Below are 230,686 nucleotides of genomic sequence, written 5' to 3'. Positions count from 1 at the left end.
GCGTCATGGCAGATAGAGCTGATATTCAGTCCGTTCTTTCGCAGATGCGTACGTTGCAGGCACAAGTACAGAAGACATCTGTACCCAAGCCGGATGCTCAGTCCGTTGATGCCGTTACCCAATCCTCCGAATTGCCTTCTTTTGCGGATATGTTGAATCAGGCCGTGAACTCCGTGTCTGAACAGCAGAATAAGGCCAACTCTATGTCCACCGCCTACGAGCAGGGCGACCCTAGCGTCGATCTGCCACAAGTAATGATCGAATTGCAGAAGGCCAGCATTTCTTTTGATGCCATGACCCAGGTCCGAAACCGGCTGGTTGATGCATATAAAGAAATCATGAGCATGACGGTGTGAAGTCGTCTATGACATGTTGGGCAAGCTCACACTGTGCCATGGGAGAGGTAGTAGATCGTGGCTAAGGCGGGAGCAGATAATCTGTCCGGTGGTACTCAGCAGGGAGGGTTGTTTGGCTCTCTGATGCTGGGGTTCGGGCAGCTCAGTATTATCCGTCAGGTTGGCCTGATGGTAGGGTTAGCTGCCAGTGTTGCTATCGGCTTTGCCGTCGTGCTGTGGTCACAGGAGCCCAGTTATCGTCCTCTGCTGGGTAGTCTGAATAATCTGGATGCAGACCAGATCATGCAGGTACTGCAGACCAATCAGATTCCCTACAAAATTGACACTAACAGCGGTGCTCTGCTGGTGCCTTCTGAAATGGTCAATCAGGCGCGTATCAAGCTGGCGGGTGATGGCCTGATAGGCGACAAGACCGTAGGTTTTGAGCTTCTGGACAAGGAGCAGCCGCTGGGTAGCAGCCAGTTCATGGAGGCCACCCGCTATCGTCGGGGCCTTGAAGGAGAGCTGGCGCGCACGATTTCCAGCATATTGGCGGTCAAGTCTGCCCGGGTGCATCTTGCCTTACCCAAAGAGTCGGTTTTCGTGCGTGACAGCCGTAAACCAAGGGCTTCTGTTTTTGTTGAGTTGTATGCCGGACGGACGCTGGAAAAGGACCAGGTCACTTCTATTCTGAATCTTGTCGCATCCAGCGTCGCGGGGCTTGATCCTAAAGATGTCACAGTAGTAGATCAAAAAGGCCGGTTGCTGTCTGAAGAGAAAATTGACTCTGACGCCGGGATGGCGGCTGAGCAGTTTGAGTACACCCGCAAAATTGAGCAGACTCTGGCTCGTCGGGTCGGCAGTATTTTGGAGCCGGTTGTCGGAGCAGATCGCTATAAAGCGGAAGTCTCCGCAGATCTTGACTTTACTGCTGTCGAGCAGACGGATGAGCAATACAATCCTGATTTACCCTCATTGCGCAGTGAGCAGGTACTGGATGAAGAAAAAAGTGCCTCCAGTGCTTCCGGTATTCCAGGGGCCTTATCGAACCAGCCTCCTGCAGAAACTTCTGTTCCTGAAGTGACGAATGGCAGTACCGCCAGTGCTTCGTCATCCTCTTCCCCTGTGACTTCGAGAAAGCAGTCCACACGTAATTACGAGCTGGACCGGACTATCAGTTATACCAAACATCAAGTCGGACGGGTTCGTCGGCTTTCTGTGGCGGTCGTGGTTGATGATCTGGTGTCTGTCGATCCTGCCTCAGGGCAAACCAAACGTATTCCCTGGACTGAAAATGAGCTACAGCGCCTGACGGTGTTAGTACGTGATGCTGTAGGCTACTCGGCTGAACGGGGTGACAGCGTTAATGTAGTGAATTCCCCCTTTGTACAGTCGGAGGACATGTTCACCTCCGAAGATATACCTTTCTGGCAGACTTCCTGGTTCTGGGATTTGGTCAAGCAAGGCGGGGCGGTGCTGTTTGTCCTTATTCTGGTATTCGGGGTATTGAGACCGATTCTGCGCAGCCTGTCATCGGTAGGACAAAATCAGGCGGCTGCCAGTGACGCTGAACTCAGAGCGCTGGAAGGGATCGATGATGATCTGTCAGATGAAGCAGTCACTCTGGCGAGTGTGGATGAAAGCTTGCTTCCTGGCCCGAACGAAAGTTTTGAGAAACAGTTGAATGCCATTCGCGGTCTGATTGCGGATGACCCCGGTCGTGTAGCTCAGGTGATCAAGAGTTGGATAAGCGATGAGTGAGAAACCAAAGCTCAGTCAGTTGGAGAAAACCGCAGTCCTGTTAATGACACTGGGCGAGAATGATGCGGCAGAAATTCTCAAGCACATGGGGCCGAAGGAAGTACAGAAGATCGGTTCTGCCATGGCGCAGTTGCGCAGTGTGCAGCAAGACCAGGTGGAAACTGTGGTAGCCGAGTTTCTTGGTCAAGTAGGTAACCAAACCGGCTTGGGTATCGGTTCTGATAGCTACATTCGCAGCATGCTGACCCGGGCGCTCGGTGAAGATAAAGCAAGCGGCCTGATTGATCGCATCCTTTTAGGTGGAAATACCAAGGGGCTGGATACGCTCAAGTGGATGGAAGGCAGGCAGGTCGCCGATATCATTCGTTATGAGCACCCCCAGATTCAGGCCATTGTGGTGTCCTATCTGGATTCTGATCAGGCTGCTGAAGTGCTGGCGCATTTCGATGAAAAGGTACGCCTTGATATCCTCCTTCGTGTTGCATCCCTGGATACGGTGCAACCTGCAGCCCTGCAAGAGCTGAATGACATTCTGGAGCGTCAGTTCTCTGGCAGCTCGTCGTCGCAGACCACCAATATTGGTGGTGTCAAAGTCGCTGCAAATATCATGAACTTCCTCGATAGCAACATTGAAGCTACGCTGATGGACTCTCTCAAAGAAGTTGATGAGGATCTGGCAGAGCAAATTTCTGACTTGATGTTCGTCTTTGATAATCTCAGTGATGTGGATGATCGGGGCATCCAGGCCCTGTTGAGAGAGATCGAGCAAGACACTCTAATCGTTGCCTTGAAAGGTGCAGATGTGAATCTGCAGGAAAAATTCTTCAAGAATATGTCTAAACGTGCGGCTGAGATGATGCGAGATGATCTGGAGGCTCGTGGGCCTGTTCGGGTCAGCGATGTTGAAACCGCGCAGAAAGAAATTCTTGGTATCGCCCGCCGCCTGGCCGATGACGGCCAGATATCGCTCGGTGGTGGCGGTGAGCAGATGGTTTAATCCGTGAGTAATGTTGAACAGCAGCCCCATCGTATCCCCGCAAGTACCGGTAAGCAGTACGAGCGCTGGCAATTACCCGAGGTGAGTGATGGCAAGGAACACCTGTCACTTACTGAGCATGGTTTAACTTTCAAGCCAGAGCCTGTTGCCGATCCTGAGCCTTTACAAGCTCAGGTACTGGACATTGAACCTGCGGAGGAAGAGGAGTTTCATGTTGAGCCTCTGACACTGGAGCAGGTCGAAGCTATTCGTCAGGAAGCCTGGGATGAGGGCTATCAGGAAGGAAAAACGCTTGGCCATGCTGAGGGTGTAAAAAAAGGCTTGGAAGAAGGGCGGAAGCAAGGCCAGGAGGCAGGTCATGCAGAAGCTTATCAGGCTGAGTCTCAGCGAATTGAACAGGCGGAGGCTCAGTTATTGGCATTAGTCAATGCTTTTGCTGAGCCGCTGAAGCGTCAAGACAGCGAGCTGATCGAAGGGATGGCAGCACTGGTTAGGAAAATGGTTGAGGCTGTGCTGGATCACGAACTTAGTAGCAGCCCTGCCCATATTCAACAACTGGTGAAACGAATCATGGAGGAGCTGCCTGACCCCTCTTCTGGCACCGCTCTTAGAGCCCACCCTGCCGATTTACCCTCAATTCAAGTGCTGTTACAACGTGAGGGGTATGACTGGCGAGTTGAGGAGGATGCTAGTCTGTCTCCAGGTGGGGTCATCGTTCGTACTCCGTTCAGCTATGTAGATGCTGCTATTGAGCCGCGCGTTGCTCATGTGTTGCAGGGCTTTGCACAACAGCACCGGATATCTGCAGAGCGTTTGGCTAAAGAGGCAGAAAATGAACCTTTAGCTGAGCAGGATGGCAACATTGACGCAGACGATACCGCGTCATGAGTCAGGCTCAGCTTCTGTCCTGGTTGAGTGATCAGCAGCGTATTCTCTATACACCACTGCGGCCCAGGGCGGCTGGACGTGTTACTCGTGTGGTTGGTTTGACACTTGAGGCGACCGGTTGCCGCGTTGCTCTCGGTGAGTTTTGTCAGGTCAGTGTTAAACCTGGTTATACGGTGGAGGCGGAAGTCGTTGGCTTTCATGGGGACCGTGTTTTTCTGATGCCTGTTGATAGTGTTGAAGGTTTGCTTCCGGGGGCCAAGGTGCAGCCGACAGGTTCAACAAGCCTCGTCCCGGTGGGAATGGGGTTGCTTGGACGTGTGCTGAATGGCGTAGGGAAGCCTCTGGATAGTCTTGGCCCGCTGAATGCTGAAGCCTATGTTGACTTGCAAGGGGAGACTATAAATCCATTGGCACGGCAGCCGATCCGCGAGCCGATGGATGTGGGCATTCGTGCGATTAACTCTCTGCTCACCGTCGGGCGTGGGCAGCGGCTCGGGTTGTTTGCAGGAAGTGGCGTTGGTAAAAGCGTTCTCTTGGGGATGATGACTCGATTTACTACGGCAGACGTGGTGGTTGTAGGCCTGATCGGAGAGCGTGGTCGAGAGGTCAAAGAGTTTATTGAGGACGTATTGGGTGAAGAGGGGCTGCGTCGTGCTGTTGTCGTTGCGTCTCCCGCAGATGATTCACCCCTGATGCGTTTGCGTGCCTCTCAGTTAGCGACACGTATTGCGGAGTACTTTCGTGCACAAGGGCTCGATGTGCTTCTGCTGATGGATTCTTTGACGCGCTATGCCCAGGCGCAGCGTGAAATTGCTCTCGCTGTCGGTGAGCCTCCGGCGAGTAAGGGTTACCCACCCTCGGTATTTGCCAAGCTGCCAAAATTGGTAGAGCGGGCTGGCAATGGTGAAAAAGGGGGAGGTTCAATCACCGCCTTCTATACCGTGCTTACTGAAGGGGATGACCAGCAGGACCCCATTGCGGATTCAGCTCGTGCGATTCTGGATGGGCATGTGGTGCTGGCCCGGAGGTTGGCAGAAGAAGGGCATTATCCTGCCATAGATATCGAGGCTTCGATTAGTCGTGCGATGCCGCAAGTGGTGACACCTGAGTACCTCAAGCAGGCGCAGCGGTTCAAGCAGCTGTATGCCCGTTACCAGCAGGTGCGTGATCTTTTGAGTGTAGGGGCTTATGCCAAAGGTAGTGACCCTGACACAGATCGTGCTATTCAGTTGATCCCTGCCATGCGCATGTTCCTTCAGCAAGGCTTGCACGAACCCGTGCGGTTAGCTGTCGCTCAGGATCTGGTAGGAAAACTCCTGAACATTCAATAGGTGTAAGCTTTCATGGCTTTGCGTTCTCAACGCCTGCACATTGTTCTGACGCTCGCGCAACGTGATGAGCAGAAGGCCGCTCAGCGCCTCGCGACTCAGCGCCAGCGTTTATCACAGACTGAGGGGCAACTGCAGCAGCTTCAGGGTTATCAGCTTGAATACATCGAACAGTTACACAGGAAAGGTGAAGCGGGGGTGTCGGCTCGTGACTGGTTGAATCAGCAACAGTTTATGGCGCGGCTGGAAACAGCATTAGGTCAGCAGGGACGTGCAGTGGCTCAGCAACAGGCTGAAGTGGAGCGGCATATAAGTAACTGGCAACAAGCTCGTGCGCGAGTAAAGGCTATTGAGGCCTGGCTGGAAACGATCAAGGCACAGGAGCAGCTAGAGTTGGGTCGGAAGGAGCAGAAAGCTCTTGATGAGCTCATTCAGCACTATCGCTCCAGAGGTGATATTGACTGAGGAGGTGTCTTTGCCTCTGAGTCACAGGTCATGTGTTGTTCATCACTCTCCGGGAGTATGAATCAAAGTAGCGAAGCATGGCGGCAAAATGAGCTTGTCAGTATTCCTCGCAATAGCTATACCTAGGTGACGTGTACTTGCGGTAAGGGCTCCGCTTACGACTGGTCTTTCGTGTATTTTAGACGAACGATAGGGGTGTGAGTTCTGATAGCGTATAGTAGGGCAAGTGGTTTGGCTAAAGCAGGCGACCCGGTACAGGAGTTCAACAAAACCGAGACGTTATTTAGCCGTTGTCTGATCTTGTGATGCCGATGATAACCTGTCGATAGTGACGTGGTTTGAATGAAGAGGTGAGTAATGGCAATCTGGTCCCAGCTTTCCAATGACGGTAAAGAATTGACCATTCGTATTCAAGGACGCTTTGACTTTAGTGCACACCAGGATTTTCGTGAGGCCTATGAAAGTGTCGGTGAAAAACTTCCGCGTGTTTTCATCATAGATATGAAGGAAACCACATACCTTGACAGCTCTGCGTTGGGGATGTTGCTGCTGTTGCGTGATTATGCGGGTGGTGATGGTGCTGATATTCGAATTGTAAACTGCAATATGGATGTTAAAAAAATCCTGATAATTTCCAACTTCGGTCAACTCTTCAACATTTCCTGACATCATGCATTTTGCTGACGGTGAAATGGATACGCAGGAGCACCAGGATGCCTCGTTGCGTATCCTGGTCGCTGATGATAACACCAGTGATCGGATGATTCTGCGGGCAATAGTAAGAAAGCAGGGGTATGAGGTATATACAGCGCAAGACGGCAGTGAGGCTGTAGAAGCATTCAGGCGCTACCGGCCGCATATCGTTCTCATGGACGCGCTGATGCCAAATATGGATGGCTTTGAGGCGACTCGTCAAATCAAGCAGATGGCTGGCGAAGAGCTGGTTCCGGTTATATTCCTTACTTCACTTAAAGATACTCATTCTCTAGTTGACTGCCTTGAGGCTGGCGGTGACGATTTCCTCTCTAAGCCTTACAATCCCACGATTCTGCAAGCCAAAATCAACGCATTTAATCGAATGCGGCGCATGCATCACGTATTGCAGCAGCAGCGAGACGAGATATCTCTCCATAATAAGCGATTGCTTCATGAGCAACATGTGGCCAAGCGGGTGTTTGATAACGTGGCTCACAGTGGTTGTCTTGATGCTAGTAATATCAAGCACCTGCTCTCTCCTCTAGCCGTTTTCAATGGCGATGTCTTACTCGCCTCTCGTACACCTTCAGGCAACATGTTTGTGCTGTTGGGTGACTTCACCGGGCACGGCTTGCCTGCTGCGATTGGCGCAATGCCTATGGCGGAGATCTTCTATTCCATGGCATCAAAGGGATATGCCATGGGGGATGTCTTGCGTGAGATCAATCAGCGACTCAAGCGTATTCTACCGACAGGGTTCTTCTGCTGTGCCGCAATGCTTGACTTCAATTTCAATAAAAAAACGGTAGAAGTGTGGAATGGTGGTTTGCCGGATGGTTTGATCTTTCATTCGGAGAGTCGTTTATTGACGCAACTCAAATCGGCCCATCTGCCATTGGGCGTTGTGGGTAATGAGCGATTCAGCGATGAGACTGAGCGCTATACGCTCAGAGATGATGATCGTGTCTATCTGTACTCAGATGGCATACTGGAGGCTAGTAATGCAGAGGATCAGATGTTTGGGGAGGAGCGGCTACATGAGGTTTTCTCTCGCTGTATCAGCCCGGAGCGGTTATTCGAGACAATAGGTGAGGCTGTAAACGAGTTTGCGGGTCAGCAGGGTGTTAAAGATGATTTAACGCTGGTAGAAATTCGAATGTGCGATGTTGCAGAGCTGATTGATTTGGCCGAGCCTTTTGTCAGTAGTCGCAAGTATGGTCCCAGTGACTGGTCGTTTACTTATACTCTCTACCCCAATACCTTGAAAACATACAATCCGTTGCCGCTGTTGCTTCAGGTTATTATGGAGGTGCCTGCATTACGTCGTTTTAGCGGACAAATCTATATGCTCCTCTCAGAGTTATTCTCTAACTCGCTTGAACACGGTGTGCTCAGACTTAACTCTCGGGCGAAGTCAGACATTGTTGGTTTCTCCGAGTATTACACTGAGCGAGACAGACGCTTAGCCTCGCTTGAGGATGGCAGAATCGTCTTTCATATAGATCATCGGTTGAATCAGGATGGAGGTGTTTTGAAAATCCGCATCGAGGACAGTGGTGAAGGATTCAATGTTGATGCCTTGCAAAGCTCTCTGGCGCAAAAGGGCTATGCCGGTCGCGGCATTGCACTGATTCATTCACTCTGCGAATCAGTGCGCTTCATTGGTACGGGCAACAAGGTGGAGCTTGTTTTTAAGTGGCGCTTTGAAGAATAGAGTGCCTGTCAATTAGTCAGACTGGTGGCGGTATCAGGTGAGACACTCTCGGTACTTGAAGGTATGAGTATCAAGGCCTGTGTTCATAAATATATTGTTCGCTCCAAGTCATTTCCCAGAGCCTTCCCAACTACAGTGACATTATGGAGAACAGTCATGCAGCTTGATCTGGCATTGTTGTCTGAATTACAGGAGGTTATGGATGACGAGTTTGTGGAGCTCATTGAGACGTACATCGATGATTCTACATTGCGGCTTGCGCAGGTTAAGGATGCCATAGAGCGAGGGGATGGCGTTGGGCTGCGTCAGAGCGCCCATAGCATGAAGGGAAGTAGCAGCAATATCGGAGCAACCTCACTGGCGGAAATTCTAAAACTGCTTGAGGCTGCAGGGATGCACAACAACCTGAGTGAAGCTCAGGGCTTGATGGATGCAGTCTGTGCTGAGCATTTTCATGTGTGTGCAGCACTCAAGAAGTTATATCTAGGGACCTGACAGTTGATCTCATGAAATGTGGCCTGCCTTTTGCTGGTTAGCTTTATCTGGCCAGTGAGTAGTGAACATGACAGCCTCTATAGATGTATTGGTCCCATCATCAATTGTGCCAAGCGGTGTTCGTGGTTTAGATCAGACATCTTCTGTATCGGGAGAGCTGTTCAGCACTACGTTCAGTGCAGCTCAGCAGTCTTTAGCTGATACATCTTCCGTTTTGCCTATATCCGTTGACCTCCAGGCTTCAAAAGTAAGTACTGTATCGAGTGATAGGGCTGCTCAATCAGCAGTCGATACTGATACCGACACAGGTAGCGAGGTATCTGCGTGGTTGGGGATGCTGGGATTTGAAGGAGTGGGGTTGCTGGTGGATGGAGTAGGCCAGTCCTTGCCGCGTGACGGCGACTCTTTGCCGTCTGACAAGTCAGCAGATGAAAGCTCAGCACCGAGTCCTGCGAGTCAGTCCGATCCCAGTGTGTTATCGCCTGAAGCTATGACATTGTTGATAAACTCTGGATTTACTGTGCCGGTCAATAACTCAGCGATAACGTTGGGCAATACTCAAATGGTCGTATCGCAGTTAGCTGGGCAAAATTCTCAGCCCTCGCTGGGTGGAGTACCTGAAAGCAGTACGCAAGCAAACAGGGGGGCGCCAACAAATCAGCCTCAGCCTCCAACGCAGGGCCCAAGCGTCGTAGGTAGTGACAATAATATTCAGTCTGAGTTGCAGTCTGTCCCCAGTGGTCCTCAGTTATCTTCACAAAACAGTGATATTGCAAGCCTGACCAAGTTTGCTCCCTTAGCCACACTCAGTAGCCGCGATGTAGCTAGTGATAGTGTTGCGCCGCCATCACCTGCTGATGTCAACGTAGTGACGCGAAACGGTTCAGGTGTATCGGTTTTGCTGGGTACATCTCAAGCGATAGCCACAGAGCTGCCTGATGCTAGTGAAGGAGGTGAAACTCAATCAGCAGTTGCTTTAGTATCGCAACCTCAGGTGTCAGTAACGTTTACCAAAAATGGCGCTGGTATTTCTGAGGGCTCGCAAACTAATCCTATAGAAGCGCAGTCAGTGCAGAAATCAGATTTATCTTTACAGACTCAACAGACTCAGCAGACTCAACAGACTCAACAGACTCAACAGACTCAACAGACTCAACAGACTCAGCAGACTCAACAGACTCAACAGACTCAACAGACTCAGCAGACTCAGCAGACTCAACAGACTCAACAGACTCAACAGACTCAACAGACTCAACAGACTCAACAGACTCAACAGACTCAACAGACTCAACAGACTCAACAGACTCAACAGACTCAACAGACTCAACAGACTCAACAGACTCAACAGACTCAACAAATTCAACAGATTCAGCAAGGTGCCAGCGTACAGCAGGTCGGAGTGGAGGTGGCTAACGTAACTGTCACCAATCCAGCGCAACTACCTGGAGCGAGTGCTGCGGTTGGTAGTGCTACAGTTGCTGATGATTTCCAGACGTCTGGTAGTACTTTGCCTCCGAGTACTGGAGCAAAAGTCGTTGGCATAGAGAGTGGTAATGAGCGGCAGCCAATGCCAACAGCGAATTCGGTCGGTACTGCTACCGGTGATTCAAGCACCTTGACGGATTCTGGAGCAGACTCTGGTGGAGCGCACGAAGGTTCTCATCAGGGAAAAGGTACAGGTAACTCGTCTTTTGATGGACTGGATCCCGGTGCCACTGGCGTATCAGCTCTTGATAAGGCACAAGTGCAGGACTTCAAGTCCGCATTGATAACGGCATCACAGAACCCTGCCACTGGTTCTGGAGTTTTGACAGGTAAACCTGATACCGAACAGTGGGCTACTCAACTGAATCGCCAGTTACAGGTGTTGAATCAGCAGGGTGTACAAACTGCTGACCTGCATTTGGACCAACAGGATATGGGGTCGCTGCAAGTTCGTATTCACATACAGCATGACCAGGCTAGCATCGTCTTTCAAAGTACCTCCCCTCAAGTCAGAGATGCGTTGGAAAGCCACATTCAGCGCTTGAAAGATGGATTTGCGGAGCAGGGATTAAACTTGGGCTCTGTGGATGTGAGAGATAACTCCAGCCAATCTCAGGAGCAGTCGTATCAGCCAAAAACTTCGTCAGGCTATAGGGATGAAATGGTGGAAGGGGATGGGGATGTCATCGCACCCGTAACCGAATCAACTGCTGTATCGACCGACAGGTTGGTTGATTATTATGCATAGTGCTGTTGTGTAGCGTGAAAATCTCACCAGATTGGTGTTCTGGTCGCTCTTAAGGTATTTTTCCACGAGTCATACATGATCCGCTGTAACTCACATGCGGCGGATGTCGTTATTATTCCGAGAGAGCATCATGGCGGAACAAGAACAGCAGGACGAAGCCAAGCCCAAGAGTAAAAAGAAGCTCATCATTATTATTGTTCTGGCGTTGTTACTATTGGGTGGGGGTGGTGGGGCTGCGTATTACTTTCTTTTTGCGTCGAAGCCTCCAGCAGAAGAGACGGCCGCTGAGCCAGTCAAGCCTGTTAAGGCGAGAGCGCTTTATGTCAAGATCCGAATGCCTGGTGACAAACCCTCTTTTGTTGTTTCACTGACGGACTCGAACGGTCGTCAGCGTTTCATGCAGCTCTTTGTTGAGGCTAAAACGCGTGATCAGGCAATTGTGGACGCTTTGAATCTGCACATGCCACTTATCTGTGATCGGCTGAACTTTATTTTTAGCTCTGCTGATTTCACTGAGCTTCAGACCAACGAAGGAAAATTGGCTTTGCAGCAGAAAGCCTTAGAGGCTGTGAAAGAAATCATCACCAAGGAAACAGGGAAGTCGGACGTAGAAGCCATTTTATTCACCAACCTTGTTATGCAGTAGGAGCCTCTAGGATGCAGGATCTACTGTCTCAGGATGAAATTGATGCGCTATTGCATGGTGTCGACGATGGTGATGTCGAAACCGAGGGTGACGTAGAGGTAGATGGTGCTCGGAATTACGATCTTACCAGCCAGGATCGTATTGTTCGCGGACGTATGCCCACTCTGGAAATGATCAACGAACGTTTTGCTCGCTACACCCGAATCAGTTTATTTAACCTGCTACGAAGAAGTGCCGATGTCTCCGTAGGGGGGATTCAGATCCTGAAGTTTGGCGAATATGTACATACTCTATATGTTCCGACGAGTTTGAACCTGGTGAAATGCCGCCCGTTGCGTGGAACCGGTCTGTTCATTCTTGACGCCAAGCTGGTTTTCAAACTGGTGGATAACTTCTTTGGTGGGGATGGGCGGCATGCCAAGATTGAAGGGCGTGAATTTACACCTACCGAGACTCGTATCGTTCAGAAAGTACTTGAGCTGGTCTTTCGGGATTTGCACGAAGCCTGGGCACCAGTGCTCAAGCTTGAGTTCGAGTACGTAAACTCTGAAGTTAACCCCGCAATGGCAAATATTGTCAGCCCAAGCGAAGTGGTCGTTGTGAATACCTTTCATATTGAATTAGATGGTGGTGGTGGGGATCTTCATATCACTATCCCCTATGCCATGCTGGAGCCGGTGCGGGATATCCTTGATTCCGGGGTACAGAGTGACGTGGATGAGAAGGATGAGCGCTGGGTGAAGGCTCTGCAAAGTGAAATCATGGATGCTAAGGTGCTGTTGAATTCTGTTGTCGCGCGCAGACAGGTCACGCTTCGTGACATCCTTGAAATGGAGCCGGGTGACGTAATTCCTGTAGATGTGCCAGAGGTGTTAACCTTGACTGCAAACAATATTCCTATATTCAAGGGGCGTCTGGGAGTCAGCAGGCAAAACTTGGCTTTCAAGGTAAAAGAGCAATTCAAGTTACCACGTTAACGTCTTCCACGTTGAAGAGAGTTCTAGGTAAGGTGGCATAGATATGTGCCGCGCTGTTTAAGGGCTTAAGAATCAGGTATCTGAGCTGTAGTAATCTATGAGTAACGAAAATACCCCAAAAGACGAAGAAGCTATGGCTGATGAATGGGCCGCAGCGCTTTCTGAACAGACCTCTGATGCGGCGGATGACTGGGCTGCTGCAATGGCTGAGCAGGAAAACGATGATGCTCAGCGTGTCGAGCTCGATGAATTGCGTGATGAGGGGCGTAGAGTAGACCTGGAAAGGCCTAACCTGGATGTCATTCTCGATATTCCGGTAACCATCTCAATGGAGGTTGGGCATACCGAAATCTCCATTCGGAACCTTCTGCAGTTGAATCAGGGGTCTGTAGTTGAACTGGATCGCATGGCTGGAGAGCCTCTGGATGTGCTGGTAAACGGTACTCTGATTGCTCACGGTGAAGTGGTTGTGGTCAACGAGCGTTTCGGTATTCGTCTGACCGATGTCATCAGCCCGTCAGAGCGAATCAAAAAGCTGCGATGAATAGGTTCATTACGGTATTCCTGCTGTTGGTCAGTATTAACTCAGCTCGAGCTGCTGAGACGCAGGTTCCGCTTTCTCATGTTGATTTTTCGCCATCAGCATCTGCCTTGAATGTTGTTACAGGCCTGGTCGTGGTCCTGCTTTGTATGTGGGGCGTGGTCTGGCTCATGCGACGTTGGCAGAATGGTGGGCTTGCAGGCAGAAAAGACTGGCGTGTTATCGCAGCCCTGCATCTCGGCCAGAAAGAGCGCCTACTCCTGGTTCAGGTTGGGGATGAACAGTTTTTGCTTGGTGTTACTGCGAATGGCATCAATCAGCTTGCAAGATACGCTGAGCCTGTGCTCAAGGAAGACATGTTTGCCAATAAACTGTCCCAGGCGCTGACCAAATACCAAAAGGAACGTAAATGACGTTCAAGGTAATGCTCAGGGTCTTTCTGCTTTTGTTCGGGTTGATGCCTGCAATACTATTGGCTGCAGAGCCAGGTATTCCAGCTATACAAATCACGCCAGGGCCAAACGGATCTCAGAATCTGACAGTTACGATGCAGATTCTGCTGGCAATGACTGCGCTGACCTTCTTGCCAGCGTTCGTCATGATGATGACGTCGTTTACCAGAATCATCATTGTCTTTTCAATACTGCGTCAGGCTCTAGGGCTGCAGCAGGCGCCATCCAACCAAGTCATGATAGGTCTGGCTCTGTTTCTGACGTTCTTCATCATGTCCCCGGTATTCGATCAAATTAATGCTAATGCGGTTCAGCCTTATCTAAGTGAGAAAGTGGATGCTCGCACTGCAATCGATGAAGCGGGTAAACCATTGCACAAGTTCATGATTGAGCAAACGCGTCAGGCTGATCTGGCGATGTTCATGCATCTTGCGGGCAAGGAAAAGGTCGATTCTCCTGCAATGGTGCCGTTTAATGTCTTGGTGCCTGCTTTTGTGACGAGTGAGCTGAAAACGGCATTTCAGATAGGCTTTATGATCTTTATCCCCTTTCTAGTCATTGATCTGGTAGTAGCGAGCGTATTGATGGCGATGGGTATGATGATGCTGTCTCCAGTCATCGTTTCTCTGCCTTTCAAACTGATGCTTTTCGTGCTGGTGGATGGCTGGAGTATGATCATGGGGACACTGGCAGCAAGTTACGGAATGTGAGGTCGCCATGACACCTGAAGCGGCTCTTGATATGTATCGGCAAGGTTTCATGTTGATCATCGTGCTGGTGTCGGTGATTGTTTTGCCTAGTCTTGTCGTGGGACTGATCGTGTCAATATTTCAAGCTGCTACCCAGATCAACGAACAGACTCTCAGCTTTTTGCCGCGTTTGCTGGTGACTATCGGTGCCATCATGTGGACTGGTCCCTGGATTGTTGAAAAAATAATGGACATGTTCAACTCGCTGTTTGTCAATATTCCTTTGCTGATCGGCTAGTATGTTTCAGCTGGATGTGCCTACCCTGACGAGCTGGATGTACGGTTATCTCTGGCCACTATTTCGTATTGCTGGCTTTATGGCTGCAGCACCCATCTTTGGTACTCAAACCATTCCCTCAAAAGTTCGTGTTTTTCTTGCTATGGGGTTGGCTGCTCTGCTGGCGCCCATCTTGCCAGCGGGCCCAGCTCCGGATGGGCTTAGTCTTGCGACCTGGCTTCAGGTTGGGGCACAAACACTGATCGGGATAATGATCGGTTTCTCTGTGCAGATATTATTTCAAGTGTTCACTACAGCTGGGCAAATACTTGCTATGCAGATGGGGCTCGGGTTCGCTTCTGTGAACGATCCTGTCAATGGGCTATCTGTAGTGGCGTTGGGGCAGTTTTATATGCTGTTAAGTACTGTCCTGTTTCTGCTGATGAATGGGCATTTAACGCTGCTGCAGCTACTGGCGAACAGCTTTATTTGGTTGCCTGTCGGGCATTGGCCTGCGCTGGACTCCTATTGGATGCTGGCAGATGCTGGGACCTGGTTGGTATCGAGTGCGCTGTCATTAGCTCTGCCGGGGGTGATAGCGCTGTTGTTGGTAAACTTTTCTCTAGGGATTATTACCAAGGCGGCACCTCAGCTGAACATTTTTGCGGTAGGTTTTGCATTTCTGCTTATGTTTGGTCTGTTTATTTTCTGGGTTGGGCTGTCTGATATGGTCTGGCAGCAGCAGAATTTTATGTTGGACATCTTTGATCTGACGAAGTCTTTGTTTGGAGCATCGTGATGTCTGATTCAGATCAGGAAAAGACAGAACAGCCAACGGCGAAGCGTCTTGAGCAAGCGCGGGAGAAGGGGGACGTTCCCCGGTCTAGGGAGTTGAGTACTACTGTACTGCTTGTGATTTGTGGCTGTTTCATGCTCTTTTTTGGCCAGCGTATCGTTGAGGTCTTTATTCAGTTGATGCGCTTCAATCTGTCGATTGATAAAGCAGCTTCCAGTGATCCGATGATGATGTTTGCTCATCTGGAGGTCACGGTAAAAGAAGCACTGATGTCCATTATGGGGTTGTTGATAGGGCTGGCTTTTGTAGCTATTGCTGCCAGTGTGCTCATGGGAGGGTGGAATTTTACCCTTGAGGCCTTACAGCCCAAGTTGAGCAAACTGAATCCTCTGGCTGGGATCAAACGCATGTTTTCTATCAACTCCCTGGTGGAGTTGGTGAAGTCCTTTGCCAAGTTTGCTGTAGTGGCTGGTATGGCCATCTATATGATTCGCTCAGATCAGGATCAGCTGATGCTGATGGCTCGGCAGGATATCATGACGAGCATGGCGAATGGATTAGAGCTATTACTGTGGGGCTTTATCTGGCTTGCGTGCTCATTGGTGCTGATTACGCTGATTGATGTTCCATATCAGCAATATCAGTACATGCAAAAGCTCAAAATGACCAAGCAGGAGGTCAAGGAGGAAATGAAAAATGCGGAGGGTAATCCCGAAATCAAGGGACGTATCCGCCGCTTGCAAAGAGAAATGACATTTCGCCGTATGATGTCTAATGTGCCAAAGGCGGACGTGGTGATCACTAACCCCACTCATTATGCGGTCGCTTTGCAGTATACAGGGCACAAAGCCCCAGTCCTGGTTGCAAAAGGGGAGGAGCTGGTAGCCGCCAAGATCAGAGAGATTGCGGATGCACACAAGGTGCCTATCATTTCGGCACCAGCACTGGCTCGATCTGTTTACTACAACACAGAAATTGATCAGGAAATTCCATCTGGGCTGTATATGGCAGTGGCGCAAGTGCTTGCATATATAACCCACCTCAAAGCCTGGAAAAGACGCCAGGGGCCCAAACCTGTTGAACCTACGCAGTTTGATATTCCTTCGGAGCTCAGGCACGAGTGAGACGTCTGGCTGCATTATTGCTGTGCTACTTTGCAGCAACCATGGAAGTCTAGTGTTAGCTATTTGTGTCTGGCTATCCCGGTCGGTAGCAGTATTGCGGCAGGGGCATAATTGCGTATGCTAACACTGCATTTCTGTGGCTTAGATTGTTGATGGCTATTAATCGCGCACAAGTTCTATCTACTCTTCGGGGTCTGGGGCAAGGGAGTCTAGGGGTTCCTGTTGTCCTTCTGGTAATGCTGGGCATGATGACATTGCCCATGCCTCCTTTCCTGTTGGATGTATTCTTTACATTCAATATTGCTTTGTCACTGGTCATTCTTCTTATTTCTGTCTATATCCTGCGACCTCTTGATTTTGGAGTATTTCCGACCGTTCTGCTGGTGGCGACACTGCTGCGGCTTGCGCTAAACGTTGCGTCGACTCGAGTTGTATTGCTTTATGGCCACGACGGTGGGGATGCTGCCGGTAAAGTTATTGCTGCTTTTGGTGAGGTAGTAATTGGCGGTAACTATGTTGTTGGTCTGGTGGTTTTTGCCATCTTGATGATCATCAACTTTGCTGTTGTTACCAAGGGTGCAGGCCGTATATCGGAAGTAAGTGCCCGCTTTGTTCTTGATGCGATGCCAGGCAAACAAATGGCAATCGACGCGGATCTGAATGCTGGTTTGATTAACCAGGAGCAAGCCCAGACGCGCCGTAAAGAGATCACCCAGGAGGCAGAGTTTTACGGATCCATGGATGGTGCCAGCAAATTTGTTCGTGGTGATGCTGTCGCTGGCATCTTGATTCTGTTTATTAACATTATTGGCGGCTTACTGATAGGTATGCTGCAGCATGGATTGGCTTTTGGTGATGCGGTTCAAATCTATACGTTATTAACCATTGGTGACGGACTGGTTGCTCAGATACCGTCTCTGATGCTGTCTACCGCTGCTGCAGTCATTGTGACTCGTGTGAGTGCTGCTGAGGATGTCGGTACGCAAATTACATCCCAGATGTTTGCCTCCCCTAAGGCGATGGGGATTACGGCGGCCATCATGTTCATCATGGGAAGTATTCCTGGCATGCCTCATGTGTCTTTTTTGGGCTTGGCTGCTGCAGCTGCTGGCGGTGCATACCTGATTGACAAGAAGAATAAGGAAAAAGAAGCGAGGCAGTTGTTGGAGAAAGATAAGCCCAAGGCACCAGTGCAGGCTCCTGAGCAGAAGGAGCTCAGTTGGGACGATGTGGGTCCTGTGGATATGATCGGGCTGGAAGTGGGCTATCGCCTGATACCACTTGTCGACAAGAGCCAGGGTGGTCAGCTGCTGACGCGTATAAAGGGGGTGCGGAAAAAACTGTCACAAGACTTGGGTTTTCTGGTGCCCTCTGTGCATATTCGTGACAACCTTGACCTGATGCCAGGCGGCTATCGCATAGTGCTGATGGGGGTCACGATAGGTGAGGCAGAGATTTATCCCGACAAAGAAATGGCTATCAATCCGGGTCAGGTATTTGGTTCATTACGCGGTATTGAAACTCGTGATCCAGCGTTTGGACTGAGTGCTGTCTGGATTGATCCTACGCAAAAAGACCATGCACAGACTCTGGGGTACACAGTAGTTGATCCTGCAACAGTTATTGCCACTCATCTCAACCAGGTAATGCAAGAGCATGCCGCTGAATTGATCGGTCATGAGGAAGTTCAGCATTTACTTGATAACCTTGCGAAAAGCGCGCCAAAACTGGTCGAATCCTTGGTGCCTGGGTTACTATCAGTTAGTATTGTATTGAAAGTATTACAAAATTTACTGAGAGAGCAGGTGCCTATCAGAGATATTCGTACTATCGCTGAGGCTCTTACTGAGTTGGCAGGAAGAAGTAAGGATCCGCAGCAATTGACAGCTGCCGTCAGAATTGCGCTGTCCCGACTCATCATTCAGAACATAAATGGTACTCAAACCGAACTGCCAGTTATGACGTTAGAGCCAAAGCTGGAGCAGATTTTGCTTAAGTCTTATCAGCAAAGTCAGCAAAATCATGAGGATGGCCTTATACTTGAGCCTGGAATGGCTGAGCGCCTGCAGTCTTCACTGCAGCAGTCAGCGCAGAATCAAGAGGTGGCAGGGCGTCCTGCGGTATTGCTCGTTGCTGCACCGTTGCGTAACTTGATGGCTAAGTTTGTACGCTATGGCAGTCATACTATTCATGTACTGTCATATCAGGAAATACCGGAAAATAAACAGATCACTATTGTTGCAACTGTGGGCGGTTAACCCTCTTTAGAGAATTTTCCGATTAGGTCTGTTGTTAACTTTATGAGCCAACACCCCATTGGGCACTTGCACAGGAGGCGAAGTTGAAGATAAAGCGCTACTTCGCGCCTGATATGAGACAAGCGATGCGTCTGGTCCGGCAGGAAGTTGGTCCGGACGCTGTTATTTTGTCCAATAAAAGGGTGGCTGGTGGTGTTGAAATCATGGTGGCCATTGATTATGAGCCACCAGTAAAGTCGGCTCCTTTGCCCCAGACACGAGCAACAGATCCCATTAAGGATGAACGGGCAGGTACTTCGCCGTTATCGCACGGTCGGACGCAACCTCCAAAGCCGGCTGCTGGAGCTTCCTCTTCTCCATTGTCTCAACGCTTTCAGCAAGTGAGAGATGCTCAGCAAGGTAGGATTCATGAGCCGATTCCAACAAAAAGTAGCCCGACACCAGGCTTGGATAAGGAGTCTGTAGCTGAGTTGTTACGGCGTCTGGAGCAGGAGCGACAGTCGCGAAGAAGTGAGCATGCGGTTCGTGAGTATGGTTCTGTCGCGTACGAGGGGCAGGCTCCACAATCTTCATCCGAGCACGTTGATACTTTTTCACAAGAGGTACGGACGCTTAAGGAGCTTACTTCTGCCAGGCCTGTGAATCCAGAGCGGCATGTTGAACTGGAGCTGTCAAACACCCACCAGGATGAGGCAAGAAGGCAGGATGATAGTCGTGTAATTAACTCAATGCGCGGTGAGATTGAACAGCTGAAAGGTATGCTTGAGCAACAGCTGAAAAATACTCAGCAGGCCGCTACAAGTACCAGTTTTGCAGAACGCAGTAAGCCACTGCAGATACAGATTCAAACTCGTTTACATAAGATGGGTTTGAGTGTGCCGCTATCGAGACAGTTAATACATGCTTTGGATAGTGGTTTAGAGCCCAAGCAGGCATGGCGTCAGGTCCTGCAACGCTTGGCAGCTGCTATATCGACGTTTGATGCTGATCCTGTCGAGAGTGGGGGGATGTTTGCCCTGGTTGGGCCTACAGGCAGTGGCAAAACCACGACAATTGGCAAACTGGCAACTCGATATGTCTTGAAACACGGTAGTGCTGGCTTGGCGCTGGTGACAACGGATTGCTATCGTGTTGCTGCTCATGAGCAATTACGTGTTTTCGGGCATATATTAGACGTGCCGGTACGCGTGGTTGATGAGCGTCATTCTTTGAATGAAACATTGCGCTCACTTCGGGATAAAAACCTGGTTTTGGTGGATACTGCCGGGATGAGCGCCCAGGATGTGCATAGAGACAAGCAACTTCACCAATTAAGCCAGGTTAGCATTAAATTGCGCAAACTGTTGGTTTTGCCTTGCACCAGCCAGGTACAGGTGCTGAGATCGGCATATCAGTCTTATCGCCCATTGGGAATCGATGCGGGTATTCTGACTAAGTTAGATGAGGCGGTTAATCTCGGTGAGGCATTGAGCGTAGTTATCGAACATGCCCTTAAAATAGCCTACATTACTGATGGGCAGAGGGTGCCTGATGATCTGGCTCTCGCCAAGTCAGGTCAGCTGGTAAGCAGAGCAGTGCATGCTATTGATAATCTCATGCCAGCAGCTGTGAGCTCAGAGCCAGCCAGGACTTACGGCAGGGCAGGTTGATTTTAGAATTTTAGTCAATGGTGTTGGTAAAAGTAACAAGATAGTTATTCGTTCGGGGCGGTTATAAGGAAGAGCATGTATAACCAGTTGTATCCGTCATCAAGCCACGATCTTGTGAGTCGTTATGCCCCCTTGGTAAAACGTATTGCTCACCATTTGCTGGCGCGCTTGCCTTCATGTGTATCGGTTGAAGATCTGATCCAGGCTGGGATGATTGGTTTGATAGAGGCGTCCCGGAAGTATGATGCTAGCAAAGGGGCGAGTTTTGAGACCTATGCAGGGATCAGAATTCGAGGAGCCATCATTGATGAGGTGCGAAAGGGCGATTGGTCGCCGCGTTCAGTGCATCGAAATGCGCGCCGCATAAGTGAGGTTATTCAGCAGATTGAAGCAATGCATGGCAGAGATGCCAAGGATTATGAAGTGGCTGCGGAACTGGGAGTGTCTCTGGATGAGTACTACAGTATGCTGCAGGATAGCGCCTCAACACGGCTGTTCAGTTATGAAGAGCTTACAGATCAGGAGGATGACGGGCCTGGGGTTCAGATTGCCGGTGATCATGCATCACCAGAGGATCAACACCAGAAGGAAGCTTTTGCAGGTGCGCTGGCAAAAGCAATTGAGTTACTACCTGAACGTGAGCGCTTGGTGCTTTCGTTGTACTACGATGAAGAGCTGAACTTAAAAGAGATTGGTGCAGTCCTGGGTGTTAGTGAGTCCAGAGTTTGTCAAATTCATAGTCAGGCAGCTATGCGATTGCGCGCAAAGTTGTCAGGTTGGCAGCTTCAGGTATAAAACTCACCTTGTAAAGATTTGAAGTTAAACTAATTTTTATAAGAGCTTTGGGCTCAGCCGTTGAGGCATGACGGAGGTTGCCTTGGATAAAAACATGAAAATTCTTATCGTTGATGATTTTTCGACGATGAGACGAATTATCAAGAATCTGCTGCGTGATCTTGGCTTTACCAACACGGTAGAGGCTGATGACGGTAGTACGGCATTGCCGATACTGAAAAGTGGAAATATTGATTTCCTCGTCACCGACTGGAACATGCCTGGCATGTCAGGTATCGATCTGCTGAAGGCAGTTCGTGCCGATCCCAAGCTGGCTCGTTTACCTGTCCTGATGGTAACCGCTGAAGCTAAACGCGAGCAGATTATCGCTGCTGCACAAGCTGGTGTTAACGGATATGTGGTCAAGCCGTTTACCGCTGCGGTTCTTAAAGAAAAGATTGAGAAAATCTTTGAACGTATAGAAGCCACTTCGTAACTAAGGTAACCCTGTATGTCAGGACAAGAGAAAACGGATCTGCAAGAGTTTGAGCAGACCCTGATACGGGGGGCTGAGGAGATAATGGGGCAACTGGAGTCAGGTGATTTCAGTGGCGCTATTCGGGTTATTCATCGCCTCAGCGAGGCTCGTAATGAGGCCTTGTTTAGAGAAGTCGGTAAGTTAACTCGTGCGTTGCATGAGTCAATTAAGGCCTTTCACTCTGACTTTGAGCACAATGTTCTGATTGCCCATTCAGAAGATGTTCAAAACATCACAGATGCTTCCGAGCGTTTGAATTATGTTATTGAACTTACAGGTACAGCGGCTAATCGCACCATGGACATGGTGGATGAGAGTATGCCCGTAGCTGAAAAGCTAGGTAGCCAGGCCGAGCTATTGAGAGAGGATTGGGAGCGCCTCGTTAAGCGTGAAATGGATGCCAAGGCATTCCGTGAATTATTCAAGCGAACCTCTGAGTTCCTTAAGCAAGTTGAGTCTGGCTCCAAATCTCTTAATACCAACCTTACCGAAATTTTGATGGCCCAGGGTTATCAGGATTTGACCGGGCAGCTTATACGCCGGGTGATATCGCTCGTCACAGAAGTTGAGCGAAATCTGGTGCAGATGGTGCGTATGGCAGGCAAGGTGGATTTCATCTCTGGAATTACCCATGACTTCGAGCCACAGGATCAGAAAACAGAAGAGCAAAAAATAATTGGCGAAGGGCCACAACTTCCTACAGGAAGCCAGGACGTAGTATCTGGCCAAGACGAAGTCGATGACCTGTTGTCCAGCCTGGGATTCTGAGGAGTGACCGGATGAGCTTAGAAGTGGATGAAGAGATCCTCCAGGACTTTCTTGTCGAGGCAGGAGAAATTCTGGAATTGTTGTCTGAGCAGCTGGTGGATCTAGAGCAGCGTCCAGATGACAAGGATCTGTTGAATGCAATTTTTCGTGGATTTCATACTGTAAAAGGCGGGGCTGGATTTCTTCAGCTGACCTCCTTGGTTGACTGTTGCCATGTCGCGGAAAACGTATTTGATGTGTTGCGTACTGGAAAGCGACATGTTTCTTCTGAGCTCATGGATGTAGTTCTTCAGGCACTGGATACTGTCAACGCAATGTTTGAGCAGGTACGCTCTGGTCTTGAGCCAGAGCCAGCAGATCCTGAGTTGCTGTTAGCTCTGGGAAGGCTTGCTGAGCCAGCCTCAGAGGCGGAGCGGAAGGCAGCAGAAGCAGAACCTTTGCGTTCGCTGGAGGAAGAGCTGGCAGAGGCTGAAGAAGCTGTTGAGGTTGAAAGCGCTAGTGCTGGCGGCGATATTACCGATGATGATTTTGAAAATCTGTTGCAAGCCATAACGTCGGATGACTTACCTGTCGATATTTCTGAGACTGATAGCTCGTCTGGTGATGACAATATCACCGAAGATGAGTTTGAGAGCTTGCTGGATGAGCTACATGGTACTGGAAAAGGACCTGTAGGTAGTTCAGATGCGAGTGACTCAGGGTCTGATGATCTGGATCCGAACGGCGACATCACTGATGCCGAGTTCGAAGCGCTTCTAGACCAGTTGCATGGTCAGGGCAAGCATACAGGCTCGCCAGAAGTCGCTGATGATACCCAGGAAGTGTCAGAGTCTTCTGCGTCCAGCGTCCGGGGCCCAGTCAAAGCATCAGGTGAGGAAGACCTCATCTCTGATGACGAATTTGAACGTTTAATGGACGAGTTGCAGTCTCAACACAAGGGTGCCTTTGCGCACTTTGGTGAGTCTGATGGAGCACCTGCTGCCGCTGCTCATCCTGTCAGCGCCACGCCTCCTGAGGTGAAAAAGCCTGTATCTGTGCAGAAAGTTGAGCCTGCCAAGCCAGCCTCTGTGGTCAAGGCTGAAACTGTTAAGCCTGCAGTTGAAAATAAACCTGTACCTCCTAAGCCGGTTGTGCGTGCAAAGCCCGAGCCTGAAAAAGCTTCGGTAGAGGTCTCTGAAGATAAGGCTGGTTCAGTCCCTGCGCGAGCTGCGGTTGCAGATAAGGCGGGTTCCGCAGCTCCTGCTGCAGAGACCACTGTTCGTGTTGATACAAAGCGCCTTGATGACATCATGAATATGGTGGGCGAGCTGGTATTGGTGCGAAATCGCTTGGTACGTTTGGGGTCGAAGCACGCTGATGATGAATTGGTTAAGGCAGTTGCCAGCCTGGATGTTGTCACAGGAGACCTTCAGACTTCCGTGATGAAGACACGGATGCAGCCTATCAAGAAAGTATTTGGTCGCTTCCCCAGAGTGGTTAGGGATCTTGCCCGTACACTGAGGAAAGAGGTTAATCTTGAGCTGATCGGTGAAGAAACAGACCTTGATAAAAACCTTGTCGAAGCATTGGCTGACCCACTTGTTCACCTTGTTCGCAATGCCGTGGATCATGGTATTGAAAGCCCTGAGGAACGAGAGCAGGCAGGTAAAGGCCGTATCGGTAAAGTAGTACTTTCTGCTCAGCAAGAAGGTGACCATATCCTGCTTTCCATTGAAGATGATGGAGCAGGTATGGACCCTGACAAGTTACGCAAAAAAGCGGTTGAAAAAGGCGTTCTTGATGCAGATGCTGCAGAACGTCTCAGTGATACTGAGTGTTTTAATCTTATATTTGCCCCCGGCTTTTCTACCAAGACCGAGATATCAGATGTATCAGGTCGTGGCGTTGGCATGGATGTAGTTAAAACAAAAATTACTCAGTTGAACGGTTCTCTAAATGTTCGTTCGGTGAAGGGCAGGGGCTCGCGCATTGAGATTAAGGTTCCTTTGACGCTCGCCATTATGCCCACTTTGATGATTATGCTGGATGATCAGGCATTCGCGCTGCCACTGGTGAATGTGAATGAAATCTTCAATCTTGATCTTAACAAGACTAACGTAGTCGATGGTCAGGAAGTGGTAGTTGTCAGAGAGAAGCCATTGTCGCTGTTCTATCTACATCGCTGGCTGGTTGCGCGTGCCAGAGATGAGAAAGGATCCAAGAGTGGTCATGTTGTAATTGTGACCGTAGGTACTCAGCGAGTTGGTTTTGTCGTAGACCAGTTGGTTGGCCAGGAGGAGGTGGTTATCAAGCCTCTGGGACGAATGCTTCATGGCACGCCAGGTATTTCAGGGGCGACCATTACTGGTGATGGACGTATCGCGTTGATTTTGGATATACCCAGCATGCTTAAACATTACGCATCTCGTTAAGTGTCTGGGGTTGAGGAGCTAACTAATGCCCATCACCGTATTGGTGGTAGATGACTCAGCGTTTTTTCGTCGTCGGTTAACCGAAATTCTTGAAGCAGATCCCCGTTTTAAGGTGATCGGAACAGCTGAGAATGGAAGGGCGGCAATAGATAAGACGCTAGAGCTGCGTCCTGATGTCATCACAATGGACTATGAAATGCCAACTTTGGACGGCATCTCCGCAGTAAATGAAATTATGCGGCGCCGTCCTACGCCAGTATTAATGTTTTCATCCATGACCTACGAAGGCGCACGTATAACACTGCAGGCTCTCGAAGCTGGTGCAGTGGACTATATGCCAAAGAATTTTGAGGATCTTTCGCGTAATCGTCAGGCCATGGAGTCTAGCCTGCGTGACAAATTGTATGCAGTGGCTAAGAGTCGCAGAGTCACCCTGAAAAGTGCCGTAACTACTCCCGAGCTCCGTACAACACCGGCTGTACCAAGTTTCAGGAGTACGCGTACAGAAGAGCCAGCTCGCAGTACATTGAATTCAACCAATGTTGCGCCGCCGGCTCCGCAGCAGCCCATACCAGCAAGGCCTTCAGCCTCTGTGGTGGCTAAACGTTACCAGCTTGTGGCTATTGGTACATCTACAGGCGGACCAGTGGCACTGCAAGAGGTTCTGACCAGATTGCCCGCAGATTTTCCGTCTCCCATTGTCTTGATTCAACATATGCCAGCGGCCTTTACCAAGGCATTTGCTGAACGTCTCAATCAGTTGTGCAAGATTCAGGTTAAAGAGGCTGAGGACGGCGACGAGCTGCGCCCCGGTCTTGCTCTGCTTGCGCCAGGTGGAAAGCAAATGATGGTTGAGCATCGCGGTACGGGTCGAGTGCGTATTCTGCCGGGTGATGAGCGGCTAAATTATAAACCTTGTGTTGACGTAACCTTTGGCTCTGCTGCCAAACATTATCCCGGTAAGGTATTAGCGCTTGTGCTTACTGGAATGGGTGCGGATGGCAGAGAAGGTGCTCGTATGTTGAAACAGTCTGGCAGTGACATCTGGGCACAAAGCGAACAAAGCTGCGTTATCTATGGCATGCCCATGGCTATAGTAAAGGCAGGATTGGCAGACGAGATCGTTGATCTTGATGAGATTGGTGTGCGTCTGTCCAAAGCTGTGAAAGGCTGAGTAAGGAGAGGCTATGCGCGTATGGGCAGTGGCAAACCAGAAAGGCGGAGTGGGTAAGACAACCTCTGTAGTAACTCTGGCCGGGTTGCTGGGAGACATGGGGAAGTCTGTGCTGGTGGTTGATCTGGATCCACATGGCTCACTGACCAGTTACTTCCGTTATGATCCTGACCAGATAGGCGGCAGTGTATATGATCTCTTTAAGTCAAGCGCTCTGCTGGATGAAGGGCTCGCCACACAGTTGCTGCTGGATACGAGCCATCCGAATATTCGTTTGATTGGCGCTTCAACTGCTATGGCAACATTGGAGCGGCAGGCGACTGCGCAGGAAGGGATGGGGCTTGTTGTATCCAAGGCGCTAGCGACGTTGTGGGATGATTTTGACTACGTGATTCTTGATAGCCCTCCTGTTTTGGGGGTGCTGATGGTAAATGCGATGGCAGCCTGCGAGCGTTTGATTGTGCCAGTGCAAACTGAATATCTTGCGATCAAAGGTCTAGAAAGAATGCTGCGTACGTTGCTATTGGTGAACAAGTCACGTAAGCGACCATTGCCTTTTAGTATTTTGCCTACGTTTTATGATCGGCGCACTCAAGCCTCTGTACAAAGTCTCAGATTGATTCGGACCAGTTTTCCCGATCAGGTTACCAATGCGGTTGTACCTGTTGACACAAAATTCCGTAATGCCAGCTCGTCAGGGATAGTGCCCTCAGCAGTAGATCCCGGCTCTCGTGGAGTAAGAGCTTATAGCATGCTGCTAAAAAGCTTGCTGAGTCAGGAAGTTGAGGCGTCAGCAGGAGTGGCATCATGAAGCGGCGTAGCACGCAGTCAAGCTTTGCAGAGCCAAGACAGGCGCTTGAATCTTATCTTGAATCGCTGCTCAGTGAGGTGCCAGAGTATTCGACGGAAGGCGATGATCCAGCGTTGGATGCAATACCTGATGTCGTTATAACTGAAGTTGTGCCTGTTGATGTTCAAGAGCCTGTCAATGATCAGGTGGAAGAGCAGTCTGCTGCTCTAGGGGATAGCGTCCCAGCTGAGCAGCCTGTTATTGCGGAAACGCAAGTGGTTCTGAAGGAAGAGTCTTCAGTTGATGGTGGTCAGAATCTTCCTCCTGAGTTAGGCAAGCCTGGGTGGGCAGTAAACCGCTTTGAATGCCTATTGTTTAATGTTAGTGGGCTCAAATTGGCCGTGCCTTTGATTGAGCTGGGTGGGGTTCTGACTATTCCTGAAAAGGGCTTAACGCCGCTTTTTGGTCAGGCTAAATGGTTTATGGGCCTGTTACCTGCACATGGCGGTCGAATGATTCGAGTAGTCGATACTGCGCTTTGGGTCATGCCTGATCGTTATGATGAAGAGCAGCGAAAGACCATGAAGTACGTCATTCTGATCGAGGGCTCTGACTGGGGGCTTGGTTGCCATGATGTGGCTGAAGCTATCACACTGGGTGAACAGGAAGTGCGCTGGAGATCAGAGCGCAGTAAGCGTCCATGGTTAGCAGGTACAGTGATTGATCATATGTGTGCCATCATGGATGTGGGAACTATGAGTAAGATGCTTAATGCAGACGACAAGAATTACCAGCCCAAACTAGCAAACAGGTAAATCTCTGTTTGTCCAGTTTCTGTGCAAATAAGTCACTTTTCTTATCATCAGTTTTTAATTTCTGATCTATAAGTTGAGATGAGAATTAAGATTTGTAGCGAGGCGTAGGCCAAGCAACGTATTTCATTGTGGAATGCGAAAGAGGATTCAGTATGGCAAGCAATAACTCCAAAGTTGGCAATGATACGGTGCTGCAATGGGTCACGTTTCGCCTTGAGAAAGAGGTGTACGGTGTCAACGTAATGCAGGTGCAGGAAGTATTGCGATATACCGATATTGCCCCTGTCCCTGGTGCACCTGCGTATGTACTGGGGATCATCAATCTTCGAGGCAATGTCGTTACTGTCATCGATACTCGTCAGCGCTTTGGTCTGGTGCCTGCAGAAATTACGGATAACTCTCGTATCATCATCATCGAAGTGAATCATCAGGTGGTCGGTATTTTAGTCGACGCTGTAGCTGAAGTGGTTTATCTGAGCCAGTCCGAGATTGAAAGCCCCCCCAACCTGGGTAATGAAGAGAGTGCCAAGTTCATCCATGGGGTCTGTCACAAGAATGACCGGCTATTGATTCTGGTTGAGTTGGATAAATTGATGACTGAAGACGAGTGGGCCGAGATTATTAACCTGTAACGCTTGCCCCTGTTCTTGGTAATGTAAATTGCCCAAAAGTGTTGCTATTCGTCCTTCTCTCTTCAAGGGAAGGGCGAATATACTGCCGATAGCTTGGATATTATCTCCACTAGACATTTACCTTTATCCCTCGGCTTAGATTAAGGACAGTTCCTTTGGACTCAGGTTGGCTTGCCTCCGATATTTGGCCCGTATTGTTCATCATCGGCGGGTTGTCACTTGTATCTCTTCTGCTCGCATCGTGGGCTTGTTTCCGGCTGCTTCAGCAACGAAAGCAATTTCAGGCACTCATGAGTCTTTTGCGCAGTGAGGTGGATATCATGAGTCATAGCACCATTGGTGTGGGTCAGCGTCTGGTGGATGTCGAAAAACGCCTTTATAGCACTATGGAAAAGCAGCAGCGCCTGGAGGGGCGTGAGAGTGGTGGCGCAGCGATTAGCCAAGCAACCAAACTCATGGAAATGGGCGCCTCTGTTGACGATATCATGGCTAGTTGCAACATAGGCCGACCTGAAGCTGAGTTGATCGCACTTTTGCATCGTGAAGTGCGCAGTGATGCGCGCAAGAGAGTGAAAAGTCGTTGATTTACCGACGAATTAGCTGGTCGATTTTCTTGTTGTGGTGCTGACGTTTTTCTTTGAGCCGGAAAAGGAATGCCAAAATCTCTGCGATAGCCACATAGAGCTGCTCAGGTATCTCATCGCCAGGGTCCATCTGGCTGAGCATGGCAGCCAAGTGTGCATCTTCATGTAATGGAACGTTAGCCTCCTTAGCCAACGCAATAATCTGCTCAGCAATAAAGCCGCTACCGACCGCGGTAACCTGAGGTGCCTTGCCTTTGCTGGGGTCATATTCAAGAGCAGCGGCCAGTTTCTTTTTCATATCAACACCCAGTACATGACATCTCCACCCTTGGTTATAAATTCAGGCCCGCTCATCGATTAGCGACATGCCTTTCAGATACTGCTCTGGCGCCGAGTTCGAAACGGGCTTGCCGAGCATCTGTGAATAGTTCGCGACAGATACGCCTTTGCTGCCCAAAATACTGATTAACTCTTGCTGGCTGTTCGCGTCCAGATCCTGCATCCACGCATTATCCGGTAGCCAGAGCTGGATGCTCAACTGCTGTTGCCACTGAAGCTTCATGTAGATGGTTTCTCCCGTCGATACTTCAAAGTCCATTTCAATTTGCCAGGCAGTGTTGTCATCATTCTCTGATGAGTGGCGCTTTTCCGGAGCATCACGTTTGATCGCCAGATTGACGGGCTCAAGCGACTGGTAGTTACTGTTGACGGCTAGTTCAACATGCTGTGTGTCCTGTTGAAGATTGCTGAGCTGCATTACCTGTATGCGAGCCAGACGGCCTTCCAGAGCTTTGTGCATTGGGTGATCTTCTGGTAAGTCTGCCATCGCCTCCCACAGTAAGACTTTCTGATCACTTGAAACATCTTTGCCTTGAATCAAGCGCTTTTCTGTAAAAAAGCCACTGTTTTGCACGGCTTGTCGAAGTGTGTCTGCCTGTTTCAAATCTTCCTTGCTGGGAAAGGCTTGGCGTAAGCTGGCAAGTGTTTGTGTCAGATTGGGGTTTACCGCCAGTGCAGTGGGGGTTAATGCGAGATTTTGTAGTAGTGGCTGCAGCTGATTTAGATTCAGTTGCTGAGGTAGATAGCTTTTTAGCTGGGTTTGTAGTAGCTGTTGTTCGGGTGAAGTGGTAGGGACAGCCTGAAGTAACGTTGGTGTGAGAACCCTGAGGGTAACTTGTTGTCCGGGTGTAAGAGGTGATGAAGATAGTGCCTGATAGGTCTGGCCTGCGACTACCACTGTGGCCTTGTAGCCTTGGGGCATTGAATTGTTATCTGTGGAAGAGCTCAGGACCTGTGCCTGAACATACGATCCAATAGACAGGTTACGAGAACCAGTAGAGCTGGTGTTCGTCGCTGTTTGAAGGTAATTCACGGCAGCCAACGAAGAGGGCGGGATGCTGGTGGCCACAGATTGTCCTCTCTATTGTGCCAAGTCAGGACGATGTTTATTTATTTCTATATACTTCGCCAGCATTTCGCAAAGCTTAATTGTGGCTTTTGGCAACGAGTTGGCGGAGTGGGTCTGTATAGGGCTGGAAAAGCCTTCTGAGTGTTTCTGGTATATATGTTTGTCTGACTCAATCATCATGAGCGTTTTAGGAGTCTTTGCCAGTGTCATCCCCTATGTTGCAAGTTGTTGGCTTGAGCTGTGAGCGAGATGATCGTGATATTTTCCACAACCTCAGCTTTTCGTTGCAATCCGGTGAGATACTTCAAATTGATGGGCCAAATGGGGCTGGAAAGACGAGCTTGATCAGAATCTTGTCTGGCTTGCTTCAGTCTTCTGAAGGAGGAGTGTATTGGCAAGGAGAGGATATTGCCGAGGACCGCTCCGCATACAATAAAGCTATGCTGTACCTTGGCCACTGCACGGGAATCAATCCTTCACTTACTCCCCTTGAAAACCTTCAGTGGCTGGCCGCCATACATGCACATCTTGATAATACGTTGATTCCCTCTGCATTGAAGTCAGTCGCTCTGGAAGGATATGAGGATGTCCCATGTCATCAACTTTCAGCAGGGCAGAACCGTAGAGTAAGTCTTGCCCGTTTGTATATGAGTTGCGCAACTTTCTGGCTTCTCGATGAGCCATTTACAGCCATTGACCGGCAAGGGGTAGGTATGTTGGAAAGCCAGATGCAGCGTCATGCAAGCCGTGGAGGTTGCGTCATACTGACCACTCACCATGTGCTCCCTGAGTCCATGTGCCGCCGAACGTTATCTCTGCGTGGTAACGGTAGCTATGTCATCAACTGATCGTAATGTGCTAGCGACCTCGCCTATGGCTGCTGACAGTCCCTGGCGGATGACGATGTATCGTGAGTTGAGGCTAGCTGCTCGACGCATATTTGATTGGCTCAATCCGCTGGTTTTTTTTCTGCTGGTAGTTTGCCTCTTCCCTCTGGCTGTTAGCCCTGAGCCTGCATTGTTGGGGAAGATTGCCCCCGGTATTGTCTGGGTAGCAGCATTACTTGCGACGCTTCTGGGGATGGATGGACTATTCCGGAGTGACTTTGAGGATGGTTCTCTGGAGCAAATTATTGTTGGCAGTCAGCCTATTGCTTTGCTGATTAGTGCCAAGGTTTTGTCGTATTGGCTGCTGACCGGCCTGCCATTAACGCTGTTGGCGCCTCTGCTTGCGTTGATGCTGTCTCTTCCTGTGGGTAGTTATGAGGTTCTGTGTCTGAGTCTGCTTATCGGTACGCCTAGTCTTTGTCTTATTGGCGCGATTGGTGCCGCCTTGGTGGTTGGGCTGCGTAAAGGAGGGGTTTTGCTGGTTTTGCTGGTGTTGCCTCTTTATATTCCCATCCTGATCTTCGGGAGTGGGGCTGTAACTGCCTCATTGCAGGGGATGGAGGCTACTGGTCAGCTTGCTATATTAGGCGCATTTCTCGCGCTGGCGTTACCCTTGGCGCCCATAGCAACAGCAGCTGCACTGCGGATTAGTATCAATGGTTAAGGTCGTGGCGAACGCAAAAGCATTAAAAAAGCAGAAAATGCCTCAATGGTTCTATCAACTGGGTTCTCCTCGTTGGTTCTATGAGTTGAGTGGAAAATGGTTGCCGTGGCTGGGTGGCTCGGCCGCATTGTTGCTCACTATTGGCTTGGTCTGGGCACTTTTATTTGCACCGGCAGACTATCAGCAAGGTAATAGCTTTCGCATTATCTATCTTCATGTGCCCTCAGCATTCCTGGCGCAGTCTGTCTATCTGTTGATGGCAATGGCAGGGGCCATTAGTCTGATTTGGAAAATGAAGGTAGCAGAGGTAGTGGCTAAATGCGCTGCCCCTATTGGCGCTTCTTATGCGTTTCTGGCTCTGGTGACGGGGGCAATTTGGGGTAAGCCGACCTGGGGCGCCTGGTGGGTATGGGATGCCCGATTAACATCTATGCTGATCTTATTGTTTCTCTATCTTGGGGTTATAGCGCTCAATTCGGCTATTGGTGATCGTCAGATGGCCGCAAAGGCCAGTGCGATTCTTGCCATCGTGGGTGTGATTAATCTGCCAATCATCAAGTACTCCGTTTACTGGTGGAATACGCTGCATCAGCCCGCTTCATTTACTCTGACGGAAAAGCCAGCGATGCCTGCCGAAATGTGGGTGCCATTATTGCTCATGGTGCTGGGATTCTATGCTTTGTTCACCTGGACTCTGTTAACTCGTTGCAGGACTGAAATCCTGGAGCGAGAGCGTCGTGCTGGTTGGGTATGTGATCTGCTGAGCAATAGCCAAATAAAGTAGCCTGCGTATTTTTTTGATTAAAAGTTGAACTCAATAGTCGTGAGTACGGTCAATGTATTTTTCCAGTTTTAGCGACTTCATTCATATGGGCGGGCATGGTCTGTATGTATGGTCAAGTTACGGTATAGCGATGCTGGTGGTGCTTTGGAATGTGGTCATACCTCTGCTTAAGCGAGGCACTGTACTAGCTAGCCTACGGCAACGTTTGATTAGAGAGCGGTCGCATGAATCTCAAGCGTAAACATCGTATGTGGGCTGTCGTTGCACTATTGCTTGGGGTATCTGTTGCTGTTGGTCTGGCGCTGTACGCACTACAACAAAATATTAATCTTTTCTACTCACCTTCACAGATAGCAGATCATCAGGCACCAGATGACACACGTATTCGCGCGGGTGGCATGGTCGTGGAACACAGTCTGCAACGCTCAGGTGACAGTCTGATGGTACATTTCGCATTGACCGATTTTCAAAAGACCATAGAGGTGGAGTATACCGGTATCCTTCCAGACTTGTTTCGTGAGGGGCAGGGGGTGGTTGCACTGGGTAAAATGAACAGTAAAGGAGTGTTTGTTGCCGATCAGGTTCTGGCGAAACATGATGAGAAATACATGCCACCTGAGGTGGCAGCAGCCCTCAAGGCCAGTGGCAAACTCCCCCCTCAACCATCTGCGGAGCATTAAGTCATGATCCCTGAGTTGGGCCAGCTGGCGTTAATACTGGCACTGTGTCTTGCTTTGATGCTCGCTTTGGTTCCTCTTTGGGGAGCGTTCAGGGGCAATTTATTCTGGATGCGTTTCGCAACACCTCTGGCTACGGGGCAATTTTTCTTTGTGGCGTTGGCGTTTGGCTTTCTCACATATGCATTTATGACCAACGACTTCACTGTTGCATATGTTGCTACCAACTCTAATAGTCACTTACCGTGGTACTACAAATTCAGTGCAGTATGGGGTGGGCATGAGGGGTCACTATTGTTGTGGTTGTTCATTCTTTGTCTTTGGACTGTTGCCGTGGCATGGCGTAGCTTACACCTGCCAGCTGAGCTTCGATCACGCGTTCTATCCGTGATGGGTATGATTTCAACCGGATTCCTGTTATTTGTGCTACTCACCTCTAGTCCCTTTACTCGTCTCTTTTTCAATGCTCCTGATGATGGCCAGGATCTTAATCCTTTGTTACAGGACTTTGGACTGATCGTTCATCCACCTATGTTGTATATGGGGTATGTTGGCTTCTCGGTGGCTTTTGCTTTCGCTATAGCTGCACTTTTGGGAGGCCGGCTGGACGCGGCGTGGGCTCGTTGGGCAAGACCTTGGACTAATGCGGCGTGGGCTTTCTTGTCCATAGGTATTGTTCTGGGTTCCTGGTGGGCCTATTACGAACTGGGTTGGGGGGGGTGGTGGTTCTGGGACCCGGTTGAAAACGCGTCATTCATGCCTTGGCTGGCCGGTACAGCCCTAATACATTCAATGGCAGTGACAGAGAAGCGTGGTGAATTCAAAAGCTGGACTGTCCTGCTGGCAATATGTGCATTTTCTCTCAGCTTGCTCGGGACGTTTCTGGTGCGTTCCGGTGTGCTGACATCAGTGCATGCCTTTGCCTCTGATCCGACGCGTGGCTTTTTCGTATTGATGTTACTTGCGGTAACGGTAGGCGGGTCACTGCTCCTGTTCGCATTACGAGCAGTCGACCTCAAGTCTGAATCGACTTTTAATCTGTTATCAAAAGAAACATGGCTGTTAATCAACAATCTCATCTTGCTGGTTGCCATGGTCGTCGTGCTTCTTGGCACTTTATATCCACTGGTAGTTGATGCCCTGCAGTTGGGCAAATTGTCAGTTGGCCCTCCCTATTTCAATATGCTTTTCGTTCCTCTTATGGGGCTGCTGGCACTCGCACTGGGCAGTGGATTAATGCTCCGTTGGAAACGTCATGCGCGAGATCAGTGGCTGAAATCGCTAGCGTTTCCGGCGTTGGCGGTACTGATATTTGCAACAGTGGCAATTATTTGGGGAGGGGAGCATCGTTGGGGAATTGTTTTAGGTGTCGTCATGGCAGGCTGGATAGCAGTATCTACGCTTGTTGATGTGGCGCGTCGTATACGTTTCAGTCAGCAGGGATGGAGGCAGCCAAGGTCATATTGGGGGATGCATGTGGCTCATTTGGGTTTTTGTGCTTCGATTCTTGGCGTAACCTGGGTCAGTCTGCACGCATTTGAGCAGGATATCCGTGTTGAGCCAGGGCATGTGGAACATATCGATGGTTACGACATCAGCTATCTCGGAGCGACCAGTTTGCAAGGGCCTAACTACACGGCGGAGCAGGGGCATTTTGTTGTTAGTAAGCAAGGCAAAACCATAACGGAGCTGTTTCCACAAAAGCGCAATTACAGTGTCCAGCGTTCAATGATGACTGAGGCCGCTATCGACCCAGGTTTGATGCAAGACATTTATATTGCAATGGGAGAGCGTCTGGACGGTGGTGCATGGGCTGTACGTATTCATATCAAACCTATGGTGAGGTGGATATGGCTGGGTGGGCTATTGATGGCATTTGGCGGTGCTTTAGCGGCCACAGATCTGCGCTATCGCCGGTTGCGTCATCGACAGTCGCAAGCAAGTGTAGGGTTAGAAACAGCACCTGTAACTGAGGTTTCTCATGCGTAAAGCGTTGTTTTTCTTGCCTTTGATAGTTGCTTTTGGCTTGGGTGTGCTGTTCTGGCAAAGTTTGGGAAAGGATCCCAGCACGCTTCCCTCTGCGTTAATAAATAAGCCCCTCCCAGACTTTAGTTTGCCTACAGTAGAGAATAGTAGTGAGCTGATCGGTGCTGCGCGGCTCAAGGGGCAACCAGTGTTACTCAATATTTGGGCTACCTGGTGTCCGTCCTGCCATATGGAACATCCGTATTTCATGCAGCTTGCCAAACAGGGTGTACCTATTATTGGCATCAACTATAAGGATGACCGTGCTAGCGCAATGAGGTGGCTGGCTGAGCTTGGAAATCCTTATTTGTTCAGTATTTTTGATGAAAAGGGCAGCTTGGGCTTTGATTTGGGAGTTTATGGTGCACCTGAGACGTACCTCATCGATAAAGACGGCATTATTCGCTATAAGCATGTGGGTGTTGTCGATGAGCGAGTGTGGCGGGAGCAGATCCAGCCAATCTATGAACGTTTAAAGAGCTGATCGTTTATGGGGCGTGCATTTTTTATGCTGCTGGTTTTGTTCATGACAAACCAGGTAAGCGCAGCAATTGAGGCTCAACACTTTGCTGATCCTCAATTGCAGCAGCGTTATCAATCTCTAGTATGGGAGTTACGTTGTCCCAAATGCCAGAATCAGAATATTGGAGACTCGAACGCTCCTATTGCACAGGATTTGCGTGATGAAGTAGCAACATTGCTACGTGAAGGGAAATCAGATCAAGACATCCAGAATTACATGGTGAGTCGTTTTGGTGAGTTTGTGCTTTACCGGCCGAAGCTTGATCCGGTCACCTGGCTTCTCTGGTTTGGCCCACTGTTGCTTTTGCTTGTTGGTGGTCTGGCTGTCTGGTTACTTGCGGGTCGTAGTCGGCCCCGTATAGAGCAGGCGAATACTAACGAGTTGAGTGACTCAGCTGCCCGGTTAGCTTCTTTGCTGAAAGAGGATGACCGCTAATGGTTGTATTCTGGTTGGCTGCAGCCATGTTAGTTATGGCTGCAATAGCATTTGTCGTATATCCACTGTTTCATCCGGTACGCTCTGCCGTTAGTGTGGTCGACCGAAAAAGAGCAAATGTTCAAGCATTTAGATATCGCCTATACGATGCGGAGTTGGAACTTAAGCTCAATGGACTGAGTAATGAAGAGTTTAAGCTATACAAGTCGGAGCTTGAGCAGGAACTCTTAGCTGATATCCCTCTGCAGGAAGATGTGGGTGCTTCTTACATCGTAGAACGAAAGCAGCTCATTCTGGTCGTCTTGCTAGCGCTATTGATTCCGCTGGTTGGGTTGCCACTCTATAAATATTGGGGGGCTGCAGATGAAATGGGTCAATGGATAGCAATGGAGAACAGCAAGGGAATGTCATTGCACCAGGCTGTCGTTGAGTTGCAACAACGGCTGGCTAGCAATCCAGACAATCCTGAAGGATGGTTTGTCTTAGCAGGTACTCTATTGGATCTGGGTCGTTATCAGGAAGCTGCGGACGCACTTACCAAGACACAGTCTTATATTCCAGATAATGCACCAATTAAAGTCATGGTCATGGGGCAAAAGGCGCAGGCCTTATTTTTTGCCGGTGGCGGAAAGATTACTCAGGAAGTAAAGCAGGCAATTGATGATACGCTGGCTCTTGCGCCCAATGAGCCAACGGTGATGGGGATTTTGGGTATCGCAGCATACAATCAGAAACTCTATAAAGAGGCTATTGGTTTTTGGCAGAGAGCATTGTCCTCCAATCCAGATGAGAAAGCTGCGCAAGCTCTGCGTAGTGGCATCATCCAGGCTCAGGCTCAATTGCAACAAAGTGCTTCGCTGGGTGATGATAGTTTGGATGGCAAGAAGCGTTCTTTGGAGCGCATTAGTGTGACAGTTACTTTGTCTCCTGAGGCAAATGCCCAGCTCAGAGACGATCAATTTGTTTTTGTGTTAGTTCGACGTGCAGGCGAGAAAATGCCTTTAGCTGTCCGTCGTGTGAGTGCGGCGGCGTTGTCTGAAACTATCGTGTTGGATCAAAGCAATAGCATGGTGGGACAGTCACTGGAAAATAACGGGCCATTACAGGTCGTTGCACGTATTTCACAAAGTAACAATCCAATTCCAGAAAAAGGCGACTGGTTTGGTGAAATAGATGGAGTGACACTGGCGGAAAAGCAGCAACTGAGTCTAAAATTGCAGATCGATAAGCAATATCAGTAAACCTACTGTTTTTTCTTGCACCCAGTCAGCTGGTGGTTATGATTAAAGAGGTTGTTTTTTGTACTCTAAGGCATTGAGTATTTAGATATCTCAGTAAGCAGATCAGTGGCTAGCTAGTATGAAAAACAGTTTTAAAGTGGCGACTCAGACAGCGGTTGTTTAAGAATGGAAATCAGCTTACGCGAATGGCTCATTGTTTTTGGCATGGTAGCCATTGTCCTAATCGCAGTTGACGGTCTTCGGCGTTTTTATATGCAGCGCAATCGTAATCCTTTGCGTATGCGAATCGATAGAAGTCTGTCCAGCGCGAGTGACGTGGAGTCTTCAGATTCTGTTAGTCGGGAGTTGCCTAATGGTGGGGCAAGGGTGACCAGAATGGAGCCTCATGCCTTCGCTAGTGCTTTGAATAAGCTCCGCTCGGGTAAGCTTTCCAAGAGTTCAACAGCTAATCGTGAGATCACTCCCAGGAAGTTAGAGAGCAAAAAAGTTCCTCCGAAAGTAGGTTTGCACGATTTACACGTTGAGGTAGATCCTCTCCTGGATCAGCCAGCAGACAAATTTACTTCATCAACTCAGTCTTCATTTTCTGCTTCTGGTGATCATGAGTTTGCAGAGAGCTTCGCCCCCACATTAACTACTGTGGCAGATTGGCCAGATTCAGTTGTGGAAGATACTCATCACAACCAAATGTCTGAGACTGACGGTTTGATTTTGTCGGAAGATCAGAGCTTTTCTGGTAGAGGCAAGTCAATTAGTCTTGCTTCAGGTCATGCGGAGCCAAGGAGCTCAGTTTTTGAGACTACTGGGTCTCAGGCAGAATGGTATGAACAATCTTTGGTTGATGCATCTGACCCGCAGTCAGAGCAAGTAATAAAAAACTGTAATGAAGATGGTTCTCCTGATGTGGCAGCTTCAAATCCATGGGAACGACCTATTTCTGAGCTAATGGATGACGATGTCGATCTTTTTGATGAGGCTGATGGTGACGATATTCCAACTTCTTTAGAGACCGAACAGAAAGAAGCAATTGTCATAGAAGAGGAAGACGTTCCTTACCAGGAAACCGCGCGTGTCCTGCCCATGCGCGCCGACCCATTATTCGAGCTTAAGCGTCAGGCTCGCGTGAAAGCAGATGCCTCATCGTTCAGTGTTAATGCTGAGGAGCATATTATCGTTAGTGTGACCGCGGTCAGTGACGGTGGTTTTGACGGTGAGCAATTATTACAGGTACTGCTAGCATGCGGTTTGCGATTCGGCGAAAGAAATATCTTCCATCGCCATGAACTGGGGCTCAACAAAGGTAAAGTCCAGTTCAGCATGGCTAACATGTTGAATCCAGGTGACTTTGATCTTGATCATATCGAGTCTGTAAAAACCCCCGGGGTGACGTTCTTCATGGGTATGCCTGGTGCTGACGATTTGATGCTGGCTTTCGAGTGCATGCTGAGTACTGCACAGTGCTTGGCAAAAAACCTGAATGGTGAGCTAAAAGACGAGAATCATAGCGTCATGCGCCCCCAGACAATCGAACACTGTCGTCAACGTATCCGGGAGTTTGAAAGGCGTCAGTTGACACATCAACCTCATCGCAGACAGCACCTTTCTTGATAGCAAAGCTGTCCTGACAGAAACGACATAGGCCGGTACAATTCCGGCCTATGTCGTTTCTGTCAGGACCAGTTTCTTATGTCTCTTACTCCTAGTGATGCCATTGAGTCGCTCCGTCAGCAAATTCGTGAGCACGACTATCATTACTATGTCGAAGATGATCCGCGAATTCCTGATCAGGACTACGATGCATTAATGCAGCAGCTGAAAAAGCTGGAGAATGAGCATCCAGAGCTGCTGACTACAGACTCCCCGACGCAGAGAGTGGGAGGGTCACCATTAAGCAGCTTCAGTACTGTGCAACATGTTGCTCCCATGCTCTCTCTTGATAACGCTTTTAGTGAGCAAGATATGCAGGACTTTGTCCGGCGTATTCGGGAGCGGCTTAAACTACCCGCAACGAGTACAGTGGCGTTCGCAGCTGAGCCTAAGCTGGATGGGATTGCCGTCAGTTTGCTGTATGAAAATGGCTCTCTGATCAGGGCTGCAACGCGGGGGGACGGTGAGTTTGGAGAGGACATAACCGCAAACGTAAGAACGATTGCTGCGGTTCCGTTACGTCTGCTCGGGGACTCAGTGCCTCAGCGATTGGAGGTAAGGGGAGAGGTGGTTATGTCAAAAGCCAGTTTTGAGGCTTTTAACCAGCGCGCTATTGCAAAAAATGAGAAGCCATTTGTAAACCCAAGGAATGCTGCCGCGGGAAGTTTACGCCAGCTAGACTCCCGGATCACAGCTAAACGCTCGTTGGATTGTTATTGTTACGCTGTGGGTCTGCTAGAAGGGCATGAGTGGCCTGAGGATCAGATGGCTTTGCTTGAAAAGCTGAAGCAGTGGGGGTTTAAGGTAAATCCTGAAATCAAATTGGTTTCTGGTATCGATGGATGTTCAGAATACTACAGCCAAATGATGACCAGACGAGATCAACTCAAGTATGAGATTGACGGCTTGGTCTTTAAGGTAAACCGGCGCGACTGGCAATCAGAGCTGGGTTACGTTTCTAGAGCTCCCCGATGGGCTATCGCTCATAAGTTCCCCGCCCAGGAGGCGATGACCACTGTTGAGTCGGTTGAGTTTCAAGTTGGACGTACTGGCGCTATAACTCCTGTAGCTAAACTGAAGCCAGTGTTTGTTGGTGGGGTTACTGTCTCCAATGCAACGTTGCATAATATGGATGAAATTGATCGACTTGGCATCCAGGTTGGAGACTATGTATTTATTCGTCGGGCGGGCGACGTTATTCCTCAGGTTGTGAGAGTGGCGTTGGAGAAACGTCCTGACACTGCGCGACCTGTATCCATGCCGACTCAATGTCCTGCCTGTGGGGCTGATGTTGAGCGCGAGGAGGAGCAGGCAGTTGCCCGCTGTTCGGGTGGTTTGTCCTGCCCGGCTCAGCGAAAAGAGGCACTGAAGCATTTTGTTTCTCGCCGTGCGATGGATATCGATGGACTTGGTGACAAGTTAATCGATCAGCTGGTAGACACAAGTTTGGTACTGAGTCCTGCTGACTTATACAAGTTACAACTATCTTCACTAATAGGCTTGGAGCGCATGGGAGAAAAATCTTCAGTTAAGCTACTGAAGGCTATAGATGCGTCCAAGTCGACAACTCTTGCAAAGTTCATATATGCCCTGGGTATCCGTGAAGTTGGCGAATCTACAGCAAAAGCTGTTGCCAGCTTCTTCGGTAATTTGCAGTCGATTAAAGAGGCTGATATTGAGAGGCTTCAGGAAGTGCCAGATGTCGGTGTTGTAGTAGCTAAACATATTCATGTGTTTTTCCGACAGTCAGACAATCTTGATGCTGTAGATCGCCTCATAGAGGTCGGCGTGCATTGGACTGAAGGTCAGCCTCGCAGCGTTGGTGATGCTTCTGCATCCTTGCCACTAACGGGGCAGACAGTGGTGGTGACAGGTACTATGGAAAGTGTTTCGCGAGATGATGCGAAGGCGCTGTTGGAGCAATTAGGCGCCAAAGTGGCAGGGAGTGTTTCTGCAAAAACCAGCTGGGTATTAGCTGGTCCTGGAGCCGGGTCAAAGCTGTCGAAGGCTGAAGTGCTGGGGGTTGAAGTGAGGGATGAGGCGTACTTCCTTTCGCTGCTCGCATTGAATGGTGTGCAGCCAACTAGTGATTAGTCACGGCTATAAAATGTGCTTTCAGTTCTGGGGTGCCTGATGAGGGCTCACCTAGGGGATGCAGCTCGTGCTCAATGTAGCGACTCGTCAAGCATTGGTGATTACATATAAGCAACTCTCTGCAACCGGTCCAATAAAGCTATTCGTCTACCATAACTATAGCCGCGGGAAAGTGGCTTCAAGGCATACAAACTCAGTCATATACAAGGTACAAGCATATGGATATTGGTATTTATGGCCTTAGCCTGACAGGCGTAGTGACCGCTGTTAGTTTGGCTCATGTAGGTAACAATGTTGTACTGATGCCTGCTCCTGGTGAGTCATTACAGATGGTGGAGTGGCAATCTCTACTCTCCGATGAGCCAGGGTTGCTTGCAGCTTTCAATAAGGAACAACTGGAAGGGCGGTTGAAAGTTGAGGTAGGCCACCAAAAGTTGCTACCAGGTAAGGATGCACACTTTTTAGCTCTGGACCCTGATGCTTATGCTTCTCTCGATGAATGGCTGGGGTTAGATCAGCTGGTGGATGAGCGTGTACTGCTGATCATTCAGACCGCTGTGCCTGTAGGGACAGCAGAGCGATTGCAGGCGTCAATAGCGCAGAATTGGGCTAAGCAGGGGTTCTCTTCCCCCTATGCTGTAGTTTCCATGCCTGACTTTATTCGTCAGGGTACCGCACTGGATAATTTTCAGCGTCCAGGGCGAGTGTTGGTTGGCTGTGATGTTGATTGGCCACGAGCACTGATGCGCGACATTCTTCGACCTTTTAATCGTAACCGTGATTCGTTGCTGTTTATGAGCAGCAGAGAGGCCGAGTTTAGTAAGTTTGTTGTGAACGGGATGCTGGCTACCAAGCTAAGCTTTATGAACGAGATGGCAAACCTTGCCGAGCTTCTCGATGTCGACATTGAGAAGGTTCGGCATGGTGTTGGGTCTGATAGCCGTATTGGATATGACTATATCTATCCCGGTTGTGGTTTCGGTGGGGCACATTTTTCTGCTGATATCATTCGTCTCGCTGCCCAGGTTGAACAAAGTGGCGGGCATGGCAACTTACTGCAGTCGGTTCTTAAAATTAATGAGCAACAGAAGGAGGTACTGTTTCGAAAGTTATGGTGCCACTATCAAGGGCAACTTAAAGGCCGGACAGTCGCAGTTTGGGGGGCATCCTTTAAACCCAATACCAGCAGTATGCGTAATGCGCCGTCACTGGTGTTGATGGAAGCGCTCTGGGCGCAGGGGTGTTCGGTACGTCTGCATGACCCTAAAGCTCTGGACAATGTGAGAGAGCTGCTCGGTGACCGTGACGATTTGGTCTTATGCAGTGATCCTTATGAAGCAGTGGCAGGAGCAGATGCCTTGTTGCTAATGACAGAGTGGAAAGACTACTGGAGTCCAGACTATCGACGTCTGATGCAGCTCTTGAAGACTCCTTTAGTGCTGGATGGACGTAATATTTATGATCCTTATCTGATGGCTGAGCGTGGATTTATCTACCAAGGTGTCGGGCGTCGTACAGCTTAGCTCTCATTGGCTAGATGTGTTGTTTGTTTGCACAGTTTGCAGGATTGCTCTCGCGGCCTGCCGCAGGACGACTATAGTTAATGAAGGTGATGGAAGCGATGATGCCCTTTCGTCAGGTATCGTCGCTGATCAATTCGGTTCGCCAAATGTCGGCTTTTATCGGCTCATATCAGTTTTATGTATTAAGCGAGCTAAATTTAAGACCTGATTGGCAGCCTGGTTTTGAGCGGGAGTCATGCTATGTTGAGGTCCGTTAAAGTAAGCGACTACATGAATAGTGAGCCGGTCACATTTCATCCCGAAACCGCTCTGTTTGAAGCGATAGAGTACTTTCAACGTTTCAGAGTTTCAGGTGCGCCAGTAGTTGACTACTCTGGCCAGTTAGTGGGCTTGCTCTCAGAAGCAGACTGTCTTCGTGCCATCCTTGAGGATACCTACTATGAGGTGGAGCACGGGGGTAAAGTCGGTGATGTGATGACGACGGATGTGCAATCGGTGAGGCTGGATACGGATATTATTGAAGTGGCGAAAATATTCATCCATCAAGGGAGGCGGCGCCTTCCTGTAGTTGCAGATGGCTTGCTCGTTGGTCTTATCAGTCGTAACGATATCCTGCGGGCAATCTATGATTTTTCCGATACGAGAAAGGCATGAGCATATTTCCTGAGCCTCCCATTTTGTTGTACCCCTCCTTAGCAATAAGGGTAGGGCTTGAAGAAGCGGTGTTGTTGGGAATATATCATCAGTGTGCTGCTGCGTGGGGGGCTCGGCAGCAGGGTGAGCATTATTTCTTGCTGACGCAACAGCAGTGGCTCCGGCTTGTGCCATTTTGGGATGAAGACACTCTGGCCAGGATCACTCATAGTCTGGTTCAGCAAGGCTACATAGAGGCGCGTTGGGAGCAGCGAAGCGTATTGCGGCTGCGCATATTTGAGCAGCAAGTAGGCAAGAAAGAGTGTGTTGCAGAAGAGCCGGTGAGTCCTGTGAGACCTATGCAGTCCCTGGCAAATGAGTTGAGACAGCAATCTTCTCTTTCTACACCTACACCGATACTGCCAAATTTCGGTGGTAGCGTTGGGTGGCCCAAGCGTACTGAACAGCCAGTAGATGCCCTGGAAGCCATTTTTGCGCAGAAAGCTGCCCAAAATCAGCAGTATCAAACATTGAGTCTGGATTGGCGTCCCAGTGATACTGTGTTATCCATGCTCGAGCAGCATCATCGTATCGGTGCTGATTTCTCACTCGCTTGCCTGGATGAGTTTCTCGTTTTTTGGGCGGAACAGGAAAAGCGCAAAGCTCCAGCAGGATGGGATCAGGCATTCATGAAATGGGTGAAAAGGGAGTGGATAAGACAACAGTCAAAAGGAAATAATCAGACAGTAGGTCAAGGCAGTAGCGAGCAAGTGGTAAATGGACAAGGTAGAAAACGTACTAGAGAAGATCGTGAACAGGTCAGACAAAACCTTCTCGACATCAACAATCTTGACTGGTGATCAGCTCATTGCGCCTGAGTCACGGCAAGATCTGATCGATGATCGAACTAAGCAACTCATCAATCTTATATTTGCCCGTTTTGCCGCGATCTATGGCCACAAGTTCGAGAGTATGTTCTCCAGTGAGCGAGCGGTAGTGCTGGCAAAGCGTGAATGGGCATTGAGTCTGCGTGGCGTGTCAGAGCAATATCTGGTTCGAGCGGTTGATCACTGCAAGGAAACGCTGAGCTGGATGCCTACGATTGCGGAGTTTCTGGCAGTCGTTCGCAATTTGGGTAACAGCGCTTTCCCCGAAGCCTATGCGGCATACGAAGAGGCCTGCATGCATGCAGACCGTCCTCGTGAGCACGTCTGGTCGCATCCGGTAGTATTTCATGCAGGGCGGCAATCCAACTGGTACCAGTTACGTCGTGGTGAAACACGTATAATGTTCAAAGTCTTCGCTGAGCATTACCGTAACTTATGTCAAAGAGCTATGGACGGCGAGTCGTTTGTAGTTCCAATAAATACGGCGCTTCCAGACAAAACCCCAGATACACTTTTTGCCTTTATTGCGCGATGGGGAGAGCAACATCAATTTACACCTGAGCAAGCTCATACGTTGCTTTTTTACCTCACCAAGCCAAAAGGCAGTGGGCCTAGAGAGGTTCTGCTCAATAACGCCAAACGGCTGCTAGAGGTTTGGCATCGAGCGGATATTATCCTGCCTGATGCGGTTGCATAGTACTTCTTGTAGTAAGTGATGGTCCAACGAGTAATCTTATTCCCCTGATTAAGGTGTGGTTGTTACTGATTGATACGCCTGCTAACCCACTTTTCCGAACACTTTTGTAACACTGACTATGAATATGATCTATCTTGTTTAATAGAGCGTATGACTGCTGAAACTTATCAAGGATGAAATGTCTAATAGTATGAGGATGGTGTGATTTAGCACTTATTGTCACAGATCCATCCACGCGATGTACTGGAAAAGTGCTGACGCGTACAACGAGGAGGGTGATGTTATGGGAATGCCACATTTTTCACCGGGTCGGGATATTCACCACTTTATCCATAAAGCCAATGCCATCAAGTCTTTGTCAAAAGCAGAAGAGCTTGAGCTGAGCCGTAAAAGCAAGCTGAATGACAAAGAAAGTATAGAGAAATTGGTGTTGGCTAATCTCAAAAGCGTGATATGGATTGCTTATAGCTATCGCGGATACGGCCTTCCTATTGCCGACCTCATTCAAGAGGGCACTGCTGGTCTGATGAAGGCTCTCAAAGGCCATGATCCAGATAGAAACATCCGTCTTTCCACCTTTGCAGCCTATTGGATTCGGGCTGAAATCCATAAGTACGTTATAAAACACTCGCGCATAATGAATGTCGCAACCAACAAGGAACAGCATAAGCTGTTTTTCAAGTTGCGCGCTGAGTTCAAAAATGCGTCCTTGTCCGAGGCAGAGGTTGACGACATCGCAGAGCGCTTGGCCGTATCTCGTGAGGCAGTTAAGGAAATGGAGCTTCGCCTCAAGGGCAAGGACATGACCTATGTCGAATATGATGAAGGTCGTGACGATGACGGCTATGAAATGGATGTTGTAAGAGGCCTGGAAAGTCTGGAGTTCAATCCTGAACGAATGTTTATTCGTGAGAGAAATGCTACCGAGAACTATCAGGCACTGAGCCATGCGCTGGCTATGCTGGATCCGCGTAGTCGAGACATCATTTCATCCCGCTGGTTAACTGATAACAAGATGTCACTGCAAGAGCTGGCTGATCGATACGAGATTTCTTCAGAGCGAGTTCGTCAGCTAGAAGCAAAAGCGTTGAAAGACATTCAGAAAACATTGCTGGGTACCTGACCCAGCAATTTCCTTCCTTTGTTATATCGTTTTTCCCCTGTGCTGGTCACTCAGGCAGCTATCGTTCACTGTCGATGAGGTCACGCTCTCATGTAGCCGTGAACGAATAATTGCAAGCCATACTGGTTGGATAGGCTTTAGGTACGACGTGGCTAGACGGCAGGTCAAGGTGTACAATACGCACCCGCATGACAGTAGCGTTTCAGATTGGTTAAAGCGCACTGTCACTGCCTCTCTCTAACGTGTACAGGAAACCACTACGTGGATCTAGCGACAAGTTCTGAACAAAAGCCTCAACCGAATAGCCTCAGCAAGGAGATTATTCGCCTGGGACTGGCGGTATGTTTTGTCATTATTGGAATGTTTGTAGCCAAATCGCAAGGATTGCCCGTTGGTGACAACAGTATTCTTGTGGTGGCGGCAATGATCGGCTGCTACATGGCGCTCAACATAGGAGCTAATGATGTAGCCAATAATGTTGGGCCGGCTGTCGGCTCAAAGGCACTGACGATGACTGGTGCCATCATTATTGCCGCAATATTTGAAGCCTCTGGCTCGCTGATTGCCGGCGGTGACGTAGTAGGCACTATCAAGAATGGCATCATACAGCCAGATATGATCAAGGATGCGGACACCTTTATATGGCTGATGATGGCAGCGTTACTCTCTGCCGCGTTATGGTTGAATCTGGCAACCGCTATAGGTGCACCGGTTTCCACCACTCACTCGATTGTTGGTGGTGTTCTGGGGGCTGGTATCGCAGCTGGTGGCTGGGGAATTGCAAATTGGGACCAGTTAGGCGGGATCGTTGCCAGCTGGGTAATATCTCCTGTTATGGGCGGTATCATTGCTGCAGGATTTCTCTATCTCATCAAGTCAAGTATCACCTACAAGTCAGACATGTTAGGTGCTGCCAAGAAAGTGGTACCTGTTTTGGTCAGCTTGATGGCATGGGCATTTTTGACATATATCCTTTTGAAGGGTGTAAAGAATCTGATCAAGCTTGATTTCTTTACTGCACTGATCATCTCTGCTGTTGCTTCGATTGTTATCTATTTTGTAGTCAAACCCGCTGTTGCGCGCGCTGCTGCAATGTTGAGCAACAATAAAGATAGCGTAAATAATTTATTTAACTTGCCGCTGATTTGCTCTGCTGCATTGCTCAGTTTTGCACATGGTGCAAATGATGTTGCAAATGCTGTGGGTCCTCTTGCCGCAATTAATGATGCGTTTTTGCATGGTGGTGTTGCCTCTAAAGCAAGTATCCCGTTGTGGATAATGGCTGTTGGTGGGCTGGGTATTGCTGTTGGACTGGCACTGTATGGGCCGAAGTTGATTCGTACGGTCGGAAGTGAAATAACTGAGCTGGATAAGACCAGAGCATTTTGTATTGCTATGTCTGCAGCTCTGACTGTAATTGTAGCAAGCCAACTTGGTATGCCTGTCAGTTCAACGCACATTGCCGTTGGTGCAGTATTTGGTGTTGGTTTTCTTCGTGAGTATCTTAAATTATCTTACGAGCGGAAAATTCAGCAGATTCACGTGCACCATCAGGAAGCAGATCAGGTTGAGGTTGAGGCATTCCTGAGCCATTTCGAGCATGCAGATGTCGCCGAGAAAAAGCAGATGCTGCGAGAGCTTAAAGCGCGATCAGGTCATTCGTTACTGAATAAAAAGGAAATGAAGGGCCTGAAAAAGGCCACCAAGAAAGAGCTGGTCAAGCGCTCTGCGATCTACAGGATTGCCGCAGCCTGGGTAATTACCGTGCCGGCGTCGGCATTATTGGCTGCCTTCATATACTTTGCGATTGTGGGCTTTCAGTACAGTCATCTTCATTAACTATATGAAAACACACTAAGCTACTCAAAGGGATGGCAACTGGCCATCCCTTTTTTATGGTGAGGATTAGATAGCAGGGTTTTGATTCTGAGAACGAGGGAGCTTCAACTTATCCTGTCTGATATGTGCTCTTTGCAATACGTTAATCACTTCGCATAGCTTGTTTGTTCTTCGCAGGGAGAGGGTCAAAAACTCTGCGTGCCATTGCTTATTTGTCTTCATAATGACCCGTAACTCTACGGGTAGTTGCTGACGTTTTTCACCAATATCTGGTTGGTGGTTTAGCAGTAATAGACCCTTATAGGTTTGCCCGATGACATATTCCTGCTCTGGCTGAGAGAATGCACAGCCCGAGACACTAATATTGAGCAAATCGGTATCGTTGCCATTGAGCATTAGTTTAATGAGTAGTCTGTCGCTATGACGGAGGTCCACCCGATAGTGAGCTCTCCGAGCTTCGTTGTCAGGGAATAAGAACTTAGGACTTGATTCTTTCAAGTACAAACTCCACACGTCGATTTTGTGCCCTGCCATCAGCAGTTGTATTACTGGTGATCGGTTTGGAGTCAGCATAACCAGTTGCACTGAAACGATTCCCTGGCAAGCCCTCCAGTAAAAAGTAGCGTAGTACAGTCGTTGCGCGTACCGCTGACAATTCCCAGTTAGATGGGTATTGCTCAGTATAAATTGGCTGATTATCTGTATGGCCCTGAATATTCACTTCAAACTCTGGGTGGCCTTTGAACAGCTTTGTCAGTGCTTGCAAGATGGGTTCGGCTTCATATGAAAGATCCGTAGAGGCTGGGTCAAATAGTGCCTGCCCATTTACACGAATGTAGAGACGGTCATCTTTCTGAATAATCTGCACTTCCTTTGAAAGCATAGGTGTATCGATCATTTGCTCCAGTTCCTGGGCCATTACCGTTAGCTCAGACTGGGTTTTTGTCTCGGGAACTACAACGTCTTCCTTCTGAATAGGTTTGCGTTCTGTTGGCGCTTCATGGGGGAGTTCAATAATGGCGTTGGTTGTCCCCATCGTATTCAGGCTAAAGCGGACCGACGTGAAGATCTCTTTGAATTTTTCTATCTTGATAGTTGAAATGGAAAATAACAGTATAAAAAAAACTAGCAGTAAACTCATGAGGTCAGCATAGGTTGCAAGCCAGCCCATTTCTTCTGGTTCTTCAAGCAAGTCACGCTTACTCATGAATTATCCACCTTTACCCAAATTCACGGGTTGTCTTTGCGCTTCCGGGATATAGGAGGACAGTCTCTCATAAACGTTCAGATAGTTGTCATTGGATAAAATGCTGATTGCGCCCTCTCGAATGATTTCCAGATTCTGGACCTCCAAAAGTGTGCGGGCACGCAACTTCCCAGCGATAGGAAGAAAGAACATGGTGCTCATTAATGATCCGTAGAAGGTTGTCAGCAGAGCAACTGCCATCGCAGGGCCAATGGTATCGGGATCATCCAGCTGTGACAGCATTTGCACTAGGCCAATCAGGGTGCCGAGCATGCCAAAAGCAGGGGCATAGGATGCCATCTTCTTAAATATATCTTGTACCGTAAAGTGTCTGGCTATGAGAGAGTCGATCTCAGTCTGCAGCGTCTGTCGGATAAAGTCTTCACTAGCTGCATCAGCGAGCAGGTTGCAGGCTCGTTTGAGAAATTTGGATGTTGTTTCAACATTAGCCAGCGCAAGTAACCCATTGCGGTGGCTCACTTTGCTCAGCTCCAACATGGTGTGAATCATTTGCTGAGGTTTGGTTCGATCTTGAGCGAAGACTATAAAGGCACTTTTGAAGGCGGCGAGCACGTCTTTAAACTGAAAGGTGAGAAGGGTCGCTGCAATCGTTCCCCCGACAACAATCATCAAGCCGGGAACATTGATGAAGATATGAAAGTCGCCTCCCAGATAGATGGCTGAAACAATTAAAGCCAATCCGGATAGGATGCCGAGGATGGAGGCAAAATCCATATAACACTTCGCTCTAAAACAGGGGAGAAGGCCTCTAGGTTAGACAATGGAAACGAAAAAACAACTCTTCCGTATATCTTTCTGGGGATGTCAGTATTTGTAGTGCGACTGAGTTCCTTGCGGCGTATGCTTGGCGGGTTTCAGGATTGCTTTTTCTGGCACCTTAGGTTGTTAATTTGGCAGGTAATGCAGTTTTGTATGTCGGCTATGTTGCGAATCATCGAACTGTAACAGTTGGCGCATTCAATGCATGGGTTGACTTCGAGCGCCAGAAAGAGCGAAGTAACATCAAAACAACATATAAGTTCAGATAAGGAAGCCGTCTGACTGAGGAAAGGCACTCGCACTGTCAGGTTCATGATCGGGAAGATCCTGAATTTCCTCCGTAGGCGTGCTCTTAAGGAAGAGGTCAGTGAGCCATGTGGAAGAAAACCTATAATTTTCAATACACACAACGCGCAAGGAGAAGCAAGGCATGACTAAGCGTATTGCACTTGTAACTGGGGGAACAGGGGGAATCGGTTCTGCAATCTGCCAGAGTCTGGCAGAGCAGGGCTTTCAGGTTGTTGCGGGTTATAACAGTGGCGGCAATCACGACAAGGCAAAGGCGTGGCAGGAGGAGATGCTACAGAAAGGCCTGGAGATGGGAATAGCCTATGGCGATGTGACAAAGTATGAGTCCTGTGAGCGTTGTATCAAGGAGATAGAGGAAACGTACGGAGATACAGTCTCTGTATTGATAAACAACGCTGGTATCACTCGCGATGGTCAGTTCAAGAAGATGTCCTGGGAGCAGTGGAATGAGGTTCTCACCGCGAATCTGGACTCCATGTTCCATATGACTCGCCTGGTTATCAATCCAATGATCGATAAGGGCTGGGGGCGTATCATCAACATCTCTTCTGTCAATGCTCAGAAAGGGCAGTTCGGACAAACCAACTACTCTGCGGCTAAAGCCGGTATTCACGGCTTCACAAAGGCATTGGCGCAGGAGGTGGCTAGCAAAGGTGTGACCGTTAACACGGTATCGCCAGGATATGTGTTAACCCCTATGGTGGAAAAAATTGCACCCGAGGTGCTGGACAAAATCAAGTCAGGCATCCCCGTTGGTCGTCTGGGGACACCTGAAGAAATTGGTCACGTAGTGTCATTTCTGTGCGATGACTTCTCTGGCTACATTACCGGTTCAAACTTAGCCATCAATGGTGGTCAGCACATGTTCTGATCTGTCTCGGGGAGCTGCTCTCCCCGATCAGATTAGCTTGCAGGAGCAAAGGCGCGATCAGTATCGCGCCTTTGCTTTTTCTAGTGCGCTATGGAAGCGATTTTGAAGTACCGCATTGATTACCGGGCCATTTTCGTACCATTCCAGCTCCAGCTCATGCATTTGCACGAACAAGGGGATGGTGCCTTTGTCAGCCTGTGCCATTGATGCCTGCAGTTTTCCCAGTTGATATTGCATGCGTAGCGACTGGTCTTGCTCAGGTGAGTCCAGGCCAGCCAGCAGCTCCATACGGATACACAGCATACGCTGAGCTTCTGAGACTTCATTAACACGTTGAAGTATGGCGCTCTTACCTTGGCGGATGGCTGCCAGGCGAGTCGCCAATGGCTCCGATGTATCACTAGGCTCGATGTCAGTTGCAGCCTTGTCTGACAGTATCGCTTGTTCAGCTTCAGCCAATACCGCTGCTGCAGATCTGGTTTGTTGAAGCAGTGTCATCAAAGGTTGATGCTGTTGCTCCAGCAAGCGCTGCTCAAGCATTTCCAACTGTTCGTCTACATACTCCTGACGAGGCTCCTGCAGTACACCTGGCAGAGACTGAAACTGTTGGATAAGGGTTTTGATCTGTTCTTCGTTAATCCGGCTTTGATTGATCACTTCACTGAGCACCTGATCAAAGCGTTCAGCTTCCTGATTGGCGGCTTCAAATCGTTCCAGCCGTTCTACCTTTTGCGCCTGGAGCACGGAATCGCGGCGTTGAAATAGCTTGTCACAGCACTCACGGAAGCGTTGCCACAAGACTTGATCCTGGCGGCGACGCCCCTGGCCAAGCACTTTCCAGTCCTGCTGCAGTGTTTTGGCCCGTCGAGTGGCTGCGATGATGTCAGTCCAGCTCAGCAGTTCTACTGCTTCGTTGACGATGGCTTCTTTGGCATCTTCCTGCTGCTTGCGATAGCTTACGATGGCATCGCTGAGCTGCTCCATGTAGACGTCAAAGCGGGCTTGCAGTGTCTCACTCTCCTGACGTTCGACCGGGCTATAGGCTTGCCACTGCTGACGAGCGGTATGGCGCAACTGCTCAAGGAAATTTCCTTCCGCTGATGGGAAGGCAGCAGACTGAATGAACTCTTCCAGCTGCGTGGTTAGTTGTTGGCGCTTCTGGAGATTGTCTGCACGCAGTGCAGCTTGTTCTTCCAGATAGGATTGGCAGTGAGCAAACGCCTGATCGCTGGCTTCACGGAACGCTTGCCACAGGTCCTGCGCTGCACTGGTAGGGTCGGTGCCAAGTCCACGCCACTCCTGGTTGTATTTGCGAATGCGTGCCAACTGCTCTGCACCTGCAAGGGGAGAGGTGGCCAATGCTTGCATGGCAGCAATCAGCTGTTCCTTTTTCGGGCGAATTGCAAAACCTTGCCAGTCTACAAGCTCGTGCAACTGTTCCTGTAACTGGGTAAAGCGCGGTTGCAGAGAGAGCAAATGGGCTTCCTGCATGCGTTCTTCGAGCTGGCTGGCAATCCGGCTGGCTGCTTTTGAACGGCCCGCTTTCAGATGGCGGGCCATCTGATCCAGCTTGTTTTCGATAGGCTGACGACTTTCACGTTCAGCCACTTTTGCTTCACGTGCTGCCTTTTTAACTACACCGAGACGGGTGTAGCTCTCACTCAGAAGATTCGGAGCGGTAAGGGTGTCGGGCCATTCCAGTTGCTTGAGCAGTTCACTCAGCTGTTCGCTGTCCGTCTCTTCTCCCTGTAATACCGATTCGAGTTGAGGGGACAGTTCCGCATAGCGCTGCCATACTGACAGAATATTGCTGATGTCACTGTGGCGCTTGCTGGTCTGTTCAGACATTCCCAGTTCTGCAGCGCGCTGAGCGATTTGGCTTAGTGCCTGGCTGAAATGTGACGCTTGTTCGGGAAGAGCGCTACGAGTTTGCTCCAGCAACTGGGTATATGCTGAGATAAGTGCGGAGCGTTGTTCAGCCTGTTGCTGTTGCAGGTGACGAGCAGATTCTTCTTGCTCCTGACGCTGAAGCTCGGCTTTGACCATCTGTTGGCACTGCTCTGCGGCGTGTTCAAAACGCTGCAACAATGTCGACTGAAGTACAGCGTGATTCAGGGCTTGCCACTGTTGTGAGATGCCTTCCAGCTTGGCTTTGTAATGGGGGAACCAACCAGTACGTGCAAGCGCCTCAAGGCTTTCACACAAGTGCTCACCCTGTTGGCGCTGCTGATCCGCGTCTTTTTCCTGCTGTTTATAGCTGTTCAGTTTGTCGCGTACCGTGCGTTGCAGCCGCTTGTGGTTCTGGCACAGCTTAAGCAGTTGCTCCAATACTTCACGGTCGTTAATTCGTTCTGCGGCTTGTATACGTAAGCTTTGATCAACTTGCCCAGAGGCGATTTTCAGCAGCGCATAGTCGTCTTCCAGTCGCGCCATGGCCGCTTGTTGCAAAGGCAGCGCGTTTGCTCGCAGAGCAATGTGCAACAGCACATCCGGCTGCGACACTTTCTCCAGGCACTGTAATGCGCCTTGCTGGTCACCATCGCTTACCCCTTTGCTACTGAGCAGGTCTGCCAGCCGTCGGATCGCAACATCGCGTAAAATGCTGTCTGCATTGTCACCGGCAAAACGTGTGAGGGTATCCCAATCCTGGATTCGTGCGAGTGCGGCAGCACGCACTTCTGTTGCCGAGTCCTGATGGAGCAGCTCAAGCAGAATTTTTGCCTGATCGGGATTGTTGCCCTGCAGCAGTGATACAGCCTGCAGTCTTACTTCAACTTTCGGGTGTTGCCATTTGGGGCGGAAAAAGCGCGCGAACATATAAATCTTCTGTACGTCTGACTCTGTTCGGGCAAACCACTGTCAGGGTCAGCAACCTGACACCGGTTTGAGGGGTCGACATTGTATCGTCCTTTGGGGGGCGCTTAAAGCATCGTTCGGTAACCGAAATTCCAGCAAAATCAAAAAGCCTTTGTTGCTCCAATGCAGTGCGGAAAGTGCGCCTCGTTACCTTCCCTGCTAGTCTGTGACAAAGATTCATAGTGGCTATTTTGTTTATGAGCAGTTCAACAACGTTCTTTTGGCACGATTATGAGAGTTTTGGCATAGACCCCGCGCGTGACCGACCTGCTCAGTTTGCTGGTATTCGTACGGACTGTCAGCTGAATCCGATTGGCGAGCCTTTGATGATTTATTGCCAGCCAGGCCTAGATTACCTGCCTCAGCCTGCGGCCTGCATGATCACCGGTATTGACCCAGCGCTGGCGTGGCAGCAAGGGGTACCTGAAGCTGAATTTATTGCACGTATCGAATATGAGCTGAAACAGCCGGGAACCTGTGGAGTTGGCTACAACAGTATTCGCTTTGACGATGAGGTTACCCGCCATACGCTTTATCGGAACTTGCGCGATCCCTATGCGCGGGAGTGGCAAAACGGCTGTTCACGCTGGGACATCCTCGATATGGTGCGACTGGTGCGATTGATGCAGCCAGATGCGCTAGTTTGGCCTGAGGTCGATGGTCGGGTCAGTATGAAACTGGAGCATCTGACTCAAGCCAACGGTGTAGGGCATGACAAGGCACATGATGCTTTAAGCGATGTGGAGGCTACTATTGCTCTGGCGCGGCTGATCAAAACACGTGCTCCGAAGCTGTTTGATTACTGCCTCAGCTTGCGTGACAAGCGTGAAGTGCAGGGCAAACTGGATATTTTTCGTCACAAGCCCGTTCTGCATATTTCTGGCATGTTTCCCACCGAGCGAATGAATGCAGCGGTTCTGGCGCCGTTAATGAGTCAGCCGGGAAATGCGAACGGTATCGTCCTGTTTGATCTTAGCCAGCCTGTACAGGTGTTGCTCGATACCTCTGCCGAAGAGCTGGAGCGTCTGCTCTATACTCCCACTGATCAGTTACCGCCCGGGCAGATCAGGCCAGCATTGAAGACGTTGCATATTAACCGCAGCCCGGTGGTGATGGGAGTTAACAAGGATATCGCCGACAAGCTGGCATTGTCGCTGGAGTCACTGCAGGCCAACCTGACTCTGTTGCGTCAGCATGCTGAGAACTGGAAGCCCAAGCTGGAACAAATCTACCAGCGTAAGCCTGCTACAGAGCTCCAGGTTTCTGATCCTGATCTGATGCTCTACAGCGGCGGATTTTTCAGTGCTTCTGACAAGCGGCTGATGCAGTCGGTCATTGAGATGCCAGCAGAGCAGCTGCGTGGATATTGCCCTCCCTTTCAGGATGGCAGGCTGGAGGAAATGCTCTTTCGCTATCGTGCACGCAGCTTTCCGCAGCATCTTAGTGAGGCAGAAAAGGCTCAATGGATTGAGTTTTGCCATGAGCGTATCACTGATGGACGCGCAGGCGCCCTGACGCTGGAGGCTTACCGCTCCGAACTGGAGGCGTTACTGGCTGATGAGAGCCTGACGCAGGAAAAGCACTCGTTATTGAGACAGTTGCAGGAGTATGGCAATGAAGTTGAGCGTTGCTTGGCCAAAGCTGAGCTGCAGCCTGCTGCTTTTTGTCGGCGCTGAAGTTGCTGCTGCCGGGCTGGAGCAAGGGGTGGATGGTCTGCCAGTGACCGTCATCCCTGCAGCCAGTACCCTCAAAAAAGTGTCGGATCAGGAAAATGTCAGCATCATTTCTGCATCGAAGGTGCAAGCGGTAAGGGAAGACAGCGCTGTAAAGGTGATTCCTGTTGCCAGCACAGCGCGTAAGGTAACCGATGATAATGTGGTAGTCATTCCTGCTCAGTCGACCAAGGGTGCGGTGCCCGATGAGGTTGACGTTATTCGTGCGCCACAGGAAAAGGCCCATACAACTGAAGAGGTCGTGGTGATACCCGCGTCGCCCAGGCACTCGATCCAGACCGCCGAGCAGGTGACTATCATCCCGGCGGCAAAGAAAAAGCTGCCAGTGCCGCAGACCACGTGGCAGGTTCAGGTTATTCCCGGATCACAGATCAAACCAGGGCAGTGATGAAAAGGTTAGCGGTGGAGCGGCGGACCTTTCAGCTCCAGTGTGTTGCCTTCAGGATCCTTCAGATAGATCGATGGGCCCAGCCCATCGGCACCGTAACGTGACTCGATGCAGCCGGTGCCCAGGTTCATCGCGGTCAGCAGGAAAGCTAACTCCGCCTTATCAAAGGGCTCTATTCTGAGACAGAAGTGGTCAAGATTACGTCCTTCTGTTTCTGCCGGTGCACCTCCTGTACGGCCAAGAGGGCCGTCGATGGTGACCAGATCAATGAGTGCATTACCTGCTCGTAACTGATAGAGGCCAAGTTCTGGGTTCTCTCTTTCAAGTGTGCAGCCAAGATGCAGATAAAAATCCAGCATCCTGTTCAAGTTGCTGATCCGTAGCACCAGATGGTCAATACCAAGGATGGTAAACATCGCTGTCTTCCCCATGCCTGGATATCGCCCGGCAAAACAGTGAAGGCGGCCGGGCGGTATTATCGGTCATTTTCCTATTTCTGGGGTTCGGGAGAGGCGGTCACAATCAGTGCGCGTCGTTGTTGTGGTGACAGCATGTGGTCGTAGATGGTCAGTAACGTGGCTTTGTCGATAGCACCAATGGCTTTTAACAGCTCATTGCGGCTGTCGAAGTCGTAGGCGCCGCGATCAATTTCTCGCCAGTAGTAGTTACTCCGCTCGTACAGGGTCTGATCAGGCTTGCTCAGATCGCTCATTAAGCCCTGTTTGAAGGTTTGTAGCTGATCGTTGCTCAGGTGCTGCAGCTGTGTACGGAAATCTTGCATGAATTGATCGACCCTGGTGGTGAGGGTGACGGCATCTGCCGACGGTGACTGTAATACCAAGCCGATGCCGGGCCAGTCCATGATCGGCATCGGGGTAGCGAACACGATATAGCCCAGTTGCTGACGAGTGCGCAGATCTGCGTAGAAAGGGGTGGAAATAATCTGGCTGAGCAAGGCGAAAGCGGCACGATGCTTCAGGTCATCCTGATCAGCCTGCCAGTACCAGGTGATCGCGGTGTCCTTATGAGGTCCCTGTTCGCTGATGCTTTCTTGATAGCCAGCGGGTAGCGCATCAATTGTTGCACGTGGCACATCGGCAGGTTGGGCCTTATCCAGCCAGGCGTGTTTTACCTTCTCCGCCATGGAGTGGGCCTGTTGCTGCTCCAGATTGCCATGCGCAAGCACTACTACCTGAATCTGCTGGCGCCATGCGGGAACAAACTGCTGCAGGTCATTCAGGCTGATGCCCTGCAGCGCACTGATTATCTCGGCGCTGGTGTGAAACGACGGCATCAGGCGTTCAGACAGACGACCCATGCTGACCTTGTAGGGCATGGATTCTTTGCGGTTACGGAGCTCATCCAGATAGTCTTCCTTGATCTGGTCAAAACGGACCTGATTCCATTGTGGTTGCAGCAAGGCATGTTGCAGCTCATCCAGCAGCACACTTTGCTTGTCGTTATAGCCGGTGATCTTGAAGCTGATGCCACGAATATGGCGATAGAGTTCAAACTCCAGTCCTGCAACAAAGGCGGGGTAGGTCAGGGTATTAAGCTGTTCTTCCACCATGCGGGTGTAAAGTTCACTCAGGGCGGTATCTCTGGCTGTGTCGTTGGTTTTCGCTGAGCGCAGATTGACGAAGAAGTCGGCTTTTGGGGTGCCAAAGGAGGTATCTTGCTGATACCAGAAGCTGAAACCGGGCTGCTGTTGCAGTAATTCGGGCTTAGCGGAATCGTTGCCTTTCAGGACATTCAACTGTTCAGCAATGAATGGGTTCGCGGCAGGCAGGGCCAGTTGCTGCAACCACTCAGGGTGCGAAACCTGCCATTGCTCCTGTTTCAGTTGGGTGTAGCGGTACGGTACGTCATACCAGCGGCTGGTTTTGTCGGTCGACAGGCCGGGCGCCATCAACGTTACCAGCAAATGGTCTGGGGTGAGATAGCCAAGAAACTGGCGGATAACCTGTGCATCGTAGTTGTGATAATCGTAGCTGCTGTAGAGCACCTGCTCCGCAGTGTGGTCCTGCAGGGCATTGGCGAGGCCGCTCACCCAGTTGATCGGCGGCACCTTCTCCTGGAAGCGGAAGTCGATGTCAGCCAGCCTGGCCATTTCCCTGAAGCGCCACTCGTCGATACCACCTTCTTCGATCTTGCGCAGATAGGCAAAAACCAGAGAGACGATGTCATTGATGTGCTCCTGACCTGCGGCCGTCAGACTGAGGCTGATTTGCATCGTAGCTGCGTCGGGGCCGTTGTAGCCCACTCCCGCACCAAGACTGCTGGCCCAGCCGAGTGATTTGAGAAGAGCCAAAATACTGCCCTTGCCCTCGTCACCCAGTAAGGAGGCCAGGTACTGCACGGGCTTGTTATCCTCATACTGGTGCAACGGTGGCAGGGGGAACGTCAGGCTCAGGGTCCGAACTTCACGAATTGGCGTCAGCTGCAGTTCAGCGGGTAACTGGCTGGAGGTGAACAGCGGGGGCATCTGACGAGAGATGGTGGTGGGGTGATCAGCAATGTTCGCAAAATACTGTGTAACCCAGCTTGCCAGCTGTGGCAGGGGCTCTTTGCCGAGTACCACTAGACGCATGCGGCTGGCACTGTAGCTGTGCTGATAAAAATCGATCAGGGCGTCACGAATTTTCAGCTCTCCGTGATCCTGCAGGGTTTGTAAATTCCCCACACTGAAGCGGCTCATTGGGTGGTCGGGGTTGTAGGTTTCACGCATGGTTTCGTACAGACGACGGCCATCTTCCCGAATCTTGGCCTTGTACTCCGAATCGACCGCATGCGCTTCACGGCTGACGTAGTCCTCACTGAACAGGGGGGCGATGAAGAACTGTGAGAAACGGTCAAGCGCAGGAGCTAGCTGATCAGGATCGATATCAAAGAAGAAATTGGTGTGATCAAAGGCGGTGTAGGCGTTCTGGCTGCCACCATGCTGATTGATAAAGTCCTGGTAGGCATCGGCCTTGGGGTATTTGCTGGTGCCGAGAAATAGCATGTGCTCAAGGAAGTGAGCGAGTCCGGGCCATTGTTTGGGTTCGTCTGCGCTGCCTGCATTGACGTCCATCGCCGCAGCGCTCTTGTCAGTATCGGGATCGCTGATCAGTAGCACTTGCAAGTGGTTGGGCAGCACCAGGCTCTGGTAGCTACGAGTGTCATTGGGGCTCTTCTTGATCTCGGCTGCTGGTACTGTCATCGATACCAGCAAGGGGAGCATGGGCATCCACCACCACTTTGTTTTCATAACACTCCTAGTTGTCTTTCCGACCGGGCAAGGTCGATATATTCGAATACTACGGGCTTGCGTAGCATGTGCTGGGGTAGCCAACGCGCAACGGCGGCAAGTTGTTCAGCCTTTGAACACTTTACCGACAGGCTTAATGCAATCAGAGCCCTGAAATTGCGGAGAGTTCATTTCTGCGGTTACCTGCCAGGTTTGCAATACCCCCGACCAGGGTTGTAACAGCTTGATGGCGTCGGTATCGGTTGTGTCTGTACTCAGCCACTGAGCCGTTTGTTGCTGATCCAGCAGGGCAGGCATGCGCGTCAGAAATGCACTAAGAAAGGGATTGCTGGGAACACTGATCAATGCACAGGTCAGAAAGCGCATATCGCCCAGCTGGTAGACTTCCCACAGGGCGGCGATGTTCATCAGCGTATGTTCCGGGCTGGAGATGTAGATGGGCCAGCGTCGCCCTGACGCACTGATCCAGTCATACACACCATCAACAGGAAGCACGGCACGTTGTCTGGCCAGCGGGCGTTTGAACATGGCATTGGTGAGTAGTTGTTCCGCCCTGGCGGTGTAGGGCGCTTCATTGAGTCGCTTGATCCAGGAAGGGGCCAGCCCCCAGTGGGCAGGCTCAAGCAAATCGGGTTGACGCTGAAGTGCCAGCCACTGGTAGGGGGAGAGATTGTAGCTGGCTGTCAGTGGGCGAGGGGCGGTACCTTGCAGATCCCACCCCTGTTGCAACGCTTCAACCTGAACAATGCGTCCAGTCATCAGCAGGTCAGTGTTTGTGAGGCAGGGCGGCCAGAGCGATATCCCGGGCGCGATGCTGTTCTTTTTCCGGTAAAGTGGCAATCTGCTCCAGCGCCACCAGTGCCTGTGTCAGCTGCAGGGCAAACTCACGGTTGGCTTCCTGGAAGGCGGCGTCGATGGCCTGATAGACCCGTTCGATCTGCTGTTCCTTCTGTTCCTGACTGTCGACTTGCTTCAGGGCTTGCAGGCAGGCCGTCGCAATCTTCATATAGCGTTGGTTGCGTGCTTGGCTCATGGGGGGATACTCCGGCTGGGTAATTCTGTATCGGATGCTGCTGCCATGAGGCGAAAGACATACACACGGAAAGATGCGTGTCAGCAATCTGGTGCTGTAAATCCCTTCGGCACACTCATTTACATCAAGTAAATGCCCTATCCTCAGTTATTTACGCTTTGCTTGTTTCGCCACACAACCTGTCGTGAATAGGTGCTTATTTTGCATCGGCAATTGGCGCCTATCTTATGCCAAGACTTCGCATCTGCAAAACGCTGAAGCCCTACCACCAGTATTTTCCCCAGTTCTCCGGGTTGGCCCAGTTGTCAGGGTTGTTCCAGGTGCGCACGTGGTTATAGGTCAACAGGTCAAAGGCATAGAACACCAGCTTGCGCTGACCCTGGCTGAAACCCTGTTCGCGGGTGAGGCCCAGCGCATAGAAGTCTGCATCCTGCCAGCAGGTGTCACCATCCTGTTCGGTGGGGCTGTAGCTCAGCCAGACGCGCGGGGCACAGTAATTACGCAGCCAGCCAAGCAACGCTCTGCCCTCCAGTGGAGGCAGGTGTTCCAGCGCATCGGTGAGCAGGACCAGTTCGGAGGGGGTAGCACCTTGCAGTTGCTGGCGGGCATCGTGAGTCTCGAAGTGCTGTATCTGGCAGTCGTTTTGCTCGCAATAGCTCTGCAGTGCCGGTGGAACGCAAGCGCCGATGCTGACCACGCGCTGAGGTGCCAACTGTTGCAGTCGATCAAGTAAAAACTCATTTGGCGAGCGAACCATGGCAACTTCCTGCTTAACTACGGGGACAGGCCGACTGCAGTGCAGACGGCGCCCGAGTATGTCAGACGCAATATCGATGTATCAACCTGTGCCAGCGTGCATTCCACTATAGTTTTATTCGTCTGCCGGCCCACCAGGTGAATGCTTTTATATTGTGTTGAGGTTGTCAGGTTCGGGGAGTGGTCAGGTACCCGCTTGATGGTGTGTGGTTTGACCTGTTGGCACAATTTGCACATTGCCAGCGAATAGCTATGCTAGCGCGGCATAAATCAGCCGCGGCCAGATACCGAGCGGCGACCGTGGAGTTGAACCAGTTGGGAGCGGATGGAATGAATAGAGAAAAGGTGGTTTTTGCGTTCTTTATTGTGCTGGCACTGACTCTCAATTTTGGCTTTGTGCTGGGCGAGATTCATAACGCTAATCACCACAATGCCTTTGAGTTGTTTGCCGCTATCGTGGTCAGTCTGATTGCAACTGTACTCAAGTTTGGTGACAGAACACACATCGGCGCGGTATTGCTGGCTACCAGTCTGGTGGCAGACTTGCAGCTGTTGCTGGCCGCTGGGGTATGGGCCTATGCGGACTATGTTTCGCTGGACGGACTGACCGAAAATATCGTGGCCAGCGTGGTCTCGCTGTCAGCAGGGGCGCTGTTGGCCAATCTTACTTCCGTCATCCTGTTGATGGTGGAAACTGTGATGATTCGCCGCTAGGTGCGCGTGTGAACTCCGTCATTTACCTGCTGCTGCGCCGTCTGCGCTGGCCGCTGATTACTCTGATCGTGGTCTATGCCATCTCCATCACTGGATTTGTGCTGATTCCCGGTATGGACGACAAAGGCCAGCCCTGGCAGATGGGCTTCTTCCATGCCTTTTATTTTGTCAGCTTTATGGGGTCGACCATCGGCTTTGGCGAAATTCCCTATGCCTTTACCGACGCCCAGCGCTATTGGGCGATGTTGACCATCTACGTTACCGTCATAGCCTGGCTGTACGGCATTGGCACCATGCTGGCGATTCTGCAGGATCAGGCATTCAGCCGGATGCGCGCCCGCCAGCGTTTTCGCAATGCGGTCAAGGCAATTCAGGAGCCGTTCTACCTGATCTGCGGTTATGGCGTCACCGGCAGTCTGCTGGTAAACAAGCTGGCCTCCCGCGGTATTCAGGCGGTTGTGGTGGATATCAATCAGCAGCGTATAGATGATCTGTTGACTGATACGCTGCCCATGGCGGTCCCTGCGCTGTGTGCTGATGCCTGTGAACCAGACATTCTGACTGATGCCGGGCTGCTTAAGCCGCACTGCATCGGCGTCGTGGCTCTGACCAACAGCGATGAGGCCAATCTGGCGGTGGCGATTGCCAGTAAACTGCTGGCGACCCATACCCCGGTGATCAGTCGTGCTGAGAGTCAGGCGATTAATGACAATCTGGCTTCCTTTGGCACTGAGCATATCGTCAACCCCTTTGAATCCTTTGCTGAATATCTGGCCATGGCGATCCACTCGCCCTACAAGCATCTGGTTTATGACTGGCTGGTCAACCCGAGACACCGTCCTGCCAAGATTGGTGCTCATCAGGTGCAAGGCACCTGGGTCATCTGTGGCTATGGGCGCATGGGGCAGGCACTGCACCGTTACCTCGGAGCGCATCAGGTTGATATGGTGGTTATTGATGAGGACCCGGCAAAATTCGGCATGATGGATGACATGGTGCTTGGGCTGGGTACTGAAGCTGTCACCTTACAGGAGGCGCGCATTGCACAGGCCGTGGGAGTAGTGGCCGGAACGGCCAGTGATGCCAACAACCTGTCGATTCTGATGACAGCACGCATGCTTAACCCTGAGTTGATCACCGTGGCACGGCAGAATCAGCGCTACAACGAACGCGTCTTTCAGGCTGCCTGTCCTGACTATGTCATGGAGCCCGCCTGGATCATCGCCAACAAGATCATGCTGCTGATCAAGACGCCGTTACTGCTGGATTTTCTGCGGCAGATGGGAGGGCAGAGTGATGTCTGGGCGCAGCAGTTGATTGAGCGGATGCGCGAGGTGGTGGATGACCAGGAGCTTGATAGCTGGTCATTAACGATCGATCCGCAGGAGGCGCCTGCCATCATGACTGCACTGACAGATCGCCAGTCGGTGCCACTGGGCGTATTGCAAGTAGACCCGCGGCAGAGGCTGGATGCACTCAAGGCTTTCCCACTGATGATCAAGCGGTCAAACGGTCTGATGTTACTCCCTACTACTGATACCTTGCTGCAGGAAGGTGACGTTATCCTGTTCTGTGGCCGTTATCGGGCATCAGCTCTGATGCAATGGACCGCGGGAAATTACAACGTGCTGCGCTATGTGCGTGATGGTTTTGATGGGGCGTCAGGGTATGTGTGGCGCTGGCTGAGCAAGTCATATCGCGAAAGAAAGCAAATCTCCCATGAAATCAAGTGATTAGCTGATCCGGAAACTATCGGTAACTTGGATAGGCGGGTAGGGTGCTTTAACTTGAGCTGGCTGTGAATTTAAAATAAGGAAAATTTTGCACATTTCGGCCCTCTTTGTGTAAGGTGCGCGGGTGCAGAATGCATATAGCCAATACTGGAGAGACGTATGTTGTTAAGCAGTCGGTTGTTTAAAACAGTTTCGTATAGAAGTTTGATGACTTTTTTTACTGCCTTCCTGCTGATGTTCAGCCTCGGAATGCAAAGTGCCGAGGCTGCACGTCTGGGAAGCGGCAAAACCTTCGGTAAGACCTATTCCACACCAGCCAAACCGGCTTACAGCCCCACGTACAACAAGTCCAGCACGACGACTAACCCGGCTACGGGCGCTGCTGCAGCTCAAACTGCCAAGAAGCCCGGATTCATGGGTGGCATGCTGGGCGGGTTACTGATGGGTGGCCTGCTGGGTGGCCTGCTGTTCGGTGGTGTAGGCGGTGGCTTGCTGGATATTCTGGTGTTGGCTGCACTGGCATTTCTGGCCTATCGCTTCTTCACTCGCCGTAAACAGGCACAATCATCACAGGCGGATAATCAGGGTTATGCCCATGCTGGCGCCAATAATCCCTGGCAGGCACGTAATGAACAGCCTGCCGAGGCGGCCGTTCAACCCCAGGCCACTTCCGCCATGCGTAGCGGTAGCTTTGGCTCAACTGAGCAAGGGCTGATGGCTGAGCTGGCAGATGAGGTGAAAATCCCTGACTGGTTCAAAAAGGATGCCTTCCTGGAAGAGGCCAAAGATCATTTCCGTGCTCTGCAAAAGGCATGGGATTCTGCAGACTACGCCACGCTGTCCAGCTATATGACACCTGAGCTGTTTGCCCAGATCAAAGCTGAGCGTGAGCAAATGGGTGAGGCTCAGCACACTGAAGTAGTATCGGTGATGACTGATCTGGTCGATTTCCAGCAAGTGGGTGACAAGGTCGTGGCCAGCATCCAGTTCTCTGGATGGGTCCGTGAGCAGCAGGCAGGCCAGGAAGGCGAGTTCAGTGAAATCTGGCACCTTGCCAAGGACGCCAGCCAGCCTAACAGCGCGTGGGCTATCGAAGGTATTCAGCAGCCTGGCTGAGGCATATCGTCCAAGTAGAAGTAGAAATAGCAACGGCGTCCATAATGGACGCCGTTGTTGTATCAGGACGTATGATGGGCTGTACTATAGTCCTTTCTTATTCCGCCCCTTCCTCACGCAGAAACACCCAGGTATCCCCTTTGGATTGCTCCTCGCTGAAGTAATAGCCTTTATAGTCAAAGTCTTTCAGCGCTTCAGCAGTGGCGGGTTGCTGATCGATCATATAGCGCACCATCATGCCGCGCGCTTTTTTAGCGTAAAAACTGATGATCTTGTACTGACCATTCTTGGCATCCTTGAATACCGGCGTGATCAGGCGCCCATTCAGTTTCCTGGTGTTGACCGCCTTGAAATACTCGGTGGAGGCCAGATTCACCAGCGTCGAATCGCCTTGTTGTGCGAGCAGCAGATTGAGTTCCTGCGTCAGCTTATCTCCCCAGAAGCTATACAGATCTTTGCCGCGACGATTGGCAAACCGGGTACCCATCTCCAGACGGTAGGGCTGCATCAGGTCCAGTGGCCTCAACAAGCCATACAGGCCGGAAAGAATGCGCAGGTGTTCCTGTGCATAGTCAAGTTGCGGCTCATCCAGTGTCCCCGCATCCAGGCCGAGGTAAACGTCACCTTTGAATGCCAGCACAGCCTGTTTGGCGTTATCAGGAGTGAAGTCGGGTTGCCATGCAGCAAAGCGCGACGCATTCAGGGAGGACAGGTTGTCACTCAGGCTCATCAGGGAGGCAATTTGTTGTGGTGAAAGCTCTCGCAGCTGTTCGATCAGCTCGGCTGAGTCGTCCACAAAATCGGGCAGGGTGTAACGTGAAGTGCTGCTTGGTGTCTCGAAGTCCAGAGTCTTGGCAGGGGAAATCACAGCAAGCATGGGGATTCCTTATTCAGTCAGGTGTGCTGGCCAGTGCGGGCCGCTGTTATCGATAGCTAAACTGAGCGGGAGTCTACCCAAGGGATGGATAAAAGACTAATTGGGTCTGCCTATGGTGTTGGTAGCTAACGTCAGCAGCCTGTTTTTAACCAACAGGCTGCTGATCAGGGGGCTGTGATGTGTATTTATCAGCTGAAAAGCTTGCGCAAAGTGACCGTGAAGCGTTCTGCCGCCTGCTCCTCCAGCGCATGGTGACCATCACGCACCTGCCATTTTCCGCCCACCATCACGTCGCGAATCTGGCGGCTATTACCCGCAAATAGCCAGCGGTTGAGTACGTCATCCGGGCGGCTGCTGGCGATAAAAGGCGCCTGTCCGTCGATTACCAGCCAGTCGGCACGGTAGCCAGCCTCCAGTTTGCCAATCGGCTGCCCGAGTGCTTGAGCACCGCCTTGCAGTGCGCCATGGTAGAGGTAGTCAGCGACGTGTTTTTGATGAGGGTGGGTAAGACGATTGCGCTTCTGATCCCGCAGGCGCTGTCCGTATTCCAGCCAGCGCAATTCTTCCATCATGCTGACGCTGACATGGCTGTCACTGCCGATGCCGAATTGTCCGCCCGCAGCGAGATATTCAGTAGCCGGGAAAATGCCGTCGCCGAGATTGGCTTCGGTGGTAATACACAGGCCGGCAATTGCCTGCGAGGTGGCCAGACGTCTGCACTCTTCATCATTCAGATGAGTCGCGTGTACCAGACACCAGCGCGGATCGACCGCCGTGTTATTGAGCAGCCATTCGACAGGGCGCTGACCACTCCAGCTCAGACAATCGTTGACCTCTTTCATCTGCTCGGCAATGTGAATATGTACTGGCAGACTTGTATCGGAGAAATGATTGAGTAACGAATGCAACTGATCCGGTGTCACCGCCCGCAGTGAGTGGAAGCACAGGCCGGTACGCTGCAAAGGCTGTCTGGCCAGCTGATCACTCAACTGTGTCAGCAATGCGCTGTAGCTGTCGATGCTGTTGATAAAGCGGCGCTGGCCTTCCATCGGCGACTGGCCACCAAAGCCGGAATGGGCATACATCACGGGCAGGAGTGTCAGACCTATACCTGCTTGCGCTGCAGCCTCACTGATACGTAAGCCCAGTTCGGCGGGGTTGGTGTATGGCTGGCCATGGATGTCGTGGTGCAGATAATGAAACTCGGCCACGCTGGTGTAGCCGGCCTTGAGCATTTCGATGTAAAGCTGGGTGGCAATAGCGGATACGTCTTCTGGTTGCATATTGCCCAGCATGCGGTACATCAGATCACGCCATGTCCAGAAGCTGTCCTGCGGGTTGCCCGCTACCTCGGCAAGACCTGCCATGGCACGCTGAAAGGCGTGGGAGTGCAGGTTCGGCATGCCTGGAAGCAGTGGTCCACTAAGGCGCTCTGCACCGTTGGCGCTGGTATTGACCTCGATGTGCTCGATCATACCCTGTGATGATACGGTGATACGTACGTTGGAAGCCCAGCCGTCAGGCAGCAGGGCAAGATCGGAAAAGTAGACAGCCATGGCCAATGCCTTCTAGATTGAATGCAGTTTTGTCAGGTGAAGACGGGCGGGGAGGCTGCGCAGGCCTTGAGGCAGGATAGCTGCACACAAGCCTCATCGCGGAATTGTCCTGCTTCTCACTGCCACTGCGTCTGTGCAGAGTGTGGTGCACAGGGCAGTATGGCCGTCACCTGAGTAGAGTTGAGAAAGTGTGTTGTATATACATATATATACGTTATAGTGGGGCAAATCAATTTATCCCTGATGCCCGTGCTTTGCAGGAGAACAATGGGTGAGTAGAGATCTAGGTCAGGATGTTTCCGAGTCATCAGCAGCAGCCGAGGGGCTGGGGCAGAACGGCCCGGCACCTCTGTATATGCAGGTTAAACAGATGATTCTCGGCCAGATCCGCAATGGCAACTGGCCACCGCATCACCGGGTGCCATCCGAAAGTGAGCTGGTCAAGGAGCTGGGCTTCAGCCGGATGACCATCAACCGTGCGCTGCGCGAGCTGACGGTGGATGGTCATCTGGTCAGAATGCAGGGTGTCGGAACCTTCGTCGCTGAAGCCAAGGGGCACTCTGCACTGTTCGAAGTGCATAACATTGCTGATGAAATCGCCGCACGCCGTCATCGCCACCATGCTGAAATCATCAAGATGGAACGCGGTAGCGCAACGACTGAGCAAGCCATTGCGCTGGGGATTCGTGAGGGAGCACCGGTGTTTCATTCGGTGATCGTGCATTACGACAACGATGAGGCCATTCAGATTGAAGATCGCTACGTCAACCCTGAGCTGGTCCCGGACTACCTGCAGCAGGACTTCTCCCGGCAGACTCCGTTTACCTATCTCAGTCAGATCGCGCCTCTGACCGAAGGAGAACATGTGGTCGAGGCAGTGCTGGCGGCGCCCTGGGAACAGCAGCTGTTGCATATCAGCGCCACCGAGCCCTGTTTGCTGATTCGTCGCCGCACCTGGTCGCAGCGAAGGGTGGTAACGTCTGCGCGCCTGCTCTATCCCGGCACGCGCCATCGTCTGGAAGGTCACTTCAAGCAAGGGGATTCGTAATATTCCATCCATCCGCATCAGGTCGCTGCTGCCAGTGACCGGAGTGTGCTTCTCACAGAGATCATAATGAGCCAAGTCACCTACCTTCCTCTTGCCAGCTGTACCGTCATGCCCTGGAAAAACGGTGGCGGTACTACGACAGAAATCTTTCGTCGTGATGACCCTGCCGATAGCAGACGTTTCCTCTGGCGTATCTCGGTAGCGGATATCGGTGCTGCAGGCCCGTTTTCTGCCTTTGACGGTTATCGCCGGGTGATATCGGTGATTAAGGGAGAAGGTATGGTTCTGACCATCGATGGTGAGGACTCGCCGCCGTTGCATACAGGTCAGGCATGGCCGTTCTCTGGCGCCAGTGAAGTTGAATGCCGACTAATTGACGGGCCTATTCGCGATCTCAATCTGATCTATGCGGAGGGGCAGGTGGTGGCGGATGTCTCCTGGCACCAGGGGGAGCGCTGGTATATGCAGGAGACCATTGAGGCCGATGTGCTGGTGGTGTTTGTGCAAAGTGGCAGTGTTGAACTGAGCCTGGCTGATGCTGCCTGGTCATTGCAGCCTCTGGATACGCTGGTGGTGGAGCGGAGTGCCAGTGATGTTCCGTCTATGTTGAAACTGATAACGGCTGCAGCCAGTACGGTGTGCATAATGAAGCTTGTTTTTCGTTCTGCGTCTGCCTGAATTCTGTATTTTATCTGCGCCATCGTGGTGCGTTTCTATCCCTTCATTTCTGCCTGTCGACTAGCCAGCCCGTTGTTGTAACGGGCTGCTTGTTCCTCGTTTTGCCCGTATCCAGCTGATTTCATTTTTACTGCCTTTAAATCAGGCAAAACGCATTTTTCAGGCACTGAAATCGAGCGTTTTTTCTGTTCGTTTTTGCTGTTTACCGTATTGCATCCGAACAAAAATCAACCTAGTATCGGGTCAATTGTATATACAGGTACTTATGTCTTGAGCGCTAAGGTAAGCCTGCAGATACGAGATGCTGTCGCATAAAAACACGTCGGAGTACGTGACAACAAGATCTGGCTGATAAGGGACTGAGTCATCCGCAATAACTTCCCATTACTGTGAGGACGACGATGAAAGCATCACCGATTAACCGGAAAGTACTCAAGGCCAGCTGTCTGGCGGTGGCCATTACTGGTGCCATGACCATGACACAGGCTGCCAGTGCTGATACCTGGTGTGGTTCTGGTAAGACCGTAAAGTTTGCAGGTATCAACTGGGAAAGTGGCATGTTCCTGACGGACCTGATGCAGACCGTGCTGGAGAAGGGCTACGGCTGCAGCACCGATGCGCTGCCCGGAAACTCCATTACCATGGAGCAGGCGCTGGCCAACAATGACATTCAGGTATTTGCGGAAGAGTGGATCGGTCGTAGTGATGCCTGGAACAAGGCCGCAGCGGCAGGCAAGGTGGTGGGTGTTGGCGCGCCAATCGTGGGTGCCACAGAAGGTTGGTACGTCCCCCGTTATCTGGTTGAGGGCGATGCCAAGCGTGGTATCAAAGCCAGCGCGCCTGACCTCAAGAGCATTGCCGACCTGTCACGGTATGTCAGTCTGTTTGCTGACCCCGAAGAACCCGGCAAAGGCCGCTTCTATAACTGCCCGGCAGGCTGGACCTGTGAGCTGGAAAACAGCGAGAAGCTCAAGGAATACAGTCTGGAAGACAAATTCGTGAACTTCCGCCCCGGTACCGGCCCGGCGCTGGATGCAGCCATCGCCTCCAGCTACAAGCGTGGCCAGCCCATTCTGTCTTATTACTGGTCACCTACTGCCATGCTCGGCAAGTACGATCTGGTGCAGTTGCAGGAAAAGCCTGAAGACGTGAAGGAAATCAAGATTCAGGTGGGTGTGTCCAAGGCCTTCGAAGGTGAAGCACCTGAACTGATTGATGTGCTGTCCAAGGTCAATGTGCCCATCGACATGCTGAACAAGAGCCTGGCTCGCCAGACCGATGAAAAGCTCAGCAGTGCCGAACTTGCCAGGCTGTTCCTGAAGGAACATCCGGAAATCTGGAAGCAATGGGTAAGTGCTGAAGCGGCGGACAAGATTACCGCTGCCGTGCAGTAAGCCGGACTATGTGAGGAGCCGGGTGGTGCTGATACTGCGTCACCTGAGCTGCTGCGATTGCATATCGTTGCCAGAGCCGCCACCGTGATGGCGGCAGGCACGAGGGAGTACGCCGATGTTTCCAAAGAACCTTACCTTTTCGATGGCTGATGGCATCAACAATTTTGTTGACTGGCTGGTCATGCGTTATGGCGATTCCCTGCGCCATGTTTCGGATTCCATTCTGAGTTTGATTGTTGGCCTTGAGGGATTGCTGCGCGCCATCCCCTGGTGGGCTTTCCTGATACTGGCAGGGGCACTGGCCTGGCATGCCAGCAAACGCTGGGCACAAGTGGTGGTCGTGGTGGCCTTGCTGTATTTCGTCGGTGCCGTCGGCCTGTGGGACAAACTGATGCAGACCCTGGCCCTGATGATGGTTGCCACCCTGCTGTCAGTGGCGGTAGGTATACCGCTGGGGATTCTTTCCGCAGGCAATGATCGTTTTCGTACTGTGTTGCTGCCGATGCTCGACATCATGCAGACCATGCCCAGCTTCGTCTATCTGATCCCGGTGCTGATGCTGTTTGGTCTGGGCAAGGTGCCAGCGATTCTCGCCACTGTGATCTATGCAGCCCCGCCGTTGATTCGCCTGACTGACCTTGGTATCCGCCAGGTAGATAAAGAGGTGATGGAGGCGGTGACGTCTTTCGGTGCCAACCGATGGCAGAAGCTGTTTGGTGTGCAGATTCCGCTCGCTCTGCCCAGCATCATGGCGGGTCTGAACCAGACGACCATGATGGCACTGTCGATGGTGGTGATTGCCTCGATGATCGGCGCCCGTGGTCTGGGTGAGGACGTCCTGATCGGTATTCAGACCCTGGATGTCGGCAAAGGGCTGGAAGCGGGGCTGGCCATCGTTATTCTCGCTGTAGTGATTGACCGCATTACTCAGGCCTATGGCAAGCCACGTCATCACCTGTGAGGAAAAGATCATGAGCAAGATTGAAGTACGCAACGTCTATAAAGTATTCGGTCACCGCGCCAGCGAAGCCATGTCCATGATCCGCTCCGGTAGCAGCAAGGGCGATGTACTGGCTAAAACCGGTTGCACGATTGGTGTCAATAACCTGTCATTGCAGATCAACGCTGGAGAAATTTTCGTCATCATGGGCTTGTCCGGCTCGGGCAAGTCGACACTGGTACGTCACTTCAACCGGCTGATCGAGCCCAGCAGCGGCGAAATACTGGTCGACGGACAGGATGTGGTGCAGCTGGACAAGAAGGCACTGGAAAGCTTCCGGCGCAGCAAGATCAGCATGGTGTTTCAGAGTTTCGGCCTGCTACCGCATCGCACAGTATTGGATAACGTGGCCTATGGATTGCGCATCCGGGGTGAAGATAAAGACAAGTGCGACCAGCAGGCGCGCTACTGGATTGAAACGGTGGGGCTGAAGGGTTATGAGAGCCGCTATCCTGACCAGCTGTCGGGAGGGATGCGTCAGCGTGTGGGCCTGGCACGTGCACTGGCGGCGGACACCGAGATCATCCTCATGGATGAAGCCTTCAGTGCACTGGATCCGCTGATTCGAGCCGATATGCAGGATCAGCTGCTCGAACTGCAGAAGAACCTGCACAAAACCATCGTCTTTATTACCCATGACCTGGATGAGGCCATCCGTATCGGAAATCGCATCGCCATACTCAAGGATGGCGCCCTGATTCAGGTCGGCACGCCGGATGAAATCCTGCATCAGCCCGCTGACGACTACGTCAATCGCTTTGTACAGCGTCATGTCACTCGTCTGTCTGAAGCGGCACCTGCCAGTGCCGAGAATCTGGCGGTGCCTGCCTGAAAGCTGTTTCAGGCAGGCCGTCGAAGCCTTTTCTGGTAGCCGTTGCTCACCGCTGAGCAGCGGCATTTTCTTCGCTTTTTCAACGGAGCAGTCAGCGAAATGTCGTCAACGGCAGTGCAGACAATTGTAGTGGGAGATACTCCCGTCAGCTGGCGGGATGTAGTGGCAGTGGCCCGAGACAACGCGTTGATGCAATTGTCAGAGCAAGCCTGGGGGCGCATTACTCAGGCACGTCAGGTGGTCGAGCATATCGTTGCCAGAAGGGAGCGTGCCTACGGTATCAATACCGGATTGGGGGCGCTGTGCAACGTGGTGCTGGAGCCTGATCAGCTGGCGGCATTATCACGCAATACCTTACTCAGTCATGCCTGTGGCGTAGGGCACCCTCTCAAGTCTGAGCAGGTGCGGGCCATCTTATGTGCCGCCATCATTAACTACAGCCATGGTCACTCCGGTATCAGCCGCGCTGTGGTTGAAGCCTTGCTGGCAATGCTGAATCAGCAGATCACGCCGGTGGTGCCTGCGCAAGGTTCGGTGGGTTATCTGACCCATATGGCACACATCTCCCTGACGCTGATTGGCGTCGGTCAGGTGGAATATGCAGGTCGGTTGATGCCAGCGGCGGAGGCATGGCAACGGGCTGAATTGCCTGTCGTTGAGCTGGGTGCAAAAGAGGGCTTGAGTCTGGTTAATGGTACGCCCTGTATGACCGGCCTGAGCTGTCTGGCGCTGGCTGATATTCATACCCAGATACATTGGGCTGATATTACCGGTGCCATGAGTTTTGAAGCGCTGCGTGGTCAGCTCGCTGCGTTTGATCCGGAAGTGCTGGCATTGAAGCCCTACGCCGGAGTGGTGAAGGTCGGTGAACATCTGCGCGCCCTGCTGCAGGGCAGTGAAGTACTGCAGGCCAGTCAGGGTATCCGCACTCAGGACGCCCTGAGCATTCGCTCGATGCCGCAGATTCATGGCGCCTGTCGCGAGCAGGTGCGTCATGCAGCCGGGCAGGTTGACGTTGAGCTGAACTCGGCAACCGATAATCCGTTGATCATAGGCACGGCGGATAACTATCGGGTGGTATCCCAGGCGAATCCGCACGGTGAGCCTGTCGCCATGGCGGCGGATGTGCTGGCCCTGGCGGTAGCAGAGCTGGGTGGGGTGGCTGAACGCCGGATTGACCGCCTGATCAATCCTCTGGTCAGCGGCTTACCGCCGTTTCTGGTAGCAGAAAGTGGTGTGAACTCCGGCATGATGATTGTCCAGTACGTTGCTGCTTCTCTGGTGGCAGACAACCGGCGACTGGCACAGCCCGCCGTGACAGATAACTACATCACCTCTGCATTGCAGGAAGACCATCTGAGCATGGGGACCAGTGCTGCCTTGAAACTGGCGGAAGCTGTAGACAATCTTTATCAGATACTGGCCATTGAGTATCTGCTTGCCGCCCAGGCATTTGAGTTTCTGCCCGAGGCGAAAGGCGTGGGCACGCAGCAGGCATGGCAGCAGTTGCGCCAGCATGTTGAGCCCTATCATCAGGATCGCTGGTTAGCGCCCGAGATAGACCGCGCCAGTCAGCTGCTACGCAGACCGGACGTACTGGCGGCGATAGAAAAAGTGCTGTGACTGCCTGCACAGGACAGCAACAGCTATACCGATAAGAAAGGAATGTCGACATGTACCAAGCATTTGAGTTCAGGCAGGGCAAACTGCCCCTGCTGATCAGCATGCCTCACACCGGCACCTGGCTGACTGACGCCGTTGCCGCTGGACTCACCGAAGAAGCATTGAAGCTGCAGGACACCGACTGGCATATGCCCCGGCTGTATGACTTTGCCGAGGCCATGGGCGCCAGCCTGCTGATGGCCAATTATTCGCGCTATGTGGTTGATCTGAACCGCCCGGCCGATGATCAGCCACTGTATCAGACTGCCACCACGGGGTTGTTTCCCGATATCAACTTTGATGGCACTCCATTGTTCAGGGACGGTTTGGCGCCGAGCAGGGAGGAACATGATCGCTATCTGGAAATGATCTGGAAACCTTACCACCAGCAGATCGAACGCGAGCTGAGCCGGCTGCGGGATGAGTTTGGCTATGCCTTGCTGTTTGATGCCCACTCCATCCGCTCGGAGGTTCCCCGGTTGTTCGATGGCCGTTTGCCGGATTTCAATCTGGGTACCAACAGTGGCGAAAGCTGCGCGCCGGATATGCAGTCAGCACTGGTGGCCGCCTGTGCAGCGCAGCAGCAATTTAGCCACGTACTGAATGGTCGCTTCAAAGGGGGATATATCACCCGTTGCTTTGGCAGACCTGAGCAGCACTGGCATGCAGTACAGCTGGAATTGGCACAGCTCAATTATATGAGTGAAGACTATCCTTTCGGTTTTGAAGCGGACACAGCCCGGCCGACTCAGGCACTCATCCAGCAACTGTTGCAGGCCATGTTGAACTGGGCTGGTGGCCACTACCGCAAGTAGCCAGAACGGTGCCCCGTCAGTTGAAGTGCAGCAGATGCTGGCGGGTATCCAGCCTGAACTGGGCATAGAGCATGTTATGGTCGGAAAAGCGGCTGCTCGACAGGCAGCTGGCATGATGCAGAGACAGACCACGGTAGAAGATATGATCGAGCGGGTGCCCCATAAAACGCTTGATCAGATGCGGGTGCTGAAAATGAATGGGGCGCAGTTCCAGAGCGTGGCAAAACTGCTGTAGTGTCAGCTCCCTGCGGGTACTCCAGCTATTGAAATCACCTGCGACAATCATGGGTCCACGATGATGGCAGAGCGCTTCGGCCAGCAGGCTGACTTCTGCCTGATATTCCTTTAATCCCTTGAAATTGATGGCGTGAATATTCGCCACGCACAGGCTGTGGCTATCCGTGCTGGCATCGTGGGTTGCGCCCGGCAGTGGGTAATAGGTGATCAGCGCGCTCTTGTGCGTCTTGATAAACACTTCCTGTGTAAAGCTCAGCAGCGGCGAAGCATCCAGTACGCGGGTATCACTGGCATTGAGCACGCCATAGTAGCGCCCTTTGACTTGCAGATTGGGTGCCGCTTCATAGCAGAACTGGTCCAGAAAGAAGTCTTCACCACTGAACGCTGCCTCCTGAAACAGCACGATATCGAGTGGCAGATGATGGGTCTGGGCGCGGAAAAAACGCTGGAAGGCGGCCCGCTGATTATTCTTATGGGCATTCAGACAAAGCAGCCCGAAATCCTGCTGAAGCATCACACGCGGTGGTGTACGCCCACAGCGGTGATGGATGATGCTGGGCTTGAACATGAGGCCTCCAGCGCCAGTAGGCGTTAGCTCGCTCTATAACTGCGGAGCGAAGATACGCATCAGATTTTCAAAGAAGCGACGAAACACCTTCACTTTCTGCATGTTGCGGCTGGAGTGCTGTAACAACCCCAGCATCCAGCTTTCTACCTCATCAATGATGTCCGGAGAGTAGGCGAAGGTAGCGACCTCATAGTTGAGGAACAGGCTGCGATTATCCATGTTGACCGAGCCGAGCATGACACCGCTGCTGTCCAGCAGGATGGCTTTGGCGTGCAGCATGCGTTCTTCATACAAGGCGACATGCACACCGACATCTTCCAGTTCTCGCATATAGCTGCTGCGCCCCAGATCAGCCAGCGCATGGTTGGAGTTGCGTGGTGTGATCAGCTTTACATCGATGCCCTTGTGCTGGGCAATGATCAGGGCCCTGAGCAGGCTGTCATCGGGGACGAAGTAGGGGGTGACAATCCAGATGCGCTCTCTGGCGCTGTAGATGGCGCTGAGCAGCGACTCATAAAGTGCATCGGAGCGAATATCCGGCCCTGAAGGCACCACCTGCATATAGGTGTCGCCGCAGGTGGAGGGTACTTCCTCCGGAGAGGGTTTGCTCTTATCTCCCGTAGCGTAATTCCAGTCTGCAAGAAAGATCTGGTAGTAGTGAAAAACAGCCGGCCCCTCGATCAGAAACAGCAGGTCCTGCCATTGTTTCGAGCAGCTCGGTCTGCCCTCCAGAAAATGCTCATCCGGGCCCATACCGTCAGGGCTCATATACTCAGCTGAAAGATTCATGCCACCGCTGAGAACAATCTTGCGGTCAAAAAGATAAATCTTGCGGTGATTGCGCAAGTTGATGTAACTGCGCAATGGAAAAGCCAGCAGGGGCATGAAGAATACTACGATGCCTCCTGCCGCTCGTAATTCATCAAACTGCTTCTGGAAAAAGTAACTGCGATAGGAACCCACGGAGTCCAGCAGCAACTTGACCTCGATGCCCTGCCGCGCCTTGTTGGTCAGCTCGCGCAGCAGAATGCGGGTCGTCCGGTCGCGGCCGAAAACATAGGTGCTGATCAGGATACTGTGCTGAGCCGCGCGAATGTGGTTCAGCATGCTGGCAAAGGCACGCTGGCCGCTGGTGTAGAACTCGTAGCGATTTCCTTTGGTCGGCGCGGGAATACCATTAGCCTGCAGGATGCCTGAGACCGCGTTGTTGCTCAGTGAGCTGCTGATCTCGATATCCTGCATTTCAAACATCGACTTGTGCTTCAGACGTGCGCGTTTGCGCACGCCAATAATGAAATACAGCGGCACTGCAATATGAGGTAACAGCACAATGGCCAGTAACCAGGCCATCATGCTGGTTGGCGTGCGCTTCTGATAGATCATGCTGAACAGCGCGATCAGGTAAAGCAGGATGGACGAGCAGATGATCGCCAGATAGATCAGGTCGTAGTTCATGGCATCCCTAGATTAGATCGAGTCTGCGCCTGAGTGAGGCTCAGGTGCCGCTTCCTTACTCTTCTATATAGATTTGATTTGCATAATAAAAAAGGCTGGTCCACAAGGAAACCAGCCGCAAAGGGAGAGGTATGAGAGAGGAGGCTGAAGGCTAATGTGTAACTCGAAGATAGGCTTACCTGTGTCAGTAGAGGTTTGTTGACTCTTTAATCATCAAGTGCGACGGATTAGCACGTTATCCGGCGCTGGTTACAAACATGGCTAATGCGTTGGGGTGGAGCGCATCATCACGTTCAACTCGTCGACCACTTCAGCCCAGTCTGAGTCTTCTGCCAGTGCGTCACGTAGGAACCGTGATTGAGCCAGGGTCCAGCATTGGGCCTGGTGGAGGAGAAGTTCATCTGGCAAGGGACTGTGATGACTGATGAAGTGGTCGATTTTGGCCGAATCATCCGGTAAACCCAGTTGTTGGAACAGGGTGTTCAGGGTATGTGGGGTGGTATCCATCAAGATGACCTCCTTCAGGTCGCTGTGTGCCTCACGTGATCCGGTATTTCTTGTTTTACGGTTGGAGGCGGCAAACTCAAGATCAGCTGAATTGAGGATTTTGCGTGTTTCTATCAGGGCGATTGCTTGTTTTTCATACAGCTGTCATGTCTGCAGAAAGAGGATGCACGCAGTTTGTAAAACAGTTTGTGATCACAGGGTTTGGCAGGGATATGATCACAGGGAAGACGAATTCCATTGTGGCTGGCAGCCCGTTTTGTACGTCAGATAACGGTGTTCAATGGCAATTTGCATTTCTTTGCCTGAACTGTAACGAATGCCGTGACACTGGGTGTAAAGGTTGATTAGTATGGGGTTTTCCTTTAATGGCGGCCTATTCGGAAGAGTAGATATAGCAATTTGCGCCGTCCTCCCCAGTGATCCTGTCCCTGAAAGTGTGCTTCATGCCAGTTCGGAGGGCAGGCTGGCTACAGCAACAGAGTCAAGGGATGAGTAAGAAAACCATCGTTCTGACCGGTATCACAACCACCGGTACTCCTCACCTGGGTAACTACGTAGGTGCCATTCGTCCAGCCATCGAGGCCAGCCGCAATCCTGATGTGAGCAGCTTCTACTTTCTGGCCGACTTCCACGCGCTGATCAAATGTGATGAGCCCGCCCGGGTATATCGTTCACGCCAGGAAATTGCCGCTACCTGGCTGGCCATGGGGCTGGATCCACAGGTCGCGACGTTCTATCGCCAGTCAGATATTCCTGAAATCACCGAACTTACCTGGATTCTTACCTGTCTGACCGCTAAGGGCCTGATGAACCGTGCCCATGCCTACAAGGCATCGGTGGATGCCAACCAGGCTGCCGGCAATCCTGATCTGGATGACGGTATCACGATGGGGCTGTTCAGCTACCCCGTGCTGATGGCCGCAGACATCCTGATGTTCAACGCTAATCAGGTACCGGTTGGTAAGGATCAGGTCCAGCATATTGAAATGGCCCGTGACATTGCCGGGCGTTTCAATCACACCTATGCGCCGCTGTTCACCCTGCCTGAGGCAGTGGTGGGCGAAGAGGGCGCCGTCTTGTCGGGTCTTGATGGCCGCAAGATGAGCAAAAGCTACAACAACACCATCCCGCTGTTTGTCGAGCCTGATGAACTGCGCAAGCTGATCTATCAGATCAAAACGGACTCCCGCATGCCGGGTGAACCGAAAGCTACTGAAGGCAGCTCGCTATTTGAAATCTACAGTGCGTTTGCTGATCGCCAGCAGCGCGATGCCATGGCAGCACGCTTCGCAGCGGGTGATGGCTGGGGTGAGCTGAAAGAACAGTTGTTCGAGTTCCTTGATGCCCAGCTGACTGCGCCACGCGCAGAATATAAGCGCCTGATGGCCGATCAGGGTTACCTGGAGCAGATTTTGCGCCATGGTGCGGAAAAAGCGCGGGCCTATGCGACCCCTCTGATGGATGAAGTGCGTCGGGCTGTGGGTCTGAACAGCTTTACTGCCGGTCAGGTGCAAGATGACAGGCCGCAGGGTAAGAAGGCCGACAAAGAGCTGACTGCCGATGAGCAGGCAAAGCTGGATGCCGGTAAGGCACGTGCGCAGGAGATTGCCCGTCAGCGTGAGGCAGAAGCACGTCAGCAGGCGGAGGCTGAGCTGCAGCAACTGCTGAAGGCCAGGTCCGGTGATCTGACGGCACTGGCGGCTGAGCTGCTGGATCAGCATGAAACCGCATCGAAAAAAGACAAGAAGGCGCTGCGCCTGAAACTTGATATTGTCGAAGAGTGGCAGCAGGCCTGAGTGGCCTCACACTGTTCAATGGCATTGCAGCGGAAGCATCGGAGAAAAATGCTATGGGATACGAAACACTGATTGATGCCGCTACCGTGCTGGACAATGTGCACCAGCCACAGTGGCGAATTGTGGACTGCCGCTTCAACCTCGCTGATACCGAGGCTGGTCGTCGAGCCTATCAGGCTGGACATCTCCCCGGTGCCAGCTACGCCCACCTTGATGAAGACCTGTCTTCGCCTGTCACCGCGACATCCGGCAGGCATCCATTGCCGGATGAGCAGGCTTTCCTGCAGACGCTGGGCAGATGGGGGATCAGTACTGATACGCAGGTGGTGGTCTATGACGATGCCGGTGGAGCAACGGCGGCACGGTTGTGGTGGTTACTCAAGCGAGTTGGCCATCGTGATGTCGCGGTGCTGGATGGCGGTCTGACCGCCTGGGCCCAGGCAGGTGGTGAGCTGGTGACCGACTTGCCTGCGGTGGTGGGTACGGGTGCTTATCCTGCTTCTGTGGCGTTGGTACAGGCTCGTAATGCAGATGAACTGCTGGCACAAATGAGTGACCCTCGCTGGCAGCTGGTGGATGCCCGGGCTGCCGAACGTTTCCGTGGCGAAGTGGAACCGCTGGACCCTGTTGCCGGGCATATTCCCGGCGCAATGAACCGGCCGCTGCAGCAGAACCTGCAGCCAGACGGGCGTTTCAAGTCTTTCAACCAGTTACGTGGCGAATGGCAAGCCCTGTTGGGCGAGGCGACGCCCAAAGAGGTGGTGCATTACTGCGGCTCGGGCGTAACTGCCTGCCACAACCTGCTAGCCATGGAACATGCGGGCCTGAATGGCAGCCGCCTTTACCCCGGCTCGTGGAGTGAGTGGTGTAAGGATGCTTCCCGTCCGATGGTGACCAAGTAACCTCGCAGCACAAGCAGCAACTCGCTCGCTTCAGCATACTCGAGGGTTTCATGAGAAAGCCGCTGGCGTTTTCGCCAGCGGCTTTGTTGTTATGGGGTAAGCCTCAGAGGGATGTGGCGAGTTAACGTGGGCGAACGCCACGGATAGCTTCGGCAGAAAAGGGATCTTCCGGCCAGTAGTGCTTGGGGTAGCGTCCTTTCAGATCCTTACGTACTTCATGGTAGGTAGATTGCCAGAAGTTGCGCATGTCACGGGTAATCTGGATAGGGCGACGGGCAGGTGACAGCAAGTGAATCAGCAGTGGCAATGTACCTTGCAGCACTGCCGGGGTATCCAGCTGACCAAACATTTCCTGTAGCCGGACGGCCAGTACTGGTATTTCCGCCGTGTAGTCGATACTGACTTGCGAACCGCTGGGGACCGTCAGACTGGTGGGCAGCAAAGTGTCCAGCATTTGCCGCTGGGGCCAGTCCAGCTGATTCAGCAAAGCCTCGTACACATTGATCTTTCTGACTTCACTGAGGCTGTTCATACCCTGCAGGTAGGGGGCCAGCCAGTTATCCAGATTGGTCAGCAGCGCTTCTTCACTCATATCGGGAATGACGTGTTGAGTCCCGGGCCAATGCGAATGTTTCGAGCGCAAATGGCCTAATCGAGCCAGTAGCTGGCTGGCGTTGTCATCTAGTTGCAAGCCAGATAATCCACGCTGGCGGATGGCTTCCAGCAGTGCTGGCACTTTCAGTTCATCTGCCAGTGAGTTCGCGGGCTTGCGGGCCAGGATCAGGTTACCCAGTCGTTGCTCCTGGAAGGCTTCCAGTCGCTCGGCCTCATCATTCCATTGCGCACGTTGTTGCCAGTCGAATGCTTCAGGAAAGCGCAGCTGTAATTCGGCCAGACTGATGGTGACAGCCTTGAATATGCGTGCCTGCTTGATCTTGCCGTCCAGATCTGCCACTACCAGCCAGTCCTGATGCGCGAGACTATCGTGCTCAGCTAGCCACGCCTGCTGGCCGCTTACCAGCTGGAACTGGCCTGCACCGCGTCGCTGGGCAACACGATCAGGATAGGCATAGGTCAGCAGCAGCCCCAGACAATCCAGTCGGGGCGTCTGTTCAGTGGGTAGTCGCAACCCTCTGCACCAGCTGCGGTTCTGGGCTTCAAGTCGGCGATACAGAGGGCCGCGGCGCTGACTGAGAAGCTGTTCAAGGCGCTCTCCCAGATCACTGCCGGCATCCAGAGAGTCGCGCTCCTGCAGCATGGCGGCCAGCCAGACTGCTGCCATCTGTTCGGCTTTGCCCAGCGCTGCTGCCTTTAAAATCATCACCGCCAGTCGGGGGTGACATCCCAGTGCCGCCAGCGATTTGCCAAGTGCGGTGGGCTGCCAGTCTGGCTGTAAGGCGCCCAGATCTGACAGAAGCTGCCGGGCCTGCGCTAAGGTTGCCGTGGGGGGAGGGGTGAGCCAAGGCAGTGCATTACTGTCCTGAATACCCCACAGCGCCAACTCAAGTGCCAGGGGTGACAAGTCTGCCTGTAGCATTTCTGGCTCTGTGAAAGCCTGTAATGGCTGATGCTCAGCCCAGGCGCGCAAGCACAGACCGGGGCCTTGTCGGCCAGCTCGGCCGCGGCGCTGATCGGCACTGGCCTGTGAGACACGTTTGGTTTCCAGGCGAGTCATGCCAGTGTGTGGGTAGAATTGCGGTACGCGCATCAGGCCGCAATCGATAACGATCCTGACGCCATCGATGGTCAAGCTGGACTCGGCAAGTGATGTGCTGAGTACCACTTTTCGACACCCTTCCGGATCGGGTCGAAGTGCACTCTGCTGTTGTTCCAGAGAGAGCTGGCCGTGCAGTGACAGAATCCGCAGGGGCAGTTGCCGTGAGGTCAGTTCATTCTCCAGGCGGCGAATCTCGGCAATGCCTGGAAGGAAAACCAGAATGTCGCCGTCGTGCTGATGGCTGGCACGGACGACAAGTGAGGCCAAGTGGCTTTCCAGCGACACCTGAGTGCTGGCTGGCGGATGATACTCAGTGGTGACCGGATACTGCCTGCCAGCACTATGTATCACAGGCGTTGATGTGCCGAGTAACTCCAGCAGGGGGCCGCACTCCAGCGTGGCAGACATCAGTAAAATACGCAGGTCTTCGCGCAGGTTGTTCTGGATATCGAGCGCCAGTGCCAGCCCAAGGTCAGCATCGAGCGCGCGTTCATGAAATTCATCAAAGATGATGGCGCTGATGCCTTCCAGCAGCGGGTCATCCTGAATCATCCGAGTCAGGATGCCCTGCGTAACCACCTCTATCCGCGTGTGTTGACTGATGCGACTGTCCAGTCGTACACGGTAGCCAACCTGTGCCCCGACGTCCTGGCCAAGAGAGGCGGCCATAAAACCAGCAGCATGACGAGCGGCAACGCGGCGAGGCTCCAGTAGCAAAATCTTGCCGCCTTGTGTCCAGTCCTGATCCAGCAGGGCAAGAGGGACGCGTGTGGTCTTGCCAGCACCGGGAGGTGCTACCAGAAGGCATCGATTATGCATGGACAGGTTGAGAAGCAAGTCCTCCATCACCTCATCAATAGGTAGGAGAGCACTGTTATTCTGCATGGTCGGCGATATTAACTGAGAAGGTGGTTCCCGCTGTAGCGGGATGGGAGCGGCAGTATAGCAGGTCTGGCTGGCTATTAAGGCCGTTGAATTGTCGGCATGCTGCAGCAGTTACTACAGGCTGCAGTGAAGCTGTCAGGCTCGGGAGTAAAGTTGGCAGTTTGCTGAGTGAATTGAGGAGGGATCAGTGCCGACAACAATACTACACTGGAAACAAGGTTCGAGCTGAAAGTCAGGTTCGGTAGTTCAGTCAAGTAGTCTGCAAGGTGGTAGTCGCAGGCGTTCACATCGAGTTCACCATAATGGCATGTGTTGGTTCCCTAAGGAGGGAAGGTCATGGTCGCTCAAGTGATTAGTTATGAAGAGTTCAAAAAGCGCAAATTCGTGCAAGAGCGCGAGAAGCGTGTGCAACGCATCAGAGCGCAGTTTGCCCGAGCGATGGGGATGGATGTGAAACCTAAAAAGCGTCCATCACCTTGGCATTAATAAGGATATTGAATACGTCCTCTTGTTTCATTTCTGGCGGGCCGCTAGTTTCTGGACCATCTGGTTTCAAGGAAAAAGAATACCGAGCATGTCCAGTTTTACGGCCCATCTGTTCTACCCTCTGGTGAACGGCTTGTTCCATACAGCGTGGTGGTCCCATGCGGAGAAACGCCACCATTGGACTATGCGTGCGCTGCGTTGGTGCGCCGAGAGAGGGCATTTGCAGGCGCAAAGCCAGATTGGTCATCTATTGTACTTTCGCGGTGTGAATGTGCAGGCCAAGCTGGATGGGGTGGGTTTTATTGTGCGTGCCGCTGAGGCTGGTGACAGTAAAGCGCAGTACCAGCTGGCGCGTATCTGGGAGCAAGGGTTCCAGCATGTCGGCCCGGATCTTAGTCAGGCACGCGCCTGGTATGAGAAAGCTGCGGAGCAACATCATCCGCTGGCTATCAGTCGGCTGATATCTGCTTACAGTGAGGGTGGCCTGGCGTCTTCAGTCGATGCTGCCAAGGTCAAGTACTGGCTGGGAGTGCAGAGTCAGCTTTAGGAGCACGTTCTGAGCCACTAGCATCTCTGCAAATTGACGTCCCTGTCCTATCTAAGTTCCCGAGCCTTATGCTTTAAACCCTACTGCAACTGCATCAAGAAGAGCGCAGATCGCGTGTCAGGGACTGATACTGTGTAATCAGACCCACGTTAGGTGGCAGTGGCCAGTCGAAGTTCTCCGGGTAAAGACGTAGATCATTTTCTGCAACAGGCAGCATGTACTGATCTTCATAATGCAGGTGACGTTGTTGCGCAGCTACCCAGAGCAGCAGCGATTTGCGGAATTCATCCATTGGCACCACAGTGCTCATTTCAATGGCTTCCAGTTGTTCTCGGATCTGATTGCTCTGTGCTTCCAGCGTAATGTGGTCTTCCTGAAGGTGATGGTAAAGCTTGGTCAGGCGTGGGTTATGCTGGCTGAGGTGGTTCAGCAGTCGATCTTCCATCGGATGGTGATAGCGCTCTGCATAATCACCGATATAGGCGAGAGTTTCTTTGATCAAGCCCAGATCCAGCTCATCATGATGAATATGTTCATCAAGTAAACGCAGCATTTCCTGCAGATGAGCGTGATCTTGCTTGAGTTGGTTGATGATGTTCATGGCCTTCTCCTCCCATCTCGATATGCTCAGACTATATGCCTGTGAGTTGTAGAAGTGGGATGACTCAGGTCAATAAATGATCAGTGGCGAATAGCCAGAAAGTAGCAGACCGGAGGCGGTATAACCGGCTCCGGTCTGGGTATCGAAGTGAATAGGCTACTGATTAGGCCGCTTTTTCTTCTGCGGGTGCAGAGGAGCGAATCAGGTGGTCGAATGCACCCAATGCGGCATTGGCGCCACTGCCCATGGCAATGATGATTTGCTTGTAGGGCACATTGGTAACATCGCCTGCAGCAAATACTCCAGGCAGAGATGTTTCTCCTCGGGCGCCTACGATGATTTCGCCGAAGCGACTTAGCTCCACGCCGCTGCCTTTGAGCCACTCAGTGTTGGGTACCAGACCGATCTGCACAAAGATGCCGGACAATGCCACATGGTGTTGTTCACCTGTGCCACGATGAGTGTAGTTCAGGCCATTAACACGTTCGCCATCACCAGTGACTTCAGTCGTCTGTGCTTCGGTAATGATGGTCACGTTTTTCATTGAGCGGGCTTTACGTTGCAGTACGTCATCTGCACGCAGGCTATTGCCGAACTCCAATACGGTGACATGCTCGACGATGCCGGCCAGATCGATGGCTGCCTCGATGCCAGAGTTACCGCCGCCGATCACTGCGACACGCTTACCCTTGAACAGCGGGCCATCACAGTGTGGGCAGTAAGCCACGCCGCGGCCACGGTATTCTTTTTCACCCGGTACGTTCATTTCGCGCCAACGGGCACCGGTGGCCAGCAGTACGGCGCGAGAGGTCAGCTTGGCACCGTTTTCCAGTTCAATTTCGATCAGTTCGCCCGCAGTCAGTTTGGCTGCCCGCTGGTCGTTCATGATGTCGACTTCGTAATCACGTACGTGTTCTTCCAGACTGGCAGCCAGCTTCGGGCCTTCGGTTGCTTTCACCGAAATGAAGTTTTCAATGCCGACAGTATCCAGCACCTGGCCGCCGAAGCGATCAGCAACGATACCAGTGCGGATACCTTTGCGGGCACCGTAGATTGCTGCAGCAGCACCTGCAGGGCCAGCACCTACCACCAGGAAGTCAAAGGTGTCCTTTTTGTTCAGCACTTCGGCCTGTCGCTTGCTGGCACCGGTGTCGACTTTGTTGAGTATTTCTACCAGCGTCATGCGGCCCTGAGCAAAAGACTGACCATTCAGGTAGACACTGGGCACAGCCATTACATTGCGCTTGCTTACTTCATCCTGAAACAGTGAGCCATCAATCATAACGTTGGTGATCTGAGGGTTGATGGCTGCCATCATGTTCAGCGCCTGAATAACCTCAGGGCAGTTCTGGCAGGTAAGAGAGACATAGGTCTCAAACTGGTATTCTCCTTCGAGATTACGCACCTGTTCGATGATCTCGGGGTTGAGTTTCATCGGGTGCCCACCACTGTGCAGGAGCGCCAATACCAGTGAGGTAAATTCATGGCCCATTGGAAGACCTGCAAAGCGAATGATCGTGCCATTAGCAGCGGATTTTACCTGCATAGACGGCTTACGCTCGCTCATGTCATCGCTGCTGGAAACACTGATCAAACTGCTCAGAGAGGCAATGTCCTGAGCTAACGCATTCATTTCCTGTGACTTGCTGCTATCGTCGAGAGACACAACCAGTTCAACAGGGCTTTTCAGATTCTGTAAGTAAGTGCGCAGTTGCTGCTTCAAGTTAGCGTCTAACATGGTTGCTCCCAATATTCGCAAGTACAGTCAAATTTCAGGCAAAAAAAAGCCGCCCCCCTCAACACGGAAGAAAGAAGGGCGGCGCCCGATCGCACAGACAGCAATACGTGAGTATTCTTGTGCGGCCTTGGGTCAGGTGTTGGCTAACGTAAGAGTTAGCCCAGGTGTTCTGCGATTAGATCTTGCCAACCAGATCCAAAGAAGGAGCCAGAGTTTCTGCACCAGGCTGCCAGGCAGCAGGGCATACTTCGCCGTCGTGGCTGGCAACATACTGAGCGGCCTGAACTTTACGTACCAGTTCTTTAGCTGAGCGACCGATACCTAGGTCATGGATTTCAGCAACCTTGATCTGACCTTCTGGGTTGATGACGAAAGTGCCACGCAGTGCCAGACCTTCTTCTTCAATCATGACGCCGAAGTTGCGAGAGATGACACCGGTAGGGTCGCCAATCATTGGGAATTCAATCTTGCGAATGGTGTCAGAAGCGTCATGCCAGGCTTTGTGAGTGAAGTGAGTGTCAGTAGATACTGAATACACTTCAACACCCATTTCAGTCAGCTGCGCGTAATGATCAGCCATGTCGCCCAGTTCGGTAGGGCAGACAAAGGTGAAGTCAGCAGGGTAGAACATGACAACAGACCATTTGCCTTTCAGGTCAGCGTCAGAAACAGGAACGAATTCGCCATTGTGGAAGGCAGTGGCTTTGAAAGGCTTGATAACGGTGTTGATCAGAGACTGAGTCATTTATTAAACCCCTTTAAGTGTCGTACGTTTTTGGGAATAGCTTGAAAACAAAATCATAGTACTGTGCAGTCGCGTAAGGGTACATTTTAATAATTGTATGAAAGCGATAGGCAAAACTAATGGTTTGGTAATCGACTTAGGTTTTTCCAATGATGGCCGATTAGATTCGGCTATACTCCTGAAAACGTTGGATTTCGGATATGAAGGGAGCCTATGGATATTAATCTTTCCCCTCTGGCTAGTCTGGAGGATATCCGCGACGCTATTCGCCGCTGTGGTGCAGAGGATGTCATTTGCTGCCACGCAGAGGCTGTGTTTCACGAAGCAAAACGTGCACTGCAGCAAAGTGCCAAAGCTGATGTCACGCTGCAGCTTATCGATTATGACGGATACGCTATTCGTCAGGCGTCCAGTCGTCGCAAGGGGGCGCCAGCCAAACCTAAGCTCTCTGATCAGTTGACTCGTCAGCAGATGGCGGTGGTGTCTGCGTTAGAAAAAGTGTTGCAGCATTGTCGGCGGCATAATATTGCGCTGGTGGGGTTCAGTGACTCATTGGTAGCTGTACCTGCCCATTTGCTGGAACAGGATAGTCATGCAGTGCATACCATGGCTGCTTTGGAAGTGAATACGCATCAGGCGTATTGTGGTATGGATTGGGATAATCTTGAAGAGCCCGTCGATGGGCCAGACGTCGAAGGACATGATGCCGGAGACAATATGGACCTTATAGAAACAAACACCCCGGCAAATACCGGGGTGTGATGTCTCCTGAAAGTATTTAGATGCCTGAGCCAGGCAGGGATTGGTACCTCTTACCTCGTTACCCTGCCAAAGATTGAGCCATTAACCTCTGAGTATCTGGTCTGCTACTGCGCTGCAGTTATGACACTGTAGCTTCTGCTGCGCGTTTCATGCCCGCTCCGCGTCGAGGCTGGAAACGTGCCCGATATCGTTCTACCTGTTTTCTTACTTTGTCACCCAGTTCATCAATCGCCACATAGAGGTTGTCTCCTTCTGCTTTGGCGAAGAAGTCACCCTGATCACTCAAATGAATGTGCGCTTCGATGCATTCTTTACGGCCGCTTTTATTCATCACTATATGAAGGTCATGCACCTGTTGGTCTAGGCCTGAATGCTGAATCAGTTTTTGAATAAGACGCTCGCGAACGGCGGGAGAGAGTTTGGCATCGTCAAGGTTGCTAATGCGGATTTGCATGGTTTGCCTCCTGTGCGCATCAAACTACTGTGCAAGAGAGCTGTTGAAGAACAAGTACTCACCCTTGCACCATAAACAAATAGTAGAAAAAGAAGATAAAAATCAGATGGTTAGTGCTTTCTGCTCCTTCCGTTTTGTGCCTATAACTTTAGAAAAACACAGCCCATGAAAGGATGCAATAGGGTTGAAAGGAAATGATGCAGATGTTGATGGGCAGCAATAAAAAAAGGGTAGGCAAACGCCTACCCCCAAACCTGTGAAGACACTCGCTACCTGTGTATGCCTACTGGCAGCAAGTAAGGCGCCATAATAACACGGTATTATGGGGTGTTTCAAATATTGAGCGTGTGGTGATAATTTAAACCGGTGTTAGTTGGTGGGAAATAGCCGCTTGAGCGTGTCGTGGGTGGGAAAGTTATCGACCCGCATCGATGATGTGCTGTTGCTGCCAACATGGCTGATGGTGTACCAGCGGGGTTTGCGTTCATCACCCAGATAGCAGCCATCTACTTCAAAGTGATCTTTCCCTACAGCCAGTATGGCGATCTTGCGTACGCTTTCGTTGTTGTTTTTCATCTGTCGTTCCTCGTAGTAGTTATTGTTGTGTTGGATCGTTATTGTTATTTCTCTCGCTATTGCGAAAGGGTATTTCTCAAAAGCTCCGTAACCTACAACGCACTTCCGACTACGTAAAACCTTTGATCTATGTGGTTGAAGCGCAGCAATTTCTATCCGTTGATTGATTCAAAGTGTTGCCCGGTCGTCTGGTCTGCTTCTTCAATTCCACAAATGTGGAGGAGTGCTGTGGCTGTTTGCTGCTGTGATTAGACTAAAGTTTGGCTGTTACAGCTGGGTTAAGGTTGTATGGCGCGTATTGGGCGGTTCAGCCGCCCTCTGGCTTGCGTTAAGATGGACTGCACTAGGCACCAAATCTTTTTTTCTGATGTTGGCGGTACTTCATGGCTCCACTTGACTATCGACCCTCTTCTTTCACCTTGCTTGAAACGCTCGAACACATGCGAGAGTTGTTGCGGAAGCGCGGTTTTTTGATGGAAGAAGGCGAGTGGGTCAACCCGATACCCCATGTCTGGTCAGTGAGACTGCAAGACAAGTTGTGTTCACGGCTCGTCAGCAACGGCAAGGGAGTGAGTAAAGAGGCTGCATTGGTCTCTGCCTATGGCGAAATGCTTGAGCGTCTTAGCTGCAATTATTTTTTCAACGGCCTGTATCTTTCAGCCCATGCCTGCGCGGAGCCTTTTGTTTACTACCCACAGGAAAAGTGGTTTCCATTCGAGGACGACGAGTGGCCAAGAGGGTTGTTGGACGGGCCCACGTTGGCGCACTACAACCTGAGCCAGGATCTGGTGCCAGAGCAATTGATTGATGCCGGTAGCGGGGATCGGAGCAGAGGTATCTGTGCGCTACCGTTCATCAGGCAGCGCAATCATCAGACGGTCTGGTTTCCGGTGAATATCATCAGCAACCTTTATGTCGGCAATGGCATGGCCGTTGGGGCAGGGAAGTATGAGGCTCGGGTGCAGGCACTATCTGAAATATTTGAGAGGCACATCAAGACCACTATCATTACGGATGGTATCAGCCTGCCACTAGTCCCTGATCAGGTGCTGGCGCGTTACCCCCATGTTCAAGAAATGGTCACTACCCTAGAAAGTAACGGCCTGATCGTGGAAGTGCGTGATGCATCACTCAATGGCAAGTTCCCGCTGATTAATGTCACGGTGATGAACCCCGTCAGTGGTGGATGTTTTGCCTGTTTTGGCTCCCATCCGCGCTTTGGTATGGCGATGGAGAGAGCGTTTACTGAAATGCTGCAAGGGCGCGAGTTGCAGCAGCTTATCGACTTGCCTGAGCCTACGTTTGATCTGACCAAGGTGGCGGAGCAGGCCAATCTTGATGCGCACTTCAGTAAATTCACCGGCAGAGTGTGCTGGGATCTTTTCAGTGAAAGTAATGATTACCACTTTGTCGACTGGGATGTGACAGGTACACCGGAAGAACAGTTTAATCATCTGTGTCATCTGATCCATATTGTCGATATGGATATCTACATTGCTGACTACGCATTCATGGGTATGGCTGCTTGCCGCATTATCGTGCCCGGCATGTCGGAAGTTCATCCGGTATCTCGACTTGGTACCTCCAATGACAATCGTGCACGCGACCTGCGCCAGCGTCTATTAGCCTTGCCATTGCTCGATGTGCCTGCGTTGCGAGAGTTGCTGGATGAGTTGGAAGATATGGATCTGCCTCCTCATCAAGATCTTGGCAGCTTGCTGGGTTTGTTGACTGATGATGATTCCGTTTGGAAAGGTCTTACGGTCTGTGAGATACGTTTACTGATCAATCTGGCGCTGGGTGAGCGAGAGCAGGTGTTGGGTGATCTGAAGGATGTGGTCGCGTGCACTGCGCTGCCACAGTCGAGGAGATCCAGATACCGCTGCCTGCTGGTTATGTTGCAACTTGATCTGGATCTGCATCGTGATCTGCAGGACTACTTGCGAGTGCTGCAGCGCATGTATGGTGAAGTGCTGGTCGAGCAATGTATTGCCATGCTGGAAGGACGAGCTGGCTTCCCGGGATTTGTTGTTGCAGGCGATGATCTTGACGGATTTACTTCACACCAGATGCTGCTGGCGGCGCGTGATAAAGTACAAAAAGCCAAAGCTGCACACTATTTTGCGTTGCGTTAAATCTGTTCGCGGATAGGTTAAGTTTTCGACGGCTTAGCTCAATATGCTCTGTATTGGGTGAGCTGCCTGGTTAAATCTCCCTCCTGTGCTCTTGTTTTCCTTCTTTGAGATAAATACTGTATGGCCATCCAGTTTTAGGGGTGGCTATGCGACTCTATTTGTGTGAAAAGCCTTCGTTGGCCAGAGAGGTGGCCAGGGCGCTCGGTGGTGGACAAAACCAGGACGGGTTGATTGCTGGTCAAGGCTGGCAGGTCACCTGGCTGTTTGGGCATATGTATGAACTAGCACCACCTGATAGCTATTCCCCTTCATGGAAAGCGTGGCGCCTAGATACATTGCCGATGATTCCTGATAGCTGGCAGCGGTTGCCTCGCAAAGGTGTTAGTAAACAGCTGTCTGTTATTCGTCGTTGCCTGAAGCAGGCAGGAGAGGTGGTTAACGCAGGTGATACCGGGCGCGAAGGTGAGCTGTTGATTCGCGAGTTGCTGGAGGAAATGAACTGGCGCGGACCCTTGTTCCGCCTTTGGCACCATTCTCTGGAGTTGCCTGTGCTGCAAAAGGCGCTGGCCAACTTACGTGGTGGGTCTGAATTTGATGGCCTGCTGTCTGCCGCAAAGGCTCGCCAGTATTCCGACTGGTTGGTCGGTATGAACTTCTCCCGCGCTTATACCGTGCGCGCACGCGGTGGTGAGCAAGGTAAGGGTGTGCTGATCAGTGTTGGTCGGGTTCAGTCGCCTACACTGGCGCTGGTAGTGGCCCGTGACCGATTGATAGAGAATTTTGCCAGTGTGCGCCACTACGGCGTTAAAGCGGAGTTTCAGATCAAAGCCGCACGCTACTGGGGGGAATGGCTCACGCCCGAAGAGTGGCTGGATGAGCAGGGGCATCTGCTCAATCCACAGCTGGCGCAGGAGCAATTGGCGCGTGTGATAAATCAGCCTGCACATATCGAAAGTTGCGAAGCCAGTCAGCAGCGAACGCTTGCTCCCTTGCCATTTTCTCTATCCAAACTGCAGGCCTGGGCTTCCAGACGGTATGGTTATCCTGCCAAGGCAACATTGGATGCACTGCAGTCACTCTATGAAAAGCACAAGTTGCTTACCTACCCCCGTACTGACTGTGAATATTTGAGCTCAGCGCAATGGGCTGATGTCAGTCGACAGATGCAGGCGTTATCCAGCGCCTCTGAGTTAAGTTCGGTGGTTGCTGTTGCGTCGACCGCAAAGCGCCCGCGTTGCTACGACGATGGCAAGATCGGTGAGCACACGGCGATTGTGCCTACCGGAACCCGTCCGGAGCTCACACGATTATCCGCCATGGAGCGCAATCTTTATCTGGCCTGCGCTACTCGCTGGCTGATGCAGTTTTATCCGCCGTTGTTGGTTAAGCGGTGGCAAGTCATCACTCAGGTTAATCAGCTGCGCTTTCAGAGCAAGGGTAAGGATGTGCTGGAGCAAGGCTGGCGAGCGTTGGAGGGAAGTGAGTTACAAAGTGACTGGTGCGCTCAGTGGGCAGAGTTAAGTCAAGGGGATCATGGCCTGTGCTTGCAGGCTGAGGTTACTGAGCATCAAACCGAACCTCCTGATTACTACACTGACGGCACGCTGATTGCTGCCATGACACAGATTGCCAAGACCGTTGACGATCCGGATCTGCGTGAGCGGCTGAAGGAGGCTAAGGGTATTGGAGAGGAAAGTTCACGGGCAGCCATTATCGAGCTGTTGCTGGAGCGTACTTATCTGCAGCGTCAGGGTAAACAATTACGAAGCACAGAGCTGGGGCGGCAGGTTATTGACTGGCTTTTGCCACAGCTGACAAGTCCGGTACTGACGGCGCGCTGGGAACGCGGATTGGAGCTGGTGGAAAAGGGGGAAATGGATCTGCCCACCTTCCTGTCTCATCAGGCACGATGGATCAGTAAACTGATTGATGCTGTACGGTCTCAACCAGCACCACAGATTGTAGTGACAGCTCAGGTGTCGTCGAAAAAGAGCATAAGACGAAGAGCGGCAGGCAAACGTGCTGTGGTAAAGACTGATAGCGAGAAGAGGGTATCTCGTGGGGCTCGGGGCGAAGGTGGTGTGCCCACGGCCCGCTCTCGTCGTCGCAAACCCACTTCTGCCGGAGCTTGAGTGTTCAGGTAAGTTGAGGATTTGTAATCCTTTTTTGAGCATCTTTCAGTGTCTATGAGAATAGATGATCAATACTCGGGTCGTGCAGGATTTTCATGGTTGCTTTCCAGTCAGAGCGTAGCCATGGTCCGGCTAATCCGTTATCTTTAGCCGTTTATTTCCCCAGGGTGGGTGGTTGCTGCTTGTCCTGCCCTGATAGATAGAACGCCTTATGAACAGAGAACGCTGCAATGCTGTTTAATCACCTGCCGGATGAGTTGTTTGGACCCCTGGCGGGGACAAACAAGGCTGTCTATCAGGCGGTCTTACTGGAGCTGGCGGATCTCTTCTTTGACGAAGACGCCGTGGATCCTTTTATTCCCCGTGATCTGGTGCGCTCGAGTATTGAAGATGCCGTCGTTAAATATGGAGTGAGGCATCTTGCTCCCGAGGGGGATCATGATCATGAGCCACCTCGCTCGGTAGCTGAGACCGCAGCAAGAATTTACCGCCGCCTGTTGCTGACTGGCTGGCTGGAAGAAGAAACTCGTCTTTATCGTACTTTCGTACTGATGTCGCCTGCGATCAGTTATGTACTGCGCTCGCTGGTGAGTGTGGCGCGGCAAGGCAAGCGCAGTTATGGCGGCACCATTCTCAATGTGCTCAGTTCGGTAGAGTCGGCCATCAATGATCCGGAAGTGCGTGGTCTGGCGTTGCACGAAGCTGCCAGCACAGCAGCGCAGTTCAGTGCGCATCTGACTGATATTCTGCTGGGATTGCGTGAGCTGCGTAAGAATATTGCAGCGACGAATGATCCTCAGCGTATCCTCAAGGGCTTCTTTGAGGAGTTTGTTGAGCGCATTCTTGTTGCTGACTACAAGACGCTTAAGACGCAAAACAACCCGTTCCGTTTTCGCCGGCAGATACTGTCTCACCTCAAGGAGCTGCAGTTTGATCCTCCCAAACTGGCAGCTCTGGCGCGCCACTATCAGGAGCAGATGGATGTTACCTATGTTGAGGGGCAGAATCTGGTCCACCAGCATATCAGTCGCGTTATCCGTATCTTTGAATCGGTGGATCAGCGCCTGTCCCTTATCGATGATTTCCGTTTCCGTCTGGAAAAGCGTGTAGCTGATACTGTCCGTTATATGGACAAGACTACGCCCGGCATGTCGGCGTATCTGCAGCGTATGATCAGTGCAGTCGCAGAGCATAGCGACGAGCAGATTCCGCTGGTTGCTAGTCTTTATCAGCCTGCGTTCCTCTCGCCACGGTCTATCCGTGTGCCACCAAAGCGTCGGCCAACACCACCGCCCAGAGTCATTCGTCAGATTCAGATTGACCCGGCGGTGCTGGAGTTGCGGGAGCGCTTCAAGCAATTCAAGGCCCGGCGGGAAGTCAGTGTCGACAAGGTCGGTACCTACATGCAGATGCAGTTCGCTGGGCGTAAACAGATGCGTGCCAGTGATTTCAGCATTGGCAGCATCGAAGACTATGTGTGCTTCAGCTATGTCCGCCACCTGGGATCACTAGGAAAGCAGGGTAAATCGCTGAGTAAAAGCTACCGGATTCGTTTTGAGGACACCTACACCTGCGTCGGCGGGATGGTTGAGTGTCGCGATTTTGTTATTGAAAGGATCGATTGATGCTGGGTGATCTCGCCAAAGCGGCCAAAAAGGCCGAGCACCATGAAGCCGAAGACTTTATTCAGGCGGCAAAATTACTGATTGCCAATCAGTTCCTCTATGCCGAGAAGACCAGTCAGCGGCCATATTATTTTCTTGTCACTGAGCATCTGGATTATTTCCGCAATCTGTTTGAAGCCATTGGCTGGACGCTGGTTTATCAGGCTGATGAAGCCTTTGTTGGTATTTTGCCCGGTGAAGAGGAACGTACTCAGCGCCTGAAGCTGGATGAGTCGCTTTTTCTGTTGGTACTGCGCCAGCTCTACGAAGAGAAACTGGAGAACTTCGAGGTGGAGTCAGGCCGTGCCTATATCGATCTGGACAAGGTGCTGCAGACGTACGAGCACTTGACCAACAAAGAGCTGCCCAATGAAACGCGGATGAAGGATATCCTGGCTTTGTTTGCCCGACACGGAGTGGTCGAACGTGGCAAGCCGCATGAGACAGATCCAAAGAATATGACGCTGGTTATTCAGCCGGTCATACGTCAGGTTGTGGTCGAGGATTATCTGGGCCAGCTGGATCAGCTGATTGCCACCGATGAAGAAGGTCAGAGCGTGAAGGTCAAGGTGGCTGCGGCGACTGAAGATGCTGGTGAATCTGATGCTGAGCCACTGCCAGAAAAAGTGGAAGAAAAAACTGAAGCGGAAGAAAACGTAGTGCTGCAAGACGAACAGGTTGTCACCGAGGATAAAGATGAAAACGCTTAACCGCATCGTTCTGGTCAACTGGTACATGCTGGGAGCCGTGGACATTCCTATTCGCGGTAATGTCGCCATCGTCGGTCCTAACGGCTCTGGTAAATCGTCGATTCTGGATGCAGTGCAGACGGTGCTGATGGGCGGTAACAAGCAGTGGCTGAGCTTCAACGCCAGTGCCGGTGAGCGCAGTGAGCGCAGCCTGCGCACCTATTGCCTGGGCTATCTGGATGATACCGGGGCTTCCGGGCGTAAGCATCACCGTGAAGATGCGATCAGCTATCTCGCGCTCAGTTTCAAGGATGACAAAACCGGCAAGGAAACTGTCATGGGGATGGCGATCGCCACCTCCTTGAGTAATCCGGATGAAGATATTCTGGGGCGCTTCATCCTGCCGGATTTTGCTGTGTGTCTGGATGACTTTTCCATTCGCCAGGGTGATGGCCGAATCCCCCGCAGCTGGGAAGAGGTGCGTGAATCGTTCCGCAGCCGCTGCCCGGAAATGGTCCTGGAAAAGCGCGCCAAACGCTTCCTCAAGGAAGTAATGGTGCACTTGAGTCACGATCCTAACTTCCCTAATGATGAAGAGAAGTTTGTTAAGAACTTCAAGAATGCCATCAAATTTTCGCCTATCGACAGCCCGACCAAGTTCATTCGCGAGTATGTGCTTGACCAGAATATTGTTCATGTCGGTGCCTTCCGTAAGTCACTGGAAGAGTACCGGGCAATGGAAGAAAAAACCCGCGAGGTGGCTAAGCGGCTGACTGAGCTGGAGAAAATCGAGGAGCAGGACAAAGCCTGTGAGCGTCATCACAAAAACGGCAGCGAGTACGAATGGGTCGTTCACGAAACCCGCTTTGAGCAGGCTGACCTGAAAAAAGAGGAGACTGCTGAGCGTCTTGATGCCTTGCACGAACAGGAAGAGCAGCTGAATCAGCAGCTGGAAGCAATGTCTGATGCGCTATCGCAGGTAATGGAACAGGTAGCTGAGGCGCGTGCCAGCCTGAATAACTCAGACAGTGTTCACAAGCTCAAGGCGCTGGAATCGAATCTTGAATCACGCCAGCACGCTTTAAACAGTGTCAAGGCAAAGCTGTCCAGCCAGTACGACCTACTGCGAGCGACGGTGGCCTTCGCAAAATATGAACAGTATTTGCCAAAGGACTTCCTGAGTACCGTAAAAGAGTCGGTAGCGCTGTGGCGTGAAGGGGAAGGTCTGGCAGCCAGCGACTGGCCAGCCAATCCGGTGGAAGTGGATCGCGTGGTCGGAGCGCTGCGCAAACAGGTTGATGCCGTGCGTCTGGAAGTGGCAGCCAAAGCTCAGGATACCGTGATCCGTCTGAATACGTTGAAAAATGAAATTCAGGAGCACCGCGAGGCTATCGATCAGATGAAGCAGGGTAAAGCTCCGCTGAAGCGCAATACTCAGGAGCTGATGTCGCTGCTGGCGGAGTACGGTATTGAGTCCACTCCGCTGTGTGAGCTGGTGGACGTGATCGACGAAAAGTGGCGTCTGGCAATCGAAAGCTTCCTCGGTGGCCGACGTGAAGCATTACTGGTTGATCCAGAGAAAGTACAGGATGCAGTTACCCTTTACCGGCGCAAAGGGCGTCATCTGAAAAACTGTCGGATTATCAATACACGACAAACAGATAAGTGGCTTGATCGTAGCGACAAGCGTTCGTTAGTGCAGTTTGTTCAGTGTCGTAGTGAACATGCCCAAGCCTATATCAATCGTGCGCTGGGCGGGGTGATTGCGGTCGAGACTGAAGCCGAGCTGTTGAAACAGGAACGTGCTATCACTCCGGATTGTATGCTGCAGGCTGAAGGTAGCACCACCTCGATTCGTGAGGAAAGTCCCATGCTTGGCGGTGGGCAGCGACAGAATCGTCTGGCTGATCAGGACAGGGCATTCGATGTCATGGTCAAAGACTATCAGGCTCTGGATCTTGCTCATCAACAGCTGGAAGGTTTGCGTGAATCTATCATCAAGTTGGCGACTCGCCTGGTGGGTGAAGGCGAGACGGCCTTTGCTCTGTGCAATGAGCGGATGCAGCTGGATGCTGAAATGCAGGCCTTGCGTAACAGTATCGAAGAACTACGCAACATGGAGGATGGCCCTGTTCGCAGTCGTCTGGAAGAGGCGGTTAAACTGCAGCAAGCCAAACAGCAGGATCAGCGTAAGTTGATGGATAAACTGCAAGCACTGAAGACCGAGGTCATCAAACTCGAAGCCGGGCTTGAGGTGCTGGAGCGTGAGATGCAGGAGCACGGTCAGGCGCGTCAGAAATGTGCCGAGCGTGAAGGATTTGATGCGCAGTCGGCTCAGGAGCGTCGCGACTATCTGGAGTCCAGCTGTCAGGGCGAGCTGGAGCGCATCATCTTTGAAGCGGCTCGCAAGGCGCAGGCTGAATTACAGCTGGCAGAGCGTAAACGTAACGGTGTGCGTGACCTGGTGGCGGAATACAAGGCGCGTTATCACGCCAATACAATTACCGCTGAACAGGTGGCACATCTGGGAGGGGATGCCAGTCATGAGCAGTTGATGGGCTTCGTTGCCGAACAGTTGCGTTTGTTGCGTGACTCTGAGCTGGCCAATTATCAGCGTCAGGCTGAGCGTGCGCGGATGGAGGCAGAGACATCATTCCGTTCTGACTTTGTGGCGCATCTGAATGATCAGATCGACAAGATTAAGGGGCTGATCAAAGAAATTAACCAGCACCTGAAGCAGCGCCCGTTCCATCGCGAAATGTATGCCTTCACGATGACGCCTAATCCTGAATTGAAAGATGTGCTGGAGCTGGTGGAAAGCTTCTCGCGCCATGATCAGGCTAATGTGGGGTCACTGTTTGATACCAATATTCAGGCCGACTCACCTCACCGGCTGGCACTGGAAAAAATCCATCAGGTGCTGAAGGATGAGGGTGAAGCGCATCTGCTGCAGGATTATCGGAACTTCTACAACTTCGAACTGATCGTGATGGACTTGGAGGGAAATCAGAAGACAACCCTCAGTCAGCGTATCAAGACGGGGTCGGGTGGTGAGCATCAGGTACCATTTTATGTGGCCATTGCGGCAGCGCTGGCGGCGACTTACCGTCTGCGAGAAGGGCAGGAGGGTGAAGTGGTGGGAGGCTTCAGCCTGAGTCTGTTCGATGAGGCCTTCAATAAGCTGGATTCGGGTAATACCCAGACATCGCTCGGTTTTATGACCGATCTGGGGCTGCAGACTATGATTGCTGCACCAGACGACAAGTACTCGCTGATGTCGTCCACCATGGATACCATCATTAACGTTTGCAGGGATGGCAATGTGGTGGATCTGGATGTGGAGTTTCCTACTCCGGAAGGTAAGGCATTACTTAATTCAGATAGTCCCTACCGTCTAGCACAGGAGCTGGCGGAAGAGTAAGCCGGACTTCTGGTGCTTGCAGAACCGGGCGTGGCAACGCGCCCGGTAGCTTTGGCATCAGCACTGCGAAGGGTTGGCCATCACGGTTGATCAGGAGTTCTTCTTCGTGTGTGCGGACCTTGTAGCGACTTGGCTTGTCGAGGATGTTGAGCAGTAATGCAAGACCATCAAGCCGCGGAGCCATGTTTTGGTTAGCGGTTTTACTACCATAAAGATAGTGATATTGATGGTTTGCCAGTAGTGACAGCAGTGCGCCCAGGCTCCAGCGGGCAGGCCACTCACTGAGTGGGGCTAGATTGGAGAGCAGGCTTGGCGAAAGGATTTCTCGCTCACGCGCGAAAAAGCGGCGGATGCTCAGGGCATGACCATTACCCAGTCCGTCGTAATCCAGAACGGTTTTGCTGAAATCCAGTTGCTCCAGCAGGTAGAGCATAAAGCTCAGGCTGAAGCGGCAGTGGGCAATGAAATACTTGATGGGATCGGCACTGGTCTTGGCGCCAATGCTGTACTTGATGGCTTGCCGCCCGTTGCGCACCCCTTTGTTGAGCAAGGTAATCATCAGATGATTGCTCTGCAGGTCAACCAGTGTTTCCGGCTCGTTGACGAAGCAGTAACGCTGCTCTCTCTGGATGAAATCATGCCATTGCTCGGCATTCTCCAGTTTGGGCAGGATTCTGATCATCATCCGTGGGGATTCCTCGATCTTCACTATTTTCCTGTTCATGGAGTTCTGCTAGGGTGCCTCGACGAAGCATAACAGGTTTATCTGTTTGCGCCAGCGTTAAGCGAATGGCGATAACCTATTGAAGTTGCTGGTCTGTACTAAGCAAAAGTTATCGACGTTCAGCCCCGTAACTTAACGGTGAAAATGTTTCGTCAGGCTCTGCTGTTGTGGGGGGAAGGTGGAATGGCTGAGTTTGAGCTGCATCCGCAATTGCTTGCAGACACGCCCTGGATAGGGGGCGCTCTGTCGTGTGCTATTAATGAAATAACAGCAACTTCCCTTGGCTGGTGCTGGTACCTAGACGGGTCGGCCTGCGTGAATTGTTTGAACTGAGTGATGCCGATCAGCTGCAATGATTGGCTGAATGCACCTGATTAGTAGTGTGCTGGTAGCCGAGCAGGCAGCGGAAAAATGGAATATCGCCGCGCCGGGGAATATGGTCCCGCAACTGTTTGGCGCGCTTCCAAAGCGATCTGGTATGGCCAGATCCAGTCTGGGGGAAGGCACCTGCAGTGGCCTATCTTGAGGAAGTGCTGATTGAACTGCTAACAAGGCTGAGAGCAGCACTGCATCGTGGTGGTCTGGTGTTCGTTGATGCTTCATGAGGCCGTTGGGTGAGTAGGCAAGGCTTTGAAATGGGGTATAATGCTGCGCCTTGACCTGAGGGTCTTACACACAAGTTGAAGGTGTGTGCTATCGCCTGATAGATGCGAGTTCTTATCAATGCCCATATACGAGTATCGTTGTGGCTCCTGTGGCCATGATGTTGAGGTTATACAGAAGCTCAGTGATGATCCATTAAAAGACTGCCCCGTCTGTAAGGCGCCGACGCTCAACAAGCAGATATCGGCACCCGGTTTTAGACTGGCAGGTGGTGGTTGGTACGAAACTGACTTCAAAACTGGGCAGAAAAAAAATCTGGCTGAGAAAGGTGGGTCAGGAAGTACTGTTACCGGTACAACGGGTGGCGGTGCTGATACCTGATCAGGCTGGCCAAAGAGGAATGAATAGGAAATAACTATGCGCAGCCATTATTGCGGCGATCTTCGAGAAACTCACATTGGTGAAGAAATTACCCTGTGCGGATGGGTGCACCGTCGCCGTGATCACGGTGGTGTGATCTTCCTGGACGTACGTGACCGCGAAGGTATTGCTCAGGTCGTGTTTGATCCGGATCGTGCCGAAAGCTTCCAGCGTGCTGATCGTGTGCGTAGTGAATATGTGGTCAAAATTAAAGGTCGAGTGCGCAATCGCCCTGCTGGTACCGAAAATGGCGAGATGAAAACCGGCAAGGTAGAAGTGCTCGGTCTGGAGCTGGACATTCTCAACCAGTCCGAAACCCCTCCTTTCCAGCTGGATGACTATCAGCATATTGGTGAAGACGTTCGTCTGAAATACCGCTTTGTTGATTTGCGTCGTCCGGAAATGGCAGCCAAGCTTCGTTTTCGTTCCAAGGTGTCACATACCATCCGGAACTATCTGGAAGAGCATGGCTTTCTCGATATTGAAACGCCCATCCTGACCCGAGCAACACCGGAAGGCGCGCGTGACTATCTGGTGCCAAGTCGTACTCATGAGGGTTGTTTCTTTGCCCTGCCTCAGTCACCGCAGTTGTTCAAACAATTGCTGATGGTCGCTGGCTTTGATCGTTATTATCAGATTGCCAAGTGCTTCCGTGATGAAGATCTGCGTGCTGATCGCCAGCCCGAGTTTACTCAGATTGATATCGAAACTTCGTTCCTCAATGAAGAAGATATCATGGGTATTACAGAGGGTATGGTGCGCAAACTGTTCAGCGAGTTGCTGAATATCGAGTTCGGTGAGTTCCCGCAGATGCCTTATAGCGAAGCGATGCGCCGCTTCGGTTCTGATAAGCCCGACCTGCGTATTCCATTGGAGCTGGTAGACGTTGCCGATTTGGTTGCTGGCGTTGACTTTAAAGTGTTCTCCGGTCCGGCAACTGACCCCAAAGGGCGCGTAGCCGCACTGCGTGTTCCTGGTGGTAGTGAACTGAGCCGCAAGCAAATTGATGATTACACCAAGTTTGTCAGCGTTTACGGCGCTAAAGGTCTGGCATACATCAAGGTTAATGACATCAACGATGCCGAGAGTGGTCTGCAATCACCTATCGTTAAATTCCTTGGTACTGACGTAGCAATGTCTGTACTGGAGCGAGTAGGTGCACAGAATGGTGATCTGGTGTTCTTCGGTGCTGACAAGGCTCGCATCGTCAGTGAGTCACTGGGTGCTCTGCGTTTGAAGCTGGGTGAAGACCTGAATCTATACACCGCTGAGTGGACTCCCATGTGGGTCGTTGACTTCCCGATGTTCGAAGAAGACGACGAAGGTGCTCTGTCAGCAGTTCACCATCCCTTCACCTCACCTCAGGGTAATGTTGACGAGTTGAAGGCTGATCCGGCTAACGCGTTGTCACGTGCTTATGACATGGTGTTGAACGGTGTTGAGCTGGGTGGTGGTTCTATCCGTATTCACAGTCAGGAAATGCAGGCTGCTATCTTTGATCTGTTGAAAATTAGTGAAGAAGAGCAGCGTGAGAAATTCGGTTTCCTGCTGGATGCTCTGAAATTGGGTGCACCACCCCATGGTGGTCTGGCATTTGGTTTGGATCGTCTGGTTATGCTGATGACCGGTGCCAAGTCTATTCGTGAAGTGATTGCCTTCCCGAAAACCCAGAGCGCGGCATGCCCGATGACTGAAGCTCCAGGTGAGGTCAGTGCCAAACAGTTGCGTGAGCTGAATATTCGCTTGCGTACCAAGGGTGCTGAGGCCTAGGTCTCTGGTCACCGGTCAGGTTTGATGCAAACCGGGCCATGGCTGTATGGCTGGGTAGTTTCAAGGAGAGGGCGTAAGCCCTCTCTGCATTTATACGTCTGGATGGCTGTGTGGGTGTCCGGATCAGAATAGGGGTAGTGTTATGGCAGGTCATAGTAAGTGGGCCAACATTAAGCACCGCAAGGCCCGTCAAGATGCCAAGAAGGGCAAAGTATTTACCAAAATCATTCGTGAGTTAACTGTTGCTGCCAAACATGGTAGTGCTGATCCTGCTGATAACCCACGATTACGGGCGGCGATGGACAAGGCACTGGTTGCCAACATGAAGCGTGACACCATCGATAAAGCCATCTCCCGGGGGGCGGGTGCCGGCAATGAAGAAAATTACGATGAGCTGACCTATGAAGGTTACGGCCCAGGCGGTGTTGCAGTGCTGGTTGAGTGTATGACAGATAACATCAATCGTACCGTAGCGAATGTGCGTGCCGCGTTCACCAAGGTGGGCGGGAATCTGGGGACCAATGGCTCAGTGTCCTACCTGTTCGACAAAAAGGGGCAGCTGACCTTTGTTAATGTCGATGAAGATGCCTTGATTGAGGCTGCGTTAGAGGTGGGTGCTGATGATGTGGTAGCCAATGAGGACGGCTCAATTGATGTCTTTACCGACGCCAATGAATATCTCAATGTCAGGGATGCTCTGCAGGCTGCTGGTTATCAGGCTGAGATGGCAGAGGTAGCCATGATTCCCAGTACCAGTGCCGAGCTGGATGTCGATACAGGTATCAAGATTGTCAAACTGATCGATATTCTGGAGGATCTGGATGATGTGCAGAATGTCTTCCACAATGCTGAGATTCCAGAAGAGGCTATGCAGTAGCCTGAAGATCGGGTTTTCTCTACATCGATACTTGAATACCAGAGCAGCGGCATAGGCCGCTGTTCTGGTTTTTGTGCTGTCAATTTTATTTGTATGTATATACAGTATTTTGCGAAATGCCTATGATGGCCGCAGTTGATCAGTTGAGTTAGATATGTCCGTTATTATCGGGATTGATCCCGGCTCTCGCATTACTGGATATGGTGTTATTCGCTTCGAGGCGGGGCGGCTAAGTTATGTTGCCAGCGGCTGTGTACGAATCACCGCTGAGGGATTACCTCTTCGCCTCAAACAGATTCAGGATGCATTGCATGAACTCGTTGCCTGGCATAAACCTGATGAGGCAGCGATAGAGCGAGTATTTATGGCACGCAATGCCGATTCTGCTCTTAAGTTGGGGCAGGCGCGAGGTGTGGCTATTGTCACGTTGGCCAGTCATGGTCTGACTGTGGCGGAATATGCAGCCAAGGAAGTAAAGCAGGCTGTGGTCGGCAAAGGTTCCGCTGACAAGGTGCAGGTCCAGCATATGGTAATGGCCTTGCTGAAATTGCCGGGCTTGCCTCAGGCGGATGCTGCGGATGCTTTGGGTATCGCCATTTGCCATGCCCATCGTTCTGCCTCAGTGACTCGTATTCAGGAGCAGCAGCTTCGTTCATATACAGGGAGGGTGCGTGGGTGAGCGCGGAGGTTATTCTGCAGTCTCTGGACTATTTCGGCATAGTCGTTTTTGCCATGGCTGGTGCCCTGCGTGGTGAAGAAAAGAGCCTCGACCTTTTCGGTGTGCTGGTATTTTCGATAGTAACCGCGACGGGAGGGGGGACATTACGAGATCTGCTGATGGGAAACCTGCCGGTTAACTGGGTAAAGGATAATACCTACATCTGGCTGGCTTTGGCGGGCGGCACCTTTACCTTTATGTTCACGCGTTTTTGGTGCTTCCCCGTTGGGGCGCTGGCAGTAGCGGATGCTATCGGGCTGGCGGTTTTTACCGTGCTGGGTGCTGATCAGGCGGCGCACATGGGGTTTTCACCGCTTATCGTTATAGTGACCGCTGTCATGACAGGCTGTGTCGGTGGTGTGATTCGCGACTTACTGGCAAATGAAATTCCCTTGATTTTTCATAGAGAAATTTATGCTACGGCTGCCATTGTGGGTGCGGTTGTGTATCTCGTTTTACAGGCCTGGGGGCTGGATGAGCGCGTATTTCCATGGTTGGCGATGCTGGTTGTGTTGATATTGCGTCTGGCAGCGCTGCGCTGGGATCTGTGTTTGCCCCGTTTCATGCGGACCCTGCCCCGGACCTGAGTCAACATATGGAGAAGCAAAATGATCGGGCGCCTTGAAGGTGTACTGCTGGAGAAAGCTCCACCGGCACTGTTGTTGGATGTGGGGGGGGTAGGCTATGAAGTTGAAGCCAGTATGCAAACTCACTTTCGCTTGCCTGAACGAGGAAAGAAAGTCGTTCTGTTTACTCACCAGGTTATTCGTGAGGATGCGCATCACCTGTTTGGATTTATCGATCGCGGTGAGCGTGATGTTTTTCGTATCCTGATCAAAGCAAATGGTGTTGGTCCGAAGCTGGCGTTAGCCATTCTCTCATCTCTTGAAGTGAAAGAGCTGGTGCGCAGTGTTGCGGAGGGTGATATTGCACGCTTAATCAAGGTGCCCGGTGTTGGTAAAAAGACAGCTGAAAGACTGCTGGTTGAGTTACGTGACCGGTTGGGCTCCTGGCAGGGGAGTGACATTGCGGACTTTACATTGACGGGTGGAGTGCTTCCTGGCGCTCCTGCAGTTGCAGACGTTCGCCTTGAGGCAGAGCAAGCTCTACTGGCATTGGGTTATAAGCCTGCTGAAGCGAGTAAGGCAGTCATGCAGGCAGATAAAGAGCTGAGTGGACAGGGTGTCAGTGTTGAAAGTCTGCTTAAGCTGGCATTGAAGTCCATGGTGGGTCGCTGAGTCGAATGTTGCGTGAGTTTGGATTGATATGCCGTTGGCGAGTTAGGCGAGAATTGCATGATAGAAGTTGATCGCTTTATAAGTCCTGCTCCGAAGCAGGGAGAGGACTGGCAGGATCGGGCGATTCGTCCAAAAACGCTGGCTGATTACGTTGGGCAGCAGCCGGTTCGCGAACAGATGGAAATTTTTATCCAGGCAGCGAAGAAGCGTCAGGCTGCTACTAATCAGCCAGAGGCATTGGATCATACGTTAGTGTTTGGTCCGCCAGGTTTGGGTAAAACAACACTGGCCAATATTATTGCCAATGAAATGGGCGTAAACATACGCACCACTTCTGGGCCGGTGTTGGAGCGAGCAGGTGATCTTGCTGCGCTTCTGACCAATCTTGAGCCGATGGATGTGTTATTTATCGATGAGATTCATCGCTTGAGTCCTGCAGTAGAAGAAGTGCTCTATCCCGCCATGGAGGACTATCAGCTGGATATTATGATCGGTGAGGGGCCTGCAGCGCGCTCCATTAAACTGGATCTCCCGCCCTTTACCTTGATTGGTGCTACTACTCGGGCAGGGTTGCTGACCTCTCCTTTGCGTGATCGCTTTGGAATAGTTCAACGTCTTGAGTTTTATAACGTAAAGGATCTGACTCATATTGTTACTCGTTCTGCGTCGCTCTTGGGAGTGCAAATCGAGGAGCAGGGAGCGTTTGAGATCGCGCGCCGTTCCCGTGGAACGCCGCGTATCGCCAACCGGCTGCTACGACGAGTGCGGGATTTTGCTGAGGTCCGGCACGATGGTCAGATATCCGGCGTAGTTGCAGAGCAGGCGTTGGATATGCTGAATGTGGATAGGGAAGGGTTTGATCATATGGATAGAAGGCTATTGCTGACCATGATCGAGCACTTCTCTGGTGGGCCGGTGGGTGTTGATAGTATGGCTGCTGCGATCAGTGAAGAGCGCGACACCATTGAAGATGTACTTGAGCCCTACCTGATTCAGCAGGGATTTATTATTCGGACTGCTCGTGGGCGAATGGCGACGGATCGTGCCTATCAGCATTTCGGTCTGGAGAGGCCGCCAGCTGGCTGAATGGGCGAGTATTAAGCAAAAGCTTTTGTCAGCCTGTATGTTTGTTGCTGTCAGGTATGGTTGTGGTCGCTAGGGATGACTGATCTAAATCAACGCCAGAACAGAGGTGATCAGTAGACTAGGTTGTCACTATTTCGTTGGGGAAGACGAAGATGGCTGGACTGACAACCTCCCATATCCTGGATCTGCAGCGCTCCTTGCTGGACAGGTATCGACTGCTGATAAGGCAGCTTACAGGTCTGGAGTCTGATCTTGAGGGGTATGTAAGTAGCAAAGCTGGCTTTCAATTAGCCTCTGTTAAAGATTGTATGTTGGAGTTAAGACAGGTGCAGGAGGCGCTCGAGCTGATTGAGGAAGGGGAGTACGGTGTGTGTCAGTGCTGCGGTGCGGACATTGAACCTGAGAGGCTGCTTAGTCAACCTTTGACAAAATATTGCAATCAGTGTGCATGTTATGACAAAAAAAATGATCATCACAGGCAAAAAATATTGGCTATTCCCCCTCTTTTCTTTTGATGCATCACTCTCTATGCTTTGCGCGCTCTGGTACCAAGGTACTATGACGTAATAATTTGAAAAAAATTATTGCGGCTGCAAAATGACAGCCTGTATTCATCATCGGGTAAATCCTTTAGTCTTACATTTCCTTTTTAATCCCAGGAGATCATTGAGTGGCCGAACAGCATATGTCGGTATGGGGTCTCGTATCTAATGCGAGCGTACTGGTTCAGATCGTGATGTTGGCCTTGCTTCTGGCATCTTGCCTTTCCTGGATAGTTATATTCCAGAGGCGTGCTGTTCTTGGCAGCTCACGTAAGGCTCTGGTTGAATTTGAAGATCGCTTCTGGTCCGGAATGGATCTGAGTCGTCTATACCGCGAAGTGGCGGCTAATCAGGATCCGGATAATGGTGTGGAAAATATTTTCTCATCAGGTATCAAAGAGTTCTCTCGCATGCGTCAGCAGCCTGGCGTCGACCCTGAAATTGTCATGCAGGGTGTGCAGCGTGCGTTGAAAGTCGCTGTATCCAAAGAGCAGGATAAACTGGAAATTCATTTACCCTTCCTGGCTACTGTGGGTTCTGTAAGCCCATACATTGGTCTGTTCGGTACAGTGTGGGGAATCATGAATGCGTTTATCGGCCTCTCCAATGTGCAGCAGGCAACTCTGGCAACGGTTGCGCCCGGCATTGCTGAAGCGTTGATCGCAACCGCGATTGGCTTGTTTGCAGCCATCCCGGCTGTGGTAGCCTACAACCGTTATAGTGCCCAGGTTGATCGTCTGCTCAATCATTACGAAACGTTCGCTGATGAGTTCAGTGCGATTCTTTATCGCAAACTTCACACAATGGATGGTTAAGCGTTATGGCACGTCGTGAGCGCCGCCTTAACGCGGAGATGAACGTAGTACCCTATATCGACGTAATGATGGTGCTGTTGGTTATCTTTATGGTCACAGCGCCCATGCTGACTCAGGGTATCTCTGTTGAGCTTCCCAAGGCGCCGGCAGATCCTGTGGAAACTGAGCAAAATCAGGAGCCGATAGTCGTTACTGTAAATGCTGATGGCCTCTATTTTCTCAGTCATGGAGGTAAGGACACCGATCCTGTTGGCTTGCCTCTGATTCAGGAACAGGTAGGTAAAATCCTCGCTCAGCAACCAAAGACCAAGGTGTTGGTGAGAGGGGATAAAAAGGTCGCTTATAGCCAGGTAGTGGAGCTGATGGTGGCTTTGCAGGAGGCTGGAGCAGGAACTGTAGGTCTGGTGACAGAGCCCTGATACTGTGAGGATATTTTCTAGCCGTTCGTATTTCACGCCTACTGTCCTGGCAATCCTTCTGCATGTCTTGATTATCGGTGCCTTTGTAGTGAACTGGGCTTTTACTTATGAGTCTCGTCCACAACAAATGACGCCTCGCTATGTCAAGGCAGAGGTGATTGATCTCAAGGCTCTAAGCCAGGGTAAGTCGAAAAAGCAACCAGACAAGCAGCGCTTGGCAGACAAAGCCAAGGATGTTGAGCAGGAAAAGCACAAAGCTGAAGAAACGCAGCGTATTGAAGATGAAAAGCGTGCGGCTGAAGAGCAGGCCAAACGAGAGTTAGAAGATCAGCAGAAGGCTCAGCAGCAAGCTCAGGAAAAAGCTGAGGCTGAAGCTGAAAAAGTGGCTGAAGAGAAGAAGAAGGCCCAGGCAGCTGCAGATCAGGCTAAAAAGCAGGCTGCGGAAGATGCTCAGCGTAAAGCGGATGAAGCAGCTAAAAAGCAGGCTGAAGCGGATGCGCGTAAGAAAGCTGAAGCTGATGCTAAGTTGAAGGCTGATCAGGCGGCCAAAGCGAAAGCTGATGCGGAGGCGAAAGCAAAAGCTGAAGCAGACGCCAAGGCCAAAGCTGCAGCTGATGCAAAAGCCAAGGCAGACGCCGAAGCTAAAAAGCAGGCTGATGCCAAGAAGAAAGCAGATGAAGCAGCAAAGAAAAAGGCTGCGGAAGATAAAAAGAAAGCCGATGACGCCAAGCGCAAAGCAGATCAAGCCAAGCGTCAGCAGGAGTTGGATAAAGCGCTCGAAGATGAGCTCAATACCGCTGAGTCCAGCGATGATGCGTCAGTGACTGATGCGATGGCTTACATCAACGAAATGGTGAGTCGCGCATGGACACGTCCGCCATCGGCTCGTAATGACATGGTTGTAGTGTTGCGCATCAACCTTATTGATAGTGGCAAGGTTGTGGATGTAAAGGTGATTAACTCCAGTGGCAACACGGCTTTTGACCAGAGTGCTGTTAATGCGGTCTGGAAGGTGGTCGAGTTTGATGAGTTGCAGAAGCTAGACAGAAGTGCATTTGAGTCTAATTTCCGTAGCTTTAACCTGTGCTTCAATCCTAGTGATCTAAGATTGTAGCAGGGTGTACTGGTAGTGATCGGGGCTCAACCTGTCAAACCTGCTCGATAAGTATGGATTGCGGTGGTGGCTGGAACTGACTTTGCAAAAGTAGGTGTAGCTATGTGGAAGAAGTTGTGGCTGGGGCTTGTTGCTCTTTGCTTTGCCAGTATGGCTCGTGCTGAGCTGACAATTGAAATTACTAAGGGTATGGACAACCCGACACCTATCGCGGTTGTTCCCTTTCAGTGGCAAGGACAGCCATTGAACGACGATATTGCCCAGATAGTCGGAGCTGACCTGCAGCGTAGCGGTCAGTTCAATCCTCTGGACAGAGGCAAGATGCTGAACTGGCCACATGACCAGAGTCAGATTTTCTACCGCGACTGGTCCATTCTGAAACAGGACTATCTGGTGATTGGTCGACTGTCCCAGGCGGGCGGTCAATATCATGCTGAATTTGAGTTGTATGACGTTTTACGTGAGCAGAGAGTGCTGTCCGGTCAGGTAAATGGCGGTATGAACAATCTGCGTGATATTGCTCACTACATCAGTGATCAGATTTATGAAAAATTGACAGGTATTCGTGGTGCTTTCTCTACGCGTATTGCCTATGTTTCCGCCCAGCAATTTGGTGGTGGCAAAGGTAGTTACCGTATGATCGTTGCGGATGCAGATGGTGCACGTCCGCGGACAATTCTGGAATCTGGAGAGCCCATTCTGTCTCCGGCGTGGTCACGCGATGGTAAACGTCTCGCCTATGTTTCTTTTGAGACAAGCCGCCCAGCAATTTATATCCAGGACCTGTCTACCGGGCAGCGTCAGCGTCTTAAATCTTTCCCGGGGCTGAATGGCGCACCGAGCTGGTCACCTGATGGCCGTAAGCTGGCACTTGTGTTGTCTAAAGACGGTAACCCTGAGATCTATACGTTTGACTTGCAAACGCTGCAGTTGGAGCGAATGACCAACCATTTTGCAATCGACACTGAGCCGAGCTGGATGCCTGACGGACAGAGTATGATCTTTACTTCTGATCGCGGTGGCCAGCCACAGATTTATAAGATGAATGTGTTTACTAAGGACGTACAAAGGCTAACTTTTGTTGGTAACTACAATGCCAAAGGAAAGTTGAGTGCTGACGGTCGTTTCCTGGTAACCGTGCACAGAGAGTCGCGCGGAGCCAACTTCCACGTTGCAGTGACTGATCTGCAGAACGGAAGAGTTTTCTCATTGACAGATACAACACTGGATGAGTCTCCAAGTATTGCTCCTAACGGTACGATGGTGATCTATGCCACTAAGGAGGGGGGACGGGGTGTGCTGTCAGTGGTTTCCATGGATGGGCGTTTCAAATATCGCTTGCCCGATGCCACGGGCGATGTACGTGAGCCTGCTTGGTCACCATTCCTGAACTAATCAGTTAGGTGTTCCGAGTTGGAGCTGACAATTCGTAAGTAAACTGCCATTAACTTTTGGTGATACTGGAGAGATCCAAATGAAACTGTCTGCTGTTAGCAAAGCCGTAGCTCTGGGCCTGTCTTTGGCTTGGTTGGCCGGTTGTAGCTCATCTGGCAAAACTACCGATGCAGGTATGGGCCAGAACGATAATTCTACCTATGGCGCTGGCGCTTCTAACGCCAACGGCGGTGTAGATGCATCTGCTATTGCGAACATTCCTTCAGTGTTTTACTTTGACTTCGATAGTTCAGAGATCAAACCTGAATACCGTGATGCGCTGTCTACCCACGCTCAATACATCCGTTCAAACCCATCTGTACACGTTCGTCTGGAAGGTAACACCGACGAATGGGGTACTCGCGAGTACAACATGGCTCTGGGCGAGCGTCGTGCCAAAGCCGTTGCTGCATTCCTGATGGATCAGGGCGTGAGCGCCAGCAACATTGAAACCATCAGCTACGGCGAAGAGAAGCCTGCCAACCCAGCAAGCAACAAAGATGCTTGGGCAGAAAACCGTCGCGTAGAACTGAAATACCAGTGATCTGAGTAAATGCAAATAAAGCCGCTGATTTCCTGTTTAATGATTGGAGCTGTAATCGGCTCCAGTAGCGTATTCGCCGACTCTGTCCCTGTTATAGAGGTGCAGCCGGTTGACGGTAATTCTGCAGGGGGGAGTTATATGACCTCTCCAGGTAGTGTTGGTTCGTCTTCCAACGGCCAATATGAACAGGTTCAGGCATTACAGCGTGAGGTCCAGTCGCTACGCGGATTAATTGAGCAGTTGTCCTATAAGGTTCAGCAGCTTCAGGATGATCAGCGAGATCGATACTCGGATCTTGATCGGCGGCTTTCTGAGCTAAGCTCTTCGTCACAGTCTAGCAGTGAGACGGCGGATGCCGGGGCTGGTCAGGCAGCCAGCTCGGCATCCACTGCTTCCACTGCAGCAGATGCACCATCAGCTTCTGGGTCAGAACAGGACGATTATCGGGCTGCTTTCGAGTTGGTGCGTGCACGTTCGTTTGATCAGGCCGCTGTGGCATACCAGAAGTTTGTGACAAAATATCCTTCCAGTTCTCTGGCTGGTAACTCGTATTACTGGTTAGGCGAAATCTATCTCGTCAAATCTCCTCCTGATGTGGCCAAATCGATGGCTGCATTCAAGACGGTCGTCGACAAGTATTCAGATAACCGAAAAGTACCTGATGCGTTGTACAAGCTTGGCATGTTAAGTGATAAGCAGGGTGACAAGGCGTCAGCGAAGAAATACCTGCAGCAAGTGATGAGTGGCTATGCGGACTCGTCTGCAGCTAAGCTGGCTGGTGATTATCTGAAAGGCATTAAGTAGTCAGTCAGTAGGGTTTGTGGGGTATTTCATCCTTGAATCAACGGGATGTACCTTTATTGATGCGTGGTATACTGTGCCACCCAATAATTAATACACTACTGGTTAGCTTGGTCGGGTAATGTGCAACATGCTTAGCGACAAAGACATCGCCGACAAGGTGCTTGTTAGAGAGCACTTGGCTCATCTCAATGTAACCCCTGTACTTTCCGTTGAAGAAATTGAAGCCTACAAGACAAAGATTAAGGCTCTGCTAAAAGAGAAGAATGCTTGTCTGGTTGCGCATTACTATACCGACCCTGTGCTGCAGGCGCTGGCTGAGGAAACAGGTGGTTGCGTGGCTGACTCTCTTGAGATGGCGCGTTTCGGTAGTAACCATCCTGCTTCTATGCTCGTCGTCGCGGGTGTTCGCTTCATGGGTGAAACTGCGAAGATTCTGAATCCTGAGAAGCGAGTGCTGATGCCTACCCTCGAGGCAACCTGCTCGCTTGATATAGGTTGTCCTGAGCAAGAGTTCTCTCAGTTCTGTGATCAGTATCCCGAGCGGAAGGTTGTGGTTTATGCCAATACCTCCGCTGCCGTGAAGGCGCGAGCGGATTGGGTTGTTACCTCAAGTTGTGCTTTGGATATCGTTGAACATCTGATGGATCAGGGCGAGTCTCTGATCTGGGGGCCAGACCGCCACTTAGGTCGTTATATCGAGCGTGAAACCGGTGCGGATATGCTCATGTGGAATGGCTCCTGCATTGTCCATGAAGAGTTCAAGGCAAAGGGAATTTCTGAGCTTAGAGCTGTTTATCCCGATGCGGCCATTCTTGTGCATCCTGAGTCACCAGAAGCCATGGTAGAGCTGGCAGATGTAGTTGGGTCGACCAGCCAGCTCATAAAAGCCGCCTGTGATATGCCTAATGAAACCTTCATTGTGGCTACTGACAAGGGCATTTTCTATAAAATGCAGCAGTTAGCCCCAACCAAGCGTTTTATTGAGGCACCGACTGGCGGTAACGGCGCAACCTGCCGCAGCTGTGCGCTTTGCCCGTGGATGGCGATGAATAGTTTGCAGTCGTTGCTTGCTGTGTTGGAAACGGAAGATCAAGAGATATTTGTGGATGATGGTTTGCGAGATAAGGCACTTGTCCCGCTGCGGCGCATGCTTGATTTCACCAGTTCCCAGCAGTTGGCGCTTGCAGGAAATGCTTGAATAACCAACTCACTGTGCCTCTCAAACTAAGACGCCGGACGAAACGCTATCCGGCGTTTTTATTTGTTATTTTCTTGTTCTGCTGTCGATTAACATACCAGGTGGCTGAAGTCCCTTATTAGCCTGTTATTGCTCGGTGCCGTCCGGGGAATGGTTAGCGCATGTCTTTTTCCCATTGCTTCCACTCCTTAACCTCATTCTCCTTGGCATCCAGTAGATCGTTTTGTACTACGGTGATGCCGCGAGTATTCCTGGCATAACGGATCTGACGTTCAGCGTCTTCCCATGATGCCGTGCGCAGGAAATACTCAATGCGTGCATCATGAATACCGAAAGTGTCCTTTAGTTTGCCGCGAACCTCTGACAGGTCATACCACAGACCTGCCTGCTCGGGGTGAGCTGCAATCAGATCCTCCAATAGTGCCCGGGCACTCTGGAGCTGGTTTTGATCCTCATAAAACTGTGCTAAGAGGCGGCCTAGCATAAGATTGTCCGGAAACAGCGCAAGATGTTGTTTTAGATAACTGATGGCGCTCGCGCCTTGTCCACTTTCTGCTAGGTATCGGGCGCGCAAGGCTTGAATCAGCAGGCTGTCGTGTTGCTTTTGTTCAAGCCATTGTAGCTCACTGAGTGCGGCGACTGGCTGTTTTCGCTCAATGTAGGTCAGTGCCAATCCGTAGTGGCCACCAGGATCACTCGGGAGTTCTCTGACCCGTGACTGGTAGTAGCTGAGAGTGGCCTGATTCGCTTTGTTCAGGAGGACTCGAGCACGCGCTTGCATCATTAGAAAACGGGTGTCTGCCGCATGGGGGCGACGAGGGTAGGTTGCTGCACGTGCCTGAGAATCAGCAATTCGCTTTTCTGTCAGCGGGTGGCTTAACAGCATCTCGGGTACCTTGGTGCTGTTGCCGTAGTCTCGCTGCAGTTTGCTCAGCATGTCTGGCATGGCCTGAGGGTCAAATCCGGCGTTTGCTAAAACGGCAATGCCAATCCGGTCTGCTTCTGCTTCATGCAGTCGGCTGAATGCCAGTGAGCGGCCCTGATTTGCCGCGAGCGACGAGGTGACTGCTGCTCCCCCAACATCCGCGTTGCCGCTTGCGACGCCCGCCAGAATGCCAGCGATGGTGGCAGCTATCCAGTATGGGCGCTCACGTTCCTGCTGCGCGCGTTGCAGAGCGTAATGACGTTGACTCAGGTGACTAAGTTCATGCGCAAGCACGGAAGCAAGCTGGTCCTGATTGTCGGTATACATCAACATCCCCGCGTTGATGCCAATAAGTGCGCCGGGTACGGCAAAGGCATTCAATTCTGTTGTGTCCAGCACCACAACATTCAGATTTGTGTTGGGGAGATTGCTGTAAGGAGCCAGTTGATAGAGGATGTCGGTCACGTAGGATTCGAGTGCGGGGTCATCCAGCGTGCTTCCACTTCCCTGTAACCGCCGTAACATGTAGTCGCCTATGCGATTTTCCTCGGTAATCGATACACTGGCAGACGAGTAATCGCCCAATACCGGTAGATTCAGATCAAGTGCATGCACTGCTGTTGGCAAACAGCAGGTGGTAGCAAGAGCCAGCAATAAATGGCGCACACTGTTTCTCCGTTTACAGGTCGTGAGGCAGTCTAACGAGTGAGTGAGACCGGCTCAATGGTGCGCGGGTGTCAAATTTTTGCTATACAGGCGCCATGCAGAATCATGCATGGAATGAGTAAGGTGAGTTGCGGGGCAATGGTGACAAGCAAAGAGCAAATGTTGGATGCGACCGGGTTGATGTGTCCTATGCCCCTGCTGAAAGCGAAGCAGGCCTTGCGCCAGTTGCAGGCTGGGCAAATATTGCATGTGATGGCATCAGATGCTGGCTCATCGCGGGATATTCCCGTGTTCGTGCATCGAAGTGGGCATACGTTACAGCGTAGTGAAGAAATCGACGGTATTTTCCACTTCTGGATAGCCAAAGGGCTGGAGTAACTAATGTTTGAGGTTCTGGGTCGGTGGATCGAGCGTCACTTCTCTAACGAAGAGGCGCTGGTGCTGTTCTTTCAACTGTTGATGGCGTTTCTGATTATTGTATTCATGGGGGGAATTCTAGCTCCTGTGTTTGCCAGTATTATCCTCGCTTTCTTACTGCAGGGCGTAGTGAGTTGGATTGAGCGACGAGGTGTCAGGCATACTTTTGCAGTCTCCCTGGTGTTTCTGGTTGCGGTCGGTCTGTTTTTTGGCTTCGTGGTGTTTTTGCTGCCGATTATCTGGGGGCAGTTCAATAATTTACTGAAGGAACTGCCACGCATGCTCAATGAAGGGCAGGCCTCATTAATGTTGTTACCTGAAAAGTACCCGGATCTGATTTCTTCGGGGCAGGTCAAGAATTGGATATCACAAGCGACTGGGGAAGTAGGGAAGCTCGGTCAGCTGGTTGTTAGTTTTTCACTTTCATCGATTGCGAATTTAATGACGATGCTGGTTTACAGCGTATTGGTGCCCATACTCATGTTCTTTTTCATGAAGGATGGCACACTTATCACACGTTGGTGGGCAGGTAACTTTCTCCCCAAGAAGCGTAAGCTCCTGAATCAGGTGTGGGTGGAAATGGATGCCCAGATATCAAATTACGTCAGGGGTAAAGTCATTGAGATCGTCATCGTAGGTATTGCTACTTACGTAGCTTTCGCTCTTTTGGGTTTGAACTATGCCGCGCTGCTGGCGCTTCTTGTCGGGTTGTCGGTGGTCATTCCCTACATCGGCGCAGCTGTCGTGACCATCCCTGTAGCATTGATAGCCTATTTCCAGTGGGGTTGGTCCAATGACTTTATCTGGCTAATGGTGGCGTACGGCATCATTCAGGCACTGGATGGAAATGTGCTGGTGCCACTGCTGTTTTCGGAAGCTGTCAATCTGCACCCCGTTGCTATCATTCTCGCTGTACTGGTTTTTGGCGGAGTCTGGGGGCTCTGGGGGGTCTTCTTCGCAATTCCTCTGGCTACGCTGTGCAAAGCAGTATTGCATGCTTGGCCTCGTTCCTCTGAGGTGGTGACATCGCAGTAGACATAGAGTGCTAGTATGAAGTGCATCAATGGCGACAATGGCGCTGTAAGATCAGTCAACGTGCCATCAATGCTCTTCATGAGACTTTCCGGAAGTTCAGCCTGCGTTGAGCACCTGAGCTTGCTCCAGCACTTCTTTGACATGGTCTTTGACTTTGACCTTGCGCCATTCTTTCTGCAATATGCCTTCTGCATCAATAAGGAAGGTGCTGCGCTCTACACCGAGGCTTTCACGCCCATACATTTTTTTCAGTTTGATAACATCGAATAGCTGGCAAAGACTTTCGTCCTGGTCGCTGATCAGCGCAAAGGGGAAGCTCTGTTTTTGACAAAAATTTTCGTGGCTCTTCAAACTGTCGCGAGAAACACCAAAAACTACGGTATTTGCCGTAGTAAACTGCTGATGGTAATTGCGGAAATCCTGACCTTCAGTGGTGCAGCCCGGGGTGTTGTCCTTGGGGTAAAAATAGATAACCACTTGCTTCCCTTTCAGCTCCTCCAGCGATACGGTTCCCTGAGTGCTGATGGCTGTAAATGCAGGCACTGGCTGGTCAATGACGACTTTACTCATCTTTCCTGTTCTCCCTAAAAATACCTTACAAAAGACGGTCTATACTGGGGGCGTCTTGGACAATTGCAACCTGCTAATTGGCTTGCCTTTGCTTGTTCGTGCTTTAGAATGAGGCGGCAATTTGATGTGGGTTGCCATTTTTAGTTCTGAGCATCCACCCGGCCTATACAGCTACACGACAGCACGGTGTACGCTGAGTTTCAGGGAGTAGATCTCTGCTTGCAGAAAATCTGCTCAGTAATGGAGTCATCATGATTAAAGGTAGCCTGGTTGCACTGGTCACTCCCATGACCTCGATGGGGGATGTCGACTGGGCAATGCTTGACCGGCTAGTAGAACTCCATATTGAGGCCGGTACCAGTGCTATTGTTGCCGTTGGGACGACAGGTGAGTCCGCTACGTTAGACAATGACGAGCATCTGGCCGTCATCAGCAGGGTAGTCCGGCGTTCTGGTAGTCGTATTCACGTAATGGCGGGTACGGGTGCCAATGCAACCTCTGAAGCAGTGGCGCTGACACGTGCGGCTACAGATGCTGGTGCTGACAGCTGTTTGTCTGTTGTTCCTTACTACAACAAGCCTACCCAAGAAGGTCTTTATCAGCATTTTTCCGCTATTGCTGCGGCGGTGGATATTGATCTTTATCTTTACAATGTTCCAGGGCGAACTGTGTGCGACATGCTACCGGAGACAGTGGTTCGGCTAGCTGAGGACGTGCCAAATATCGTTGGGCTAAAGGATGCTACAGGTATTCTGGAACGTGCACGGTGGCTGTTGGAGCATCTGCCAGAGGGATTTGCCCTGTATTCTGGAGATGATGCCACCGCGCTAGATCTTATTCTGTTGGGTGGTCAGGGCAATATCTCTGTGACAGCCAACGTGGCACCTGCGTTGATGGCCGATATGTGTCGTCTTGCGCTGCAAGGCAATGTGAATGAAGCCCGCATCATCAACGAAAGGTTGATGCCACTGCACCAAAATCTGTTTGTCGAGTCTAATCCAATTCCAGTGAAATGGGCTATGGCTGAGCTGGACATGATTCAGACTGGTATACGTTTGCCCCTCACTACTCTCTCTAACCAGTACCATGACCTCGTCCGACAGGCGCTGGCTCATGCAGGTCTTATTTAAGGAGTACCTAGTGTCGTCTACTTTCACTAAGGTTCTGATCGCGACTGCTATTGGCAGTTTGCTGGCTGGCTGTGGGAGCAATCAGCAGAAAGAAAAAGCCAACCAGCAAGGCTTTTTTCAGGATAAGTTGACCAAATATCAGCAATCGCAGGTACTGCCTCCATTGCAGGTGCCTCAACATCTTCAGGCAACGACGTCCAATCTGGAAAATATTTATCCAGTGACCAACGTAGATAAAACCGGCTCGAAAAGTGAGCAATACAGCCGTGCACCGCGCCCTGCGTTCTTTTATGCAGAAGTGGGTAACGACGAGGTCTATATGAATCGTACCGATGGAGAAAAGTACATCTCCGTTGCCGATGCGCCAGCTCAGGTATGGCCTCGTATGTTGCAGTACTTTGAGTACAACGGCATCAAGCTTGATAAGAAAGATCCTGCCGATGGTGTAATGGAAACCCAGTGGCTGGTCAGAGATGACAATGCTCCCGGCTTCGTTGATAACCTGTTGTCCTACATTTACCTGACCAGTGATCAGCGTAACGCCGACAAGCTGCGTGTCGAGTTGCGTCCTATCGATGGTGGGCGTACCGAAATTCGCGTCAAGCACTATGCCGTTAACATCAAGGAATATGAGTCAGGTAAGGCTGTAGCTGACTGGTCAAAGCCTGACAGTACCCTGAGCTATAAAAATCAGGTCATGTATGAAATCCTGAGTTATCTGAGCTCAGCTAAAGATGAGCAGTCTGCCATCAGCTATCTGGATCAGCAGCGTAAGCAGAAGGAAGACCATCAGGCACTGATGGGGCAGAACGAGCGTGGCTATCCGGTATTGCAGATTCAAACCGGCATGGACTCTGCGTGGGAGTCTCTCAACTCTGCATTGAGTCGAGCCAACTTTGATGTTGGTACTCGCGATCGTGACACTGGCATTTTCTATCTGACCTATACCACGACCCTACAGATGCAGGAGCACAAGAAGGGGTTCTTCGAATGGCTGCATTCTGATAAGGAGCCGATCACGCTCAGCTCCGACACTATCGGCAAGATTCTGGGTGTGTCTTCTGATGGGAAGAAAAAGGTCGTCAAATACTCCTCCCAGACTAATGAAAATCCTGATGCGGCTATCAGCAAAGACGATGCACTGGCGCAGATGGACGGTTACAAGATCTGGCTGGGCGGCCGGGTTATCTATGTTTTCCGCAAGGGGCAGGATAACGTCGGGTTCTGGGATAAACAGTCTGGTACCTACAAGCATACAGGTCGCTATCAATTGCGCCTGAGCCGTACCCGTCAGGGGGTGTTGGTATCCGTTTACACTGATCAGGACACCTTGGCGACACCAGAGGTTGCTGAGGAAATGCTGTGGAAGCTGAAAAATCAGATGATTGAAGTGGCTGACAAGAGCGCTTCAGGGTCCTGATTTTCAGATCGTTATATCTTGACTACAGGCCGCTTGCCTTTGGCGAGCGGTTTTTTATTTAACGCTCTAGTGACGTACTTAAGTTTAAGTGGAGATGACCATGGAAAAGCGTGCACAGCTTTATGCGGGCAAAGCCAAGTCCGTGTATGAAACCGACGATCATGATCTGTTGATCATGCTGTTCCGTGACGACACTTCTGCCTTTGACGGCAAGAAGATTGATCAGCTGGACCGCAAAGGAATGGTGAACAACAAGTTCAACGCATTCATCATGGAAAAGTTGGCTGCTGCAGGCATTCCTTGTCACTTTGTTAAGCGTCTGTCGGATACCGAAAGCGTTGTTAAGCGCCTGGACATGATGCCAATCGAATGTGTTGTGCGTAACATCGCCGCGGGTGGATTGGTTCGTCGTCTGGGTGTTGAAGAAGGAAAAGAGCTGAATCCGCCCACATTTGAGCTGTTCCTGAAGAACGATGCGCTGGGTGATCCCATGATCAACGAGTCTTATGTTGAGGCTTTTGGTTGGGCTAAGTCGGAGCATCTGGCCAAGGCCAAAGAGCTGACTTTCCAGGTCAATACCGTGCTCAAGAAACTCTTCCTTGATGCTGGTATTTTATTGGTCGACTACAAGTTGGAGTTTGGTGTGTTTAAGGGTGAAGTGGTGCTGGGTGATGAGTTCAGCCCGGACGGTTGCCGTTTGTGGGATGCCGAAACCCGTAAGAAGCTGGACAAAGACCGCTTCCGTCAGGGCTTGGGTAATGTTATCGAGGCCTACGAAGAGGTGGGTAAGCGCCTCGGTATTGATTTCGACAACTGATAAGGACAATCGGGGCTTCATAAGCCTCGGTGGATGAGCAAAGCCCTGACTGTGTAGTCAGGGCTTTTTCATTCTAGAGGAGTCCAGACTGGGCTTCTTGCATGGGCAGGTAAGTGCGACACCATGCCGCATAGTGGTTTTGGTACCTGAGGGTAGACTGCATCCATCTTTCGTTGGATCTTTGCTATGTCTATCAAACCCCTTCTCCTGTTTAGTACTCTTCTTGTCAGTTCTGCAGCCTTCGCCCACATAACGCTGGAGCAACCGAGCGCGCCGGCTGGCAGTTACTATAAGGCAACCTTTCGTGTTCCTCATGGTTGCGAGGGGCTCGCCACGACGGGGATTACCATCGAACTCCCGGATGCCTTCCATAACGCACACCCCATGCCTAAAGCGGGATGGGTACTCAGTGCTATGACACGTAAAGAAATACATGAGCCCGCAAGTATAAGCTGGAGCGAGGGTAATGCCAGTCAGTTAAGCTGACTGGCATTTTTATTTCTGGTCGGATACTTGGACGGCTTGGGCTTGACCACCCGCGGGTAACTGCGCTCCTCACGTCGATGAGGCAGGACGTAGTGCATGGCCGAAGCCTGTAGTTCAGCCAGGTAGCGAGGGATGTTGCCTGGATGATTCAAAGAGACCCCGTTCAAGAAGCCCAGGATCGCCCAGGTGCAGGCGGTGAAACTCATTTCGCAGGGGGAGATGCCAGGGCAGTGGCGACTCATTTCCAGCATTTGATAACGCAGCAGATTGTACCCCAGCAGTACGCCCCACAGCTCTTGTTCAATCATCTCCGGCGTTTTACTGCGCAGTGTGTAGTGACCCGCGAGCATGCCTTGCTTCATTTCTCGATAGCCCAATTCGATTTCCCAACGCTGGCTGTACAGATCCACGATGTCATCTGGCGGAAAGCGCAGAGGATCGATCATCGAAGTCAGTACTTGCCGGACTTTGCCCTTGATGGTCTTGCTTAATAACCTGGCCTGTAGCGTGTCGGGCAGCTCGGGCCATTGCTTACGCGCCTGCGGCGAGGTCTTCAGCGAGACGATGGCATCCTGGCGCCCCAGCTTGTATAGCACCTCATATTGAGCATCCTTGCGCAGCGGCAGTAGCCAATGGCGCTGAGTGCCTGTTTGTTGCCAGCGATGAAGAAGCCCCAGCGAATAGAAGCCACGGTCGAACAAGGTCAGCGAGTGATCGGGTGTGCTGTCGATCAGTTGTTCGGCCAGCTTCATCTCGTTGCTGTGATAACCGGCAAAAGCACTGCTCACCAGCATGTGACTGGTCAGTTCCATCTGGCAGACCATGCGCACTTGGGGATAGCCGGTATCGCCATGCTGATTACTGGCGCTGCCATAGTGCTTGCGGTTGTCGTCCGTATCCGCTGTGCGCCAGACCACGCCATCGACACTGAGCAGGCGCAAACCCGCCCAGGTGGGGTGATTGGCGCTGGCATGCCAGCGTTGTTGCGTCAGGGAAAAGACTTCTCGCACCGCCGCACTGCCCAAGCGTTGCCGACCTTGCACGATGGCACTGGGTGCTACCAATGGCCTCTGCCCAGGCAGCATGATGTCCATACGACTCGCAGCATCCCAGGCCGACATCCGGCGAAACAACGCCATGGCGATCACGCACCAGATCATGGACTCAAGAGGGAGGCGTCGCTTACGTATGGTCGCCACTCCCGCCGTTTCCAGTGCGGTGCTGACCAGGTCTGGATCAAGCAGCGCCCCCAGTTCATCAAGGGCGTGAGTAGTAGAAGCGGCTTCGTGAGTCAGTGCCAAGGCGCGGGACAGTCGCATAAAAAATCCGATGCTCAAAACAAGCATCGGATTTTCGTTTCAGGGCGCAAAAGGTCAAGCTGTTGGGCTTAACTGACTGGCATTAGGAGCGAGGGCTCTTTACCCAACGAGTGGTACGACGAGTTTGTTGTGCGCGGGCAGTTGGCCAAAGATGCTCCTGAGCTACTGAGTTTTACTGTTGTGCAGCAATGTGGTGATGTAGTTGAGAGATGGGATCAGCCTATGCCTGCCGACGAGCATGCAGCAGAGCCCGAATATCCTGCGCCAGTATTGCATGTCACTATGCAACCAACCGAGCATCACCATTAGACTGAGCTTTGTTGTGCAGTGGTGTGCGAGTGCGCGATAAGCACGTTCACACCTTTGCGGTGGAACATGACTGATGCGATAAAATGAACTCGGCCTGCAATTGCAGGCCGATTGGTACTGGCGTCGATGCTTGAGCAGGTGTTACAGCAGCAAAGTGACCGCAAGCAGACCGGTAAGAGACATCACAATAGTGTAGGGGAGTGCCATCACTACCATGGTGCCATAAGAAAGACGGATCAGAGGTGCGACGGCGGAGGTCAGCAGGAATAAGAACGCGGCTTGTCCATTAGGGGTTGCTACACTGGGTATGTTGGTGCCGGTGTTGATGGCGACGGCTAGTTTATCGAAATGTTCACGGCTGATATCGCCATGGTGCAATGCATCCAGTACTTCGTTGATATAGACGGTCGCTACGAAGACGTTGTCACTGATGGCAGATAGCAGGCCGTTGGCAATGAAGAAGATGCCCGGCTGAGCATGCAGATCCTGCTGCAGTACCCAGTGGATGATAGGCTGGAACAGATGTTGCTCATGGATGATGGAGACAATCGAGAAGAACACCACCAGAAGTGCAGTGAAGGGGAGTGCTTCTTCAAATGAACGGCCAATCTGATGTTCGTCAGTAATGCCATTGAGAGCGGTCAGCAGGATAATAACCATAAGACCGATCAGACCGACTTCTGCCAGATGCAATGCCAGTGACAGGATCAGGATGATCGCCACAATACCCTGAACGCATAGAATCAGACGATCACGATCAGTACGCTTGGCATCTTCGATATTGGCAAACTCCTGAAGAATAGTGCGAACGTTGTCAGGCAGGGTCTCACCGTAACCAAAGAGTTTAAATTTCTCCAGCAAGACACAGGTCACGAGACCCAGCGCCAGTACCGGCATAGTGACCGGGGCCATGTTGATAAAAAACTGGGCGAAGTGCCATCCCGCTTTCTCAGCAATCAGCAGGTTTTGTGGTTCACCTACCAGGGTGCATACGCCGCCCAGTGCTGTACCTACTGCACCATGCATCAACAAACTGCGTAGAAAAGAGCGGAAACGCTCGAGATCTGCCGAGTGGTTGGGGCCTACACCAACATCATCAGAGTGATCGTGATCATCAGGGTGATGCAGCACCTTACCAGAGGCAACCCGGTGATAGACGGCATAGAAGCCCACACACACGCTGATAAGTACCGCTGTCACGGTCAGAGCGTCCAGGAACGCAGAGAGGAAGGCGGAGGAAATGGAGAACAGCAGTGCCAGACTGGTCTTGGATTTCACCTTCAGCAATATCTGCGTGAATCCGGTCAGTAGCATTGACTTCATGAAATAGATGCCTGACACCATAAACATCAGCAGCAGAATGACGGCGAGGTTGTTGCTTACCTCCTCGTAGACGCTTTCGGCTGAAGTCATGCCAATGACAATCGCCTCAAGCGCTAGCAATCCTCCGGGCTGGAGTGGGTAGCACTTCAATGCTAGCGCCAGGGTGAAAATGAATTCAAAGATCAGAATCCAGCCGGTCGTGACCGGGCCGACCACATGAAGCAGGATCGGATTGGCAACCAGAAAGCAGATGATGGCCTGCTTGTACCAAACCGGGGAGTTGCCCAGGAAATTTCGAAAAAGAGCCTGAGTGAGTTGTCCTGCCATTGGTCGCTATATCCTGTAGTGAGATTTCTATTCTGCCTGACGCGTATCAACTGCGGGGCAAGCCTAGCAACTTACAAAAAATGAAGAAAGTAATTTTGCAGCATAGTCAAAGGCTGCACTATGTCGACTTATGGTACCTGTGTGTTGACTTCTTCAGGTGAACATGGAGGAATCCTGTCACAGCAACTTCGGCCTGTCATGATTGCGTGGCGTCGCAAGGTAAATGAAGGTCTTTTTTGTCACGAAAGGTAGGAGTGCATAATGCGTTTTGTGATTACCCCGCCACGGGAGGCGAGGGCCGAGTCTGACCTTTTTGTGCTGTTACACAAAGGCGAAATCGTAGTGTCAGCAACTGGCGGCTACCTTCATCTTCTGTCGGACATTTTCCCGCTACTGAAGCAGAGTGCGTTGAGCATGTTGGGGGAGTGGCAGGGCGTGGCTGTCTGGGTGGGGATTATTGATGATCTGCCGCAGGGTGCGACCACAGCAGGGGTTCGTAGTTTATTGATGATGGCGAGCCTGGATGAGTTCACTATTCTGGCTAGAGCTGTGCAAGTGACTCACTGGCTGGAGCAGCATCGTTTTTGCGGCCGCTGTGGCACTGTGACGATAGCAATCGAGGGCGAGATGGCAAGAGGGTGCCCTGCATGTGGCTTGCGCGCCTATCCTCGTATCTCACCCTGTATCATTGTGCTGGTGCGACGGGGCAGAGAGGCACTGTTAGCGCGATCACCGCAGTTTGCACCTGGTCGGTATAGTACGCTGGCGGGTTTTATCGAGGCCGGCGAGACGGTTGAAGATGCGGTGCATCGTGAGGTGTTCGAGGAGGTGGGAGTGCGGATTGATAACCTGCGCTATGTCAGCAGTCAGTCATGGCCGTTCCCCCACTCGCTGATGCTGGGCTTCGAGGCAGACTATGTCAGTGGCGACATCACTCCTCAGCCAGGTGAAATAGAAGATGCGCAGTGGTGGACTCCCGAAGCACTGCCGGACCTGCCACCGTCGGTATCCATCTCACGGCTGCTCATCGACCGCTGGCTGGCGCATAGCCGTTAAGGGCAGAGAGATGTCTGAATACGGCAGGGCAGGTTTTGTTATGATGCAGCCCGACAACAGTTGCAGATAATGCAAGTTATGAAAGCAGGAGAAGTAAGACCTTGGAACTACTTGCAGAGTACGGATTATTTGTTGCCAAGAGTTTGACTCTGGTGGTCCTGATTGTATTGGCCATTGTGGCAGTATTTGCTGCTGGCCGTGGCAATAAAGGGCCTGAAGACGGGCGACTGGAAGTTCGTCATCTCAACGACTGGCTTGAAGACATGCAGCAAGCCATTAAAGGTCATGTGCTCAGTAAGGCCGAGCTGAAGGCTGAGGCTAAAGCGCGTAAGAAGGAAGATAAAGTCAAGGCAAAAGCTGCCAAACACAGTGAAGACAGCGAAGTTGAAAAGCGTGTTTACGTTCTGGATTTCAATGGAGATATCAAAGCATCGGCAGTAGAGCATCTGCGTGAAGAGATCACTGCTTTGCTGACCCTGGCGCGGCCAGGCGTCGATGAGGTCATGCTGCGTCTGGAAAGCCCCGGGGGTGTAGTCCATGGCTATGGTCTGGCAGCGTCTCAGTTGGAGCGCATCCGTGCTGCATCGTTAAAACTGACCATCTGTGTTGACAAAGTGGCTGCCAGTGGGGGGTACATGATGGCGTGTATCGCCGACGAGCTGGTAGCTGCTCCCTTTGCTGTTCTGGGCTCCATCGGTGTGGTCGCACAGGTGCCCAACATTCATCGCCTGTTGAAGAAAAATGATGTTGATGTTGATGTGCTGACTGCTGGGGAATACAAACGCACGCTCACCGTGTTGGGAGAAAATACTGACAAGGCGCGGGAGAAGTTCAAACAGGATCTTGAACAGACTCATGAGTTGTTCAAAGGGCTAGTCAGTTCTTACAGGCCTCAGCTGGATATGGCAAAAGCCGCGACCGGGGAAATCTGGTACGGCAAACAAGCAGTGGAAACGGGCATGGTTGATTCGCTGATGACCAGTGATCAATGGGTCATGCAAGCCTGTAAGGCCTCTGAGGTCTACTGGCTGCGCTATACCGTGCGCAAGGGTTTGCAAGCCAAAATTGGTGGTATGTTTGCGGCAGTGTGGGAGCAGGGCTTCGACAAGCTTGGACAGTGGCTGGAGTCGTCGCGCTTCCATCGTTGAGATGCGGTCATTAAGCATCGGGCATATCGTTATATTGCTATTTACCAGACTGGGCACGATCCCACTACGAGCAACGTTACAATGGTTCGATTGAAGTCCTGGTTCCGCCTGACCCGTTTTGAGAGCTGCCTGATGATATTTGGCTTGTGCTCTATGCTGGTTCTGGCAGGGCAGGCCATCATTACACGCATTGCGGTAGAGCGCAGCAAGGTGCAAATCGTCCAGTCAGAGCTGACACGATTGTCTATCTTGCTGCCGGAAATGCTGTCGCCTGTCCTCCGCGAAGGGGATGTCAAGGCTGCTCGTGAACTGTTGCAACCACTATTGCAGAATGACGATTCGGGAGTGACTGCGATTAATATCGTCAGTCCTTTCGGCAGAGAAATTCTGGCTCTGGGTGAGATCAATCAAAATGTCTTTTTGCGCGATGCCATGTCAGGGCAGGTCAGTGACGATGGCTCCACGATCTGGGCGCACTATGAGATAAAGCATCAGGGCGTGTTGCTTGGCACCATCAACCTGGGGATGACCACTCAGCCATTCCGTGGCGAAATGTTCATCATCAACATTGCTCATCTGCTGCTGGCATTGCTGGCGGTCATTGTACTGCCTCTGCTCATTCGTATCTGGCGTGAGCTGTCCAACAGGGAGCAGGAAAAGACTCTGTCTCTGATCACTGATTGGGACACCAAACGTCTGGAGCATATTCAGCCGCAGCAGAGTTACATGCTATCGGGTGAGCGCTTGTTGACGCTGATTGAGCTGTGCAAGCGCCAACAGGAGCGGTTGAAAGACTTCTTCGAGACCACCACCGAAGCCTTGTTCATACTGGATGCGGATGGGCGCTGCCAGCGCTGTAATCAGGCGGCTCGTGCGCTTATTGGCATTGAAAGCGAAAGTCTGATCCGCTCCCAGTCTCTTATCAAATGGTTCTCGCACACTGAAAGCCAGTACTTCGATGAAGGTTTCTTGCAGCGGGATATCCATGAGGCTCTGGGTAAGAGTAATGCCTTTGACTACGAGGAGCTGATTCTTCATGTCGGCAAAGGCAAGCCCAAGCGCGTTGCTTGTCACTATCGCCCCTTTGATGTCGCTACCTCTACCGAGGCAGGTATTCTCTGCTGCCGTGATATCAGCGAGCAGCAGGAAATTCGCGAACGTCTGAGTCTGACTGCGCAGGTGTTCGAGAGTACTCAGGAAGGCATCATGATCACTGACGTGCAAAGCCGGGTGCTGGCAGTGAATAAGGCCTTCACTGCTATCACAGGGTATACGGCCGAGGAGATTGAGGGGCAGTTTCCCGATGTACTGAGCTCAGGTATTCACGGTCAGGACTTTTATAAGGACATGTGGGATTCCCTGACCATGAAGGGCAGCTGGCAGGGGCAGATATGGAACAAGAACAAAGAAGGCAAACTGTTTCCTGAATGGTTGTCTATCAGCGAGATTCGCAACCAGCGCGACGAGGTAATCAACTATATTGCGGTTTTTAGTGACATATCAGTACTGATCAATCAGGAAACTGAGATCGGTAACCAGAACCGCCTGTTGCGCAATATTCTCGATAACCTCAATGATGGCGTGCTTGTTCTTGATCTCAACGGCAACATTCTGCAAGCCAACCTGCATGCCTATCGGGTGCTGGGGCTGTCGCCGGATGCCGAAAGTATTCATCAATGGAAGAGTGGCCGGTTCATTGTCGAGAATGGTGAGCTGTATGACGAAGGCGAGCCCATCTTGCAGGCACTGCAGGAGCACGTTATCTGGGATAAGGAATATCGTCTTGAGCGGCAGGGTCATACAGCCTTTATATCCATCAATGCCAAGCCGCTTTACAACAACAGTGGTGGTCATATAGGCGCGCTGGTGGTGCTGCGTGATATCAGCCAGACCAAGCAGGCCCATGCCAAACTGTTGCAGGCCGTGCGTGATGCTCAGGCGGCTAACCAGGCTAAGTCAGACTTTCTGGCAAGTATGAGTCATGAGATTCGTACCCCAATGAACGGCATCATCGGTGTGGCGGATATTCTTGCTGACTCTCCCGGATTAGGGGAGGACGAGCATCAGCTGGTAGATATCATCAAGTCGTCGGGTGAGCTGCTGTTATCAATCGTCAACGATGTACTGGATTTCTCCAAGCTGGACGCGGGTAAGCTCAAGTTAAGCCAGGAGCCATTTAATGTCGGTCAGCTGGTGCAGGCTTCAGTACAGGTCGTTGAAGGCCAAGCCAGACAAAAAGGATTGGAATGTCGTTTCGAGGCCGTCGATTGTGCAGATGACTGGGTCGTGGGAGACCTGCAACGCTGTCGTCAGATTCTGGTCAACTTGCTGGGCAATGCGGTGAAGTTTACTGATAAGGGATTCGTTTCCTTGTCTGTTATGCAGATGCGTAAGCTGGGGCAGGTGGCATGGTATCGCTTTACCGTGGAGGATAGCGGTATCGGCGTTGATGAAAGTTTCCGGCCATATCTCTTCACTCGTTTTGCGCAGGCGGATACTTCAAGTACGCGCCGGTTTGGCGGAACGGGGCTAGGTCTGGCGATCTGCCGCCGTCTGGTCGATCAGATGGGGGGATATATTGATGTGGATAGTGTCCCAGGCAAAGGCAGCCGTTTCTGGTTTGAAATCCCACTCCCGGTAAGAGAAGGGCAGCGTGAATTGGGGCGTGCCACAGACGATATGGCGTTTTCCGCTTCCTATCGCATCCTGGTGGCTGAAGATAATCACGTGAATCAGGCCGTTATCGCCAGAATGCTGGAAAAAATGCAGTTGCAGGTGGATATGGTGGCCAATGGTGATGAGGCGGTCAGAGCTTGGCAGCACAGTCGCTGTGATCTGATTCTGATGGACTGGCGCATGCCTATTCTGGACGGTTTGGAGGCTACACGTCGCATCCGTAGCCTCGAAGAGAGCGATCAGCATATGATCATTGTTGCCTTGACGGCCAACAGCTCAGTTGAGGACAGGCAGACCTGTATCGAGGCCGGAATGGACGATTTCCTGCCGAAGCCCGTCAAGTACGAACAATTGCGTGATGTGTTGTATCGTCATCTTGAAACAGGGGCGCAGACCTCTGTTCAGCACTGAATGCGCTGACGTCCTGGTCAGCGCATTGATCCGTCAGTCAATCAACTCATAACTGCGTCTGACAGGGTGAGCTTCGTAGGTGCCCAGCACTCTGATATTACGGGCAAAGAAGGTCAGCTCTTCCATGGCATGCTGCATGGCTCTGGTATCCTGATGGCTGGCGATATCTATATGGAACTGACTTACCTGTAAGGTGCCACCGGTCATATAGCTTTCCAGTTTGATAAGGTTTATGCCATTGGTCGCAAAACCGCCCAGAGCTTTGTACAGCGATGCCGGCAGGTGGCTGACGTTGAACATGATTGAGGTAATGTAGTGTTTGCCTTCCTCCAACGGAGGAACCTTGGCATCTCTGGCAAGTATGATGAAGCGTGTAGTGTTGCCAGTCATATCCTGAAAGTTCTCCTGTAGAACCTCAAGTCCATACAGTTCAGCAGCAAGAGATGACGCAATAGCTGCCTGACTGGGGTCTTGCAAACGACTGACTTCCAGCGCAGCGCCCGCAGTATCCAGCTTGGCGACGGCCCGCAAACCCAATTGCTTGATGTGACCATCGCATTGAGCAAGAGCCTGGGGATGGGATCCGACCGTAGTGAGACCTCCGATTGAGGCGCCTTTCACACCGAGCAGGCAGTGATTAACAGGCTCGAAGTGCTCGCCAATGATGTGTAGCGAGGTCTTGGGCATCTGTCGGTAGATTTCCTCCACCCGACCGGCAGTGGAGTTTTCTACCGGAATCATGGCCAGTGCCGCTTCTCCTCTCTCTACCTTTTCCATCGCTTCCACAAAAGAACCGCATGCCAATGCAGGGATATTGGGAAACACCTTTCTGCATGCCAGATGAGAGTAAGCTCCTTCGTGGCCTTGGTAAGCGATAACAGTAGTGGAGGACATGACTATTGCCTGATTAGGGGTGGTAGGAAAAGAGGATGTTGTTATCAGAAACGTTACTGCATTCTTGAGATATGCAGCGTGTTTTGCCTCAGTCTTGTAAATACTTCATCGCAGCTCAAGCAACCGTATTACGAGTATCCAGGATACTCTGGGTAGTTTTCTCGTTGCTGAGTTAAGCAAATCTGATCAACGAGTAATAAATATGACTGGCGCTAATCATGCGCTATGCCACACTCTGCAGCGCTTTGCTGGCCACATGTTAACAGAACTCTTCTGGCCTGTGAGGTATTGCAGGAGTTGCTATGTCTGATGTGTCTCAAATTTCCGTTGCCCGCGGACAAACTGACAATGTTGCCCTAGTGGCATTAGTGTTGGCCATGATGCTCTGGTCAAGTTCCTTCATCGCCTTGAAGTACGCTTTCACCTCTTTTGATCCTCACTTTGTTATCTGGGGGCGCATGTTTACGGCGTTGTTATGTTTTTTGCTGGTGATCAGAAAAGTCTGGAGCGGTTTTCGGTATCAGTCAGGTGACTGGAAATATTTACTGATGATGACTGCTGGCGAGCCGTGTCTCTATTTCCTGTTTGAGGCTGCAGCATTGCAACATACTACAGCGGCTCAGGCGGGGATGATCACCGCCTTGTTGCCACTTACTGTGGCAGTGGGGGCGGCTCTATTTTTGGCAGAGCAGGTGAGCCGGCAAACCTATCTGGGTTTTTCGGTGGCGATAGTCGGGACAATTTGGCTCAGTTTTGCAGGCAGTCCAACGGATCAGGCACCTAATCCGTTGCTTGGAAATTTTTATGAGTTTCTCGCCATGGTATGTGCCACTTTCTATACCCTGGCACTGAAGCATTTGAGCAGTCGTTATTCATCACTGTTTTTGACCGCCTTTCAGGCGTTTTCTGGAACCTTATTCTTCTTGCCTTTTGTCATGTTGGGGTCTGCGCCTTTGCCCGCAGAGTGGCCACTTGTACCCAGTCTTTCAATCCTCTATCTGGGAACTGCAATTACCTTGGGAGCATATGGGTTATATAACTTTGGTGTCAGTCGTATACCGGCCTCACGTGCAACGGCCTATATCAATTTGATACCGGTGTTCACGCTTATTCTCTCATGGATGCTGCTGGGTGAACGATTCAGTCTGGCAGAGCTTGCCGCTTCAGCATTGGTATTGCTTGGGGTGCTGATTAGTCAGGTAAAATGGCCATTTCGTTTGACAAGAACTGTAACAAGCTAATGACTCCGGAACGCTATACCAAACTTAATCAGGTACTTGATTGTCGCCAGCCCGATCTGACATTGCTGACAGATCAGGTTCATAAACCACGCAATATTGCTGCATTGATTCGTAACTGCGATGCAGTGGGTATTCAGCAGATGCATGCGGTCACACCTGCGGTTTCTCACCGACCATTCAATGGTACGGCGAGAGGGAGTCAGCAGTGGGTTGATCTGACCATGCATGACAGTGTTGAAAATGGTGTCATATCCTTGCAGCATCAGGGCTTTAAGGTTGTAGCTGCACACTGGTCATCCCGTTCAATCAAATACACCGACTGGGACTACACACAACCAACAGCACTGCTGCTGGGCGCTGAGCGCATGGGGGTCAGTGCACGAGGTGCCGAGCTGGCAGATGCCCATGTCATTGTTCCCATGGTGGGGATGGTTGCTTCACTGAATGTCTCGGTTGCTGCAGGCATAATCCTGCAAGAAGCTCAGCGTCAGCGCGCTGTAAACGGCATGTATGAATATTGCAGACTGGAAGAATGGGAGCGATCTCGCATCTTCTTTCGCTGGGCATATCCACGCATTGCTGAAGTGTGCGATCAGAATGGGCAGGCATACCCCTTGCTTGATGATGCAGGTAATTTGATTGAGCCTTGGGCGCAAGGTTAAATGTTTCAGCGAGAATCTGGATGATCGAGAAGGAACTTGAATTTTTTCTAATCAGTCGTCAGATTAGATTTGTAATTCGGAAGTAGTCAACTAGACTCCATTTAGGTGAAAAATCATGCAGAAAGCGGCGTTTAATCGCTGTAAAGGCTGTAAACGCTGTCATATTCTCATGTATACTTTCGAACACTTGCTACGTCTCTCTACTGGAGCTCTGTGAGAGGCTTGATCCTTACACTGTGGCGGTAGAATTTTTATTCAAGGAACTAAACGAGGTTAGCCATGAAAAAAACCGTGACTGCTCTGACTCTGGCGCTGGCTGCTAGCAGTTTTGCATACGCGAACACTGAGCCTACTTCTTACTGGGTATCCAGCAACGGTAAGGTGGTAAAAGACGGTTTTGACGGTTGTGTTAAAACCACTCAGTGGAAGGCTGAAGACGCCTATATCTGTACCGGTGAGAAAGTTGAAGAGCCTGCTGTTGCAGCTCCTGCTCCTGCGGCACCTGTATATCAAAACGTAGAACAGTCTCTGACTGTGTACTTCCCCAACGATGTAGCTAAAGTTTCTGCTGCTAATCAGGCACGTCTGGCTGAGTTCGCTGGCAACATTTCCAGCACCATGAAAGACGTTGAAGGTGTGATGGTTTCTGGTCATGCTAGCTCGCCTGGTGCTGACGGCTACAACATGCGTCTGTCTCAGCGTCGTGCAAACAACGTTGTTAGCGAGCTGAACAAGCTGGGTGTACACAACTCTACCGTTAACGCTTACGGTGAAACCGATCTGGTATACGATGCCAACGGTAAAGAAGACCAAGAGCGCAGCCGTCGCGTAGTTATCGACGTGAATGGCAAAAAGCAAGTTAACTAATTAGCTTGCTTAATATAAAAAAGGGGGCTTATGCCCCTTTTTTTATTACCTGGAACACGGCCGCTGGGCTGAGAAGCTGCAGTCGGTCATATCTCCGAGTGGTATTAGTGGCCTTTGATAGCGTAAATGCCATTCAGGTTACGGAAAAAGCCCTGATAGTCCATGCCGCAGCCATAAAGGAAGCGATCTTCTACTTCTACGCCCACTACGTCGGGGCGATATGATACTTTGCGGTTGTGTACCTTGTTGATCAGAGTGGCAGTCATTACGCGTGCCGCGCCTTCAGCGATAAGGGCATTGTAAATGGCCTGTAGGGTATGTCCTTCATCGAAAATGTCATCGATGATTAACACTTGTCGACCTGCGACAGAGGTTGCAGGACGAACACGCCATTCCAGCTCACCACCTTGCAAAGACATGCCATAACGGGTGGCATGGATGTAATCAAGCTCAAGGGGGAAGTCGAGGCGTGGCAGTAATTGGCCAGCAGGAATGAGGCCGCCGCGCATGACACACAGAACCAGAGGGGTTTTGTCCGCGAGTTCATTGGTGATGGCTTCTGCCATATTGTCATAAGCCGTTTGAATCTCCTCTGGAAAAATCAGACAGTCTGCCTGAGCGTGGACAGACATGGCCTCTGCCGCAGAAATGCTCATAGAGAATACCCCTAGGTTGAAACGTAGATGTAAGCTGCAATCGCCATAGAACACACAGTAGTCAATGTGCAGCTGGCGAAGTAAAGGGAGAATTTTAGCTAATTACCCTATGCTGGGCTAGGTATATCTCTAACGGGAAATGTTATAGATCATCCGACTGGATTATTTCCTGTCGGGAGTCTTGTCACCGTATACTTGCCGTCGACCATTACTATTAGACATGAGGATCCCCCAATGGCCGTCCATGAAATCAAACATCCCCTGATCAAGCATAAAATTGGCCTCATGCGAAAAGATGGGATCAGCACCAAACACTTTCGCGAGTTATGCAGCGAAATCGGTACATTGCTGACGTATGAAGCTACCCGCCAGCTGGATACAGAAAAGGTCACTATTCAGGGGTGGAGTGGTAGCGATCTTGAAGTTGAGCATATCAAGGGTAAAAAGATCACCGTTGTGCCTATATTGCGCGCAGGCTTGGGCATGCTGGACGGCGTGTTACAGCTAATTCCTAATGCCAAAGTCAGTGTGGTGGGGTTGTATCGCAATGAAGAGACGCTTGAACCGGTGCCCTATTTTGAGAAGATTGTGGCCGACATTGAAGAGCGAACTGCGTTGATTCTGGATCCCATGCTTGCAACAGGCGGCACCCTGGTTGCTACGATCGATATGCTGAAGGCCGGTGGCTGCAAACATATCATGGGATTGTTCCTGGTGGCATGTCCTGAAGGTATCGCGCGGTTGCAGAAAGCCCACCCTGAGGTGGATATTTACGTTGCTGCAGTTGATGAAAAGCTCAATGAGAAGGGCTATATCCTGCCAGGGTTGGGGGATGCGGGCGATAAGATATTTGGTACCAAATGAGCTGCCGCTGACCATTTCAGTATTGCATCTTATAATTCCGTTCGAACTTCCTTTCTTCTGTATATAGCCAGGTAAAGTGCCTGGCTTTTTGTTGTGCCGTTCTTTTGCACCTAATGCATCCGGTTGGATGCAAGGACGCTTCACTACCCGTCGTCTACTTCAGTTGGTGGTAAGTTTAAATCACTTGGGGTTGTTCAATAAATGTACTAATACCTTGGTCTTAAACTAGGCTTTGGTCTTAGTTTGTTGGATCTCAGGCTGATCTACAGTGGCTATGGTTTATCAGAACTGTCAACAATCCTTTGTTGTCAGTTGACCTCCTCAAATAAAAATTAAAGGCAGGGCTACCATGGGATATCAAGAATACTACGCAGAATCTATCAATGAGCCTGAGCACTTCTGGCAAAGGCAGGCTGATCAGCTGGCGTGGTTTACACCTCCCCTACACATATTGTCGACAGATTCAAATGGCATTCAGCGCTGGTTTGCAGATGGAAAGCTAAATCTTGCCTATCTTGCGGTCGATTTTCACGTTGAGCAGGGGCGGGGTGATCAGGCGGCCATTTTTTACGATTCCCCCGTCAGTGATAGCAAACGGCAAATTAGTTATAGAGACTTGATGGAGCAGGTTGCCCGTTTTGCCGGTGTGTTACGCGCTAAAGGTGTCGGGTATGGTGATCGTGTGGTGGTCTATATGCCCATGATTCCCGAGGCCGTTGTCGCCATGCTGGCCTGTGCCCGATTGGGCGCGATTCACTCCGTCGTGTTCGGCGGCTTTGCTGCGCATGAACTTGCAAGCCGTATCGAGGATGCGGAACCGAAAGTGGTGCTGACAGCCTCTTGCGGTATAGAAATCAACAAGATCATTGCCTATAAGCCTCTGCTGGATGAGGCAATTCGGCTATCAGCGCATCAGCCCGAGCATGTCATTGTTTATCAGCGTGCCCAATGTGCTGCTGAACTTCAGGAAGGGAGAGATTACGACTGGTGCGCTCTGGCGCAGGAGGCGGATCAGGCTCCCTGCGTGCCGGTGAGCGGTGCCGATCCGCTTTATATCCTCTATACCTCTGGAACTACTGGCAAACCCAAAGGTGTGGTCCGAGACACGGGGAGCTATGCTGTTGCCCTCAAGCACAGCATGTCGATGTTGTACGACGTCAAGCCGGGTGATGTGTTTTGGGCCGCTTCTGATGTGGGATGGGTCGTAGGGCATTCCTATATTGTGTACGGACCACTGATACATGGATGTTCGACTGTGCTGTATGAAGGAAAACCGGTCAAAACGCCGGATGCGGCGGCGTTCTGGCGGGTTGCAGAAGAATATCGCGTAAAAGCGCTATTTGCGGCCCCCACGGCTTTCCGCGCCATTCGCAAGGAAGATCCTGAGGGGAGGTTGCCCACCCGATATGATCTGAGCCATCTGCGTTACATCTTTATGGCGGGGGAGCGTCTGGATCCGCCTACCTATCAATGGGTGAGCGAAGTCCTTGATAAGCCGGTTATTGATCATTGGTGGCAAACCGAAACCGGTTGGGCCATTGTTGGCAATCCGATGGGAGTGGAGCCTCAACCCACCAAAGCCGGTTCTGCGGGTCTGCCCATGACTGGTTTTGACGTGCGTGTGCTGGATGCCAATGGTGATGAGATGCCAGTCAATCAACAGGGCAGCATTGCCATCAAACTGCCATTGCCGCCAGGGTGCCTGCCTACCATCTGGGGGGATTTTGAACGCCTGCGTTCGGGATATCTGCGTACTTTTCCCGGTTACTACGTCAGCGGAGACGGTGGTTACAGAGACGAGGACGGTTACATATTTATCATGGGGCGCACCGACGATGTCATTAACGTTGCTGGTCATCGATTATCTACGGGTGAGATGGAGGAGGTCGTAGCCAGCCATCCTGCAGTGGCTGAATGTGCGGTGATCGGTATCCAGGATCCGCTCAAGGGGCAGGAGCCTGTAGGGCTGGTGCTGCTTAAAGATGGCGTAAGCATCGCTGAAGCAGAGCTGCAGCAGGAGCTGGTTGGGCTGATGCGTGATCGTATTGGTGCGCTGGCGTGTTTCAAGCGTGTGATGGTGGTGGATCGCTTGCCTAAAACACGCTCAGGCAAAATTCTGCGCAAGCTTCTGCGGCAAATGGCAGACGGTGAGGAATTCAGCATTCCCTCCACCATTGACGATCCATCCTGTCTGGGAGAAATTCAGATGCTGATGCAGCAACGGCAGATCGGGACTGTAGCCAGTTAAGCTGCTGCTACACTTTTTTGTATTGCTTCAAGTGAGCCTGTCCAGTACAGGCTCGTTGCGTTATGGTTTCGGAACAAAGGCGTAGAAATCATTTGTATGGCAAATGGGCATCATCTCTACGTACTTTGGCGTTATATTCCCTAGGGATGGGTGTGCAGTCGAATTACTATGCATCTGATCTACAAATCGGTCTTTGCTGACTATATTGTCAGTAAGTAGTATCCCGGCGGTGGTGCTGTGGTAAGGATAAGGGCATGAAGCAGCGCATATTGGTAGTTGATGATGAAGTCAACAACGTCAACGCTATTGTTCGGCTATTGCGCAGGCAGGATTACAGCTGCTTTGGTACCACCGATCCTGAAGACGCGCTGCCACTGATTGAGCAGCATCGTATACGGGTAGTGATCAGTGATCAGCGCATGCCCAAGATGCAGGGCTCAGAGCTTTTTGAAAAGATCAAGCAAAGCTATCCTGATGTGCTTTGTATTCTGCTGTCTGCTTATACAGACTTTGATGGCCTGACGCAGGCCATCAACTCCGGTGTGTTGTTTAAGTTCATCAGCAAGCCATGGCGCCGGGAAGAACTGCTCGCAGTGCTCGATGATGCCTTTGCCCATATTGAGTTGCAGCGACTCAACAAACTGGGGATGCAAGCCTACTCGCACAGTGATGAAGCCATGCTGATCATTGATCGCTACTGGCGGGTCACGTCGGCCAATGCTGCCTATATCAATGAGCGCCATCAGTCTACCAGTGATGTAGTGGGGAAAGACCTGTTTGAGCTGGAGCCCAGTTTATCGGCTGAGCAGGTACACAATGCCCTGCAGGACGCTGGCGAGTGGCAAGGGCGATTCTGGTTGCCTTTGCCCGATGGCGCGCTGCGATTCTATGCCTTCGTTTTACGGGGAGTGGAGAATCAGGGCGGAGAGGCGGCCTATTATACTTTGACGCTCAATGATCAGACCTTGCAGCAACAGGTGGAGGCGGCACATCAGACTGATTTGCTGACAGGGTTGTGCAACCGTCAGGCATTCCTTCAGCGCAATGAAAAACAACTTCACGCTGGCCAGTATTTTGGTGTGCTGGCGCTGGACGTCGTCAACTTTCGCCAAATCAATCAGAGCCTCGGCCACAGTGCTGCTGATCAGTTGCTTCTGATGCTATCCCAGCGCCTGCAAAGTCTGGTGCCAAGCAGTCAGGCCGTTGCGCGTATTGGTGGTGACCATTTCAGTGTGCTGATGGAAGGGTTGAGTGACTGGGAGGCGATGCGTCAGCAGGCAGAGTCCTGGCTGATGGTGTTACGTGGCCCTTATGAGCTGAGTGGCGGTGAGCTGTTTATTGCCCTGCGTGGCGGGCTGAGTATTGGCCCAAGTCAGGGGTCTGCACAAAAGCGTATGCAGGAAGCAGAGACGGCCCTAGCGTATGCCAAACAGTACGAGTTGGGGCCGCTGATTGTCTATGACAATGGCCTGATGAACGGAGCGCGTGAGCGACTGCGTCTGTGGAGTGATTTGCATCGTGCTCTGGAGCGAGAGGAGTTCGAGCTGTTGTTTCAACCCAAGGTGTCTGCATTAGATGGCAGCTGGAAGGGAGCTGAGGCGCTGCTGCGCTGGCATCATCCGATGCTGGGTGCGATTAATCCGGACATCTTTGTCACGCTAGCAGAGGAAAGTGGGCTGATCATGCCTATTGGTCGCTGGGTTATAGCCAAGGCCCTTGATGCTTTGCAAAGCTGGCGGGTTGAAACTGGCAACATGGACTTGCATGTAGCCGTGAACATGTCACCTGCACAGTTGTCTGATCAGGGACTGGTGCAGTTGGTAGTGGAAGAGCTGGAGCGTCGACAACTACCACCATCGGTACTGGAGCTGGAAATTACGGAAACCCAGATGCTGGAGCCGGAGAAGGCGGCGGCAGTAATCAGTGATTTTGCCCGTAAGGGCATCAAGGTGGTGCTGGACGACTTCGGAACCGGCTATGCCTCTTTCCAGTATCTGCGTCAGTTTGAGTTCAGTTGCGTCAAGCTCGACAAGACTTTCATCGATTCACTGGAGTCCAGGTCGCATGAGCGGGTGCTGGTCAAGGCGATGATCGACATGGCTCATTCCTTGTCACTGACGGTGGTGGCAGAAGGGGTAGAGAGGAATAGCCAGTGGTTCTATCTGAAAAGCATGGGCTGTGATCTGCTGCAGGGCTATCGCTTTTCCATTGCGTTACCAGCTCAGGCGCTGCCCGAATGGGCAAGGCAGCAGCCTGTGCTGGATGTGGAATGGATGTCAGGGGGCGAGGGCATCTAGCAGCTCTTCCACAGCCTTGAAACGCTTGTCGGCATTGGCCATGGGCTGAGTGAAGCGCAACTTCTGAGTCCCCTGCAGGCGGTAGCGCTGTGATTGTTTTTGCACCAGTTGTACCAGTTTGAACGGATCAACCTTGGTGTCATGGGCAAACTCCAGCTGACCGTTCTCCTGATTCGCCTCGATTTTTACCACCCCCAGTGTGGTCGCCTTGAGCTTCAGCTCAGTCTGCCTGAACAGATTCTTGACCTGTTCGGGCAACAGGCCAAAACGGTCAATCATCTCTACTTGTAGTTCACGCAGCTGATCCTCATCCGTCGCGTTGGCAATGCGTTTGTACAGAATCAGACGAGCGTTGACATCGGGTAGATAGTCATCAGGGATAAGGGCAGGCAGTCGCAGGTTGACATCGGCATCCAGGTTAAGTGGTTTTTCCAGATCAAATGCCTTGCACTGGCGAATGGCTTTGACTGCGCGGTCGAGCATATCCATGTAAAGGCTGAAACCGATGCTGTGAATCTGCCCGCTCTGTTCTTCACCCAGCAATTCGCCGGCACCGCGGATTTCCAGATCGTGGGTAGCCAGCGTAAATCCCGCTCCCAGATGCTCGGCGCCGCTGATGGCTTCCAGGCGCTTTTGGGCATCCGGCGTCATGGTACGCCATGGTGGAGTAAGCAGATAGGCGTAGGCCTGATGGTGCGAGCGGCCGACACGGCCACGCAGCTGGTGCAGCTGCGCCAGACCAAACTTGTCAGCACGATCAATAATGATGGTGTTGGCATTGGGCACGTCGATACCGGTCTCAATGATGGTGGTACACACCAGTACATTGAAACGGCGGTGATAGAAATCGGACATCACCTGTTCCAGTTCGCGTTCGCGCATTTGTCCATGACCCACTGCCACCCGCGCTTCAGGAATCAGCTCACGGATGGTTTGCGCAGTCTTTTCGATGGTCTTCACTTCGTTGTGCAGGTAATACACCTGACCGCCGCGCAGCAGCTCTCTGAGAATAGCTTCCTTGATCATGCGCTCATCACTTTCTCGCACGAAGGTCTTGATGGACAGACGTCGGGCAGGGGGGGTGGCAATGATGGAAAGGTCACGCAAGCCGGACATGGCCATGTTGAGGGTGCGTGGGATCGGAGTGGCGGTCAGCGTCAAAATATCAACGTTGGCTCGCAGTGCTTTCAGCTTCTCCTTCTGTTGCACCCCAAAACGATGCTCCTCATCGATGATGACCAGGCCGAGATCTTTGTATTTAACATCCTGCTGCAGAATCTTGTGGGTACCCACCAGAATGTCCACTTTGCCTTCGGCTACAGCCTGCAGCGTCTGATCCACTTCTTTGCTGCTACGAAAACGCGACAGCACTTCAATGCGTATGGGCCAGTCAGCAAAACGATCCCGGAAACTTTCATAATGCTGTTGTGCCAGCAGCGTGGTCGGCACCAGCACGGCAACCTGTTTGCCCTCCAGCGTGGCTACAAATGCGGCACGCATGGCCACCTCGGTCTTACCAAAACCGACATCACCGCAGACCAGTCGATCCATCGGTTTGGCCGCCTTCATGTCATCCAGTACCGCACTGATGGCGCTTTGCTGATCGGGTGTTTCCTCAAAGGGGAAGCTGCCGGAGAACTGAGCATATTCCACTTCTGAAGCGGTAAACGGAAACCCTTTGCGCGCCGCGCGACGTGCATAGACGTCCAGCAGTTCTGCCGCGGTATCACGAACCTTCTCGGCCGCTTTCTGACGTATTTTCTGCCATTGATCACTGCCCAGCTTGTTAAGCGGCGCCAGTTCTTCGCTGGCACCGGTATAACGGCTGATCAGATGCAATGACGAGACAGGCACATACAGTTTGGCTTCGTCGGCGTACTCCAGCATCAGAAATTCGGCCTGCTGGCCTTCGATTTCCAGAGTAGTCAGGCCTTTGTAGCGGCCCACACCGTGATCGATATGTACGATAGGTGCGCCCAGGCTCAGCTCGGTCAGACTAAGGATGACCTGATCACTGTCATCACGGCTTTTCTGTCTGCGTCTAGCCTGACGAACCTGTAATCCAAACAGCTGTGCCTCGCTGATCAGCGCGACTTTGCGGGAAGCCAGTAGCAGGCCGTCCTGCAGCGGTGCTACGGTCAGATAAAGTCCGGCGGTTGCGCCGAGAAAGGCTTCCCAGCCATCGATATAACTGGCTTTGCGCTGTGCCTTGTGCAAGTGCTCCTGCAGTGCTTCACGCCGTCCTGCAGACTCGGCGCAAATCAGCAGCTTCCAGTCGTTGTGCTGGTCAACAAACTGCTGCAGGGCGGCATAGGGGCGTTCAGCACGGGCGTCAATGGTCAGTGCAGGCGGTGTAGCCGCACCAGCGTTGATGCGACCTGCCTTGTCCGGCAGAGACGCAAGGCTCAGCTCAATGCCCGGATGCTGATTGAGCAACTGGTTGAGTTGCTCCGGAGGAAGATAAATTTCGGTCGGCTTGAGAATGGGATGACGTATATCGTGGCTCAGCTCGTCATACCGTTGCTCAATATCTGTCCATGTCTGCTGCAATCGATCCTGAAGCCCTGCATAGCGGCACAACAGCACCTGCTCAGGTAAAAAGTCGAACAGGGTACTGGTCTGATCAAAAAACAGTGGCAGGTAATACTCGATACCCGGCGGCGCCAAACCGTGGCTGACATCCTCATAGACACTGCACTGGCGTGGATCAACATCGAAACGCTCACGCCAGCGCTGGCGAAAGCGGCTGATACTTTTATCATCCAGAGGGCATTCACGGGCAGGCAGCAAGTGCACTTCTTTCAGTGCCGTCAGGGTGCGCTGATTTTGCGGATCAAAACTGCGCAGCGTATCGATTTCATCGTCGAAAAGCTCAACACGCAGCGGCAGGGGACTGCCCATGGGAAAGATATCCATGATGGCGCCGCGGATGGCATATTCACCGTGCTCGTAGACGGTATCTACCGCACGATACCCTGCCTGTTCAAGGCGCTGGCGGTAAGTCTGGAAATCAAACCGTTGCCCCGGTCGTAACTGCAGGCTATAGCCATCCAGATATGCCACGGGTGAAAGACGCTGCAGCAGTGTGCTCAGCGGCAGGATCAGCACGCCTTGTTGCAGTGACGGCAGGCGAAACAGAGCTTCCAGACGGTGGGAAATAATATCCTGGTGAGGTGAAAAGCGGTCGTAGGGCAAGGTTTCCCAGTCGGGGAAGGTCAGTACCGGATAACGCTGTTCATCAGCAGCCAGCAGGAAGCGCAATTCCTCCTCCAGGCTTTGGGTTTGCGCCGGGGTGTTGGTCAGCACCACTACCAGCCCCCTGTGCTGACGTACCAGATCAGCGCAGAGCAGTGCCGGGGCCGCTCCTTGCAACTCTCCGATAAAGCGCAGTTCCCCTGCCTTGCTGGGCAGGGCCAGCGAATCCACAAGTAAAGACACTGTTGCTCCCTAATTCCACGTTTTGCATTTGCGCACAGGACAAAGACACTTCAGAGAAACAAGCCCTGACGGGTGCCAGTCAACGCGTTGCTATGTTACTGCATCTGTAGCCGAGGCAACACGCTGCAGCTACCTCTCAGTGCCTCAGATGCTGCTGACCCTATGTAGTGACGAAACCACGAGCGATCAAGGTACATCAGGCGCCACTATGCTTTTTGCTATTTGCCCATTCCAGACTAAACAAGGATAATTGTCGCCGCCCGAAACCCTATCTACCTTCTGAGTGTGTCTGCAGGGGACGCTTTCAGAGTCAAAGCGATCCGTGACGGTGTCGAGAGGTGGTTGAGCATCGTGCTCTTTAAGCCTCACAACCGCAGCCGATGGCTTGGCGTCCCGGCAGTAATGCTCTTTAAACGACGTTAAAGGATAGACCCGTGAGTCAAGAAAAAGTGTTCACTGAATGGAAAGAGCGCGAGTCGATTGCGGAATCGATGATTCCCATGGTTGGCCGCATGTATCGTGAACGTAATGTTGAGATCTCTGTTTACGGACAGGTGATCGTCAACCGCGCAGTAATCGACATCATCAAGGCGCACCGTTTTGTGCGTCAGATCACTGGCGCCGAACTGTCAGTCGTCAACACCTTCCCCATTCTGCAGCTTGTCGATCAACTGGGTGTCACCAACAGCCACGTTGATATTGGTAAACTGTTCGAGCTGTTCAATACCAAATCTCATGGTCTGTCACTGGAAGAGTTCGTTGCTGAAGAGCTGAACGACGCGCCACGTAACGGCAAGGAAGAGAAAGCCACTGACGTCGTTCTATACGGCTTTGGTCGTATCGGTCGCCTGCTTGCCCGTCTGCTGATCGAGAAAACCGGTGGTGGTCAGGCCATGCGCCTGCGTGCCATCGTCGTCCGTAAGGGCAGCAAGGATGATCTGGCCAAGCGTGCCAGCCTGCTGCGCCGCGACTCTGTACACGGTGCTTTCCGTGGCACTATCACCATCGATGAAGAAGCGAACACCATCACTGCTAATGGTAATGTGATTCAGGTGATCTACGCTGACGCGCCAGACAATATCGACTACACCGAGTACGGCATCAGCCATGCACTGGTGGTGGATAACACTGGTAAATGGCGTGACGAAGACGGCTTGTCTTTGCACCTGCGCGCCAATGGTGTGGCACGTGTTCTGCTGACTGCACCTGGTAAGGGGGATCTGAAGAACATCGTTATGGGCGTTAACCATGGCGATATCGTCGATACTGACAAGATCCTGTCTGCAGCCTCCTGTACTACCAACGCCATTGTGCCGGTATTGAAAGCGATCAATGATGAGTTTGGTGTCGAATACGGTCACGTTGAAACCGTGCACTCCTATACCAATGACCAGAACCTGATCGACAACTACCACAAAGCCGACCGTCGCGGTCGTGCTGCGCCGCTGAACATGGTTATCACCGAAACCGGTGCTGCCAAAGCGGTTTCCAAAGCGCTGCCCGAACTGACCGGTAAACTGACCGGTAATGCCATTCGCGTTCCCACGCCCAACGTTTCCATGGCCATCCTGAATCTGACTCTGGAGCAGGAAGTGACCAAGGATGAGCTGAATGACTACCTGAACTGGGTATCGCTGCACTCCAGCATGCAGAAGCAGGTGGGCTATTCCAATTCACCTGAGGCGGTTTCTTCTGACTTCACCGGTACCCGTTCTGCCGGTATCGTTGATGGTCTGGCAACCATCGTCAGCGGCAAGCGTTGTGTACTGTACGTATGGTATGACAACGAGTTTGGCTACAGCTGCCAGGTAGTGCGTATCATGCAGTACCTGACAGGCTCTACGCTGTCAGTATTCCCGGTGGAATAAGTCCTGATAAGACAGTAGTGCACGATCAACGGGGAAGCTTCGGCTTCCCCGTTTTGCATTCTGGCTGCGGATAATGTTGTCACTGCTGGTCGTCAGGTGGGAGTGGCCGCGAAGTGAGCCGGGCTAATGAGGTTAACCAAACGTTCTAGTCGTGGGGACTTCATTGCTTGAGCGGATAATGTGGGGTGTTGCCATGACGGCCTGATTACGGCCATTGCGCTTGGCCTGATACAGCGCTTCGTCCGCTTCAAGAAATAGATGGGTAGGCAGGCTGCGGGGCAGAGGGCGTTCGGAGTCCTGAGGTGTAAATGCTGATACACCTACCGAAAGAGTCAGGCTGAATGACTGGCCCAGAGTGTTTTTCATTACGGTTTTGCTGGTCTGGCTGCAGATGCTCTGAGCAATCATCAGTGCATGCTCCTTGGGGCAGCCTGGCAACAAGATGGCGAACTCTTCACCACCGTAACGGGCAATAACGTCGCTTTGCCGCACCTGAGTACGCAGAATTCGGGTGATTTCCACCAGAGCTTTGTCTCCCATGGCATGGCCATAGGTGTCATTGATAGTCTTGAAGTGATCCAGATCGATCAGCATGCAGCTGAGCGGATAGTTAAGCTGGTGAGCACGCTCCAGCTCTTCCCTCAGTGCCTTGTCGAGATAACGGCGATTCCAGGCCTGGGTCAACGGATCGCGCAGACTGAGCTGGCGAAGGTTCTCCTGACTGATGTTGTTTTCGATGCAGAGTGCGATCATGGAGGCAAAATGCTCCAGCAGATCCATACCGTAGTCAGGATTGAAGCGTTCTCCATCCTTGCTGCCTAAGTTCAGCAGGCCAATCAGGCTGCCGTGCCGCCGTAACGGCAACGTAGCATGGGAATTGATCTCGTCAGGCCAATGTGGCAGTCCGGCCTCATCGAGCTTGCGTGATTGCAGACAAGGTACGGTGGTTTCCGGGAATAGCTTGGCCAGCTCAGCAAGCGTGCTGAGAATAATCAGCCCGCTGTCACACAGCGGTTGCAGTTTGTCTCCCAGAAAGTCACTAAAGCGGTCTTCACTGTTAATCAGGTAGAGATGAACCTTATCAAGACTGAAGTGGGCGCCGGTTTCAGATAACAGAATGCTGATCAGCTCCGCCAGGGAGTTAGCCTTTAGCAGTTGCAACTCGAGACTGCGAAATTGCATCAGGGATTGCTGGAAGCGTTCGGCATCGCCAATCAGTTGCCGATACCTGCTTTCCAGCTCACGGTAGCGCCGCTCCCAGTCAATAACAGCAGGGCGGGAGGTGGGTTCTGCCTGGTACAGCGGATCATCAGACATGAATAAAGTATCTACCTGTTTACAAAATGCCGTCAGCGTCCTGCTGTGCAGGCCATGTTCCAGTCATGGAGTATGACAAGGGAACTGGCAATGCCACGCTTTGCCGACAAAAAAGTAACCGATACGTCGTGCTGTTCCGTGGTGGCTTGAATTGTGAAGGGATTGTAAGCATTCATCAATCTAAATGGAGGTGCTTATGGATACTTCTAACGACAACTTCTACACCAATATTCAACTGGAGGTACCGGTCGCATTCATCGACCGATGCCGCGAACGCAACGCTGAACCGGCTCGTGTGCTGGCATCCCTGCTGGAAGAGCTGGTCAACCTCAATCCTCACTTTCATAAGGAAGCACATGCCCTGTTCATGGAAGCATTCGACGATGCCAGACAGGAGCACAGCTACCTCGACGACCGCGACTCCTGGAGTTGATGTGGCGAGATGAGTGGCTTCTGCCTGAGGACAGTTCCCAGAGGGCAGATTTGTTGCGCTGCTGCTGGAACCTCCTGCTAGAATGCGCGCTTTGCTAATGACAGTGAGTGCGAGCGCATGACCGCGGGGCTGCAAGCCGATAACACCACCCTGGCGCAATTAGCGCGCCTGCAGTTGTCACGATTTCCCGATAATGATGGCAGTGAGTTACTGCCCTACGATGCCGCTGACAGCTATTTACTGGAGCAGTTACAGTTGTTGCTGCCTGACTGGCCTCAGCGCCGAATACTGGTAATCAATGACCAGTTTGGTGCTCTGACCTTGAGCCTGACTGTAGCGCAACCAACGTCGGTTACCGATTCCTTTCTGGCCCAGCAGGGCTGTTTGGCCAATGCCAGGATCAACTCCCTCGCGACACCCGCAGTGCAAAGCGTCCTGCAACCGCTGGAAGGGCGTTATGATGTGGTGCTATGGCGCCTGCCAAAAAGTCTGGCGTATATGCAGGACCAGATCCAACGCCTGATCGCTCCCCATAGTGATGAGCAGACCTTGCTGCTGGCGGGTGGCATGGTGAAGCATTGGGCCAATGGGCATTTTGCCCAGCTGGCTTCATTAGGTGATGTACAAAAAGGGCTGGCAGTACGAAAAGCACGGGTGGTGCAGATTGTGCTGCAGCAAGAAAAGCTCGCAGCTATCCCTGAGCCTACCCTGCAGGAATATACCGTAGCGGATTATGGCGTATATCTACGGGAGTACGCCAACGTGTTTTCCCAGGGGCATCTGGATATTGGTAGTCGCTTCTTGCTGGAGAATTTGCACCGTCTGACGATTAAGGCGGTACAACCGGTGATCGCTGATCTTGGCTGCGGCAACGGCATTCTCGGCGTGCTGGCGGGTCGACGTTTTGCGGAGGCTGAGCTGCATTTTTATGACGAGTCCTTCATGGCTTTGGCTACTGCCGGGCTGAGTACTGAGGCCAATCTTCCGGGCAGGGAGCACTGTCACTTTCATGCGGGGGATGGTCTGGCTGAGGTGACCCCCGGCAGTGTCGATGTGGTACTGAATAATCCTCCTTTCCACCAGCTGCAGGTCGTGGGGGATCATATCGCCAGACGCATGTTTGCTCAGGCGCACCAGGCATTGCGTGACCAGGGGGTACTCTGGGTTGTGGCCAATCGCCACCTCGGCTACCACCAGCGGCTGCAGCAGCTGTTTGGTAACGTGAGGCAGATCGCCGGCAACCCCAAGTTTGTGTTACTGGAGGCTGTTAAAGACAACAGTTACGTGCCCTCACGGCGTTTCGTCGAGCACGACAAAGGACACAAAGGTCAGCAGCAGCGAAATCGTCAGCACCGCCGGCCAGCTGCCAAGCGTTAACATCAGAAGACCCCCGCCAATCCAGATATTTTTGACAATGCCTACCTTGCGGGCGTGGCGCTGGGTAAAAACGCGGCCATAGAAATGGTGTGGGTCATTGCGGTAAGAAGACATCCAGGGCAGAACAAACCAGTTGCGAACAGTGATGACCAGTTGAAGCAATGCAGACATAGGGCGCTCCCGCTCTGAGATCAAAGCAGTGGTTGCACATTGGTCGTAAACAATGTGTGGGTCGTTGACCTGTATTGGCTGGCAATACAGCAGAGTTAATTATTGTTGTGGCTCTGTGCCGGGCCGACGTCTCGAGAAGGGACATCCTGCCGCAGTTCAGTAAGTGTAGTGCCTATGCAGGCTGACGGCAGGAAATCCAGCGGTGATTGACGCCATTCCTTGAATGAGGCGTCAGCGCTGTGCTGCGTGAGAGAGTTCGCAGTGGACTGGCCGGGAAGTTTACGATCCACTTGATGGCAGATCGTAAACTCTGGCGGAGGGTGGGAAGGTTTTGCGAGTTACGAGAAGCTGATATCAACCATCAGATCATTGGCAATAGCTTCCAGTCGTGACTGCAGGACGTCCAGCTCCAGTTGGCCGGGGAGCGTCAGATGTGCTTCTGCACGGAATAGCGGCTCTGCCGTCATCGAGCTGCTTTCTACACGGGTCGTCAAGGTGTCGACGTTAATACCGAGGCTGGCCAGCACCGTGCTGACTTCACTGACGATACCGGGCTTGTCGTGACCTACCAGCTCCAGTTCAACCTGTTTGGGTTCCGCTTCCTGTTGTGACTGTGTGCCAGAAGCCATGTTCACTGTCAGCCCGTCGACAGCCAGGCTCTCCAGTGCTTTCTTCAGTGCATCTGCTTTGTCATCAGCCAGGGTGATGCGGATGATGCCAGCGAAGTGACCTGCCAGACGTGACAGGCTGCTTTCTTCCCAGTTGCCTCCATGCTGCTGGACCTGCCTGGCGATACGTTCCACCAGACCAGGGCGGTCGGTGGCCATGACGCTGAGAATCCACTCCATAAACTACTCCTTCACGATCAGGGATGATGGCTGATTGAGCCGATGATGGTTATAATGCGCACCTTTTTCTCGCTGCTTTCTCGTACCATTCCTGGAAGCGTTGCACGGGTGAGTTTCAGGAAATCGTTGCGGTCGACTCTTACCGCCTCTTCCACGCTCAGTGCACGCCGGGTCTCGGGGAAAGCGTATGGGAAATACTGTAGCTTTCCCTCTCAGCCTTGTCATGGTCATTGTGGTGAATGATCGGGCTGCAAGAAGGTCAAAAAATTCATTCAATAACCTTTCCCTGCATGGTATTCGCCCGGTGGGGAGAGATGAGGTAGCGTCGTGAGTATTCAGTGGTTTCCCGGACATATGCACAAGGCCCGCAAGGATATTGCCAAGGCCATGCCCGATATCGACGTGGTCATTGAAGTCGTCGATGCCCGTATACCTTACTCAAGCTCTAATCCCATGGTACGCCGGCTGAGTGAAGGCAAACCGATGATCAAGCTGTTGAATAAAAGCGATCTGGCTGACCCTGACATGACCAGTCAATGGGCCGAGTGGTTCAAACAGCAAGATCAGACACTGGCGATGGCCGTGCGTATGGATCAGCCCAACTCCGTCAAACGTCTGCCGCAGCTTTGTAAGGAGCTGGTGCCGGGGCGGGCTCAGGCGGGGCGCAATGTACGTGCCATGATCATGGGGATTCCCAACGTGGGTAAGTCGACACTGATCAACACCCTGTTCGGGCGCAAGATCGCCAAAGTGGGTAATGAGCCAGCGGTCACCAAAGCCCAGCAGCGTGTGTTGCTGCAAAACGGCATGGCACTGCATGACACGCCGGGAATGCTTTGGCCCAAAATTGAGGATGTTGACGCCTCATACCGACTGGCAGCCACCGGCGCAGTGCGCGATACTGCCATGCACTATGAAGAAGTTGCCTTGTATACCGCCAAGCTGCTGATGCAGCGCAGCCCTGATGTACTGCTCAAGCGTTACAAACTGACCAGCCTGCCTGACAATGAACAGGCGTTGATCGACGCTATCGGTCGCAAGCGTGGTTGTCTGCGGGCAGGGGGAATCGTCGAGATGCATCAGGCATCGGAGATCCTGATTCAGGAGCTGCGTAACGGCAGTCTGGGACTTTTCACCCTCGATACGGTAGAAGAGTGGGAAGCCAAAATTCAAGCTGAGGCGGAAGCGGCAGCCGCTGCCGCCCTGGCAGAAGATCAACAGCAGGGTGATGATCCCCTGCGCGAAAACGCACATTCAGTTGACGGTGCGGAAGAACAACAGGAATCACAGGCATGAGCCGTAGTAAGAAAAGCCGTGCAACGGCAATAGAGCGCGAAAAAGAACAGCGCAAGAATCCCCATGAAAAGCCCCAGCGTCGTGATGCTAATCCAGATCTGAAAAAGCTCTTCAAGCAGCGCTGGCTGGACAAGAACAAGCGAGTCAAGTCGGTCTATCAGAAAGCAGTTGATGCCGATGAAGCCGCTGAAGCTGCCGGTAAAGGTCAGCATCAGCGTGCCACTCCGCGTCGCCAGCAGGTACTCGACAATCTGGCACGTCTGCAACGTGGTCTGCCGGTGTCTGCGCAGGAAATGGACAAACAGATCAACAAGCGGGTGCAGAAGGTTGTCACCAAGGCTGAACCTGAATGGAAGGTTCAGCCGCCGTTCCCAGGCGCAGAAAAAGATCAGCGCCTGATGTCCATTCTCAAGAGAATGAACGAAGGACGTAACATCAGCGAAGAAGATATGAATTACTTCGACGACGTCATCATGGCCCATGAACAGGAAGTGAACTGGGTTGATGAGGAAGGTAGTGATGATCTGTGGGATGCGTTCGAACGCAGTGGCAAGGGCCCGCGTTAAGTTCTGCTTCCTGCAAATACTGGTCATTGACACGACTCCCGCAGCCGCAAGGCTGACGGGAGTTTTTATTTCTGGGAGGGGAGTCAGGGCCGGGCGTTAGTTCTTTTGGTAACCCAGGACTGGCACATGGGGTTCACTTCCACATACACGGTGTAGTAATAGTCCTTCCATTTCACGAACACCTCAATTTCCCGGTAACCGGTACGATGCAGCTTCTGCATCTTGCTGGCCTTGAAAGTCGTAGTGTATTGCCTGCCGCCAGCACCCTGGCTGACGTAGTTCATGGCTGTGTTCTCTGCTCCCTTGATGGAGTTGTCCAGATCACAGAAGAGCGGTACAGCCTGTGTCGAAGTAAATGGCAGAAAGCAGACCACGGTTGCTGCCAGAGCGCGAAGGAGTTTACCCGGCAGGGGGCGACTAACTGTCAGTTTCATTCACCTGAAACAGATAGGCAGGCAGCTGTTTAAGTTCAACCATCTGGGACGTGGGCTGGGCTTGGCGCACTTGCTGGGTGCTACTCTGCAGCTGTTGCTGCTCCTGGGCCAGCGCATCGTAGGCCGCTTGTGAGATTTTGACCACAGTGGATGGGCGATCTTCAATATTGATCTGGCCGACACCGGTCTGAGGCTGCTGCGCATTGACCTGGCTGATGGCCTGGGTGGATTGCAGCGCGCTCGTCTGGCTGGCGCCAAACAGATTACTGAAGAGAATGCTCATTGATGTGCTTCAACTACGTCAGGGGGTGTTGCATTGCTTACTGTACGGGCAATGGTAGTCCAATTTGCATCGAACTCAACCAATACTTGCCTGCACCCTGTGCCGTACCGTTTGGGTTAGTGACGCACATAGATGGCTTCGACGATACGAATTCGCTCCTGTTGCAGGTTGAGCAGAATATTTTCCGCCATCTGCCGGAAGTTATGCCCCAGTACCCAGCTGGGCGAGAGACCACGAGCAGAGCGGGAGTCCGCACCATGATTGAGACGCCATGCCAGCGCCTCCTCGGTAACATCCTGCCAGTGCAGCTGCGTGAAGCCTGCGCGATCCATTCTGCTTTGCAGTACTTCGCTGGTGGTCAGAAAGCTGTTACTACCATCCATGGCCCAGGGGGTAGGGTAGAGGCAGGGTTGCACTGGCCCGGCAATCACCTCATGCATGGCGAGTAAGCCGGAAGGTTTGAGTACGCGCTGGATTTCCGCCAGTACCTTATCGACCTCAGGCATATGCATCAGGCAATGCTGGCTGATCACCAGATCGAAACTGTAGTCGGCAAAGGGTTGCTGAATGGCGTCACCCTGAACAAAGGTGATGTGCTCGTTCAATGTCGGAAAGAATTGGGTCAGTTGCCCGGCCAGCTCACAGAACTCACCGCAATAATCCATGCCACTGACCTGACAGCCAAACTTCTCTGCCAGCATGCGGCTGGTACCACCCAGTCCGCAGCCCATGTCCATTACCCGATGTTCTGCTTCCAGATGCAACTGTTCGAGCAGACGAGCAGTTGCATCACGCCCACCGATATGCAGCTGATCAATACCCGCCAGTGTGCTGGTTTTTTGGGGCGGATTGGCGCGGAGATGGTCCAGGATGCGAACCTGATCAAGGTGGGAATGGTAATGCTCTAGTTCTGGCGCAAGCATGTTGTTATGGCTCGTGACCTGCAATTGAGGCGGAGAGTGTATAGGTCATTGATGACAGAGCGTTGACGGGTATCAAGCGCGTTCGCATTCACTGACCCACTATCTGTTAGATAAACGTAGCTGTTAGACGAACGATAGTGGTATGACCTCACATATAGATAAAAACTTAGCAAATATGGGACCAACAACACTCAAGCTCCACTCCATCCCCGTCATTGGGTGTGATCTGCTGCATTTTCGCAGTCTTTGTCAGGTTGGCCGGTCTGCGTAGAAAGGTAACAGCGCTTTATCATTCCCACGCTTGCCGTCAGCACTCCCAGGCTCTGGTATACGCCTCGAAAGCGGGCAGCTTTCGCTGTCTGGCGTTGTGGATAAGCGCTGTTTTGGTTCGCTACACGAATTATCGCTGCTTGCTACCTCCGCTCGTTACCCGGCTGAGCTGAGGCAGCCTGCAACGGCTTGTCAGCTGAGTGACTTCAAACCCAGCTCTTCGGTGCTGATTTCGCGCATCCTGAACTTCTGAATTTTGCCGGTCACTGTCATGGGGAAGGTGTCGACGAACTTGATGTAACGCGGGATCTTGAAGTGGGCAATCTTGCCCTGACAAAAACCCTTGATATCGTCTTCGCTGGGCGAATGGCCCGGTGCTGGCTTGATCCAGGCGATGATCTCTTCGCCGTATTTTTCGTCCGGTACGCCAGTCACCTGCACGTCTGCAACATCAGGATGGGTGTAGAGGAATTCCTCAATCTCGCGGGGATACACGTTCTCGCCGCCGCGAATGATCATGTCCTTGCTGCGGCCGACGATGCGGACATAGCCTTCCTCATCCATCACCGCCAGATCGCCGGTGTGCATCCAGCCTGCCTGATCGATGGAGTCCTCGGTGGCCTTGGGGTTATTCCAGTATTTCAGCATGACGCTATAACCACGGGTACACAGCTCACCAATTTCGCCACGAGGCATCAGGCTGCCGTCCGGGCCAATGATCTTGTTTTCCAGATGCGGCTGGGTGCGGCCGACAGAGCCTACCCGCTTTTCCAGCGGATCGTGACTGCCAGTCTGCAGTGATACCGGGCTGGTTTCCGTCATGCCGTAGGCGATCTGCACACCGGCCATATGCATGCGCTCGATGACTTTCTTCATGACTTCGATGGGGCAGGGCGAGCCTGCCATGATGCCAGTACGCAGGGTGGAAAGGTCGAATTGTTCAAACTCGGGGTGATTAAGTTCAGCGATAAACATGGTGGGCACGCCATACAGGGCGGTGGCTTTTTCTTCTGCCACGGTTTGCAGTACGGCCAGCGGATCAAAACCATCCCCTGAATAGATCATGGTGGCGCCATGGGTTACACAGCCCAGGTTACCCATCACCATACCGAAACAATGATAGAGGGGGACAGGAATGACCAGTCGATCCTGATCGGTAAAGCCCATACTTTCCGCGACGAAGAAGCCATTGTTGAGAATGTTGTGATGGCTGAGTGTGGCGCCTTTGGGAAAGCCCGTAGTGCCGGAGGTGTACTGGATATTGATCGGGTCATCAAAGCTCAGATCTGCCTGAGTACGGGATAGTTCTTCGTCACTGACGGAGTCGGTGTGGGAGAACATATCCTGCCAGCGCAGCATACCTGCCCTTGTCTCCTGACTCAGCGTGATGATGCCGCGCAACTCAGGCAGCAGTTCACACTGTAATTGGCCCGGTTGACTCTCAGCCAACCCCGGAACCAGCTGGTACAGCATCTCGGTGTAGTTGGACGACTTGAACACATCAGCACTGACCAGCCAGCTGCACCCTGACTGCGTCATGGCATATTCCAGCTCGTGCAGGCGATAGGACGGGTTGACGTTGACCAGAATGGCGCCAATCTTGGCGGTGGCAAACTGAGTGATACACCATGCCGCGCAGTTGGGTGACCAGATGCCCACGCGTTGTCCCTTCTTGACGCCGAGTGCCAGCATCGCGCGAGCGCAGCGGTTTACTTCCTGCTGCAGCTGGCGGTAGGTATAACGCAAGGGTTTCTGGTCACGCTGCTGGTGGCGTACCACCAGGGCTTCGTTGTCAGGGTAACGGGCGACTATCTTGTCAAACAGGTCACCAATGGTGTCACCCAGGAGAGGCTTGCTGCTGACAGCGCTGGTGTAGCTGAGCGTGGAGCCGGACATGGTACTGATCCTCATGGCTATTATTTTTATACTGCGGATAAGCTGATCAGGTGCTGATCATCACCGTGGCATAACGGTGGTCAGCACCCCCGTAATACTGCACTCTGTAAAACACTTTTAGCGCGGGATTATCCTTCGGCTCTGGCCAGTAACGCCTTACCTACTCTGGAGTTGTAGGGGCGTTTGAGCGACTCGCTGATATAGCGGCCAGCCTGTACCAGTACCGACAGATCAACACCGGTTTCAATTCCCAGTCCATGCATCAGGTACACGACCTCTTCGGTCGCCACGTTACCTGTGGCGCCTTTGGCATAGGGACAGCCTCCCAGTCCGGCGACGGCAGCGTCGACCACATTGATCCCCTGTTGCAGCGAGGCGTAGATATTGGCGATGGCCATGCCATAGGTGTCATGGCAGTGCACCGCCAGTTTGTCCACCGGCACCACCGCAGCGACCGCATCCAGCATGGCGATAAAGGTCGCAGGTGTGCCGACACCAATGGTGTCGCCGAGGGAGACTTCATAGCAGCCCATATCGAACAGCGCCTGAGACACGCTGGCGACGGCGGCGGGGGCAATAGCCCCTTCATACGGGCAGCCAATCACCGTGGAAACATAGCCCCTGACGGGGACGCCAAACTGTCTGGCTTTTTCCATCAGTGGCTGGAAGCGCTCCAGGCTTTCGGCAATGGAGCAGTTGATATTCTTCTGGCTGAAGCTCTCGGAAGCAGCGGCAAAGACGGCGACTTCCTCGACACCGACGCTCAGGGCATCTTCAAGCCCCCGCAGATTGGGGGTCAGTGCGCTATAGGTGACCCCTGCACGGCGTTGCAGCCGCTGAAACAGCTCTCTGGAGCCTGCCATCTGCGGTACCCATTTGGGTGACACGAAGCTGCCGCTTTCGATGACCTGCAATCCGCTATCGGCCAGCCAGTCAATCAGGGCCAGCTTGGTATCAACACTGACGGGTTGAGATTCGTTTTGCAGGCCGTCACGAGGGCCTACTTCAACAATGCGCACCTGCTTGGGTAAAGACATATCAGACGCTCCAGCGTTGCTGCTCCGTGGGTTAACCCTGGTTATCGAGGGGGGTGAAGGCAAGCAGTTCATCGCCCTCATTCACCCGGTCACCTGCCTGAAAGTAAATTTCATCCACCACGCCTTGCTGTGGTGCACGAAGGGTGTGCTCCATTTTCATCGCTTCCACCACAATCAGCCCTGTGCCGGTGTCTACCTGCTCGCCAGGGCTGACCAGTACCGCGACCACGGTTCCGTTCATGGGAGCAGACAGGCTGGCATCATGATGATGCGTGCTGATGGCTGCCTGAACGGGAGGTAACAGCGTCACGGTGGTGCCCTTGTGGCCATTGAACAGGGTCAGTGCTGTACCTTCATCCTTTTGCTGGCGGTGGAACTGCCAGCGCTGCCGATGGCTATCAAGGATCAGCACCAGCTGCGACTCCTCATCCTCACCCGCAGCGTTGTCAATGTGGGCTGAAACGTCCAGCTCGCTGCCATTCAGCATCAGCTGATAGCCTTGGCCACGGCGTGTGGCACTGACCTGAAGCTCCTGCTCGTTCAGCAGCAGGCGCAGTTGCTGTCGGGCTGGCGCATTGAGGCGCCAGGCGGGTGACTGCTGCCAGGGATCGTCGTGGCGCTGTTGCTGCTGGTCTAGCACCACCACCATGGCGGCAGCAACCAGTATCGTTTGCTGATCGGTGTTATGGGCAGCAAACAGGGTATCGCGATGCCGCTCAATGAAGCCGGTATCCAGTTCAGCGGCAGTGAAAGCCGGATGGCCGGAAAGGCGACTGAGAAAGTCCAGATTGGTTTTTACCCCGCTGATCTGATAGGCCGCCAGCGCCTTGTTCAGACGGTTGATCGCCCGCTCCCGGCTGGTGTCCCAGACGATGAGTTTGGCAATCATCGGATCGTAATAAATGCTGATGTCATCACCCTGACCCACACCGGTATCGACCCGCACGTGGGCATCGGTGGGGGGCGTACGCAGATAGTGGATATGGCCGGTAGCGGGGAGAAAGTCGTGGTCAGGGTCTTCGGCATAGACACGAACTTCAATGGCGTGGCCGTTGATCTGCACCTGTTCCTGACATAGGGGCAGGGGTTGGCCGGTAGCCGCCAGCAACTGCCATTCCACCAGATCCAGCCCGGTAATCATCTCGGTGACAGGGTGCTCGACCTGCAGGCGGGTGTTCATTTCCATGAAGTAGAACGAGCCGTCCTCATCCAGCAGAAACTCCACTGTTCCGGCACCTACATAGCCGATGGCTTCAGCGGCACGAACTGCCGCCTGACCCATGGCCTGACGCAGTTCTGCCGTCATGCCCGGAGCAGGAGCTTCCTCGATCACTTTCTGGTGGCGGCGCTGTATAGAGCAGTCACGTTCCGCCAGATACAGGGTGTGACCAAGCTGATCAGCAAATACCTGAATCTCCACATGGCGCGGGCGCGTCAGGTATTTCTCTACCAGCATGTCACTGTTACCAAAGGCGTTCTGTCCTTCACGACGCGCTGCCTGCAGCGCTTCTTCAAACTCGTTGGCTTGCCAGACCACACGCATGCCTTTACCGCCACCGCCCGCTACGGCCTTGAGCAGCACGGGGTAGCCGATGCGTGAAGCTTCAGTCTTGAGCAGGGCGGCGTCCTGATCGGCGCCGTGATAACCCGGAACCAGCGGTACACCTGCTTCTTCCATGATCGCCTTGGCGGCACTTTTGGAGCCCATAGCCTCAATCGCTGCAGCGGGCGGCCCGACGAAGATAATGCCGGCATCATGGCAGGCACGGGCAAAGCCTGCATTTTCCGACAGAAAGCCATACCCCGGGTGAATGGCATCGGCCCCGGCCCGCTGGGCTGCCGCCAGAATCACATCCCCACGCAGATAGGAGTCCTTGCTGGGAGCCTCACCGATATGGAAGGCTTCGTCAGCCATTTGTACATGTGCAGCATTGGCATCGGCACTGGAATAGACAGCGACGGTGCGAATGCCAAGGCGTCGAGCCGTGCGAATTACGCGGCAGGCAATTTCACCCCGGTTGGCAATCAGCAGTTTGCTGATCATGCGGTTTGCAGTTGACTGGGACATCAGGGTGTCTCCTTGGCTTTGCTGTCGCCTGCAGGTCTGGGAAGGCGACAGCTCAGGTCTCTTACAGGTCGGTGTACGCTATCTGTGTTGCCGGATGCTGCGTCAAAAATGGGCTGAAAAGGCTCATTTAGCTTACTAAACTGCGCTTTTTCGGCTGTCTCTTTCTTGCTTCGGCACTTCGATGCGTTTTTCAGCGACCTGCTCAATTTTTATTTTTTGGACGTTACTCTGCCGTGTTTGACGACAGGTCAGCTCAATGCTGGCGCCAGGCTGGGGCTCGCTTTTCAAGGAAGGCGCTCAGTCCTTCCTGACCCTCCACCGACACCCGGATATCAGCGATACGCTGGCTGGTATCCTGCAGCAAGGCCTGATCAATCGGTTCGCCGCTGACACTACTGATAAGGTGCTTGGCAGCGCTGATGGCTGCCGGGCTGTTGCCGAGCAGGGCTTTGAGCAGAGCATCTGCTTCTGCGGCCACCTGATCAGCCGGTACACAGCTGTGTGCCAATCCCAGTTCTACGGCTTTACAGGCATTGATGACTTCTGCCGTAAGAAAGTAACGCCGTGCCTGACGCTCACCGATGGCGCGCAGTACAAAGGGCGAGATAGTGGCCGGGATGAGGCCGATACGCACTTCACTGAGGCAGAAGCTGGCGTTGTCGGCAGCGATCACCATGTCACAGCAGGCGGCCAGCCCGACTGCGCCGCCGTAAGCCGCGCCTCGTACCAGGGCAAGGGTCGGTTTGCTCAAGCTGTAAAGGGTGTTCATCAGGCCAGCCAGCGCCAGCGCATCAGTGAGATTCTGCTCATGGGTGTAGGCTGCCATGCGCTTCATCCAGTTCAGGTCTGCCCCGGCACTGAAATGCTCACCCGTAGAGGTCAGCACCACTGCACGCACGGCGGCGTTGTTGTCGGCTTGCTGCAGGGCATCGGTCAGCTGGCTGATCAGGCTGTCATCGAAGGCATTGCGCTTGTCTGGCCGGTTCAGGGTCAGGGTCAGTACGCCGCGGTCATCCTGATGCTGCAAAAGCGCATGCGAAGCCGGGTCGGCAGCTGGCGTGAAAGTGTCAGTCATGGCCCGCTCCTTACATGCGGAACACGCCGAAGCGCGTTTCTTCAATGGGTTTGTTCAGTGAGGCGGACAGTGCCAGACCCAGTACTTCGCGTGTCTGTGCCGGATCAATGATGCCGTCATCCCACAGGCGGGCGCTGGCATAGTAAGGGTGGCCCTGATGTTCGTACTGATCGACGATGGGCTGTTTGAAGGTCTGCTCTTCTTCTTTGCTCCAGGACTGGCCATTACGCTGCATGTTGTCGCGCTTGACCTGTGCCAGTACGTTGGCAGCCTGCTCACCACCCATCACGGAGATGCGGGCGTTCGGCCACATCCACAGGAAATTGGGGTCGTAGGCGCGACCGCACATGCCATAGTTGCCCGCGCCGTAACTGCCACCAATCAGCACTGTGAACTTGGGCACCTGAGCACAGGACACGGCGGTCACCATTTTGGCGCCGTGTTTGGCAATGCCTTCGGCTTCGTACTTGCGGCCGACCATAAAGCCGGTGATGTTCTGCAGAAAAATAAGGGGGATCTTGCGCTGAGCACACAGCTCGATGAAATGCGCCCCTTTCTGTGCTGATTCACTGAACAGCACGCCGTTGTTGGCAACGATGCCTACCGGATAGCCATAGAGTCGGGCAAAGCCTGTCACCAGTGTGGGGCCGTAAAGAGGTTTGAATTCGTCGAAATCGGAGTCATCGACCACCCGGGCGATGACTTCATGGACGTCGAAGGGTTTGCGCAGATCAGTACCAACCACGCCGTACAGCTCTTCAGCCGCATAGCGTGGCGGCAGGGTGGGGCGGACATCCAGTTGTGCTGGCTTCTGATGATTGAGGCGACTGATGCACTGCCGTGCCAGTTGCAGGGCATGCTCATCGTTCTCGGCATAGTGGTCTGCCACGCCGGAAACTTTGCAGTGCACGTCAGCACCACCCAGGTCTTCGGCACTGACTTCTTCGCCGGTAGCGGCTTTGACCAGCGGCGGGCCGGCCAGAAAGATGGTGCCCTGATTACGCACAATAATGGATTCATCCGCCATGGCGGGTACATAAGCCCCTCCCGCGGTACACAGGCCCATCACCACGGCAATCTGTGGGATACCTTTGGCAGACATGCGTGCCTGATTGTAGAAAATCCGGCCGAAGTGATCGCGGTCAGGGAAAACTTCATCCTGATTGGGCAAGTTGGCGCCACCTGAGTCCACCAGATAGATGCAGGGCAGATGGTTTTTCTCGGCGATGGCCTGAGCCCGTAAATGCTTCTTCACGGTAATGGGATAGTAGGTACCGCCCTTTACGGTGGCATCGTTGGCAATGATCATGCACTCAACGCCGCTGACCCGGCCAATGCCGGCAATGACGCCAGCACAGGGAATCTCTTCGTCATACACCTCATAGGCAGCAAACTGGCTCAGTTCCAGAAAGGGGCTGCCCTGATCCAGCAAACGTTCCACCCGATCACGGGGTAGCAGCTTGCCGCGCGAGACGTGACGCTCCTGATAGCGGGCGCCGCCACCCTGATAGAGCCGTTGCAGTTTGGTGTGCAGGTCATCGACCAGAGTGCGCATGGCCTGCTCGTTATGGAGAAAGTCAGCTGCCCTTGGATTGATCTTGGAAGTGAAGATGGCCATGTGATGTTCCTTAAGTTGATTGCACAAGCAAATCCGTCGTTGATAGCGAGCGGCTGCGCTCCTGCAGGAACGTGTTCATTAGATGAATACGTTCCTGCAGGGCAGCCGCTGGATCAGTTGGACTCGTTGAACAACTCGCGGCCGATCAGCATGCGACGGATTTCCGAGGTGCCAGCCCCGATTTCATAGAGTTTGGCATCGCGCAGCAGGCGACCGGTGGGGAACTCGTTGATGTAACCGTTACCGCCCAGCAACTGGATGGCATCCAGAGCCACCTGAGTGGCTTTCTCGGCGGCGTAAAGAATGGCGCCAGCGGCATCCTTACGGGTGGTTTCGCCACGATCACAGGCGTGTCCTACGGTATAGACATAGGCTCTGCTGGCGTTGAGGGTCGTGTACATATCGGCCACTTTGCCCTGAATCAGCTGGAATTCACCGATGGACTGGCCAAACTGTTTGCGGTCGTGGATATAGGGCACTACCACATCCATACATGCCTGCATGATGCCGAGTGGGCCCGCCGCCAGTACGGCACGTTCGTAATCCAGACCGCTCATCAATACTCTGACGCCACCATTGAGCTGGCCGAGCACGTTTTCTTCCGGTACTTCACAGTCGGTGAATACCAGTTCGCAGGTGTTGGAACCACGCATGCCGAGCTTGTCGAGTTTTTGTGCACGGCTGAAACCGGGGAAGTCGTGCTCGACGATGAAGGCCGTGATGCCTTTTGAGCCAGCCTGCACATCGGTTTTGGCGTAGATCACATAGGTATGGGCATCGGGGCCGTTGGTGATCCACATCTTGTTGCCATTAAGGATGTAGCGATCACCGCGTTTTTCCGCCCGCAGTTTCATGCTGACCACATCTGAGCCTGCATTAGGTTCGCTCATGGCCAGCGCGCCGATATGTTCACCGCTGATCAGCCTGGGCAGGTACTTGGCTTTCTGTTCAGCGTTGCCGTTACGGTATATCTGGTTGACGCACAGGTTGGAGTGAGCGCCATAAGACAGGCCGACTGAGGCCGAGGCGCGGCTGATTTCTTCCATCGCCACCATGTGTGCCAGATAGCCCATTTCTGCACCACCGTATTCTTCGCTGACCGTGATGCCGAGCAGACCCATATCTCCAAATTTGCGCCACAGATCGTTAGGGAACAGGTTGTCGTGATCGATCTGCGCTGCGCGTGGGGCAATCTCGGCCTGGGCAAAGGCATTGACCTGCTCGCGCAGCATATCGATGGTTTCACCCAGACCGAAATTCAGGCTTTTGTAGGTGGAGATCATCTGGCATTACCTCACTGTTATTGTCATTAATTGTTATTGTCATTAAAGGTGGCGCTGTCTGGTGGCTCAGTGACAGCCAGTAATGTTACAGCCAGTGATTGTGCGCGGTGCGTCGTGCCTGCTGCGGTCACTGCAGACTTACAACTCCTGGCTCATCTCTGACTCATGTTCTTGCCCGGCAGGGAAGGTGTAGTCCAGTTCCTGCTCCAGAGCGTGACGACCCTCCTGACTCATGGAGTCCCAGCAACGTTTTTCAGCTGTCAGCAACTCGGAGCGGACAATCTGCAGATCCTGCAGCTGCTGCTCCAGCGTCGCCAGTTTGTCATGCACGATGTTGATCATGAGGGTCAGCTGTTTATCGTTGTTGGTGGCCGTGTCGTCATAAATGGCAAACAGCTCACGGGTATCCGCAAGGGAGAAGCCCAGACGCTTACCGCGCAGGGTCAGCTTCAGGCGTACACGGTCCTGCTTGGAATAAATGCGCGTCTGGCCCTTGCGCGTTGGAGTGAGCAGCCCCTGGTCTTCATAGAAGCGGATGCTTCGCGTCGTGATGTCGAACTCTTTGGCGAGTTCGCTGATGCTCCAGGTGGTTTTGCTCATAGCATTGCCTTAAATAGTGTTGATGCAAGATAGTTTAAGTTTACGTAAACGTAAACATTGCTGTGTTTAATTTGTCTCAGACTATGGTCTGAGTGTGTCGGAATGCTTAAATTTTAGACTAACGTCTAATTAAAACTGCCCGGGAAAAGGCTCATAGTATCCTCCATGCCGCTGAACGTTTACCTGAGCGTAAACGTTAGATAAAAGCAATAAGCGATGCTGGAAAAAATAAAAATAAAACCTCCGGAAACAGTTGGCATCAATGAGCACATTACTGTGCTAAGAACCCAGAGAACTTAAGCCCTAAGTCCTCTGGGTTTTTGCTATCTGGCGTCTGTAAAAACGCCGACACTGCTTCTCTTCCCAGACTTAAAAACCAGATACGCTACCGCAGCACACAGTGTATGAATGCAGTCCGGCATAGACGTGCAAATATTCTGCCTGTTGGCGCGAATTGTACGATTTAATCCGGGAAGAATATGCGAGCTTAGACCAAGGTCTAGTTAACAGTTACAGAGTATGTCGGCATAGTAGCACCCATGCCGCTGAGCGTTGACCACAACGTAAACGTGAAAAATAAAAATAAGTACACGATGAAGTTGATCAGGTCTGCGTCGAACAACAGCAATAAGCGAAACTAGAAATAATAAAAATAAAACCTCTGGTAGTCAGTGAGCATGAATAGGCGCAACAGGTGATTGACCTCTAGCGCTAAGAGCCCAGTCAACTTATGGTCGAAGCCTGGCTTAAGTTGACTGGGTTTTTTGCATTCTGCGTCAGCGAATTTCCTCCTTCTGCCATCATTCTCACTGTCTGTTGAATCGCACTGAATGAGTGCCGGTTGTCGTCTTCATCGCTTTGCAAACAAAGCGCTGACGTGACAGGCTTGCGTGCAGTTGACGCCCACCATCCTGTGACTGCCCCATGCCTATGGAAAATAGCCTGAGTATCCGCACCTATACCAAGCAGCAGCAAAGTCATGCCCATGATCATCATCAGTTGGTACTGCCCATTCGGGGTGTGATCGCGATTGAGCTGGAAGGCTATGCAGGCAAGGTGGGGGTAGGTGAGTGCGTGGTGATTCAGAGTGGCAGACAGCACCATTTTAAGGCTGACGAAGCCGCCCGCTTTATCGTGGCCGATCTGCTGCAGCTGCCGGACAATCTTTACTCCATCGCCAGCGCGGTGTTTTCTGTTTCAGCACCGATGCTGAGTTTTCTGTTCTTTGCCGAAAAGCAGCTGGAGTTTCAGGTGGATGAAGCACTTGAGGCGTCCATCCTGCAGCTGTTCATGCAACTGCTGGCTCGGCAGGGGGGCAGAGCACCTGTCGATCAGCGCATCAGAACGGTGCATGCCCATATCACTGATCACCTGGCCAGCAACCTGCAGATTGCTGAGCTGGCGGAAGCCGCGCACTTGAGCCCTACTCAGTTCAAAAAGCTGTTCAGAGAAGCGTTGGGTAGCAGCGTGCATCAATACATCACCCAGCTGCGCATGGAAAAAGCCAGGGCGCTGCTGACTCACACCGACCTGCCAGTGCAGCTGATTGCAGAACAGGTGGGATATAACGATGTGTCGGCGTTCATCCGCCGTTTCACTGCCTGTTTTGGCATGTCTCCCCGGGCATTTGCCAGATAGTGCCTGAGCACGTGTTCACGACCCTTTCAAAGTGCGGCTGATAAGCCGATAGATACGTCCGATCTGCACATTTTTATAAATTCCTTTTCAGTATGCTGTGCACCATGAACTCACCCATGAAGATGATGGATTCAGGTAATGGCACACAGTATTCATTTGGAAAAGCAGTCACGGCATGGTGTGCTGGCTGTCTTATTGGCCTCATTTCTCTGGGGGACGACGGGCACCGTAGCCAGCTTTGCATCCCAGCTCAGCCCACTGGCCATTGGCGCTTTCGCGATGGGGGTTGGGGGCTTGTTACAGGCGTTGCAGGCGCGTAGTCAGCTGCGGCAGAACATCGCCCAGTTGTTGCAAGTGAAGCCACGGTTGCTGCTCGGTGGCATGGCCATCGCGGTCTATCCGTTGGCTTTCTACAGCTCGATGAAGCTGGCAGGTGTGGCAGCGGGCACGGTGATCTCCATCGCAACGGCCCCTTTTGCAACCGTAGTGCTCGAATGTGTGCTGACCAGGAAGAGCTCCATCAACAGGCGCTGGCTGATCAGTTTTGCTCTGGGTGTGGTGGGCGTGGTGATGCTGACATCCGGCAATGCTGCCGATGCGGCAGAGGGACAGTCTCAAACCGTCGGAAAGATGATCGGCGTCCTGCTGGGGCTGGTCGCAGGGGTGGCATATGCCATCTATGCCTGGTTAGCCAAGTCTATGATTGATCAGGGCATTCCTTCGGAGTCGGCCATGAGTGGCATGTTTGCTATTGGCGCTGCGGTACTGATTCCCTCGTTGCTGCTCACGGGGCAGCACCTGTTTGCCAGCGTACACAACATTCTGGTGGTGTCTTATATGGCACTGGTACCGATGTTCATCGGCTATCTGGCGTTTGGTTTTGGCCTGCGTTATGTCAACGCCAGCAAAGCGACCCTACTCACACTGTTCGAGCCTGTCGTGGCAGCAGTGCTGGCGGTAGTGATTGTGGGTGAGCAGATATCCCTGCTTGGCTGGACAGGGATCGCTCTGATTATGTTCTGCCTGTTTCTGCAGGCGCGGGGTAGCTGATGGTCTGCTGACCGGTTACAGGCCAACTTCCTTCATTACCACATCCAGCACACGCTGAGTGTATTCCTGCTTTTCGCCAACCGGTGCGACGTAATGCAGGGCCTGGGTGGCGGCCTCCAGCCCTGCCATGCGCAGCATGACCCAGGCGGCGAGATACTGAGAGGCCAGGCAGCCTCCGGCTGTTGCGATGTTGCCATCGATATGCAGGGGTTTTTCCAGCACGGCAATACCTGCTTCCTCTACCCAGGGCCGTGTGGTGGTATCGGTGCAGCCCGTCAGCGATGGGATCAGCTGCAGTTTGGCCAGCAACAGGGTACCTGAGCACTGAGCGCCAATCAGTTGTCTGGCCGGGTCGAGCTGTAAACGGCCGAGGATATCGGGTGATCTGGCAATATCGCGGGTAAATATGCCGCTACCGAACAGCACAACATCCGCGCTGTTGGCATATTCCAGTGGCGCCTGTGCGTGCAGGGTGACGCCATTCATGGAGGTCACTTCAGCCTGCGGGCAGCACAGGCGAACCTCCCAGCCTGAGGGTTTCAGCCGATTGAGCAGGCCAAGTGCTACGAAAGAGTCCAGTTCGTTGTAGCCTTCAAAGGTCAGTATGGCGACTTTCATGATGAGTTCTGATGATTCCTGTCTGAGAACCTGATCTGTGCGCTGCGATGAGCCTGCTGCGCTTCCAGAGTAACCTGTACCCAGCGGATCAGGTTCACGTTCTCAGGTGGGAATACGCAATTGCCGCAGTATCCTCTGCATCAGCCAGGCGGGTCCAATCAGCAGAAACTGCAGATCCGTGAAAAAGGATGGGCGTTTGCCTTCCACCGCATGGCCAACAAACTGGGCAATCCACAGCACAACGAACAGGCCTGTGGCCAAATAGAGCAATGGCGCGGTTGCTGACAGCCAGTGGCATAGCATCAGACACATCCCCATAAACAGACACATCGCAATACCCAGCGGGCGTGACAGGCGCAGGTAGAACAGGGCCGCAGGCAGGGTAGCCAGGGTGGCCCAGTTCATCTCTGTTTGCTGCCAGGGGGTAGGCAGGCTCCATAACAGGGCAACCACGCAGAAGAAAATACCTGGAACCGCCATCCAGTGGATCAGTTTATTTGTCGGATGTTGGTGGCTTTCGCCATACAGAGACATCCATTGGGTCAGGCTGCGCATGGTGCTGTCCTTTTAGTGAATATTGTTTTGTTATAAATCAAGTGTGAAAAGGCTGCCAGCATGACATGCAAATATTAAGTTGACCTTTACGTAAAGGTGATGTGTTGCTAGCGTAGTGTCCCACACCGGCCCGATCACATATCCGGGTGCAATGACAAGATAAGGAGAACAACGATGTCATCCACTGAGCATATCAACCCGGCCACCGATATTGTCGTCGTGGCAGCCAGTCGTACTCCCATGGGTGGTTTTCAGGGCAGTTTGAGTTCGCTTAAAGCCACGGAGCTGGGCAGTGTTGCCATTCGACATACACTACAGGCTTCCGGCTTGCCAGCAGAAGCCGTCGATGAAGTTGTGATGGGCTGTGTTTTGCCTGCAGGTCTGGGTCAGGCACCGGCACGTCAGGCTTCACGTGGTGCCGGTTTACCCGATCATGTTGGCTGTACCACGGTCAACAAGATGTGCGGCTCAGGCATGAAGGCCGTCATGATGGCGATGGACCAGATTCGTGCCGGTGAGGCGCGCATCATGGTGGCAGGCGGGATGGAGTCCATGAGTAATGCCCCCTACCTGCTGCCGAAAGCGCGTGCCGGCCTGCGGATGGGCCATCAACAGGTAATTGATCATATGTTCTTTGACGGCCTTGAGGATGCCTACGAGGGCGGGCTGATGGGCGTGTTTGCGCAACAGGCGGCGGACCGCTTTCAGGTAACCCGTGAAGAGATGGATGCGTTCGCCATCAACTCCCTGCGCAAAGCCCAGATGGCGGCAGAGCAGGGATGGCTGAACAGTGAGATGGCTCCGGTCAGCATCCAGGGTCGAAAAGGCGAAGAGCAGGTAACTCAGGATGAGCAGCCCTTCAAAGCCAACATCGACAAGATCCCGACCCTCAAACCCGCGTTTGCCAGAGACGGCAGTGTCACTGCGGCGAATTCCAGCTCCATTTCCGACGGCGCTTCTGCACTGCTGCTGATGTCGGCGGCAGAGGCCGAACAGCGTGGCTTGCACCCACTGGCGCGGCTGCTGGCGCACAGTACTCATGCCCAGCTGCCCGCTGAGTTCACGCTGGCTCCCATCGGTGCCATCGATAAAGTCTTGAAGAAGGCCGGCTGGGATAAATCGTCGGTCGATCTATTTGAAATCAATGAGGCTTTTGCCGTGGTGACCATGCTGGCGATACGCCAGCTGGAGCTGGATGAAAGCAGAGTCAACATCTTTGGCGGTGCCTGTGCACAGGGGCACCCTATTGGTTCATCAGGCTCGCGCATTCTGGTGACCCTGATCCATGCGCTGCGGCAGAAAGGGCTTAAAAGAGGCATTGCCTCACTTTGTATCGGCGGCGGCGAGGCCACGGCGGTGGCGGTTGAAGTGCTATGACACTGTTCTGATGAAAATGACTGATGAAAAAGCAGCGAGGCGCAATTTTGTTCAATAAATCCCGCTGAGCCTCACGCACACTGCCAGCTGAACTCCTGGAACGTGAACACGTTCTGACAATAAGAAGGTTTCCTCATGCTGGCAGTGATTTTTTCCATGTCCATGTTTGCGCTGGTCGGGGCCATTACCCCCGGCCCGGTCAATATGCTGGCGACCAGCTACGGGGCGCGTTTCGGTTTTTGGCGGGCATTTCCTCATGTACTGGGTGCCAGCCTCGGCTACGCCCTGTTGCTGCTGGTGCTGGGAGCAGGGGCCGATCAGGTGATTGCCCGTATCGGCTGGTTGCAGTCGGGGATCCAGTGGGCAGGTGCGCTGTTTCTGCTCTATCTGGCCTTGCGTATCATTCTGGCCCCTGTGGGCGGGCCGGTGACAGACGGCGACAGCAACGGCCATCCGGGTATCTGGCAAGGAGCGCTGTGTCAGTGGCTCAATCCGAAAGCCTGGTTGTTCGGTCTGTCCGGTATTGGGTTGTTTGTCAGCAGTGCCGGGGCATTGCCCTCCGGTCTTTATGTCTTCAGCACCGTGTCCTTTCTGGTATGCTGCTTTTCCGTTGGTTGCTGGGCTGCCATGGGGCAGGTCATCAGCCGCTACTTGCATAACGCCCTGCGTCAGCGCTGTTTCAACGTGCTGATGGGCTCAGTGCTGGTACTGACCGTTGCACTGGCGGGCATCAAGGCCAGCTTATGAAGGCAGGCGGTAGTCAGAGGTTAGCGAGCATGCAGCAACAGCCAGAGGTGTTTTTCCGTCGCAATGGGGTGCTGCCCTATGTGGAAATGCGCAGTGCCCGCTACTTCTCGGCGTGTTACGACACCCACAGCCATCCTGAGTTTTCGTTTGGCGTCGTTGACGGCGGTTACGGTCATTACATCAATAAAGGCCGGGAAATGCTGACCCAGCGTGGCAGTACAGTGCTGATCAACCCTGATGAACCTCACTCCTGTAATCCGGCGCAGGCGCCCACCTGGTCCTACCGCATGCTGTTTGTCGATACCGCATGGATGGCTGACCTGCAGCGCTGCATGCTCGGTGCATTCAGTGGCGAGTTTGTGCCCTTTGCCCGGCCTATGGTCGATGATCCGGCGACCTATCAGCATTTTGATCAGCTGTTTTGCGCACTGCTGAATGAAGATGACGCCATGGCTGCGGAAGAGGCGCTGATTGGATTTATCCAGAAGCAGTTCCAGCCGCTACTGGCCAGCGAGCCGCGCTTTGACAGCGGACAGATGAAGCAGGCCAAAGCCGTCATTCTGGACAGGCTGCAAGACAACCTGTCGATTGACGAACTGGCGGCTGAAGTCGGGCTGAGCCCCTATCATCTGATTCGCAGTTTCCGCACCGCTTACGGTCAGACGCCCCACGCCTTTTTGCTCGATCAGCGGATCAATCGTGCCAAACCCTTGCTGCAGCAGGGGCAGGCCATTGCTGATGTCGCTCAGGCGCTGGGGTTTGCCGACCAAAGCCACTTCCAGCGTCATTTCAAACGCCGTATCGCGGTCACTCCCCGCCAGTATCAGGCCTGCTTTATTCGCGGATGACGGGCTACTAACCAGCGTCGTCAGCGTTATCTCTCCAGCAGCAGCCTGGAAAAGTCACAGGCCTGCTCCGCCAGTTGCGCAATATGCTGATTGATACCCAGCTGACGGTCTGCCCGATACAGTACCGCATAACGAATGCGCGGCAGGCCGGGTCGGGTTTTCAGAATATGCAGCGTGCCCTGATCAATCAGATGTTGCAGGCAGACTCTGGGCAGATAGCTGACCCCGGCCCCGGACAGCGTCAGTCCGATCTGTACCAGCAGGTTCTGGCTGACCACTGTCTTCGGCAGCGGGATGCGGTGTTCGGCAAACCAGCGGTCATAGACCAGCCCGGTGCCTGAGCTGTTGCTCTGCACATGTACCGGAAAGTTGGCCAGCTCAGACAGATCGATGGTTTCGCTGATATTGCTGAGGCTGGGAGAGCACATCCAGGCGTTTTCGACACTGTGCAGCGGCACGGAAATAAAGCGGGTGTCGTTGAAAACATCAGGGACGACGATCAGATCAAGTTGATCCTCCTCCAGCTTTCTGAACAGCTCGGCACTGGATTCCACCGACGGTTCGATCTGCACTTTCGGATAGGCCTTGCAGATCATATCGACCAGTTTGGGTAACCAGGTAAAGGCCGTCAGCTGAGCGCGGGTGGCGGCTAACTCCTGCGCACAGGTTTTATCGCCTTCAACTGTGGCCACGGCCGCTGCCTGACTGATGATGGGCAGGTTGTGGTCTGCGATACCCGCTTTGTCATCGTTCTGATCAGATCAGCCGGTCTGGCGGCATAACCGACAAGGTCACCTTTTTTCATGTTTTTGGATGTGCAGTCTCAGACCGTGCTGGTAATCCTGTGAGCAGGTTCTGAGGCGATTCTGTGTCAGTCGTACAGGCAGCACGACTACCGTTTATCAAAAGCGGCTATGCGTTTCGGGCATAGAGGGGGCAATGTGGACAGGGAGTATCTGGCAGCAGGGCAAGGCACGGTTTGCCCTGCAGAGGGTGGAAAGGAGGCTCGTTCACTGCAGTTTTTTACAAGCCGACGGTGCCTGAGCGGAGTAGACTGTTGAAGCGCCAATACATCATGGTGTCTGCCATTCCGGTTTCAGCAGTGACGTTCTTGCCCTCATGACCAGCATCCTTCTCCCTGACTCGACCAAGCCTGCGATCCAGCATCAGCTGATGGATACCCTGCCGGGTGTTGAGCTGGTGCGTGCCTATTACCAGGGGTTTGAGTTTGAGCCCCATGTGCATGAAGACTTCCATATCGGTATCTGTGATTTCGGTGCGCAGGATTTCATGCACAAGGGCAGCCGTTATGTGCTGGCACCACAGCGCCTGTCGCTGATCAATCCGGATGATGTGCATGACGGCAAAGGTGCTGTCACGGGGAACTATCAGGTTCGCTGTCTGCGGGTCAGTGCTGACTGTATTGCGCGGGTGGCAGAGCTGCAGGGGCAGCCCAACCGCAAAATTTTCTTCAGGGGGCCGGATATTGCGGACCCCTTTCTCTATAACGGCTTACTGCAACTGCACCGGGCCATGGAGATGCCCGGTGTGGAGCCGCTGGCGACCGATACCCAGCTGATGCTGGTGCTGTCTCATCTGATTCAGCGCTATGCCGATTCACCTCAGGGCGAGTCTGAGCGAAGTGGCAAGGGCAGCAATCAGTTCAGTGCGCTGCAACGCCAGCAACTGAAGGACTACCTGCTGGCCGACATCTGCAACAAGCATCGTCTGGCTGATCTCGCCGCCCTGTTCAATCTGAGTGAGTATCAGTTTTTGCGACGCTTCCGCCAGAGCATTGGTATGACGCCTCATGCCTATCTGCTGGCATTACGGGTGGACTGTGCACGCCGCAGCCTGATGCAGGGCAAGACAGTCAGTGAGGCGGCGATGGCGGCTGGCTTCTATGACCAGAGCCATCTGGTGCATGCCTTCAAGCGCCGCTACGACCTGACGCCTTCCGCTTATCAGCAGCAGGTATGGCGCTGACGGCGTGGTCACGATCTGCTGTACACCGGCCATACGAACACTGGCATATGGCGATCCGAACTGCATTTTTTTACAAGCTGGCTGTTTTCGGAATCGCTAATCTGATGGCAATCCCGATTCCCATGAATTGCTTGTCAGGTATTCGCCATGTCTTTCGCATCCTTACTCTTCACTCTTGGCTGCGTGCACTTTGCTGCGCTGGTTGCCCCCGGCCCCGACTTCGCCCTGATGCTGCGCGCCAGTACTCTCGGAGGGCGTCGTCATGCGTTCCTGCTGGCGCTGGGTCTTTCCACCGCCATCATGATGCATACCGCCATCGTGACCTTTGCCGCCAGCGCATTGCAGCAGGTGCTGCCCGGTATCATGCGCGTGTTGCCCTGGCTGGCAGCGGCCTGGCTCGGCTGGCTGGGCTGGAGTTGCCTGCGGGCTGCCTGGCAGTTTCAGCCCGTACAGGGCGAGGACACAGCCACTGGTGACAATGCCCGACAACTGGGCAATGGCTGGTGGACTGGCTTTGCCACTAACGTGCTTAACCCCAAAGCCTATGTCTATTTCTTCAGCGTGATTGCCGGGATGCTGCCCGCGGTCAGCCCATTACAGTTCAAGCTGTCACTGGTGGCGCTGTTCTTTGTGCTGGCGCTGGGCTGGTTTGGCTTTCTTGGCTGGGCGCTGAACATCCCGCGTTTACGCAACTGGCTGATGAGTCATGAGCGCGGCACGTTGTACTTCACCGGCGCAATCCTGACGGTCTTTGCCTTGCTGCTGGTAGCGCAGGGCGTGGCACGCTTGAGTCTGTAGCGGTGTTCGCTTTAATGTCATTAAATGTATATTTATTTGTATAAATGTGTATTTATGTATAAAGTGGCCGGTTCGTCAGGCAGGTTCGCAGCGGAGTGGCTGCAGTGATGACCTGATGTTCCAACCTGGTGTTGAGCATTGTTGTCATGTTGGTCGACGAGGCAATCTGAGTGTTGGAAAAGGAATGTATTTGGACATTGGAGTTGATATAGGGAGGTAGTGATGTCGTCCACATCAGCCGCTAAACGCAGTAAAAATAGTGAAGTTAAAGACGTTTTAGTTCGCGCCAAACAAACTGCAGGGGTTGCTGCGAAGTCTGCAGGGCGAACTTCTCAGCATACGGAAGAGCTGGCAAACCCCTTTGCAGATATACAGTCCAATACCTTCTATAAAATTATCCTGAATCCTGACTTCAGCCCGACGGAGCGCAAGGAAGCAGTAGCCAAGGCACTGACGTTTACCCATGACAAGATTGAATCCAGTACTCGACTGGACGAGTTCAATCAATTCAAGGAATACCTTCAGCACGAGCGCAAACGTATGGCCAAGGAGATTATCTCCTTGACCGATACTGATGCCTTCTCTGAATTGAAGGCCGTCTACGATGAAATCAATCGTGCCCTGTTGTCATTTGAGTCGAAAATAACGCCTCTTACCGACATCGTGGATGCGGTCTATACCCTGCGGATGGATGGGGTTACTTTTGATGTGTTCCGCGAAATCGCCAATGACAAGGAAAAAGAGGCCGAGTTGCTGGCATTGCAGCTGCAGCAGTCCGCTGAGCTGGAGCGACTAACACAGAGTATCGAGGAAATGCGTCGCCAGGTTGCCATTCTTGGCGAAGACAAGGGCTGGTTTGGATTCGGTAATGTGCGTCGCAGCTCGCGGGAAAAAATCGCCTTGCTGCAACTCGACATGCAGGAGTTGACTCAGGAACTGCAGGAATTGACGCAGCAGATTGACGCTACTCCCAAGGCCTTTGTCGCACACACTGAGCTGGCTGAATACCGTGATCAGAAGGCCAAGCTTCGTGAGCTGCTGGATATTAGCTCTGATCAGCACATCCAGCGGCAGCGGGATTTAGTCAGTGCGGCTCAGGAGTTTATTAATACTACGGAGACGCGCGTTGGCACCGTATCTCAGCACTTTGATCAGATGAACGGACAGATTGCCAACCTAAGCGAAGCCAATTACTCCATGCGTGAAATTTACGCCATCATCAACGATGCGACCAAGGATGCCGAGCGTTCCAATGAGAACATTCGTGAAACGCTGCAGCCTGGCAGCGTCGATGAAGGCGATATTGAAAAGATGGCGCGTGAACGCTCCAAGCGCGACCTGGAAGGTCACATCAAGGCACTGGGTACCTCGTCTGTCGACACCACCACGGTACTGGCAGAACTGACCACCTCCAGTCATCGCATTAAGTCCATGCAGGATGCCAATGAGCAACAGATCAGCAAGACGCGTCAGCTACACAGTTCGGGCGTTGCGGGTGTAGCGGATCAACTTAGCACGGTATTGCAAGCGGTATCGTCAGCTGCGCTGGGCGAGTCTTCGGAGATGGCTCGTATGTCACTGGAGCGTATGCAGCAAACTACCAATGACTTGGGTCAGAAGGAGGTCATCCGTGTTGCTCTTGGTTCCAAGGAGATCAACTCCGAGCTGGCGAAAGCCCTGGAGGATCTGGAGCAATATGGCCAGGTGGTGGAAGCGGCTACCAGCATTACTCGTCAGGGGCTGGAGGAAACCAAGGAGTTACTTGGTCGCCTGGAAGATACTGCACGGGGTGTGCAGAATACCGTACGTGACTCCTTTGCGGTGGCTGCCGATGTAACCGCAGGAAAATATGATGGGGAGACTGCTGGAGAACCCGTCAGCGACATCAAATCATCCGGTAATCCGTTTAATTTCTGATAGACCTCCAGTCGGGAGGTCTATTGGATCAAACGTTGAGCCGACGCAGAAATACACATCAGATAGCAGGTTTGCGAATTCACTATCACGTGAACCGAGAGGCCGCCTTTGCCATTCTGATTGATCACCCCCAACTGCTCCTGGCCAGGATGGAATGCTTCCATCCTGGCTGTCTTCCGTTGCACTTTGTGTGCAGTGACGCTTATGGATGAGAAAGCTATGTCACATTTTCTGACACGTGGCCGGGATTATCTGGCCAGACATCTTGATTTCAAACTGGTCGGCCGCAGTGTCGAGCTGAACAAGCTGGCTGGCACTCTGATGCGTAATCGTGCCAACAGCATATTGCTGGTTGGCGCTGGGGGCGTGGGATGTTCTGCAATCTGCATGGGCCTGCAGGCAGCCAAAACAGATCCTGCGGCGCCTTTCGACCTGCTTAGCAAGCGCTTCTTCTGGTTGGATACGGACGGTCTGTTTGCGTCCGGTGACGGTGCGCAGATCAATGAGGCGTTTCAAAAGCTGCTGCGTACTCTGGGACGTTCTCGTGACACGGTACTCATTGTCGAAGATGCGCGGGACTTTATTGAAGCGGCACGCAACAACGGCTGTACGCACTTTATAAATGCCTTGGTCAGAGAAGTTCGCCATGGGAGGTTTCAGGCCATTTTCGAGACTCGTGACGAGGATCTTGAGGTTGTGCTCAAGTGCCACTCGGACATGCGTGAATACTACACCATGCTGGATATTCGTGAGCCTGAGCAACATTGCCTGCAGCACATCGTGACTGAGGCGGCACAGCGGTTGGAGCATCACCATCACATCTGTATCCGCCCCGATGCGGTGGATACTGCGATCATGCTGACCAGCAAATACCGTGTTCAGGAAATGAGCTTGAGCAGAGCTCAACCTGAACGGGCGCTCAATCTGCTGGACCGGGCGTTGGCCAGTTATCGTCAGCGCGTCCATGCTCAACCAGTTCGTCATGATGAAATGCGTCTGACACAGCAGCAGTTGACTCTGGCCTTGCAACAGGAAGTCCTGAGTGTTGATGAGCGCGAGGCATTGCTTCGGCAGCAGTCCACTCTGGAGGATGAGATAGCCAAAGCTCGCCAGACTTGGCAGGACATGCAGGAGCGTCTGCGGCAGTGTTACCGTTCCCAGCGAGAAGGAGAGGAGACCTTGATCGCTTTGGAGGAGGAACTGGATACGTTACGCAAACAGCAGGCTGAGCGGCAAACAACTGAGCCTGAGCTGGAAAGTAAGCCCGGATTCAGAGCCTTTGGCTCAGCGGCGTCTGTAGGGTTTGAGTCGGAAGCCATTACACGGGTAAAGAACGATATTGAGCGCTTGCAGTGCAGTGTTAAGGCCAATAAGGCCGAGTTCGAGTCGTTGACGGCGGAGTTCAATCGCAGTCTGGCGTTATCTGCAGACGATGTGCTTCGTGAGTTTAGCAGTATCTCCGGCATCGCTGTTGATAAGCTCAACCAGGATGAGCGCAGCAAGTTACTCAAGTTGCAGGCTACCTTGCAGAGCCGAGTATATGGTCAGGATCATGCGGTAACTCAGTTGGCCGATGCCGTGCGAGTAGCGCGTGTAGGATTGAAGGATCCGGAAAAACCACAGGCTTCTTTTATGTTTCTTGGGCCTTCTGGTACGGGTAAAACGGAACTGGCTAAAGCGTTGGCTTCTGCTTTGTATGACAGCGAAAAAGCTCTGCTGCGTTTTGATATGTCGGAATACATGGAAAAGCATGGTGTTGCCAAGCTGATCGGAGCTCCTCCAGGTTATGAAGGCTATGAGGCGGGAGGTATTTTGACCAATTCCATGCGTGCGAATCCTCGTGTCATCGTATTGTTTGATGAGATTGAAAAGGCCCACCCTGACGTATTCAACGTGCTGCTGCAGGTGTTGGACGACGGGCGCTTGACTGATAACCGAGGCCTTACTGTGTCGTTCAGTGAGGCTATTATTCTGATGACAACTAATATTGGCCAACCCAACTTTCTGGATGAGGCTCTGAGCTTTGATGATGCTGTGGCCGAAACCTTGAAAGAGTTGGATACGGTATATCGCCCTGAGTTTCTCAATCGCTTCAATGGCCGACAGAATATTGTTTGCTTTAACCGTCTTGGCTTGCCGGTAATCGAGAAGATTGCGAGGCGGGAAATCATCAAGCTCAATCAGCAGATCAATGCAGGTGGCAAGCGTATCCACATCGACGTCTCCGATACCACTCTGGCGGAGCTCTGCCGTGCCATCTATTCACCGGCGACTGGCGCGCGTGGTGTGCCCGGTTACATCACTACCCATATCAAACCCGCTGTCGCCAATACCTTGCTGCAGACGCCGGAGGCTGAGGGCAGTATGGTGATCGAGTTTGATGCGAACAGTCGCAAAGTGCGGATATTGCCTCCTGGCCCGAATGATCGGCTCCAGTAACAGCGCGGCAGGCGGCTCTCTGGCCGCTCGCCAGGAGTTCGCCAGACAAGGAGTTACCGAGTTATGAGCAAGGATGTTCCACCTTCTGCTGCTGAAGTTCTGCGTCGGGCGCAGCGTATTCTGCAGCAACAACGTCAATCCTCTTCTGATAGAAAGCAGCGGAGGACAGTTCCCCCACTTCCAGACCAGCCAGTGCCCGGTGCGCTGGCGCGGTTGATTTTTGCAGTTATTACCTGCTGTAAAGTGCTGCTGAATACGCTGTTTTTGCCACTGTGGTTGTGGCGTCGCTGGCGTGATGGGTGGCTGTTAACCTGGGTATTATCCTGCTGGCGCTGGTGTGCCTGTCAGCAGAAGGCGGGTACGCCGGTATGTGATCATAATGGCGATATGAGCTTCTCCCCCAGGCGACTAGTTGTAATGTCGGCTGCTGGCTTGGCAAGTGGCTGGCTACTCTATCTCGGTGGATGTGCTCTGTACTTTTTCTCTACTCAGTTTGAAGAGCTGGTGTACACAACCGGCAAGCAGGAAATCGTGGCGGGTGAACGTTATCAGTTCACTGGCTGTACCTCGTTACCCTGTAGCACCTCAGCCAACAACGGCAAGTACTACACCATCGAAAGTAGCCTGTTCTTACCTGCGTTGTATTATCCGGAAGAGGATGTTTACGCCAACATCCCACAACAGGATGCGGCCTGCACCATTAAAGGTTATGGCATCTATTTCCGACGATTGCGCGTGCTCTATCACTATGCGCAGTGGTATCAGCACGTCTATAACATTTCCTGCCGTCCTTACACGGAGAAAGAGAAAGCTCAGGTCGTGCAGTCAGGTGTACTGCAGCAGGAATAGGCTGAAGTTGCTGAGTCAGAGGTGGGTAAAGGACTGACATGGCAAAGTATCGATGTGCGCGCACGATTCAGGCTGGCTATTGCTGATAGTGCTCCAAGGCTTAGCAGGCTGTTGAAAAACGTCATCGAGGCAGCCGAGACAAGGAAAAAACAGGCGAAAAAGCGGAGTTTAGTGAACTAAATGAGCATTTTGAGCCTGTTTTTGACGTGGTATTCGGCAACGCAGATAGATTTTCAACGACCTGTTAAGGCTCAAAGGCAGATAGTATTCATGGCATAGCATTTGTATCGAAATGCCGTTCCCGATTGTTCTGACCGAGAAGTAACTGATGTATCGATCTGTCTATCTGGCTGGCCCCGATGTGTTTTATCCCAATGCCCGTGCTCTGGGCGATGCGAAGACGGCGCTGTGTGAGGAGTTTGGTCTGAAGGGGCGCTTCCCGCTGGACAAGGAGCTGGACCTGACCGGGCTGACACCGTTTCAGGCTGGCCTTGCCATCTATCGTGGCAATCTCAAGCTGATGGACCAGTGCGATATCGTCATCGCTAATCTGACGCCCTTTCGTGGCCCCGGTATGGATGGCGGGACAGCGTTTGAACTGGGCTATATGCAGGCGCAGTTCAAACCGGTGTGGGGTTATTCACTGGATGCCCGTATTTACCAGCAGCGCGTGGTGCAACCCACCGCAGGCGTGGATGAAAACGGCCTGTCGGTGGAGCGCTTTACCATGGCAGATAATCTGATGATGATCGGCGCTATTGAAGACAGTGGCGGGCAGTTCATTGCCCGAGACGGTGACTGTCTGAACATCGATGATCATCTGCAGGTGTTGCGCGAGCTGCTACAGGCGCTCACTGCTCAGGCGTGAAAGGCACCTCTACTCTGGTCAGATACTCCCGGTGCAGCGCCTCTGCAGGGCCCGGCTGACCAAACAGATATCCCTGGAACAGATGGCAACCCAGCTCAATCAGCTTGTCGCGCTGTTCCAGCGTTTCAACCCCTTCAGCAATGATATGCATGTCCAGTGTCTGCCCCAGCGCAATAATGGTCTTGATGATGGCCGCATCGTTGGCATCGCTGAGCAGGTCGCGCACAAAGGAGCGGTCGATCTTCAGCTGATCAAGGGGCAGGCGTTTCAGATAGCTCAGGGAAGAGTAGCCGGTGCCGAAGTCATCCAGTGAGAAGTGCACGCCTTTGCGGCGCAACCGGTTCATGGTGTAGATGGTGCTTTCCATATTGGAGATCAGCTGACTCTCGGTGATCTCCAGTTTGAGCAGATGGGGAGCGGCACCGGTCTCGCCGAGAATCTCCAGCACGTCTGAGGCAAAGTCCGGGTGGTGGAACTGTCGCACACTGACGTTGACCGCCACCGGTATGTTGCACAGATAGGGGTGCTGCGACCACTCCACCAGCTGGCGGCAAGCCTGACGCAGAATCCACTGTCCGAGCGGCAGAATCAGGCCGGTTGCTTCGGCGACGGGAATAAACTGTGCAGGCGGAATCAATCCTTTGGCAGGGTGCTGCCAGCGGATCAGGGCTTCAGCACCCTGTAGTTTGCCGTCCAGATCCACCTGTGGCTGGTAGTGCAGCAGGAACTGCCGTGATACCAGTGCTACACGCATATCCGCTTCCACTGCGGCGCGGGCCAATGCGGCTGACTGCAGATCCGGCGTAAAGAAGCGCAGGGTATTCCGGCCCGCAGCCTTGGCCTGATACATGGCCAGATCAGCATGCTTGAGCAGCTCTTCCACCGTACTTTTTGGGTCGTCAAACAGGGTGATGCCAATACTGGCGGTGGTGTTACAGATATGGCCGCTGAGCTGATAAGGTCGCGACAGCACGGCCAGCAGGCGTCGGCCCAGGCTTTCGGCGTAAGAGCGGGCACGGCTGCTGTCCTTATCGAGCTGATCCAGCATCATCACGAATTCATCACCACCGAGACGGGCAATGGTGTCCTGCGTGCTGATCTCTGCCTGCAGGCGCTGTGTCACCTGCTGTAGCAGCTGGTCGCCCACATCGTGGCCCATGGTGTCGTTGAGATCTTTGAAGTTATCCAGATCAATAAACAGCAGGGCGCCGCTACGGGGGGAGACTTCCCGGCTGCTCAGGGCGGTCTGCAGGCGTTCGATCAGCAGACGGCGGTTCGGCAGCTGGGTCAGGGTGTCGTAGAACGCCAGCCGGTGAATTTCCTGCAGATGCTGCTTCTGATCGGTGATATCGGTGGAGATACCGCAGATGGCATAGATGCTGCCGTTCTCGTGGCGCAGTGGCATCTTGATCGAGTGATAGGTGCGCAGTCGTCCGTCATTGCTGCGGTTGACCTCTTCAGCGACCAGACGTTTGCCTTCACTCAGTACCTTGCGGTCATTCTGATGAAGGTTGAGGCAGGTCTCTTCGTCGAAGAATTCCTCGTCACTTTTGCCCAGCAATGCTTCCAGCCTGGTGTCAAACAGATCACAGACCTTCTTGTTGGCGTACTGATAATTCAGCTGGGTATCCTTGATGTAGATGTAGGAATCAATGGTGTTGAGAATCGTCGCCAGCTTGTCTTCGCTGGCTTGCAGATAGCGGGTTTTCTGCCGCACCTGCCGACGTAGCAACGCATTGCCGCCTGTTGCCAGCACCAGCAGGGCAATCAGACCATAGAGCCACCACCAGATCTGCTCAGGCACCAGTGATCTGGGCTCCTTGCCGCCCCAGCGCTGCAGAATATCGTAGTAGACCGACTTGGAGTCGGCTTGCCACAGGTCGAGGTATTGATCGATGGCCTGCAGCAAATCCGCATTCTTGCCCTTGGGGGTGGCATAGAACAGTTTGGCGGGCTGGAACATGATGGGGGTGGCTTCGAGGTGATAGTTAGGCGCCTGAAAATCACCAAACTTGGCATTGGAGACCGCGACATCGGCTTTGTGGCCCGCGACCAGCTCAAAGGCTTCTTCCAGATTACGCACCGGCACCAGCTGGGCATTGACGGAAAAACTCTTGAGCAATCCGTCCAGATAGCTTTGCTGGATTGAGCCATCCATTACGGCGATCCGCTTGTCGTGGAGGTCGAGAACAGACTGAATGTTTTCTTCGCTGTTCTGATAAACCTGCGACCAGGAATACAGCGAAGGTGTGTGGTGGAAATCGAAAATCGCTGCGCGCTGATCGCTGAAGGCCACATCCGGCATCAGGTCAATGGCACCGCTTTGCAGCAGTTCCAGACACTGCTGCCATTCGCATCTGACCGGTGTGAGTTGCCAGTGCTCCTGTCTGGCAATCTCGACAATCAGATCACCGAGGATACCCGACGGCATTTCGTTTGTGCCCATCATGATCTTGGGCGAATTCTGGTACACCCCTATTCGTACATCACGCGATGCTGCGTGAGTTAACGCAGGTAAAACTGCAAGAGGGACAACAGCCAGCAAGGCCAGCGTCAGTGGAGCACTGCCAATGGTGAGATCAGCATGAAAGAGGGTTGTTAACGACGGGCTGGCATACGGCCGGTGATCGGAAACTGCACCGGTATCTGGCCTGCTACTACACACCCGCCTGCGTCTAAACACTGTAAAAAGCATCAGCTCTAACCCTGCCGAACGTGAGGGGAGTAGGGGGTTCTGACGTTCCCATACTGTTCAGGTTGTATAGCCATTGGCTCGTATTCCATTAACCTGTTTTTACGTTGTGTAGCCATATGAAACGTAGACCCTTCCCTTCGACTCGGCAAGCCACCCACGAGCAAGTTGTCAGCCTTTGTTGAGTTTTCGATAGGCACTGGGAGCGATACCCATGACTTTCTTGAACAGGCGGGAAAAATAGTAGGCATCGTCATAACCCAGACTGTGGCTGATTTGCTGAATAGGCTGGTCGGTGATGTCCATCAGATAGCACGCCCGTTCTATTTTCAGATGAATAAAGTGCTTGATCGGCGTGGTGCCGGTCATTTCCCGGTACTTCTTCACAAAGTGGAATTTCGACATACCCACTGTGTCTGCCAGCGTGTCCAGATCAAGCTGGCTTTGCACCCGCTCTTCCATTAACGCATGCACTTCTTCCACATTAAGCCCGGGCTGTGCCTGCTGACGCAGCTGGTAACGCAGCAGGGCCAGATAGCTAAGTATCTGCTTCAGCTGGTTCGACACATGCAGCAGCGCCAGTGAGTGAAAGCCGGTCTGGCGTAATTGCAGCAGGGTGGCGAAATCCTGCACCAGCTTGGGGTGATGACCGAGACTGAGCACATAGCGACCACTGTCGATCCCGATCTGATCGAGAAACAGCGGGCTCATATGGCCGTCAAAATGCGCCCAGTAAATGCTCCACGGGTCATCATCAGCCGACTGATAGCGATGGCGCACGCCCTTGGGCAGCAGCACCAGATCACCTGCGCGGATGCTATAGCGATCCTGTGCCACCTGCAGTTCCCCGGCACCCTGAGTGCAGTAAATAAGCAGATAGTCATCGTGGCTCTCGCGCCGCATATGGTGCCCCGCTGCATGCACATAGTGCCCAAGCCCGAGCGGGTACAGCCCGCGGGTCAGCGGATTGTGCCGCAGGTCTTCCACCAGTGCGGCGGGCACAACAAAACGCAGGGAGTGTGGCTGCAGGGGCCAGTCAGAGGGTCTGCTCATCCATGTTTCTCGTTATTTTTATCAAGCGGGTGGCATATCAAGAGCCGCAATATAGTCCATCTGCGCAGCAATTTGATCAATCCCACCAAGGTTGAGTAACTGCTTAAATCACCGCACGAACAGAGACAAACTGATCGCCCGGCGATCACGGCTTCAACCCGAAAATAATGACAACAAACCAAGGTGACCGATATGAACAACGTCAATCAGCAAGGTAATGGTCTGTATAAAGACGGCATGGTGCCCCTGTTTATCGATGGTGAGTTCCGCCAGAGTGCCAGCGCAGAGCGCATTGCCGTGACCAACCCGGCGACCGACGAAGTGCTGTGCCACGCCCCCTGCGCGACCGCGGATGAAATGGAACAGGCCATTGCCAGTGCCAAAGCCGCATTCAGGATCTGGAAAGAAGTCGCTTTACCCGAGCGCGCTCGTCTGATGATGCGTTATCAGGCGCTGCTCAAAGAGCATCACGATGAGCTGGCCGGGATTCTCGCCAAAGAAACCGGCAAGACCTTTGAAGATGCCAAGGGCGATGTCTGGCGTGGTATCGAGGTGGTTGAGCAGGCGGCTAACGTACCGTCGCTGATGATGGGGGAAACGGCAGAAAACGTCGCCCGTGCCATTGATACCTATTCCTTTATTCAGCCGCTGGGCGTGTGTGCCGGTATTACCCCGTTCAACTTCCCGGCGATGATCCCGCTGTGGATGTTCCCCATGGCCATTGCCTGCGGTAACACCTTTATTCTCAAGCCCTCCGAGCAGGACCCGATGACCCCGACCCGGCTTGCCGAGCTGTTCGTCGAGGCCGGCGCCCCCAAAGGCGTACTGCAGGTAGTGCACGGCGGCAAGCAGCAGGTCGATACGCTGCTGACCCATCCTGATATCAAGGCCGTGTCTTTCGTGGGCTCAGTGGCCGTAGGCCAGCACGTTTATCGTACTGGCACCGATCATATGAAGCGAGTGCAGGCCTTTGCCGGTGCCAAGAACCACATGGTGATCATGCCGGATGCCAACAAACAGCAGGTGATCAACAATCTGGTCGGTGCCTCCGTGGGTGCGGCCGGGCAGCGCTGCATGGCCATCTCCGTGGCGGTATTCGTCGGCGAAGCTAAAGACTGGATTCCCGAGCTGAAAGAAGCCATGGCCTCTGTGCACCCAGGCCCAACCTCTGACCCGGCTGCTGCCTATGGCCCGCAGATCAGTGCCCGCGCCAAGTCACGCATACTCAGCCTGATCGAAATGGGCAAACGCGAAGGAGCCAATTGCCTGCTGGATGGCTCACAGTGTGAAGTGGAAGGCTATCCCAATGGCCACTGGGTCGGGCCAACGCTGTTCAGTGGCGTCACGCCGGAAATGACCATCTATAAAGAAGAAATCTTCGGCCCGGTGCTCGGCTGTGTGGAAGTCGATAACCTCGATGAAGCGATCTCTCTGATCAATGCCAGCCCCTTCGGTAATGGCACTTCCATTTTCACGGCCAGCGGCGCTGCGGCACGCAAGTATCAGCACGAAATCGAAGTCGGTCAGGTGGGTATCAATATTCCGATTCCAGTACCGCTGCCGTTCTTCTCCTTCACCGGCTGGAAAGGCTCGTTCTACGGTGACCAGCATGCCTACGGCAAGCAGGCGGTGCGCTTCTACACCGAAACCAAAACCATCACTGCCCGCTGGTTTGATGCCGATATTCCAGCAGGTGGTGTGAATACCTCCATTCATCTGCGCTGATCCCAATGCACTGATTCCACTGTGCTGTCCGGCTCTGGCCTCGGAACAGGCCAAAGCTGGACAGCAGGGAAGTGGATGGTGTACAAGGTGACGTTAACGTAAAGGTAAAAAATAAAAACGATATTACGCCGTCAACCGTCGCCTTGGCAGGAAGATAAGAAGCCGTCATACCGGCCGCCAAGCAGGTAACAGAGAGGAACCTGTTTATGAATTTCAATCTCACCGAAGAACAGCAAGCATTCGTCGACATGGCCCGTCAGTTTGCCATGGAACAACTGGCTCCCCATGCCGCCCGCTGGGATGCTGAGCATCATTTCCCCGTAGACGTGATCAAACAGGCTGGCGAACTCGGCTTCTGCGGCCTTTACACCCCGGAAGAGCTGGGTGGCCTTGGCCTGTCGCGGCTGGACTCCAGCCTGATTTTTGAACAGCTGGCCATGGGCTGCACCTCGACCACTGCCTATCTCACCATTCACAACATGGTCACCTGGATGATTGCCCGTTTTGCCCGCCCTGAGCTGGCGGCAGAGCTGGTGCCGGTGATGGCTGCCGGGCAGAAGCTTGGTTCTTACTGCCTGACCGAACCCGGTGCCGGTTCCGATGCGGCGTCGCTGCGCACCAGCGCCAAACGCGACGGTGATGACTACGTACTGAACGGCTCGAAAATGTTTATCTCCGGTGCGGGCTCGACGGATGTGCTGGTGGTGATGGCAAGAACCGGGGGCGAAGGCCCGAAAGGCATCTCCGCCTTTATGGTGCCAGCCGACAGTGCAGGCATCGTCTACGGCCGTCTGGAAGAAAAAATGGGCTGGAACAGTCAGCCGACCCGTCTGGTGACCTTTGAAGATGTGCGCATTCCCGCTGCCAACCTGCTGGGCTCTGAGGGGGAAGGCTTCAAGTTCGCCATGATGGGGCTGGACGGTGGTCGCATCAACATCGCCACCTGCTCCATCGGCACAGCGCAGCAGGCGCTCAACGAAGCTCTGCAGTACGTGCATGAGCGCAAACAGTTCGGCAAAGAGATTGCGACCTTTCAGGCGCTGCAGTTCAAGCTGGCTGATATGGCCACCGAGCTGATCGCCGCCCGCCAGATGGTGCGCATGGCCGCTTTCAAGCTGGATGAAAAACACCCCGATGCCACCACCTACTGCGCCATGGCCAAGCGCTTTGCCACCGATGTCGGCTTTGAGGTCTGCAATAACGCCCTGCAGCTGTTCGGCGGCTATGGCTACATCAAGGAATACCCGATGGAGCGCCATGTGCGCGACACCCGGGTGCATCAGATTCTCGAAGGCACTAACGAAATCATGCGGGTCATTATTGCCCGTCGCCTGCTGGCAGACGGGGCCGCTGAGCTGGGTTGAGTCTCCCGGCTTATCCCCTCCATGAGTTGATCGACAACAATAAAAAGGAAGCCACGATGACCGCTCCAACCTTACCCGTGACCGACAAGCTGCTGGTGGAAATGCAGGGTCACACCGCACTGGTGATCATGACCAACCCTCCCGCCAACACCTGGACTGAAGAAGGCCTGCTGGCCCTGCGTGATACCGTCACTGCACTGGCCGCTGACCCCGAGGTGTATGCGCTGGTGCTGGCCAGCGACAGTGAAAAGTTCTTCTCGGCGGGTGCTGACCTCAACCTGTTTGCCGACGGTAACAAGGAGCGCGCCTATCGCATGGCCCGCCTGTTTGGCGAAGCCTTTGAGACCCTGAGTGCCTTCCGTGGTGTCTCCATCGCTGCTATCAACGGCTGGGCCATGGGCGGCGGGCTGGAAGTGGCACTGGCCTGTGATATCCGTATCGCAGAGCAAAAAGCCGTGATGGCACTGCCCGAAGCCAGTGTCGGTTTGCTGCCCTGTGCCGGTGGTACGCAGAACCTGACCCGTCTGGTGGGCGAAGGCTGGGCCAAGCGCATGATTCTGTGCGGTGAGCGCGTCGGCGCCGAACTGGCCCAGCGTATCGGGCTGGTGGAAGAGGTGGTCGACAACGGTAACGCGCGGGAGGCCGCACTGGCACTGGCAGCCAGAGTCGCTGCCCAGAGCCCGATTGCCGTGACGGCCTGCAAAAAGCTGATCCAGCATACCCGCGTGGGTACCCACAGTGCCGCGTTGCCGCTGGAGCGGGATTACTTCCTTGATCTGTTCAGCACCGAAGACCAGAAAGAAGGGGTGAATGCCTTTCTTGAGAAGCGCAAGCCACAGTGGAAAAACCGCTAACTGCCAGAAAAGGAGCCCGATATGACCAGCCCGGAAGCGCCAATCCTGTTTGAAGAACGCCCCACCCAGAGCGGCCACCGCATTGGCGTGGCGACCCTGAATGCGGAAAAGTCACTCAATGCCCTCAGTCTGGAAATGATTGAGCTGCTGGCGGAGCAGCTGCCGCGCTGGCAGGCCGACCCCGGTATCGTCGCGGTGTGGCTGCAAGGCAGTGGCGAGAAAGCCTTCTGTGCCGGCGGCAATATTGTCCGCTTGTATGAGTCCATTAAGGAAAGCGGCCGCCAGCGTAACCCCTATGCCGAGCGCTTCTTTACGCTGGAGTATCAGGTTGATCATCTGATCCACACCTTCAATAAGCCGCTGATCTGCTGGGGTCATGGCATTGTGATGGGCGGTGGTCTGGGGCTGATGTCCGGGGCACGCTTTCGCATCGTCACGGAGAAATCCCGCATCGCCATGCCCGAAGTCGCCATCGGCCTTTATCCGGATGTGGGTGGCAGCTGGTTCCTCAACAAGATGCCCGGTCGCGTCGGCCTGTTCCTCGGCCTGAGCGGTGTTTCCATCAATGCCGGTGATGCGCTGTTTGTCGGGCTGGCGGATCGCTTTCTGCCCAACGAGCTGCGCGCAACCACACTGGACGAAATGGTCAGCCTGCCGTGGCAGGGCAGTGGCCATGCCGACGAAGCTCTGGTGGACGACTGGCTGCGCAGTAAGGAAGAAACTCACCGGGAAGCCATCCCCCTGTCGCCCGTGCGTCAGCATCTGGATCAGATCAACAAGCTGATGGATCACGGTCACGCGACGGCGGCCTACAGTGCGCTGGCCACACTGGAAACCGACGACCCCTGGTTGCAGCAGGCAGTAAAAGGCGTTCGCAAAGGCAGCCCGGCCTCCGCCGTGCTGATCTGGGAGCAGCTGCACCGCGCAAGGCACTGGTCGCTGGCACAAACCTTCCGCGAAGAGCTGGTAGTCTCGGTCAATTGCTGTAGCCACGGCGAGTTTGCCGAAGGCGTGCGTGCGCTGCTGATCGAGAAAGACGGCAACCCCGCATGGCAGTTTGCCTCGGTGGAAGCCGTGCCCGCCGCGTGGATCAGCGAACATTTCGTCAGCCCCTGGATCGCACAAACGCACCCGTTGCAAGGGCTGGGAGAGTCGAGCGGTTCCTCATCTCCCTCAATCCCTCTCCTGCGAGGGGAGAGGGACTTTTGAGTACATCGCAGCCGTCGTGTTTTGACCGATAGCGCTGAGAGATAACGCAGAAGCGAAGCAGGAATACTGAACTAACTTCCGGCGGGCGTGAGGGAGTCGAGCGGTTCCCTCTCACCCTAAATCCCTCTCCTGCGAGGGGGGAGGGACTTTTGAGTACATCGCAGCCGTCGTGTTTTGACCGATAGCCCTGAGAGATAACGCAGAAGCGAAGCAAGAATACTGAACTAACTTCCGGCGGGCGTGAGGGAGTCGAGCGGTTCCCCCTCACCCTAAATCCCTCTCCCGCGAGGGGAGAGGGACTTTTGAGTGCATCGCAGCCATCGTGTTTTGACCGATAGCGCTGAGAGATAACACAGAAGCGAAGCAAGAATACTGAACTAACTCCCTGCGGGAGTGAGGGAGTAGAGCGATTCCCCCTCACCCTAAATCCCTCTCCCGCGAGGGGAGAGGGACTTTTGAGTGCATCGCAGCCGTCGTGTTTTGACCGATAGCGCTGAGATATAACACAGAAGCGAAGCAAGAATACTGAACTAACTCCCCTCGCCCCTTGTGGGAGAGGGGCTGGGGGAGAGGGGGGAAACCCCAACACCTATCCCCAAAACAGCTTCACAACAACCTGCTAACCCACAACAAAAACAACAAGTGAGGACACCAAAATGGCAACTATCGGATTTATCGGTCTTGGCAATATGGGCGGCCCGATGGCCGTCAATCTGGTTAAAGCCGGGCATAACGTCAGCGTGTTTGATCTCTTTCCCGAGGCCATGGCCAAAGTCACTGAAGCCGGTGCCCGAGCGGCAACCAGCGCTAAAGACGCTGTCAGTGGCGCAGATATCGTGATTTCCATGCTGCCGGCGGGCAGGCATGTGGAAAGCCTCTATATCAGTGGCGATGGCCTGTTTGACGTGATCAGTAAAGGCGCACTGGTCATCGACTCCAGCACTATCGACGCCGATACCGCGAAAACAGTCGCGGCGGTGGCAGAGTCCAAAGGGCTGCAGTTTATTGATGCGCCGGTCTCCGGTGGGGTAGCCGGTGCTGCGGCAGGCACGCTGACCTTTATCGTCGGCGGTAGTGATGAAGCCTTCGCCCATGCGCTGCCCGTGCTGCAGGCCATGGGCAAGAACATCTTCCATGCCGGTTCAGTCGGTGCCGGGCAGATCGCCAAGGTCTGCAACAACATGATGCTGGGCATCCTGATGGCGGGCACCGCAGAAGCACTGAATCTGGGTATCAAAAACGGCCTCGACCCCAAAGTGCTGTCCGACATCATGGTCAGCAGCTCTGGCCGTAACTGGGCGCTGGAGCTGTATAACCCTGTCCCCGGTGTGATGGAAAACGCCCCTGCCAGCCGCGAATATCAGGGCGGCTTTATGGTCGATCTGATGGTCAAAGACCTCGGGCTGGCACAGGAAGTCAGCCTCGGCAGCCAGTCAGCCACACCCATGGGGGCACTGGCGCGTAACCTGTTCAGCCTGCACGCCAAACAGGGCAATGGCCGGCTGGACTTTTCCAGTATCTATCAGTTCTTTAAACAGTAAGCCGTTCAAGCCGCAGTACCAGGGCTCCGCCGTCTGTATGCCAACGCCAATGGCGGAGCGACCTCACGCGACAACAATAAGAAGTGAAGGGACTACGCATGCGCTACGAAGACATCTATCAGCAATCCATCAGCCAGCCTGAACAGTTCTGGCGACAGCAGGCGGAAAACATCGCCTGGTTCAGGGCGCCCCAGCAGATACTGACCGCGATGCCAGACGGCACCCATCGCTGGTATCAGGATGGCGAACTGAACTCCTGCTACCTCGCTGTTGACCGCAATATTGAAGAAGGCCGCGGCGAGCAGGTGGCGCTCTATTACGACTCGCCGGTGACCGAAACCAAAACCGCCATCACCTTCAACCAGCTGAAACAGCAGGTGTGCCAGCTGGCTTCCGCCCTGCGTGCGCAGGGGGTGGAGAAAGGTGACCGGGTGGTGATCTATATGCCGATGGTGCCTGAAGCGGCAGTGGCCATGCTCGCCTGTGCCCGCCTTGGCGCGGTGCATTCGGTGGTCTTCGGTGGCTTTGCCCCTAACGAGCTGGCCATCCGCATCAATGACGCCACGCCCAGACTGGTGATCACGGCCTCCTGCGGTATCGAATTTACCCGCGTAATTGAATACAAGCCGCTGGTGGATGAGGCGCTGCAACTGGCTACCCATCAGCCGGAAAAAGTCATCGTGCTGCAGCGGCCGATGGCGACAGCGGCCATGCAGGAAGGGCGTGATCTTGACTGGTACGCCTGCCAGCAGGGGCATAGCACTGACCTCGAACCGGTGCCGGTTGCGGCGACGGATCCGCTGTACATCCTCTATACCTCCGGCACCACTGGCCTGCCCAAAGGCATTGTGCGTGACAACGGTGGCCATGCGGTCAGCGTCACCTTCGGCCTGCGTTACGTCTACGATATGCACCCCGGTGATACCTGGTGGGCGGTATCAGACATCGGCTGGGCGGTCGGGCATTCCTATATCGTCTACGGCCCGCTGATGGGCGGCTGCTCCGTGGTGTTCTTCGAGGGCAAGCCGGTGCGCACACCGGATGCCGGCACCTTCTGGCGGGTGATTGAAGAGTACCGGGTCAAGGCCATGTTCGCCGCACCCACGGCCTTCCGCGCCATCCGCAAGGAAGACCCGGAAGGCGAGCTGATGCAGCGCTATAACCTCAGCAGCCTCAAGTCTCTGTTTGTGGCAGGGGAAAAGCTCGATTCGGCCACCTACCACTGGCTGGCGAATCGCCTGCAGATACCCGTGGTAGACCACTGGTGGCAGACCGAAACCGGCTGGCCGATGACCGCGCCACTGATGGGCCTCGACCCTAAGCCCACACGCCTTGGCTCAACCTGTGTGCCCGTGCCCGGCTATCAGGTCATGGTGCTGGACGAGCAGGGCGAGCCGGTCGAAGCAGGTGATAACGGCTATATCGTCGCCCGCTTGCCGATGCCGCCCGGCGTCGCCCAGAGCGTGTGGAACAACCCCAGGCGTTATATCGATTCCTACCTGACCCGCTTCCCCGGCTATTACCACACCGGCGATGGCGGCTATATCGATGAGGACGGCTACGTCTTTATCACCGGCCGCACCGACGATGTGATCAATGTCGCGGGCCATCGGCTCTCCACCGGCGAGATGGAGGAATGCGTTTCAGCCCATCCTGCCGTCGCCGAATGCGCCGTGATTGCCGTGGCGGATGAACTGAAAGGGCAGGTGCCGGTTGGGCTTGTGGTGCTCAAGGCCGATGCCACCCTGACTGCAGAAGCCTTGCAGGCAGAGCTGGTCGCCAAGGTACGCAGGGATATTGGCGCACTGGCCTGCTTCCAGCGAGCGGTGGTGGTGCAGCGCCTGCCCAAGACCCGTTCCGGCAAGATCCTGCGCGCCATTCTGCGCAAGATCGCTGATAACCAGCCCTATACCCCGCCTTCCACCATCGACGATATGAGCATCCTGCCGGAAATTACCGACCTGATGCGTCAGGCGGGAGTGGGCAACTGACACGCGCCTGCGCCGTGCCGGACAGAGGCAGGGGGCAGGCCACAGACAACCGATAAGCAACAAGAGCAACAAGCGATGGAAGTAACCAATAAAGTCTGCGTCATTACCGGCGGTGCTCAGGGCCTTGGTCGTGCTATGGCCATCAGCCTGGCTAAAAAAGGTGCCAGGCTGGCGCTGATGGATGTGAACCCGGAGCGCCTGCAGGAAAGTGCCGGCCTGTGTGCCAAAGCTGGCTCGCCGCAGGCCTGCACCTATGTGTGCAATATCACCGATGAGGCCGAGGTTGAAGCGACCTTCGCCGCCATTCGCCAGCAGCAGGGCGGCGTTCATGTGCTGATCAACAATGCGGGCATTATGCGTGACGGCATGCTGGTCAAAGTGAAAGACGGCCAGCTGCAGGCCAAGATGTCGCTGGAGCAGTTCGCCAGCGTGATCAGCGTCAACGTGACCGGCACCTTCCTCTGTGGCCGTGAAGCTGCCGCCATGATGGCGGAGCAGGGCGAAGGCGGGGTGATCATCAATATGTCTTCGGTCTCCCGCGGCGGCAATATGGGCCAGAGCAACTACTCTGCCTCCAAGGCCGCGGTGGCCACCATGGTGGTGACCTGGGCCAAAGAGCTGTCGCGTCACAACATTCGTGTCGGTGGCATCGCCCCCGGCGTGATCGCCACCGATATGACGGCACAAATGAAGCCCGAAGCCATCGACCGCCTGAAGCAGGCCACGCCGCTGGGTCGGTTAGGCGAACAGGAGGAAATCGCCAATACCGCGCTGTATATCATTGAGAATGATTACTTTACCGGCCGGATAATGGAGGTTGATGGTGGGGTAAGGGTATAAAAGCGTATTGTTTTCAATCAGTTGGGAGCTAAATAGTTAGCTCCTGACGCTCTCCTTGTATGGCAGTGCCACAACGAATAAGCGTTGTTTTATTTATCTTTAAAATGTCACATATCTCATAGCGGCACGGTTCTATGGCTGCTTTTTTCTCGTATATCCCTTCTTATTCTAAAGTTTGAATTGACGTCTTTTATATAAGGTTGTATTTACCTAAGACGTTATAAAACTTCTTTACAGTGCAGAGAGGAAGCAATGGTTCGCCTACCGGATTGATATACCATCCTGTAGTCGTGGACAGATGTGAGAAAGAGAGACTTCACCATATCGAATACCCCATCCTTGAAAAATCTGGAAGAAGGTATACTTTTTGTATGGTCTGTCGTTGATAAAACTACCTTTTTAGTGACTCGCCTAAGTGTTGGCTAATTTATTTTTCTCTTAAAATCAAAATCTTATGTGACTGTTTTTTTAGATAAGATTTACTAAAAGGTATACGTTTTAATAATTGTTATGAGGTCGAAGACCTCATTAACACGCTGTTATGAATTTGATGTTACACCAGCATTTTGCAGATACTAACTCGAAGGAATGATCTTGAATTTTCCAATAAGCATTAAAGCAAATATAAATAGCCATAATGGTAACTATTCTAGAGATATTGAGATTCAAGGGGGGCTGACCGTACTCATTGGCCCAAATGGCGGAGGTAAAACTCACCTTCTGAGAGGTTTAAAACAGCCACTAGTCTCTATAGCAAACAGGAAAAAAGTTCGCTTTCTGTCTGCTGGAAGAATGGGCCTTATTGAGCAATACCGCTCAGATTACGATGGTCAGCGCGGAAATAGTCTAAGATATGAAGAAGCAAGCTTTGGGTCAAAAAGGGACACAAACCGAAGGCATCAAATGGAAACGCTGAATGGTGACTTCCAAACTCTTTCTGAGCGCGCAGATATATTAATCAAGGTGCAAGAACGATTAAGAAAACTATTCAAACGAGATTTGATCATCGAATGGGATGCTGGAAATTTAAAGGTGGTTTTTGCAAGATTGGATACCACATCTAAACCTTACTCGTCTGGACGAGAAGCATCAGGGTTACTTCATCTCGTCGGTATTCTGGCTGCCTTATATGATGATGAAGTAGGTGTATTACTAATTGATGAGCCTGAAGTCTCGCTCCACCCTCAGCTGCAGTCATTCTTATTGAATGAAATTACTACTGCAGCGGGCCACCCTTCTGAAGGTGGATATAAAAAAATAGTGATTATGGCTACGCATTCGACAGAAATGCTCCGAATCACCAAGCCTAGTGACTTGACATCACTAATATTCTGCCATGATTTAGATAAACCTCCTGTCCAGCTCAGTCCCAGCAATGAACAATTGAAAAATAAAAAGCTCCAAGCTTTGATTGCCCGGCTTGGACAAGAGCATAAGCTATCATTGTTTTGCCGAAGGCCGCTCTTAGTAGAAGGGCCAAGTGATGTAATGATTGCGTCGTTCATTTCCAACAAACTTGAGCTTCATCTTGAAGCTGCAGGCTCTCAATTGCTACCGGTAATTGGCAAAGGTCAAATGCCAGTTGTAGTAAAGTTCATGAGGCTAATTGGGAAGAATCCAGTAGTTCTCGCAGATGCTGACGCATTTGCAGATGACATGGACCTAGTTCAATGCTTTTTAGCCAATTCCCCTGTTGCAGATGCAAGTGCTTCGAAACTTGGAGCGCAATCAGCTATAAAGCTCGCATCTTCAACATATAGCGATTTTTGTTCATTAGTAGGTCCTAATTGGGGAGATATATCTAAACTGGCTGAAAGGCATCCTTACTACGTTAACGCCGAAGAGCCAGTTGATGAGAAAGTTAAAAGAAGATCTGCTTTTTGCACGCTAATGAGTTTGGCTGGCTCGGATTTGAAAGGTTTAACCAATGCCGATAAATGGTCTTCCATGAAAGATCGGCTAGAAGTTGTATTGCGTTTACTAGAAGAATCTGGGTGTTTTATTCTAAGGAAGGGGGCGATTGAATCATATTATCAAGCTTCTGATATTTATACGTCAGAAGGAAAGCCCACTGCTGCCGTCGATGAAATTGAGTACTTAGATCAGAGTTCAATCACAGAAATTAGAGAAAACCTGGTTGATGTAGTCCGCTGTATTGAACACGCATCTGGCGGAAAACGGATTGATGAGGCTGAATCACTAAGGGATATACTTCTGTCCATTGCAGCACCAGCTTCTGCCAGATTAAGCGCAAATGAAAAGACAACTACCCAAGATATAAACATATTGGCTAAAAATATTCTTGGGGAACGCGCCAATATATTTAAATGTTCTGTTGATGGTGGAAAATTAACGATAGACATAGAAAGTAAAATTCTTAATGTTAAAGGCTTTCCTGTAACAATAGATAAAAACGGTGACGTTGTTAAAATCATTGAGCGTGTCTTGCGTAGCAATGCATAACAAGTTGCTTCACACGGAAATTACTCGCTGCGCTCCCAATTTTCCGGTGAGCAAGGCGTTAGATTCCCGCCAGAGATTTAATATGGAACCAAAAGATTTACACGGATTTGCTTCTAATAGACAGATAACAAGAATAGAAGAAGATTTGTTTGGTCGGTCAGGATTTTCCACTGACTTGGCAAATGCTATGGCTAGTTGGCATGGAAAAGATAGTCTGGTTGTTGCCTTGCATGGCGATTGGGTTTCAGGGAAGTCTTCCATTAAAAATATGGCTCTATCTCGACTGGAGGAAATTTCCGAAGACAAACCGGATGTCATAGAGTTTTCTCCATGGGAGTGGGCCGCCCAAGATAAAATAACCGCTTCATTTTTCCAGGAGATATCAAAATCGGTTGGCCGCAAAACCGGTAAGGGAATGAATAAAATACATATCTTTATTTTGGCGAGTTTGCTGAGTGTGCATGCAGAAGCCTTTGAGCAAAGCATAAGCTGTTCGAATCACATATCCGTCAATGTTTTTTCAGAAGAAAAAACACGAACCTTTTCCTTCTCTGAAAATTTTAGCTTTAGTAATGATAAGACTATCGTTGCAGGTAAATTAAAGGTAACCAACGCTGGTGACACACCTCAGAAATTTTCTACAAAAATGCTTGAGGCAAAGTTTAATGGTTCACCAGCAGTCAGAAGTTATGTTAAGGGTGTCGAATCTTATGCGCTCGATTTTGACGGTGGTCAGGAAATAGCCCCTGCATCAACACTGGAAATTGATGTGGTATGGTATCCGAGCCTGAGTGCAGGTATCAATTTAAATGGTGCGGAATTCTCTTGCTATTAGTATTGTAGTATTGTTTTGCAAGATTTAAGCGGCTAGCTCTTTAACTGACCTTTCTAGATTGATAGAGGGGGATAATTAAGGGGTAATTTAAAGCTGGTTTAAAAATATTGAAAGCTATATAGGTAAAAAATAACAATCTGTATATGAGCGGGTCATAGTGCCATTGTTAGATGGTATTAATGGGTTTGGTATTTCTGCTTGCTTTGCTTTTGTGGGCTTTTATTCAATGATAACTTCGGGGTTATGCTGTGTCTGAATATAAAGTGTTGCTCGAATTTTTAAGACCTGAATATATAAAAGATCTGAGTGTCAGTCGTGCTCAGGAGCAGGGACTGTTACAAGTCTGGCTGAATGTTTCTAAACAGGGTTCTGAGCAGAGTATAACTCTTTCTGGTTATAACGATTTGGCCAGTGCGCTCAGTGATCTTCTGCAGGTTGAGCGTGTGGTTATTTCCAGAGAGCTAAATTCCGGTAAAGAGTTTGGCACCATACGTATTGAATGCTGGGATGATGACCGTTACTCAGAATACCGTTGTGATAAAGCGGATTAAGTGGAAAATTATATTTTCAGGTTCAAGATTACTTAATCTGAAAAGCAGTAAAAGATACCCGGGATAATGAAGGGTTTAAAGGAAATGGTTTTTTAATGTGCTTTTTAAGAAAGACGGCTGAAGGTCAATGCAATATTGTGTTGGAAGGTATTAACAAGACAAATAAATACGGGAAGGGCAATCTCTCTGGTATCTGATCATGAAGTTCAAATTGATATCACTATTTATCGCCCTGACGCTTTTTCTTCTGGCACTGGTTCAGGGTTATTTTATTTATGCCGTTCAGCATGGTTTGGCTACTGGCTTGGATAGCGTGTGGCGTGGTTTTGGTGTCAGCCAGTCAGGCTATTCGCTGTGGGTATTTGACACCATTGCATGGTGGTGGATATTGCCTGTGGTTTGTCTGTTATTTGCGCTCTCTGTTTTTCGGGTCAGAAAGCAGCGCCATCGTGTTCTTATGGTAGTGCTTGGGATGATTGGCACTATTGCGCTGTATGGGTCTGCTTATGCCCCTTCACTGTTTATCTCTATATAAACCTGAGGGACTATATAACCGTTACTCACCACGCTGACTATTCTCTCCCGTATATCCTGACTATTTATTGTGTAATGCCGTTAGCGCAATCGGCTGTTCTGTACCATCCTTGAACTTTGGGGGTGTAACCCGACGCAGGCTGATACAGAAGAGGGCGCACAATGAATGAAGCAATGGAACGGCAGGCCTACATGCAGAGCCTGACCAAGCGGCTGGTTATCTTCACCATGGCGACGCTGTTTTTCCTTGGGGTGACGCTATATTTCTTTATCGATACGGCGGTCAAGCAGGACAAATCCTTTCTGGTGATCATGGTGTTTATGTGCGGGCTGCTGGGAGGCTTTGTCAGTATTCAGCAGCGTTTGCCGAAAATCACACTGGATGAAATGAAGGTGTTGTCGTCGTCTTGGGTGTCGATCACCCTGATTCCCATTAACGGCGGTATTTTCGCGCTGATTCTGATGCTGATGTTTGTCGGCCAGATCGTGCAGGGTGATATGTTCCCTCATTATCCTGATCCGCCCGTGGCCGATGCTCCGGGCTTTATGAACTGGATACAGCACAGTTACCCGTCTTCTGGCCGCGAGATCGCCAAGCTGCTGTTCTGGTCATTTGTGTCCGGGTTCAGTGAGCGCTTTGTGCCGCAGATTATCCGTCGTACCGTTGATCAGGCCGAGCAGGGCGATAAACCCGCCACCGCTGCCGCACCCTCCGATGATTCACAAACACCTCCTCCTGCCGCAAAGCCCGCTGCGAACCCTGCGCTGATGGCCAGCGGTGCTGGTAAAGCAGCGGATAACAAGGGTGACAGCAGCGGTGCCAGCCCTGTGACGCAATGATTTGCAGCAGTTATGCCTGCTCCGCGGTGCAACTGTGCACGCGGCAGCAGGCCTTGCTATCAGCGGTGACAGTCGGGTAACACCCTGTACCACACCTCTGATTGGTATTTGGCGGTAAAAGCCCTAGTTTTATGGACGTTAGAGGGTGTATGGGCACTCGTCTGCAAAGGGATTCGGATATGAAAAAAGCGATAATTCCCCTGTGTCTGGCAGCCAGTGTGCTGGCTGCGTCAGCCACTGTGTCGGCGGAGCCAATGGGCCGCCCTCCCATGGATCAGCCGCCGGTGGGGCATGTCTACAAGCGTCTGGATATCAGCCGCATGGAGCGCCACGAGATCAACCATCATGTCTACTTCCATGACAGTGTGAACTGGTATCTCTATGACCCGGTGCGCACTATTTACGTGGTGGTTGATGAGCCCCAGCGCCCGCGTGAGCCGATGATGCGGGATCAGGGCGAGTTCGGTGAAGTGCTGACCACACTGCCGCCCGGTGCGGTGGCGGTCATGATCAATGGTGTGCAGTATTTCGAGAAGCAGGGCCGGCTGTATCTGCCGACTCAGCGTCATGGCCAGTCGGTGTATGTGAGAGTCAATAAGTAACCCCTCCCAGCTTTGCCTCTGTTTGCAGCCAGTCAACGAACTGGCTGGCTGCAGACCCTTCGCTGATCGGCTCACCGGTCAAAATGTAAAACCCCGCCTCGGTATCGAGCTGATACTGATCTCCCAGCACCCGCACCAGGCTGCCGTTACGTACAGCCGCATCGGCAAACAGTTGTGGCACCAGCGCCACGCCCAGCCCCTGTTCGGCGGCTTCCAGTGCCAGATTGGTAAGGGAAAAGGCCGGGCCGTTGATACGTGTGCCGGGGTCGCCATAGGCGGCAAACCAGCGTTGCCAGTTGTGATGGCTGTCAGAAATCAGCGGCACCTGCGCCAGATCAGCCGGTGTTTGCCATTGCTGATGATGGGGGAAGTGCGGTGAGCAGACCGGTGTTGCCCGTCCCGGCAGCAGAAAGCGCGCATGGCCTTCGGCAAAGGGGGGCTTGCCCCAGCGAATAGCCATATCAACCCGGCCTTTGCCTTGCAGCGGGCGGCTGATGTCGGAGGCATCAATCATAATGGCGAGCGCCGGATGGCTCTGCGCCAGCCGTGACATACGCGGAATCAGCCAGCGGCTGGCGAAGGCAGGCGTGGTGCTGAGCAGCAGCTGCTTAGGATCTCGCGGGCTATCCTGCGCCAGCACTTCGCGGGTGGCTTCCTCCACGATGCCAAGGGCCAGCCGCAGCCGGTGGACGTATTCCCTGCCGATGGTATTGGGTTCCAGCCCGCGCGGCAGCCGGTCAAACAGCTGGCATCCCAGCTCTGCTTCCAGTGCCCGTATCTGCTGGGCGACTGCGCCTTGCGTCAGGTGCATTTCTTCCGCGGCCGCACGAAAGCTGCCCAGCCGCGCGGTGGCTTCCAGCGCGATCAGATAATTCAGTGTTGGCAGTGGCCCCTGCCGCGTACCCCATTTTTTCATGCGGCGCTCCCTGCTGTGATCTGAAGGCGGTAGAAATTCTACTGCCTCATGGCTGAATTTGTGACTGGTGGCTGGCGCCCAGTGCTGATTCTATATAGTTCATCAACTTAAATGGAGCACGGTCATGTCAGAGCAGAAAGTAGCTATCGTCACAGCAGGTGGCAGTGGAATGGGCGCCGGTGCCGCGCGTCAGCTGGCAGCAGAAGGGTATCGCGTCGCCATTCTGTCTTCGTCCGGTAAGGGCGAAGCACTGGCTAAAGAGCTGGGTGGGATCGGTGTTACCGGCTCCAACCAGAGTAACGAGGATCTGCAGCGGCTGGTGGATGAGGTGATGACGGCCTGGGGGCGCATCGATGTACTGGTCAACAGTGCAGGCCATGGCCCGCGCGCACCGGTGCTGGAGCTGACTGATGAAGACTGGCATCGCGGGATGGAGGTCTATCTGCTCTGCGCGATTCGCCCGACCCGGCTGGTGACACCGATTATGGTGCAGCAGAAATCCGGGGTGATTATTAATATCTCCACCTTTGCCGCCTTCGAGCCTGATCCTGTGTTTCCCACTTCCGGTGTGTTCCGTTCTGGCCTTGCTGCCTTTACCAAGCTGTTTGCTGATCAGTATGCCGAGCATAACGTGCGTATGAATAACGTGCTGCCGGGCTTTATAGACAGCCTGCCGGAGAAGGAGGAGTTCCGGGGGCGTATTCCCATGCAGCGTTACGGCAAGACTGAAGAGATTGCCAAGGTGATCAGCTTTCTGGCATCGGAAGGGGCAGGGTATATCACCGGCCAGAATCTGCGGGTGGATGGCGGTATTACCCGTTCGGTGTGATGGGTGGTTTGTTGGTTTCCCCCTCTCCCCCAAGGGGCGAGGGGAGCTAACGCGGTGTGATCCACCAAGCTGGTAGTGGCCAGCCAGAAACGGCCTGTGACTCAGAGCATAGCTGACAGGTTGACTCAGCAGCTGGGGATTACACGGATAAGTCCCTCGCCCGCAAGGGGCGAGGGGAGCTAACGCGATGTGATCTACCAAGCTGGTAGTGGCCAGCCAGAAACGGCCTGTGATTCAGACCGTAGCTGACAGGTTGACTCAGTTGCTGGGGATTACACGGACAAGTCCCTCGCCCCTGGTGGGAGAGGGATTTAGGGAGAGGGGGTAACCAAGCCGCTCAAATCCATCTGACAGAAAGTGCCCTTCTTGATTGAAGCAAGAAGGGCAAGGCGGTGAGAAATTACAGGCTGATGCCCAGTGCAGAGGCACACTCCTGCAGCGAGCGCTGCTGGGTTTCGGCATACAGCGCCAGCTCGTTCTGGGTCTTGCGGCCCAGATCGGCCTCAAACTGATCTTTGTTGGCGTCGGCACTGTAATGAGCCTGCGCATCATCCCCCAGATTGGACTGGAAGATTCCCGCAGCACTAACCGGCAGGAAGTCCTCATACACCAGCGGCTCAATCTGCACATAACCGGCGGCGATCAGTGCGGCCAGATCTTTACCGGCCTTGTCACTGGCGGCCACGCCCTGTTCGGTAGCGAAGTAGCGGAAGTAGGCCAGATCCTGCTGCTGCAGTTCGCTGTAGCTGTCGGGGAAGGCTACGAAAACCCGCTCCAGAATCGCCATGTAGTCCACTGCGTTATTTTCGTTGGGGAAATCGCCCAGTTCTTCACGGGCCTGATCCAGCAGCTGGTCATACAGGGCACGACCTTTGGGGGTCAGCGCCACGCCACGCTGTTCGATCTCACCAAAGCGGGCAGAGTGGCTGCCCTGTTCAGCGCCATTGGCACCGATAAAGGTGATAGCTTCGTTCAGTGCCTTGAAGCTGGTCTGGCGCAGCAGGATAGGGCAGTTGCGCTTGGGTGGGCCTTCGATAACGGCTTTGGGGGTAATGCCTTTCTTCGGCATGCCGACCTGCACACTGTCGATGTCCAGAGTACGTGGCGTCAGGTGGTTGATGTGCGGGCCTCGGAAGGCCACCACATCGGCAATCAGGCGGTGCTGCTTCAGCAGCTGCTGATATTCGTCCAGTGATACGGTGGCACTGCTGTGCCAGCGGAAGGTTTCCAGTGCCTGCTGCACAAACTCTTCGGCATCGGCATCGTTCAGGCCGCCATCGGCTTCCGCCTGACTGATCAGCTCCAGCACCCGTGGAGTGAAGATGGAGCGTTTGGCCAGTGTAGCTTTGGCGAAAGCACGCAGCTCTTCGCTGTCGATCAGTTCCAGACGCAGCAGTGAGCAGAATACGCGGAACGGGCTGATCTGCAGGGAGGCTTCGTGCACCGCGCGGAAAGCGGTGGAGTGCACCGGTACGCCGGCAGGTGTCAGGTCGTAGTAACCCACAGGCGACATGCCCATCACCGCAAACAGACGGGCGATGGTCGCCAGCTCTTCGGGGGTACCGACACGGATCGCACCGTGGCGTTCAACGTGCAGACGCTCCAGTTCACCGGTCTTGCGCAGGCTTTCTGCGATGGCAGGGTCATTGCTCATGGCGCTGTCGTTAACCTCGGCCACCAGATCGAGCAGGGTGCCGTACAGAGGCACTTCATCACGGTACATATCTGACATGGCGCGGGAGAAGTCTGCGCGGATCAGGTCAGGGTTCTTGAAGTTAACGCCAGTCATGGTTTGCTAATCTCCAGATCGTTCTTTTTCGCGCGCCGCTCGGCGGTATTGTGGCCGGTGCGGCGCTGCGTGGATGTAGGTTCCCGAGGTCCGGGGAAGGAATGAGCCTATTAACGGCGAATCAGCCTGTCCGTACAAGCGAATAATATTTCGGACTTCATTCCTTAAAGTTGGAAAGTCATTACCTGTACTTTGTGCCTACCTCCGAGCTTGTACTTCGTGCCTGCCTCCGAGGAGATCGAAAGCCTCTGGCCTCAAGCACTTTGTACCTTACCTCTGTGCTTTGCCTTTGTACTTCGTCATCGTGTTCTGAGAAGCACTTTGAACGATCTACCTACCAGCTAGTACTTCGTGCCTCTCTATAAGCACCTTGTACTCTTAGCTCTCACGATAACTGGCTGCTCTCTGTGAAAGTGCTTTGGCCAGTTATCGTTTCCTCCCTTTCTTGCATTAAACAATAATAGATATAATAGCCCACATCAATAGTTGATTTTCCGATTGTTTAACAAAACTCTCATTTGCTCAAGGTCTGGAGTCAGATACTTAAGTGTTGAACGAAGATTTTTGTGACCTAGTAACTCTTTCGTCAGAAATAGATTCCGCTCTGGCTGTTGCATCAAATTCGTACCAATCGTATGTCTGAAAGCGTGGGAGGTGGCTTTATGAAGAACCAATTTTGATAATCGATAGAAAAAGGAATGAACTTGTCCTTTCTCCATACGTTTGTCTGGTGCTGTGTATCTTTTTCTATATCGATTCAGATTGTAGAGCTGTTCATGGCGCTGAATTCCAGCGTATTGAGACTGATGTAGCATCAATCGCAAGTAGGGAAGCAGATCTTGCGCAATTGGAATGGTATACGCACGGCTGTTTTTACTGATCTCAGAGCGAAAATGAATCAGCTCACGTTTCAGATCGATATCGTCAGCAGTGAGATGAATCAGCTGATGCTGTCGCATGCCTGTGTGATAGAACGTCTCAAACAGGCAACGATAAAACCAGGCAGGATAAAAGGCGCCGTACTTCCCTAGTCGCTCCTGCATTTCCTGAGCGTCGAGGTAAGTGCGATAGGCGATAATGTCATTGGCACTAAGCACCTTGATCTGCTCTTCAGGGACACGCACTTTCAACCGCCGAAAAGGGTTCTTTTCAAACGTTAGGACATCGACCTCTTTGCCATATTCGAATATGTAGCGCAGCGCATATGAGTAACAATTCCAGCTGGCTGGCTTCAGAGGTGCCGGATCTGTATCCAGAACCGAAACCCGCCAGTGCAGCAGCATGTTATGGGTAACCTGCTGAGGTAATACGTTCGGGTGATACCTTTTAAAGCAATTGATTGCATTCAGATAGTTGCTTCTGGTAACACGTTTCACGCGCTTTCCCAAACAGTAGAGCTCCAACAACTCTTCCCAGGTAATGGGCTTGGTTGATCCCTGTGTTTGCTGTTCCATAGTGAACTACTTCCCTCTGCACAACGTCTTTCACTTTCTTCACCCAGGTGTCTACCTGGTACTACTCAGACCTCTCCCTCAGCCACTCGCTCAGGGGCAAGTGTGAGAAACGGGTTGTTTCTGATGTTTGGCGCCACGTCTGTCGGATTGAGTAATAGGTAGCCCTTCAGTGACTTCCCTGTCTTTCTCGGCCCGTTGACGTAGCAGGTCCAGATATTTTCCCCATTGCCGGCGGCTTTGCGGTGGATACCCAGTTGCTGAAAACGCACCTGCAGCTCTCGCCAGTCCATCGTGACTTCAGGATGTACTGCCAGGTATTTGGTAAAGATGGTCGGGGTTACCAGCAGCACCGTGTTATCGACTCCATGGACCAGTGCACGCGAGTCATTAGTAATCATGGAGCGATCCGAGACTCCTTGTCTAATCCATGTAACGAAATGTGTTGATATTGTATCTTTTATTTTCTCTGGCGCGTTAGTGTTGGTTTCTGGCGTCAAGTTCCTGCTATTTGTAAAAATTTTTGGATTGTCTGCATGTGGTATCTCGGGTGTGGCCACGACGGGTTCCAATGGGGCTGCGGGAGACTCTGGGGGTCGTGGGGCCGAGGGGGCTGGAGCCGGTGTCGCCACTTGAGCCGCTGCCGGCATGAGTTGATCGAACAAGGACAACATGACGTCGGTGGCATCGGCAGAAGGGGGTTGGGATGCTGAGGGTACTGCCCCAGTCATTTCCTGTCTCGTCATAACTGCCGCAGTCTCTATCTGTTGGGTCGCTGCCGCAGTCGTTGGTGTCGTCGAGTCGGGCAGCACTGATGATGTAGTGGACTGGAGCAGGTCATCGAGTGTGAAGGCTGTCACAGCAGGCTGTGCTGTAGTGGCATCTGGCGCAGTGATCTTATCTGGAGCGCCTGTGCCAGCGTCTGTATGTTCAGGTACGACAGTGCCTTTGAGTACCGCTGGGCGATCACTGCTGTTCTCCCAGATCAGTGAAGGGGCGACTTTGAGCAGCGTCAGGCTTTGAGTCCAGGGGTCTTTGCCTTCAACAGTGATCTGGCATTTCCAGATGCTGCGTCCATCGGACGTAGGCTGGACCAGTCCATGGGCCTGCATTTCATCGAACAGGCGACTGTTGGACGAGGGTATGCCTTCAATGCCCTGCTGGAGCAGATGGGCCTTCAATTGATCGACAACCGCTTTACTGACCAGCCAGAGAGTGTCTTCGGTCAGATAGGCGGCAGCACCTGGCTGATTGAAGCGGATACCGCCTTGCTGCAGCAGGAAGCGTAGACCGCCAAGCAATTTGGACTGCAGGGAGCTCTTGGGAGCAGTGATCGCTTTACCAGGATTGCCGCCCAGGTTCGCGGCCACGCTGGCCTGATCCGCTTTGATAATGATCTCGCCCAGAATGCCGGCACGATCATTGTGGCCAGCAAGGACCGACAGCAGGGCACCGAATAAAGCCGGGAAATGACTGAGCCAGTCCAGTACATAGGGTGTCAGGATCTGGGAAACGAGCAGGGCGCCTGCAGGCGCATGCGCATGGTAGTCGCGTCCCTTGATATAGCGCACGCGGTACGGCTCCCGGATTGATCCATGCCAGGGATGCCAGGGCTTGCCAGAGGCTAGCGTGACATCCATATCGACGGCGATCTTGCCGATGTCGTGACAAAGCGCACCGTAGGCTGCACCCGCTGTCCAAGCCTCGGCTTGCGCACTTTGTTCCTCGGGAGGCGCCCCTTGGGGCAATAGGTAGGATCGACGTAGCTTGAGAGCGTAGGCAATGATTTCAAGGCCGTGATCAAGCATACCGCCGAGGTGAGCGTGGTGATGATTTTCCGACGCAGGAAGTAGCTGGACCAGCTCAGCGTAGCGCTCGATAGGTTCCATGTAGAGCGATTTGAAATGGGCTTCGGGCAGACTGGTCATTTGCCAGATCAGCTGCAGCAGTTGTTGTCTGGCAGGGGGAGCCAAGAGCTGCTTTGCCGACAGGGGGCGTATCAGGCCGCTGTCCGTCAGGTAGTCGCTGGGATCGAGCTCAGTAGGTGCTGTGGATGCGGGACCGGAGGGGGTCTTTGAAATGACTGGGGCAGTGGTCCCTTTTGAGCTTAGGCCAATCAGAGATCCTGAGCGTTTCAACAAACCGCGTAACATCAGACGTGCACCTCTTGCGCCTTTTGGCCGTTTGGCCTTTTCCATCCAGTTGAAAAGGGCCTTTTCCGGGTAAGCCCGTTACCTTTAACCCCCTTCCCTTGATGCCATTCCCTTCCGGCCATTCCCGTCAATCCATTCCCTTACTTTCCCTTCCAGTCCTTTTTCGCCATTTTTCCGTTTGGGAACAAGGGTTAAACCTCAATATGTAGGAGAGACTTAGCGGAGGTGAATTGCATCTTGTTGATATACGGTTGGTATGAAAGAGGACGTCCAGCAGCATAAGGTCGTCAGCGTACGTTATTATCTGACATGGCTTTGACTCTTTGTGCGGTAAGCAAAAAGCCATAAATCCTTAATGACGAGTTAGCCTTTAGGGCTCGCCTGGATGGAAGGGGGTTGCAGATAGCTCGTGATTAACCCCTGAACGGAGCTGGCCACCTATGATTTTGCTGCAAAAATACGGTGCATTCGTCTGAGGGGAGCGGTGGAGAAAACAGATAGCCTTGTATCTGATCGCAGCCCGCTAATGTGAGATACTTATGTTGGGCTATGGTTTCCACGCCTTCCGCCACAACCTGGATGCCCAACGTTTTACCCAATCCAATGATCGCCTGCACGATAGCGGCACCTTCGCGATCATCTTCCACATTGTCAATAAAGCTCTTATCGATCTTCAGTTGCTGGAACGGAAAACGCTTCAGGTAGCTCAGGGACGAATAGCCTGTACCAAAATCATCCATGGATAACCCTACTCCTAACGTCCGTAGCTGACGCATGGTTTCCAGGGCTTCATCCACATTCTGCATCACCATGCTCTCAGTCACCTCGATCTTTAGCATGACTGGCTCCAGCCCACTTTGCTGTAATACATCGCGGATTAACGTAATACAGCGGCCCCCTTTGAACTGTCGTGCAGAGAGATTGATTGACATGGTAGTCGGCGGCAATCCGGCCTGTTGCCAGGCTGTGGCCTGGCAACAGGCGGTACGCAACACCCAATCATCGATATCGAGGATCAGGCCAGTATCCTCTGCGAGTGGTATGAACTCTGCTGGCGAAACAGTGGAGGTTCCACGGTTCCAGCGTACCAGCGCTTCAACCCCAGTGATTGCTCGATGCAGAAGACTCCACTGCGGCTGGTAATACAACACCAGCTCTCTGTTCTCCAGCCCAAGTCGCAGATCGTGTTCCATTTCCAGGCGCATTTGCACGGACACGTCCATGTTCGTTTCATAGCTACAAATCTGATTCCTGCCCTGGGCCTTGGCTCTATTCATTGCATTGTCGGCATTTTTCAGTAAGGTTACTGGGTCGCGTCCGTCCTGAGGTGACAAACAGAAACCAATACTGGGCGTCACCAGTATTTCTGTATTCTCCAGCATCTTTGGTGCGGAAACGGCATCCAGCATACGCCGGAGCGTAATGATAATGCCGTCTGTATCGGTGACATCATTGAGCAGCACGACGAACTCATCACCTCCCAGGCGAGCTAGGGTATCGCCCTCATGCACACAGTCGCCGAGAGCCTCCGCTACCTGCAGTAACAGCTGATCACCTATAACATGACCGAGGCTGTCGTTGACGTACTTGAAGTTGTCCAGATCTATAAAGGCCAAGGCAAAACCAGAACGATGGCGATGGCTGAAGTTGATAGACTGCTGGATGCGGTCCGTCAGCAGGTTACGGTTAGGCAAGCCGGTCAGGTCATCGTAATTGGCCTGATATTCCAGTTGTTCCTGATAGTGTTTAGCCTCCGTCACATCATTGAGGACCCCGACAAAATGCCGGATGTGCCCCAGTTCATCACGGACCGGTGCTATCCGTAACTCATTCCAGAACTGAGATCCGTCTTTGCGATAATTGCGCAGTAACGCCTTTCCCTCGCTGCCGGTGCGCAGTGCTCTGCGAATGCTTTCCAACTCCAGGGGTTTAGGGTTATCACCTTGCAACAGACGGCAGTTTCGGCCTAGTACCTCTGCTGAGGTATAGCCGGTCATCCGCTCGAAAGCAGGATTGACGTAGACAATGGGGTTGTCCGGTTGCCCTGTGTCGGTAATGATGATGGCATTGACGCTGGCCTCAATGGCATGGTTGCTCAGGCGCAGCTTCTCTTCAGCCCTGCGCTGTGAGCTTATATCCTGTACCACGCTGATTGCTCCCTGATGCCTCTCGCCTTCCAGCTGAAAGGGCACAGCTGAAACCAGCAGAGACTTACGTGTACCCTCATCGTCAGTGACGACGGCGACTTGATTGAGAAAGGCTTGGCCACTGGCTAGGCTACGCTGCAGCGGCCAGTTGCGGCCTTCAATTGACTCACCACTGGCTTCCCAGTAGCCCTGAAAGGTGGGGGCATTTAGGCGTGCAATATCCCAGATATGATGCGCCTCCGGGTTGTGTAGAATAATCTGCCCCTCAGTATCGGCAACCAGCACGCCTACCGGCAGGGCATCCACCATATGACGCAGTAGAGCCTCATTCTTGGCTAACGCGTGTTGTACTCTTTCTCGTCGCTGCATTTCCTGTTGTAGTGCTGCTGTGCGTTGTCCTGCTAGCAGCTCCAGGCTGTCGAATAGTTTTGCCCTTCCCAGGGCTATGGAAAACTGATGACCCAGTGCGCGTAGAGCGGAACACTGTTGTTCATTCCAGGGAAGGCCCTCGTCCTGAGCGATATTTAGCAGGCCTACCACCTGATTGCCGAATAACAGTGGTATGGTGGCGTGGTTTTGTTGCGCAAGCCTGCCCTCTAACACCGGGCAGGCGTGCGCGGGCATCAGATCGCAAAAATGATCACTGTCTTGTGCGTGCTGGCAGGGGCATTGCTGCCCATATTGCAGAATGCGACTTGCAGTAAGCCCTTCCCCTACGTGACCTGCCAGTTGCCATTGCCCGTCACTGACCGTCATGAGCCAGGCACAAGCGACTCCGTCAAAACTAAGCAACTGTGACAGCCCACGCTGAATGATCTCTTTCTCACTGCTGGCCGCACTAAGATCCGAGGTGAAACGAAACAAACTATTGATCAGCGCGTTGCTCTGACTCAGCTCTTCATGTTTGCTTTTCAGCTCGCCATTAAGACGAATACCTTCCTCATAGGTCGAAATCAACAGGTCCAGCATCTGCTGACGGGCAGAGGTAATAAAGTGACGTTCACCCTCCAGCACCACCTCAATACCAACCTGTACACGCTCGTGTTCTCTATGTTCCCGGTTGAACAACAGATACCGAATACGGCTAATAAGGTAGTTTGCGTCATAGGGTTTAGTAATAAAGTTATCTGCCCCGCAGGTCAGACCTTTGATCACATCACGAGGGTCAGTGAGGGATGTCACGAGGATCACAGGAATAGTGGCCGTCTCGGCCTGGGATTTCAGTGTCTGGCACAGCTCGTAACCGTCCATTAAGGGCATGATGACATCACTGATGATGATGTCAGGCAGGCTGTGTTCAATACAGTCCAGCGCCTCAATACCGTTACCTGCCATGGTCACCGTACATTGATGTTTCTCCAGTAATGCCTTCAGCAGCAAAGCCTGAGTCAGACTGTCTTCAACAATCAAAATACATTTGCTGTCCAACATATGTTCCTCAAATTGTCGAGACCACACTCTTCGACCATCCAATATCTAAGCAATGCAGAGTGGCTGGGGGAGCGCTAACGATTTGGCTGATATTTAATTTTTGAGCCTGGGTTAAATCAAACACAAGTTGTACAGATCCAGTGATCGATATTTAAAGGCTAATGCAGCGCCATCATTCATAGTCTGTATCTTGTACCCTCACTATAGTCGTGTAATACCCGTATGCATTGCAGATAGACGCAACCTGGCGAACTCTGAAAAACAGTCCACAACTGATGTCATAACCTGCCTATAATGTCGAGGCCTCTTATTCTTGGGATTCGTGTGTGATAGGGGGTGTTAGTAGGATTGGTGGTCCACATAGTGGCAATGACTACCATGTCATCAAGAGGCTGGGCAACCTTCTCCTCGTTACCTGCCAAACGTATGTCGTATGCTGAGTAAGGTTGACGTCGATGATGTCCCATATCACGGTGGGTTTTAGTAGAACCAGATGTGCCTCGCAGCCCGGCATCTGTTTTCCCAACAAGCGACCGAAGGCTAAATTTGACGAATAGTAGGGGGCTATACGATGGTTATGGGGAAAGTGCCACCGTATTCCTGTCAGCAATGATCAAACTTGAGTCATGAGCAATCAAATACCCAAGGTCATGTTTGTAGACGATGAAGCCAGCATTCTGCAGGCCCTCAGACGCAATCTGCATCAATCTGGCTGGGATATGACATTTGTGGATGATCCCCAGCAGGCATTGAATCAACTCAGGGATGGGCACTTTGATCTCGTCATTAGTGACATGAAAATGCCCAGAATGGATGGGGTAGAGTTGCTCAGCCAGGTGGAGATGTGCAGTCCGGATACTATCCGCATCATACTGACAGGACAGCCTGACACGGAGTCAGCGATAGACGCGGTAAATCGTGGCCATATTCATAGTTACTTACTTAAGCCCGTGGAGATTGGACACTTACGCAGTGTCATGGAAGCAGGACTCAAAGCGTCACATGACCAACAGCGTAAGAAAGCCATGTTGTATGCCTTAGCCAGGCAAAACAATGGCTTGAAATCCTCTATAGAAACTACGCTGGCGAAGGTGTCTGAGCTACAAAGTGCACTTTCACAGGGGAGCTTTGAACATATTATTGGTACCTTTGGCACGCTCTTGGAAATACTGCATGCGAGTATTTTCAATCACCCCTTTCGAGCAGGTCTCTTTTGTAGAAAGTTAATTACTTATCTTGGGCTTGATGCTGAATTTGCGATACAGGTGTATTACGCCACCTTGCTGCATGATGTTGGACTCATTGGTATGTCCGGTCATCATCAAATTTTGTCTGAAGCCACATTGATTAATATTGATCGTCAAATGTACGAGCAATATCCCATTATTAGCAGCGCTGCTTTATTGGACGCCGGGGGCTTTGACATGGCTCAGACGTTCATTGTTCAGCACCGGGAGCGATATAACGGCAGCGGGTTTCCCTATCGGTTGAAAGAGGAGGCCATCACCACAGGGGCATACATCGTCGGTTTGGTTACTTATGCTGACCGCTCTCTGGATGGCGAGGGTAGTTCAGAATCAGTAAAGAGTGTTATCGAAAAGCTGGAATATTCCAAAGACCGTTTTTACCCTGCTGATCTGGTAGAGGCTTTCATTGGTGTCCTCTCAGAACAATTCAACTTACGTGCCAGTGAGCACATACACTGGTTCACTCCTGACCAGCTGAACCCCGGCATGATCTTAACGCGCAGTCTTTATTCTCATACAGGCGTCCGACTGCTGGCAAAAGGTGCTGTGCTCAATGAAAAACTGATCAGAAAACTATCCGATTATGTGGAGCGGACTAAACTTGAATTACATCTGGGTATCAGTGAGCCTGAGCAGACCAGCGAACTGGAAGAGTGATTGTTCTGCTCAGCCGACCTCTGCATTGGACTTAGCTGATGAGCCGTATACTTAAGGTAGGTGATATTGCTGAACATTGCGGGGTGAGTGCACGCACTGTCCGCCGGTGGATACGTGAAGGGCTACTGGAGGCATATCAGATACCTAATTTAAGGAAAGATGCCCGCGTTACCTCCAATAGCCTTCTGATATTTTTGCGAAAGTACAATATGCCTATTCCGACATCTCTCTGGCGTGTACTGGTGGTCTCTGACCAAACCCCAATTGTGCATCACATCATGGATGTTGCAGATCAGATGGATATTGCAACGCGCGTGGCACAGGACGGCTTTCAAGTGGGTTCGGCACTGGTTGATTTTGCCCCTTCTCTGGTTATTTTTGATGCGCAAACCAGAGTGTTTAAAGATCTGGATATTCGTCAACTTCTTGGGCTGGATAGTCGATGGAGAGGCATACGTATACTCACTCTTCTCCCTTCAGGAGAAGAGTGTCATCTTCCCCACAACGAGTGTTATGAGCGAGATGGCAGTCTGAACTGGCCTGTGAGTGGAGATGTGCTACGACATAAAGTGTTGGAGATGCTGAGTGAATAGGTCTCAGTGTATCACCGTGTGCAATCAGCATTTCTGCGCCCTTGAATGTACATGCCCAAGCCTCCTCCAGGTGCGAAAAACGCTTGTTGGCGTTCACGAGACATCATCCATCTTTTGTTCGTACCAGGCATGAGCCACCCATACTGCCGCCGATGACTTGACTCCATTCCTTGTCAGGTGTGTAGTGCTGCTAAGTTGAATGCAGGCACTGGGCTGATGGTTCGTCCGTTGTAGGTGCAATAAAACGAAGAAGCTATACCACGTCAATAGCGTCTGGCTCGTTAGGTGACATGCGACATCTGCATAAGTTGCATATGTTGCTGATCACTCAGTACCACTACGCTTAATCGATGCAGCAAAAGTCTTCCCCGAGAAGCCCACGGTGGCGTGTAAACCTTTAGCCTGCGATGGGGGCCGGATAAGTCTGATCGCACCCTATACTCTGAATCGTGCGGTTACCTGGTTCAGTGCCTCTGCCAGCTGATTCATCACCTGACTGGAGGCGCTCACCCTGGTCGTACTTTCGGCACTCTCTTTCGATAAGCGGTCCAGCGTCGTCATGTGCTGATGGATAGTGGTCATCACCCGGCTTTGTTGCTTAGCAGCGTCAGCAATCTGTTCAGTCAGCCCATTCACGTTAGTGATAGACGACTGCACCGCCTGGATGGAATGACTGGTCAGGCTGCTGGACTCCAGCGTTTTATCGGCGTTCTCGGTGGCCGTGGCCATGGTCGTGACGGCGCCGCTCACACTGCTTTCCAGCTCGCTGATCATGTCCTGAATGTCGTTGGTGGACTGCTGGGTCTTGCTCGCCAGTGCGCGCACTTCATCTGCAACCACCGCAAAGCCACGTCCTGCCTCACCTGCACGGGCGGCCTCAATCGCTGCATTGAGGGCCAGCAGATTAGTCTGCTCAGCAATGCCGTTTATTACCCCCAGTACCGAGCCAATACGTTTGGAGACGGTCTGAATCTTGGAAATCGCTTCTACCGCCTGACTGACATTGCTCGTCAGTTGTGAGATGTCCCGTTGAGATTGGGCAACCTGTGCCTCCCCTGAGGCCACTTCCGTCTGGGTATGACGGGTCTCCTCGGTGGTCTGGCTGGTGTTTTCCGCCACCCGGCTGATCGAGTGACTAACCTCATCAATGGACGACACCACGTGGCTGATCGCCTCACCCTGCCTGGCTACCACCTGACTGGCCGACTGTGACAGTTCGCCCAGCTCCTGCGCATTGACATTGATATCCTGAGTTGTAGAGAGCAACTGACGGACCATGTTATGCAGATGGTCGATGAAACTATCCAGTGCCGTTGCCAGCTGCCCCAGCTCGTCCTTACGTTTCATGCTCAGGCGTACCGTCAGGTCACCATCCCCCTGTGACAGCGCCTTTACTCTGGCGATCATCCGGGTGATGTCCTGCACAATCAGGCCGGGGAAGAACAGGGCCACCCCCGCACAAGCCAACAACGTCACCGCCGACAACGCAATCTGCTCATGCAGAGCGCTTTGCTGCTGGGCTACGACCCGCTGTGACGTCTGGTCGGAGAGCGTGAGAATGATCTCCGTCATTTGGTCCAGATAACCGCGGGCCGTTTCAAAGGCCAGCAAGCCTTCGTTATAGGACAGGTCCATGGCTGTCGAGCGGCCAGCTCGGGTATCGGAGGAACGCTCAGTGACGATGCGCTGAGTGATTTCGCTCCACTGCGCAAATGCAGGCCAGAAACTGTCCAGCCGTTGGCTCAGTTCGGTCGGTAAGGGTAAGGCTGCGAATTTGTTTACCCGCTCTTTGATTTGCTCCAGATTCTCCTGATGGTAGGCCTGCACCTGCTGGTACTCCGGCGAGCCTACCTTCAGATTCATCAAACTGCGCTCCGCAACCCACACCTGATGGAAGTCCCGGTCAGCCTGAAGCAGGTAGTTCACGCCTGGCAGGTCCAGATGAATAACATGGTCCACCGTAGTCGCCATTGAGTGGCTGGAACGCAAGTTCTGCATCGCGAGGATCAGTGTCAATACAGCGATCAGGGCAATAGGAATCAGCAATTTGTTGCGAAAGCGCAGATTATGGAACCACGTCATGGTCGGCACCTCCTGTGTCTACTGGTCGCTGGCTACTTCATTTCATCCAGGTTGACACCAATGGTCATGGCGCCAATGGCTTTGCCTGCATCCATGATGGGGATCGATACCTGGATCAGATACGCCTGGGTGCTTTCATCAAACTCGACATCGCCCAAATGAGTGGCTCCCTGACCGCCCTTGAAGGACTCGGTGAACTTGTCTTCATCTCCCTGCCAGTAATCCGACGTCTTGTTGGTCATGGCAATGTTAGCGCCCTGGTTATCCATCAAAAACAGTTCGGTCAGGTAGGGTTTGCTTTTCTCAAGCTCCAGCATGTGAAGGGCTGCCGGGCTTTTCATCATGGCATCCATAAAAGCGTCAACACCGCTGGTATTGCGCCAGCTCTCATCCCGGGCTTTGATGTCATCTAAGGAGATGTGCTGTGCGTTCTGCTGTTTCACGGCTTCAACCAGCACCGGATCAGTGCTCCAGGACTGGAGTGTGGGCAGCTCCTGCGTCAGTTCGGCCGGAATCTCCTCAGCAGAACTGGGAACACTGGTCAACAAGAGGAGTGAAGTCAGTAATGCAGAAGCAATGTGGGGCAGAGGTAAGAAATGCTTTTTCATTGTGGTATCTCCTGATCCGGTATGCGTAGCTGGCCAGGCCAGACTGACAGCGACATACCAATATCCGAGCAACGACAACAGAACTTCCATCGCTATGATATTGGTCACACGTAATGCGAACACTGTTGTTATAGACCATATTTTTACAGGTGTACGAGGAAACGCTGTATCAGCTACTTCCGCACAACGCCTATGTGCGCGATGAGTGACAAGGCACAGATACAGTATGAACAGTGAATCGTTAACGGCTATTCCAGAATTGTGCAGACAGCTCGAGTAAACCCTGTGCCAAACCTTGCATGGTCTGGCTCGCTTGTCCGCTGTGTTCAGCATGACCCCGGGTATGCAATGAGATATCACGAATATTGACCACATTGCGGTTGATCTCTTCGGCCACGTCACTTTGTTGTTCTACGGCAGTGGCAATCTGACTGCTCATTTCCGTGATCGTGGCAATGGCATTATTGATAGCCTCCAGCACATGAACGGTATTGCCCACCTGAGTCACGGTCTCCCTGGCCTGTACCTGGCCGGTTTTCATTGCGCTTACCGCAGAATGGGCACCGGTTTGCAGATTGCTCAACATCTGCTGGATTTCTTCGGTGGACTCATGGGTACGCGTGGCAAGCGCACGCACTTCATCGGCCACGACAGCGAAGCCACGTCCTTGCTCCCCTGCTCGGGCCGCCTCGATGGCAGCATTCAGTGCCAGCAGGTTAGTTTGTTCGGCAATACCACGAATAACGGCCAGGATATTGGTGATATTCGCCGTATCTCCTTCCAGCTTTTCAATCACTGCTGATGCCTGTTGTACTTCGTTAGCCAGCAGGGTGATGGATTCGCGGGTTTTCATGACCGCGACATTCCCTCTGTCGGCTTCCGAGCGGGCCTCAGCCGCTGCTTCAGCAGCACGTCCTGCATTGACGTTAACTTCCTGAATACTGGCTGACATTTCATTGATCGCGGTTGCTACCAGATTGGTCTTGCTAAACTGGTTTTCCACGCCGAGGCCAGTGTCTTCGACCGTTTGTTTCAGGATGGCCGCTTCTGCTCTCAGCGTCGAGGAAGAGTCTGCGATGCGCCCAACAATGGCAGCGGCCTCTGCTTCCAGTGAGGTTAGCGCCAGATCAATCTGGCCCACATCATCATTGCGACCGGCATAGACATACTGAGCTACGGCATCGGTTCTGATCGCCCGAGCCCGTTCGGCAAGCTGACTCATCGGGCGGAGCAACCACCCAAGGCACGAGACCCCACACAGCCAACCTGCCACACCGATGCTAGCGAGTACCATCCAGCGTTCTGTTACCAGACCCAGCAGGAGAGCGAAGCTCAGCCACCATATCAAGGTGAAATACAGCTGCATCTTTCTGTTTAGCGAAAGCCCAGGGCGAATGGCACTGGGGGACTTGCCTGCCATCAGTTGGGGGTATAGCCACTCTGCGCGGCGCACATGCTCCTTGTCTGCCTTGCGTCGAACAGACTGATACTCTGCCACCGCACCGTTGCGTTCGATGGGAGTGGCATAGGCATGTACCCAATAGTGATCACCGTTCTTGCAACGGTTTTTGACTAAACCCATCCATGATTTTCCCTTCTTCAGGGACTCCCACAGCATCTGAAAGGCTGCAGGAGGCATCTCCGGATGGCGCACGATATTGTGATTTTTGCCAATCAGTTCTTCTTCATCGAATCCACTGATCGTAATAAAGTCATCATTGACGTAGGTGATAGCACCTTTAAGATCGGTGGTGGAGAGAATATTGGCACGGTCGAAGAATGTGACCTCCATTTCTGTAACGGGAAGGTTTTTTTTCATTGTTTTGGCCCACCTGACTCATATCATCATTACAACTGTCGCCAGCAAATCATCTGTTACGACTCCTATATGATAGCGCCAAATAGAAAAACGGATTGGGCGAATTCCACCCATCTCATGTTGGATTTATACATTATTCTGTCAGTGAAGCCAGTATATCTATTGATGGCCCATCACCCCAAGTAGACAACAGGCCAGCGTTAAACTCCATTGTTTCATAATGGTTCTTCAATTTGTCGTATATGCTCGCTTATGACTTAGGGGGGCTTTGTTGCATAAATAGATGTCAGCATATAAGACCCCTTACCCCAGATGATCTTATGGTATGCGCACCGTCATCGGTGTCCCGAGCCGCGTAAAGCGATTCAATATTGCCGCCCGCACCTGAAGCTCGGCGACCTGCCGGTCAAAATCCCTTGCCATCACGCGTTCACCCAGCCGCTTGAAACAGTGCATTTTGGTTTCCACCAGACTACGCCGATGATAACCGCTCCACTTCTTCCAGAGCGTCCGGCCCAGCCGGCGGGTGGCCCGCAGAATCTCATTCCTGGCAGAGGCCCCCGGGCGATTTTCCTTCCACGGCTTCGCATTCTGGCGGGTGGGTATCACCGCCTCTGCCTCTCGCCGGGCTATCGCCTCATGACAGCCTCGCGTGTCGTAGGCACCATCTCCACTGACAGACGCTATCTTCTCCTCCACCGGTATCTGACTCAGCAACCCGGGCAGCATCGGTGCGTCCCCCACCGCATTGTCGGTCACCTCAATAGCCCGGATTTCCAGCGTGTGCGCATCGATGCCCAGATGCACCTTGCGCCATTGGCGGCGGTAGTCCGCACCGTGCTTTTTGGTTTTCCATTCCCCTTCGCCCAGCATCTTGATACCGGTGCTGTCGATCAACAGATGCAGTCCGGTCGTGGCTGGGCAGCAAGGAATCACGACCTGCAGCGACTTCTGGCGCCGACAGACGGTGCTGTAGTCGGGGGTTGGCCAATCCAGCCCTGCCAGTTTAAGCAGGCTTTGTACCATGCCCACCGCCTGGCGCAGGGCCAGGTTGTAGAGGCATTTAATGGTCAGGCAGAACTGAATGGCTGCATCGCTGAAGGTGGGCGTACGTCCTCGCTTCCCGCACGCAGAACCGTACCAGTTCATGTCACGGTCGAGCCAGATCATCAGCGATCCACGCGCTTTGAGCGCGGCGTTGTAGGACTTCCAATTGATGGTCTTGTACTGAGGTGAGGCCGGTTTATTCATGCCGTCATTCTACAGCATGGGACTCAACATGATTTGTGCAACAAAGCCGGAGTGAAGTGTAAGCATTGAATTAGTCAGGTACGCTTATGGCTGTGTCTTTACGTATTCTGGATGCAGTGATGTTTTTTACTAAGCTCCTAATCTATATTTTTTCTAAACCTGCTACATACGAATTTGCATTTCATGGAAATGAGATCCATCCAGTAGTAAGTTCGTCATTACGTAATGACGATCATATTGTTGTTTTTCAACTGACACCGGCGCAGGTTCTGGTGCGCGAGCTGTATTTGCCGCTGGCTGCGGGGAAAACGCTGGAGAGCGTGCTGCACCACGAGCTGCCACGCTTTACCCCGTTTCAGCCGGGGCAGGTGTATTTTGCCGCGGCGCGGCGCGGCAGCGACGCCCAGCGCCTGCAGGTGCAACTGGCAGTGGTGCGGCGCGATACGCTGGATGCGCTGCTGGAGCAGCTGGCCGCACAGGGTGTGGTGCCAGACCGGGTGGATGCACTGGATGCGTCAGGCCAGCCACTGGGGGTTAACCTGCTGCCCCCGGCACGCAGGCGCAGGCGTATTCACTGGCCACGGCTGATTAATCTGACGCTGGCGATCGGCAGTGCCCTGTTGCTGGCCACGGCGGCAGCCTTATGGCGCAGCCAGAATGCCGACACCCTGCAGCGGATGTCGGCCGAGGTCAGCCAGTTACAGCAGCAAACCCGCGACATCATCACCCTGCAACAGCAACTGAGCGAACGCCAGCAGGCGGCAGGCTATCTGGCCCGGCTCAAACACACCCAACCCTCGATGCTGACCACCCTGCAAGCGCTGACCGACTGCCTGCCCGCCGATACCTGGCTGGAGCAGCTGGATATTAAAGCGGAGGGCACGCTGGTGATGAGCGGCCAGAGCAGTGCCGTCAGCCGCCTGATCAGTCGTATTAATACCTGCCCCGGCTTCAGTGCACCGCAGTTTCAGGGAGTGATTCAACCAGACAGCCAGACCCGGCAGGACCGCTTTACTTTGCAGGCCATCTTGTCGGCGTCGGCGTCGGCATCCGGGCAGACTGAGGGCAGCACGCCATGAAGCGACATCTGAAAACCACCCTGACCACGTCGCTGACCGCCGCGCAGCAGCGTCTGGCCATGGCGGTGCTGATCCTGCTGGTGGTACTGCTGACCGCCGCCACCGCGCTGTATCAGGGCGTCTGGGCGCCGGTGCAGGAGATGCGTGAACAGATGGACAGCCTGCGCCAGCGCCAGCAGCGCTATCAGCAGATTCTCGCTGGTAAAGAACAGTTGCAGGCGGCGGCGGTGGAGGCCGCTGCGGCCAATAGCCAGCTTAACAATACCCTGCTGCCGGGCGATGACCCCGGCTCGGTACAGGCTGACCTGATGTCACGGCTGTCGCTCAGCGTCAATCAGGTCAGCACTCTCGGCCCCGGTTGCCGCCTGCTGGAAACGCTGCCGGTCAACCAGCCACAAAAGCAGGACGCTCCCTATGTGCAGGTGGCGATCAACGTCACTCTGGAATGTGCCATGGAACCCCTGACCGCCGTCGTATATGAGCTGGAACACAGCCACCCGCTGCTGTTTATTGATCAGCTGAGCCTGTACCGCCGCCCGGATACGCCTTTTGACGGCGGCTCGGGATTGCTGACCGTGCGCATGACCGTCAGCGGTTATATGCACCCGGCTGCACAGGCCAGTAGCGGAGCCGGCGGATGAGCGCCGTGTTACGGCGCATCAGCCTGTGGTGGCTGGGGCTGGTGGTGGCGCTCGGTGGCCTGTGTATTCTGCTGGCACAGGGCAGCGGTGGCCCGTTGCCCTGGTTAGCTGCGTCCGGCAGTGAAGCCGGGGCGGATGCGCTGGCCGAGGCGCTGCAGGAAGCACAGCCACTGCCGCTGGACGGCTATCAGAGTATCTGGCAGCACTCGCTGCTCAGTACCTCGCGCTCGGCAGACCAGCTGGTGGCTGCGCTGCCGGACGCGCCTGCCAGTGAGCCACCGCCCGTACTCAATGGCTTTACCCTGCTGGGCACCCTGACCAATAGCCAGCTGCGGCTGGCCTTTGTTCGTGATGACAACGGCAATGCGCTGACCCTGCGTCAGGGCCAGACCCTGCCCGGTGGCTGGCAGCTGTCCCGCGTGGAGGCCAGCGAAGTGAGCCTCACCCTGAATGGCGCTACGCAGACCCTGACTTTTAATCGCCCCCATATTCCCGGCCTTAGTGGCCCGTCAAATGAGTCCCCCTGATGTTGTTGCGTCCTCGTGCTCTGGCGTGCTGTGCTACGCCGTTTTTATCCGGTTATCACCCCTTGCTGGGGGCGGCGATGCTCAGTGCGCTGCTGCTGACCGGCTGCGTCCCGGCCAATCAGCGCCCCGACGACAGCCTGATTCGCGAAGGTCTGGCGGGCACTGGCAGCGACCGCCCGCAGGCTCAGGCCAGTGCCATGGCCGATACCCGTGGGCTCAGTGGTGTAAGCGGGCAGAGCGCTGCCACGGGCAGAGTGCCAAAAGGGCAGTGGGTGCAGGGCAGTGGTGAGTTTATCCACCCGCAGGAAGCACAGGCGCTGGCGCAGGGTGAACCCGCAGGCGAAGGCAGCTTCTCCTTCAACTTCAATGATTTACCCATTCAGGCGGTGATCAACTCGGTGCTGGGCGACATGCTGCACGAGAACTACAGCATCACCCAGGGGGTGGAAGGGCAGGTCACCTTCTCCACCTCGCAGCCGGTTAATAAGGAACAGGCCATTGCCATTCTGGAAAGCCTGCTGGCCTGGACCAACAACGCCATGATCCGCGACGGTGAGCGTTATTTGATCCTGCCGGCTGATAAAGCGGTGCCGGGCAATGTGGTGCCGTCGATGGCCATGCAGGCCCCCGATATTGGCCTGTCGGCGCGGCTGTTTGTGCTCAACTACATTTCTGCGGTGGAAATGCAGAAGCTGCTCAAACCCTTTGCCCGTGACAATGCCTTCCTGCTGATCGACCCCAACCGTAACCTGCTGGCGCTGGCAGGCACCGCCGCCGAGCTGGATAACTACCAGCAGACCATTAACACCTTTGACGTCAACTGGCTGAAGGGTATGTCTATCGGCGTGTTCGACCTGCAGCGTGCCAATATCAAGGAGCTGATGCCGGAGCTGGACCGCCTGTTCGGCCCTCAGGGCGACACGCCACTGGCGGGCATGCTGCGCTTTATCCCGATTCAGCGTACCAACGCGGTGGTCGTGATTTCACCACAGGCGGAATACCTGCGCGAAGTGCGTTCGTGGATTGAGCTGATCGATCAGGGCGGTGGCAACGAGCCGCAGATGTACGTCTACGATGTGCGTAATATGAAGGCCACTGATCTGGCCTATTACCTGCGGCAGATCTACAGCGACAGTCCGGTCACGGAAGCGCAGGCCGCCACAGTGGCTCCCGGCCTGCGCACCACCACCCTGACCAGTAATGGCCTCGGCGCCATCAACGGCAGCAGTGGCCAGGGCAGCTCCCTCAACAGCATCACCAGCCAGAGCAGCGATACCGCGACGGACAACAGCGATACCACGGCCAGCGACACCTCACTGGACAGTGGCAGCAGTACAGGCAACAGCCACGACAACAGCGTGCGTATCAGTGCGCAAAAAAGCAGCAATCAGCTGCTGGTACGGTGCCGCCCCAGCCAGTGGCAGGAAATCCAGACCGCCATCCAGCGCCTCGATAACCCCCCGCTGCAGGTGCAGATCGAAACCCGCATTCTGGAAGTCAGCCTGGTCGATGAGCTGAGCTTCGGTGTGCAGTGGTATCTGGGCAAACTGGCAGGCAACAGCACCACAACCGCCATTGCCAACAGTGCCGGTCAGGGCGGCGCACTGGGGCAGGGTGGTGCCAGCTACGGCGGCGAGTCACTGTTCTATTCCTTCCTCAGCAACAACCTGCAGGTGGCCCTGCGCGCGCTGGAAAGCAAAGGCAATACGCAGGTGCTGTCGGCGCCGTCACTGGTGGTAATGAACAACCAGCGGGCGCAGATACAGGTGGGCGACAACATTCCCATCACCCAGACCTCGGTCAATACCAGCAGCTCAGACCTCAATACCATCAGCAGTGTGCAGTATGTGCAGACCGGGGTGATCCTCGATGTGACCCCGCGCATTAACCCCGGTGGGCTGGTCTATCTGGATATCCAGCAGCAGGTCAGCAATGCTGGCACCACCGTCGATGCCAACGGCAATCCCTCCATCTCTACCCGCGCCATCAGCACTCAGGTGGCGGTGCAGTCCGGCCAGACCATCCTGCTCGGAGGCCTTATCCAGCAGAACAACGCCCAGAACGACGCCAGTGTGCCCGGCGTCGGCCAGGTGCCGGGGCTGCGCTGGCTGTTCGGCAGTACCGACCGCAAGCACAACCGCTCAGAAATGATCGTGCTGATCACGCCCAAGGTCATCACCCGCAACAGCGAGGCGCAGCAGGTCACGGATGAATACCGGCAGGGGTTGCAGCTGCTGAAGCCGTTATCGGTTGCAAAATGATTAGTCGAACTAAAATAGGAGAAGTTATGAAAAAGTTGGCACTTGCTTCGGTATTAGTTTTAGGAAGCAAAGTTGCGGTTAGTTATGCCGCTGTCAGCTGTAAAGAGCTAGTCACCTCTGTGGTTAATCACAGCAATAGAAATATATATTTCACGACTAGTCAAACCTGCAGTTCGAATTGGTGTAAGGTGAATTGGACGGAAAAAGATAGCTTGAAAATGGCGTTTATAACTTTATTAAATGCCTATACGACTAAGGTGTCGGTTTATATTGGATGGCCATCACTAAATTCATGCTCAGGGAAAAATGCATCGTACACTTCGTCAAATTTCGTGAAAATTTTTCAATAAGGAAGATTAGGAGTGAAGGGAAAAACGAAAGTGTCAAACATACATGTGTTGACGTCCTTTTTCGTAATGCTTCTCTGCTCGGTGGCAAATGCCTTCCAGTTTGGAGGGAATAGCACACCAGAAAAGGAGATGATGAAAAAGTATACGCCAAAATTCTCGCTAGAACCTTTAGGAGAAAATCCATTCGGGGAGAAACTTGGGTTAAAAGATGGTCGGGTTTCGTTTTATCAAGAGGATGTTGTATTAGAAGGAAATGGCCCAACTATCAGAGTTGCGAGATCATTATCACCTGAAGAGGAGGTGGTCAACACTAGATCAAGTGGAAGGGAGATTGGAAATTGGGATCTGGAAATACCAAGAATTGTCTCTATTGTTCAGGATGAAGCTGATCAGGTTAGTAAAAAAAAAACAAGCACTCCTAATGGGGACTGGCGTGTGCGAGGGAACAACCCATATGCCAGATGTAGTAATTTTGGCTTGCTTGAAACATCGCAGCATTGGGAAAATAAAAGAAATTTTCGGGCTGAAGATTGGTGGCAGGGGGTAGACTTAGATATTCCTAATGAAGGAAGGCAGTCCATCTTGCAAAATAACGGTTCTTTAATAACAAAAAATAATTGGAATATTTCCTGTTTGTCTTCAACTAAAAATGGAAAATTGGGAGAGGCTTTTTTAGTAACTTCTCCGGATGGAACTAAATATTGGTTTGATTGGATGGTGTCAAGAAGAATTCTTGACCTAGATTACTCATATCCTATAATAGATGCAAGTACTGCCTTGATTGGTAATGCCTTTCCAAGCCCTGTTCTAAGTACAACAAGAGCAGAGGTTTCATTCTATCCTACGAGGGTAGAGGATATAAACGGCAATTATTTACTGTATAAGTATAGCGGAAATAATCTAGTTGAGATATCTGGAAGTGATGGTCGATTAGTAAGGGCTACTTGGAAGAAGTTAAAATCCTCTGATATAGAGAATAGTTTAGATTCCGTTACAGTTCTATCAGGGGCTGCTCAAAAGAAGTGGAAATACTCTTATACTGATAGGTCTCATTTGGAAAGTGTTACACTTCCAGATGGAAGAAAATGGTCTTTTTACACACGGGACTTGAATGACAAAGAACTGTCAACGAACTCAAATTTTTATTTTGATAAAGTCGGGGACGAAATGTTTTTTTGTAGAGGTGGCTATCACCCACTTTCTATAAGCTTTGGTGTCTACAATTCAATAACAATGGAGCATCCATCTGGGTTAAAAGGAAACTTTAGATTTGAAACTTCACTACATAACATAAAGTATAGTTCAGAAGAATTTAATAAAAATGCTTGTGTGCCACTTGTTTCAGTAAAAGCCTCTGATATAGGTATTGATGTTGCTGACTATTTAATTTTTGATCCCCGTTATCTCAGTGTATCCCTTATTGAAAAGTCTTACACTGGCAAGGGGGTTTCCCAAAATTGGTCATACGAATATATTACCGGAGATCCTGCACCATCAGTTAGCATCGCTATTGTAACTAACCCAGATACTAAAAAAGATGTTTATATGTTTGATAACGTACTGGGTGAAAGCCTAGGGGACTTATTGGACATATATTACGATGTGGCGCTAGATAAAACCAATACGGTCACAGCCTATAAACGTCGTGAGCATATGGAGTATGCTGACAATCGGCAGGAATATCCTGAGCGGGTTGGGGTTACAGTAGAAGTACATGCTGCACATGATCGTATTGAAAAATACCATCCACAAGTAAGAAAAACCATTTATCAGGAGGGAAATGTTTTCACTCAATGGGTAGAGACTTTTGATAAACTGGCCCGCCCCGTTATTGTAACGCGCAGCAACGATATCGCGGGCAACGTGCCGCTTCGTTTGCTGCATCACTATTTTGATAACGAAGCAAAGAATATCTTCGGCCTACCTGCCAATACGACTAACTTGGCAAATGGAGATGTCATAAATAATCAGGTATATAACAGTAACGGCCAGCTGTTGGAGCAGTATTCGTTCGGCCAGCTGCAAGGTAAATATAGCTGGAATAGTGCAGGTCTGCTGACATCAGCACAAGACGCATTAGGCAATACTACGACTTACTCTCAATACAAGCTGGGGATACCGCAGAAGGTAGTTTATGCCGATGGATCCTCTGAATCTGTGCAGGTGAATGGCTTTGGAGAGGTCGTCTCCCATACGGATCAGCTCGGTGCTGTCCGTCGATTTACATACAATCCCCTAGGATGGATGACTTCTGAAAGCTACCCGTCAGAAGCGGATGGGCAAGTCTGGCACAGCAAAAACTATGTCTATGATTATCCTGATGGTGCCCTGAGAGTAACGGAACACTTTGGGAAGGCTACGACCATTACTAGTTATGATGTTATGCAGCGGCCCATTGCTACGGTTCAAAGTGGTAATGGTCAGTCGTTGTTTAAAAATTTTAGTTATGACTGGAGGGGCAATACAACTTTTGAGTCATATGCCTACGATAGCGGTAGTATCGCAATGAGTACCAAGGGGATTCGTACTATCTACGACGCCTTAGGTCGTGTTGTTGCAAAAGAACAGGATTCTGAGCTTGGCATTCTGAAAAGCACCATACAATACCTGAAAAATATGGGTGTAACGGTGACGGATGTTAGCGGGAATAGACAGAGTTCCTATTATCAGGCCTATGATCAACCTGAATATAAAAATTTGATTAAGTCTGTCATGGGTGGAATTACTCAGACTATTACGCGAGATATCTATGGACGTCCTCAGCAACTAACGCAGTTTGGTTCATATAACGGTGTTAACAGCTCAATAACCAAAAAGTACTTCTATAACAGTACAGGACAGTTATGTAGATATCAGGAGCCGGAAGGTAAAAGTGATGTGTTTGCTTATGATGCTGCCGGGAGAGTCACTTGGCGAGCTGAGGGTATTAATATCACTACAAATGACTGTGGTCTTGCTAATGTGCCTGCCAGCGAAAAGACCGCTATCAGTTACGATTTAATCGGTCGGGAAAAGTTGATCAACTTTCCAGACGCTACTCCTGATATCACTTTCACCTATGATAAGCGAGGCAGTCGTACTAGCGCTGTTGCAGGTGCGGTAGTCAGAACCTATGGATACAACCGTCGTGGATTGATGACCTCAGAAGCGCTGGCGCTTGATGGATTCAACTGGAAAACAGCCTACGGTTATAACGCGTATGGTGTGCGCGACAGCATGACGTATCCCAGTGGTACTCGTGTTGATACTGTTCCCGATGTTTTTGGTCGTGCAACACGTGCTGGAAGTTATGCCTACGCCGCTCAATACGGCCCCAACGGAATAATGAAGGCCTTTACTTACGGAAACGGAACCCAGTTTTCTAAGCCACTCAATGTGCGTGGCGCCCCTCAGGGAATAACCTATGCCAATACCAATACGAAGTATGTTGGCCTCACCTACAGTTACGACAAAAAGGGTAATTTACTCCAGCAGACTGACAGCATTCCGGGAAGTAAACGCGGCCGTACCATGCAGTACGACATGTTTGATCGATTGGTCAGCAGTAAATCAGCCCGAGACACCTCAGCAGAAGTGTTCAAATACGATGCGTTGAACAATTTGCGAGAAATTAGCAGTGACACCCTGACCAAGGTTTTCAATTACAACGCAGTCAACCAACTAGTCAACATTACTCACAACAATATGATGAAGGCTTCCTATGACTATGACAGCAGAGGGAACGCCACGTTGAAAAATGGAATAGTGTTAACTTATGACAAAGCAAATCGACTGGTGGGTTACATGGGGGGCAACTCGCGTAGCTACGACGCCAATGGGAACCTTGTAAAGAGTGTCGATGACGGCGATGTCCCTAAGTACGCCTTTTACAGTGATGGTGGCCAATTGCTGTTTGAGTACAAAGCTGGCAATGGCTTCCGCAATTACATCTATTTAGCCAACAATCTGGTTGCTAAGCAGGTGTGCAACACCGCCGTAGACTGTCATGAGTCTACCCCAGCTACGGTTAATAAGGACACTGACGCAGACGGGCTGTCGGACGACTATGAAGCAATCAACGGCCTGAACGGGCTGAGTAAGGACTCAGATGGTGATGGGCTACCTGATGCCTGGGAGGTGCAGTACGGTTTGGATCCTCTGCTGGCTGATGCGGGGCTGGACAGTGATGGTGATGGGCTATCCAACCTGCAGGAGTACATCAATGGTAGTAACCCTATTTATGCCGGCCAACTGAATATGGCTGCGGTGTTAGTACCTATCACCTCTCTGTTGTTGCATTAAGAGAAGGAGCCCAAAAGATGTTACGACACGTGCTCGTAAACTCACTGTACGCGTGCCTTGTGCTGATGGTGATAGCACTTCAATCCTCGCAGGCAGGAAGTGTTACCTATGTATATACCGACCATCTGGGTAGCCCTTTGGTCGAGGCAAACAGCGCTGGCGTAGTGATAGACAGTGCGGAATATGGTGTTTACGGCAACAAGGTCACTGGTGCTGTCAATGCAGGACCGGGATATGCGGGTCATAGCTATGACCCCACACTGGGCCTGACATATATGCGAGCACGCTATTACGACAGTGATGCTGGCCGTTTTTTGAGTCGCGATCCGATCCAGCCAACGCATGAAGGCAATCTTTATTCAATAAATCGATACGCTTATGCTAATAATAACCCCTATCGATTTATAGACCCAAAAGGTCAAATTCCACTAGACACAATCTGGGATGTGGCGAATGTAATCTACGATATTGCCAGAATCGGTTATGGATATGTCACCAATAACTCAGATATGGTTAGCTCTGCAACAATAGATCTGGGTGCTGATACCACAGCAGCCGCGGTTCCTTATCTTCCAGCTGGTGTGACAAAAATATTATCTGCTGGTGCTGGCCTTGGGAAGTTAGGAAGTAATGTTACACAGAAGGCACCTGTCCACCACATATGCACAAATAAGAATTGTATCTCTGCAGCGAGTGGAGGACCTTGGACTCCTCGATTTCAAGAAATATTTAATAAGGCTGGCATTGGTTTAGATGATGCGATAAACAAGGTTGCTGTTCCGGGTCATCAAGGCCCCCATCCAGAAGCGTATCACTCCTATGTATATAAAGAGCTTCTGTCTGCAACTCGCGGATTGGAAGCTAATACAAGTGCGTATCAAAACGCGGTGACTGGAACTCTAGATCGAATCAGAATGGAGGCGACTACAGTAGGTAGTCAAGTCAATAGATGGTTGACGAATCAATGAAATACTTTGAACTTAACGATGATATTAATTTCCCTAGTAGATGGTATTTAGGCGATATTGCTGAAGTTGACAATTGGAAGCTGGCAACATCAGCACCAGAGGGTGCCACTAATTTAAAAATCGAACTAGTACGTGATGGTGAGGAAATGGACTTCACTTTTACGGAAACATACGGTTTGCCGATTGTTAGCAGGAAAATATATGAAGCACTTAGTGATATCAAAGGTATTGCTTTTATTCCTATTCAAGTTCAGTGGAAACGATGCTCCACTGATTACTATGCGTTAGTGATCTACGAAATTGTTGAGTGTGTTGATGAGGTAAACTCAGAATTTCAAAAATTTGAGCAAAATGACCCTGTGAGGCCGGACAAAGCTGGAGAGTACAGGGCATTCATGAAGTTGCGATTAGATGCTAATAAAATACCAGGCCTTGATATTTTCAGGTTAAAGAAGTTTGAGGTTGCTGTAGTTATCAGCGAGAACGTTAAAGAAAGACTAGAGTCTATTGGTGCGACCGGGATGAATCTAGCCGTTGTAGTTTAATGTTACAAAAAATCAGAGAATTTCACTAATAATTAATTGGTAAAGAAGTTCAAGTCTGCTTCAGACTTTGGGGTTAATATGACTAAACAGAACCTTAAGACTCTTGTTTTTTTAAAGCGATTACTGGCGACTTGATTAATACAGCAACTGTACAAAAAGGAATCTATGGATTTGTGAAGGATTCAAAGATTTTTCAAACAATGTAATTGTTTTGGATAATGCCGGAGATTTCGTTACCAGCTTTAAGCTGTCGTCAGGAATTCCTCAGTTTGATAATTAATCAGGAGTAATCCCTTGGCTATGCCGGGGTCACTCGCTTAGGCTTGACAGAGGCCCCGGTCGAAATACCTTTGCTTTTCGACCAAGAAAGATGAAGGTAACCCTATGCGAGACTATGAAAGTTTGGAGTATGCACGCTGGGATTGTAAGTACCATCGTAGTTGGATACTTCAAAGGTAAGAGCACCATTGCCGGGCAGTTCGGAGACCACCAGAGGAATTACAATGATGAGGCATTCTGAGCGAAAAGCTACTTTTTTCAACCTTAAGCTTGGATGAAGAGAGGGTCCGAGAGCACATCCGGAATCAGGAGAAAGCGGATGATCTCGTGACCAGCTGAGATTCGGGATGATGTAGCGCCTTGGGCGCAACGGATAGCCCTTTTAGGGCGTCCGCCCCAATAAGCCTTCGGAAAAGTCGGAATTCATTTAACTATATTGCAAATGGCTTGTTACGATGAGCGCTACAGTTTTAGCATTAGCAAAATGATCCTCCAGTGAGAGATTAACTGTAGATGAGTTTTCAACGCATATATAGAGCTTTGGAAATTCGAACGCGATAACAACCTTCTACAATTGGATAAAAGGAGTTTAAGCGAGTGTCTTTCGATATAACCTCGATCCAGATCGTGAAGTGCTTAAACTCAACGAGGAGCAACTTCGCTTTAAAGTAGTTGAAGTGATAGATAATTTTAAACTCTAGGAAGTGAGCCTGTAATTGTGGGCTTTATTAAAATAAATGGTGTGGAAATTTGAATTCCGCATGTTAATAAGGAGTGGATTGGACATTTTTAATAGTTCTCCCCTCAAATCAATGATTGCTTTATCAACTAGAAGACAAAAAATTTAGCGAGTGATGAAGAACGGTGAACAACTCTGACGGCTTTTGATCATGCGCTGGAATTACAACTGATATAAGTGCAGTGACTAATGCGTGAGCCAACAAAGTTAGCCTGTAGAGCTGCTTTTGATTCGTGCGAAATATGTTCATTTTATATAATGGAAATAAGAGGTGGTGGAGTCAATACAGCGCATGGAATTAGCCAATATTATCAAGCCCGCCGATCTGGAGCGCGCCCAGCGTCTGTATAACCCGGTTAGCGACGGGCGCTTTTCGGCCTTTCTGGTGCGGCTGGGGCTGGTGTCGGAGCGTGATCTGGCTGAACACTTTGCTGCGCAGTATCAGTTGCCGCGCTGGCAGGGTGATGAGGCGCAGCTGGCACTGCTGGATGTGGCGGCGCTGCCGGAGGTGTCGCTGCGCTTTCTCAGGCAGCACAAGGTGTTCCCTTATGGCTGGCAGCCTGCGGCAGAGCGCGAGGCCTCGCAGGGGGAGCCACTGCCGCTGTTGCAGGTGGTGCTGGCGGACCCGGAAGACCGTTATGTGGTCGATGCCCTGAGCTATGCCTGCGAGGCACAGGTGGCGGTGAGTATCGGGCTGGCCAGTGAGATAGATGAATTGCTGGAGCGCTATTACGGCCAGGGCCGCTCGGCCATGGGCTCGCTGGTGGAAAGTATCGGCGAGGGGGGCGATGTGGTGGAGGATGTGGAGCATCTGAAGGATCTGGCGTCAGAGGCGCCGGTGATCCGGCTGGTCAATCTGCTGATTCAGCGGGCGGTGGAGCGACGGGCGTCGGATATCCATATCGAGCCGTTCGAGAATCGCCTCAAGGTGCGCTACCGGGTAGACGGGGTACTGCAGGACAGCGAGGCGCCGCCGGTCAGCTCCACGGCAGCGGTGATTTCCCGTATCAAGATCATGGCACGGCTGAATATCGCCGAACGACGTTTGCCGCAGGATGGCCGCATTATGATGCGGGTGCAGGGGCAGGAGCTGGATTTGCGTGTATCCACCGTGCCCACCAGCTTTGGTGAGTCGGTCGTGATGCGCCTGCTGCAGCGGGAGACGGTGCGTTTCGATTTTGCCAGTCTGGGGATGGACGAGGCGACACGGGCGCGTTTTCGTCAGTTGCTGGAACGTCCTCACGGCGTGGTGCTGGTCACCGGCCCCACCGGCTCGGGTAAAACCACGACGCTTTACACCGCGCTGTCGCTGCTGAACACGCCGGAACGCAAGATCATCACCGTCGAAGATCCGGTGGAATACCAGCTGGAAGGCATCAACCAGATTCAGGTCAAGCCCACTATCGGTCTCGATTTTGCGCAGGCGCTGCGTTCCATTGTGCGGCAGGACCCGGATGTGATCATGATCGGCGAAATGCGCGATCTGGAAACCTGCCGTATTGCCATTCAGTCGGCACTGACCGGCCATCTGGTGCTGTCTACCCTGCACACTAATTCCGCGGCTGCCAGTATCACCCGTCTGCTCGATATGGGGGTGGAAGACTATCTTCTGGTTTCCACCATCAACGCCATTCTGGCTCAGCGCCTGGTACGGCGGCTGGACCCGGCTCTCAGCGAAGCCTATGAGCCGCTGCCGGAAGTGATTGAGCGTTATCAGCTGCAGCGCTATGCCGCTGGCCAGCCGGTTCGCCTGTATCGGCCCCGCGTCGGGCTGGCTGCGGGGGAAGGCTATCTGGGCCGCTGTGCCATCAGCGAGTTGCTGGTACTGAACGACAACCTGCGCAAACTGGTGATGCAGCAGGCTGATGCGGTGCTGCTGGAGCAGGAGGCCCGGCGGCAGGGCATGCTGACCCTGCATGAAGACGGCTTAAGGCTGGCGCTGCAGGGCGTCACCACCCTGGATGAAGTGCTGCGTATCACCCACGATGGTGGTGAGGACTGAACATGGCGCTGTACCGTTACCGCGCCGTGGCCCTGAACGGCGAGCAGCAGCAGGGACAGATGCAGGCCCAATCCGCGCAGGAAGTCATCACGTACCTGCAGGAGCGGGAGCTGATGGTGCTGGAGGTCAGCGACCGGGCGGGCTGGGGAGCCTGGCGCCAGCTGGGGCAGAAACCTGCCATGACCACCACCGAGTTGCTGCGCTGGACCGAGCAGCTGGCAACCTTGCTGGCAGCCGGGCAAACCCTCGACAAGGCACTGACTCTGCTGGCCTCTCAGGCCCAGCGTGAGCCACTGCAGCGGCTAATTGAACGGCTGCGCGAGCGGGTTAAGGGCGGGATGGCGCTGTCGGCCGCGTTGCGGGAAGAGCACGGCATCTTCCCGGCGCTGTATATCAGTCTGGTGCAGGCCGGTGAAGCCGGTGGCCAGCTGGATGGCTGTCTGCTGCAGCTGCACGGCTATCTGCAGCGGGCGGCCGGGTTGAAAGCCGAGGTGATCAACGCGCTGATCTATCCCTGCTTTCTGCTGGTCGGGGTGCTGGGTTCGCTGGTGTTGCTGCTGAGTTATGTGGTGCCGCAGTTTGTGCCGATCTTTGCCGATCTGGGGGTGCCGGTCCCGGCCATAACACAGGCTATCCTGCTGTTGGGCAGTGGCTTGAGCCAATACGGCCTGATCATGCTGATGACCCTGACGATAGGGCTATGGTGGCTGGCGCTGCGCTATCGCCAGCCAGCGACCCGGCTGGCGTGGCAGGCGTACTGGCTGCGCCAGCGCGGGATAGGGCCTTTCCTGCAGCGCTTGCATACGGCACGGCTGGCGCGCACTCTGGGCACCCTGTTGCAGAGCGGGGTGCCGCTGGTCAAGGCGCTGCAACTGAGCCGCGAAGTGACGGGCAATCTGGCGTTGCAGCAAGCCATGAGCGACGCCACCGAGCGGGTCAAGAACGGCGCGCTGCTGTCGTCTGCGCTGGCGGAAGCACAACTGCTGCCTGTACTGGCGGTACAGATGATGCAGGTCGGCGAGGAGGCCGGGCAGCTGGATGCCATGCTGCTGAAGGTGGCGGTGCTGTTCGATACCGAAGTCAAACACAGCATTGACCGCTTTATGGCCGCGCTGACGCCGTGCCTGACCATCGTGATGACCCTGCTGGTGGCGCTGATCATGCTGTCGATCATGCTGCCACTGATGAATCTGACCAGTGGTTTGTAACCCTGTACTGGCGAATCACTGACTGTATTACCGAACCTATCATCCGCTGTCATGTGTAAAGGACATTTCATGAATAGTGCCAGACCAACCGCTGTGACCTCTTCTGCCCCCGTCATGCACCGTCGAGGCCCGGCTGCCCGGCGACAGCAGGGCTTTACTCTGCTGGAGATGCTGGCGGTGATTGTACTGCTGGGCATCGTGGCCACCATCGTCGTGCGTAATATCGGCGGCAATGTCGATAAGGGCAAATACAACGCCGGTAAGGCCCAGCTGGCCAGCCTCAGCATGAAGATCGAAAGCTACGCGCTGGACAACGGCGCACCGCCCAGACAGCTCAGCTTTCTGCTGGAAAAACCGGCCGGGGTAAATACCTGGGTGGGCCCCTATGCCAAAGCATCGGATCTGAAAGATCCCTTCGGCCATGAGTTTGGCTACAAGGTGCCGGGGCAGCACGGTGCCTTCGACCTGATCTTCCTTGGTCAGGACGGCCAGGCCGGTGGCGACGGCTACAATGCCGATATCGGCAACTGGGAGTAACCGTCGCCCATGCGTTGTTGTGCAGGGCAACGGCAAGGGGGATTTACCCTGCTGGAACTGCTGCTGGTGCTGGTATTGCTGGG

Annotated in this window: 196 protein-coding genes and 1 pseudogene (1 of these 197 running past the window's edge); 141 read left to right on the top strand and 56 right to left on the bottom strand. The window is 52.5% G+C overall.

What is annotated here, in order from left to right:
- The first annotated feature begins 5 nt into the window (after positions 1 to 5).
- The 29 genes from fliE (at position 6) to QCD60_RS01550 (ending at position 28,807) form a co-directional block, all read left to right on the top strand.
- Positions 6 to 356, top strand: coding sequence for a flagellar hook-basal body complex protein FliE (gene fliE, locus QCD60_RS01690; RefSeq protein WP_279781797.1), 351 nt, complete (start codon positions 6 to 8; stop codon positions 354 to 356).
- A gap of 57 nt (positions 357 to 413) precedes the next feature.
- Entirely contained in the window at positions 414 to 2,096 is a 1,683-nt protein-coding gene (gene fliF, locus QCD60_RS01685; RefSeq protein WP_347949892.1) for a flagellar basal-body MS-ring/collar protein FliF, read from the top strand.
- Entirely contained in the window at positions 2,089 to 3,093 is a 1,005-nt protein-coding gene (fliG, locus tag QCD60_RS01680) for a flagellar motor switch protein FliG (RefSeq protein ID WP_104152462.1), read from the top strand. The genes fliF and fliG overlap by 8 nt, the downstream gene beginning before the upstream one ends.
- 3 nt (positions 3,094 to 3,096) lie before the next feature.
- Positions 3,097 to 3,981, top strand: a complete 885-nt coding sequence (locus QCD60_RS01675) for a flagellar assembly protein FliH (protein WP_279781794.1) — start codon at positions 3,097 to 3,099, stop codon at positions 3,979 to 3,981.
- Positions 3,978 to 5,312, top strand: a complete 1,335-nt coding sequence (gene fliI, locus QCD60_RS01670; protein WP_110186242.1) for a flagellar protein export ATPase FliI — start codon at positions 3,978 to 3,980, stop codon at positions 5,310 to 5,312. The genes QCD60_RS01675 and fliI overlap by 4 nt, the downstream gene beginning before the upstream one ends.
- Before the next feature lie 12 nt (positions 5,313 to 5,324).
- On the top strand, positions 5,325 to 5,774 hold the full coding sequence (gene fliJ / locus QCD60_RS01665) for a flagellar export protein FliJ (RefSeq protein WP_104152459.1): 450 nt from the start codon (positions 5,325 to 5,327) through the stop codon (positions 5,772 to 5,774).
- A 357-nt stretch (positions 5,775 to 6,131) separates the two neighbouring features.
- On the top strand, positions 6,132 to 6,440 hold the full coding sequence (locus tag QCD60_RS01660; protein WP_110186240.1) for an STAS domain-containing protein: 309 nt from the start codon (positions 6,132 to 6,134) through the stop codon (positions 6,438 to 6,440).
- Positions 6,441 to 6,465: 25 nt separating this feature from the next.
- Entirely contained in the window at positions 6,466 to 8,184 is a 1,719-nt protein-coding gene (locus tag QCD60_RS01655) for a fused response regulator/phosphatase (protein ID WP_279781790.1), read from the top strand.
- Positions 8,185 to 8,340: 156 nt separating this feature from the next.
- Positions 8,341 to 8,679 carry an Hpt domain-containing protein gene (locus tag QCD60_RS01650; protein WP_279781788.1) on the top strand — a complete coding sequence of 113 codons (339 nt, stop codon included), beginning with the start codon at positions 8,341 to 8,343 and terminating at the stop codon, positions 8,677 to 8,679.
- A 67-nt stretch (positions 8,680 to 8,746) separates the two neighbouring features.
- A complete protein-coding gene (locus QCD60_RS01645; RefSeq protein WP_279781786.1) occupies positions 8,747 to 10,912 on the top strand; it encodes a flagellar hook-length control protein FliK in 2,166 nt (721 codons plus the stop codon).
- 130 nt (positions 10,913 to 11,042) lie between these two features.
- Positions 11,043 to 11,558: a flagellar basal body-associated FliL family protein gene (locus tag QCD60_RS01640; RefSeq protein ID WP_279781784.1), complete on the top strand. Its 516-nt coding sequence runs from the start codon at positions 11,043 to 11,045 to the stop codon at positions 11,556 to 11,558.
- Positions 11,559 to 11,569: 11 nt separating this feature from the next.
- The gene (fliM, locus tag QCD60_RS01635; protein WP_104152453.1) at positions 11,570 to 12,535 is read left to right on the top strand and encodes a flagellar motor switch protein FliM; all 966 of its coding nucleotides are present in this window, start codon (positions 11,570 to 11,572) and stop codon (positions 12,533 to 12,535) included.
- 97 nt (positions 12,536 to 12,632) lie between these two features.
- Positions 12,633 to 13,079, top strand: a complete 447-nt coding sequence (fliN, locus tag QCD60_RS01630) for a flagellar motor switch protein FliN (RefSeq protein WP_104152452.1) — start codon at positions 12,633 to 12,635, stop codon at positions 13,077 to 13,079.
- Positions 13,076 to 13,489, top strand: coding sequence for a flagellar biosynthetic protein FliO (gene fliO / locus QCD60_RS01625; protein WP_279781780.1), 414 nt, complete (start codon positions 13,076 to 13,078; stop codon positions 13,487 to 13,489). The genes fliN and fliO overlap by 4 nt, the downstream gene beginning before the upstream one ends.
- A complete protein-coding gene (gene fliP, locus QCD60_RS01620) occupies positions 13,486 to 14,238 on the top strand; it encodes a flagellar type III secretion system pore protein FliP (RefSeq protein WP_279781778.1) in 753 nt (250 codons plus the stop codon). Before fliO ends, fliP begins: the two co-directional genes overlap by 4 nt.
- A 7-nt stretch (positions 14,239 to 14,245) precedes the next feature.
- Complete coding sequence (fliQ, locus tag QCD60_RS01615; RefSeq protein ID WP_104152450.1) at positions 14,246 to 14,515, top strand: flagellar biosynthesis protein FliQ; 270 nt, start codon at positions 14,246 to 14,248, stop codon at positions 14,513 to 14,515.
- 1 nt (position 14,516) lies between these two features.
- Complete coding sequence (gene fliR / locus QCD60_RS01610) at positions 14,517 to 15,293, top strand: flagellar biosynthetic protein FliR (protein ID WP_279781775.1); 777 nt, start codon at positions 14,517 to 14,519, stop codon at positions 15,291 to 15,293.
- Positions 15,293 to 16,414, top strand: coding sequence for a flagellar biosynthesis protein FlhB (flhB, locus tag QCD60_RS01605; protein ID WP_279781773.1), 1,122 nt, complete (start codon positions 15,293 to 15,295; stop codon positions 16,412 to 16,414). The genes fliR and flhB overlap by 1 nt, the downstream gene beginning before the upstream one ends.
- A 152-nt stretch (positions 16,415 to 16,566) precedes the next feature.
- A complete protein-coding gene (gene flhA, locus QCD60_RS01600) occupies positions 16,567 to 18,672 on the top strand; it encodes a flagellar biosynthesis protein FlhA (RefSeq protein ID WP_279781770.1) in 2,106 nt (701 codons plus the stop codon).
- Between the two features lie 83 nt (positions 18,673 to 18,755).
- Positions 18,756 to 20,321 (top strand): flagellar biosynthesis protein FlhF, encoded by a 1,566-nt coding sequence (gene flhF, locus QCD60_RS01595; protein ID WP_279781768.1) that lies wholly within the window; start codon positions 18,756 to 18,758, stop codon positions 20,319 to 20,321.
- A gap of 75 nt (positions 20,322 to 20,396) precedes the next feature.
- Entirely contained in the window at positions 20,397 to 21,116 is a 720-nt protein-coding gene (locus QCD60_RS01590) for an RNA polymerase sigma factor FliA (RefSeq protein WP_104152446.1), read from the top strand.
- An 82-nt stretch (positions 21,117 to 21,198) separates the two neighbouring features.
- A complete protein-coding gene (gene cheY, locus QCD60_RS01585; RefSeq protein ID WP_104152579.1) occupies positions 21,199 to 21,591 on the top strand; it encodes a chemotaxis response regulator CheY in 393 nt (130 codons plus the stop codon).
- Between the two features lie 15 nt (positions 21,592 to 21,606).
- Positions 21,607 to 22,401 (top strand): protein phosphatase CheZ, encoded by a 795-nt coding sequence (locus QCD60_RS01580; RefSeq protein WP_104152445.1) that lies wholly within the window; start codon positions 21,607 to 21,609, stop codon positions 22,399 to 22,401.
- An 11-nt stretch (positions 22,402 to 22,412) separates the two neighbouring features.
- Positions 22,413 to 24,812 carry a chemotaxis protein CheA gene (locus QCD60_RS01575; RefSeq protein ID WP_279781762.1) on the top strand — a complete coding sequence of 800 codons (2,400 nt, stop codon included), beginning with the start codon at positions 22,413 to 22,415 and terminating at the stop codon, positions 24,810 to 24,812.
- A gap of 25 nt (positions 24,813 to 24,837) precedes the next feature.
- Positions 24,838 to 25,986, top strand: a complete 1,149-nt coding sequence (locus tag QCD60_RS01570; RefSeq protein WP_279781760.1) for a chemotaxis response regulator protein-glutamate methylesterase — start codon at positions 24,838 to 24,840, stop codon at positions 25,984 to 25,986.
- A gap of 13 nt (positions 25,987 to 25,999) precedes the next feature.
- A complete protein-coding gene (locus tag QCD60_RS01565) occupies positions 26,000 to 26,797 on the top strand; it encodes a ParA family protein (RefSeq protein WP_279781757.1) in 798 nt (265 codons plus the stop codon).
- The gene (locus QCD60_RS01560; RefSeq protein WP_279781755.1) at positions 26,794 to 27,591 is read left to right on the top strand and encodes a chemotaxis protein CheW; all 798 of its coding nucleotides are present in this window, start codon (positions 26,794 to 26,796) and stop codon (positions 27,589 to 27,591) included. The genes QCD60_RS01565 and QCD60_RS01560 overlap by 4 nt, the downstream gene beginning before the upstream one ends.
- Before the next feature lie 152 nt (positions 27,592 to 27,743).
- On the top strand, positions 27,744 to 28,223 hold the full coding sequence (locus QCD60_RS01555) for a chemotaxis protein CheW (protein ID WP_279781753.1): 480 nt from the start codon (positions 27,744 to 27,746) through the stop codon (positions 28,221 to 28,223).
- Between the two features lie 155 nt (positions 28,224 to 28,378).
- The gene (locus QCD60_RS01550) at positions 28,379 to 28,807 is read left to right on the top strand and encodes a DUF2802 domain-containing protein (RefSeq protein WP_279781749.1); all 429 of its coding nucleotides are present in this window, start codon (positions 28,379 to 28,381) and stop codon (positions 28,805 to 28,807) included.
- 1 nt (position 28,808) lies between these two features.
- Here the strand turns inward: QCD60_RS01550 and QCD60_RS01545 are convergent, their stop codons facing one another.
- Positions 28,809 to 29,105: an EscU/YscU/HrcU family type III secretion system export apparatus switch protein gene (locus QCD60_RS01545; RefSeq protein WP_207780421.1), complete on the bottom strand. Its 297-nt coding sequence runs from the start codon at positions 29,103 to 29,105 to the stop codon at positions 28,809 to 28,811.
- 42 nt (positions 29,106 to 29,147) lie between these two features.
- The gene (locus QCD60_RS01540; RefSeq protein WP_279781745.1) at positions 29,148 to 30,215 is read right to left on the bottom strand and encodes a hypothetical protein; all 1,068 of its coding nucleotides are present in this window, start codon (positions 30,213 to 30,215) and stop codon (positions 29,148 to 29,150) included.
- Between the two features lie 203 nt (positions 30,216 to 30,418).
- Between QCD60_RS01540 and ccmA the strand changes: the two genes are divergently transcribed.
- From ccmA to QCD60_RS01455, 17 genes are all read left to right on the top strand, one after another.
- Positions 30,419 to 31,063 (top strand): cytochrome c biogenesis heme-transporting ATPase CcmA, encoded by a 645-nt coding sequence (gene ccmA, locus QCD60_RS01535; protein ID WP_279781743.1) that lies wholly within the window; start codon positions 30,419 to 30,421, stop codon positions 31,061 to 31,063.
- 25 nt (positions 31,064 to 31,088) lie between these two features.
- The gene (gene ccmB / locus QCD60_RS01530) at positions 31,089 to 31,766 is read left to right on the top strand and encodes a heme exporter protein CcmB (RefSeq protein WP_279787862.1); all 678 of its coding nucleotides are present in this window, start codon (positions 31,089 to 31,091) and stop codon (positions 31,764 to 31,766) included.
- Positions 31,759 to 32,550: a heme ABC transporter permease gene (locus tag QCD60_RS01525; RefSeq protein WP_279781741.1), complete on the top strand. Its 792-nt coding sequence runs from the start codon at positions 31,759 to 31,761 to the stop codon at positions 32,548 to 32,550. The genes ccmB and QCD60_RS01525 overlap by 8 nt, the downstream gene beginning before the upstream one ends.
- 52 nt (positions 32,551 to 32,602) lie before the next feature.
- Positions 32,603 to 32,791 (top strand): heme exporter protein CcmD, encoded by a 189-nt coding sequence (gene ccmD / locus QCD60_RS30625; protein ID WP_110189287.1) that lies wholly within the window; start codon positions 32,603 to 32,605, stop codon positions 32,789 to 32,791.
- The gene (gene ccmE / locus QCD60_RS01515; protein WP_104152433.1) at positions 32,775 to 33,230 is read left to right on the top strand and encodes a cytochrome c maturation protein CcmE; all 456 of its coding nucleotides are present in this window, start codon (positions 32,775 to 32,777) and stop codon (positions 33,228 to 33,230) included. The genes ccmD and ccmE overlap by 17 nt, the downstream gene beginning before the upstream one ends.
- Before the next feature lie 3 nt (positions 33,231 to 33,233).
- Positions 33,234 to 35,216, top strand: coding sequence for a heme lyase CcmF/NrfE family subunit (locus QCD60_RS01510; RefSeq protein ID WP_279781737.1), 1,983 nt, complete (start codon positions 33,234 to 33,236; stop codon positions 35,214 to 35,216).
- Positions 35,209 to 35,736 (top strand): DsbE family thiol:disulfide interchange protein, encoded by a 528-nt coding sequence (locus QCD60_RS01505; protein ID WP_279781735.1) that lies wholly within the window; start codon positions 35,209 to 35,211, stop codon positions 35,734 to 35,736. The genes QCD60_RS01510 and QCD60_RS01505 overlap by 8 nt, the downstream gene beginning before the upstream one ends.
- Before the next feature lie 6 nt (positions 35,737 to 35,742).
- Complete coding sequence (locus QCD60_RS01500; protein WP_279781733.1) at positions 35,743 to 36,210, top strand: cytochrome c-type biogenesis protein CcmH; 468 nt, start codon at positions 35,743 to 35,745, stop codon at positions 36,208 to 36,210.
- Entirely contained in the window at positions 36,210 to 37,451 is a 1,242-nt protein-coding gene (gene ccmI / locus QCD60_RS01495; protein ID WP_279781730.1) for a c-type cytochrome biogenesis protein CcmI, read from the top strand. Before QCD60_RS01500 ends, ccmI begins: the two co-directional genes overlap by 1 nt.
- A 165-nt stretch (positions 37,452 to 37,616) precedes the next feature.
- Positions 37,617 to 39,059: a cell division protein ZipA gene (gene zipA, locus QCD60_RS01490; protein ID WP_279781728.1), complete on the top strand. Its 1,443-nt coding sequence runs from the start codon at positions 37,617 to 37,619 to the stop codon at positions 39,057 to 39,059.
- A gap of 78 nt (positions 39,060 to 39,137) precedes the next feature.
- The gene (gene ligA, locus QCD60_RS01485; RefSeq protein ID WP_279781726.1) at positions 39,138 to 41,192 is read left to right on the top strand and encodes an NAD-dependent DNA ligase LigA; all 2,055 of its coding nucleotides are present in this window, start codon (positions 39,138 to 39,140) and stop codon (positions 41,190 to 41,192) included.
- A 218-nt stretch (positions 41,193 to 41,410) separates the two neighbouring features.
- Positions 41,411 to 42,715 carry a nucleotide sugar dehydrogenase gene (locus tag QCD60_RS01480; RefSeq protein ID WP_279781724.1) on the top strand — a complete coding sequence of 435 codons (1,305 nt, stop codon included), beginning with the start codon at positions 41,411 to 41,413 and terminating at the stop codon, positions 42,713 to 42,715.
- Between the two features lie 240 nt (positions 42,716 to 42,955).
- Positions 42,956 to 43,369 (top strand): CBS domain-containing protein, encoded by a 414-nt coding sequence (locus QCD60_RS01475; RefSeq protein WP_279781722.1) that lies wholly within the window; start codon positions 42,956 to 42,958, stop codon positions 43,367 to 43,369.
- Positions 43,366 to 44,208: a DnaT-like ssDNA-binding domain-containing protein gene (locus QCD60_RS01470; RefSeq protein ID WP_279781719.1), complete on the top strand. Its 843-nt coding sequence runs from the start codon at positions 43,366 to 43,368 to the stop codon at positions 44,206 to 44,208. The genes QCD60_RS01475 and QCD60_RS01470 overlap by 4 nt, the downstream gene beginning before the upstream one ends.
- The gene (locus QCD60_RS01465) at positions 44,126 to 44,932 is read left to right on the top strand and encodes a hypothetical protein (RefSeq protein ID WP_279781717.1); all 807 of its coding nucleotides are present in this window, start codon (positions 44,126 to 44,128) and stop codon (positions 44,930 to 44,932) included. Before QCD60_RS01470 ends, QCD60_RS01465 begins: the two co-directional genes overlap by 83 nt.
- A 283-nt stretch (positions 44,933 to 45,215) precedes the next feature.
- On the top strand, positions 45,216 to 46,055 hold the full coding sequence (locus QCD60_RS01460) for an RNA polymerase factor sigma-32 (RefSeq protein ID WP_279781715.1): 840 nt from the start codon (positions 45,216 to 45,218) through the stop codon (positions 46,053 to 46,055).
- Between the two features lie 261 nt (positions 46,056 to 46,316).
- Positions 46,317 to 47,894, top strand: coding sequence for an inorganic phosphate transporter (locus QCD60_RS01455; protein ID WP_279781713.1), 1,578 nt, complete (start codon positions 46,317 to 46,319; stop codon positions 47,892 to 47,894).
- A 66-nt stretch (positions 47,895 to 47,960) separates the two neighbouring features.
- Here the strand turns inward: QCD60_RS01455 and QCD60_RS01450 are convergent, their stop codons facing one another.
- From QCD60_RS01450 to QCD60_RS01440, 3 genes are read right to left on the bottom strand one after another with little or no spacing between them, the layout of a single operon-like run.
- Positions 47,961 to 48,392: a PilZ domain-containing protein gene (locus tag QCD60_RS01450; RefSeq protein WP_279781711.1), complete on the bottom strand. Its 432-nt coding sequence runs from the start codon at positions 48,390 to 48,392 to the stop codon at positions 47,961 to 47,963.
- Positions 48,373 to 49,101: an OmpA family protein gene (locus QCD60_RS01445; RefSeq protein ID WP_104152420.1), complete on the bottom strand. Its 729-nt coding sequence runs from the start codon at positions 49,099 to 49,101 to the stop codon at positions 48,373 to 48,375. Before QCD60_RS01445 ends, QCD60_RS01450 begins: the two co-directional genes overlap by 20 nt.
- 3 nt (positions 49,102 to 49,104) lie before the next feature.
- Positions 49,105 to 49,875: a MotA/TolQ/ExbB proton channel family protein gene (locus QCD60_RS01440; RefSeq protein WP_104152419.1), complete on the bottom strand. Its 771-nt coding sequence runs from the start codon at positions 49,873 to 49,875 to the stop codon at positions 49,105 to 49,107.
- A 475-nt stretch (positions 49,876 to 50,350) separates the two neighbouring features.
- On the opposite strand from QCD60_RS01440, the gene phbB reads away from it, so the two are divergent.
- The gene (gene phbB, locus QCD60_RS01435) at positions 50,351 to 51,100 is read left to right on the top strand and encodes an acetoacetyl-CoA reductase (RefSeq protein ID WP_104152418.1); all 750 of its coding nucleotides are present in this window, start codon (positions 50,351 to 50,353) and stop codon (positions 51,098 to 51,100) included.
- Positions 51,101 to 51,157: 57 nt separating this feature from the next.
- Here the strand turns inward: phbB and QCD60_RS01430 are convergent, their stop codons facing one another.
- Positions 51,158 to 53,917, bottom strand: a complete 2,760-nt coding sequence (locus QCD60_RS01430; RefSeq protein WP_279781705.1) for a DUF349 domain-containing protein — start codon at positions 53,915 to 53,917, stop codon at positions 51,158 to 51,160.
- A 236-nt stretch (positions 53,918 to 54,153) separates the two neighbouring features.
- Here QCD60_RS01430 and sbcB point away from each other — a divergent pair, with 236 nt between their 5' ends.
- Positions 54,154 to 55,632 carry an exodeoxyribonuclease I gene (gene sbcB / locus QCD60_RS01425; protein ID WP_279781703.1) on the top strand — a complete coding sequence of 493 codons (1,479 nt, stop codon included), beginning with the start codon at positions 54,154 to 54,156 and terminating at the stop codon, positions 55,630 to 55,632.
- Positions 55,571 to 56,077 (top strand): hypothetical protein, encoded by a 507-nt coding sequence (locus tag QCD60_RS01420; protein WP_279781701.1) that lies wholly within the window; start codon positions 55,571 to 55,573, stop codon positions 56,075 to 56,077. The genes sbcB and QCD60_RS01420 overlap by 62 nt, the downstream gene beginning before the upstream one ends.
- Before the next feature lie 8 nt (positions 56,078 to 56,085).
- Here QCD60_RS01420 and QCD60_RS01415 read toward each other — a convergent pair whose 3' ends face one another.
- The 5 genes from QCD60_RS01415 to QCD60_RS01395 form a co-directional block, all read right to left on the bottom strand.
- Positions 56,086 to 56,493, bottom strand: a complete 408-nt coding sequence (locus tag QCD60_RS01415; protein WP_279781699.1) for a VOC family protein — start codon at positions 56,491 to 56,493, stop codon at positions 56,086 to 56,088.
- Positions 56,494 to 56,567: 74 nt separating this feature from the next.
- Complete coding sequence (locus QCD60_RS01410) at positions 56,568 to 59,327, bottom strand: insulinase family protein (RefSeq protein ID WP_279781696.1); 2,760 nt, start codon at positions 59,325 to 59,327, stop codon at positions 56,568 to 56,570.
- 105 nt (positions 59,328 to 59,432) lie between these two features.
- Entirely contained in the window at positions 59,433 to 60,086 is a 654-nt protein-coding gene (locus QCD60_RS01405) for an SOS response-associated peptidase family protein (protein ID WP_279781694.1), read from the bottom strand.
- Positions 60,087 to 60,093: 7 nt separating this feature from the next.
- Entirely contained in the window at positions 60,094 to 60,360 is a 267-nt protein-coding gene (locus QCD60_RS01400) for a hypothetical protein (protein ID WP_104155782.1), read from the bottom strand.
- A 262-nt stretch (positions 60,361 to 60,622) separates the two neighbouring features.
- Positions 60,623 to 61,117: a DUF6231 family protein gene (locus QCD60_RS01395; RefSeq protein ID WP_279781690.1), complete on the bottom strand. Its 495-nt coding sequence runs from the start codon at positions 61,115 to 61,117 to the stop codon at positions 60,623 to 60,625.
- 329 nt (positions 61,118 to 61,446) lie between these two features.
- Here QCD60_RS01395 and QCD60_RS01390 point away from each other — a divergent pair, with 329 nt between their 5' ends.
- The 3 genes from QCD60_RS01390 (at position 61,447) to QCD60_RS01380 (ending at position 64,679) form a co-directional block, all read left to right on the top strand.
- Complete coding sequence (locus tag QCD60_RS01390) at positions 61,447 to 61,830, top strand: DUF6394 family protein (protein ID WP_104155780.1); 384 nt, start codon at positions 61,447 to 61,449, stop codon at positions 61,828 to 61,830.
- Between the two features lie 8 nt (positions 61,831 to 61,838).
- Entirely contained in the window at positions 61,839 to 63,563 is a 1,725-nt protein-coding gene (locus QCD60_RS01385; protein ID WP_279781686.1) for an NAD-binding protein, read from the top strand.
- A 207-nt stretch (positions 63,564 to 63,770) separates the two neighbouring features.
- Positions 63,771 to 64,679 carry a Tim44-like domain-containing protein gene (locus QCD60_RS01380; protein WP_279781684.1) on the top strand — a complete coding sequence of 303 codons (909 nt, stop codon included), beginning with the start codon at positions 63,771 to 63,773 and terminating at the stop codon, positions 64,677 to 64,679.
- A 97-nt stretch (positions 64,680 to 64,776) separates the two neighbouring features.
- Here the strand turns inward: QCD60_RS01380 and yaaA are convergent, their stop codons facing one another.
- Together yaaA and QCD60_RS01370 are read right to left on the bottom strand one after the other, a co-directional pair.
- A complete protein-coding gene (gene yaaA, locus QCD60_RS01375) occupies positions 64,777 to 65,556 on the bottom strand; it encodes a peroxide stress protein YaaA (RefSeq protein WP_279781682.1) in 780 nt (259 codons plus the stop codon).
- 188 nt (positions 65,557 to 65,744) lie between these two features.
- Positions 65,745 to 67,112: a formimidoylglutamate deiminase gene (locus QCD60_RS01370; protein ID WP_279781680.1), complete on the bottom strand. Its 1,368-nt coding sequence runs from the start codon at positions 67,110 to 67,112 to the stop codon at positions 65,745 to 65,747.
- Positions 67,113 to 67,383: 271 nt separating this feature from the next.
- Between QCD60_RS01370 and hutC the strand changes: the two genes are divergently transcribed.
- The 7 genes from hutC (at position 67,384) to hutG (ending at position 74,541) form a co-directional block, all read left to right on the top strand.
- Entirely contained in the window at positions 67,384 to 68,160 is a 777-nt protein-coding gene (gene hutC / locus QCD60_RS01365) for a histidine utilization repressor (protein ID WP_279781678.1), read from the top strand.
- 66 nt (positions 68,161 to 68,226) lie between these two features.
- Positions 68,227 to 68,838 (top strand): HutD family protein, encoded by a 612-nt coding sequence (locus QCD60_RS01360; RefSeq protein WP_279781676.1) that lies wholly within the window; start codon positions 68,227 to 68,229, stop codon positions 68,836 to 68,838.
- A gap of 401 nt (positions 68,839 to 69,239) precedes the next feature.
- On the top strand, positions 69,240 to 70,232 hold the full coding sequence (locus tag QCD60_RS01355) for an ABC transporter substrate-binding protein (protein WP_279781674.1): 993 nt from the start codon (positions 69,240 to 69,242) through the stop codon (positions 70,230 to 70,232).
- A 115-nt stretch (positions 70,233 to 70,347) separates the two neighbouring features.
- Positions 70,348 to 71,193, top strand: coding sequence for a proline/glycine betaine ABC transporter permease (locus tag QCD60_RS01350; RefSeq protein ID WP_279781672.1), 846 nt, complete (start codon positions 70,348 to 70,350; stop codon positions 71,191 to 71,193).
- Between the two features lie 10 nt (positions 71,194 to 71,203).
- Positions 71,204 to 72,064 carry a glycine betaine/L-proline ABC transporter ATP-binding protein gene (locus QCD60_RS01345; RefSeq protein ID WP_347949873.1) on the top strand — a complete coding sequence of 287 codons (861 nt, stop codon included), beginning with the start codon at positions 71,204 to 71,206 and terminating at the stop codon, positions 72,062 to 72,064.
- Positions 72,065 to 72,163: 99 nt separating this feature from the next.
- On the top strand, positions 72,164 to 73,687 hold the full coding sequence (gene hutH, locus QCD60_RS01340) for a histidine ammonia-lyase (RefSeq protein ID WP_279781670.1): 1,524 nt from the start codon (positions 72,164 to 72,166) through the stop codon (positions 73,685 to 73,687).
- 50 nt (positions 73,688 to 73,737) lie between these two features.
- Complete coding sequence (hutG, locus tag QCD60_RS01335; RefSeq protein WP_279781668.1) at positions 73,738 to 74,541, top strand: N-formylglutamate deformylase; 804 nt, start codon at positions 73,738 to 73,740, stop codon at positions 74,539 to 74,541.
- Positions 74,542 to 74,557: 16 nt separating this feature from the next.
- Here the strand turns inward: hutG and QCD60_RS01330 are convergent, their stop codons facing one another.
- The 3 genes from QCD60_RS01330 to QCD60_RS01320 form a co-directional block, all read right to left on the bottom strand.
- Positions 74,558 to 75,346 (bottom strand): endonuclease/exonuclease/phosphatase family protein, encoded by a 789-nt coding sequence (locus tag QCD60_RS01330; protein ID WP_279781666.1) that lies wholly within the window; start codon positions 75,344 to 75,346, stop codon positions 74,558 to 74,560.
- A 33-nt stretch (positions 75,347 to 75,379) separates the two neighbouring features.
- Entirely contained in the window at positions 75,380 to 76,801 is a 1,422-nt protein-coding gene (locus QCD60_RS01325; RefSeq protein ID WP_279781664.1) for a phospholipase D-like domain-containing protein, read from the bottom strand.
- 261 nt (positions 76,802 to 77,062) lie between these two features.
- Positions 77,063 to 77,308 carry a DUF2789 domain-containing protein gene (locus QCD60_RS01320; RefSeq protein ID WP_104155767.1) on the bottom strand — a complete coding sequence of 82 codons (246 nt, stop codon included), beginning with the start codon at positions 77,306 to 77,308 and terminating at the stop codon, positions 77,063 to 77,065.
- Between the two features lie 488 nt (positions 77,309 to 77,796).
- Here QCD60_RS01320 and QCD60_RS01315 point away from each other — a divergent pair, with 488 nt between their 5' ends.
- Together QCD60_RS01315 and QCD60_RS01310 are read left to right on the top strand one after the other, a co-directional pair.
- Positions 77,797 to 79,104, top strand: coding sequence for a tryptophan--tRNA ligase (locus QCD60_RS01315; RefSeq protein ID WP_279781658.1), 1,308 nt, complete (start codon positions 77,797 to 77,799; stop codon positions 79,102 to 79,104).
- A gap of 53 nt (positions 79,105 to 79,157) precedes the next feature.
- Positions 79,158 to 80,006: a sulfurtransferase gene (locus QCD60_RS01310; RefSeq protein ID WP_279781656.1), complete on the top strand. Its 849-nt coding sequence runs from the start codon at positions 79,158 to 79,160 to the stop codon at positions 80,004 to 80,006.
- Between the two features lie 121 nt (positions 80,007 to 80,127).
- On the opposite strand, the gene hrpB is transcribed toward QCD60_RS01310, so the two are convergent.
- The gene (gene hrpB, locus QCD60_RS01305) at positions 80,128 to 82,608 is read right to left on the bottom strand and encodes an ATP-dependent helicase HrpB (RefSeq protein ID WP_279781654.1); all 2,481 of its coding nucleotides are present in this window, start codon (positions 82,606 to 82,608) and stop codon (positions 80,128 to 80,130) included.
- A gap of 336 nt (positions 82,609 to 82,944) precedes the next feature.
- Between hrpB and QCD60_RS01300 the strand changes: the two genes are divergently transcribed.
- The gene (locus tag QCD60_RS01300) at positions 82,945 to 83,094 is read left to right on the top strand and encodes a hypothetical protein (protein WP_165838513.1); all 150 of its coding nucleotides are present in this window, start codon (positions 82,945 to 82,947) and stop codon (positions 83,092 to 83,094) included.
- Between the two features lie 88 nt (positions 83,095 to 83,182).
- Complete coding sequence (locus QCD60_RS01295) at positions 83,183 to 83,641, top strand: sel1 repeat family protein (protein WP_279781650.1); 459 nt, start codon at positions 83,183 to 83,185, stop codon at positions 83,639 to 83,641.
- A 94-nt stretch (positions 83,642 to 83,735) separates the two neighbouring features.
- Here the strand turns inward: QCD60_RS01295 and QCD60_RS01290 are convergent, their stop codons facing one another.
- The 3 genes from QCD60_RS01290 to ahpC all read right to left on the bottom strand — a co-directional run bounded on the left by QCD60_RS01290 (position 83,736) and on the right by ahpC (position 86,725).
- Entirely contained in the window at positions 83,736 to 84,242 is a 507-nt protein-coding gene (locus tag QCD60_RS01290; RefSeq protein WP_279781648.1) for a hemerythrin domain-containing protein, read from the bottom strand.
- Between the two features lie 163 nt (positions 84,243 to 84,405).
- Positions 84,406 to 85,980, bottom strand: coding sequence for an alkyl hydroperoxide reductase subunit F (gene ahpF / locus QCD60_RS01285; RefSeq protein WP_279781646.1), 1,575 nt, complete (start codon positions 85,978 to 85,980; stop codon positions 84,406 to 84,408).
- A gap of 175 nt (positions 85,981 to 86,155) precedes the next feature.
- A complete protein-coding gene (gene ahpC / locus QCD60_RS01280) occupies positions 86,156 to 86,725 on the bottom strand; it encodes an alkyl hydroperoxide reductase subunit C (protein WP_279781644.1) in 570 nt (189 codons plus the stop codon).
- A gap of 213 nt (positions 86,726 to 86,938) precedes the next feature.
- On the opposite strand from ahpC, the gene QCD60_RS01275 reads away from it, so the two are divergent.
- Complete coding sequence (locus QCD60_RS01275; RefSeq protein WP_279781642.1) at positions 86,939 to 87,487, top strand: response regulator; 549 nt, start codon at positions 86,939 to 86,941, stop codon at positions 87,485 to 87,487.
- A gap of 118 nt (positions 87,488 to 87,605) precedes the next feature.
- On the opposite strand, the gene raiA is transcribed toward QCD60_RS01275, so the two are convergent.
- On the bottom strand, positions 87,606 to 87,941 hold the full coding sequence (gene raiA, locus QCD60_RS01270) for a ribosome-associated translation inhibitor RaiA (RefSeq protein WP_279781640.1): 336 nt from the start codon (positions 87,939 to 87,941) through the stop codon (positions 87,606 to 87,608).
- A 369-nt stretch (positions 87,942 to 88,310) separates the two neighbouring features.
- Complete coding sequence (locus QCD60_RS01265; RefSeq protein ID WP_104154900.1) at positions 88,311 to 88,517, bottom strand: hypothetical protein; 207 nt, start codon at positions 88,515 to 88,517, stop codon at positions 88,311 to 88,313.
- 383 nt (positions 88,518 to 88,900) lie between these two features.
- Here QCD60_RS01265 and QCD60_RS01260 point away from each other — a divergent pair, with 383 nt between their 5' ends.
- From QCD60_RS01260 to QCD60_RS01240, 5 genes are all read left to right on the top strand, one after another.
- A complete protein-coding gene (locus tag QCD60_RS01260; protein WP_279781636.1) occupies positions 88,901 to 90,652 on the top strand; it encodes a YcaO-like family protein in 1,752 nt (583 codons plus the stop codon).
- Between the two features lie 146 nt (positions 90,653 to 90,798).
- The gene (locus tag QCD60_RS01255; RefSeq protein WP_279781634.1) at positions 90,799 to 92,784 is read left to right on the top strand and encodes a DNA topoisomerase 3; all 1,986 of its coding nucleotides are present in this window, start codon (positions 90,799 to 90,801) and stop codon (positions 92,782 to 92,784) included.
- Positions 92,785 to 93,014: 230 nt separating this feature from the next.
- Positions 93,015 to 94,409 (top strand): Wadjet anti-phage system protein JetA family protein, encoded by a 1,395-nt coding sequence (locus QCD60_RS01250; protein WP_279781632.1) that lies wholly within the window; start codon positions 93,015 to 93,017, stop codon positions 94,407 to 94,409.
- Positions 94,409 to 95,158 (top strand): DUF4194 domain-containing protein, encoded by a 750-nt coding sequence (locus QCD60_RS01245; protein WP_279781630.1) that lies wholly within the window; start codon positions 94,409 to 94,411, stop codon positions 95,156 to 95,158. The genes QCD60_RS01250 and QCD60_RS01245 overlap by 1 nt, the downstream gene beginning before the upstream one ends.
- A complete protein-coding gene (locus tag QCD60_RS01240; protein ID WP_279781627.1) occupies positions 95,145 to 98,558 on the top strand; it encodes an SbcC/MukB-like Walker B domain-containing protein in 3,414 nt (1,137 codons plus the stop codon). Before QCD60_RS01245 ends, QCD60_RS01240 begins: the two co-directional genes overlap by 14 nt.
- Here QCD60_RS01240 and QCD60_RS01235 read toward each other — a convergent pair.
- On the bottom strand, positions 98,509 to 99,243 hold the full coding sequence (locus QCD60_RS01235; RefSeq protein WP_279781625.1) for a hypothetical protein: 735 nt from the start codon (positions 99,241 to 99,243) through the stop codon (positions 98,509 to 98,511). The genes QCD60_RS01240 and QCD60_RS01235 overlap by 50 nt on opposite strands.
- Before the next feature lie 762 nt (positions 99,244 to 100,005).
- Here QCD60_RS01235 and QCD60_RS01230 point away from each other — a divergent pair.
- The 15 genes from QCD60_RS01230 (at position 100,006) to nadA (ending at position 112,864) form a co-directional block, all read left to right on the top strand.
- The gene (locus tag QCD60_RS01230; protein WP_279787861.1) at positions 100,006 to 100,266 is read left to right on the top strand and encodes a zinc ribbon domain-containing protein; all 261 of its coding nucleotides are present in this window, start codon (positions 100,006 to 100,008) and stop codon (positions 100,264 to 100,266) included.
- A 36-nt stretch (positions 100,267 to 100,302) separates the two neighbouring features.
- On the top strand, positions 100,303 to 102,075 hold the full coding sequence (gene aspS, locus QCD60_RS01225) for an aspartate--tRNA ligase (RefSeq protein ID WP_279781624.1): 1,773 nt from the start codon (positions 100,303 to 100,305) through the stop codon (positions 102,073 to 102,075).
- Positions 102,076 to 102,217: 142 nt separating this feature from the next.
- Positions 102,218 to 102,952: a YebC/PmpR family DNA-binding transcriptional regulator gene (locus QCD60_RS01220; protein ID WP_279781622.1), complete on the top strand. Its 735-nt coding sequence runs from the start codon at positions 102,218 to 102,220 to the stop codon at positions 102,950 to 102,952.
- Positions 102,953 to 103,106: 154 nt separating this feature from the next.
- Positions 103,107 to 103,631 (top strand): crossover junction endodeoxyribonuclease RuvC, encoded by a 525-nt coding sequence (gene ruvC / locus QCD60_RS01215; RefSeq protein WP_279781620.1) that lies wholly within the window; start codon positions 103,107 to 103,109, stop codon positions 103,629 to 103,631.
- On the top strand, positions 103,628 to 104,257 hold the full coding sequence (locus tag QCD60_RS01210; RefSeq protein WP_279781618.1) for a trimeric intracellular cation channel family protein: 630 nt from the start codon (positions 103,628 to 103,630) through the stop codon (positions 104,255 to 104,257). Before ruvC ends, QCD60_RS01210 begins: the two co-directional genes overlap by 4 nt.
- A gap of 21 nt (positions 104,258 to 104,278) precedes the next feature.
- Positions 104,279 to 104,908 (top strand): Holliday junction branch migration protein RuvA, encoded by a 630-nt coding sequence (ruvA, locus tag QCD60_RS01205; RefSeq protein WP_104154889.1) that lies wholly within the window; start codon positions 104,279 to 104,281, stop codon positions 104,906 to 104,908.
- Positions 104,909 to 104,965: 57 nt separating this feature from the next.
- Positions 104,966 to 105,994 (top strand): Holliday junction branch migration DNA helicase RuvB, encoded by a 1,029-nt coding sequence (ruvB, locus tag QCD60_RS01200; protein WP_279781615.1) that lies wholly within the window; start codon positions 104,966 to 104,968, stop codon positions 105,992 to 105,994.
- A gap of 152 nt (positions 105,995 to 106,146) precedes the next feature.
- Complete coding sequence (locus QCD60_RS01195; RefSeq protein ID WP_279781613.1) at positions 106,147 to 106,509, top strand: TraR/DksA C4-type zinc finger protein; 363 nt, start codon at positions 106,147 to 106,149, stop codon at positions 106,507 to 106,509.
- A gap of 170 nt (positions 106,510 to 106,679) precedes the next feature.
- Positions 106,680 to 107,351, top strand: a complete 672-nt coding sequence (gene tolQ, locus QCD60_RS01190; RefSeq protein ID WP_104154950.1) for a protein TolQ — start codon at positions 106,680 to 106,682, stop codon at positions 107,349 to 107,351.
- Positions 107,352 to 107,356: 5 nt separating this feature from the next.
- On the top strand, positions 107,357 to 107,770 hold the full coding sequence (tolR, locus tag QCD60_RS01185; RefSeq protein WP_104154886.1) for a protein TolR: 414 nt from the start codon (positions 107,357 to 107,359) through the stop codon (positions 107,768 to 107,770).
- 4 nt (positions 107,771 to 107,774) lie between these two features.
- Positions 107,775 to 108,884 (top strand): cell envelope integrity protein TolA, encoded by a 1,110-nt coding sequence (tolA, locus tag QCD60_RS01180; protein WP_279781609.1) that lies wholly within the window; start codon positions 107,775 to 107,777, stop codon positions 108,882 to 108,884.
- Positions 108,885 to 108,986: 102 nt separating this feature from the next.
- Positions 108,987 to 110,279: a Tol-Pal system beta propeller repeat protein TolB gene (tolB, locus tag QCD60_RS01175; protein WP_104154884.1), complete on the top strand. Its 1,293-nt coding sequence runs from the start codon at positions 108,987 to 108,989 to the stop codon at positions 110,277 to 110,279.
- 79 nt (positions 110,280 to 110,358) lie between these two features.
- Complete coding sequence (gene pal, locus QCD60_RS01170; protein ID WP_104154883.1) at positions 110,359 to 110,862, top strand: peptidoglycan-associated lipoprotein Pal; 504 nt, start codon at positions 110,359 to 110,361, stop codon at positions 110,860 to 110,862.
- Between the two features lie 9 nt (positions 110,863 to 110,871).
- Entirely contained in the window at positions 110,872 to 111,666 is a 795-nt protein-coding gene (gene ybgF / locus QCD60_RS01165) for a tol-pal system protein YbgF (protein ID WP_279781606.1), read from the top strand.
- Between the two features lie 127 nt (positions 111,667 to 111,793).
- Positions 111,794 to 112,864, top strand: coding sequence for a quinolinate synthase NadA (gene nadA, locus QCD60_RS01160; protein WP_279781604.1), 1,071 nt, complete (start codon positions 111,794 to 111,796; stop codon positions 112,862 to 112,864).
- A gap of 154 nt (positions 112,865 to 113,018) precedes the next feature.
- Here the strand turns inward: nadA and QCD60_RS01155 are convergent, their stop codons facing one another.
- Complete coding sequence (locus QCD60_RS01155) at positions 113,019 to 114,455, bottom strand: M48 family metalloprotease (protein WP_279781602.1); 1,437 nt, start codon at positions 114,453 to 114,455, stop codon at positions 113,019 to 113,021.
- Positions 114,456 to 114,593: 138 nt separating this feature from the next.
- Here QCD60_RS01155 and QCD60_RS01150 point away from each other — a divergent pair, with 138 nt between their 5' ends.
- Both QCD60_RS01150 and QCD60_RS01145 read left to right on the top strand, forming a co-directional pair.
- Positions 114,594 to 114,833: a sulfurtransferase TusA family protein gene (locus QCD60_RS01150; RefSeq protein ID WP_104154948.1), complete on the top strand. Its 240-nt coding sequence runs from the start codon at positions 114,594 to 114,596 to the stop codon at positions 114,831 to 114,833.
- A gap of 3 nt (positions 114,834 to 114,836) precedes the next feature.
- Positions 114,837 to 115,907: an AI-2E family transporter gene (locus tag QCD60_RS01145; RefSeq protein ID WP_279781598.1), complete on the top strand. Its 1,071-nt coding sequence runs from the start codon at positions 114,837 to 114,839 to the stop codon at positions 115,905 to 115,907.
- 96 nt (positions 115,908 to 116,003) lie between these two features.
- On the opposite strand, the gene QCD60_RS01140 is transcribed toward QCD60_RS01145, so the two are convergent.
- Complete coding sequence (locus QCD60_RS01140) at positions 116,004 to 116,477, bottom strand: peroxiredoxin (RefSeq protein WP_279781596.1); 474 nt, start codon at positions 116,475 to 116,477, stop codon at positions 116,004 to 116,006.
- A 251-nt stretch (positions 116,478 to 116,728) separates the two neighbouring features.
- Here QCD60_RS01140 and dapA point away from each other — a divergent pair, with 251 nt between their 5' ends.
- The 3 genes from dapA to purC all read left to right on the top strand — a co-directional run bounded on the left by dapA (position 116,729) and on the right by purC (position 119,844).
- Entirely contained in the window at positions 116,729 to 117,607 is an 879-nt protein-coding gene (dapA, locus tag QCD60_RS01135; RefSeq protein WP_279781594.1) for a 4-hydroxy-tetrahydrodipicolinate synthase, read from the top strand.
- 10 nt (positions 117,608 to 117,617) lie between these two features.
- Positions 117,618 to 119,027 (top strand): outer membrane protein assembly factor BamC, encoded by a 1,410-nt coding sequence (bamC, locus tag QCD60_RS01130; RefSeq protein ID WP_279781591.1) that lies wholly within the window; start codon positions 117,618 to 117,620, stop codon positions 119,025 to 119,027.
- 100 nt (positions 119,028 to 119,127) lie between these two features.
- Complete coding sequence (gene purC / locus QCD60_RS01125) at positions 119,128 to 119,844, top strand: phosphoribosylaminoimidazolesuccinocarboxamide synthase (RefSeq protein ID WP_104154876.1); 717 nt, start codon at positions 119,128 to 119,130, stop codon at positions 119,842 to 119,844.
- Positions 119,845 to 120,317: 473 nt separating this feature from the next.
- Here purC and QCD60_RS01120 read toward each other — a convergent pair whose 3' ends face one another.
- Both QCD60_RS01120 and nhaB read right to left on the bottom strand, forming a co-directional pair.
- Complete coding sequence (locus tag QCD60_RS01120) at positions 120,318 to 121,649, bottom strand: IS4 family transposase (protein ID WP_279781589.1); 1,332 nt, start codon at positions 121,647 to 121,649, stop codon at positions 120,318 to 120,320.
- Between the two features lie 450 nt (positions 121,650 to 122,099).
- Positions 122,100 to 123,608: a sodium/proton antiporter NhaB gene (nhaB, locus tag QCD60_RS01115; RefSeq protein WP_279781586.1), complete on the bottom strand. Its 1,509-nt coding sequence runs from the start codon at positions 123,606 to 123,608 to the stop codon at positions 122,100 to 122,102.
- Positions 123,609 to 123,869: 261 nt separating this feature from the next.
- Between nhaB and nudC the strand changes: the two genes are divergently transcribed.
- From nudC to QCD60_RS01100, 3 genes are all read left to right on the top strand, one after another.
- Entirely contained in the window at positions 123,870 to 124,664 is a 795-nt protein-coding gene (nudC, locus tag QCD60_RS01110) for an NAD(+) diphosphatase (RefSeq protein ID WP_279781584.1), read from the top strand.
- 101 nt (positions 124,665 to 124,765) lie between these two features.
- Positions 124,766 to 125,812 (top strand): protease SohB, encoded by a 1,047-nt coding sequence (sohB, locus tag QCD60_RS01105; protein WP_279781582.1) that lies wholly within the window; start codon positions 124,766 to 124,768, stop codon positions 125,810 to 125,812.
- An 81-nt stretch (positions 125,813 to 125,893) separates the two neighbouring features.
- Positions 125,894 to 128,899 (top strand): PAS domain S-box protein, encoded by a 3,006-nt coding sequence (locus QCD60_RS01100; RefSeq protein ID WP_279781581.1) that lies wholly within the window; start codon positions 125,894 to 125,896, stop codon positions 128,897 to 128,899.
- 33 nt (positions 128,900 to 128,932) lie between these two features.
- On the opposite strand, the gene QCD60_RS01095 is transcribed toward QCD60_RS01100, so the two are convergent.
- On the bottom strand, positions 128,933 to 129,793 hold the full coding sequence (locus QCD60_RS01095; RefSeq protein WP_110186136.1) for a prephenate dehydratase: 861 nt from the start codon (positions 129,791 to 129,793) through the stop codon (positions 128,933 to 128,935).
- 302 nt (positions 129,794 to 130,095) lie between these two features.
- Here QCD60_RS01095 and QCD60_RS01090 point away from each other — a divergent pair, with 302 nt between their 5' ends.
- The 3 genes from QCD60_RS01090 to QCD60_RS01080 all read left to right on the top strand — a co-directional run bounded on the left by QCD60_RS01090 (position 130,096) and on the right by QCD60_RS01080 (position 132,563).
- Entirely contained in the window at positions 130,096 to 131,034 is a 939-nt protein-coding gene (locus tag QCD60_RS01090) for a DMT family transporter (protein WP_279781577.1), read from the top strand.
- On the top strand, positions 131,034 to 131,696 hold the full coding sequence (gene trmH / locus QCD60_RS01085; RefSeq protein WP_279781575.1) for a tRNA (guanosine(18)-2'-O)-methyltransferase TrmH: 663 nt from the start codon (positions 131,034 to 131,036) through the stop codon (positions 131,694 to 131,696). Before QCD60_RS01090 ends, trmH begins: the two co-directional genes overlap by 1 nt.
- A 279-nt stretch (positions 131,697 to 131,975) precedes the next feature.
- On the top strand, positions 131,976 to 132,563 hold the full coding sequence (locus QCD60_RS01080; protein WP_104154868.1) for an OmpA family protein: 588 nt from the start codon (positions 131,976 to 131,978) through the stop codon (positions 132,561 to 132,563).
- A gap of 104 nt (positions 132,564 to 132,667) precedes the next feature.
- Here the strand turns inward: QCD60_RS01080 and QCD60_RS01075 are convergent, their stop codons facing one another.
- The gene (locus QCD60_RS01075) at positions 132,668 to 133,219 is read right to left on the bottom strand and encodes a hypoxanthine-guanine phosphoribosyltransferase (RefSeq protein WP_279781573.1); all 552 of its coding nucleotides are present in this window, start codon (positions 133,217 to 133,219) and stop codon (positions 132,668 to 132,670) included.
- Positions 133,220 to 133,453: 234 nt separating this feature from the next.
- On the opposite strand from QCD60_RS01075, the gene upp reads away from it, so the two are divergent.
- The 3 genes from upp to QCD60_RS01060 all read left to right on the top strand — a co-directional run bounded on the left by upp (position 133,454) and on the right by QCD60_RS01060 (position 138,628).
- Positions 133,454 to 134,083, top strand: a complete 630-nt coding sequence (gene upp, locus QCD60_RS01070; protein ID WP_279781571.1) for a uracil phosphoribosyltransferase — start codon at positions 133,454 to 133,456, stop codon at positions 134,081 to 134,083.
- A gap of 349 nt (positions 134,084 to 134,432) precedes the next feature.
- Positions 134,433 to 136,331, top strand: coding sequence for a propionyl-CoA synthetase (locus QCD60_RS01065; protein WP_279781569.1), 1,899 nt, complete (start codon positions 134,433 to 134,435; stop codon positions 136,329 to 136,331).
- 254 nt (positions 136,332 to 136,585) lie between these two features.
- Positions 136,586 to 138,628 carry an EAL domain-containing protein gene (locus QCD60_RS01060; RefSeq protein WP_279781567.1) on the top strand — a complete coding sequence of 681 codons (2,043 nt, stop codon included), beginning with the start codon at positions 136,586 to 136,588 and terminating at the stop codon, positions 138,626 to 138,628.
- On the opposite strand, the gene mfd is transcribed toward QCD60_RS01060, so the two are convergent.
- The gene (mfd, locus tag QCD60_RS01055) at positions 138,608 to 142,066 is read right to left on the bottom strand and encodes a transcription-repair coupling factor (RefSeq protein WP_279781564.1); all 3,459 of its coding nucleotides are present in this window, start codon (positions 142,064 to 142,066) and stop codon (positions 138,608 to 138,610) included. The genes QCD60_RS01060 and mfd overlap by 21 nt on opposite strands.
- Positions 142,067 to 142,500: 434 nt before the next feature.
- Here mfd and QCD60_RS01050 point away from each other — a divergent pair, with 434 nt between their 5' ends.
- The gene (locus QCD60_RS01050; RefSeq protein ID WP_279781562.1) at positions 142,501 to 143,934 is read left to right on the top strand and encodes a glyceraldehyde-3-phosphate dehydrogenase; all 1,434 of its coding nucleotides are present in this window, start codon (positions 142,501 to 142,503) and stop codon (positions 143,932 to 143,934) included.
- A gap of 132 nt (positions 143,935 to 144,066) precedes the next feature.
- Here QCD60_RS01050 and QCD60_RS01045 read toward each other — a convergent pair whose 3' ends face one another.
- On the bottom strand, positions 144,067 to 145,251 hold the full coding sequence (locus QCD60_RS01045; protein ID WP_279781560.1) for a sensor domain-containing diguanylate cyclase: 1,185 nt from the start codon (positions 145,249 to 145,251) through the stop codon (positions 144,067 to 144,069).
- A 196-nt stretch (positions 145,252 to 145,447) separates the two neighbouring features.
- Here QCD60_RS01045 and QCD60_RS01040 point away from each other — a divergent pair, with 196 nt between their 5' ends.
- Both QCD60_RS01040 and QCD60_RS01035 read left to right on the top strand, forming a co-directional pair.
- Entirely contained in the window at positions 145,448 to 145,684 is a 237-nt protein-coding gene (locus QCD60_RS01040; RefSeq protein ID WP_104154860.1) for a hypothetical protein, read from the top strand.
- A 117-nt stretch (positions 145,685 to 145,801) separates the two neighbouring features.
- Complete coding sequence (locus QCD60_RS01035) at positions 145,802 to 147,061, top strand: methyltransferase (RefSeq protein WP_279781556.1); 1,260 nt, start codon at positions 145,802 to 145,804, stop codon at positions 147,059 to 147,061.
- 509 nt (positions 147,062 to 147,570) lie between these two features.
- Here the strand turns inward: QCD60_RS01035 and QCD60_RS01030 are convergent.
- The gene (locus QCD60_RS01030; RefSeq protein ID WP_104154858.1) at positions 147,571 to 148,080 is read right to left on the bottom strand and encodes an ACT domain-containing protein; all 510 of its coding nucleotides are present in this window, start codon (positions 148,078 to 148,080) and stop codon (positions 147,571 to 147,573) included.
- Positions 148,081 to 148,407: 327 nt separating this feature from the next.
- Between QCD60_RS01030 and ylqF the strand changes: the two genes are divergently transcribed.
- On the top strand, positions 148,408 to 149,376 hold the full coding sequence (gene ylqF, locus QCD60_RS01025) for a ribosome biogenesis GTPase YlqF (RefSeq protein WP_279781550.1): 969 nt from the start codon (positions 148,408 to 148,410) through the stop codon (positions 149,374 to 149,376).
- Entirely contained in the window at positions 149,373 to 149,942 is a 570-nt protein-coding gene (locus tag QCD60_RS01020) for a hypothetical protein (protein ID WP_279781548.1), read from the top strand. The genes ylqF and QCD60_RS01020 overlap by 4 nt, the downstream gene beginning before the upstream one ends.
- 83 nt (positions 149,943 to 150,025) lie before the next feature.
- On the opposite strand, the gene QCD60_RS01015 is transcribed toward QCD60_RS01020, so the two are convergent.
- The 10 genes from QCD60_RS01015 to QCD60_RS00970 form a co-directional block, all read right to left on the bottom strand.
- Positions 150,026 to 150,376 (bottom strand): hypothetical protein, encoded by a 351-nt coding sequence (locus QCD60_RS01015; protein ID WP_279781546.1) that lies wholly within the window; start codon positions 150,374 to 150,376, stop codon positions 150,026 to 150,028.
- On the bottom strand, positions 150,360 to 150,659 hold the full coding sequence (locus QCD60_RS01010) for a hypothetical protein (protein WP_279781544.1): 300 nt from the start codon (positions 150,657 to 150,659) through the stop codon (positions 150,360 to 150,362). Before QCD60_RS01010 ends, QCD60_RS01015 begins: the two co-directional genes overlap by 17 nt.
- 116 nt (positions 150,660 to 150,775) lie before the next feature.
- Complete coding sequence (locus QCD60_RS01005; RefSeq protein ID WP_279781541.1) at positions 150,776 to 151,582, bottom strand: class I SAM-dependent methyltransferase; 807 nt, start codon at positions 151,580 to 151,582, stop codon at positions 150,776 to 150,778.
- Positions 151,583 to 152,044: 462 nt separating this feature from the next.
- Positions 152,045 to 153,748, bottom strand: coding sequence for an AMP-binding protein (locus QCD60_RS01000; RefSeq protein WP_279781539.1), 1,704 nt, complete (start codon positions 153,746 to 153,748; stop codon positions 152,045 to 152,047).
- Between the two features lie 128 nt (positions 153,749 to 153,876).
- The gene (locus QCD60_RS00995; protein WP_279781536.1) at positions 153,877 to 154,785 is read right to left on the bottom strand and encodes a hydroxymethylglutaryl-CoA lyase; all 909 of its coding nucleotides are present in this window, start codon (positions 154,783 to 154,785) and stop codon (positions 153,877 to 153,879) included.
- 31 nt (positions 154,786 to 154,816) lie between these two features.
- Positions 154,817 to 156,829, bottom strand: a complete 2,013-nt coding sequence (locus tag QCD60_RS00990) for an acetyl/propionyl/methylcrotonyl-CoA carboxylase subunit alpha (protein WP_279787860.1) — start codon at positions 156,827 to 156,829, stop codon at positions 154,817 to 154,819.
- Positions 156,830 to 157,106: 277 nt separating this feature from the next.
- Positions 157,107 to 157,928 carry an enoyl-CoA hydratase/isomerase family protein gene (locus tag QCD60_RS00985; RefSeq protein WP_279781534.1) on the bottom strand — a complete coding sequence of 274 codons (822 nt, stop codon included), beginning with the start codon at positions 157,926 to 157,928 and terminating at the stop codon, positions 157,107 to 157,109.
- A 10-nt stretch (positions 157,929 to 157,938) separates the two neighbouring features.
- Complete coding sequence (locus tag QCD60_RS00980) at positions 157,939 to 159,546, bottom strand: carboxyl transferase domain-containing protein (protein WP_279781532.1); 1,608 nt, start codon at positions 159,544 to 159,546, stop codon at positions 157,939 to 157,941.
- Between the two features lie 113 nt (positions 159,547 to 159,659).
- Positions 159,660 to 160,829 (bottom strand): isovaleryl-CoA dehydrogenase, encoded by a 1,170-nt coding sequence (locus tag QCD60_RS00975; RefSeq protein ID WP_279781529.1) that lies wholly within the window; start codon positions 160,827 to 160,829, stop codon positions 159,660 to 159,662.
- 138 nt (positions 160,830 to 160,967) lie between these two features.
- Complete coding sequence (locus tag QCD60_RS00970; protein ID WP_279781527.1) at positions 160,968 to 161,429, bottom strand: MerR family DNA-binding transcriptional regulator; 462 nt, start codon at positions 161,427 to 161,429, stop codon at positions 160,968 to 160,970.
- 924 nt (positions 161,430 to 162,353) lie between these two features.
- Between QCD60_RS00970 and QCD60_RS00965 the strand changes: the two genes are divergently transcribed.
- Positions 162,354 to 163,067: an AraC family transcriptional regulator gene (locus QCD60_RS00965; RefSeq protein WP_279781525.1), complete on the top strand. Its 714-nt coding sequence runs from the start codon at positions 162,354 to 162,356 to the stop codon at positions 163,065 to 163,067.
- Between the two features lie 138 nt (positions 163,068 to 163,205).
- Positions 163,206 to 164,117, top strand: a complete 912-nt coding sequence (locus tag QCD60_RS00960; RefSeq protein WP_279781523.1) for an EamA family transporter — start codon at positions 163,206 to 163,208, stop codon at positions 164,115 to 164,117.
- 15 nt (positions 164,118 to 164,132) lie between these two features.
- On the opposite strand, the gene QCD60_RS00955 is transcribed toward QCD60_RS00960, so the two are convergent.
- Together QCD60_RS00955 and QCD60_RS00950 are read right to left on the bottom strand one after the other, a co-directional pair.
- Positions 164,133 to 164,735 (bottom strand): DJ-1/PfpI family protein, encoded by a 603-nt coding sequence (locus QCD60_RS00955; RefSeq protein WP_279781521.1) that lies wholly within the window; start codon positions 164,733 to 164,735, stop codon positions 164,133 to 164,135.
- A gap of 102 nt (positions 164,736 to 164,837) precedes the next feature.
- Entirely contained in the window at positions 164,838 to 165,290 is a 453-nt protein-coding gene (locus QCD60_RS00950) for an Mpo1-like protein (RefSeq protein WP_279781518.1), read from the bottom strand.
- Between the two features lie 174 nt (positions 165,291 to 165,464).
- Between QCD60_RS00950 and QCD60_RS00945 the strand changes: the two genes are divergently transcribed.
- From QCD60_RS00945 to QCD60_RS00935, 3 genes are all read left to right on the top strand, one after another.
- Entirely contained in the window at positions 165,465 to 166,667 is a 1,203-nt protein-coding gene (locus QCD60_RS00945) for an acetyl-CoA C-acyltransferase (RefSeq protein WP_279781516.1), read from the top strand.
- A gap of 135 nt (positions 166,668 to 166,802) precedes the next feature.
- The gene (locus QCD60_RS00940) at positions 166,803 to 167,414 is read left to right on the top strand and encodes a LysE family translocator (RefSeq protein ID WP_279781513.1); all 612 of its coding nucleotides are present in this window, start codon (positions 166,803 to 166,805) and stop codon (positions 167,412 to 167,414) included.
- A gap of 29 nt (positions 167,415 to 167,443) precedes the next feature.
- Positions 167,444 to 168,262, top strand: coding sequence for an AraC family transcriptional regulator (locus QCD60_RS00935; protein WP_279781511.1), 819 nt, complete (start codon positions 167,444 to 167,446; stop codon positions 168,260 to 168,262).
- Between the two features lie 26 nt (positions 168,263 to 168,288).
- Here the strand turns inward: QCD60_RS00935 and QCD60_RS00930 are convergent, their stop codons facing one another.
- A complete protein-coding gene (locus QCD60_RS00930) occupies positions 168,289 to 168,954 on the bottom strand; it encodes a substrate-binding domain-containing protein (RefSeq protein WP_279781508.1) in 666 nt (221 codons plus the stop codon).
- 427 nt (positions 168,955 to 169,381) lie between these two features.
- Here QCD60_RS00930 and QCD60_RS00925 point away from each other — a divergent pair, with 427 nt between their 5' ends.
- From QCD60_RS00925 to QCD60_RS00900, 6 genes are all read left to right on the top strand, one after another.
- Positions 169,382 to 170,248, top strand: a complete 867-nt coding sequence (locus tag QCD60_RS00925; RefSeq protein ID WP_104156993.1) for an AraC family transcriptional regulator — start codon at positions 169,382 to 169,384, stop codon at positions 170,246 to 170,248.
- A 147-nt stretch (positions 170,249 to 170,395) separates the two neighbouring features.
- A complete protein-coding gene (locus QCD60_RS00920; RefSeq protein WP_279781502.1) occupies positions 170,396 to 171,046 on the top strand; it encodes a LysE family translocator in 651 nt (216 codons plus the stop codon).
- 222 nt (positions 171,047 to 171,268) lie between these two features.
- On the top strand, positions 171,269 to 172,963 hold the full coding sequence (locus QCD60_RS00915) for a hypothetical protein (protein WP_279781500.1): 1,695 nt from the start codon (positions 171,269 to 171,271) through the stop codon (positions 172,961 to 172,963).
- Positions 172,964 to 173,182: 219 nt separating this feature from the next.
- Complete coding sequence (locus QCD60_RS00910) at positions 173,183 to 175,402, top strand: AAA family ATPase (RefSeq protein WP_279781497.1); 2,220 nt, start codon at positions 173,183 to 173,185, stop codon at positions 175,400 to 175,402.
- 63 nt (positions 175,403 to 175,465) lie between these two features.
- On the top strand, positions 175,466 to 176,251 hold the full coding sequence (locus QCD60_RS00905; RefSeq protein WP_279781495.1) for a hypothetical protein: 786 nt from the start codon (positions 175,466 to 175,468) through the stop codon (positions 176,249 to 176,251).
- A gap of 328 nt (positions 176,252 to 176,579) precedes the next feature.
- Positions 176,580 to 177,119: a nucleoside 2-deoxyribosyltransferase gene (locus QCD60_RS00900; protein ID WP_279781493.1), complete on the top strand. Its 540-nt coding sequence runs from the start codon at positions 176,580 to 176,582 to the stop codon at positions 177,117 to 177,119.
- On the opposite strand, the gene QCD60_RS00895 is transcribed toward QCD60_RS00900, so the two are convergent.
- The gene (locus QCD60_RS00895) at positions 177,103 to 179,592 is read right to left on the bottom strand and encodes an EAL domain-containing protein (RefSeq protein ID WP_279781491.1); all 2,490 of its coding nucleotides are present in this window, start codon (positions 179,590 to 179,592) and stop codon (positions 177,103 to 177,105) included. The genes QCD60_RS00900 and QCD60_RS00895 overlap by 17 nt on opposite strands.
- Before the next feature lie 390 nt (positions 179,593 to 179,982).
- The gene (locus QCD60_RS00890; RefSeq protein ID WP_279781489.1) at positions 179,983 to 180,864 is read right to left on the bottom strand and encodes an AraC family ligand binding domain-containing protein; all 882 of its coding nucleotides are present in this window, start codon (positions 180,862 to 180,864) and stop codon (positions 179,983 to 179,985) included.
- Positions 180,865 to 181,056: 192 nt separating this feature from the next.
- Here QCD60_RS00890 and QCD60_RS00885 point away from each other — a divergent pair, with 192 nt between their 5' ends.
- The 13 genes and pseudogenes from QCD60_RS00885 to QCD60_RS00825 all read left to right on the top strand — a co-directional run bounded on the left by QCD60_RS00885 (position 181,057) and on the right by QCD60_RS00825 (position 196,213).
- A complete protein-coding gene (locus QCD60_RS00885) occupies positions 181,057 to 182,589 on the top strand; it encodes a CoA-acylating methylmalonate-semialdehyde dehydrogenase (RefSeq protein ID WP_279781487.1) in 1,533 nt (510 codons plus the stop codon).
- Between the two features lie 206 nt (positions 182,590 to 182,795).
- Entirely contained in the window at positions 182,796 to 183,953 is a 1,158-nt protein-coding gene (locus QCD60_RS00880) for an acyl-CoA dehydrogenase family protein (protein WP_279781484.1), read from the top strand.
- 56 nt (positions 183,954 to 184,009) lie between these two features.
- Positions 184,010 to 184,807 (top strand): enoyl-CoA hydratase, encoded by a 798-nt coding sequence (locus QCD60_RS00875; RefSeq protein ID WP_279781482.1) that lies wholly within the window; start codon positions 184,010 to 184,012, stop codon positions 184,805 to 184,807.
- Between the two features lie 21 nt (positions 184,808 to 184,828).
- Positions 184,829 to 186,016, top strand: a complete 1,188-nt coding sequence (locus QCD60_RS00870) for an enoyl-CoA hydratase/isomerase family protein (protein WP_279781480.1) — start codon at positions 184,829 to 184,831, stop codon at positions 186,014 to 186,016.
- 647 nt (positions 186,017 to 186,663) lie between these two features.
- Positions 186,664 to 187,557, top strand: a pseudogene (gene mmsB / locus QCD60_RS00865) (3-hydroxyisobutyrate dehydrogenase); the annotation flags it as partial.
- 98 nt (positions 187,558 to 187,655) lie between these two features.
- Positions 187,656 to 189,548 (top strand): propionyl-CoA synthetase, encoded by a 1,893-nt coding sequence (locus QCD60_RS00860; protein WP_279781478.1) that lies wholly within the window; start codon positions 187,656 to 187,658, stop codon positions 189,546 to 189,548.
- Between the two features lie 75 nt (positions 189,549 to 189,623).
- The gene (locus QCD60_RS00855; protein WP_279781475.1) at positions 189,624 to 190,388 is read left to right on the top strand and encodes an SDR family oxidoreductase; all 765 of its coding nucleotides are present in this window, start codon (positions 189,624 to 189,626) and stop codon (positions 190,386 to 190,388) included.
- A gap of 594 nt (positions 190,389 to 190,982) precedes the next feature.
- Entirely contained in the window at positions 190,983 to 192,851 is a 1,869-nt protein-coding gene (locus tag QCD60_RS00850) for an AAA family ATPase (RefSeq protein ID WP_279781473.1), read from the top strand.
- A gap of 82 nt (positions 192,852 to 192,933) precedes the next feature.
- Entirely contained in the window at positions 192,934 to 193,686 is a 753-nt protein-coding gene (locus QCD60_RS00845) for a P-loop NTPase fold protein (RefSeq protein ID WP_279781471.1), read from the top strand.
- Between the two features lie 248 nt (positions 193,687 to 193,934).
- Complete coding sequence (locus QCD60_RS00840) at positions 193,935 to 194,237, top strand: hypothetical protein (RefSeq protein ID WP_279781469.1); 303 nt, start codon at positions 193,935 to 193,937, stop codon at positions 194,235 to 194,237.
- A 199-nt stretch (positions 194,238 to 194,436) separates the two neighbouring features.
- Entirely contained in the window at positions 194,437 to 194,772 is a 336-nt protein-coding gene (locus QCD60_RS00835; protein WP_279781467.1) for a hypothetical protein, read from the top strand.
- A 161-nt stretch (positions 194,773 to 194,933) separates the two neighbouring features.
- Positions 194,934 to 195,611: a hypothetical protein gene (locus QCD60_RS00830; protein WP_279781464.1), complete on the top strand. Its 678-nt coding sequence runs from the start codon at positions 194,934 to 194,936 to the stop codon at positions 195,609 to 195,611.
- Positions 195,612 to 195,790: 179 nt separating this feature from the next.
- Complete coding sequence (locus tag QCD60_RS00825) at positions 195,791 to 196,213, top strand: hypothetical protein (RefSeq protein WP_279781463.1); 423 nt, start codon at positions 195,791 to 195,793, stop codon at positions 196,211 to 196,213.
- On the opposite strand, the gene QCD60_RS00820 is transcribed toward QCD60_RS00825, so the two are convergent.
- On the bottom strand, positions 196,203 to 197,129 hold the full coding sequence (locus QCD60_RS00820; RefSeq protein WP_279781460.1) for a LysR substrate-binding domain-containing protein: 927 nt from the start codon (positions 197,127 to 197,129) through the stop codon (positions 196,203 to 196,205). The genes QCD60_RS00825 and QCD60_RS00820 overlap by 11 nt on opposite strands.
- Before the next feature lie 124 nt (positions 197,130 to 197,253).
- Here QCD60_RS00820 and QCD60_RS00815 point away from each other — a divergent pair, with 124 nt between their 5' ends.
- Positions 197,254 to 197,958 carry an SDR family oxidoreductase gene (locus tag QCD60_RS00815; RefSeq protein WP_279781458.1) on the top strand — a complete coding sequence of 235 codons (705 nt, stop codon included), beginning with the start codon at positions 197,254 to 197,256 and terminating at the stop codon, positions 197,956 to 197,958.
- Between the two features lie 400 nt (positions 197,959 to 198,358).
- Here QCD60_RS00815 and QCD60_RS00810 read toward each other — a convergent pair whose 3' ends face one another.
- From QCD60_RS00810 to QCD60_RS00795, 4 genes are all read right to left on the bottom strand, one after another.
- Positions 198,359 to 199,747: a VOC family protein gene (locus QCD60_RS00810; protein WP_279781456.1), complete on the bottom strand. Its 1,389-nt coding sequence runs from the start codon at positions 199,745 to 199,747 to the stop codon at positions 198,359 to 198,361.
- A 479-nt stretch (positions 199,748 to 200,226) separates the two neighbouring features.
- Positions 200,227 to 201,201, bottom strand: a complete 975-nt coding sequence (locus QCD60_RS00805; protein WP_279781454.1) for a site-specific integrase — start codon at positions 201,199 to 201,201, stop codon at positions 200,227 to 200,229.
- Positions 201,202 to 201,266: 65 nt separating this feature from the next.
- Positions 201,267 to 203,279, bottom strand: coding sequence for a MobH family relaxase (gene mobH / locus QCD60_RS00800; RefSeq protein ID WP_279787859.1), 2,013 nt, complete (start codon positions 203,277 to 203,279; stop codon positions 201,267 to 201,269).
- Positions 203,280 to 203,764: 485 nt separating this feature from the next.
- On the bottom strand, positions 203,765 to 206,929 hold the full coding sequence (locus QCD60_RS00795; protein WP_279781451.1) for an EAL domain-containing protein: 3,165 nt from the start codon (positions 206,927 to 206,929) through the stop codon (positions 203,765 to 203,767).
- 626 nt (positions 206,930 to 207,555) lie between these two features.
- Here QCD60_RS00795 and QCD60_RS00790 point away from each other — a divergent pair.
- Entirely contained in the window at positions 207,556 to 208,833 is a 1,278-nt protein-coding gene (locus tag QCD60_RS00790; RefSeq protein WP_279781449.1) for a response regulator, read from the top strand.
- Between the two features lie 38 nt (positions 208,834 to 208,871).
- Complete coding sequence (locus tag QCD60_RS00785) at positions 208,872 to 209,426, top strand: MerR family DNA-binding transcriptional regulator (protein ID WP_279781446.1); 555 nt, start codon at positions 208,872 to 208,874, stop codon at positions 209,424 to 209,426.
- Between the two features lie 435 nt (positions 209,427 to 209,861).
- Here QCD60_RS00785 and QCD60_RS00780 read toward each other — a convergent pair whose 3' ends face one another.
- The 4 genes from QCD60_RS00780 to QCD60_RS00765 form a co-directional block, all read right to left on the bottom strand.
- On the bottom strand, positions 209,862 to 211,508 hold the full coding sequence (locus tag QCD60_RS00780) for a methyl-accepting chemotaxis protein (RefSeq protein WP_279781442.1): 1,647 nt from the start codon (positions 211,506 to 211,508) through the stop codon (positions 209,862 to 209,864).
- A 32-nt stretch (positions 211,509 to 211,540) separates the two neighbouring features.
- Entirely contained in the window at positions 211,541 to 212,116 is a 576-nt protein-coding gene (locus QCD60_RS00775) for a cache domain-containing protein (protein WP_279781440.1), read from the bottom strand.
- A gap of 241 nt (positions 212,117 to 212,357) precedes the next feature.
- Entirely contained in the window at positions 212,358 to 213,935 is a 1,578-nt protein-coding gene (locus tag QCD60_RS00770) for a PAS domain-containing methyl-accepting chemotaxis protein (RefSeq protein ID WP_279781438.1), read from the bottom strand.
- Between the two features lie 318 nt (positions 213,936 to 214,253).
- Entirely contained in the window at positions 214,254 to 215,186 is a 933-nt protein-coding gene (locus QCD60_RS00765; protein ID WP_279781181.1) for an IS5 family transposase, read from the bottom strand.
- Between the two features lie 272 nt (positions 215,187 to 215,458).
- Here QCD60_RS00765 and QCD60_RS00760 point away from each other — a divergent pair, with 272 nt between their 5' ends.
- From QCD60_RS00760 to QCD60_RS00710, 11 genes are all read left to right on the top strand, one after another.
- The gene (locus tag QCD60_RS00760; protein ID WP_279781436.1) at positions 215,459 to 216,265 is read left to right on the top strand and encodes a PilN domain-containing protein; all 807 of its coding nucleotides are present in this window, start codon (positions 215,459 to 215,461) and stop codon (positions 216,263 to 216,265) included.
- Positions 216,262 to 216,906: a type II secretion system protein GspM gene (gene gspM, locus QCD60_RS00755; protein ID WP_279781433.1), complete on the top strand. Its 645-nt coding sequence runs from the start codon at positions 216,262 to 216,264 to the stop codon at positions 216,904 to 216,906. The genes QCD60_RS00760 and gspM overlap by 4 nt, the downstream gene beginning before the upstream one ends.
- A complete protein-coding gene (locus tag QCD60_RS00750; RefSeq protein ID WP_279781430.1) occupies positions 216,903 to 217,433 on the top strand; it encodes a hypothetical protein in 531 nt (176 codons plus the stop codon). The genes gspM and QCD60_RS00750 overlap by 4 nt, the downstream gene beginning before the upstream one ends.
- Positions 217,433 to 219,694 (top strand): type II secretion system secretin GspD, encoded by a 2,262-nt coding sequence (gene gspD / locus QCD60_RS00745; protein WP_279781428.1) that lies wholly within the window; start codon positions 217,433 to 217,435, stop codon positions 219,692 to 219,694. Before QCD60_RS00750 ends, gspD begins: the two co-directional genes overlap by 1 nt.
- Before the next feature lie 362 nt (positions 219,695 to 220,056).
- The gene (locus tag QCD60_RS00740) at positions 220,057 to 224,325 is read left to right on the top strand and encodes a hypothetical protein (RefSeq protein WP_279781426.1); all 4,269 of its coding nucleotides are present in this window, start codon (positions 220,057 to 220,059) and stop codon (positions 224,323 to 224,325) included.
- 17 nt (positions 224,326 to 224,342) lie between these two features.
- Positions 224,343 to 225,293, top strand: coding sequence for an RHS repeat-associated core domain-containing protein (locus tag QCD60_RS00735; RefSeq protein WP_279781424.1), 951 nt, complete (start codon positions 224,343 to 224,345; stop codon positions 225,291 to 225,293).
- Positions 225,290 to 225,838, top strand: a complete 549-nt coding sequence (locus QCD60_RS00730; protein ID WP_279781422.1) for a DUF1629 domain-containing protein — start codon at positions 225,290 to 225,292, stop codon at positions 225,836 to 225,838. Before QCD60_RS00735 ends, QCD60_RS00730 begins: the two co-directional genes overlap by 4 nt.
- A gap of 1,310 nt (positions 225,839 to 227,148) precedes the next feature.
- Entirely contained in the window at positions 227,149 to 228,858 is a 1,710-nt protein-coding gene (gene gspE / locus QCD60_RS00725) for a type II secretion system ATPase GspE (protein ID WP_279781419.1), read from the top strand.
- A gap of 2 nt (positions 228,859 to 228,860) precedes the next feature.
- Positions 228,861 to 230,066, top strand: a complete 1,206-nt coding sequence (locus tag QCD60_RS00720; protein WP_279781417.1) for a type II secretion system F family protein — start codon at positions 228,861 to 228,863, stop codon at positions 230,064 to 230,066.
- A gap of 69 nt (positions 230,067 to 230,135) precedes the next feature.
- On the top strand, positions 230,136 to 230,603 hold the full coding sequence (gspG, locus tag QCD60_RS00715) for a type II secretion system major pseudopilin GspG (RefSeq protein ID WP_279781414.1): 468 nt from the start codon (positions 230,136 to 230,138) through the stop codon (positions 230,601 to 230,603).
- A gap of 9 nt (positions 230,604 to 230,612) precedes the next feature.
- Positions 230,613 to 230,686 carry the start of a GspH/FimT family protein gene (locus QCD60_RS00710; RefSeq protein ID WP_279781412.1) on the top strand. Its footprint extends 382 nt past the window's final position, so the window shows 74 of its 456 coding nt (coding positions 1-74); the start codon lies at positions 230,613 to 230,615; the stop codon falls past the right edge of the window.

Origin of the sequence: Pokkaliibacter sp. MBI-7, from assembly GCF_029846635.1 — a bacterium.
Classification (GTDB): domain Bacteria; phylum Pseudomonadota; class Gammaproteobacteria; order Pseudomonadales; family Balneatricaceae; genus Pokkaliibacter.
Note: the sequence above shows the minus strand (reverse complement) of the source record. Positions and strands in the feature narration are given on the sequence as shown.

Excerpts from the sequence above, each read along its gene's own strand:
- fliE (WP_279781797.1), top strand. The coding sequence starts at position 6 with ATGGCAGATAGAGCTGATATTCAGTCCGTTCTTTCGCAGATGCGTACG.
- fliG (WP_104152462.1), top strand. The coding sequence starts at position 2,089 with ATGAGTGAGAAACCAAAGCTCAGTCAGTTGGAGAAAACCGCAGTCCTG.
- fliI (WP_110186242.1), top strand. The coding sequence starts at position 3,978 with ATGAGTCAGGCTCAGCTTCTGTCCTGGTTGAGTGATCAGCAGCGTATT.
- fliJ (WP_104152459.1), top strand. The coding sequence starts at position 5,325 with ATGGCTTTGCGTTCTCAACGCCTGCACATTGTTCTGACGCTCGCGCAA.
- QCD60_RS01660 (WP_110186240.1), top strand. The coding sequence starts at position 6,132 with ATGGCAATCTGGTCCCAGCTTTCCAATGACGGTAAAGAATTGACCATT.
- QCD60_RS01655 (WP_279781790.1), top strand. The coding sequence starts at position 6,466 with ATGGATACGCAGGAGCACCAGGATGCCTCGTTGCGTATCCTGGTCGCT.
- QCD60_RS01650 (WP_279781788.1), top strand. The coding sequence starts at position 8,341 with ATGCAGCTTGATCTGGCATTGTTGTCTGAATTACAGGAGGTTATGGAT.
- QCD60_RS01645 (WP_279781786.1), top strand. The coding sequence starts at position 8,747 with ATGACAGCCTCTATAGATGTATTGGTCCCATCATCAATTGTGCCAAGC.
- QCD60_RS01640 (WP_279781784.1), top strand. The coding sequence starts at position 11,043 with ATGGCGGAACAAGAACAGCAGGACGAAGCCAAGCCCAAGAGTAAAAAG.
- fliM (WP_104152453.1), top strand. The coding sequence starts at position 11,570 with ATGCAGGATCTACTGTCTCAGGATGAAATTGATGCGCTATTGCATGGT.
- fliN (WP_104152452.1), top strand. The coding sequence starts at position 12,633 with ATGAGTAACGAAAATACCCCAAAAGACGAAGAAGCTATGGCTGATGAA.
- fliO (WP_279781780.1), top strand. The coding sequence starts at position 13,076 with ATGAATAGGTTCATTACGGTATTCCTGCTGTTGGTCAGTATTAACTCA.
- fliP (WP_279781778.1), top strand. The coding sequence starts at position 13,486 with ATGACGTTCAAGGTAATGCTCAGGGTCTTTCTGCTTTTGTTCGGGTTG.
- fliQ (WP_104152450.1), top strand. The coding sequence starts at position 14,246 with ATGACACCTGAAGCGGCTCTTGATATGTATCGGCAAGGTTTCATGTTG.
- fliR (WP_279781775.1), top strand. The coding sequence starts at position 14,517 with ATGTTTCAGCTGGATGTGCCTACCCTGACGAGCTGGATGTACGGTTAT.
- flhB (WP_279781773.1), top strand. The coding sequence starts at position 15,293 with ATGTCTGATTCAGATCAGGAAAAGACAGAACAGCCAACGGCGAAGCGT.
- flhA (WP_279781770.1), top strand. The coding sequence starts at position 16,567 with ATGGCTATTAATCGCGCACAAGTTCTATCTACTCTTCGGGGTCTGGGG.
- QCD60_RS01590 (WP_104152446.1), top strand. The coding sequence starts at position 20,397 with ATGTATAACCAGTTGTATCCGTCATCAAGCCACGATCTTGTGAGTCGT.
- QCD60_RS01580 (WP_104152445.1), top strand. The coding sequence starts at position 21,607 with ATGTCAGGACAAGAGAAAACGGATCTGCAAGAGTTTGAGCAGACCCTG.
- QCD60_RS01575 (WP_279781762.1), top strand. The coding sequence starts at position 22,413 with ATGAGCTTAGAAGTGGATGAAGAGATCCTCCAGGACTTTCTTGTCGAG.
- QCD60_RS01570 (WP_279781760.1), top strand. The coding sequence starts at position 24,838 with ATGCCCATCACCGTATTGGTGGTAGATGACTCAGCGTTTTTTCGTCGT.
- QCD60_RS01565 (WP_279781757.1), top strand. The coding sequence starts at position 26,000 with ATGCGCGTATGGGCAGTGGCAAACCAGAAAGGCGGAGTGGGTAAGACA.
- QCD60_RS01560 (WP_279781755.1), top strand. The coding sequence starts at position 26,794 with ATGAAGCGGCGTAGCACGCAGTCAAGCTTTGCAGAGCCAAGACAGGCG.
- QCD60_RS01555 (WP_279781753.1), top strand. The coding sequence starts at position 27,744 with ATGGCAAGCAATAACTCCAAAGTTGGCAATGATACGGTGCTGCAATGG.
- QCD60_RS01545 (WP_207780421.1), bottom strand. The coding sequence starts at position 29,105 with ATGAAAAAGAAACTGGCCGCTGCTCTTGAATATGACCCCAGCAAAGGC.
- ccmB (WP_279787862.1), top strand. The coding sequence starts at position 31,089 with ATGGCTGCTGACAGTCCCTGGCGGATGACGATGTATCGTGAGTTGAGG.
- QCD60_RS01525 (WP_279781741.1), top strand. The coding sequence starts at position 31,759 with ATGGTTAAGGTCGTGGCGAACGCAAAAGCATTAAAAAAGCAGAAAATG.
- ccmD (WP_110189287.1), top strand. The coding sequence starts at position 32,603 with ATGTATTTTTCCAGTTTTAGCGACTTCATTCATATGGGCGGGCATGGT.
- ccmE (WP_104152433.1), top strand. The coding sequence starts at position 32,775 with ATGAATCTCAAGCGTAAACATCGTATGTGGGCTGTCGTTGCACTATTG.
- QCD60_RS01510 (WP_279781737.1), top strand. The coding sequence starts at position 33,234 with ATGATCCCTGAGTTGGGCCAGCTGGCGTTAATACTGGCACTGTGTCTT.
- QCD60_RS01505 (WP_279781735.1), top strand. The coding sequence starts at position 35,209 with ATGCGTAAAGCGTTGTTTTTCTTGCCTTTGATAGTTGCTTTTGGCTTG.
- QCD60_RS01500 (WP_279781733.1), top strand. The coding sequence starts at position 35,743 with ATGGGGCGTGCATTTTTTATGCTGCTGGTTTTGTTCATGACAAACCAG.
- ccmI (WP_279781730.1), top strand. The coding sequence starts at position 36,210 with ATGGTTGTATTCTGGTTGGCTGCAGCCATGTTAGTTATGGCTGCAATA.
- zipA (WP_279781728.1), top strand. The coding sequence starts at position 37,617 with ATGGAAATCAGCTTACGCGAATGGCTCATTGTTTTTGGCATGGTAGCC.
- ligA (WP_279781726.1), top strand. The coding sequence starts at position 39,138 with ATGTCTCTTACTCCTAGTGATGCCATTGAGTCGCTCCGTCAGCAAATT.
- QCD60_RS01480 (WP_279781724.1), top strand. The coding sequence starts at position 41,411 with ATGGATATTGGTATTTATGGCCTTAGCCTGACAGGCGTAGTGACCGCT.
- QCD60_RS01475 (WP_279781722.1), top strand. The coding sequence starts at position 42,956 with ATGTTGAGGTCCGTTAAAGTAAGCGACTACATGAATAGTGAGCCGGTC.
- QCD60_RS01470 (WP_279781719.1), top strand. The coding sequence starts at position 43,366 with ATGAGCATATTTCCTGAGCCTCCCATTTTGTTGTACCCCTCCTTAGCA.
- QCD60_RS01465 (WP_279781717.1), top strand. The coding sequence starts at position 44,126 with ATGGACAAGGTAGAAAACGTACTAGAGAAGATCGTGAACAGGTCAGAC.
- QCD60_RS01460 (WP_279781715.1), top strand. The coding sequence starts at position 45,216 with ATGGGAATGCCACATTTTTCACCGGGTCGGGATATTCACCACTTTATC.
- QCD60_RS01445 (WP_104152420.1), bottom strand. The coding sequence starts at position 49,101 with ATGAGTAAGCGTGACTTGCTTGAAGAACCAGAAGAAATGGGCTGGCTT.
- QCD60_RS01440 (WP_104152419.1), bottom strand. The coding sequence starts at position 49,875 with ATGGATTTTGCCTCCATCCTCGGCATCCTATCCGGATTGGCTTTAATT.
- phbB (WP_104152418.1), top strand. The coding sequence starts at position 50,351 with ATGACTAAGCGTATTGCACTTGTAACTGGGGGAACAGGGGGAATCGGT.
- QCD60_RS01430 (WP_279781705.1), bottom strand. The coding sequence starts at position 53,917 with ATGTTCGCGCGCTTTTTCCGCCCCAAATGGCAACACCCGAAAGTTGAA.
- sbcB (WP_279781703.1), top strand. The coding sequence starts at position 54,154 with ATGAGCAGTTCAACAACGTTCTTTTGGCACGATTATGAGAGTTTTGGC.
- QCD60_RS01420 (WP_279781701.1), top strand. The coding sequence starts at position 55,571 with ATGAAGTTGAGCGTTGCTTGGCCAAAGCTGAGCTGCAGCCTGCTGCTT.
- QCD60_RS01415 (WP_279781699.1), bottom strand. The coding sequence starts at position 56,493 with ATGTTTACCATCCTTGGTATTGACCATCTGGTGCTACGGATCAGCAAC.
- QCD60_RS01410 (WP_279781696.1), bottom strand. The coding sequence starts at position 59,327 with ATGAAAACAAAGTGGTGGTGGATGCCCATGCTCCCCTTGCTGGTATCG.
- QCD60_RS01405 (WP_279781694.1), bottom strand. The coding sequence starts at position 60,086 with ATGACTGGACGCATTGTTCAGGTTGAAGCGTTGCAACAGGGGTGGGAT.
- QCD60_RS01400 (WP_104155782.1), bottom strand. The coding sequence starts at position 60,360 with ATGAGCCAAGCACGCAACCAACGCTATATGAAGATTGCGACGGCCTGC.
- QCD60_RS01395 (WP_279781690.1), bottom strand. The coding sequence starts at position 61,117 with ATGGTTCGCTCGCCAAATGAGTTTTTACTTGATCGACTGCAACAGTTG.
- QCD60_RS01390 (WP_104155780.1), top strand. The coding sequence starts at position 61,447 with ATGAATAGAGAAAAGGTGGTTTTTGCGTTCTTTATTGTGCTGGCACTG.
- QCD60_RS01380 (WP_279781684.1), top strand. The coding sequence starts at position 63,771 with ATGACTTTTTTTACTGCCTTCCTGCTGATGTTCAGCCTCGGAATGCAA.
- yaaA (WP_279781682.1), bottom strand. The coding sequence starts at position 65,556 with ATGCTTGCTGTGATTTCCCCTGCCAAGACTCTGGACTTCGAGACACCA.
- QCD60_RS01370 (WP_279781680.1), bottom strand. The coding sequence starts at position 67,112 with ATGGCTGTCTACTTTTCCGATCTTGCCCTGCTGCCTGACGGCTGGGCT.
- QCD60_RS01360 (WP_279781676.1), top strand. The coding sequence starts at position 68,227 with ATGAGCCAAGTCACCTACCTTCCTCTTGCCAGCTGTACCGTCATGCCC.
- QCD60_RS01355 (WP_279781674.1), top strand. The coding sequence starts at position 69,240 with ATGAAAGCATCACCGATTAACCGGAAAGTACTCAAGGCCAGCTGTCTG.
- QCD60_RS01350 (WP_279781672.1), top strand. The coding sequence starts at position 70,348 with ATGTTTCCAAAGAACCTTACCTTTTCGATGGCTGATGGCATCAACAAT.
- QCD60_RS01345 (WP_347949873.1), top strand. The coding sequence starts at position 71,204 with ATGAGCAAGATTGAAGTACGCAACGTCTATAAAGTATTCGGTCACCGC.
- hutH (WP_279781670.1), top strand. The coding sequence starts at position 72,164 with ATGTCGTCAACGGCAGTGCAGACAATTGTAGTGGGAGATACTCCCGTC.
- hutG (WP_279781668.1), top strand. The coding sequence starts at position 73,738 with ATGTACCAAGCATTTGAGTTCAGGCAGGGCAAACTGCCCCTGCTGATC.
- QCD60_RS01330 (WP_279781666.1), bottom strand. The coding sequence starts at position 75,346 with ATGTTCAAGCCCAGCATCATCCATCACCGCTGTGGGCGTACACCACCG.
- QCD60_RS01325 (WP_279781664.1), bottom strand. The coding sequence starts at position 76,801 with ATGAACTACGACCTGATCTATCTGGCGATCATCTGCTCGTCCATCCTG.
- QCD60_RS01320 (WP_104155767.1), bottom strand. The coding sequence starts at position 77,308 with ATGGATACCACCCCACATACCCTGAACACCCTGTTCCAACAACTGGGT.
- QCD60_RS01315 (WP_279781658.1), top strand. The coding sequence starts at position 77,797 with ATGAGTAAGAAAACCATCGTTCTGACCGGTATCACAACCACCGGTACT.
- QCD60_RS01310 (WP_279781656.1), top strand. The coding sequence starts at position 79,158 with ATGGGATACGAAACACTGATTGATGCCGCTACCGTGCTGGACAATGTG.
- hrpB (WP_279781654.1), bottom strand. The coding sequence starts at position 82,608 with ATGCAGAATAACAGTGCTCTCCTACCTATTGATGAGGTGATGGAGGAC.
- QCD60_RS01300 (WP_165838513.1), top strand. The coding sequence starts at position 82,945 with ATGGTCGCTCAAGTGATTAGTTATGAAGAGTTCAAAAAGCGCAAATTC.
- QCD60_RS01295 (WP_279781650.1), top strand. The coding sequence starts at position 83,183 with ATGTCCAGTTTTACGGCCCATCTGTTCTACCCTCTGGTGAACGGCTTG.
- QCD60_RS01290 (WP_279781648.1), bottom strand. The coding sequence starts at position 84,242 with ATGAACATCATCAACCAACTCAAGCAAGATCACGCTCATCTGCAGGAA.
- ahpF (WP_279781646.1), bottom strand. The coding sequence starts at position 85,980 with ATGTTAGACGCTAACTTGAAGCAGCAACTGCGCACTTACTTACAGAAT.
- ahpC (WP_279781644.1), bottom strand. The coding sequence starts at position 86,725 with ATGACTCAGTCTCTGATCAACACCGTTATCAAGCCTTTCAAAGCCACT.
- QCD60_RS01275 (WP_279781642.1), top strand. The coding sequence starts at position 86,939 with ATGGATATTAATCTTTCCCCTCTGGCTAGTCTGGAGGATATCCGCGAC.
- raiA (WP_279781640.1), bottom strand. The coding sequence starts at position 87,941 with ATGCAAATCCGCATTAGCAACCTTGACGATGCCAAACTCTCTCCCGCC.
- QCD60_RS01265 (WP_104154900.1), bottom strand. The coding sequence starts at position 88,517 with ATGAAAAACAACAACGAAAGCGTACGCAAGATCGCCATACTGGCTGTA.
- QCD60_RS01260 (WP_279781636.1), top strand. The coding sequence starts at position 88,901 with ATGGCTCCACTTGACTATCGACCCTCTTCTTTCACCTTGCTTGAAACG.
- QCD60_RS01255 (WP_279781634.1), top strand. The coding sequence starts at position 90,799 with ATGCGACTCTATTTGTGTGAAAAGCCTTCGTTGGCCAGAGAGGTGGCC.
- QCD60_RS01250 (WP_279781632.1), top strand. The coding sequence starts at position 93,015 with ATGCTGTTTAATCACCTGCCGGATGAGTTGTTTGGACCCCTGGCGGGG.
- QCD60_RS01245 (WP_279781630.1), top strand. The coding sequence starts at position 94,409 with ATGCTGGGTGATCTCGCCAAAGCGGCCAAAAAGGCCGAGCACCATGAA.
- QCD60_RS01240 (WP_279781627.1), top strand. The coding sequence starts at position 95,145 with ATGAAAACGCTTAACCGCATCGTTCTGGTCAACTGGTACATGCTGGGA.
- QCD60_RS01235 (WP_279781625.1), bottom strand. The coding sequence starts at position 99,243 with ATGATGATCAGAATCCTGCCCAAACTGGAGAATGCCGAGCAATGGCAT.
- QCD60_RS01230 (WP_279787861.1), top strand. The coding sequence starts at position 100,006 with ATGCCCATATACGAGTATCGTTGTGGCTCCTGTGGCCATGATGTTGAG.
- aspS (WP_279781624.1), top strand. The coding sequence starts at position 100,303 with ATGCGCAGCCATTATTGCGGCGATCTTCGAGAAACTCACATTGGTGAA.
- QCD60_RS01220 (WP_279781622.1), top strand. The coding sequence starts at position 102,218 with ATGGCAGGTCATAGTAAGTGGGCCAACATTAAGCACCGCAAGGCCCGT.
- ruvC (WP_279781620.1), top strand. The coding sequence starts at position 103,107 with ATGTCCGTTATTATCGGGATTGATCCCGGCTCTCGCATTACTGGATAT.
- ruvA (WP_104154889.1), top strand. The coding sequence starts at position 104,279 with ATGATCGGGCGCCTTGAAGGTGTACTGCTGGAGAAAGCTCCACCGGCA.
- ruvB (WP_279781615.1), top strand. The coding sequence starts at position 104,966 with ATGATAGAAGTTGATCGCTTTATAAGTCCTGCTCCGAAGCAGGGAGAG.
- QCD60_RS01195 (WP_279781613.1), top strand. The coding sequence starts at position 106,147 with ATGGCTGGACTGACAACCTCCCATATCCTGGATCTGCAGCGCTCCTTG.
- tolQ (WP_104154950.1), top strand. The coding sequence starts at position 106,680 with ATGTCGGTATGGGGTCTCGTATCTAATGCGAGCGTACTGGTTCAGATC.
- tolR (WP_104154886.1), top strand. The coding sequence starts at position 107,357 with ATGGCACGTCGTGAGCGCCGCCTTAACGCGGAGATGAACGTAGTACCC.
- tolB (WP_104154884.1), top strand. The coding sequence starts at position 108,987 with ATGTGGAAGAAGTTGTGGCTGGGGCTTGTTGCTCTTTGCTTTGCCAGT.
- pal (WP_104154883.1), top strand. The coding sequence starts at position 110,359 with ATGAAACTGTCTGCTGTTAGCAAAGCCGTAGCTCTGGGCCTGTCTTTG.
- ybgF (WP_279781606.1), top strand. The coding sequence starts at position 110,872 with ATGCAAATAAAGCCGCTGATTTCCTGTTTAATGATTGGAGCTGTAATC.
- nadA (WP_279781604.1), top strand. The coding sequence starts at position 111,794 with ATGCTTAGCGACAAAGACATCGCCGACAAGGTGCTTGTTAGAGAGCAC.
- QCD60_RS01150 (WP_104154948.1), top strand. The coding sequence starts at position 114,594 with ATGGTGACAAGCAAAGAGCAAATGTTGGATGCGACCGGGTTGATGTGT.
- QCD60_RS01145 (WP_279781598.1), top strand. The coding sequence starts at position 114,837 with ATGTTTGAGGTTCTGGGTCGGTGGATCGAGCGTCACTTCTCTAACGAA.
- QCD60_RS01140 (WP_279781596.1), bottom strand. The coding sequence starts at position 116,477 with ATGAGTAAAGTCGTCATTGACCAGCCAGTGCCTGCATTTACAGCCATC.
- dapA (WP_279781594.1), top strand. The coding sequence starts at position 116,729 with ATGATTAAAGGTAGCCTGGTTGCACTGGTCACTCCCATGACCTCGATG.
- purC (WP_104154876.1), top strand. The coding sequence starts at position 119,128 with ATGGAAAAGCGTGCACAGCTTTATGCGGGCAAAGCCAAGTCCGTGTAT.
- QCD60_RS01120 (WP_279781589.1), bottom strand. The coding sequence starts at position 121,649 with ATGCGACTGTCCCGCGCCTTGGCACTGACTCACGAAGCCGCTTCTACT.
- nhaB (WP_279781586.1), bottom strand. The coding sequence starts at position 123,608 with ATGGCAGGACAACTCACTCAGGCTCTTTTTCGAAATTTCCTGGGCAAC.
- nudC (WP_279781584.1), top strand. The coding sequence starts at position 123,870 with ATGCGTTTTGTGATTACCCCGCCACGGGAGGCGAGGGCCGAGTCTGAC.
- QCD60_RS01100 (WP_279781581.1), top strand. The coding sequence starts at position 125,894 with ATGGTTCGATTGAAGTCCTGGTTCCGCCTGACCCGTTTTGAGAGCTGC.
- QCD60_RS01095 (WP_110186136.1), bottom strand. The coding sequence starts at position 129,793 with ATGTCCTCCACTACTGTTATCGCTTACCAAGGCCACGAAGGAGCTTAC.
- QCD60_RS01090 (WP_279781577.1), top strand. The coding sequence starts at position 130,096 with ATGTCTGATGTGTCTCAAATTTCCGTTGCCCGCGGACAAACTGACAAT.
- trmH (WP_279781575.1), top strand. The coding sequence starts at position 131,034 with ATGACTCCGGAACGCTATACCAAACTTAATCAGGTACTTGATTGTCGC.
- QCD60_RS01080 (WP_104154868.1), top strand. The coding sequence starts at position 131,976 with ATGAAAAAAACCGTGACTGCTCTGACTCTGGCGCTGGCTGCTAGCAGT.
- QCD60_RS01075 (WP_279781573.1), bottom strand. The coding sequence starts at position 133,219 with ATGAGCATTTCTGCGGCAGAGGCCATGTCTGTCCACGCTCAGGCAGAC.
- upp (WP_279781571.1), top strand. The coding sequence starts at position 133,454 with ATGGCCGTCCATGAAATCAAACATCCCCTGATCAAGCATAAAATTGGC.
- QCD60_RS01065 (WP_279781569.1), top strand. The coding sequence starts at position 134,433 with ATGGGATATCAAGAATACTACGCAGAATCTATCAATGAGCCTGAGCAC.
- QCD60_RS01060 (WP_279781567.1), top strand. The coding sequence starts at position 136,586 with ATGAAGCAGCGCATATTGGTAGTTGATGATGAAGTCAACAACGTCAAC.
- QCD60_RS01045 (WP_279781560.1), bottom strand. The coding sequence starts at position 145,251 with ATGTCTGATGATCCGCTGTACCAGGCAGAACCCACCTCCCGCCCTGCT.
- QCD60_RS01040 (WP_104154860.1), top strand. The coding sequence starts at position 145,448 with ATGGATACTTCTAACGACAACTTCTACACCAATATTCAACTGGAGGTA.
- QCD60_RS01035 (WP_279781556.1), top strand. The coding sequence starts at position 145,802 with ATGACCGCGGGGCTGCAAGCCGATAACACCACCCTGGCGCAATTAGCG.
- QCD60_RS01030 (WP_104154858.1), bottom strand. The coding sequence starts at position 148,080 with ATGGAGTGGATTCTCAGCGTCATGGCCACCGACCGCCCTGGTCTGGTG.
- QCD60_RS01020 (WP_279781548.1), top strand. The coding sequence starts at position 149,373 with ATGAGCCGTAGTAAGAAAAGCCGTGCAACGGCAATAGAGCGCGAAAAA.
- QCD60_RS01015 (WP_279781546.1), bottom strand. The coding sequence starts at position 150,376 with ATGAAACTGACAGTTAGTCGCCCCCTGCCGGGTAAACTCCTTCGCGCT.
- QCD60_RS01010 (WP_279781544.1), bottom strand. The coding sequence starts at position 150,659 with ATGAGCATTCTCTTCAGTAATCTGTTTGGCGCCAGCCAGACGAGCGCG.
- QCD60_RS01005 (WP_279781541.1), bottom strand. The coding sequence starts at position 151,582 with ATGCTTGCGCCAGAACTAGAGCATTACCATTCCCACCTTGATCAGGTT.
- QCD60_RS01000 (WP_279781539.1), bottom strand. The coding sequence starts at position 153,748 with ATGTCCGGCTCCACGCTCAGCTACACCAGCGCTGTCAGCAGCAAGCCT.
- QCD60_RS00995 (WP_279781536.1), bottom strand. The coding sequence starts at position 154,785 with ATGTCTTTACCCAAGCAGGTGCGCATTGTTGAAGTAGGCCCTCGTGAC.
- QCD60_RS00990 (WP_279787860.1), bottom strand. The coding sequence starts at position 156,829 with ATGATCAGCAAACTGCTGATTGCCAACCGGGGTGAAATTGCCTGCCGC.
- QCD60_RS00985 (WP_279781534.1), bottom strand. The coding sequence starts at position 157,928 with ATGACTGACACTTTCACGCCAGCTGCCGACCCGGCTTCGCATGCGCTT.
- QCD60_RS00980 (WP_279781532.1), bottom strand. The coding sequence starts at position 159,546 with ATGGCCATCTTCACTTCCAAGATCAATCCAAGGGCAGCTGACTTTCTC.
- QCD60_RS00975 (WP_279781529.1), bottom strand. The coding sequence starts at position 160,829 with ATGATCTCCACCTACAAAAGCCTGAATTTCGGTCTGGGTGAAACCATC.
- QCD60_RS00970 (WP_279781527.1), bottom strand. The coding sequence starts at position 161,429 with ATGAGCAAAACCACCTGGAGCATCAGCGAACTCGCCAAAGAGTTCGAC.
- QCD60_RS00965 (WP_279781525.1), top strand. The coding sequence starts at position 162,354 with ATGCCTATGGAAAATAGCCTGAGTATCCGCACCTATACCAAGCAGCAG.
- QCD60_RS00960 (WP_279781523.1), top strand. The coding sequence starts at position 163,206 with ATGGCACACAGTATTCATTTGGAAAAGCAGTCACGGCATGGTGTGCTG.
- QCD60_RS00955 (WP_279781521.1), bottom strand. The coding sequence starts at position 164,735 with ATGAAAGTCGCCATACTGACCTTTGAAGGCTACAACGAACTGGACTCT.
- QCD60_RS00950 (WP_279781518.1), bottom strand. The coding sequence starts at position 165,290 with ATGCGCAGCCTGACCCAATGGATGTCTCTGTATGGCGAAAGCCACCAA.
- QCD60_RS00945 (WP_279781516.1), top strand. The coding sequence starts at position 165,465 with ATGTCATCCACTGAGCATATCAACCCGGCCACCGATATTGTCGTCGTG.
- QCD60_RS00940 (WP_279781513.1), top strand. The coding sequence starts at position 166,803 with ATGCTGGCAGTGATTTTTTCCATGTCCATGTTTGCGCTGGTCGGGGCC.
- QCD60_RS00935 (WP_279781511.1), top strand. The coding sequence starts at position 167,444 with ATGCAGCAACAGCCAGAGGTGTTTTTCCGTCGCAATGGGGTGCTGCCC.
- QCD60_RS00925 (WP_104156993.1), top strand. The coding sequence starts at position 169,382 with ATGACCAGCATCCTTCTCCCTGACTCGACCAAGCCTGCGATCCAGCAT.
- QCD60_RS00920 (WP_279781502.1), top strand. The coding sequence starts at position 170,396 with ATGTCTTTCGCATCCTTACTCTTCACTCTTGGCTGCGTGCACTTTGCT.
- QCD60_RS00915 (WP_279781500.1), top strand. The coding sequence starts at position 171,269 with ATGTCGTCCACATCAGCCGCTAAACGCAGTAAAAATAGTGAAGTTAAA.
- QCD60_RS00910 (WP_279781497.1), top strand. The coding sequence starts at position 173,183 with ATGTCACATTTTCTGACACGTGGCCGGGATTATCTGGCCAGACATCTT.
- QCD60_RS00905 (WP_279781495.1), top strand. The coding sequence starts at position 175,466 with ATGAGCAAGGATGTTCCACCTTCTGCTGCTGAAGTTCTGCGTCGGGCG.
- QCD60_RS00900 (WP_279781493.1), top strand. The coding sequence starts at position 176,580 with ATGTATCGATCTGTCTATCTGGCTGGCCCCGATGTGTTTTATCCCAAT.
- QCD60_RS00890 (WP_279781489.1), bottom strand. The coding sequence starts at position 180,864 with ATGAGCAGACCCTCTGACTGGCCCCTGCAGCCACACTCCCTGCGTTTT.
- QCD60_RS00885 (WP_279781487.1), top strand. The coding sequence starts at position 181,057 with ATGAACAACGTCAATCAGCAAGGTAATGGTCTGTATAAAGACGGCATG.
- QCD60_RS00880 (WP_279781484.1), top strand. The coding sequence starts at position 182,796 with ATGAATTTCAATCTCACCGAAGAACAGCAAGCATTCGTCGACATGGCC.
- QCD60_RS00875 (WP_279781482.1), top strand. The coding sequence starts at position 184,010 with ATGACCGCTCCAACCTTACCCGTGACCGACAAGCTGCTGGTGGAAATG.
- QCD60_RS00870 (WP_279781480.1), top strand. The coding sequence starts at position 184,829 with ATGACCAGCCCGGAAGCGCCAATCCTGTTTGAAGAACGCCCCACCCAG.
- QCD60_RS00860 (WP_279781478.1), top strand. The coding sequence starts at position 187,656 with ATGCGCTACGAAGACATCTATCAGCAATCCATCAGCCAGCCTGAACAG.
- QCD60_RS00855 (WP_279781475.1), top strand. The coding sequence starts at position 189,624 with ATGGAAGTAACCAATAAAGTCTGCGTCATTACCGGCGGTGCTCAGGGC.
- QCD60_RS00845 (WP_279781471.1), top strand. The coding sequence starts at position 192,934 with ATGGAACCAAAAGATTTACACGGATTTGCTTCTAATAGACAGATAACA.
- QCD60_RS00835 (WP_279781467.1), top strand. The coding sequence starts at position 194,437 with ATGAAGTTCAAATTGATATCACTATTTATCGCCCTGACGCTTTTTCTT.
- QCD60_RS00830 (WP_279781464.1), top strand. The coding sequence starts at position 194,934 with ATGAATGAAGCAATGGAACGGCAGGCCTACATGCAGAGCCTGACCAAG.
- QCD60_RS00825 (WP_279781463.1), top strand. The coding sequence starts at position 195,791 with ATGAAAAAAGCGATAATTCCCCTGTGTCTGGCAGCCAGTGTGCTGGCT.
- QCD60_RS00820 (WP_279781460.1), bottom strand. The coding sequence starts at position 197,129 with ATGAAAAAATGGGGTACGCGGCAGGGGCCACTGCCAACACTGAATTAT.
- QCD60_RS00815 (WP_279781458.1), top strand. The coding sequence starts at position 197,254 with ATGTCAGAGCAGAAAGTAGCTATCGTCACAGCAGGTGGCAGTGGAATG.
- QCD60_RS00810 (WP_279781456.1), bottom strand. The coding sequence starts at position 199,747 with ATGACTGGCGTTAACTTCAAGAACCCTGACCTGATCCGCGCAGACTTC.
- QCD60_RS00805 (WP_279781454.1), bottom strand. The coding sequence starts at position 201,201 with ATGGAACAGCAAACACAGGGATCAACCAAGCCCATTACCTGGGAAGAG.
- QCD60_RS00795 (WP_279781451.1), bottom strand. The coding sequence starts at position 206,929 with ATGTTGGACAGCAAATGTATTTTGATTGTTGAAGACAGTCTGACTCAG.
- QCD60_RS00790 (WP_279781449.1), top strand. The coding sequence starts at position 207,556 with ATGAGCAATCAAATACCCAAGGTCATGTTTGTAGACGATGAAGCCAGC.
- QCD60_RS00785 (WP_279781446.1), top strand. The coding sequence starts at position 208,872 with ATGAGCCGTATACTTAAGGTAGGTGATATTGCTGAACATTGCGGGGTG.
- QCD60_RS00780 (WP_279781442.1), bottom strand. The coding sequence starts at position 211,508 with ATGACGTGGTTCCATAATCTGCGCTTTCGCAACAAATTGCTGATTCCT.
- QCD60_RS00775 (WP_279781440.1), bottom strand. The coding sequence starts at position 212,116 with ATGAAAAAGCATTTCTTACCTCTGCCCCACATTGCTTCTGCATTACTG.
- QCD60_RS00770 (WP_279781438.1), bottom strand. The coding sequence starts at position 213,935 with ATGAAAAAAAACCTTCCCGTTACAGAAATGGAGGTCACATTCTTCGAC.
- QCD60_RS00765 (WP_279781181.1), bottom strand. The coding sequence starts at position 215,186 with ATGAATAAACCGGCCTCACCTCAGTACAAGACCATCAATTGGAAGTCC.
- gspM (WP_279781433.1), top strand. The coding sequence starts at position 216,262 with ATGAAGCGACATCTGAAAACCACCCTGACCACGTCGCTGACCGCCGCG.
- QCD60_RS00750 (WP_279781430.1), top strand. The coding sequence starts at position 216,903 with ATGAGCGCCGTGTTACGGCGCATCAGCCTGTGGTGGCTGGGGCTGGTG.
- gspD (WP_279781428.1), top strand. The coding sequence starts at position 217,433 with ATGTTGTTGCGTCCTCGTGCTCTGGCGTGCTGTGCTACGCCGTTTTTA.
- QCD60_RS00735 (WP_279781424.1), top strand. The coding sequence starts at position 224,343 with ATGTTACGACACGTGCTCGTAAACTCACTGTACGCGTGCCTTGTGCTG.
- QCD60_RS00730 (WP_279781422.1), top strand. The coding sequence starts at position 225,290 with ATGAAATACTTTGAACTTAACGATGATATTAATTTCCCTAGTAGATGG.
- gspE (WP_279781419.1), top strand. The coding sequence starts at position 227,149 with ATGGAATTAGCCAATATTATCAAGCCCGCCGATCTGGAGCGCGCCCAG.
- QCD60_RS00720 (WP_279781417.1), top strand. The coding sequence starts at position 228,861 with ATGGCGCTGTACCGTTACCGCGCCGTGGCCCTGAACGGCGAGCAGCAG.
- gspG (WP_279781414.1), top strand. The coding sequence starts at position 230,136 with ATGAATAGTGCCAGACCAACCGCTGTGACCTCTTCTGCCCCCGTCATG.